Origin of the sequence: Sphingomonas sp. Leaf339, from assembly GCF_001426195.1 — a bacterium.
In the GTDB taxonomy this organism is placed as follows: Bacteria; Pseudomonadota; Alphaproteobacteria; order Sphingomonadales; family Sphingomonadaceae; genus Sphingomonas.
The window spans coordinates 916,062-1,100,536 of the sequence record NZ_LMRS01000001.1 but is presented as its reverse complement, the minus strand read 5'-3'; the positions used below and the strand labels follow the sequence as shown (position 1 = coordinate 1,100,536).

187 protein-coding genes and 5 tRNA genes (1 of these 192 only partly in view) are annotated in these 184,475 nt (G+C 65.0%); 76 read left to right on the top strand and 116 right to left on the bottom strand.

Translation table 11 applies throughout. The annotated features are described in order from the left end of the window. Positions 1-262: 262 nt before the first annotated feature. Both ASG67_RS05230 and ASG67_RS18745 read right to left on the bottom strand, forming a co-directional pair. Positions 263-1,297 carry an IS110 family transposase gene (locus ASG67_RS05230; RefSeq protein ID WP_056526084.1) on the bottom strand — a complete coding sequence of 345 codons (1,035 nt, stop codon included), beginning with the start codon at positions 1,295-1,297 and terminating at the stop codon, positions 263-265. A 247-nt stretch (positions 1,298-1,544) separates the two neighbouring features. After that, complete coding sequence (locus ASG67_RS18745; protein WP_156460634.1) at positions 1,545-1,724, bottom strand: hypothetical protein; 180 nt, start codon at positions 1,722-1,724, stop codon at positions 1,545-1,547. A gap of 434 nt (positions 1,725-2,158) precedes the next feature. Between ASG67_RS18745 and ASG67_RS19775 the strand changes: the two genes are divergently transcribed. Then, positions 2,159-2,326, top strand: coding sequence for a DUF4113 domain-containing protein (locus tag ASG67_RS19775; protein WP_082543291.1), 168 nt, complete (start codon positions 2,159-2,161; stop codon positions 2,324-2,326). A 135-nt stretch (positions 2,327-2,461) separates the two neighbouring features. Here ASG67_RS19775 and ASG67_RS05220 read toward each other — a convergent pair. Next, positions 2,462-2,538 (bottom strand) — tRNA-Arg (locus ASG67_RS05220). A gap of 82 nt (positions 2,539-2,620) precedes the next feature. Here ASG67_RS05220 and ASG67_RS05215 point away from each other — a divergent pair. Further along, a complete protein-coding gene (locus tag ASG67_RS05215) occupies positions 2,621-3,115 on the top strand; it encodes a hypothetical protein (RefSeq protein ID WP_056526076.1) in 495 nt (164 codons plus the stop codon). Here the strand turns inward: ASG67_RS05215 and ASG67_RS05210 are convergent. From ASG67_RS05210 to hemB, 3 genes are read right to left on the bottom strand one after another with little or no spacing between them, the layout of a single operon-like run. Further along, positions 3,112-5,325, bottom strand: a complete 2,214-nt coding sequence (locus ASG67_RS05210) for a spermidine synthase (RefSeq protein ID WP_056526074.1) — start codon at positions 5,323-5,325, stop codon at positions 3,112-3,114. The genes ASG67_RS05215 and ASG67_RS05210 overlap by 4 nt on opposite strands. Beyond that, on the bottom strand, positions 5,318-5,845 hold the full coding sequence (locus ASG67_RS05205; protein ID WP_056526071.1) for a GNAT family N-acetyltransferase: 528 nt from the start codon (positions 5,843-5,845) through the stop codon (positions 5,318-5,320). Before ASG67_RS05205 ends, ASG67_RS05210 begins: the two co-directional genes overlap by 8 nt. Beyond that, positions 5,842-6,831, bottom strand: a complete 990-nt coding sequence (gene hemB, locus ASG67_RS05200) for a porphobilinogen synthase (RefSeq protein ID WP_056526068.1) — start codon at positions 6,829-6,831, stop codon at positions 5,842-5,844. The genes ASG67_RS05205 and hemB overlap by 4 nt, the downstream gene beginning before the upstream one ends. Positions 6,832-6,901: 70 nt before the next feature. Between hemB and ASG67_RS05195 the strand changes: the two genes are divergently transcribed. After that, positions 6,902-7,789, top strand: coding sequence for a diacylglycerol/lipid kinase family protein (locus tag ASG67_RS05195; protein ID WP_056526065.1), 888 nt, complete (start codon positions 6,902-6,904; stop codon positions 7,787-7,789). Positions 7,790-7,848: 59 nt separating this feature from the next. Here the strand turns inward: ASG67_RS05195 and ASG67_RS05190 are convergent, their stop codons facing one another. The 6 genes from ASG67_RS05190 to ASG67_RS05165 all read right to left on the bottom strand — a co-directional run bounded on the left by ASG67_RS05190 (position 7,849) and on the right by ASG67_RS05165 (position 17,154). Then, on the bottom strand, positions 7,849-9,282 hold the full coding sequence (locus ASG67_RS05190; protein ID WP_056526062.1) for an MATE family efflux transporter: 1,434 nt from the start codon (positions 9,280-9,282) through the stop codon (positions 7,849-7,851). Positions 9,283-9,513: 231 nt separating this feature from the next. Continuing rightward, the gene (locus tag ASG67_RS05185) at positions 9,514-12,156 is read right to left on the bottom strand and encodes a valine--tRNA ligase (protein ID WP_056526059.1); all 2,643 of its coding nucleotides are present in this window, start codon (positions 12,154-12,156) and stop codon (positions 9,514-9,516) included. A gap of 47 nt (positions 12,157-12,203) precedes the next feature. Then, the gene (locus ASG67_RS05180) at positions 12,204-14,240 is read right to left on the bottom strand and encodes an alpha/beta hydrolase family protein (RefSeq protein ID WP_056526056.1); all 2,037 of its coding nucleotides are present in this window, start codon (positions 14,238-14,240) and stop codon (positions 12,204-12,206) included. 133 nt (positions 14,241-14,373) lie between these two features. After that, a complete protein-coding gene (locus ASG67_RS05175; protein ID WP_056526052.1) occupies positions 14,374-14,937 on the bottom strand; it encodes a DUF2497 domain-containing protein in 564 nt (187 codons plus the stop codon). 28 nt (positions 14,938-14,965) lie between these two features. Then, entirely contained in the window at positions 14,966-16,423 is a 1,458-nt protein-coding gene (locus ASG67_RS05170) for a TolC family outer membrane protein (RefSeq protein WP_056526593.1), read from the bottom strand. 62 nt (positions 16,424-16,485) lie between these two features. Next, on the bottom strand, positions 16,486-17,154 hold the full coding sequence (locus ASG67_RS05165) for a protein-L-isoaspartate O-methyltransferase family protein (RefSeq protein WP_056526050.1): 669 nt from the start codon (positions 17,152-17,154) through the stop codon (positions 16,486-16,488). A 291-nt stretch (positions 17,155-17,445) separates the two neighbouring features. Here ASG67_RS05165 and ASG67_RS05160 point away from each other — a divergent pair. From ASG67_RS05160 to ASG67_RS05150, 3 genes are all read left to right on the top strand, one after another. Further along, positions 17,446-17,519 (top strand) — tRNA-Cys (locus ASG67_RS05160). 93 nt (positions 17,520-17,612) lie between these two features. After that, positions 17,613-17,804 (top strand): Flp family type IVb pilin, encoded by a 192-nt coding sequence (locus tag ASG67_RS05155; protein ID WP_056526047.1) that lies wholly within the window; start codon positions 17,613-17,615, stop codon positions 17,802-17,804. A gap of 119 nt (positions 17,805-17,923) precedes the next feature. After that, on the top strand, positions 17,924-18,085 hold the full coding sequence (locus tag ASG67_RS05150; RefSeq protein WP_056526045.1) for a Flp family type IVb pilin: 162 nt from the start codon (positions 17,924-17,926) through the stop codon (positions 18,083-18,085). A 70-nt stretch (positions 18,086-18,155) separates the two neighbouring features. On the opposite strand, the gene ASG67_RS05145 is transcribed toward ASG67_RS05150, so the two are convergent. From ASG67_RS05145 to ASG67_RS19660, 4 genes are read right to left on the bottom strand one after another with little or no spacing between them, the layout of a single operon-like run. Further along, on the bottom strand, positions 18,156-19,103 hold the full coding sequence (locus ASG67_RS05145) for an acetyl-CoA carboxylase carboxyltransferase subunit alpha (RefSeq protein WP_056526043.1): 948 nt from the start codon (positions 19,101-19,103) through the stop codon (positions 18,156-18,158). A 9-nt stretch (positions 19,104-19,112) separates the two neighbouring features. Beyond that, positions 19,113-20,048: a tyrosine-type recombinase/integrase gene (locus tag ASG67_RS05140; RefSeq protein WP_056526041.1), complete on the bottom strand. Its 936-nt coding sequence runs from the start codon at positions 20,046-20,048 to the stop codon at positions 19,113-19,115. Next, entirely contained in the window at positions 20,045-21,838 is a 1,794-nt protein-coding gene (locus tag ASG67_RS05135; protein WP_156460633.1) for a hypothetical protein, read from the bottom strand. The genes ASG67_RS05140 and ASG67_RS05135 overlap by 4 nt, the downstream gene beginning before the upstream one ends. Continuing rightward, a complete protein-coding gene (locus tag ASG67_RS19660) occupies positions 21,822-21,956 on the bottom strand; it encodes a hypothetical protein (RefSeq protein WP_268796274.1) in 135 nt (44 codons plus the stop codon). The genes ASG67_RS05135 and ASG67_RS19660 overlap by 17 nt, the downstream gene beginning before the upstream one ends. 79 nt (positions 21,957-22,035) lie before the next feature. On the opposite strand from ASG67_RS19660, the gene ASG67_RS05130 reads away from it, so the two are divergent. From ASG67_RS05130 to ASG67_RS05120, 4 genes are all read left to right on the top strand, one after another. After that, positions 22,036-22,566, top strand: coding sequence for a shikimate kinase (locus tag ASG67_RS05130; RefSeq protein WP_056526038.1), 531 nt, complete (start codon positions 22,036-22,038; stop codon positions 22,564-22,566). Positions 22,567-22,568: 2 nt separating this feature from the next. Beyond that, positions 22,569-23,693, top strand: coding sequence for a 3-dehydroquinate synthase (gene aroB, locus ASG67_RS05125; protein ID WP_056526586.1), 1,125 nt, complete (start codon positions 22,569-22,571; stop codon positions 23,691-23,693). Continuing rightward, a complete protein-coding gene (locus tag ASG67_RS18210) occupies positions 23,693-23,833 on the top strand; it encodes a DUF2256 domain-containing protein (protein ID WP_082543289.1) in 141 nt (46 codons plus the stop codon). Before aroB ends, ASG67_RS18210 begins: the two co-directional genes overlap by 1 nt. Positions 23,834-24,154: 321 nt before the next feature. Further along, the gene (locus ASG67_RS05120) at positions 24,155-24,700 is read left to right on the top strand and encodes a MarR family winged helix-turn-helix transcriptional regulator (protein ID WP_414887414.1); all 546 of its coding nucleotides are present in this window, start codon (positions 24,155-24,157) and stop codon (positions 24,698-24,700) included. Here ASG67_RS05120 and ASG67_RS05115 read toward each other — a convergent pair. Then, positions 24,697-25,719: a lytic transglycosylase domain-containing protein gene (locus ASG67_RS05115; RefSeq protein WP_056526034.1), complete on the bottom strand. Its 1,023-nt coding sequence runs from the start codon at positions 25,717-25,719 to the stop codon at positions 24,697-24,699. The genes ASG67_RS05120 and ASG67_RS05115 overlap by 4 nt on opposite strands. A 92-nt stretch (positions 25,720-25,811) precedes the next feature. On the opposite strand from ASG67_RS05115, the gene ASG67_RS05110 reads away from it, so the two are divergent. Then, positions 25,812-25,901, top strand: a tRNA-Ser gene (locus tag ASG67_RS05110). Between the two features lie 122 nt (positions 25,902-26,023). On the opposite strand, the gene rpmE is transcribed toward ASG67_RS05110, so the two are convergent. The 15 genes from rpmE to ASG67_RS05035 all read right to left on the bottom strand — a co-directional run bounded on the left by rpmE (position 26,024) and on the right by ASG67_RS05035 (position 41,316). Then, positions 26,024-26,254, bottom strand: a complete 231-nt coding sequence (gene rpmE, locus ASG67_RS05105) for a 50S ribosomal protein L31 (protein WP_056526031.1) — start codon at positions 26,252-26,254, stop codon at positions 26,024-26,026. 93 nt (positions 26,255-26,347) lie between these two features. After that, positions 26,348-26,833 (bottom strand): 3-hydroxyacyl-ACP dehydratase FabZ, encoded by a 486-nt coding sequence (fabZ, locus tag ASG67_RS05100; protein ID WP_082543288.1) that lies wholly within the window; start codon positions 26,831-26,833, stop codon positions 26,348-26,350. Positions 26,834-26,842: 9 nt separating this feature from the next. After that, entirely contained in the window at positions 26,843-27,499 is a 657-nt protein-coding gene (locus ASG67_RS05095; RefSeq protein WP_056526028.1) for an OmpH family outer membrane protein, read from the bottom strand. Then, entirely contained in the window at positions 27,499-30,255 is a 2,757-nt protein-coding gene (bamA, locus tag ASG67_RS05090; protein WP_082543326.1) for an outer membrane protein assembly factor BamA, read from the bottom strand. The genes ASG67_RS05095 and bamA overlap by 1 nt, the downstream gene beginning before the upstream one ends. Positions 30,256-30,376: 121 nt before the next feature. Then, positions 30,377-31,510 carry an RIP metalloprotease RseP gene (rseP, locus tag ASG67_RS05085; RefSeq protein ID WP_056526025.1) on the bottom strand — a complete coding sequence of 378 codons (1,134 nt, stop codon included), beginning with the start codon at positions 31,508-31,510 and terminating at the stop codon, positions 30,377-30,379. Next, positions 31,507-32,664: a 1-deoxy-D-xylulose-5-phosphate reductoisomerase gene (locus ASG67_RS05080; protein WP_056526022.1), complete on the bottom strand. Its 1,158-nt coding sequence runs from the start codon at positions 32,662-32,664 to the stop codon at positions 31,507-31,509. Before ASG67_RS05080 ends, rseP begins: the two co-directional genes overlap by 4 nt. 9 nt (positions 32,665-32,673) lie before the next feature. Beyond that, positions 32,674-33,474, bottom strand: a complete 801-nt coding sequence (locus ASG67_RS05075) for a phosphatidate cytidylyltransferase (protein ID WP_056526578.1) — start codon at positions 33,472-33,474, stop codon at positions 32,674-32,676. A gap of 29 nt (positions 33,475-33,503) precedes the next feature. Then, a complete protein-coding gene (gene uppS, locus ASG67_RS05070) occupies positions 33,504-34,220 on the bottom strand; it encodes a polyprenyl diphosphate synthase (RefSeq protein ID WP_082543287.1) in 717 nt (238 codons plus the stop codon). A 116-nt stretch (positions 34,221-34,336) separates the two neighbouring features. Continuing rightward, positions 34,337-34,894: a ribosome recycling factor gene (gene frr / locus ASG67_RS05065; RefSeq protein ID WP_056526021.1), complete on the bottom strand. Its 558-nt coding sequence runs from the start codon at positions 34,892-34,894 to the stop codon at positions 34,337-34,339. After that, positions 34,881-35,621 carry a UMP kinase gene (gene pyrH, locus ASG67_RS05060; protein WP_056526018.1) on the bottom strand — a complete coding sequence of 247 codons (741 nt, stop codon included), beginning with the start codon at positions 35,619-35,621 and terminating at the stop codon, positions 34,881-34,883. Before pyrH ends, frr begins: the two co-directional genes overlap by 14 nt. Positions 35,622-36,231: 610 nt before the next feature. Then, positions 36,232-37,170, bottom strand: coding sequence for a translation elongation factor Ts (gene tsf / locus ASG67_RS05055; RefSeq protein ID WP_056526015.1), 939 nt, complete (start codon positions 37,168-37,170; stop codon positions 36,232-36,234). 86 nt (positions 37,171-37,256) lie between these two features. After that, positions 37,257-38,096 (bottom strand): 30S ribosomal protein S2, encoded by an 840-nt coding sequence (gene rpsB / locus ASG67_RS05050; RefSeq protein ID WP_056526011.1) that lies wholly within the window; start codon positions 38,094-38,096, stop codon positions 37,257-37,259. Positions 38,097-38,601: 505 nt separating this feature from the next. After that, positions 38,602-39,441, bottom strand: coding sequence for a CDP-alcohol phosphatidyltransferase family protein (locus tag ASG67_RS05045; protein ID WP_056526008.1), 840 nt, complete (start codon positions 39,439-39,441; stop codon positions 38,602-38,604). A 23-nt stretch (positions 39,442-39,464) separates the two neighbouring features. Next, positions 39,465-40,187: a phosphatidylserine decarboxylase gene (locus ASG67_RS05040; RefSeq protein ID WP_056526005.1), complete on the bottom strand. Its 723-nt coding sequence runs from the start codon at positions 40,185-40,187 to the stop codon at positions 39,465-39,467. Positions 40,188-40,299: 112 nt separating this feature from the next. Beyond that, positions 40,300-41,316 carry an SGNH/GDSL hydrolase family protein gene (locus ASG67_RS05035; RefSeq protein WP_056526002.1) on the bottom strand — a complete coding sequence of 339 codons (1,017 nt, stop codon included), beginning with the start codon at positions 41,314-41,316 and terminating at the stop codon, positions 40,300-40,302. 168 nt (positions 41,317-41,484) lie between these two features. On the opposite strand from ASG67_RS05035, the gene ASG67_RS05030 reads away from it, so the two are divergent. The 3 genes from ASG67_RS05030 (at position 41,485) to ASG67_RS05020 (ending at position 45,398) form a co-directional block, all read left to right on the top strand. Beyond that, positions 41,485-42,705 carry an NADP-dependent isocitrate dehydrogenase gene (locus ASG67_RS05030; protein ID WP_056525999.1) on the top strand — a complete coding sequence of 407 codons (1,221 nt, stop codon included), beginning with the start codon at positions 41,485-41,487 and terminating at the stop codon, positions 42,703-42,705. A 178-nt stretch (positions 42,706-42,883) separates the two neighbouring features. Beyond that, the gene (locus ASG67_RS05025; protein WP_235535046.1) at positions 42,884-43,549 is read left to right on the top strand and encodes a PEPxxWA-CTERM sorting domain-containing protein; all 666 of its coding nucleotides are present in this window, start codon (positions 42,884-42,886) and stop codon (positions 43,547-43,549) included. 70 nt (positions 43,550-43,619) lie between these two features. Beyond that, a complete protein-coding gene (locus ASG67_RS05020; protein WP_056525993.1) occupies positions 43,620-45,398 on the top strand; it encodes a cation:proton antiporter in 1,779 nt (592 codons plus the stop codon). Between the two features lie 6 nt (positions 45,399-45,404). Here the strand turns inward: ASG67_RS05020 and ASG67_RS05015 are convergent, their stop codons facing one another. Both ASG67_RS05015 and alaS read right to left on the bottom strand, forming a co-directional pair. Continuing rightward, entirely contained in the window at positions 45,405-46,097 is a 693-nt protein-coding gene (locus tag ASG67_RS05015) for a hypothetical protein (protein ID WP_056525990.1), read from the bottom strand. An 86-nt stretch (positions 46,098-46,183) separates the two neighbouring features. Then, positions 46,184-48,832, bottom strand: a complete 2,649-nt coding sequence (gene alaS, locus ASG67_RS05010) for an alanine--tRNA ligase (protein ID WP_056525987.1) — start codon at positions 48,830-48,832, stop codon at positions 46,184-46,186. Positions 48,833-49,001: 169 nt separating this feature from the next. On the opposite strand from alaS, the gene ASG67_RS05005 reads away from it, so the two are divergent. Continuing rightward, positions 49,002-49,559: a PEPxxWA-CTERM sorting domain-containing protein gene (locus tag ASG67_RS05005; protein WP_056525984.1), complete on the top strand. Its 558-nt coding sequence runs from the start codon at positions 49,002-49,004 to the stop codon at positions 49,557-49,559. Positions 49,560-49,621: 62 nt separating this feature from the next. Here ASG67_RS05005 and ASG67_RS05000 read toward each other — a convergent pair whose 3' ends face one another. Then, positions 49,622-50,875, bottom strand: coding sequence for a M24 family metallopeptidase (locus tag ASG67_RS05000; RefSeq protein ID WP_056525981.1), 1,254 nt, complete (start codon positions 50,873-50,875; stop codon positions 49,622-49,624). A 73-nt stretch (positions 50,876-50,948) separates the two neighbouring features. On the opposite strand from ASG67_RS05000, the gene ASG67_RS04995 reads away from it, so the two are divergent. Further along, positions 50,949-52,277 carry a dicarboxylate/amino acid:cation symporter gene (locus ASG67_RS04995; RefSeq protein WP_056525978.1) on the top strand — a complete coding sequence of 443 codons (1,329 nt, stop codon included), beginning with the start codon at positions 50,949-50,951 and terminating at the stop codon, positions 52,275-52,277. A gap of 40 nt (positions 52,278-52,317) precedes the next feature. On the opposite strand, the gene ASG67_RS04990 is transcribed toward ASG67_RS04995, so the two are convergent. The 6 genes from ASG67_RS04990 to ASG67_RS04965 form a co-directional block, all read right to left on the bottom strand. Next, complete coding sequence (locus ASG67_RS04990) at positions 52,318-52,950, bottom strand: glutathione S-transferase family protein (protein WP_056525975.1); 633 nt, start codon at positions 52,948-52,950, stop codon at positions 52,318-52,320. After that, on the bottom strand, positions 52,947-53,777 hold the full coding sequence (locus ASG67_RS04985; protein ID WP_056525972.1) for a class I SAM-dependent methyltransferase: 831 nt from the start codon (positions 53,775-53,777) through the stop codon (positions 52,947-52,949). The genes ASG67_RS04990 and ASG67_RS04985 overlap by 4 nt, the downstream gene beginning before the upstream one ends. A 317-nt stretch (positions 53,778-54,094) precedes the next feature. Beyond that, positions 54,095-55,165, bottom strand: a complete 1,071-nt coding sequence (gene recA, locus ASG67_RS04980; RefSeq protein ID WP_056525969.1) for a recombinase RecA — start codon at positions 55,163-55,165, stop codon at positions 54,095-54,097. 103 nt (positions 55,166-55,268) lie between these two features. Continuing rightward, positions 55,269-56,120: a 4-(cytidine 5'-diphospho)-2-C-methyl-D-erythritol kinase gene (locus tag ASG67_RS04975; protein WP_056525966.1), complete on the bottom strand. Its 852-nt coding sequence runs from the start codon at positions 56,118-56,120 to the stop codon at positions 55,269-55,271. Continuing rightward, complete coding sequence (locus ASG67_RS04970; RefSeq protein WP_235535045.1) at positions 56,117-57,721, bottom strand: tetratricopeptide repeat protein; 1,605 nt, start codon at positions 57,719-57,721, stop codon at positions 56,117-56,119. The genes ASG67_RS04975 and ASG67_RS04970 overlap by 4 nt, the downstream gene beginning before the upstream one ends. After that, the gene (locus tag ASG67_RS04965; protein ID WP_056525962.1) at positions 57,696-59,351 is read right to left on the bottom strand and encodes an electron transfer flavoprotein-ubiquinone oxidoreductase; all 1,656 of its coding nucleotides are present in this window, start codon (positions 59,349-59,351) and stop codon (positions 57,696-57,698) included. The genes ASG67_RS04970 and ASG67_RS04965 overlap by 26 nt, the downstream gene beginning before the upstream one ends. Positions 59,352-59,461: 110 nt before the next feature. Here ASG67_RS04965 and ASG67_RS04960 point away from each other — a divergent pair, with 110 nt between their 5' ends. The 5 genes from ASG67_RS04960 (at position 59,462) to ASG67_RS18740 (ending at position 64,346) form a co-directional block, all read left to right on the top strand. Further along, the gene (locus ASG67_RS04960; protein WP_321163525.1) at positions 59,462-60,214 is read left to right on the top strand and encodes a uracil-DNA glycosylase family protein; all 753 of its coding nucleotides are present in this window, start codon (positions 59,462-59,464) and stop codon (positions 60,212-60,214) included. Continuing rightward, positions 60,211-62,385, top strand: a complete 2,175-nt coding sequence (locus ASG67_RS04955) for a lytic transglycosylase domain-containing protein (protein WP_082543285.1) — start codon at positions 60,211-60,213, stop codon at positions 62,383-62,385. The genes ASG67_RS04960 and ASG67_RS04955 overlap by 4 nt, the downstream gene beginning before the upstream one ends. Continuing rightward, positions 62,385-62,912 carry a molybdenum cofactor biosynthesis protein B gene (gene moaB / locus ASG67_RS04950; protein WP_056525959.1) on the top strand — a complete coding sequence of 176 codons (528 nt, stop codon included), beginning with the start codon at positions 62,385-62,387 and terminating at the stop codon, positions 62,910-62,912. Before ASG67_RS04955 ends, moaB begins: the two co-directional genes overlap by 1 nt. Positions 62,913-63,062: 150 nt before the next feature. After that, complete coding sequence (locus ASG67_RS04945; RefSeq protein ID WP_056525956.1) at positions 63,063-64,139, top strand: PA0069 family radical SAM protein; 1,077 nt, start codon at positions 63,063-63,065, stop codon at positions 64,137-64,139. Between the two features lie 57 nt (positions 64,140-64,196). Beyond that, positions 64,197-64,346, top strand: a complete 150-nt coding sequence (locus ASG67_RS18740) for a hypothetical protein (RefSeq protein WP_156460632.1) — start codon at positions 64,197-64,199, stop codon at positions 64,344-64,346. On the opposite strand, the gene ASG67_RS04940 is transcribed toward ASG67_RS18740, so the two are convergent. From ASG67_RS04940 to dnaE, 3 genes are read right to left on the bottom strand one after another with little or no spacing between them, the layout of a single operon-like run. Continuing rightward, the gene (locus ASG67_RS04940) at positions 64,340-64,741 is read right to left on the bottom strand and encodes a VOC family protein (RefSeq protein WP_235535044.1); all 402 of its coding nucleotides are present in this window, start codon (positions 64,739-64,741) and stop codon (positions 64,340-64,342) included. The two genes, ASG67_RS18740 and ASG67_RS04940, sit on opposite strands and share 7 nt — an antisense overlap. After that, positions 64,738-66,330 carry a long-chain fatty acid--CoA ligase gene (locus tag ASG67_RS04935; protein ID WP_235535043.1) on the bottom strand — a complete coding sequence of 531 codons (1,593 nt, stop codon included), beginning with the start codon at positions 66,328-66,330 and terminating at the stop codon, positions 64,738-64,740. The genes ASG67_RS04940 and ASG67_RS04935 overlap by 4 nt, the downstream gene beginning before the upstream one ends. Before the next feature lie 43 nt (positions 66,331-66,373). Then, on the bottom strand, positions 66,374-69,886 hold the full coding sequence (gene dnaE / locus ASG67_RS04930; protein WP_056525950.1) for a DNA polymerase III subunit alpha: 3,513 nt from the start codon (positions 69,884-69,886) through the stop codon (positions 66,374-66,376). A gap of 91 nt (positions 69,887-69,977) precedes the next feature. On the opposite strand from dnaE, the gene ASG67_RS04925 reads away from it, so the two are divergent. Further along, positions 69,978-70,553, top strand: a complete 576-nt coding sequence (locus ASG67_RS04925) for an HdeD family acid-resistance protein (protein ID WP_056525947.1) — start codon at positions 69,978-69,980, stop codon at positions 70,551-70,553. A 10-nt stretch (positions 70,554-70,563) separates the two neighbouring features. Here ASG67_RS04925 and ASG67_RS04920 read toward each other — a convergent pair whose 3' ends face one another. The 5 genes from ASG67_RS04920 to ASG67_RS04900 form a co-directional block, all read right to left on the bottom strand. Next, positions 70,564-71,040 (bottom strand): glutathione peroxidase, encoded by a 477-nt coding sequence (locus ASG67_RS04920; protein WP_056525945.1) that lies wholly within the window; start codon positions 71,038-71,040, stop codon positions 70,564-70,566. After that, positions 71,037-71,633 (bottom strand): GNAT family N-acetyltransferase, encoded by a 597-nt coding sequence (locus ASG67_RS04915; RefSeq protein ID WP_056525940.1) that lies wholly within the window; start codon positions 71,631-71,633, stop codon positions 71,037-71,039. The genes ASG67_RS04920 and ASG67_RS04915 overlap by 4 nt, the downstream gene beginning before the upstream one ends. After that, the gene (locus ASG67_RS04910; protein WP_056525937.1) at positions 71,630-72,355 is read right to left on the bottom strand and encodes an ABC transporter ATP-binding protein; all 726 of its coding nucleotides are present in this window, start codon (positions 72,353-72,355) and stop codon (positions 71,630-71,632) included. Before ASG67_RS04910 ends, ASG67_RS04915 begins: the two co-directional genes overlap by 4 nt. Further along, positions 72,348-73,598, bottom strand: a complete 1,251-nt coding sequence (locus tag ASG67_RS04905) for a lipoprotein-releasing ABC transporter permease subunit (protein WP_056525934.1) — start codon at positions 73,596-73,598, stop codon at positions 72,348-72,350. Before ASG67_RS04905 ends, ASG67_RS04910 begins: the two co-directional genes overlap by 8 nt. A 443-nt stretch (positions 73,599-74,041) precedes the next feature. Further along, positions 74,042-76,522 (bottom strand): TonB-dependent receptor, encoded by a 2,481-nt coding sequence (locus ASG67_RS04900; RefSeq protein ID WP_056525931.1) that lies wholly within the window; start codon positions 76,520-76,522, stop codon positions 74,042-74,044. 244 nt (positions 76,523-76,766) lie between these two features. Between ASG67_RS04900 and ASG67_RS04895 the strand changes: the two genes are divergently transcribed. Then, complete coding sequence (locus ASG67_RS04895) at positions 76,767-77,243, top strand: Hsp20 family protein (protein WP_056525928.1); 477 nt, start codon at positions 76,767-76,769, stop codon at positions 77,241-77,243. Positions 77,244-77,286: 43 nt separating this feature from the next. Here ASG67_RS04895 and ASG67_RS04890 read toward each other — a convergent pair whose 3' ends face one another. Both ASG67_RS04890 and secG read right to left on the bottom strand, forming a co-directional pair. Further along, a complete protein-coding gene (locus tag ASG67_RS04890) occupies positions 77,287-78,939 on the bottom strand; it encodes a CTP synthase (RefSeq protein WP_056525926.1) in 1,653 nt (550 codons plus the stop codon). Positions 78,940-79,024: 85 nt separating this feature from the next. Further along, positions 79,025-79,444, bottom strand: coding sequence for a preprotein translocase subunit SecG (secG, locus tag ASG67_RS04885; RefSeq protein WP_056525923.1), 420 nt, complete (start codon positions 79,442-79,444; stop codon positions 79,025-79,027). 219 nt (positions 79,445-79,663) lie between these two features. Here secG and ASG67_RS04880 point away from each other — a divergent pair, with 219 nt between their 5' ends. From ASG67_RS04880 to eda, 8 genes are all read left to right on the top strand, one after another. Continuing rightward, positions 79,664-79,984: a MarR family transcriptional regulator gene (locus tag ASG67_RS04880; protein ID WP_056525920.1), complete on the top strand. Its 321-nt coding sequence runs from the start codon at positions 79,664-79,666 to the stop codon at positions 79,982-79,984. Further along, entirely contained in the window at positions 79,920-80,312 is a 393-nt protein-coding gene (locus tag ASG67_RS04875) for an SH3 domain-containing protein (protein WP_235535042.1), read from the top strand. The genes ASG67_RS04880 and ASG67_RS04875 overlap by 65 nt, the downstream gene beginning before the upstream one ends. Beyond that, positions 80,309-81,235 (top strand): N-acetyl-gamma-glutamyl-phosphate reductase, encoded by a 927-nt coding sequence (gene argC, locus ASG67_RS04870; RefSeq protein WP_056525913.1) that lies wholly within the window; start codon positions 80,309-80,311, stop codon positions 81,233-81,235. Before ASG67_RS04875 ends, argC begins: the two co-directional genes overlap by 4 nt. A gap of 15 nt (positions 81,236-81,250) precedes the next feature. Next, entirely contained in the window at positions 81,251-82,714 is a 1,464-nt protein-coding gene (gene zwf / locus ASG67_RS04865) for a glucose-6-phosphate dehydrogenase (RefSeq protein ID WP_056525910.1), read from the top strand. Positions 82,715-82,832: 118 nt separating this feature from the next. Further along, the gene (pgl, locus tag ASG67_RS04860; RefSeq protein ID WP_056525907.1) at positions 82,833-83,537 is read left to right on the top strand and encodes a 6-phosphogluconolactonase; all 705 of its coding nucleotides are present in this window, start codon (positions 82,833-82,835) and stop codon (positions 83,535-83,537) included. After that, positions 83,534-85,351 (top strand): phosphogluconate dehydratase, encoded by a 1,818-nt coding sequence (edd, locus tag ASG67_RS04855; RefSeq protein ID WP_056525904.1) that lies wholly within the window; start codon positions 83,534-83,536, stop codon positions 85,349-85,351. The genes pgl and edd overlap by 4 nt, the downstream gene beginning before the upstream one ends. A gap of 33 nt (positions 85,352-85,384) precedes the next feature. Then, entirely contained in the window at positions 85,385-86,365 is a 981-nt protein-coding gene (gene glk / locus ASG67_RS04850) for a glucokinase (RefSeq protein WP_056525901.1), read from the top strand. Then, complete coding sequence (eda, locus tag ASG67_RS04845; RefSeq protein WP_056525898.1) at positions 86,362-86,967, top strand: bifunctional 4-hydroxy-2-oxoglutarate aldolase/2-dehydro-3-deoxy-phosphogluconate aldolase; 606 nt, start codon at positions 86,362-86,364, stop codon at positions 86,965-86,967. Before glk ends, eda begins: the two co-directional genes overlap by 4 nt. A 42-nt stretch (positions 86,968-87,009) precedes the next feature. Here eda and ASG67_RS04840 read toward each other — a convergent pair whose 3' ends face one another. The 7 genes from ASG67_RS04840 to fabD form a co-directional block, all read right to left on the bottom strand. Then, positions 87,010-87,489, bottom strand: a complete 480-nt coding sequence (locus tag ASG67_RS04840) for an RcnB family protein (RefSeq protein ID WP_056525896.1) — start codon at positions 87,487-87,489, stop codon at positions 87,010-87,012. Positions 87,490-87,611: 122 nt separating this feature from the next. Beyond that, on the bottom strand, positions 87,612-88,577 hold the full coding sequence (gene mltG / locus ASG67_RS04835) for an endolytic transglycosylase MltG (protein WP_056525894.1): 966 nt from the start codon (positions 88,575-88,577) through the stop codon (positions 87,612-87,614). A gap of 7 nt (positions 88,578-88,584) precedes the next feature. Beyond that, complete coding sequence (gene fabF, locus ASG67_RS04830) at positions 88,585-89,844, bottom strand: beta-ketoacyl-ACP synthase II (RefSeq protein WP_056525890.1); 1,260 nt, start codon at positions 89,842-89,844, stop codon at positions 88,585-88,587. A gap of 143 nt (positions 89,845-89,987) precedes the next feature. Further along, the gene (locus ASG67_RS04825) at positions 89,988-90,224 is read right to left on the bottom strand and encodes an acyl carrier protein (protein WP_056525888.1); all 237 of its coding nucleotides are present in this window, start codon (positions 90,222-90,224) and stop codon (positions 89,988-89,990) included. A gap of 88 nt (positions 90,225-90,312) precedes the next feature. Beyond that, positions 90,313-91,053 (bottom strand): 3-oxoacyl-[acyl-carrier-protein] reductase, encoded by a 741-nt coding sequence (fabG, locus tag ASG67_RS04820; RefSeq protein ID WP_056525885.1) that lies wholly within the window; start codon positions 91,051-91,053, stop codon positions 90,313-90,315. A gap of 1 nt (position 91,054) precedes the next feature. Continuing rightward, complete coding sequence (locus tag ASG67_RS04815; protein ID WP_056525882.1) at positions 91,055-91,513, bottom strand: GxxExxY protein; 459 nt, start codon at positions 91,511-91,513, stop codon at positions 91,055-91,057. Continuing rightward, positions 91,513-92,472 carry an ACP S-malonyltransferase gene (gene fabD / locus ASG67_RS04810; protein WP_056525879.1) on the bottom strand — a complete coding sequence of 320 codons (960 nt, stop codon included), beginning with the start codon at positions 92,470-92,472 and terminating at the stop codon, positions 91,513-91,515. Before fabD ends, ASG67_RS04815 begins: the two co-directional genes overlap by 1 nt. A gap of 230 nt (positions 92,473-92,702) precedes the next feature. Here fabD and rpsF point away from each other — a divergent pair, with 230 nt between their 5' ends. The 7 genes from rpsF to ASG67_RS04775 all read left to right on the top strand — a co-directional run bounded on the left by rpsF (position 92,703) and on the right by ASG67_RS04775 (position 96,909). After that, on the top strand, positions 92,703-93,155 hold the full coding sequence (gene rpsF, locus ASG67_RS04805) for a 30S ribosomal protein S6 (RefSeq protein ID WP_056525876.1): 453 nt from the start codon (positions 92,703-92,705) through the stop codon (positions 93,153-93,155). Beyond that, positions 93,155-93,379: a 30S ribosomal protein S18 gene (gene rpsR / locus ASG67_RS04800; RefSeq protein ID WP_007403456.1), complete on the top strand. Its 225-nt coding sequence runs from the start codon at positions 93,155-93,157 to the stop codon at positions 93,377-93,379. Before rpsF ends, rpsR begins: the two co-directional genes overlap by 1 nt. 11 nt (positions 93,380-93,390) lie before the next feature. After that, positions 93,391-93,978 (top strand): 50S ribosomal protein L9, encoded by a 588-nt coding sequence (gene rplI / locus ASG67_RS04795; protein ID WP_056525873.1) that lies wholly within the window; start codon positions 93,391-93,393, stop codon positions 93,976-93,978. Positions 93,979-94,282: 304 nt separating this feature from the next. Beyond that, entirely contained in the window at positions 94,283-94,777 is a 495-nt protein-coding gene (locus ASG67_RS04790; RefSeq protein WP_056526563.1) for a hypothetical protein, read from the top strand. 46 nt (positions 94,778-94,823) lie between these two features. Beyond that, positions 94,824-95,378, top strand: a complete 555-nt coding sequence (locus ASG67_RS04785; protein WP_056526560.1) for a CHAP domain-containing protein — start codon at positions 94,824-94,826, stop codon at positions 95,376-95,378. A gap of 9 nt (positions 95,379-95,387) precedes the next feature. Further along, entirely contained in the window at positions 95,388-96,566 is a 1,179-nt protein-coding gene (locus tag ASG67_RS04780; RefSeq protein ID WP_056525870.1) for a vWA domain-containing protein, read from the top strand. 52 nt (positions 96,567-96,618) lie between these two features. Next, positions 96,619-96,909 carry a hypothetical protein gene (locus ASG67_RS04775; protein ID WP_056525867.1) on the top strand — a complete coding sequence of 97 codons (291 nt, stop codon included), beginning with the start codon at positions 96,619-96,621 and terminating at the stop codon, positions 96,907-96,909. A gap of 27 nt (positions 96,910-96,936) precedes the next feature. Here the strand turns inward: ASG67_RS04775 and ASG67_RS18735 are convergent, their stop codons facing one another. Beyond that, the gene (locus ASG67_RS18735) at positions 96,937-97,080 is read right to left on the bottom strand and encodes a hypothetical protein (RefSeq protein ID WP_156460631.1); all 144 of its coding nucleotides are present in this window, start codon (positions 97,078-97,080) and stop codon (positions 96,937-96,939) included. A gap of 93 nt (positions 97,081-97,173) precedes the next feature. After that, positions 97,174-98,259: an anhydro-N-acetylmuramic acid kinase gene (locus tag ASG67_RS04770; RefSeq protein WP_056525864.1), complete on the bottom strand. Its 1,086-nt coding sequence runs from the start codon at positions 98,257-98,259 to the stop codon at positions 97,174-97,176. Positions 98,260-98,329: 70 nt separating this feature from the next. On the opposite strand from ASG67_RS04770, the gene rimO reads away from it, so the two are divergent. Continuing rightward, positions 98,330-99,667 carry a 30S ribosomal protein S12 methylthiotransferase RimO gene (gene rimO, locus ASG67_RS04765; protein WP_056525861.1) on the top strand — a complete coding sequence of 446 codons (1,338 nt, stop codon included), beginning with the start codon at positions 98,330-98,332 and terminating at the stop codon, positions 99,665-99,667. A 7-nt stretch (positions 99,668-99,674) separates the two neighbouring features. On the opposite strand, the gene ASG67_RS18730 is transcribed toward rimO, so the two are convergent. Further along, positions 99,675-99,821, bottom strand: coding sequence for a lmo0937 family membrane protein (locus tag ASG67_RS18730; RefSeq protein ID WP_156460630.1), 147 nt, complete (start codon positions 99,819-99,821; stop codon positions 99,675-99,677). A 139-nt stretch (positions 99,822-99,960) separates the two neighbouring features. Here ASG67_RS18730 and ASG67_RS04760 point away from each other — a divergent pair, with 139 nt between their 5' ends. Together ASG67_RS04760 and ASG67_RS04755 are read left to right on the top strand one after the other, a co-directional pair. Beyond that, positions 99,961-101,370 carry a serine hydrolase domain-containing protein gene (locus ASG67_RS04760; protein WP_056525858.1) on the top strand — a complete coding sequence of 470 codons (1,410 nt, stop codon included), beginning with the start codon at positions 99,961-99,963 and terminating at the stop codon, positions 101,368-101,370. Beyond that, a complete protein-coding gene (locus tag ASG67_RS04755; RefSeq protein WP_056525855.1) occupies positions 101,367-102,737 on the top strand; it encodes a leucyl aminopeptidase family protein in 1,371 nt (456 codons plus the stop codon). Before ASG67_RS04760 ends, ASG67_RS04755 begins: the two co-directional genes overlap by 4 nt. Here ASG67_RS04755 and ASG67_RS04750 read toward each other — a convergent pair whose 3' ends face one another. Continuing rightward, complete coding sequence (locus tag ASG67_RS04750) at positions 102,738-103,220, bottom strand: hypothetical protein (protein ID WP_056525852.1); 483 nt, start codon at positions 103,218-103,220, stop codon at positions 102,738-102,740. Between the two features lie 69 nt (positions 103,221-103,289). Then, positions 103,290-104,039, bottom strand: a complete 750-nt coding sequence (tpiA, locus tag ASG67_RS04745) for a triose-phosphate isomerase (protein ID WP_056525849.1) — start codon at positions 104,037-104,039, stop codon at positions 103,290-103,292. Positions 104,040-104,142: 103 nt separating this feature from the next. Between tpiA and ASG67_RS04740 the strand changes: the two genes are divergently transcribed. Further along, a complete protein-coding gene (locus ASG67_RS04740; protein ID WP_056525846.1) occupies positions 104,143-106,098 on the top strand; it encodes a peptidylprolyl isomerase in 1,956 nt (651 codons plus the stop codon). A 10-nt stretch (positions 106,099-106,108) separates the two neighbouring features. Beyond that, positions 106,109-107,614: an anthranilate synthase component I gene (gene trpE / locus ASG67_RS04735; RefSeq protein ID WP_056525843.1), complete on the top strand. Its 1,506-nt coding sequence runs from the start codon at positions 106,109-106,111 to the stop codon at positions 107,612-107,614. Positions 107,615-107,627: 13 nt separating this feature from the next. On the opposite strand, the gene ASG67_RS04730 is transcribed toward trpE, so the two are convergent. Further along, positions 107,628-108,032 (bottom strand): hypothetical protein, encoded by a 405-nt coding sequence (locus ASG67_RS04730; protein WP_056525840.1) that lies wholly within the window; start codon positions 108,030-108,032, stop codon positions 107,628-107,630. Positions 108,033-108,146: 114 nt separating this feature from the next. Here ASG67_RS04730 and ASG67_RS04725 point away from each other — a divergent pair, with 114 nt between their 5' ends. The 4 genes from ASG67_RS04725 (at position 108,147) to ASG67_RS04710 (ending at position 111,081) form a co-directional block, all read left to right on the top strand. Further along, positions 108,147-108,731: an anthranilate synthase component II gene (locus ASG67_RS04725; protein ID WP_056525837.1), complete on the top strand. Its 585-nt coding sequence runs from the start codon at positions 108,147-108,149 to the stop codon at positions 108,729-108,731. Then, positions 108,728-109,723, top strand: coding sequence for an anthranilate phosphoribosyltransferase (gene trpD, locus ASG67_RS04720; protein WP_056525834.1), 996 nt, complete (start codon positions 108,728-108,730; stop codon positions 109,721-109,723). Before ASG67_RS04725 ends, trpD begins: the two co-directional genes overlap by 4 nt. Continuing rightward, entirely contained in the window at positions 109,720-110,502 is a 783-nt protein-coding gene (gene trpC, locus ASG67_RS04715) for an indole-3-glycerol phosphate synthase TrpC (protein ID WP_056525832.1), read from the top strand. Before trpD ends, trpC begins: the two co-directional genes overlap by 4 nt. Positions 110,503-110,592: 90 nt before the next feature. Next, the gene (locus ASG67_RS04710) at positions 110,593-111,081 is read left to right on the top strand and encodes a GAF domain-containing protein (protein WP_082543284.1); all 489 of its coding nucleotides are present in this window, start codon (positions 110,593-110,595) and stop codon (positions 111,079-111,081) included. Between the two features lie 7 nt (positions 111,082-111,088). Here ASG67_RS04710 and ppk2 read toward each other — a convergent pair whose 3' ends face one another. Continuing rightward, positions 111,089-111,841: a polyphosphate kinase 2 gene (gene ppk2, locus ASG67_RS04705; protein ID WP_056525826.1), complete on the bottom strand. Its 753-nt coding sequence runs from the start codon at positions 111,839-111,841 to the stop codon at positions 111,089-111,091. 88 nt (positions 111,842-111,929) lie between these two features. Here ppk2 and moaC point away from each other — a divergent pair, with 88 nt between their 5' ends. From moaC to ASG67_RS19160, 7 genes are all read left to right on the top strand, one after another. Then, positions 111,930-112,409: a cyclic pyranopterin monophosphate synthase MoaC gene (gene moaC / locus ASG67_RS04700; protein ID WP_056525823.1), complete on the top strand. Its 480-nt coding sequence runs from the start codon at positions 111,930-111,932 to the stop codon at positions 112,407-112,409. Continuing rightward, complete coding sequence (locus tag ASG67_RS04695; RefSeq protein WP_056525820.1) at positions 112,399-113,607, top strand: molybdopterin molybdotransferase MoeA; 1,209 nt, start codon at positions 112,399-112,401, stop codon at positions 113,605-113,607. Before moaC ends, ASG67_RS04695 begins: the two co-directional genes overlap by 11 nt. A gap of 51 nt (positions 113,608-113,658) precedes the next feature. Continuing rightward, the gene (gene lexA, locus ASG67_RS04690; RefSeq protein ID WP_056525817.1) at positions 113,659-114,324 is read left to right on the top strand and encodes a transcriptional repressor LexA; all 666 of its coding nucleotides are present in this window, start codon (positions 113,659-113,661) and stop codon (positions 114,322-114,324) included. A gap of 119 nt (positions 114,325-114,443) precedes the next feature. Continuing rightward, on the top strand, positions 114,444-115,403 hold the full coding sequence (locus tag ASG67_RS04685; RefSeq protein WP_056525815.1) for an IS1595 family transposase: 960 nt from the start codon (positions 114,444-114,446) through the stop codon (positions 115,401-115,403). A gap of 118 nt (positions 115,404-115,521) precedes the next feature. Then, positions 115,522-116,361 (top strand): hypothetical protein, encoded by an 840-nt coding sequence (locus ASG67_RS04680; RefSeq protein WP_156460629.1) that lies wholly within the window; start codon positions 115,522-115,524, stop codon positions 116,359-116,361. Next, complete coding sequence (locus ASG67_RS04675; RefSeq protein WP_056525809.1) at positions 116,354-116,884, top strand: type II toxin-antitoxin system VapC family toxin; 531 nt, start codon at positions 116,354-116,356, stop codon at positions 116,882-116,884. Before ASG67_RS04680 ends, ASG67_RS04675 begins: the two co-directional genes overlap by 8 nt. Next, on the top strand, positions 116,881-117,021 hold the full coding sequence (locus tag ASG67_RS19160; RefSeq protein WP_200940711.1) for a hypothetical protein: 141 nt from the start codon (positions 116,881-116,883) through the stop codon (positions 117,019-117,021). Before ASG67_RS04675 ends, ASG67_RS19160 begins: the two co-directional genes overlap by 4 nt. Before the next feature lie 566 nt (positions 117,022-117,587). Here the strand turns inward: ASG67_RS19160 and ASG67_RS04670 are convergent. Then, entirely contained in the window at positions 117,588-118,895 is a 1,308-nt protein-coding gene (locus ASG67_RS04670; protein ID WP_414887423.1) for a ComEC/Rec2 family competence protein, read from the bottom strand. Between the two features lie 20 nt (positions 118,896-118,915). On the opposite strand from ASG67_RS04670, the gene ASG67_RS04665 reads away from it, so the two are divergent. Continuing rightward, entirely contained in the window at positions 118,916-119,314 is a 399-nt protein-coding gene (locus ASG67_RS04665) for a VOC family protein (protein ID WP_056525802.1), read from the top strand. A 127-nt stretch (positions 119,315-119,441) separates the two neighbouring features. Here ASG67_RS04665 and ASG67_RS04660 read toward each other — a convergent pair whose 3' ends face one another. Next, positions 119,442-120,428 (bottom strand): ComEC/Rec2 family competence protein, encoded by a 987-nt coding sequence (locus tag ASG67_RS04660; protein WP_235535041.1) that lies wholly within the window; start codon positions 120,426-120,428, stop codon positions 119,442-119,444. A gap of 28 nt (positions 120,429-120,456) precedes the next feature. Between ASG67_RS04660 and gltX the strand changes: the two genes are divergently transcribed. The 3 genes from gltX to ASG67_RS04645 are packed head-to-tail and all read left to right on the top strand — an operon-like array spanning position 120,457 to position 123,412. Then, the gene (gene gltX / locus ASG67_RS04655) at positions 120,457-121,884 is read left to right on the top strand and encodes a glutamate--tRNA ligase (RefSeq protein WP_056526556.1); all 1,428 of its coding nucleotides are present in this window, start codon (positions 120,457-120,459) and stop codon (positions 121,882-121,884) included. Positions 121,885-121,916: 32 nt separating this feature from the next. Beyond that, positions 121,917-123,200, top strand: a complete 1,284-nt coding sequence (locus tag ASG67_RS04650) for a citrate synthase (protein ID WP_056525796.1) — start codon at positions 121,917-121,919, stop codon at positions 123,198-123,200. Positions 123,201-123,205: 5 nt separating this feature from the next. Beyond that, positions 123,206-123,412 carry a hypothetical protein gene (locus tag ASG67_RS04645; RefSeq protein ID WP_056525794.1) on the top strand — a complete coding sequence of 69 codons (207 nt, stop codon included), beginning with the start codon at positions 123,206-123,208 and terminating at the stop codon, positions 123,410-123,412. Here the strand turns inward: ASG67_RS04645 and ASG67_RS04640 are convergent. The 4 genes from ASG67_RS04640 to ASG67_RS04625 are packed head-to-tail and all read right to left on the bottom strand — an operon-like array spanning position 123,380 to position 127,398. Continuing rightward, positions 123,380-124,741, bottom strand: a complete 1,362-nt coding sequence (locus ASG67_RS04640; RefSeq protein ID WP_235535040.1) for a sensor histidine kinase — start codon at positions 124,739-124,741, stop codon at positions 123,380-123,382. The two genes, ASG67_RS04645 and ASG67_RS04640, sit on opposite strands and share 33 nt — an antisense overlap. Next, positions 124,738-125,823, bottom strand: coding sequence for a DUF2336 domain-containing protein (locus ASG67_RS04635; RefSeq protein ID WP_056525791.1), 1,086 nt, complete (start codon positions 125,821-125,823; stop codon positions 124,738-124,740). Before ASG67_RS04635 ends, ASG67_RS04640 begins: the two co-directional genes overlap by 4 nt. Positions 125,824-125,860: 37 nt before the next feature. Next, on the bottom strand, positions 125,861-127,045 hold the full coding sequence (locus ASG67_RS04630; protein ID WP_056525790.1) for a hypothetical protein: 1,185 nt from the start codon (positions 127,043-127,045) through the stop codon (positions 125,861-125,863). A gap of 56 nt (positions 127,046-127,101) precedes the next feature. Next, positions 127,102-127,398: a hypothetical protein gene (locus ASG67_RS04625; protein WP_056525788.1), complete on the bottom strand. Its 297-nt coding sequence runs from the start codon at positions 127,396-127,398 to the stop codon at positions 127,102-127,104. A 104-nt stretch (positions 127,399-127,502) separates the two neighbouring features. Here ASG67_RS04625 and ASG67_RS04620 point away from each other — a divergent pair, with 104 nt between their 5' ends. Together ASG67_RS04620 and ASG67_RS04615 are read left to right on the top strand one after the other, a co-directional pair. Then, complete coding sequence (locus ASG67_RS04620; protein ID WP_056525783.1) at positions 127,503-129,869, top strand: hypothetical protein; 2,367 nt, start codon at positions 127,503-127,505, stop codon at positions 129,867-129,869. A gap of 42 nt (positions 129,870-129,911) precedes the next feature. Further along, positions 129,912-130,433, top strand: a complete 522-nt coding sequence (locus ASG67_RS04615) for a hypothetical protein (RefSeq protein WP_056525781.1) — start codon at positions 129,912-129,914, stop codon at positions 130,431-130,433. Positions 130,434-130,445: 12 nt separating this feature from the next. Here ASG67_RS04615 and ASG67_RS04610 read toward each other — a convergent pair whose 3' ends face one another. The 30 genes from ASG67_RS04610 to gap form a co-directional block, all read right to left on the bottom strand. Further along, the gene (locus tag ASG67_RS04610) at positions 130,446-130,727 is read right to left on the bottom strand and encodes a DUF1467 family protein (protein WP_056525778.1); all 282 of its coding nucleotides are present in this window, start codon (positions 130,725-130,727) and stop codon (positions 130,446-130,448) included. Positions 130,728-130,732: 5 nt separating this feature from the next. After that, positions 130,733-132,370 (bottom strand): ribonuclease J, encoded by a 1,638-nt coding sequence (locus ASG67_RS04605; protein ID WP_056525775.1) that lies wholly within the window; start codon positions 132,368-132,370, stop codon positions 130,733-130,735. Between the two features lie 53 nt (positions 132,371-132,423). Continuing rightward, positions 132,424-133,203 carry a type III pantothenate kinase gene (locus ASG67_RS04600; RefSeq protein WP_056525772.1) on the bottom strand — a complete coding sequence of 260 codons (780 nt, stop codon included), beginning with the start codon at positions 133,201-133,203 and terminating at the stop codon, positions 132,424-132,426. 7 nt (positions 133,204-133,210) lie between these two features. Continuing rightward, on the bottom strand, positions 133,211-133,930 hold the full coding sequence (locus tag ASG67_RS04595; RefSeq protein WP_082543280.1) for a biotin--[acetyl-CoA-carboxylase] ligase: 720 nt from the start codon (positions 133,928-133,930) through the stop codon (positions 133,211-133,213). A 7-nt stretch (positions 133,931-133,937) separates the two neighbouring features. Then, positions 133,938-135,386, bottom strand: a complete 1,449-nt coding sequence (gene nuoN, locus ASG67_RS04590; RefSeq protein ID WP_056525770.1) for an NADH-quinone oxidoreductase subunit NuoN — start codon at positions 135,384-135,386, stop codon at positions 133,938-133,940. After that, entirely contained in the window at positions 135,386-136,933 is a 1,548-nt protein-coding gene (locus ASG67_RS04585) for an NADH-quinone oxidoreductase subunit M (protein WP_056525767.1), read from the bottom strand. Before ASG67_RS04585 ends, nuoN begins: the two co-directional genes overlap by 1 nt. A gap of 7 nt (positions 136,934-136,940) precedes the next feature. Continuing rightward, positions 136,941-139,007, bottom strand: a complete 2,067-nt coding sequence (nuoL, locus tag ASG67_RS04580) for an NADH-quinone oxidoreductase subunit L (RefSeq protein ID WP_056525764.1) — start codon at positions 139,005-139,007, stop codon at positions 136,941-136,943. Between the two features lie 4 nt (positions 139,008-139,011). Next, positions 139,012-139,317 carry an NADH-quinone oxidoreductase subunit NuoK gene (gene nuoK / locus ASG67_RS04575; RefSeq protein WP_056525761.1) on the bottom strand — a complete coding sequence of 102 codons (306 nt, stop codon included), beginning with the start codon at positions 139,315-139,317 and terminating at the stop codon, positions 139,012-139,014. After that, positions 139,314-139,925, bottom strand: a complete 612-nt coding sequence (locus ASG67_RS04570; RefSeq protein WP_056525758.1) for an NADH-quinone oxidoreductase subunit J — start codon at positions 139,923-139,925, stop codon at positions 139,314-139,316. The genes nuoK and ASG67_RS04570 overlap by 4 nt, the downstream gene beginning before the upstream one ends. A 46-nt stretch (positions 139,926-139,971) precedes the next feature. Continuing rightward, positions 139,972-140,457, bottom strand: coding sequence for an NADH-quinone oxidoreductase subunit NuoI (gene nuoI, locus ASG67_RS04565; RefSeq protein WP_056525755.1), 486 nt, complete (start codon positions 140,455-140,457; stop codon positions 139,972-139,974). Further along, on the bottom strand, positions 140,454-141,509 hold the full coding sequence (nuoH, locus tag ASG67_RS04560; protein ID WP_056525753.1) for an NADH-quinone oxidoreductase subunit NuoH: 1,056 nt from the start codon (positions 141,507-141,509) through the stop codon (positions 140,454-140,456). The genes nuoI and nuoH overlap by 4 nt, the downstream gene beginning before the upstream one ends. Then, complete coding sequence (nuoG, locus tag ASG67_RS04555) at positions 141,506-143,500, bottom strand: NADH-quinone oxidoreductase subunit NuoG (RefSeq protein ID WP_056525751.1); 1,995 nt, start codon at positions 143,498-143,500, stop codon at positions 141,506-141,508. The genes nuoH and nuoG overlap by 4 nt, the downstream gene beginning before the upstream one ends. A gap of 3 nt (positions 143,501-143,503) precedes the next feature. Beyond that, positions 143,504-144,190, bottom strand: a complete 687-nt coding sequence (locus ASG67_RS18725; RefSeq protein WP_156460627.1) for a hypothetical protein — start codon at positions 144,188-144,190, stop codon at positions 143,504-143,506. Beyond that, the gene (gene nuoF, locus ASG67_RS04550; RefSeq protein WP_056525748.1) at positions 144,187-145,488 is read right to left on the bottom strand and encodes an NADH-quinone oxidoreductase subunit NuoF; all 1,302 of its coding nucleotides are present in this window, start codon (positions 145,486-145,488) and stop codon (positions 144,187-144,189) included. Before nuoF ends, ASG67_RS18725 begins: the two co-directional genes overlap by 4 nt. After that, on the bottom strand, positions 145,488-146,156 hold the full coding sequence (locus ASG67_RS04545; protein ID WP_056525745.1) for a complex I 24 kDa subunit family protein: 669 nt from the start codon (positions 146,154-146,156) through the stop codon (positions 145,488-145,490). The genes nuoF and ASG67_RS04545 overlap by 1 nt, the downstream gene beginning before the upstream one ends. Next, positions 146,156-147,370, bottom strand: a complete 1,215-nt coding sequence (locus ASG67_RS04540; RefSeq protein ID WP_056526547.1) for an NADH-quinone oxidoreductase subunit D — start codon at positions 147,368-147,370, stop codon at positions 146,156-146,158. The genes ASG67_RS04545 and ASG67_RS04540 overlap by 1 nt, the downstream gene beginning before the upstream one ends. Positions 147,371-147,426: 56 nt before the next feature. Continuing rightward, positions 147,427-148,272 carry an NADH-quinone oxidoreductase subunit C gene (locus tag ASG67_RS04535; RefSeq protein WP_056525742.1) on the bottom strand — a complete coding sequence of 282 codons (846 nt, stop codon included), beginning with the start codon at positions 148,270-148,272 and terminating at the stop codon, positions 147,427-147,429. Next, a complete protein-coding gene (locus tag ASG67_RS04530; RefSeq protein ID WP_056525739.1) occupies positions 148,269-148,823 on the bottom strand; it encodes a NuoB/complex I 20 kDa subunit family protein in 555 nt (184 codons plus the stop codon). The genes ASG67_RS04535 and ASG67_RS04530 overlap by 4 nt, the downstream gene beginning before the upstream one ends. A gap of 5 nt (positions 148,824-148,828) precedes the next feature. Continuing rightward, positions 148,829-149,203, bottom strand: coding sequence for an NADH-quinone oxidoreductase subunit A (ndhC, locus tag ASG67_RS04525; protein ID WP_056525736.1), 375 nt, complete (start codon positions 149,201-149,203; stop codon positions 148,829-148,831). Between the two features lie 149 nt (positions 149,204-149,352). Further along, positions 149,353-150,165, bottom strand: a complete 813-nt coding sequence (locus ASG67_RS04520; RefSeq protein WP_056525733.1) for an inositol monophosphatase family protein — start codon at positions 150,163-150,165, stop codon at positions 149,353-149,355. 160 nt (positions 150,166-150,325) lie between these two features. Next, positions 150,326-150,889 carry an elongation factor P gene (gene efp / locus ASG67_RS04515; protein WP_056525730.1) on the bottom strand — a complete coding sequence of 188 codons (564 nt, stop codon included), beginning with the start codon at positions 150,887-150,889 and terminating at the stop codon, positions 150,326-150,328. Between the two features lie 33 nt (positions 150,890-150,922). Then, entirely contained in the window at positions 150,923-151,513 is a 591-nt protein-coding gene (locus ASG67_RS19345) for a M23 family metallopeptidase (RefSeq protein WP_056525727.1), read from the bottom strand. 3 nt (positions 151,514-151,516) lie between these two features. Continuing rightward, positions 151,517-152,518, bottom strand: coding sequence for a L,D-transpeptidase family protein (locus tag ASG67_RS04505; protein ID WP_056525724.1), 1,002 nt, complete (start codon positions 152,516-152,518; stop codon positions 151,517-151,519). 67 nt (positions 152,519-152,585) lie between these two features. Beyond that, complete coding sequence (gene thiE, locus ASG67_RS04500; protein ID WP_056525721.1) at positions 152,586-153,269, bottom strand: thiamine phosphate synthase; 684 nt, start codon at positions 153,267-153,269, stop codon at positions 152,586-152,588. A gap of 39 nt (positions 153,270-153,308) precedes the next feature. Next, positions 153,309-154,217, bottom strand: a complete 909-nt coding sequence (locus ASG67_RS04495) for a class I fructose-bisphosphate aldolase (RefSeq protein ID WP_056526544.1) — start codon at positions 154,215-154,217, stop codon at positions 153,309-153,311. Between the two features lie 31 nt (positions 154,218-154,248). Further along, positions 154,249-154,590, bottom strand: coding sequence for a type II toxin-antitoxin system PemK/MazF family toxin (locus ASG67_RS04490; RefSeq protein WP_056525718.1), 342 nt, complete (start codon positions 154,588-154,590; stop codon positions 154,249-154,251). Beyond that, on the bottom strand, positions 154,581-154,823 hold the full coding sequence (locus tag ASG67_RS04485; RefSeq protein WP_200940710.1) for a ribbon-helix-helix protein, CopG family: 243 nt from the start codon (positions 154,821-154,823) through the stop codon (positions 154,581-154,583). Before ASG67_RS04485 ends, ASG67_RS04490 begins: the two co-directional genes overlap by 10 nt. 629 nt (positions 154,824-155,452) lie before the next feature. After that, positions 155,453-156,643: a phosphoglycerate kinase gene (locus ASG67_RS04480; protein ID WP_056525715.1), complete on the bottom strand. Its 1,191-nt coding sequence runs from the start codon at positions 156,641-156,643 to the stop codon at positions 155,453-155,455. Beyond that, positions 156,640-157,101, bottom strand: coding sequence for an MOSC domain-containing protein (locus ASG67_RS04475; protein WP_056525712.1), 462 nt, complete (start codon positions 157,099-157,101; stop codon positions 156,640-156,642). Before ASG67_RS04475 ends, ASG67_RS04480 begins: the two co-directional genes overlap by 4 nt. Positions 157,102-157,110: 9 nt before the next feature. Then, entirely contained in the window at positions 157,111-158,121 is a 1,011-nt protein-coding gene (gap, locus tag ASG67_RS04470) for a type I glyceraldehyde-3-phosphate dehydrogenase (protein WP_056525709.1), read from the bottom strand. A 186-nt stretch (positions 158,122-158,307) separates the two neighbouring features. Here gap and ASG67_RS04465 point away from each other — a divergent pair, with 186 nt between their 5' ends. The 4 genes from ASG67_RS04465 (at position 158,308) to ASG67_RS04450 (ending at position 159,715) form a co-directional block, all read left to right on the top strand. After that, positions 158,308-158,502 carry a hypothetical protein gene (locus ASG67_RS04465; protein WP_056525707.1) on the top strand — a complete coding sequence of 65 codons (195 nt, stop codon included), beginning with the start codon at positions 158,308-158,310 and terminating at the stop codon, positions 158,500-158,502. After that, a complete protein-coding gene (locus tag ASG67_RS04460) occupies positions 158,502-158,807 on the top strand; it encodes a cell division protein ZapA (protein WP_056525704.1) in 306 nt (101 codons plus the stop codon). The genes ASG67_RS04465 and ASG67_RS04460 overlap by 1 nt, the downstream gene beginning before the upstream one ends. 177 nt (positions 158,808-158,984) lie before the next feature. Further along, positions 158,985-159,512, top strand: a complete 528-nt coding sequence (locus ASG67_RS04455; RefSeq protein WP_056525701.1) for a 5-formyltetrahydrofolate cyclo-ligase — start codon at positions 158,985-158,987, stop codon at positions 159,510-159,512. Continuing rightward, positions 159,509-159,715: a DUF2842 domain-containing protein gene (locus tag ASG67_RS04450; protein WP_056525698.1), complete on the top strand. Its 207-nt coding sequence runs from the start codon at positions 159,509-159,511 to the stop codon at positions 159,713-159,715. Before ASG67_RS04455 ends, ASG67_RS04450 begins: the two co-directional genes overlap by 4 nt. Positions 159,716-159,749: 34 nt before the next feature. On the opposite strand, the gene ASG67_RS04445 is transcribed toward ASG67_RS04450, so the two are convergent. From ASG67_RS04445 to ASG67_RS04420, 6 genes are all read right to left on the bottom strand, one after another. Beyond that, a tRNA-Asp gene (locus ASG67_RS04445) sits at positions 159,750-159,826 on the bottom strand. 78 nt (positions 159,827-159,904) lie between these two features. Then, positions 159,905-159,981: transfer RNA gene (locus ASG67_RS04440), tRNA-Asp, on the bottom strand. A gap of 56 nt (positions 159,982-160,037) precedes the next feature. Continuing rightward, positions 160,038-161,225 carry an AI-2E family transporter gene (locus ASG67_RS04435; RefSeq protein ID WP_156460659.1) on the bottom strand — a complete coding sequence of 396 codons (1,188 nt, stop codon included), beginning with the start codon at positions 161,223-161,225 and terminating at the stop codon, positions 160,038-160,040. Between the two features lie 103 nt (positions 161,226-161,328). Next, positions 161,329-161,670 (bottom strand): hypothetical protein, encoded by a 342-nt coding sequence (locus tag ASG67_RS04430; protein ID WP_056526538.1) that lies wholly within the window; start codon positions 161,668-161,670, stop codon positions 161,329-161,331. A gap of 111 nt (positions 161,671-161,781) precedes the next feature. Then, the gene (locus ASG67_RS04425; RefSeq protein WP_056525691.1) at positions 161,782-163,920 is read right to left on the bottom strand and encodes a prolyl oligopeptidase family serine peptidase; all 2,139 of its coding nucleotides are present in this window, start codon (positions 163,918-163,920) and stop codon (positions 161,782-161,784) included. Positions 163,921-164,029: 109 nt separating this feature from the next. Next, positions 164,030-165,760, bottom strand: a complete 1,731-nt coding sequence (locus ASG67_RS04420) for a DUF885 domain-containing protein (protein WP_056525688.1) — start codon at positions 165,758-165,760, stop codon at positions 164,030-164,032. Between the two features lie 123 nt (positions 165,761-165,883). On the opposite strand from ASG67_RS04420, the gene ASG67_RS04415 reads away from it, so the two are divergent. Continuing rightward, positions 165,884-166,711, top strand: a complete 828-nt coding sequence (locus tag ASG67_RS04415; RefSeq protein ID WP_056525685.1) for an alpha/beta fold hydrolase — start codon at positions 165,884-165,886, stop codon at positions 166,709-166,711. Between the two features lie 46 nt (positions 166,712-166,757). Here ASG67_RS04415 and ASG67_RS04410 read toward each other — a convergent pair whose 3' ends face one another. Both ASG67_RS04410 and eno read right to left on the bottom strand, forming a co-directional pair. Continuing rightward, the gene (locus ASG67_RS04410; protein ID WP_056525682.1) at positions 166,758-167,081 is read right to left on the bottom strand and encodes an FtsB family cell division protein; all 324 of its coding nucleotides are present in this window, start codon (positions 167,079-167,081) and stop codon (positions 166,758-166,760) included. A gap of 2 nt (positions 167,082-167,083) precedes the next feature. After that, positions 167,084-168,364, bottom strand: coding sequence for a phosphopyruvate hydratase (gene eno / locus ASG67_RS04405; RefSeq protein WP_056525679.1), 1,281 nt, complete (start codon positions 168,362-168,364; stop codon positions 167,084-167,086). A 169-nt stretch (positions 168,365-168,533) separates the two neighbouring features. Between eno and ASG67_RS04400 the strand changes: the two genes are divergently transcribed. From ASG67_RS04400 to ASG67_RS04380, 5 genes are all read left to right on the top strand, one after another. Next, complete coding sequence (locus tag ASG67_RS04400; RefSeq protein WP_056525675.1) at positions 168,534-169,043, top strand: hypothetical protein; 510 nt, start codon at positions 168,534-168,536, stop codon at positions 169,041-169,043. 5 nt (positions 169,044-169,048) lie between these two features. Then, the gene (locus ASG67_RS04395; RefSeq protein ID WP_235535039.1) at positions 169,049-169,393 is read left to right on the top strand and encodes a phage holin family protein; all 345 of its coding nucleotides are present in this window, start codon (positions 169,049-169,051) and stop codon (positions 169,391-169,393) included. Continuing rightward, positions 169,390-169,701 carry a DUF3618 domain-containing protein gene (locus ASG67_RS04390; RefSeq protein ID WP_056525669.1) on the top strand — a complete coding sequence of 104 codons (312 nt, stop codon included), beginning with the start codon at positions 169,390-169,392 and terminating at the stop codon, positions 169,699-169,701. The genes ASG67_RS04395 and ASG67_RS04390 overlap by 4 nt, the downstream gene beginning before the upstream one ends. Before the next feature lie 4 nt (positions 169,702-169,705). Beyond that, the gene (locus tag ASG67_RS04385; RefSeq protein WP_082543322.1) at positions 169,706-170,200 is read left to right on the top strand and encodes a DUF883 family protein; all 495 of its coding nucleotides are present in this window, start codon (positions 169,706-169,708) and stop codon (positions 170,198-170,200) included. Positions 170,201-170,277: 77 nt separating this feature from the next. Then, complete coding sequence (locus tag ASG67_RS04380; protein WP_056525663.1) at positions 170,278-170,502, top strand: DUF4170 domain-containing protein; 225 nt, start codon at positions 170,278-170,280, stop codon at positions 170,500-170,502. Between the two features lie 193 nt (positions 170,503-170,695). Here the strand turns inward: ASG67_RS04380 and ASG67_RS04375 are convergent, their stop codons facing one another. From ASG67_RS04375 to carA, 5 genes are all read right to left on the bottom strand, one after another. Beyond that, positions 170,696-171,325, bottom strand: coding sequence for a rhomboid family intramembrane serine protease (locus tag ASG67_RS04375; RefSeq protein ID WP_056525660.1), 630 nt, complete (start codon positions 171,323-171,325; stop codon positions 170,696-170,698). Between the two features lie 2 nt (positions 171,326-171,327). Continuing rightward, positions 171,328-171,804, bottom strand: coding sequence for a transcription elongation factor GreA (gene greA / locus ASG67_RS04370; RefSeq protein WP_056525657.1), 477 nt, complete (start codon positions 171,802-171,804; stop codon positions 171,328-171,330). 71 nt (positions 171,805-171,875) lie between these two features. Then, positions 171,876-175,205, bottom strand: coding sequence for a carbamoyl-phosphate synthase large subunit (gene carB / locus ASG67_RS04365; protein WP_056525654.1), 3,330 nt, complete (start codon positions 175,203-175,205; stop codon positions 171,876-171,878). Beyond that, positions 175,205-175,438: a hypothetical protein gene (locus ASG67_RS18720; RefSeq protein ID WP_156460626.1), complete on the bottom strand. Its 234-nt coding sequence runs from the start codon at positions 175,436-175,438 to the stop codon at positions 175,205-175,207. Before ASG67_RS18720 ends, carB begins: the two co-directional genes overlap by 1 nt. Beyond that, on the bottom strand, positions 175,438-176,631 hold the full coding sequence (carA, locus tag ASG67_RS04360) for a glutamine-hydrolyzing carbamoyl-phosphate synthase small subunit (RefSeq protein WP_056525651.1): 1,194 nt from the start codon (positions 176,629-176,631) through the stop codon (positions 175,438-175,440). The genes ASG67_RS18720 and carA overlap by 1 nt, the downstream gene beginning before the upstream one ends. 95 nt (positions 176,632-176,726) lie before the next feature. Here carA and ASG67_RS04355 point away from each other — a divergent pair, with 95 nt between their 5' ends. The 4 genes from ASG67_RS04355 (at position 176,727) to ASG67_RS04340 (ending at position 181,960) form a co-directional block, all read left to right on the top strand. Continuing rightward, positions 176,727-177,194: a GatB/YqeY domain-containing protein gene (locus ASG67_RS04355; RefSeq protein ID WP_056525648.1), complete on the top strand. Its 468-nt coding sequence runs from the start codon at positions 176,727-176,729 to the stop codon at positions 177,192-177,194. Positions 177,195-177,282: 88 nt separating this feature from the next. Further along, a complete protein-coding gene (gene dnaG, locus ASG67_RS04350; protein ID WP_056525644.1) occupies positions 177,283-179,166 on the top strand; it encodes a DNA primase in 1,884 nt (627 codons plus the stop codon). After that, on the top strand, positions 179,166-181,199 hold the full coding sequence (gene rpoD / locus ASG67_RS04345; RefSeq protein ID WP_056525641.1) for an RNA polymerase sigma factor RpoD: 2,034 nt from the start codon (positions 179,166-179,168) through the stop codon (positions 181,197-181,199). The genes dnaG and rpoD overlap by 1 nt, the downstream gene beginning before the upstream one ends. 29 nt (positions 181,200-181,228) lie before the next feature. After that, entirely contained in the window at positions 181,229-181,960 is a 732-nt protein-coding gene (locus tag ASG67_RS04340) for a glycosyltransferase family 25 protein (RefSeq protein ID WP_056525638.1), read from the top strand. 132 nt (positions 181,961-182,092) lie between these two features. On the opposite strand, the gene rplS is transcribed toward ASG67_RS04340, so the two are convergent. Beyond that, positions 182,093-182,485, bottom strand: coding sequence for a 50S ribosomal protein L19 (rplS, locus tag ASG67_RS04335; protein WP_056525635.1), 393 nt, complete (start codon positions 182,483-182,485; stop codon positions 182,093-182,095). Beyond that, on the bottom strand, positions 182,482-183,225 hold the full coding sequence (gene trmD / locus ASG67_RS04330; RefSeq protein WP_056525632.1) for a tRNA (guanosine(37)-N1)-methyltransferase TrmD: 744 nt from the start codon (positions 183,223-183,225) through the stop codon (positions 182,482-182,484). Before trmD ends, rplS begins: the two co-directional genes overlap by 4 nt. Here trmD and ASG67_RS04325 point away from each other — a divergent pair. After that, complete coding sequence (locus tag ASG67_RS04325) at positions 183,224-184,171, top strand: NAD(P)/FAD-dependent oxidoreductase (protein ID WP_056525629.1); 948 nt, start codon at positions 183,224-183,226, stop codon at positions 184,169-184,171. The genes trmD and ASG67_RS04325 overlap by 2 nt on opposite strands. Positions 184,172-184,408: 237 nt before the next feature. Next, a protein-coding gene (locus ASG67_RS04315) for a Crp/Fnr family transcriptional regulator (protein WP_235535038.1) crosses the window boundary here: on the top strand, positions 184,409-184,475 show its 5' end (the start). Its footprint extends 842 nt past the window's final position; the window shows 67 of its 909 coding nt (coding positions 1-67); the start codon lies at positions 184,409-184,411; its stop codon lies beyond the right edge, outside the window.

Sequence of the window (184,475 nt, the reverse complement as noted above, 5' to 3'; positions counted from 1 at the left end):
CCGCTTTCCATCTGTGGACGCCCCTTCGGTTGCAAGCGGTTTATTGAGGGTCTGACACTTAGTCGGATGCTGCCATCTGTCCGGCCTGTGATGCGACCAAGTCGCTGGCCCGTATGGGAGTTCGCGGACCGGAACCACATCACCAACAGCGTGCTCATGGCACGGTGGAAAGCCCTGGTTCTTCCGGCCCCGTCTCGCCGACTGTTGTGCCATACCCTCCTTCGACCGACTGCGCCCTCCGACGCCTCTGGCCCGCCTCGGCTTACGCCGCGACTGCGACCGGAGCTCTGTAATCCTCTCGCCTCACCAGCAATGCCCACACGGTGCGCGCCATCTTGTTGGCGAGGGCGACCGTGACCAGCATGCGTGGTTTCCGGGCAAGCATGCCCTCGAGCCATGAGCCGGCGGGTGCACCGCGCTTGCTCGCCTGGAGCACGACCGCGCTGGCCCCGATGATGAGCAGCCGCCTCAGGGTTCGTTCGCCCATGCGCGAGATCGCGCCCAGCTTCTGCTTGCCGCCTGTCGACGCCTGCTTCGGCACCAAGCCAAGCCAGGCAGCGAAATCACGCCCCTTGGCGAAGGTCTCGGCTGCAGGCGCTATTGCGGCAATGGCCGTTGCCGTGATCGGTCCAACGCCCGGGATGGTCATCAACCGGCGTGCAACTTCATCTTCACGGGCGCGACGCGTGATCTCCTTATCCAGCTCTGCGATCTGCTTGTCGAGATTGGCCAGCATGCCGATCATCATGGCAAACATCGGCCGCGCCGCCTCCGGCAACGTTTGGCCGATCTCGCCGTCTTCGAGCAGATCTGCCAACATCGCGAGGTGAGCGGCACCCTTGGGTGCTACCCAGCCATATTCTGCCAGATGGCCACGGATAGCGTTAGCGATCTGGGTTCGCTGCTTCACCGCCAAGTCGCGCGTGCGAAACACCAGCGCTGCCGCCTGCTGCTCCTCGCTCTTCACCGCCACGAACCGCATGCTCGGCCGCTGCGCCGCCTCGCAGATCGCCTCGGCATCCACCGCATCGTTCTTGTGGCGCTTCACGAACGGCTTCACGTACGCTGGCGGGATTAGCCGAACCTCATGGCCCATCGTCCGCAACTCGCGCGCCCAGTGATGCGCACCGCCGCATGCTTCCAGCGCCACCACGCAACGCGGATGCCTGGCGAAGAAGTCGAGCAGCTTACCACGGGTCAGCCGGCGGCTGAACACCGTCCCTCCGCGCTCATCGGCACCGTGCGCGTGGAAAACATGCTTGGCGATATCCAACCCGATCGTGGTAACCTCTGACACGGACGCCTCCCTCAGTGGTGTGCAACACCTCCACTATCGCACATCGATGCAGTCGGGGGGCGTCCACCCCATCACCANCCGATCGTGGTAACCTCTGACACGGACGCCTCCCTCAGTGGTGTGCAACACCTCCACTATCGCACATCGATGCAGTCGGGGGGCGTCCACCCCATCACCACCTTCCGTCATGGGAAAGGGGGTCGGACGTTTCCATCCGACCCCCCTCAATTTCCTAGGATGTCGCCCATTAGGCTCCGCCTATCAGCAATCTCAGGTCGTCGGCACTGAGCCCGACCGACTGGGCGATGCGATCGACCGTCTGGAACGAGATGAACATTCCGTCGCCCATGCGCTCCGCGTATCCATCGTCGAGCAGCACACGAAGGTTACTGTCCTCATCCTCATCCGCTACGTTACGCACACTCATCACTCGCTCCCGGCGAATTAGCCGTCGATTACTCGGCCACCGGTGTTGCTGACATGTTCTCGCGCCTGAAGGACAGCCCCCTCGATCGCGTCGAGGATGACCCCCAGGGGCCAGCCGTAGATCGCCCAGGGCTTTGACCAGGGAGGCACAAGCAGGCCCGTCCAGGTTGTAGGTGCACTCGTAGGCCGCCACGCGGTGCAGCAGGATTGTCGCATCGTCGTAGTGGCCGTCGAGATGACTGACCGCCAGATCGCGGCACCGGTCGACCAGTATCTGTTTCCCCAACATCGCATTCTCCTTCAGCAAGGCCTGGGCCTTCGTACCGCCAGCCAGGGTCCCACGGGTCTTCTTGCCCACCCAGGCCTTGGCAGCTTGGCGAGACGGCTACGCCTACACCAAGGGGGCGTTCTGCTCGACGGTCTCAGGCGGCTGACATGTGCCCCAGGACGCCGTTTGGGGGCAACAACGACAAGCGAGCGCGGCTCATCAGCGCTTTGGACGAGATCAATGGGCGGTTCGTAAAGCGGAAGGCGATACCCGCATCACAGGAGTCCGAGCGGGAGTGGAAGCTGCGGTCCGAGATGCGATCCCCGGCGTGGTGATCAGCATTACCGACATACCGACAGTGCGTGCTTCGCCTTCGTGGCTTTCATTCGGTGATTACCAGGTGATTGCTAGACGCGAAAAAGCCGGATCATTTCTGACCCGGCTTCGCCCACTTTATCGTGGCTTTCCAATGGTGCGCCCGGAACGATTCGAACGTCCGACCCTCAGATTCGTAGTCTGATGCTCTATCCAGCTGAGCTACGGGCGCCCGGTGGAGGTGCGCTCTTAGCAGTGTTCGCCAACCGCGCAAGAGCGTTGCGCCGGAAAAATGAGGATCGTAGGGCCGGATCATGAAAAAAGTCGCATTGATCGCCGTTCTGGCGCTGTCGGGCTGCGCCGGAGACCGTGGCACCTACCCGTCGCTCGCCATCCGGCCGACGGAGAAGGTCGGGTTTGCGGAGCCGACGCCACCGCCCCCTGCGGTGGCCAAGCCTGATCCGGCGCTGGATGCGACGCTCGCCAGTATGACGGCGAAGCTGCGCACGATCGTCACCGGCTTCGACGCTGATGCCGCGCGGGCCGAACGGGCTGCCACCGCCGCGCGGGGACGGCCGGCGGGCAGCGATCCGTGGCTGACCGCACAGACCGCGCTCGCGGCACTCGACGAATGGCGGGCGCAGGCATCGACGCTGGCGAGCGACGCCAGCCAGTTGGCCAGCGATCGGGCGGCTACACTGGCGCCGGACTATCCCGGCGTAGCAGCGATGCAAGAGGCCGCCACAGCGGAGGCGACGCGACAGGATGGCGTGATCGGCCGTATCCAGGCATCGCTGCCGGCCGCCTAGAAATCCTTCAACAAGGGCAGAAAGCTGGAATAATCATCGGTCCATGCCGCCAGGCCGGGGCGAGTGTGCAGCGCTGTCCAGTCCGGGTCGCCGGCAGTGAACGTCGTGAGCAGCGCTGGATCGCGGGACAGGGCGATCCAGACCGAGGCGGATGCATCTGCCTGCAACGCGGACGGCCGATAGTTGAACTGCGCGACGTGCCAGCCACCCTCGCGCGCCACGGCGGCAACGACGGGCTCCAGATCGAGGAAGCGGTTCGAGATGTGGACCAGCAACATACCGTGCGGACCGAGAACGCGGGCATAGGTGGCGAACGCCTCCCGCGTCATCAGATGCATCGGCACCGCGTCGGACGAGAACGCGTCGAGCGCCAGCAGATCGAGGCTGTTCGACGGTTCGTTTTCCAGACTGATCCGCGCATCGCCCAGCCGGATGACCGGGTTCGGCAGACAGCGGGCGAGATAGGTGAACTGGCCGGTATCGCGCGCGATATGGATCACCGCCGGATCGATCTCGTAAAAGCGCCAGTCCTGTCCGGCGCGAGCGTAGCAGGACAGCGTGCCCGTCCCCAGACCAACCACGCCGACGCGGGCGTGCGGGCCATATAGCCGGGGCAGCGCCAGCATCGCCTGTCCGACGCCGGAGCCAGTCGCGTAATAGGTCGTCGGCGTCCGCTCCCGCTCCACGCTGCCGCGCAATTGGATACCGTGGACGGTGGTGCCGTGGTCCAGCTCGCGAAGACCGGTGCCGTCGCGCACGGTGTACACGCCGAAATAGCTGCGGACCCGCGCCCCCGGCTCGATCGACAGCGCCAGCGACCGATAGCCGCCGAACAGGATCAGGGCGCTGGCCAGCACGGCGAGATAGGCGGGCTTCGCGCCGATCGATGCAAGGCCGGTCGCAGCGATGACGATGAACAGCAGTCCCTGCGCACCATTGCCTGACAAGCCATCGGGCGCGGTGACCGCAACCCCGAAGAGCAGCGCCAGCGCGGCGATCACCGCCGCCAGCGCATAGTGGCGGTGCGGCCCCAACCACAGGTTGCGTAGACTGCCGAGCAGATAGGTCTGCGGCACCAGCATGCCCGCCGCCAGGATCAGTAACGGAAATTCATAGGTCCAGTCGAACACCACCGGCGCGATCAACCCGGCGAACACGCCGCCCAGCGCGCCGCCGGTCGACATGGCCAGATAGAAGCCCGTTAATCGGTCGGGCGCCGGTCGCCGCCGGTACATGAGGGTATGCAGCGCAACCGAGGCAACGAATAGCAGCATCAGCGCGATCATCAGGTTGACCAATGGGCGTTGCTGATACCCGCCCATGATGATGCCGCCGAACAGCAGGATGGTGATCGGCGCGACGCGGGTGATGAAGTCGGCCACCTCCCGACGCTCGGCGAAGGCGACGGTGAAACTCAGCAGGTACAGGCCCAGTGGCAACACCCAGAGCAGCGGCATCGCGACGATATCGGTCGTGATATAAGTGGACGTCGCAAGCATCAGCCCGGACGGCACCAGCGCCAGCACGATCCAGTGCGCCACTTGCCGGCGATCCGGCGCCATGCTCGCCTGCGGTGCGGCGGGGGCGACCGGTTCGCGGCGGGGAAGCATGGTGACGCACACCAGCACCAGACCCGCCAGCAATACATAGCCGCCGCTCCACAACAGGCTTTGCGCATGGACAGCCAAGGCCGGCTCGACGATCAGCGGATAGGCGATGAGGCCGGCAAAGCTGCCCAGGTTCGAGGCGGCATAGAGCGCGTACGGGTCCTGACCGCCACTCGCGACGCTGAACCAGCGTTGCACCAGCGGCGCCTGTGCCGACACGGCAAAGAACAACGGCCCGATCGATCCGACCAGCAGCCACGGCACCCACAGGGCCGGCTGCGCACCCATCGGCAACTGCGCATTCATCAGCCCGATCGGCAACCATAATGCCGCCAGCAGCAGAACGCCGAGATGGACCAATCCCTGATGGCGCGGCCGCAGCCGGCCGATCGCATGGGCATAGGCATAGCCACCGAACAGCAATGCCTGATAGACCAGCATCGCCGAATTCCACACCGCCGGCGCGCCACCGAGCCGGGGCAGCGCCATGCGCGCGACCATCGGCTGGACGAGGAACAGGAGGAACGACCCGGTCAGGATCGTCACGACGAACGGCGCCCGCAGGGTCCACCACCTGGCCCGCGCCGAACTGGCTTCAGCCATGCGCGCGTCGTTCCACCGCGTGGGTGATGATGCGGTGGAGCGGATGGCCCTCGGGAAAATCGGGATGATCGAAATCGAGGTCGGGGCGGCGGACCATGCCGAGCCGGATCATCAGGCCCCAAGACGCGGTGTTGGCGCGCACCGTCCAGCCCTCAATCCGGTCGCAGCGGGTGTTCGCCCAGCCCCAGGCCAAGCTCGCCTCGGCCGCCTCGCGCGCATAGCCGCGGCCCCAGGCGGAGCGACGGAGCCGCCAGCCGATCTCCAATTCGTCCTTCGCGCCGCCCAGCCTCAGGCCGCAAAAGCCGAGCAGCCGGCCATCGTCGCGGCGCTCCATCGCCCAGAAACAATGGCCACGTTCGGCTTGAATATCGTTTTGCGTCGCCATCCAGTCGGCGACGGAGGCGCGGCTGCGGACGCCATCGAGGTGACGCATCACTTCTGGATCGGCGCACAGGTCGGCGAGCGCGTCGAGATCGTCCTTCTGCCAGGGACGCAGCGTCAGCCGTTCGGTATCGATCACGCGCCGAGCAACCGGGCGGCGTGAGCGGCGTGATAGGTCAGGACGCCGGAGCAGCCGGCGCGCTTGAACGCCATCAGCGTCTCCAGCACCAGCGCGTCGCGGTCTCCCGCCCCGACCGCCACGGCGGCCTCGATCATCGCGTATTCGCCGGACACCTGATAGGCGAAAACGGGTACCTCGAACCGCTGTTTCACCATCGCGACGATATCGAGATAGGGCAGACCGGGCTTCACCATCACGCTGTCGGCGCCTTCGGCCAGATCGAGCGCGACTTCGCGCAGCGCCTCCTCCGCGTTGGCGGGGTCCATCTGGTACGTCTTCTTGTCACCCTTCAACAGGCCGCGGCTGCCGACGGCGTCACGGAACGGGCCGTAGAAAGCGGAGGCGTATTTGGCGGCATAGCTCATGATCTGGACATTGGCGTGGCCGCCCTCTTCCAGCGCATCGCGGATCATGCCGATGCGGCCGTCCATCATGTCGGACGGCGCGACGATGTCCGCGCCCGCCTCTGCCTGCACCAGCGCCTGCCGGACGAGCAGGTCGGCGGTCGCGTCGTTGACGACATAGCCGGCGGCATCGACCAGTCCGTCATGGCCATGCGTGGTATAGGGATCGAGCGCCACGTCGGTCAGCACGCCGACCTCGGGCACCGCGTCCTTCAGCGCGCGGATGGCGCGGCACATCAGGTTGTCGGCGTTCAGCGCCTCGGCACCGTCCTCGGAACGGAGATGGCCGGGCGTGTTGGGGAACAGCGCGATGCATGGGATGCCTAGGTCGCGCGCTTCGCGACCACGGGCGACGATGCCGTCGAGCGACCAGCGCGAGACGCCGGGCAGGCTGGTGATCGGTTCCTCCACCCCCTGCCCCTCGGTCACGAACAGCGGCCAGATCAGGTCGGCGGGCGTCAGGACGGTTTCGGCGTGGAGCCGGCGGCTCCAGGCGCTGGCGCGGCTGCGCCGGGGGCGGATCGCGGGATAGGAAGACATGACATAAGTCCTTGCGGGATCAGGCCGCCCCCCGCAAGCGTTCGCGTGGATAGTTCCGGGAGTGTATCGAATGCGCGAGATCAAGTCCGCCGCGATGGTGGTGAATGCGAAGTCTCGCAAAGGGCAGAAGCTGTTCAAGCATGCCTGTGCGGCGATGAAGGGCCTGCCGTACGACGTCGATGCGCGGGCGGTCGAGAATCCGAAGGACCTGGAGGATGTGGTGCGCGACGTGCTGGCGGCCAAACCGGACCTCGTGATCCTGGGCGGTGGCGACGGGACGATCAGTGGGCTGGTCGACCTGTTGGTCGGGCATGACGTGATCCTGGGCGTGCTGCCACTGGGGACCGCGAACAGCTTTGCCCGAACGCTGGGCATTCCGTTGACCGTGGATGGCGCGGTGGAGGTGCTGCGCACGGGACAGCCGCGGCGGATCGATCTGGGGATGATCGATGGCGACTATTTCGCGAATTGTGCGGCGATGGGGATCAGTCCGCAAATTGCCGAGACGGTGCCGCACGGGTTGAAGAAAGTGCTGGGCATGGTCGGCTATTTGGGCTGGGCAAGCTATCAGTTCGCCCGGTTCAAGCCGTTCACGCTGATCGTCGATGATGGGACGAAGAAGCGGAAAATGCGGGTCGTGGAAGTGCGTATCTCGAACGGGCCCTATCATGGCGGCACCTGGCTGGTGGACGAGGCATCAGTCGATTCGGGCGAGATCGTGGTTCAGGCGGTACGCGGCCATTACAAGCGGAAGCTGGCGTATAACTGGGCGGCGAGCTTTCTGGGAATGAAGGAGCGGCATCAGGACACGATCAGCTTTTTGGGCACCAGGGTAACGATCGATACCGAGCCGTCGCTGCCGATCTCGATCGATGGCGAGGTGCTGGCCAAGACGCCGGTCACCGCACGGATCTCCGCCGGGGTGATAGAAGTGATGGCACCGGCGGTGGAAAGTTAGGCTAAGGTTAGGCCTAAATCGCATTGACTAGGTGCGGTATTATCAATGATTTGAACGATTTACTCGGCAGTGCTGACATTTTCAGTTAGAAGCTCTCCTCTTGCCCCATCAGCCTGTTGCGGATGAGGAGCCAGCAACGCCGATTTCCGCCACGGGCCGTACAGATAATAGAGCGTCGCGCCCAAAAGCGTCGCGGCGGAACCGGCGGGGAAGCTCCACCACAAGGCGTCCGCGCCGAGCGTCTCGTGGAGCGCCAGCGCGAGGCCGAGGCGGACGGGGAACATGGCGGTGAACAGGATCAGTAGTGGCCCCCATACCGCGCCATTGGCGCGGACGGTGCCGAACAGCACCATCGTCGCACCGAACAGCAGGAAGCTCCACGTCGCGATCATGCTGATCCGCTGGGCGATCGGGATTGCGGGGCTGTCGGCGCTGAGAAACAGGCCGAGCGTCGATCGGTCGAACCATAGCACAGCGACGATCATTACCCCGGTGAGAGCGAGATTATACAGCAGGCCGGCACGGGTGATCTGTGCCACCCGGTCCCACCGGTTCGCGCCGATATTCTGCGCGGCCATGGCGCTGACCGCGGCGCCGACCGCCAATGCGGGCATCTGGACGTAGGCCCATAGTTGCAGCGTCACGCCATATGCCGCGCTGGTCGCCACACCCTCCCGGTTGACGAGGCCGATCATCGCCAGCGACGCGACCGAGATGACGAGCATCTGCGCGCCGATCGGCAACCCCTTGCCGACGATCAGGCGCACGAGCGCCGGATCGGGGCGGACGAAGGCCAGTTCCGCGCCCTTCAACCGGATCGGCAGGTCGCGCCAGTTGATATAGGCGGCAAGCGCGATGACCGAGACGCTGCCCGAGATCAGCGTCGCCAGTGCCGAACCGGCGATGCCCAGCCGCGGGAACGGACCGATACCGATGATAAGCAGCGGATTGAGACCGGCATCGAGGACGACACCGAGCACCATGAACCACAGGGGCGTCATGGCATCGCCCGTGCCACGCAGGCCCATCATGATGAGGACGATCATCATCGACGCGGGCAAACCGAGGAAGATGACGCGGAGATAATCCTCCGCCAGCGGCAGCGCCGGTCCCGGCGTGGCGAGCAAGACGAGGATGTCGTGCGAGAAGACATAGCCGAGCACCGCGACGACGCATGACACCGCCAGCACCAGGCCGATCGCGGAGCCGAAGGCCCGGCGCGCGCCCTCCACATCGCGTCGGCCCCAGCTTTGCCCGACCAAAATCGTCGCCGCCATGCCGAAGCCGAAGACCGCGCCGAACATCAGGAACATAATGATGTTGGCATTCGAGGTCGCGGCCAGCGCATCTTCGCCCAGAAAACGACCGACCCAGATCGCGTTGATCGATCCGTTCAGCGACTGGAGGATGTTCGATCCCAGGGTCGGCAACGCAAAGGCGATCAGCGTCTTGCCGATCGGGCCGGTGGTGAGATCACGTTGAGGCCTGGCCACTGCCGCTCCTGTCCGGGCGACGCAGGTTGCGGTCCCCGGCGCAGGCTATGCCTGATCGGGGGGATGTAGGACAGGCTTTCGGTGTGGTTTCGTTGTTTGGATCACCACTCACCGCTCACCGTTCCCCGGCGGAGGCCGGGGTTCAGTTGGGGGACGTTGCGCTTCTATCGACAGGCTATGCCAACTGGACCCCGGCCTTCGCCGGGGGACGAGTGATATTCGTTTGGGGAGTTATCCCAATCGCCCCAGCGCCGCATGGAGACGCGCGGCTTCGGCCATCTTGTCGGCATGGTCGGCGCGAGCTTTTTCGACGGCTTCGGGCTTGGCGCGTTCGACAAAGCTGGCGTTCGACAGGCGACCACCGAGCGCGTCGCGCTCCTTCTCCGCCGCGGCGATCGCCTTGGTAAGGCGGGCGCGTTCGGCGTCGAGGTCGATCACGCCTTCGAGCGGCAGGACGAACGTCGCCTCGTCGACGACGACCTGCGCCGCGCCGCCGGTCGATCCACCGACAGTCAGATCGACGCGGGCAAGACGGGCAATGACCGCCTGCTGCCGGACCAGCCGATCGGTAGTCAGGTCGCCGGAATCGCGGACATGAAGCGGCAGGCGGGCGCCCGGCGGTACGTTCAGCTCCGTGCGCGCGGCGCGGATTTCGGAGACGAGGCGGATCAGCCAGTCGATCTCCTTACTCGCCGCCGGATCTAGCGCGCGGGCGTCGGGCATCGGCCAATGACCGACGATCAGGTCATGATCGCGCTCACTGAGGCCGTGCCACAGTTCCTCGGTGATGAACGGCATGAAGGGATGCAGCAGGACGAGGATCTGGTCGAGCGTCCAGCCGGCAACGGCCTTCGTCTCGTCATCGATCGTGCCGCGCTGCTCGCCGTTCGACACAGGCTTGATGAGTTCGACATACCAGTCGCAGAACCGGCTCCAGACGAACTGGTAGATCGCGTTGGCGGCGGCGTCGAAGCGGTATTCGGCGAGCGCCAAATCGACCGCCTGCACCGTCGCGACGCATTCGGCGACGATCCACTTGTTCACCGCATGGGTGGCGACGGGCGGTTCCAGCGTGGTCGATCCACCGATGCCATTGAACTGACAGAAACGCGCGGCATTCCATAGCTTTGTCGCGAAGTTGCGATACCCCTCGACCCGCTTCTCATCCATCTTGATGTCGCGGCCCTGGCTCTCCATCGCCGCCATGAAGAAGCGCAGCGCGTCGGCGCCGTATTTGTCGATCAGGCCCAGCGGATCGACGGTGTTGCCTTTCGACTTCGACATCTTCGCACCATCGGCAGCGCGGACAAGACCGTGGAGATACAGCGTCTTGAAAGGCACATCTCCCATGAAATGGATGCCCTGCATCATCATGCGGGCGTTCCAGAAGAACAGGATGTCGAAGCCGGAGATCAGGACGTCGTTGGGGTAACGTCCGCCCAGCGTCGCGTCGCCGTTTTCGGGCCAGCCGAGCGTGGCGAAGGGCCAGAGGGCAGAGGAGAACCATGTGTCGAGCACGTCGGGATCGCGGGTGAGCGGGACGCCCTCGCCTGCCTGCGCCTGCGCCTCCGCTTCGGTTTCGGCGACGAAGATCTGGCCATCGTCGGCGAACCATGCCGGGATTTGATGCCCCCACCACAGTTGCCGCGAGACGCACCATGGCTGGATGTTCTCCATCCAGTTGAAGAAGGTCTTCTCCCACGTCTTGGGCACCAGATGGATCGCGCCGGAGCGGACGGCCTCGATCGCGGGCTGGGCCAGCGTCTTGGCGTCGACATACCATTGGTCGGTCAGCCACGGTTCGATGACCACGCCGGACCGGTCGCCGTAAGGCGTCTGGATGACGCGGTCCTCGACGCGTTCCAGCGCGCCGGCTTCCTCCAGCATATCTACGATGCGTGTGCGTGCCGCAAACCGGTCGAGGCCGATCAATTCTTCGGGAACGCCGCCGCAATCGACGATGCGCGCCTTCGCATCGAGCATGTTCAGCATGTCGCGCGCTTCAATGCCGGCGCGACGTCCCACCTCGAAGTCGTTGAAATCATGGCCGGGGGTGATCTTCACCGCACCGCTGCCCAGTTCCGGATCGGCGTGTTCGTCGGCGATGATGGGGATCAGGCGGCCGGTGATCGGCAGCTTCACCGTCTGCCCGATCAGCGCAGTGTAGCGCTCGTCGGCGGGGTTCACGGCGACCGCCATGTCGGCGAGCATCGTCTCCGGCCGGGTGGTGGCGACCGAGATCGTACCGCTACCGTCAGCCAAGGGGTAGGTGAGGTGCCAGAACTTGCCCTGGATCTCGCGCGTCTCGACCTCAAGATCGCTGATCGCGGTGCCGAGGCCCGCGTCCCAGTTGACCAGCCGCTTGTCGCGATACAGCAGCCCCTGTTTGTGAAGGTCGACAAACACCTTCAGGACGGCGGCGGAAAAGCCCTCGTCCATCGTGAAGCGCTCGTTCGCCCAATGCATCGAACAGCCGAGGCGGCGGAGCTGACCGGTGATCTGGCCGCCCGATTCCGCCTTCCATGCCCAGACCTTGTCGACAAAGGCGTCGCGGCCGAGATCGGTGCGCTTGACGCCGTCCTTCGCCAGATTGCGCTCCACCACCATCTGCGTCGCGATGCCGGCGTGATCGGTGCCGACGACCCACATCGCATCCTTGCCCTTCAGCCGGGCATGACGGGTCAGGATGTCCTGCAACGTGTTGTCGAGCGCGTGGCCGATGTGCAGGCTGCCGGTGACGTTCGGCGGCGGGTTGACGATCGTCCACGGCTCCGCGCCCGGCCGGTCGGGGCGGAACAGGCCGTTCGCCTCCCAATGCGCGTACCAGTGTTGCTCGATGGCGGCGGGATCGAAGGTTTTCGGAAGCTCGGTCATGACGAGCCCTTAGCCACTCCGCTCCCTTGGCGAAAGCTGGCGCGACGTCATTGCGTCTTCGTCCACTTGTCCATCCAGCCGAGCACCTCGCCATACCATTGCCGGCTGTTCTTCGGTTTCAGGACCCAGTGATTCTCATTCGGGAAGACGAGCAGGCGCGACGGGATGCCACGGCGCTGGAGCGCGGTGAAGCTGGCCAGCCCTTGCGTATAGGGAATGCGGAAGTCCTTTTCGCTGGTAATGACCAGCATCGGCGTTTTCCACCGATCAACGAAATTGACCGGGTTCCACTTTTCGAATGCGGCGGGATCCTCGTAATAGGTCTTGCCGCCATGTTCCCATTCGTCGAACCACAGCTCCTCGGTTTCGTACGCCATGGCACGGGCGTCGAAGACGCCGTCGTGCTGGACGATGCATTTGAAGCGATCGGGCCACTGACCCTCGATCCAGTTCATCATGTAGCCGCCATAGGACGCGCCGAGGGCGCAGGCCTTGTCGCCGTCGAGCCACGTATATTTCGTGGTAGCGGCGGCGAGGCCCTTTTGCAGGTCCTCCAGCGGCCAGCCGCCCCAATTATTGCTGATCGCGTCGGTGAAGCCCTGTCCGTAACCGGTGGAGCCGTGGAAATCGACGGCGACGAGGCCGTAACCGGCGCCCGCGAACACCGCCGGGTTCCAGCGATAGGACCAGCTGTTGTTGCTCGACCCCTGCGGCCCGCCATGGACCATGTAGGCGACGGGCACCTTGCCGGTGCTGCCATAGGGCTTCACGGCATAGCCATAAACGGTGTCGTTGTTGGCGCCGGTGAACGAGAAGCGGGAGACGGTGGGCAAGTCGATGCCGGCCAGTTTCGCGGCGTTGACGCTGGTCAGGCGCTGCGGCTGGCCGGTGCCGGTGATGCTGTAGAAATCGTCAGGCGCGACGAGGCTGTTCATCGCGATCACCGCGCCTTTCGGCGTGGCGACGACAGAGGAGACATGGCCTTCCTTCGTCAGGCGCGTAACCTTGTCACTAGTCGCATCGACGCGGAACAGCGGGGTTTCCTGCACGTCGTCGGCCGTGACGAGGAGCGAACGACCATCGAGCGCCCAGGTGATGGAGGCGACCGAACGGTCCCATCCCTCGGTCAGCGCACGGACATTGCCAGAGGCGAGATCGCGGATCATCAGGACCTGTCGGTCGGCTTCGAAGCCGGGACGCTTCATCGCGACATAGGCGAGGCTGCGGCCGTCGGGCGACAGGGTCGGCAGCATATCGGTCGCCTTGTTCGACGCAGTGAGATTGGTCGGCGCGGCCTGACCATCAGTGGAGGTGGACCAGACGTCGAGGTTGGTCGAGGTCGACTCGATCTCGCCGGCCTGACGCAGCGCGAAGAATATCGTCTTGCCGTCGGGACTCCACGTTACTTCTTCGCCGCCACCGAACGGTTTGGAGGGGGCGTCGCCGGTCAGTCCGTTTTCGATCGCGACGCCGTCACCGGTCGCGCCGGCGGGGGTGAGCGGCAGGACGAACAGTTGCGAACGGGTGCCGTCCGCCCATGTGTCCCAATGCCGCACGAACAGCCGGTCATAGGTGCGGCCCGAGCCGGCATCGGCGGCCTTCTTCTCCATGGGCGGCGCGAGGGTCGGCGCGCCGGGCTTGCGGTCGGCCCAGATGGCGAGCTTCGTCGCGTCGGGCGATACCTTGAAACCGCCGAAACCGCCCGCGAAGCGCGTTACCTGGCGCGCGGCACCGCCAGCGATCGGGATCGCCCAGACCGCACCGTCGCCACCGCCCTTGTCAGAGGTGAAGTACACGGTGTCGCCGACGATCTGCGGGTCGTTCTCGTTGACGTCCGGTTCCGCCGCGAGCTTGTCCGGCGCCGCGCCGCGCTTGGTCAAATCGAGCCGCCATAGGTCGTAGCGACCGCGGTCGTTGGCCAGATCGGTTTCGCGCTGGGCCCAAACCAGCCAGCGGCCGTCCTTCGACGCGGTCGGCGCGCCGATGCGGGACAGCATCGTGACGTCCTGGATGGTGAGTTGGCGGGCGACGGCGGGGGTGGCGGCGGAGGCCAGCGCAACGCCGGCGAGGAACAGATGCTTCATGGCCGCGACGCTATATCAGCGCGCGCGGGCGTCAACGCCCGCCGACAGATTTGTATTAGTTTTGCTTACGTATCCGGGCGCCGACAGGGCCTGAAGGCACATCTGTGGGAACCCGGTTACGTCATGTCGCGGATCAGCGTGACTGGCCGGTAATCCGAGCTATTTCGGCCGCGACCATCTTCTCCACTATGCCGGGCAACTGCGAATCGAGCCAGTCGCGCAGCATCGGACGTAGCATCTCACGCACCAGTCCTTCCAACGTGCCGTCATTGCCGGGGCCGGCCGTGTCCGAGCGGACGATCATACGGGTCAGGCTGTCGAGCGAGCTGCGGCTTGCCTCGGCTGCACGGGACGACAGGATCGTGTCGACGGCAGGCGCGGCGGCCGGCTGAGCGGCGACCGGCGGCGCGACGGGTGGCACCGGGGCAGCGGCGCGCGGCGCGACGGCTTCCGGACGCGGCGCCGGCTCGTCGATCACGGGATCGGGTGTGGTTTCGTGAAAGGGCGTCGACGGCATCGGATCGCTGAGTTCCAGCACCTCGGTGTCGTCGTCTTCATCTTCCTCGACAATCGATGGCGGCGGGGGCGTGCGCGGTGCGCGACGGTTCCGCATCGGCCCGTCGCCCTCTTCGGCGATGATCCGTTTGATGGAAGACAGGATTTCCTCCATCGACGGCTCGGCGCTCATATCCCCCATGTCCCGCTAGTCCCTTGCGACCACCCAGTTATTGGCGGTTCGGTGACGCCGTTCCTGTGGTCAATGCAGGGCTTCTGTCAATATTCGTATCGAGCATCGGATCAAGTGGCCGCGTCACTGTGGCATTTTGGGCAGGGGTCGTGGTGGTGGTAGAGGCGACCGGCTGCGGCTCGCTGTCGTTGGCCCAGTCGTTGATGCTATGCCGGACGCGGCGATAGTTGATCGTCGGATCGTACAGCGAACCGCCATCCAGCCCCAAATCGCGCGCCTCTGCATCGCCCATCGCCGCCAGCAGCGCGAAACCCGCGACATAGGCGTCGCGGCGCGCGGTGACGAGCGTCACCTGACTGTTGAGCAGTTCCTGTTCGGCGTTCAGGATATCGATGATCGTGCGGGTGCCGACGCTGTTTTCGGCGCGCACGCCCTCCAGCGACAGCTTGTTGGCGTTCACTGCGGTTTCGGACGATGCGATGACCTGTTGAGACGACTGCCAGAAGGCATAGGCCGATCGCGCCTGCGAAATGATGCCGCGTTCGGTGGCGGTGACGTTCTCGATCGCCTGCGACTGCAACGCCTGCGCCTGACGTACCTGCGCACCGGGCCGACCGCCCTGAAACAGCGGAACGGTCAATTGCAGGCCGGCGGTGGCGCTGGTGCCGGAACCAGGGATGTTGGACTGCGACGGCAGCGAACCCAGATAGTTGAAATAGTTACCGCTGGCGATCGCATTGACGCGGGGCAATCGGCCGGCGCGGGCGACGCCGACATCGAACCGTGTCGCATCGCGTGTCTTTCGCGCGGCCAGCAACTGCGGGTTCTTGCTTAACGCCTCCGTCACCGCCGCAGCGGGAGTAGCGGGAAGATTGGGCAGCGTCGGCGGCAGCTCCAGCCCGACCGGCGCATCGCCCACGAGGTTGATGTAATTTTCGCGACTGGAGATCAGCTGCGCCTGCGCGGATTGTAACTGTGCGCGGGCGAGCGCCAGCCGCGCCTCGGACTGCGCGACATCGGTGCGGGTCAGGTCGCCGACCTGAAACCGGTCGCGACTGGCCTGGAGGTTGACGTCGAGCACGCGGACGTTCTGCGTGTTCAGGCCGACGATCGCCTCGTCGCGGATCACGTTCATGTATGCCGCGACGACGTTGGTGAAGAGATTCGCCTCCGTGCTGCGCAGGTTGGCGACGCCCGCCGCCACGCGCGTTTCCGCGGCAGATACCGCATTGCGCACTGCGCCGCCCTGAAACAGCGGAACGCTGAATTGGGTATTGGCGGTCGCCTGACGGCCGGGATTCAGAAAGTTGTTGTTCGCCTGCACGACATTGTCGATCACCTGCCCGGTCGCATTCAACGAAGGCAGCCCATTCGCACGCGCGATCGGCACGTTCTCATCGACGGCGCGCTGGTTGGCACGCTGGCCCGTCAGCGTCGGATTGCTGGCATAGGCCTTCAACAAGGCCTCGCGCAGGGTCTCCGCCGCCACCGGCATCGTGGTGAACAAGGCAGCGCCAACCAACGCTGCCGCCCGGATCGACATCCCCCCCATGTCGATCAGAACCGGAAAGCGGCTGGTCGGGCGAAACCCGGCAGGACCACGCATTCGCCATCGACGAACGCCTGCACACCCTGCCCCCCGGCAGTACGACGACCGGCGGCCAACCGCGTCACGCCGCGTTCGACCAGACCGGTCGTGATCCGGCCGTCGACGCGCAATTGCTCGGTCAACGCCATCGGAAGTTCGTCCACGGCGCCGTCGATCACCAGCACGTCATACGGCGCGCCAGCAGCGTGCCCCTGGGCAAGCGATCCTTCGATCACCTCGACATCGGGCAGACCGGCCAACGCGGTGCGCGCGATCGCTGCCAGTGCCGGGTCACTTTCCACCGCCGTCACTTTTGCGCCCAGCTTGGCGATCAGCGCCGCGGTGTAGCCAGTTGTCGCGCCGATCAGCAGCACGCGATCCTGCGACACGATCTCGGCCTCGGTCAGCAACCGTGCGGTCGCCAGCGGCGGATTCTGGAAGCGCCCGCCACCCAGTGGCAGCGCGGCGTCGCGATAGACGAGCGCGGCCTCGGTGTCGGGAATGAAATCCTCACGCGGAACGGTCGCCATCGCGGTCACGACGCGGGCGTCGCTGACCGCGTTAGTCCGCAACTGGCTGGCCACCATGGCATGGCGCAGGACCGCGGTGTTCGCGGCATCGGTGCTGGTTGTCGTCATCCCCGACCTTCTGGCACGAGCGTTATAGTCGTGCAATACACTTGTTGAAGGTTGACTACGTACCGCGCCCGCCGGGATGCGCCAAGCGGGAATGATGCTTACCGGACAAGAAGCGGCCCGGCGGACGATACCGCCGGGCCGTGGAGGTGATGCGAGCAAGGTGATGGAACCCGCAGCGGAGGATGTAGCGGCAGGCCGCTGAACGACGCTCGACGACGATGTTCATCGCCCGGTAACGATCTGGTGGTTGACCGCGGCGGCAAAACCCCTCATTTGCGCCTCCCGCATCGAGGCCCGATGGCGGAGTGGTGACGTAGAGGACTGCAAATCCTCGCACCCGGGTTCGATTCCCGGTCGGGCCTCCAGATGCTATTCCGGTCGAAATGTGACACGACCGGTGACTGGATCGATGCTGATCTTTGGGGTTTTTTAAGCACCCCGACCTAAAACTCCGGTCCATGCCCCGCTTTACCGCACTTTGCCGCCTGGCGTTTCGCCTGATCGACAGTCGCCGCGCTGCGACTGCCGTTGAATATGGGCTGATCGTGGCACTGATCGTGCTGGCGATGCTGGGTGCGCTAAATAGCGTCGCCGGCGTGACCACGAACATGTGGGGCAATGTCAGCACCAAGGTAGTTAACGCACGGTAACTACAATAAAAGTGGCGGCGGTTTAAGTATTCGTCAACCGCCTTCCTCTTATCAACAGGGTGCTGACCCGGAATACCGGCTCGGCCGGGTGACTGAAGCTTCGAACGATGGAGACCGGAATGCAGACGATTCGCAACATGTTTAAGAACAAGAAGGGCGCGACCGCCATCGAGTACGGCCTGATTGCCGCACTGATCGCCGTGGCCGCCATTGGCGCCATGTCCAGCCTGGGCACGAAGCTCGGCTCGACCTTCAACATGGTCGCTGGCAACATGAAGTAATCGCCTTACCGGCGTTTACGAACAATGGGGCGGTGGACCGATGGTCCGCCGCCCCATTTCGTTTGCAAGATCAGAGCCGACCCATCTTCAGAAACTTCGCCCTGCGTTCGGCGCGCAGTTCCGGCCCTGACAAAGACGATAGATCACCGAGCGACCGCTCGATTTCATCACCGAGGGAAGCGATGGCGGTGCCGGGCGCACGGTGAGCGCCACCGAGCGGCTCGGTCACGATCGAATCGATGATACCGAGCGATTTCAGATCTTGGGCGGTAACGCGCATCGCCTCGGCCGCGTCGGGCGCACGGTCCGCCGTGCGCCAGAGAATCGAGGCGCAACCTTCGGGGCTGATGACCGAATACACCGCGTGCTCGAACATCAGCACCCGGTTGCCGGCCGCCAGCGCGACCGCGCCGCCGGAGCCACCCTCACCCACGATCGCCGCGATCACCGGCACGCCGGCCGCCAGACACGCCTCGGTCGAGCGGGCGATCGCCTCCGCCTGACCGCGCTCTTCGGCCTGGATGCCGGGAAAAGCGCCGGAGGTATCGACCAGCGTCACCACCGGCAGGCCGAATCGGTCGGCCAGTTCGACCAGACGGATCGCCTTGCGATACCCCTCCGGCTTGCCCATCCCGAAATTGTGGCGAAGACGGCTGGCGGTATCCTCACCCTTTTCATGGCCGATCGCCAGGATCTTGCGACCGCGAAAGGTGGCAAAACCGCCGATGATCGCCTGATCGTCCGCAAAGGCGCGGTCGCCGGCGAGCGGCAGCCATTCGTCGAACAGACCGGCGACATAATCCTTGAAATGTGGGCGTTCCGGATGGCGGGCGACCTGCGTCTTCTGCCACGGGGTCAGCTTGGCGAAGGTGTCGCGCAGCAGCTTGTCGGACTTGGCCTGCAGACGTTGAACGTCGGCGGCGATATCGACGTTGCCGCCGGCGGCGGTCTCACGCAGTTCGTCGATCCGGCTCTGCAGCTCGGCGATGGGCTTCTCGAAGTCGAGGAAACTTGGCATCGGCGGCGGTTAGGACCCGCCGCCGCCGCCGTCAACGTGAGCGCGTTTTGCGGGGGCGGGATCGGTCAGCGGATGGCGGGTCGTGACGAGTTCGACCAGACGGCTGGCGTCGACATGCGTATAGATTTCGGTCGTGGCGATGTCGACATGGCCCAGCATCGTCTGGAGCGCGCGCAGATCGGCGCCGCCCGCCAACAGATGCGTGGCGAAGGCGTGACGCAACACATGCGGACTGACGCGATCGGGGGGGATGCCAGCGTCCGCCGCGATGGCTTTCACCAGTTGATACAGGCGGATACGGGTCAGATGCTTCTTTCCGGAGGGGAAGAGCCAGGCGCTGTCGGTGGGCACATGGGTGCGCCATGTCGCCACGGCGGCGCGGGCGCGATCGGACAACGGCACCAGCCGTTCCTTGCCGCCCTTGCCCCGGACGATCAGATAGGGTCGGTCGGGCGCGATGGCGTTGCGGGGCAGCGACACCAACTCCGTGGCGCGCAGGCCCGATCCATATAGTAGCTCGATCAGCGTGGAGAGGCGGAGGTCACTGCGCAAGGGGCGCTCGACGCTGGTGCGATCGGCGATGACGGCGAACAGGCGGTCGACATCGGCATGGCTGAGCGCCTTGGGCAGCGATCGGGCAGTGCCGGGTCTGGGCAGGGCGGCGCCGGGATCGTCGGCGCGGTGCCCCTCGTCATGGAGGAAGGCGTAGAATCGACGCAGCGCCGCGGCTTTCCGCGCGACGGTGGCACGGGACAGCGACGACCAGCCGGCGGACAGTTCGGCGAGCAGATCGGCATCGGCCACCGACAGCCGGCCGCCGAGCGCCTTCGACGCCAATGAAATGTCGCTGCGATAGGCAGCGAGCGTGTTGGCCGCCGCCCCGGTTTCGGCCGCGAGCATTTCCAGAAACAACTCGATCAGGACGCGGTCGGACGCGCCGGTCATGCCCGCGCGATGGCCTCCGCCGCGATCATCCGTGCTTCGCCATCGAGGCCGACACTGCGCAGCGCCGCGACGATGCGGTAGAGCCCCGCCGGGGGAACGCCGCGCCAGCCCGGCGTCTGCATCCCGATCGCGGCAAGCAACAGCACCGTGCCGGGCTGACCATCAGCCGCGGCACGATCGATCGCGCGGGTCCAGCTGTTGGTGGTGCCGATGCGGACGTCGAGGTCCTTCGCGGTCCGTTCGATCTCGTCGGCGCCCATGCGGCCGAGCCCTGCGAGGCCGGCGAAGAACAGCCGGCGCTTCTCCTCGGCGTGGCCGCTGGCGTCATAACCCTGCACGTCCGACAAACCGAAACGGCGACGTGCATCCGGGTCGGCCAAGGCAAGCATCGCCCAGGCGTCGCCGCCGGCCGGCACCGCCCCCGCCCAACGGGCGGCGGTGCGGTCAAGACCGGCGGACAGCATCGCGGCGACGAGCCGGTCCACATCGGTGTTGCCGGCGGCCACCGGCTGACGCGCCGCCGCGCGGGCGGTCAGCACCAGCCGGGCATAGGGCGCGTCGTTGCCCCATAGCTGGCGAAGCGCGGTCAGGCGGGCGGCGGGATCGGTGGCGGCATAGGCCGTGCGGAGATCGTCGGCCGTGGCGCTGGCGGCGGACGTCGAATCCTCATTCGCGGCAACCGCTCCATAAAGATCGACCAGCGCGGCGGTCGACAGCACGCCCTGCGCGGCGGCGGCCTCAGCCGGGGCGATCCGGTCACCCAGCGCGATCGAGGGCGACAGCGCGCGCCAATACGTCGCCTGCGCACCGACGCCGTCGTATAGCGTATCGGGAATAGTGGCGCCCGTCGCCATGGCCAGTCCCAGCCGCCAGACGGTCAGCCGATCGACGCCGTCCCATTCGATCGTGACCGCCTGACGTCCCTGCCCGCCAGCGCCCATCACCTTTTGCGCGAGGCGCAGATCGATGTCGGCACCCGGTCGGCGACGGCGGACGGCGGCGAACTGGGCGCGGGCGGCGGTGGCGTTCCCGGCCAGTGAGGCGCAGATCGGTTGGGCGAGCGCCCAGCCCGCTTCGTGCGTCGTGGCCAGACCGGCATCGGCGAGCGGGCACAGGCCCGCCGGATCGCCGGTCGCCAGCATTGCGTTCATCGCGACCTGATAGAGTTTGGGCGTGTAATCGGCGTTATCGACACCCTCGACCACCGAGCGGGCCGCCACCGATTCGCCCATGCGCAGCAACAGCCAGGCGCGTTCGGCCGCATAATCCGCTCCGTCGACACCCCTGGGGGTCTGCAAGCGCGCAGCGAGCGTGCGGCGCAGGGCGATCGACAGCCAGCGCGACGGCAACGGCGCGGCGGTGCGGCGCATCAGCATTTCGAGATAGCGGCCATCGGCATCGCCGAAAGCATCAGGCGCCATCTCACCGCTCACGCCGACCAGCGCGGTCGATCGGCGGGCGAAGTCGGGCATTTCATATGCGGCCAACGCCTTCGGATCGACGGGCGTCGGGGAAGCGGTGGGGATCGGCACCGGCGTTGGCGTGTCACCCGGCAGCGGCTGGACGACGGCACCGGCGGGGTCGCGGGGCAGCACCGCTGCGGTGGCGGTCGCGATCGGCCGGGTGGGCGTGCCGCTCGCGCCGGGTGTTGGGCGTGCGGCAGGACGCGGTGCCGGCGCGGGGTCGCCAAAGCCGGGGGGCAGGATCGATTCGGGCCGATCCTGCGCCGCGACGCCGACGGCCATCGCCGTCAGCGCGACGGCGAACAGCGCCCTATTGGAGGTTCGCAAGCGAAACCTGCTTTTCGACCTGCGTGACCGGCCGTTCGGCGGCGCGGCTGGACAACAGGAACAACCCGCCGATCACCACGACCAGGATGACGATAAGGGAGACGACCAGGCGGGACATGGGCAAACCTTGGAAACGAACGCTGACGATACACCCGGCTTTTGCGCGGACGCGTCGCGGCTGTATAGCGCGGGCAGCGATGATGCAAAGCCACTCCCCCTGGACCGGCCGGCCGATCGTGCTCGTCGGATTGATGGGCGTCGGCAAATCCACCGTCGGTCGCCGTCTGGCGATCCGGCTGGCGGTGCCGTTCGTCGATGCCGATCATGAAATCGAATCAGCCGCCGGCATGACCGTGGCGGAGATTTTCGAGCGGTTCGGCGAACCCTATTTCCGTGACGGCGAACGCCGCGTCATCGGTCGGTTGATGGATGGCGCGCCCAAGGTGATCGCCACCGGCGGCGGTGCCTTCATCGACGAGACGACGCGGGCACTGATCCTCGATCAATCGACCGCGATCTGGCTGAACGCGCATCCCGATGTGCTGGCCGAGCGGGTCCGCCGCCGCGATACCCGGCCGCTGCTACGCGGACGTGATCCGCGCCGCGTGCTCGCCGACCTCGCGGTCGCGCGCGATCCGTTCTACGCGCAGGCGCACATTCATGTGTCGAGCCAGCGCGGCCCGCACGAAACGACCGTAGCGGCGATCTTGAAGGCAATCGGACGATGATGATGGCAGCGGCGGGAAACGTGACGGAGCGGAGCATCCGCGTCGAGCTGGGCGACCGCAGCTATCCCGTCGTGATCGCCGCCGGCCTGCTCGGTCGTGCCGCCGTCCACCTGGCGCCGTTGGCGCGCGGGCGGACGATGGCGATCGTGACGGACGAGAATGTCGGTTCGCATCTCGTCACGTTGCAAGCGGCGCTCACCGAGGCGGGCGTCGTGAGCGAGGCGCTGGTGCTGCCGCCCGGCGAGGCGACCAAGAGCTGGAACAGTCTGGCGCGGGTCTGTGACTGGTTGCTAGCACTAGGTGTCGAGCGCGGCGATCATGTCGTGGCGCTGGGCGGCGGAGTCATCGGCGATCTCGTCGGTTTCACCTGCGCCATCCTGAAGCGCGGCTGTGGCTTTGTGCAGATACCGACGACCTTGTTGGCGCAGGTCGATTCGTCGGTGGGCGGCAAGACCGCGATCAATACGCCGGCGGGCAAGAACCTGATCGGTGCATTTTATCAGCCCAGCCTCGTGCTGATCGATCCCGAGGTGCTCGACACGCTGCCCGCGCGCGAATTGCGCGCCGGTTATGCCGAGGTCGTCAAATACGGCCTGATCGACGATCCGGCGTTCTTCGCCTGGTGCGAGACGAACGGTGCCGCGCTGCTGGCGGGCGATGCCGCCGCGCGAGAATATGCGATCGCGCATTCGGTAGCCGCCAAGGCGCGGATCGTGGCGGCGGACGAGCACGAGACGAACGGCCTGCGGGCGCTGCTGAATCTCGGCCACACGTTCGGCCACGCGCTGGAAGCAGAGGCGGGCTTCGACGGCAGCCTGATCCATGGCGAAGGCGTGGCGGCGGGGATCGCCCTCGCCTATCGATACTCCGCCGTGACCGGCCTTTGCGACATGGCGGATGCGGACCGGGTGGCGGCGCATTTCCGGGCGGTCGGCCTGCCGGACGGGCTTGCCGCGTCGGGTATCCGAGCAAGCGGCGCCCGGCTGTGCGATCATATGCGTCACGACAAGAAGATGGCGGCCGGCACCCTGCCGTTCCTGCTGACGCGCGGCATCGGCCGCACCTTCCTCGACCGGACGGTCGATCTGGGTGATGTCGAACGCTTTCTCGACGCGCAGCCCCGCTGATGCCCAACGGCGTCGACAAGCAGCATCTGCCGACCAAGATCTGTCCCGCGTGCAACCGCCCTTTCACATGGCGCAAGAAATGGGCACGTGATTGGGATCAGGTTGTCTATTGTTCGGACGCCTGCCGCCGCAAGCGTTGAGGCAAAGCTGACCGGTGGCTAATAAGTAAACTCTGGGATATCGATAATATACGTGAGTATTAATGCCCCGAATAGGCACGACAATCCGGGAATCGGATATTGATGTGTTCCAAAAACTGATACTATATACGCTCTACTGACCATTTGGTTGGCAAGGGGGTGCAGTCGATGAACTTTGATCCACGTTTATCCGACACATCTGTTCTGGATCATGGCCATGCCGACGTTCGGTATGAACCGATGCAGCAGGACGCTCGACACCGTCGGGCGCCTGTGGACGGCCCTGCCCCCTCAGCCGACAGGGATCGCAAGGAACATCACGTGACTGCCACTATCGTACCGCCGGCTGAACTGTTTCTGCGTGAGGCGGCAATCCGGGGCGGCATGGATTTGATGTTCTTCGCGCACAGCCGCCATCTCCGCCGCGCCGACGACGAACTGGCGCGACTGGGCCTGGGTCGCGCGCATCACCGAGTGTTGTACTTCGTCGCGCGCAAGCCCGACATGACGGTCGGCGAATTGCTGACGATCCTGGCGATTGCCAAGCAGTCACTGGCTCGCGTCGCGCGGGAGTTAACCGATAAGGGCTTGCTGACACAGCGCCCGGGCGTCCGCGATCGGCGGCAACGGCTGCTCGCGCTGACGCCGGCGGGTGAGGCGCTGGAACGAGACCTCTTCACCTTGCTGCGGAGCAATATGGCCGATGCCTATGCCGCATCGGGCGGAACCGCCGTTACCGGCTTCTGGACGGTGATGCAGAACCTGATGGGCGAAGAAGCGCGCCAATTGTTCAGCGCGCTCCATCGCAACGATCCTTTGCCCGCGACAGGTACGCGAGCCAGCGCGCGCGCGGAGGCCGCCGCCTAACGCTCGACGGCGTCCGCCAGCAGACCGACCGACAGCGCATAGAAATTCGAGCAGTTGTAGTCGAGGATGACGCGGTAGTTGCCGGTCAAGAGGTATGCGGTCGCGCCCTCGCCGTCCGGTTCGATCAACGTCGCCTGCACGTCGTCCGCTGGCCACGCACGTCCCTGCGGCACCATGCCCAGCGCGCGCCATTCGGCCATCGACCGCCAGCCACTATGCCGCTGGAACACGCGCGGGCAACGGGGGCTGGCGAGCGTGTTGCTGGCCAGCGTGCGATTATACCCACCCGGCACGCTGACCGCGAAGCCCCATGGCTGGCCAGATCGCCAGCCCGCGTCCGTGAAGTAATTGGCGATCGAGGCAAGCGTATCGGGCTGACTGTTCCAGATATCGGCACGTCCATCGCCATCACCATCTCGCGCCAGGCGTAGATAGATCGAGGGCAGGAACTGCGGATTGCCCGTCGCGCCGGCCCAGCTGCCCTTCAACTGCGAACGTGGCGTGCCACGGTCGATCATCTTCAAGCCCGCGATCAATTCACCCTCGAACAGCGGCCGACGACGGCCATCGAAGGCTAGGCTGGCAAGCGAACGGACGAGATCGAAATTGCCAGTGTAAGCACCATAATTTGTCTCATGCCCCCAGATCGCGACCATGATCGATTCGGGGACGCCCGTCTCACGCTCGATCGCGGACAGGCGCGATCGCTGCGCCTGATAGACCGAACGGCCCCGGTCGATCCGTGCGGCGTCGACGTGGTCGGCGCGATAGGGTGCAAACGGCGAGAAGCTGGTGCTGAGCACATTGCCGGGCTGACCGCGATCCAGCTCGACCACGCGGGGATTGAGCGTCAGGTCGGCGAACTCGCGGTCGATCGTCGCCGCCGCGACGCCCTCGGCGATGGCGCGGGTGCGGACACCGGCCAGATAGGACTGGAAGGGATCGTCCTGCGCCGCGACGGGCGCGGCGACGGCAACGATGGCGAGGGCGGCGATACGCGCCGATTGGATGGCCCACATGCCTCCGCTTGTCGCGGTGCGGGGCCGTTACGGCAACCCCCGATCATCGTCGGGCTTGCACGGGCCGGCGCGGACGCTATCGGGGAGATACCGGAGAGATGGCCGAGTGGTTTAAGGCAGCGGTCTTGAAAACCGCCGTAGGTTAACGCCTACCGTGGGTTCGAATCCCACTCTCTCCGCCATTCCTGTCGGTTGGAATGATCGACCGGATCGATCCGTACCCATCTTCTTCCTACCGTCGCGCACATGAAAAAGGCCGGCCCGCTTTTCAGCGGACCGGCCCTCTTCGTCACGGCAGGGTCGGTTACTTGCGGAGCGAGAGACCGCCGCCGAAGCGCTTGTTGAAGCGGGCGACCTGGCCACCGGTGTCGAGCATCGTGCCGCGACCGCCGGTCCAGGCCGGATGCGCGAGCGGATCGATGTCGAGCGTCATCAGGTCGCCTTCCTTGCCCCAGGTCGACCGGGTTTCGAAGACGGTGCCGTCCGTCATCTGCACGCGGATCATGTGATAGTCGGGATGCGTATCGGTCTTCATGGGGCAGCTCCTGCAAGTGGCTGGTTCCGACCAGCCGAAGGACAAGGCGGGGCGCTTAGCGGCACCGCCGGGATAAGTCAAAGTTCGCTGTCTTCACGCAGATGGCGGATCGGCGATCATCGCGGTAAAGTTAGCTTCCGCAACGACTTGGCCGTCGACCTTCGCAACGCCTGCGAACTTGCAGACGCTGGACCGCTTTTGCACGAACGTCGCCTCCAGACGGAGCAGGACGCCGGGTTCGACCGGCTTCCTGAACTTCGCCCCGTCGATCGCCATGAAATAAACGAGCTTGCCCGAACCGGCGAGGCCGAGGCTTTCGACCGCGAGGATACCCGCCGCCTGCGCCAGCGCCTCGACGATCAACACGCCGGGCATGATCGGGCGACCGGGGAAATGCCCCTGGAAGAACTGTTCGTTCATCGTCACCGCCTTGATGGCGGCGATCCGCTTGTCGATTACCAGCTCCTCGACACGATCGACGAGGAGCAGGGGATAACGATGCGGGAGGGCCGCCATGACCCGTCCGATATCGAACGGGCCAAGGACGGTTTCCGGTGCAACGGCGACGGTATCAGTCACCGGTTGCGCTCAGCGGCCGCTGGACTGGGCCGGCCGGGCGGCCGGCGTCGCGGCGGCGGGAGCGGCACCGGCAGGTGCTGCACCCTGCTGCTGCTGACCGGGCTGCCAGTTGGCGGGCGGCGTGATGCCGACGGTCGGGACCAGACGATCCAGCTCGGTCGTGATCGCGGCGGTCACATCGGCGGTGGGGTTGGCGAACAGCGCGGCGTCCGGGCGGAGCAGCAGGCTGACGTTACGCGCGCGGACGACGGCCTGAACGGCCTCTGGCAGGCGGCCCGAGATCTGCTCGATCGCATAGGCCTGCGCGCGCTGGGCCGGGGCGGTCAGGCGGGTGAGTTCGGCCTGGGCGGCCTGCTCACGAGTCTGAATAGCCTGTGCCTGCGTCTGCAGCGCGGCCTGATTGGCATTCGGCGCCGCGCGGGCGGTGTTGAACGCGGTCACGAGCGGCTGAAGCTCACGCTGCACGGCTTCGCGACGGGTGTTCGCCTGATCGAGCTGCGGCTTGTACTGTGTCTCGATCTGGCCACGGGCAGCGGCCCATGCCTTGGAATTGCCGACCGCACCCTCTGGGTTGGCGACGGCGATGCCGCCGACCTGGGCCGAGGCGGTGGTGGCGATGGCCGGCGCGACGAGTGCGGCGGCGAGAAGAAGCGTCTTGAAGGTCATCAGAACTGGGTTCCTACGTTGAAAGTGATGAGTTTGTCGTCGTCGCCCTTTTGCTTGATCAGCGCGCGGGCGAGATCGATGCGCAGAGGGCCGAACGGTGAATTCCAATTGACGCCGATGCCAACGGTGACACGCGGCCGCGCCGAATTGCCGAGGAAGTTCTCGACGAAGGGCTGGCTGGTCTGGGCGACATTGGCCGAGGTGCCGGCACAGGTGCCGCCGGCCGTGGCGGAATAGCCGATCGCGCAGGTCGTCGTCAGCCCTGCGTTCGTCGTATCGGTCGCATTGACCGTGTAGAGCGCCAACGTCTGATTGTTCACGATCGTCGTCAGCGGCGCGCCAGCGAGGGTCGGCGACCCATCGGGATTTGTCCGCAGAACGCCATTGGCGTCCCGAAGCTGCGTGAAGGTCGTCGTCGCCAGCGGACGCGTCAGACTGAACAAGCTGCCTGCCTGCGCATAGATTGACGGCCGAAGCCCGAGCTCCCGCGCGCCGGAGCCGAGCGGAATTTCGAGTTCGATGCGACCCAGATAATAGGCTTTGCCGCCCAATGGATCGTCGACGATCTGATTGCGATCGGTGACCAGCGACTGGACCCCGGTGACCGGATCGGTGACGAGCGGCGTCCGCTGGATACGCGGGCCGACGCCACGGATATCGAAGCCGCGGAAGTTCGGTTCGCCCAGATAGAAGCGATCGATGATCCGGACCTTGTCGATCCCCGGCCCACGGCTCTTTTCGAGCGACCTGATGTACCCGCCCTCACCCAAAAACGAGAGGACGAAGCCGCTGCCAAGGCCCTTGTACTTCGCCGCTTCGAACCGGGTTCGGATATACTTCACGTCACCGCCGAGACCGGCGAAATCCTGGCTGAACGAAAAGCGGGTACCGGCGGTTGGGCGCAGGCCGCTGTTGAGGCTGTTGTAGATCAGCGAGTAGCCGACCGACGAGGTCCAGCGATTTCCGAGCTGTTCGCAAAGATAGCGCCCGACAGTCGCCGCGCTGCACTCGCCGTTGACGAGCAGGCTGCTGTCCAGCCCGACTTCATCATAGGACAGGCCGTAGCGACCCGACAGCGACCAATATTCGGTCAGCGGCACGCCCGAGCGGATCTGGAATCCGGTGGACACCTGGTTGTACAGCTGATTGCGATCGCCGTTGGTGGTGAAGTTGAACTGGTTGAAATCGCGGCGGAACAGATCGACGCCGACCGCGATGTTCTTGTCGAACAGATACGGTTCGGTGAAGCCCAGTTCGACCGACTTCTGATAGCTGGAATAGTTGACGCCGGCGCGCAGTTCCTGACCCTTGCCGCGGAAATTGCGCTGAGTGATGTTCGCCTGCACGATGAAGCGTTCGAGCGACGAATAGCCGGCCGACAACTGAAGTTCACCGGTCGATTTTTCCTCGACAGGTGCTTCCAGCAGGATGCGGTCCGGGGCGCTGCCGGGGCTGCGCTTGATCTCGAACTTGTCCTGGAAGAAGCCGAGCGAGTTGATGCGATCCTGCGACCGCTTGATCTGGAAATCGTTGAACGCGTCACCTTCGGCCAGCCGCATCTCGCGGCGGACGACCTTGTCCTGCGTCTGCGTATTGCCGTTGATGTCGATGCGCTCGACATAGGTGCGCTGCGCCTGCGCGATGTGGAAATTGATCCCCATCGTGAGCGTATCGCGATCGCGCTGGAATTCCGGATCGACGTTGGTGAAGGCGTAGCCGAACAGGCCGGCGGTCTGCGACAGGCTGTCGACCGAATCCTCGACCAGCTTCGCATTGTACCAATCGCCCTTTTTCGGGGCGAGCGACGCGGCGAGGCGGGTGTTGTCAAAATCGCGGATCTCACTGTCGACGGTGACGTCGCCGAATTTGTAGCGTGGCCCTTCCTCAACGACATAGGTGATGATGAAGTCACGCTTATCGGGGGTGAGTTCCGCCACCGCGCTGGTCACGCGGAAATCGGCGTACCCCTGCGTCAGGTAGAACTGGCGCAGTTTCTGCTGGTCGTAGTTCAGGCGATCCTGATCGTAGCTGGTGTTCGACGACAGGACACGAAACCAACGCGACTGCTTGGTCGCCATTTCGCCGCGCAACGCATCGGCCGAGAATTTCTCGTTGCCGATGATATTGATCTGGCGGACCTTCGACTTCGATCCTTCCGCGATCTCAAAGACGATATCGACGCGGTTCTGGTCGAGGCTGACCATCTTGGGATCGACGACGGCGGCGAACCGGCCCTGGCGGCGATACAGCTCGACGATGCGGCCGACATCGGCACGCACGGCGGTGCGGGTGAAGATCTGGCGGGGGGCGAGCTTCAGTTCCTTCTGGATCTTGTCGCTCTTGATCGCCTTGTTGCCCTCCAGGATCACCCGGTTGATGATCGGGTTCTCGCGGATGCGTAGCACGATGTCGCCGCTTTCCACGCCGGAGATCGAATAGTCGGCGAACAACTCCGACGCCTGAAGATCGACCAGCGCCTGATCGAGCGTCGCGGTGGTGTACGGAATGCCGATACGCAACTTTGTATAGGACAGGACCGTTTCAGGTTCGATGCGCTGCGACCCTTCGACCCGAAGCGAGCGAATCGTGCCGGCGGTGACGGGTGCAGTCGTAGCCTGTCCTGCGGCCGTAGGCGTCGCGGTGCTTGGCGCGGCGACGGTTGCCGGACGCGTTGTGGCGGGCGTGGGGCGCACAGGTGCTGCCTGCGCAGCGGGTGCCGGGGCGGTCTGCGCCATCACCGGGACGCCTGCGAGCATCGTGCTCGCCAGCAACGTCACGCCGATCGCCGCGACCTTTTGACCATCATTCTTCACGTACGACCCACCCACGGAAAACAAGATACACGACCCCTGCGGCGTTCGCCCTGCCCCAGACTGTTCAACCGATCAAGCCGGCGAGATTGCGCCAGAGACCGAACTGACCGAGATCGTTGAGCGTCACGAAGAGCATCAGGGCCAAAAGCGCGGCGAGGCCGCCGCGAAACGCCCATTCCTGCACACGCTGATCGACCGGGCGCCGCCGCACCGCCTCGATCGCGTAGAAGAACAGGTGGCCACCATCGAGCATCGGCACTGGCAGCAGATTGATGAACCCCAGATTGATGGACACCAGTGCGACGAGGCCGATGAACGCCGGCCAGCCCAGCGACATCTGTTCGCCCGACACCTTCGCGATGCGCAGTGGCCCGCCCAGTTCGTCGACCGAGCGGCGGCCGGTGATGATCTGGCCGATCGCATCGAGCGAGCCGCGCACGATCGAGAAGACCTGGATCGTGCCCTCGACAGGCGCGCGCCACAGCGAGACGGGGCGATATTCGATCGGCGGGCTGCCGATGCCGACGCGGCCGATCTTGTATTCGTTGCCGAAGCGATCGCGCTGTTCCAGCGTGCCGATGGTCAGCGTGGTCGACAGGGGTCGGCCGGCGCGTTCGACATCGATGCGGATCGTCTCGCCCGGCCGCATCATCGCATATTGGGCGATGTCGGCGAAGCTTTCCATCGACCGACCACCGAGCGAGATCAGACGATCGCCGGGGCGCAGACCGGCCTTGGCGGCGGGGCTGGTCGCGACGATCGCGCCGACGACGGGCGGTGCGTAACGGGTGCCGTAGAAATGCGCGAAGCCGGCGAGGATGATGATCGCAACGACGAAATTGACGACCGGGCCGGCGGCGACGACGATCGCGCGCTGCCAGACGGGCTTTGCCTGAAACGTCCGCTCGCGTTCGGCGGCGGGCAGCGCCAGCCATTCGGCGGTTGGCTGGCTGGCCGGGTTCATGTCGCCGGCGAAGCGGACATACCCGCCCAGCGGCAACCAGCCGAGTTTCCAGCGGGTGCCGCGCTTGTCGGTATAGCCGGCGATCTCGCGGCCGAAGCCGATCGAGAATGCGTCGGCGCCGATGCCGAACCAGCGGCCGGCGAGGTAATGGCCCATCTCGTGCACGAACACGAGCGGACCGATGACCGCGATGAAGGCCAGGATGGTGAGGAGAAAGCCGGGATTGTCGATCAAGCTACGCGATCCTCTACGCGCTCGCCCGCCAATATCCGCGCCTCGGCATCGACGGCAATGACCGCGTCGAGTGTTTCTGGCGCGGGCGGGTCGTAGCGTTCCAGCGTATGTTCCACGATTGCGGCAATTTCGAGGAAGCCGATGCGCCGCGCCAGAAAAGCAGCGACGGCGATCTCGTTGGCAGCGTTCAGGATTGCCGGGCGCGCGCCGCCGGCCGCGAGCGCTTTGCGGGCGAGGCGCAGGGCGGGGAAGCGGACGGGATCGGGTGCCGCGAAATCGAGGCGGCCGAGCGCGATCAGGTCGAGCGGCGCCATCGGTGTGGCCATGCGGTGCGGCCAAGCCAGGCAATGCGCGATCGGCACGCGCATGTCCGACGGGCCGAGCTGGGCGAGCATCGAGCCATCGACATAATCGACCGCGCTGTGGATGACGGACTGCGGGTGGATGACGATCTCGATCCGGTCGGGGTCGACCGGGAACAGGCGAGCGGCCTCGATCAGTTCGAGGCCCTTGTTCATCATCGTCGCCGAATCGACCGATATCTTGGCGCCCATCGACCAGTTGGGGTGGGCGACCGCTTGTTCACGGGTGACGCCCGCCATGTCGGCCAGCGACCAGTCGCGAAACGGGCCGCCGCTGCATGTCAGGATGATGCGACGGACCGCGCGGGCTTGATCGGGGGCGAAGCACTGGAAGATCGCGTTGTGTTCGCTGTCGGCGGGGAGCAGCGTGGCGCCCGATGCGGCAGCCGCAGCAAGAATGACCTCGCCGGCGGACACCAGCGGTTCCTTGTTGGCGAGGACGACGGTGCTGCCCTGCCCGACCGCGGCCATGACCGGTTCGAGGCCGGCACAGCCCACGATCGCGCCCATCGTCCAATCGGCGCCGGAGCGCGCGGCATCGATGATCGCGGCACGCCCGCCGGCTACCTGAGTATCGGTGCCAGCGAGCGCGGCGCGGAGATCGGGCAAGCAGGCTTCGTCGGCGACGACCGCCAGTTCGGCATGCGTGCGGCGGGCGGCGGCGGCGAGCTTTGCGACGTCGCAATTGGCGGTAAGTGCGCGGACGCGGAACTTGTCCGGCTCACGCTCGATCAGGTCGAGAGTCGAGGTGCCGACCGAGCCGGTGGCGCCAAGGATGGTGACGGTTCTCACAGGCCTGCCTTATCCCAACAGTTGCGGCAGGACCACGAGCAGCGCAGCGACGGGGGCGACCGGGACGATGCCGTCAAGCCGGTCGAGGACGCCGCCATGGCCGGGCAGCACATTGCCGCTGTCCTTCACCCCGGCGCGACGCTTCAGCGCGCTCTCGTAAAGGTCACCGCCCTGCGCCAGCACCGCAAGGAACGGCGTCGCGATGACTAGGCGGAACGGCAGGCCCAAGCCGACATGCAGGACAAAGGCGAAGATCGTGGCGAGCACGACGCCGCCGATCAGGCCGGACCAGGTCTTGGCGGGACTGATCCGCGGCGCCAGCTTTGGTCCGCCCAGCGAACGGCCGGTGAAGAACGCGCCGATATCGGTCGCCCAGACGAGCGCCAGCGCCCAGAGCGTCAGGACGAGGCCATCGGGCTGTTGCCGGATCAGCAGCAGCGCGAACACCGGCAGGCCGACATAGGCGGCGCCCAACGCGAGGCCGGCATTGCGATACACGATGGCGATGAAGAAGAACGCCGCCCCGAGCAGGCCGAGGACGAAGAAATGCGGACCCGCCGCGATCGGCGCCATGATCGCAAGCGGCACGGAGAGCGCGAACTGCGCCATCCGCTTCGTCTTCGCGTCGGCGCCGTGCAGATCGGCCCATTCGGCCATCATGAACAGCGCCGCGACCACCGCGAGCAGCCAGAACAGCAGGTCGCCCGCCACCAGCGCGACCAGCGCGACGGCGATCATGACGACGCTGGCGATCATCCGCAGGCGAAGATTCGACGGCGTCCTGAGCTTGGCGTCCGGCGTGTCGGGCATCGTCTCAGGCAACGGGACGGGCGTTTCGGTCACAGGCCTCCGTAGCGACGCTGGCGCTGGCCGAAGGCGGCGACCGCGTCGGCCAGCGCGTCGGCACCGAAATCTGGCCAGAGCGTGTCGACGAACAGCAGTTCGGCATAGGCCGCCTGCCACAACAGGAAGTTCGACAGGCGCTGTTCGCCCGACGTGCGGATGACGAGGTCGAGCGGGGGCAGACCGACGGTGTCGAGTTCGGCCTCGATCGCCGCCTCGTCGATCTGGTCGGCGGGCAGGCGCGCGGCGAGGCGGCGGGCGGCGGCGGCGAGTTCGGCCTGCGCGCCGTAATTGAGCGCGATGGCCAGCAACGGCCCGCTGTTGCCGGCGGTGCGCGCGACCGCGTCCTCGATCAGCGCGATCAGATCGGGCGAGAAGGCGCGGTAATCGCCGATGATCCGCAACCGGACATTCTCGCGCGCCAGTTCGGCGAGGTCGGAGCGGATGAAGAGGCGCAGCAGCCCCATCAGGTCGCTGACTTCCTCGGCGGGGCGGCGCCAGTTCTCCGAGGAGAAGGCATAGAGCGTCAGTGCCTCGATCCCCATCGCACGGGCGGCGCGGGTCACGCGGCGAACCGCCTCGACCCCCGCCTTGTGACCGGCGAGGCGCGGGAGATGACGCTGGCGCGCCCAGCGGCCGTTGCCATCCATGATGATGGCGACGTGGCGGGGGATGGCAGGCGTGTCGGTGGCGAGGATGGGCGCGGTACTCACTTATTCCCTCGCGCTGGCAGGAAGGCGCAAGACATGAACACCCGCCCTTGAGGACAGGCCCTCTCCAGACCCTTCCTGCGAGTGAGAGGAGGAATAGGAGAACTGCACCCGGCCCGTCACTTGCCCAGGATTTCCTTTTCCTTCGACGACGAGGCGGCGTCGATGTCGGCGATGGTCTTGTCGGTGACCTTTTGCAGCTCGGTTTCGTGGCGCTTGCGCTCGTCCTCGCCGAAGACGTTTTTCTTCTCGTCGGTCTTCAGGCTGTCCATGCCGTCGCGGCGCACGTTGCGGGCGGCGATCCGGGCCTTTTCCGCGTATTGGCTGGCGAGCTTGGCAAGCTCCTTGCGGCGCTCTTCGGTCAGGTCGGGGATCGGCAGACGCAGCGTCTGGCCATCGTTGATCGGGTTCAGGCCGAGCCCGGCCGACCGGATCGCCTTTTCCACCGAACTGACGTTCGTCTTGTCCCACACCTGTACGGTCAGCATCCGTGGCTCGGGCGCCGAGACGGTCGCGACCTGGGTCAGCGGCATATGGCTGCCATAGACTTCGACATTGACGGGATCGAGCAGCGTCGTGGAGGCGCGACCGGTGCGAAGACCGCTGAGATCGTGCTTCAGTGCGTCGATTGCGCCGGTCATGCGGCGCTGGATATCGGCCTTGTCATAGGCGGGCATCGATATTCTCCTGATTCTGGACGATCGTGGAAATGCCTTCACCGGCGAGGACGGCGGCGAAATTGCCGTGTTCGCGGATGTTGAAGACGACGATCGGGATATTGTTGTCACGGCACAGCGCGATGGCGGAGGCGTCCATGACCTTCAGGTCATCGGACAGAACCCGCGAATAGCTGACGGTTTCATAGCGCGTCGCGGTCGGCACCTTTTTCGGGTCGGCATCATAGACGCCGTCGACCGAGGTGCCCTTGAACAGCGCATCGCACTTCATCTCGGCGGCGCGCAGCGCAGCGCCGGAATCGGTGGTGAAGAAAGGCGAGCCGACACCGGCGGCGAAGATCACGACGCGACCCTTTTCCAGATGACGCTCGGCGCGGCGGCGGATGAAGGGTTCGCACACAGAGGACATCGGGATCGCCGACTGGACGCGGGTATCGACGCCGATCTGCTCGAGCGCATTCTGCACGGCCAGCGCGTTCATGACGGTGGCGAGCATACCCATGTAATCGGCGGTCGCGCGCTCGATGCCCTTGGCGGCGGCGGACAGGCCACGGAAAATGTTGCCGCCACCGACGACGATGCACAGTTCATACCCCTGCGCGCGGACACCGGCGATCTCACCGGCGACGCGGGCGGTGACATCCGGATCGATGGCAAGACCATTCTCACCCATCAGGACTTCGCCCGACAGTTTCAGCAAAATACGTTTGAAGCGGGGTTCGGTCATGCGTCTCGATGTGTTGGGGGAAGCGGCGCGGACCTTAGGCGGGGCGGGTGCGCGGGGCAACCGTGTGTGGCGGGGTTGGATTTAATCCGGGGCCGGTTGCGTGGACCGTCGGCTCCCAGGCGTGAATCGGTACGGATCGTTGCTCCGTGGCCGAGAGGAGATATTCACGCGAAGGCGCGAAGGCACGGAGAGTTGCGCGGGACGCCGAGTATCCTCTTTCCACGGTTAGCCGGAGGTTCGTGAAGGAAGACGTTTGTGGCGCGACATCTCCGGGGCTCCGCGTTTTCGCGAGAACCATCTTTCTTCGCGGTTTTGACCCGACTGTCGCGCGCTTCCCCACTGAACATCGATCGTGAGAGCTGTGCCCGACTTCGATCGGCTTCCCGCGCCGTCATTGCGAGCGGAGCGAAGCAACCCAGTGTTCCGCGCGCTGCGCTGGGTTGCTTCGCTCCGCTCGCAATGACGATATCGTTTACGATCGACCTGTGACGATCGATCCGCGGCAAGAGCAGACGCACGAAGGGGCTCACCACCTGCGTTGCCGCCCTTGGTGAGCCCCCTCCATCAGCGTTTGGCTGATCCCCTCCCCGCAAGCGGAGAGGGCAGTGCGTTATGCGGCGGCCTGGGGCACGCCCGACACGGCCGCGACTTCGGCGGCGAAGTCGGAGGCTTCCTTTTCGATGCCCTCGCCCAACTGGAAGCGGACATAGTCCTTCAGCACGATGGTGGTGCCGGCGTCCTTGCCCGCCTTGGCCACGACGTCACTGATCTTGGTCTTGCCGTCCATGACGAACAGCTGGCTGACCAGTGCGTGTTCCTTGCGATACTTGGCGATGCCACCTTCGACCATCTTGGCGATGATGTCGGCAGGCTTGCCCGATTCGGCGGCCTTTTCAGTCGCGATCGCACGCTCGCGCTCGATCTCGGCCTCGTCGAGGTCGGCTTCGTTCAGCGCCTTCGGGAAGGCGGCGGCGATGTGCATCGCGAGCTGCTTGCCGAGGGTCTGCAGCACCTCGTCCGAGGCATCCGATTCTAGCGCGACGAGCACGCCAATCTTGCCGAGGCCGGGGGCTGCGGCATTGTGGATGTAGGGCACGACCGCGCCCTTGCTGACTTCCAGCGTCTTCGAGCGGCGCAGCGACTGATTCTCACCGATCGTCGCGACGTTGTTGGTCAGCACTTCCTCGACGGTCTTGCCCGACGGCATGGCCTCGCCCTTCAGCGCGTCGACATCGCCACCGGTCGCGAGTGCGATCTGCGTGACTTCGCGGACAAACTGCTGGAACTGGTCGTTCTTGGCGACGAAATCGGTTTCGGAGTTAACCTCGACCGCGGCACCCTTGGTGCCGGCAACGGCGACGCCGACCAGACCTTCGGCCGCGGTACGGCTGGACTTCTTGGCGGCGGCGGCGAGACCCTTGGTACGGAGCCAATCCATGGCGGCATCCATGTCGCCGCCGGTCTCGTTCAGCGCCTTCTTGCAATCCATCATGCCTGCGCCGCTCTTCTCGCGCAGATCCTTGACCATCGCTGCCGTGATGTCGGCCATAGTCCTAATCCTTCTGTTCAGAATGTGGTTGCGGGCGAGGCGAGGCGTATCCGCCCTGCCCCGCCCGCATGACGAACCGGTGACGGTTACGCGTCGATTTGGCGCTCTGTCTCGGCGCCCGCACCCTCGACCGTGGCGGTCGCGGCGTCTTCCGGCTCGGCAGCCGGCGTCTCGACGGTCAGCGTCTCTTCGGCGGCCGGCTCAGCCATGGCGCCCATGTCGGCACCGGTGCGACGCTGCTGCTCCTGGCCACCGCGCGTCGCGGCGATCGCGATCGCCTCGCAGTACAGGCGGATGGCGCGGGCGGCGTCATCGTTGGCGGGTACCGGGAAGGCGATGCCGTCCGGCGACACGTTCGAATCGAGGATCGCGACGACGGGAATGCCGAGCGTGTTGGCTTCCTTGATCGCCAGCTCTTCCTTGTTCGCGTCGATCACGAACATGACGTCGGGTACCCCGCCCATGTCGCGGATGCCGCCCAGCGACAGTTCCAGCTTGTCCTTTTCACGGGTCAGCTGCAGCACTTCCTTCTTGGTCAGGCCGTGCGTGTCGCCCGACAGCTGCTCTTCCAGCGTCTTCATGCGCTTGATCGAGTTGCTGATCGTCTTCCAGTTGGTGAGCATGCCGCCCAGCCAGCGGTGGTTGACGAAATGCTGACCCGACTTGCGCGCCGCGTCCGCGATCGGCTCCTGCGCCTGGCGCTTGGTGCCGACGAACAGGACCTTGCCGCCACCGGCGACCGACGACGACACGAATTCGAGCGCGCGCGCGAACAGCGGCACGGTCTGCGACAGGTCGAGGATGTGGACGCCGTTACGATCACCGAAGATGTAGGGCTTCATCTTCGGGTTCCAGCGGTGGGTCTGGTGGCCGAAGTGCGCGCCGGTTTCGATAAGCTGCTGCATCGAGACGACAGGTGCCGCCATAAGAGTATTCCTTCCGGTTATGCCTCTGGGAAGCGGATGACGCGTGGCCTGAAAGGACCTGCGCACCGGTGTATGATGCTTCCCATGCGGAGTTGAGGCGCGGCCCTTAACCGATGCGATCCGATTTGGCAACCGTTCCACGCCGCTTGACAGGTAGAACATGATAGGAACATAAAGGGTTCAACAGCGGTACGAATCAGATCTCGGTTAATCCCGGTTACCAATACGCCAGAATGTCCCGCGTTTACCGAAGGATGCGGCGGAACCGGTTTTCGGAATCAGATGTTGATGCGCGTGGATGGACGACGTGCATGCTCAAGGGAGGCGAACATGGTGGCAGTGATGAGCATGATGGTTTTCGCGGGCGCATTGGCGGTATCGGTCGCCATCATCGCCGCCGCAGTTGGGCCCCAGTGGCAGCGTATCCTGCGTATTGCCGCCGGCCAGACCGACCGCGCATTCGCACCGCTTGAGCAATTGGCAAGGGCGGAACGCCACATCGCGGTCAGGCGATGGGCGTCGGCACCGGTTCCCGCCCCGATGCGGCGGTTCCGCGAAGTCGCTTGACCTTCGCATAGCTGGCGATGCTGAACGGGATCGTCAGAAGGTAAAGTGCCGAGATGACGCTGATGGTCTGCCATGGCATCGTTACCAATGCGGCGCCCAGCATGACAACACCCGCCAGCGCCTCGAAGCGAATGCTGCGACGCAGGCGTAGCGAGCCCCAAGTGAAGGTGGCGACGCTGGACACCATCAGCACCGCGACGAAGATCACCCAAGGCGCGACCAGATAGGGCGAAGCGAGGATTGGCTGGTCCATCCACAACCATGCAATCAGCGGCAACAGGGCCAGACCAGCTCCAGCCGGGGCTGGCACGCCGGTTAGGAAGCCAGCCGATTTATGCGGCTGGTCGGTTTCGTCAATCTTGGCATTGAAGCGCGCCAATCTAAGCGCGCAGAACACCGCCAGCACCAGTGCCGCCATCCAGCCGAACCGTGGCAACGCCGCGAGCGACCAGAGATACAGGATCAACGCCGGCGCGACGCCGAACGAGATCGCGTCGGATAGCGAATCCAGCTCCGCCCCGAACCGACTCTCGCCGCGGAGCATTCGCGCGATGCGGCCGTCGATGCCGTCGAGCACCCCGGCGACCATGATCATCGCCACCGCCCGCTCCCACTCGCCAGCGATGGCGAAGCGGACGCCGGACAAGCCTGAACACAGCGCCAGCGCGGTGACCGCGTTGGGCGCGACCGCGCGTAGCGGAAGGCCGCGCGGCGGCCGCGCAAAGCGGCGCGGCGATACGCCCGATGTCGAAGCGGCAGGTTCAGGGTCGCCCGGCATTCTAGGGGTCATCGGCTCACTCATTATTGGGCGATGCCGCTGACGGGCAGGCCACCGACGCGACCGACGATCGTCTCGCCAGCGACCGACCGTTGGCCGAGCGTCACCTGCGGGATGACATCGTCGGGCAGATAGACATCGACGCGGCTGCCGAAACGGATCAGGCCGATGCGCTGGCCGGTCGCGACCATGTCGCCAGGCTTCACGAAGCCGACGATGCGGCGCGCCACAAGGCCGGCGATCTGGGTGAAGCCGATGCGGCGGCCGTCGCGACCCTCGACGACGATGTGCTGACGCTCGTTCTCGTCCGATGCCTTGTCGAGATCGGCGTTCAGGAACTTGCCGGAGATATAGACGACCTGCCGGATAGTGCCGGCGATCGGCGTACGGTTGATGTGCACGTCGAACACCGACATGAAGATCGACACGCGGGTCAACGGCGCCTCGCCCAGCTCGCCCACCAGCTCGCGCGGGATGGCGACGCGCTGGATCATGGTGATGAGGCCGTCGGCGGGGGCGACGATCAGGCCGTCACCCTGCGGCGTGGTGCGGATCGGATCGCGGAAGAAGGCGGCGACCCAGATCGTCAGCCCTATCATCGGCCAGAACAGAACGTTCGAGATGACCGTCAGCAACAACGTGATGCCAACGGATATGGCGACGTATTTCCGTCCCTCTGGATGGACGGTGGGAAAGCGCCACTTCACCGTCGTCGTGGTGATCGGTGGCTTATCGAGTGAGTTCATGCGGCCCGCATCTATCGGCCCGGACGGCGTGTGACAATCTTGCATCGCCCCGGACGGCCGATCCCCTGCCCCGACCGCCGCCGGGGGAACGACCGGCGGCGGGGTGACGGGATCAGGCGGCGAGGGCAACGACGGTCCGGCGGCGGCGATAACGAAGCGCGCCGGCGGTGAGCGCGAAACCGGTCAGCAGCATCGTCCAGGTCGCGGGTTCAGGCACGGCGGCGATACCGAGCTGGCTGACGATGCCGCTGGCGATCGCGGCGTGCAGCTGCGTCGTCGGGTGGATCGTGTCGAAATAGACATAGCCGTTGCAGGCCGGTGCCGCCGTCGTGCGCAGACAGGCGGTCGTCGTGTTGAGCGGCGCGGTCAGGCCGAACGCGGTCGGGTCGGCGTAAATGGCCTGTTGCGCCGCGAACAGATCGTAGAAGGTAGCATTGACGCCAGGCGTGGCGTCGAACCCGCCGATCACCTGTTTGAAGATGTTGTTGAGCCCGAACGACAGCGACGTGCCGGCCGCCGACAGTCCCGCCGATCCGAAATCGGTCACTGCGGGGATCTGGCCGATATCGGGCAACCCTGTCACCACGAAGTTGCGCGCGCCGGCTGCATAGAGCGATGAGAGGCCAGCGTTGAATGCGGAGACGGCGGGGGTGAGATTGGGTGTATAACCGGCGATCGTCCCTAGCTTGGCCAATTCATCGCGCACGTCGTTGCCGCCGAACGTCAGCAACACCAGCGAATTGCTGTCGAACATCTTGCCAGACAGGCCGAATGTCGTGACCTGATCGGCAAAGCTCGGGCTGGCGTCACCGGCAACCTCCGCCGACTTCGCGCCGCCGACCGAGAAGTTCAGCCCGCCATAGGCATTGGCGACGGTCGGCCCCTTCCCCATCGCGATCGACAGATAATCAGCGAAATTATAGCCGTTGGAAAAGCGCCCCTGATAATAGCCCGCGGCCGCCGGCGCGGGATCGGCGCCGCCACTTGCCGCACGGCCCGCCTGCGCGTTGCCGGCGTCGACCAGACTGTCGCCGAAGACGAACAGGTTGCTGTAGGTCTGCGCCGAGACCGGGGTCGCCAGCGACAGGGCCGCTCCGGCAAAGGTCAGCATGGCATATCGTGCGTTCATCGCGTTCCTGCTCCTGTTTCGCACCGGTTCTATCCGGCTGTTAACCATGGTGTAGCACCGCCGTCGGTCGGCGCGAGTCGAAATCGGCGTGCGGCCATGGTTGCCAGCCGCGGACACGCATCCTAGACGCCCCTGCAACCCCATCCCCCCTTCGAAGGACCGGAAAGCATGGCCAAGATCAAGGTGAAGACGCCCATCGTGGAAATCGATGGCGACGAGATGACCCGGATCATCTGGGAATGGATCCGCGAGCGGCTCATCAAGCCGTATCTCGATATCGAGCTCGATTATTACGACCTAAGCGTCGAGAACCGCGACGCAACCAGCGATCAGGTGACCATCGATAGCGCCCACGCCACGCAGAAATACGGCGTCGCGGTGAAGTGCGCGACGATCACCCCCGACGAGCAGCGCGTCGAGGAATTCGGCCTGAAGAAGATGTGGAAGTCGCCCAACGGCACGATCCGCAACATCCTGGGCGGTGTGATCTTTCGCGAGCCGATCGTCATCAAGAACGTCCCTCGCCTGATCCCCGGCTGGACGCACCCGATCGTCGTCGGCCGCCACGCGTTTGGCGACCAGTACAAGGCGACCGACTTCCTGGTCCCCGGCCCCGGCAAGCTGATGATGAAGTGGGAGGGCACCGACGGCCAGGTACTGGAATATGAGGTGTTCGACTTCCCCGAGGCGGGCGTCGCCATGGGCATGTACAACCTCGACCAGTCGATCCGCGACTTCGCGCGCGCCAGCATGAACTATTCGCTGGGGCGCGGCTGGCCGCTGTATCTCAGCACCAAGAACACGATCCTGAAGGCCTATGACGGCCGCTTCAAGGACCTGTTCGCCGAGATCTTCGACGCGGAGTTCAAGGAAAAGTTCGCCGCCGCCGGTATCGTGTACGAGCATCGCCTGATCGACGACATGGTCGCCAGCGCGCTGAAGTGGAACGGCGAATTCGTGTGGGCGTGCAAGAATTACGACGGCGACGTACAGTCGGATCAGGTCGCGCAGGGCTTCGGCTCGCTGGGCCTGATGACGTCGGTGCTGATGACCCCGGACGGCAAGACGATCGAGGCGGAGGCCGCGCACGGCACCGTCACGCGCCATTATCGCCAGCACCAGCAGGGCAAGGCGACGTCGACCAACCCGATCGCGTCGATCTTCGCGTGGACCGGCGGCCTGAAGTATCGCGGCAAGTTCGACGATACGGCCGACGTCACGAAGTTCGCCGAGACGCTGGAGCGCGTCTGCATCCAGACGGTGGAAAACGGCCACATGACGAAGGATCTCGCGATTCTGATCGGGCCTGAGCAGCCTTGGATGACGACCGAGCAGTTCTTCGAGCAGGTTCGCCTCAACCTCGAAACCGCGATGAACGACGGTCAGTAAGTCTCTATCGTCGAATAATTTTGGGGGCGGCACGCGATGGCATGCCGCCCCCTTTTTGTTGTCTATCGGAGATCGAGCGGGCGTTGAACCGTCGCGCGTTAACTAAAACGTGATTGACCGATCAAGATCGCGCGGGCAACGCGCGCCGACAGCAAAAAATGCTGAACGGGAGATTAACGTGGCAACATATGTGAAGGCTGCTTTGGGCGCCATGGTGATGCTGACTGGGCTTCCCGCATCGGCCGATGCGGCAGGCTTCATTCGCTATGACGTCGCCACGCTCGGGCAGCGGTACACTGTCACGCAGGATTATGGTGCGACGCTGCCGCGGACGTCGCTGGAATATGTCAGCTACATCTTCTCGGTCGTCGTGCCGGTCGACAGCAGCGGGCCGTGGTCGCTGACGGGTTCGAGCTATGCCTCGGCGATCACTAAGCATTTCATCGCTGGCGCGACGACCGTCACGGCGGGGTCCGATGCGATCTCGTTTGTGGAAACCAGCGCCCCCAATCTGCTCTACAGCAGCAGCTATAACTGGGGCGAGATCAGCGGATCGACGTGCGTCAACGCGGGCAACCAGTTCGTGACGTCAGGCTTCCAGGGCAATTGCGGCTCGGTGCGGTACACCAATGCGTGGCGTTCGGGTTCGATCGATTTCACCGGCGGCATCGTCGATGTTCGCGCCTCTGTCGGCACGACGGCGAGCGCCGACGGTTACGGCATCGTGTCGGTCCGACAGGTGCCGCTGGTACCGGAACCGGCAACCTGGGCGCTGATGACGCTGGGCTTCGGCCTGACCGGCTACGCACTGCGCCGTCGCAAGGCTCGCATCGCCTTTGCCTGAAGTTCACCTTTGGGCGGTGTCCGGCGAACATGGCTGACAAGCCGGACGCCGCGCCGCTAAGGTCGCGGGCATGGCGATCGGGCTCGACAATGCAGGTTTCAGCGACGCGCTGGTGATATTGGGTGCGGCGGGGCTGGTAATCCCCGCATTCGCCCGCTTCCGGATCAGCCCGGTCATCGGCTTCATCCTGGTCGGGTTCCTGGTCGGGCCGGCGGGACTGGGGTCGCTGAGCGCGCAGTTTCCGTGGCTGTATTACGTCACGATCTCCGACCCGCATTCGATCGAGCCGTTCGCCGAATTCGGCATCGTCCTGCTCCTGTTCTCTATCGGGTTGGAACTGTCGTTCAAGCGGTTATGGGGCATGCGACGGTTGGTGTTCGGCACCGGCGCGGCGGAATTGCTGGGATCGGCGGCGCTGATCGCAATCGCACTGCATATCATCGGGCAGGAATGGGCCGGCGCGGCGGGATTGGGCCTGGCGCTCGCCCTGTCGTCCACGGCTCTAGTGCTGCCGCTGGTCGGTACGACGAGCGCGGTCGGGCGCGGCGCGTTCGGGATGCTGTTGTTCGAGGATCTGGCGCTGGTGCCGATCATCTTCGCGCTGGGCGCTATGGCGCCGACCGCGAGCGCCGATGGCTGGGCGGGGCTGGCCGGCGTGGCGCTACGCGGCGGCCTGACGGTGGTGGCGCTGTATGTCGGCGGACGGCTGGTGCTGCCGCGCCTGTTCGCGCAGGCGGCGCGGACGAAGAGCCCGGAGCTTTTTCTGGCCGCGTCGCTCCTGGTCGTGATCGTCGCTTCGGTCGCAACCACCGCCGCGGGACTATCGCCGATCGTCGGCGCGCTGCTGGCCGGCTTGCTGATCGCCGAGACCGAATATCATTCCGAGGTCGAGGTGATGACCGCGCCGTTCAAGGGGCTGGCGCTGGGCGTGTTCCTGATCACCGTCGGGATGAGCCTGGACCTGCGGTCGATCGTCGCGAACTGGGGATCGCTGCTGACGGCGGTGGTCGGCGTGGTGGTGGTGAAGACGGTCGTCACCTATCTGCTGCTGCGCGTCACGCAGGCGCGGCCGGCGATCGCGGCGGAGACGGGGTTGCTGATGGGCAGCCCGTCGGAGACGACGCTGATCGTGCTGGCGACGGCGGCGCAGGCGCAGTTGATCCTGCCGACCACCGCGGCGTTCTGGCAGACGGTGACGGCGCTGGGCATGACGATCACGCCGCTGCTGGCGCAGGCGGGGCGGCAGGTGTCGAAGCGGATCGAGGCGCGGACGATCGAACCGATGCCGGTGATCGATCCGGGCGAAACGCCGGGGACGGTACTGATCGGATTCGGCCGGGTGGGCCGGATGGTGGCGGACATGCTGCGCCATCACGATCAGCCCTATCTGGCGATCGAGGCGGATATCGATGTCGTCGCGGAGGCACGGGCCTCCGGTTACCCGGTGCTGTTCGGCGATATTGCGCGGACGGAGTTGGCGGACCGGCTGAACCTGATGTCGGCGCGGGCGCTGATCCTGACGATGGACGATCCGGTGCTGACGGTGCGGCTGGCGCGGCGGATGCGGTCGCTGGCGCCCGACCTGCCGATCATTGCCCGTGCCCGCGATGCCCGCCACGCCGCCGAACTCTATCGCGCCGGGGTGACCGATGCGGTGCCGGAGACGCTGGAAAGCTCGCTGCAATTATCGGAAGCGGTGCTGGTCGATCTGGGCGTGGCGATGGGGCCGGTGATCGCCTCGATCCACGAAAAGCGTGACGAACTGCGTCAGTTGATCCGCCGGGAAGCATCGCTGGACCGCGAGCCGCGGATCAGGCGGGTGAGGCGCAAAGACGAATTGCCGACCTGAGCCGTCTTAGTTCTGCTCGTCGTACCAACCGAACGGCAAAAGCCGATTGGCGAGCGCGCGGGCAGTCTTGCCGTCACCCTGGCGCAGTGGCGTGAGCACGGCGTTGGCCGCCTTTTGTTCGATACGATCGAGAACCGTCGGCGTCGGGGCGGCCACGGCGGTTTCCAACAGGCTGCGCCCTTTCGGATCGGCGGGATCGGCCTGGATACGGAGCAGACCGGCCAGCCCGGCGAACATCGCCCGGTTGCCGCCCAGCGCCACGCCGCGATCCAGCGATTCGAGACCTACGCCCTTCTGCGCGCCCGCCCCCGCGCGGCCCATGATCCGGCCGACCTTGGCGATAACGCCCAGATGCCACGCACCGAGCCCCACCAACGCCTCCGCATTGCGGGGGAAGCGCGCGACGACTGTTTCCATCTGCTTGCGCGCGGCGATAGCCTCACCGCGGTTACCGGTCAGCTTGGCGCGATAGGCCAGCGCGACGGCGGCGAGCACCGCCGCGTCCTGATCGTCGGGCAGGCGCTGTGCCGTGGCCAGCGCGGTGGCGCGGGCGCGATCGACGCGGGCGAGCGCGGCCGGCTGGCTGCGATCCTGAAACGCCGCCTGCGTCAGCAGATCACGCGCCGTCTGGGCAGCTACGGGGGCGGGCAGCGTCGCGATCGCCATTGCGGGAAGCACCGACCACGCCATCACCCGCATCACTCGCCCTCATCCTGTTGATTAGAGGCGATCTTAAGCATGATGGCGATGGCTTGACCATCCCGCCAATGATCCGACGCGCGCGATCAACCCGCCAGCGCCGTGCGGATCGCGGCCAGCGCGTCGGCCGCCTTGTCACCGTCGGGACCGCCGCCCTGCGCCATGTCGGGCCGGCCGCCGCCGCCTTGCCCGCCCAGCGCCGCCACCGCCTTGCGGAGCAGATCGACGGCGTTGTGGCTGGCGACGAGATCGGCGGTGATGCCGACCGCGACCGAGGCACGACCCTCATTGACCGCGACGATCGCGGCGATGCCAGAGCCGAGCCGTTGCTTGGCCTCGTCCACCACGCCGCGCAGGCCCTTGGCATCGAAGCCATCGAGCACCTGCCCGATGAACGCCACGCCGGCGATATCCTCGGGACCGGCGGGCGCGCCGCCTTGGCCTCCACCACCCATCGCCAATGCCTTCTTGGCGTCGGCGAGCTCGCGTTCCAGCCGGCGTCGGTCGTCGAGCAAACCCGCGACGCGGGCGGGCACCTCGTCCGGGGTGGAGCGCAGCGTCGCCGCCGCCTCGCGCAGTTTCTCGTCGCGGGCGTTCAGCCAGATGCGGGCAGCCTCACCGGTCAGCGCCTCGACGCGGCGGATGCCGGAAGAGACCGCGCCTTCGCCGACGACCTTGAACAGGCCGATATCGCCCAGCGCGCGGACATGGGTGCCGCCACACAGTTCGATCGAATAGATTCCCTCTGCGTCCTCACCCATCGAGACGACGCGGACCTCGTCGCCATATTTCTCACCGAACAGCGCCATCGCGCCCTCGGCGATCGCGTCGTCGGGGGTCATCAGGCGGGTGGTGACGGCGCCGTTGCCGCGCACCTGTTCGTTCACCCGCGCCTCCACCTCGGCCAGATCGGCGGCAGTAACCGCAACGGGCTGCGAGAAGTCGAAGCGCAGGCGCTCGGGCGCGACCAGCGAGCCCTTTTGCGCGACATGCGTGCCGAGCCGCTGGCGCAGCGCCTCGTGCAGCAGATGGGTCGCGGAGTGGTTGGCGCGGATCGCGGCGCGGCGCTGAACGTCGATCGCCAGCTTCACCGGATCGCCGACCTTGATCTCACCGGCCTTGACCAGCGCGTGGTGGACGAAGATGCGGCCGAGTTGCTTGGAGGTATCGGTGACGATGGCGCGCAGGCCAGCGTCGCTGGCGATGGTGCCGTGATCGCCGACCTGACCGCCGCTTTCGCCATAAAAGGGCGTCTGGTTGACGACGATCGCGACGGTATCACCGGCGGTGGCGTGATCGACGCGGACCCCGTCGCGGATCAGCGCAACGACCTCCGCCTCGCCCGTGTCGGCGGCATAGCCGGTGAATTCGGTCGAGCCGGACTGTTCGGCGATATCGAACCACAGATCGTCCGACGCCTTGGCGCCGGAACCCTTCCACGCTGCGCGGGCGGCGCGCTTCTGTTCGGCCATCGCGGTGTCGAAACCGGCGCGGTCGACCGCCAGCCCCTGCGCGCGGAGGGCATCCTCGGTCAGGTCATAGGGGAAGCCATAGGTGTCGTAGAGCTTGAACGCGGTTTCGCCGGCCAACGTGCCGCCCTCACCCAGCCCCGCCGTCGCCTCGTCGAGCAGCTTCAGGCCGCGATCGAGCGTCTGCCGGAAACGGGTTTCCTCCTGCCGCAGCGTCGCCTCGATCAGCGGCTGCGCGCGGACGAGTTCGGGATAGGCAGCGCCCATTTCGGCCACCAGCGCCGGCACCAGCCGGTGCATCAACGGCTCCTTCGCACCCAGCAGATGCGCGTGGCGCATCGCGCGGCGCATGATGCGGCGGAGCACGTAACCACGCCCCTCATTGGCGGGCAGCACGCCGTCCGCGACCAGGAAGCCAGCCGAGCGGAGGTGATCGGCGATGACGCGGTGCGAGGCCTTCTGCTCGCCCTCCGCGACGGTGTGGGTCAGCGCGGTGGAGGCGGCGATCAGCGCCTTGAACGTGTCGGTATCGTAATTGTCGGTGACGCCCTGCAGGACGGCGGCGATCCGTTCCAACCCCATGCCGGTGTCGATCGACGGCTTGGGCAGATTGCCGACGATCTCGTTGGCCTCCTGCTCATATTGCATGAACACCAGGTTCCAGATCTCGACGAAGCGATCGCCGTCCTCGTCCGGGCTGCCCGGCGGGCCGCCGAAGATATGCTCGCCGTGATCGTAGAAGATCTCCGAACACGGACCGCACGGACCATTCTCGCCCATTACCCAGAAATTGTCCTTGGTGGGGATGCGGATGATGCGATGTTCGGGCAGGCCGGCGATCTTCCTCCATAGATCGAACGCCTCGTCGTCGGTGTGATAGACGGTGGCGGTCAGCCGGTCGGCGGGGATGCCCCATTCCTTGGTCAGCAAGGTCCAGGCATGGGTGATCGCCTGTTCCTTGAAATAATCGCCGAACGAAAAATTGCCGAGCATTTCGAAGAACGTATGATGCCGCGCGGTATAGCCGACATTGTCGAGGTCGTTGTGCTTGCCGCCGGCGCGGACGCATTTCTGACTGGACATCGCGGTGCTGTACGGCCGCGATTCAAGACCGGTGAACACGTTCTTGAACGGCACCATGCCCGCGTTCACGAACATCAGCGTCGGATCGTTCTGCGGCACGAGCGGCGCGGAGGAGACCGGCTGGTGCCCGTGACGCGCGAAATAGTCGAGGAAGCCGCGGCGGATGTCGTTGGTCGAGATCATGCGCGCGGGCTTAGGCGAGCGCCACGCCGCACTCAAGCAGGACTAAATGGCGTCCCATAGCGAAACAGATGGCGGCGCGATGAACGATTGAGGTTAACGCCACGCGCGCTAGCATAATGGCGCATCTGGAAAGAACCGACCAACCGCACGGATGCCAACAGGGGGATTTATGCGGCTTGCCATTCTAGCCAGTGCCATCACGACACTCGTCATCACCACGCCGGCCGATGCGGCGTTGTTGCAGTTCACCATTTCGGGGACGGACACGCTATCGGGTATCGATCCCGCGCCGATCGAGTTCGCTTCGTTTCAGCTCGACTCCAATCCGTTGGTTGACGCGGTAAACTTGTTTCCAGGACAGGGTTTTGCGATCGCAGACGTGATGGGCATCTTTCAATATGGCTCGACCACGCTCTCCTCACAGTCAATCAGCTTTCTGAACACGGCGGTGAACGGCGGCCTGGTGATTGGCGACGGCACGCCGGGAGGTACACTGCTCGCCTTTGACGGCCCCCAGCTATACTTCGGGACCGAAGCCGAACCGAAGTTTCAAACTGGCAGTTTCAACCTGACCGATTTCTTCAGCGGCTCACCTATCTCGCTGACGATCAGCACGGTGTCAGCCATTCCCGAGCCGGCAAGCTGGGCGATGATGCTCGCCGGTTTTGCGATGATCGGCGGGGCGACCCGGCATCGCCGGCGTAAGGCGACCGTCGCTTACGCATGACCGTCCGGTCGTGGAGGGACGCCCCGCCATGTGGTCGGCGCTCCCGCCATGGTCGGCGCGGATCAGACCGGCGCGTCGATCGACCGCGGCGGCTTGCTAAACCAGCGGGGGCCGGCGGCGGTCATGTGGAAACAATCCTCCAGCCGGACGCCGAACTTGCCGGGCAGGTAAAGCCCCGGCTCGTCTGAAAAGCACATGCCGACGGCGAGCGGCGTGGTTTCGCCATGAACCAGATTGACCGGCTCATGCCCGTCCATGCCGATGCCATGACCTGTGCGGTGCGACAGGCCGGGCAGCTTGTAGCCAGGGCCGTATCCAGCCTTGGTGTAATAAGCGCGCACCGTGTCGTCGATCGATCCGGCGGGCGCACCGATTTTGGCGGCGGCAAAGGCGATCTGCTGCCCCCTGGCGACGGTGTCCCAGACGGCTCGCTGCTCCTTGTCGGCCGATCCATGGACCCAGGTGCGGGACACGTCGGACTGATACCCCTGCACCGTGCAGCCGCAATCCATCAGCACCACCTGCCCGTCCGCCACCCGGATCACTTCGCGGCTGCCATGCGGCAGGGCAGCGGCGGGGCCGATCAGGGCGAGCGCGAACTCGGGATCGCCCCCCAGCTTGCGCGTGGCGGCATTCATCAGCGCACCGACCTCCGCCCCGGTCATACCGCGCTCGACACGTGGATGGGTCCAGCGATAGGCGGCGATCGTCACGTCGGTCGCGGCCTGCATCAACGCGATCTCGGCCGGCGTCTTCAGCATCCGGCAACCGCGCACGACGGGATTGGCGGATACTTGCGCGGCATCCGGCAATGAGGCGCGCAGACCGGCCGCGATAAAATAGCGGAGCGTTTCCTCGATCCCGACCGGCGACCGGGCCAGTCCGCGTTCGCGCAGCCAGTCCGCGGCGATCGTCATCGCGTTCTGATCCTCCTGCCACACCCGCACCTCGGCCGGCACGGCGAGCGTCTGGCGGACCGAGGGTTCCTCGAAGAACGGCGTGACGATCAGCGGCTTACCCTCGAGCGGCAGGACGGCGAGCGTCGGCCGCTCGCTGCGGCTCCAGCGGACGCCGGTAAAATAGATCATCGACGATCCCGGCTCGATCACCACCGCGCCGATGCCGTTCGCCTTCATCAGGCTTTGCGCGCGCGACAGGCGGCCGGCACGCTCGACGGCGTCGATCGCCCTGGCGCCCGTGGTGATGTCGGACAGCGCCGATAGGTCTGGCTCGGCGGCGCGCAGGATGCCGCCCAGCGACAGGAGCGGCACCGCAGCGGCGGCGGTCAACAGGGTGCGGCGGGTCGGCTGGATCATGGCCGGACGATAGGACGCTTGACCCGGCGGCCACAATCCCCTTCGCTGGCCAACAGTTTCCGGGAGTTCATTAATGGCCAAAAGGCTGACCTTCTATATCCTGATCGGCCTGGTGATCGGCGCCGGCGTCGGCCTGTCGATCAACGGCTATATCGATGACGGTACGCCCGCCGCGGCGGCGCGGCTGACCGAGATCGGTGGGTACTTCTCGATTATCACCACGCTGTTCCTGCGGCTGATCAAGATGATCATCGCGCCGCTGGTCTTCTCCACCCTGGTCCTCGGCATCGCGCATATGGGCGACACCGGCGCATTGGGGCGGATCGGCCTCCGCAGCCTGTTGTGGTTCGTCGGCGCCAGCCTCGTCTCGCTGACGCTGGGGTTGATCCTCGTCACGCTGCTGCAACCGGGCGTCGGGCTCGCGCTCGTGGTGCCGGCGGTGACCACTGCGAGCGGTGTCGAACACGGCGCGTTCAATTTCGCCAATTTCGTCAGCCATATCGTGCCGGCATCGATGATCGCGGCGATGGCGGAGAACGAAATCCTCCAGATCGTGATCTTTTCGATCTTCATCGGCGTGGCGATCACCGCCGTCGGCGCACCCGCCCAGCCGCTGGTCCGCGCGACCGAGGCGCTGGTGCAGGTGATGTTGCGGATCACCGGCTATGTCATGAACGTGGCGCCGATCGCGGTGTTCGCGGCGGTGGCGGCGACGCTGGCGGAACGCGGCGCAGGCGTGCTCGGCGACCTCGCCTATTTCATGGGTAGTTTCTATCTGGGGCTGGCGACCTTGTGGCTGGTGCTGTTCATCGCCGCCCGCGTGGTGATCGGGCCTCGCGCGGTCGAGTTGTTCCGTTACATCCGTGATCCGCTGGTGTTGGCGTTTTCGACCGCGTCGTCGGAGGCGGCCTTGCCACGGACGCTGGAGGCGCTCGACCGGTTCGGGGTGCCGCCGCGCATCGCCAGCTTCGTGCTGCCGCTGGGTTATTCGTTTAACCTCGACGGATCGATGATGTACATGACGTTCGCGTCCCTGTTCATCGCGCAGGCCTACGGCATCGACCTCAGTCTCGGACAGCAGATCACGATGCTGCTGGTGTTGATGGTGACGTCGAAGGGGATCGCCGGTGTGCCGCGTGCGTCGCTGGTGGTGATCGCGGGCACGCTGTCGATGTTCAACATACCAGAGGCGGGATTGCTGCTGATCCTGGGCGTCGATCACTTCCTCGACATGGGCCGGTCCGCCACCAACGTCGTCGGCAATGCGATCGCGGCGACGGTGGTGGCGAAGTGGGAGGGGCAGTTGGACCCCATCGAATCGCCGATCATCGTGCCGCAGCCTGCGCCGAGCGGCGAAGGGCCGGCGGTGGCGGACGAGCGGTTCGGCGACATCGGTCGTTGAGACAGCACCACCCCGGTGTCAGGCCGGGGTGGTGTGACGTTCAGGCATAGGCGTAGGGGCCGCCGGCCTTCAGCCCGGCCTGATAGGCGGGCCGGGCGTGGATGCGTTCCAGCCACGCCATCGTCGCGGGACGGCTTTCGTCCAGACCGCCGCGGCTGCGCGCGGCCTCCAGTGGGAAGCTCATCATGATGTCGGCGGCAGTCATCTCGTCGCCGGCGAACCACGGCCGCTGGGCGAGTTCGGATTCGACATAATCAAGGTTGCGATCGATCATCGGCTGGACGCGCTTGGCGACCTGCGCGCCGACGACAGGAATCCGCGACAGCACGAGCTTGAGGAGCAGCGGCGGCATCATCGATCCCTCGGCAAAGTGGAGCCAGAAGCGATACCGGAGTACCGCGTCGCGGTGCGCCGGAGGCCCGAGCCGACCATCGGCCTTTTCGACGAGATATTCGACGATCGCGCCGGTTTCAGCGACGACGCGACCCTGCGCATCGCCATCCGCGATCACCGGCGATTTGCCAAGCGGATGGACCTGCGCCAGTTCCGGCGGGGCGAGCATCGTCTCCTTGTTCCGCTCGTAGCGGCGGACCTCATAAGGGAGGCCAAGTTCCTCGAGCATCCAGAGGATACGCTGGGACCGCGAGTTTTCGAGGTGGTGGACGGTAATCATGATCGTTCCCCTGCCTGCGCACGCCACAGCCACGCCGAGGCGGGGAACTGAACGCGCGAACCGTCGGAATGGATCGACAGAGCATCGAGCAGGCGAACCTGGGCCCGGGATCGATCGGCCGCAGGCATCGCGGCAAGGGCGGAGGCGATCGGGCCGATCCGCGAGAAAAATGTCGCTGCGTCGGCGATGGGGTCCGCGCCCTCGCCCGCGCGATACGCGAAGTCGGCCACCTCTGCGCCGATCGCCGTCCAGCCGGCTTCGGACAGGACGCGCTCGACGAATACCGGGTCGGCGAACCCGAAAGGACCGGGAGTATAGCCTTCTGTCTCAGCCGGTCGCTCGCCCGTGACGGTGGCGACGAGATCGCCCGCCCATGGATTGTACCGGCGATCGCGAAAGCAGGAGAAAACCATCGCGGCACCGGGGGCGGCCTGTTCGCGCAGGCGGGTGAAGGCCGCGACGGGATCGGCGAAGAACATCACGCCATGCCGCGAGAAGAACAGATCGGGCGCGATGTCGAGCGGATCGACGGCGGCATCGGCGACGCGGAAACATGCGGACGGAACACGTTCGCGAGCGATATCGATCAGCGCGGCTGAGAGGTCGATCCCGGTGAGGGCGAGATCCGGGCGGGCAGCAGCCAGTGCCGCGGTGGTCGCGCCCGCACCGCAACCGATATCGAGCGCGATGCCCGGTCCGGTCGGGGCGGCGGCGAAAATGGCGGCATCGAGACGGGGAGCGAGGTCGGCGAAGCTGCGATCGGTGCGGCGCCATTCGGCTGCCCAGACGTCGCCAACGCGGGTTTGCCAGTCGGCGGTGGTAGTCATGCAGGGAGCCAGCGGGGTAGAGATATGGCGGCAATCAAACAGACCGGAACCATTGTCATGTCACCCCTATTGGTCGGATGATCCCATCCTGCCCGGCTGATAACCAGCGCAAAAGCGGGTCCACCTGAAATTCCAGCGCTGGCGTCAAATCCCGTTTTTCCCGCGAACGCGATAATTCAGAGCCGCGCAGAAAATGGTGTTTAGGTCCGTGGCTCTCGGCTCCTGCCTTCGCAGGAGCATAGAAGGCGTTTTACCCAGTGGAACTGCCATCACTCGAAAAGTGCGAGGCCGGCTTACCTCCCGGCCTCGCGCACAACTCAGACGTCGTCTTCCTCACTTGGGCCGGCCATCATTTCCTCCGCGACCTTTTCGGTGCGCTGGCGGATCGCCTTTTCAAGGCGAGCGGCCATTTCCGGGTTCTCGCGAAGATAGATCTTCGCGTTCTCGCGACCCTGACCGATGCGGACGGAGTCGTAGGAGAACCAGCTGCCGGACTTTTCAACCAGACCCGCCTTCACGCCCAGATCGAGAATCTCACCAATCTTCGAGATGCCCTCACCATACATGATGTCGAATTCGACCTGCTTGAACGGAGGAGCGACCTTGTTCTTTACCACCTTGACGCGGGTGGCGTTGCCGGTGATTTCCTCGCCCGCCTTGATCGCGCCGGTGCGACGGATGTCGAGGCGGACCGAGGCGTAGAATTTCAGCGCGTTGCCGCCCGTCGTCGTCTCCGGGTTGCCGTACATCACGCCAATCTTCATCCGCAGCTGGTTGATAAAGATCACCATGCAGCGCGAGCGGCTGATCGAGCCGGTCAGCTTGCGAAGGCTCTGCGACATCAGGCGGGCCTGCAGGCCGACATGGCTGTCGCCCATCTCGCCCTCGATCTCGGCACGCGGCACCAGCGCGGCGACCGAATCGACTACCAGCACGTCGATCGCGTTGGAGCGGACGAGCGTGTCTACGATCTCCAGCGCCTGTTCGCCCGTATCGGGCTGTGACACGATCAGTTCGTCGATGTTGACGCCGAGCTTCTTGGCATAGACGGGATCGAGCGCGTGTTCGGCGTCGACGAAGGCGGCGGTGCCGCCACCCTTTTGCGCTTCGGCGATGACATGCAGGGCGAGCGTCGTCTTGCCCGACGATTCGGGGCCGTACACCTCGATCACGCGGCCACGCGGCAGACCGCCGACGCCGAGCGCGATGTCGAGGCCGAGCGAGCCGGTGGAGATCACTTCGACCTGCATCGTCTCCTTGGCGCCGAGCTTCATCGCCGACCCCTTGCCGAATGCACGGTCGATCTGAGCCAGCGCGGCGTCGAGCGCCTTTTGCCGGTCGGTTGCTGCTACTGCCACGGAGTCGATCACTTTCAGATTGGCGGCCATCGGGGGCTCCCATCGCTAGAGCATGCGCGCGTCCAGGGCAACGCGTCCGACAGCCATGTACGCGATGTGTTCTTATAGAACAAGTAGTGAACGGAATTTCGGTTCAGGCGAGCGTGGTGGCCAGCGTCCACCAACCCTGCGCCTCGGCATCGATCGCCGCCGCATCGCGGGCGTTGGCGGTGTCGAAGAGCGCGAAACAGGTCGCGCCGGAGCCAGACATGCGCGACAGGACAGCGCCGGGCGCCGCGTCGAGTTGCGCGCGCACGGTGGCGATCACGGGCGCGAGGCGGGTGGCGGGCGGTTCGAGATCGTTGCGACCGGCACGCGCGCGGGCGAGCAGATCGCCCGCCGGCAGCGCACCGCGATCGATGCCGTCCCAGCCGGCGAAGACGGCGGCGGTCGAGACGGCAACGCCGGGGTTCACCAGCAACAGCGGCGTGCCGGCGAGGCCGGTCAGGTCGGCCAGATCGTCCCCCCTACCCGTGCCGAGCGCGGTGCGGCCCGTAAGGCAGGCGGGGATGTCGGCACCGAGCGAGGCAGCGATGTCGCTCAGCCGCGGGTCGGTGAGGGGAATGTTCGACAGACGGGCCAGTGCGCGCAGGGTAGCAGCAGCGTCAGCGGAGCCACCACCGATGCCGGAAGCGATGGGGAGATTTTTCGCCAAGGTTATTAGGTAGTTGCCAGTGATACCGAATAATTCGCGAAAGGCGTTCCTTGCTCGGGTTACGAGATTGTCGCTGACGACTTCATCCCCGTCCTGAAGGGGAGCGGGGGTGAGAGCGGCGGCGAAGGGGCCGGTGATGTCGAAGGCATCGGCGTCTGCGATTTCTACCGTAATTTCATCGCCTCCGGTGGCGAAGGCGAACAAGGTTTCGAGCTCGTGATACCCGTCCGGGCGACGGTGGCGGACGTGGAGGGCCAGGTTGATCTTGGCGGGGGCGGGTTCGACGATCAAAGGCCGCTTTCCTGTTTGGCGGCAAGGCGCGCGGTGGCGGGGGGTTCGGCGGTGACGGCGGCGGCCGCCCAGGCATAGCGCGCCTCATACCGTCGACCGAGCGACCAATAGGCGTCGCCCAGATGCTCGGCGATCTCGGCATTGGCGGGCGCGTCGGCGGCGGCGCGTTCGAGGAGCGGCAGGCCACGCGGCGTCTGGCCGATGCGGTGATAGGCCCAGCCGAGCGAATCGGCGATCGACGCATCGTCCACCGCCAGCGCGTGCGCGCGTTCCAACATCCGGGTAGCGTCGGGCAGATCCTCGCCATGCTCGATCATCGCATAGCCGAGATAGTTCAGCGCGGACGGCTCCTGTGGCCCAAGATCGACGGCACGGCGCAGGACGCGGCGGGCTTCCTTCCACTGCCCCGCCTGATCGAGCGCGGCGCCGTAACGGAGCCAGGTGGCCCAGTTCTTCGACGCATCGGCATCCTTCGTCAGCGCGGCGTAGAAAGGCAGCGCGTCGGCGGGACGGTCGGCGGCGACCAGCAGATCAGCGTAACGCGCGCGGTCCACCGCCACCGCATCGCTCGCCTCGGCGCGGACACGGGCGGCGGCCAGCGCATCGGCGGCGCGATCCTCCGCATCGAGCAGATTGATGCGACGGCCGGCGGCGGTGGCACCCAACGGTCCATCGGCCGGCACCAGCGCCAGTTGCGCCAGCGCACGGTCGGGATCGTCGGCGAGGGCGAGTTGCTCGGCGAGGGTCAGGCGGGCGCGGGCATAGCCGGGATCGGCATCAAGCGCCGCCCGCGCAAAGGACAGGCCAAGGCTGCTCGCCCGATCGCCGCCGAGATCGTCGGCCAGCCGCAGCAACAGCCGCGAAACGCCGAACGCCAGCGTCGGTCGGGCGGTGGCACCGGCACGGGCGGCGGCAAGCTGGCCCGGGCGGCCGCCGAGCAACGACGCGGCCGCCTCGTCATGCCCGCCGCCGATCAGCAATTCCGCCGCGGCCAATTGCGCACCCGATGGAACGGTGCCGCCGAGCGCCTGAGCGGCTGCAATTCCTTCCGGCAGACGGCCGGCACCAATCAACAACAGCGCGCGGGTCTCGTTGACCAGACGGCGGGCGACGGCATCGTCCTTGGGCGCCTCGATCGCCAGCCCGTCCTGGCCGCGCGCGGCGGCGATCCAGGCGCGCAGCGGCGGCAACAGGATGCGCAGGCGGCCATTATCGAGCGCCGGCAGGGCGCGTTCGGCGGCGGCGGGATCGTTGGCGCGCGCGGCATCGACCAGCGGCCACAGGGCGGCATCGTCGGGCGCCACACCGGCGGCGGCGAGCGCGGTGGCGGCATGGCGGACGAGCGCGGCATCACCCGCCGCCAGCCCTTCGCGATAGGCGCGGATCGCCACCACCGGGTTAGCGGGCGCATCCGCCAGCGCGCGGGTATAGGCCGCGACCGCCTCCGTCCCCTGCCCCGCATCCTCGGCGACGCGAGCGCGCAGATAGGCGGACAGATCGCCGGTGTCGGCCGCTGCCGGCGCGGCCCCCGCCGCCATCGCCGTCAGGGCCAGCAGCAACACCGGCGCGATCGCGTTACATGTTCGGATAATTCGGGCCACCGCCACCTTCCGGTACGACCCAGTTGATGTTCTGGGTCGGGTCCTTGATGTCGCACGTCTTGCAGTGGACGCAGTTCTGGGCGTTGATGACGAACTTCGGATCACCGGTATCCTGCCCCACGACCTCGTACACGCCGGCGGGGCAGTAACGCTGCGCCGGCTCGTCGTACATCGGCAGATTATAGTCGATCGGGACGTTCGGGTCGCGCAGCGTCAGGTGGACGGGCTGGTCTTCCTCGTGATTGGTGTTCGACAGGAACACCGACGACAGGCGATCGAACGTCAAAACGCCGTCTGCCTTCGGATAGACCGGCGGCTTGACCAAATCCTTGCGCCACAGGCTTTCATGATCGGGATGATGCTTCATCGTGAAGGGCATCTTCACCCCGAAATGCTCCATCCACATCGAGATGCCCGACAAGCCAGAGCCGATCAGGTCGCCGAACTTCTTGACCAGCGGCACCACGTTGCGGACGACCGACAGCTCCTTGTGCAGCCATGACGCCTCGAACGCCTGCGGATAGGCGGCCAGCTCGTCATGCTCGCGCCCGGCCTGCACCGCGTCGAACGCGGCCTCGGCGGCCATCATCCCCGATTTCATCGCGCCGTGCGTGCCCTTCAGGCGTGGCACGTTCAGGAAACCGGCCGAACAGCCGATCAGCGCACCGCCGGGGAACACCAGCTTCGGAATGGATTGCAGACCGCCGTCGTTGATCGCGCGCGCGCCATAGCTGACGCGCTTGCCACCCTTCAGGATCGCGGCGATCTCGGGATGGGTCTTCCACTTCTGCATTTCGTGGAAGGGCGACAGATAGGGGTTGGTGTAGTTCAACCATGTCACGAAGCCGAGCGAAACCTGCCCGTTCGCCTGATGATACAGCCAGCTGCCGCCATTGGCGTCGTCGCCCAGCGGCCACCCCTGCGTATGGATCACGCGGCCGGGCGAATGGAGCGCGGGATCGATGTCCCACAACTCCTTGATGCCCAGGCCATAGACCTGCGGCTGCGCGTCCTTCGCCAGATCGAAGGTGCGGATGACCTCCTTGGACAGGTGGCCGCGCACACCCTCTGCGAAGAACGTATACTTCGCGTGGAGTTCGAGGCCGGGGGTGTAATCGCCCTTGTGCGTGCCGTCGCGCGCCACGCCCATGTCGCCGGTGGCGACGCCCTTTACGCGACCCTGCTCGTCGAAAAGGATCTCGGCGGCGGCGAAACCGGGGAAGATTTCGACGCCCAGTTCCTCCGCCTGCCCCGCCAGCCAGCGGCACAGATTGCCGAGGCTGCCGGTGTAGGTGCCCTTGTTGTGCATGAACGGCGGCGTCAGGAATTCGGGCAGGACGCGCTTCTTGGTCGCGGTCAACACCCAGTGATGGTTTTCGGTGACGGGCACCTCTGCCATCGGGCAACCCTTGTCCCGCCAGTCGGGAATCAGCTCGTCCAGACTGCGCGGATCGATGACCGCGCCCGACAGGATATGCGCGCCGACCTCCGACCCCTTTTCGAGGACGCAGACCGACAGCTCGCCGCCCGTCTCGGCCGCGCGTTGTTTCAGCCGGATCGCCGCAGACAGCCCGGCAGGGCCGGCGCCGACGATCACGACGTCATAGGGCATCGACTCGCGTTCGCTCATCCTCGTCACTCTCTCCGGCAGGCCGCTTCCGCCCACCATCGGGCGCGGCGCGGCAACATCTTGACTGGAAAGGCGATCCGACAAGTTGACCGCCGCGTCAACCATGCAGCATGACGGTGTCGATGGGGGCCTACAGCAACATCGACGCCGTGGGGGCAACCGCCGCCGACTGGCAAAGCGCACTGGAATGGTGGCGCGATGCGGGTGTCGACGTGCTGGTGGACGACGAGGTCCGGGACTGGCTGGCGGTGCCGCCGCCCCCCGCGCCTGTCCCCAATACCGTCGTCGTGGCAGCGCCAGCTGCCGATGTCCTGCCCGATACGATCGCTGCATTCGCCACCTGGCGCCTCGGCCCTGACGCGCCGGAGGCCGGGTGGAGCGGCGTATCGCTGGCCGCCACCGGTCCGGCGGACGCTACGGTCATGGTGCTTGTCGATTGTCCCGATCGCGAGGACGGCGATGCCGGCGCGCTATTGTCTGGCGTCACCGGGCGATTGTTCGACCGGATGCTGGCGGCGATCGGCCTGTCGCGTGAGACGGTGCATGTCGCCGCCGTCTGCGCGCGGCGGCCATCGTCCGGCCGGATGTCGCGCGAGATCGAGGCGCGGCTGGGCGAAGTCGCGCGCCATCACATCGAACTGGTCGCGCCCCAACGCCTGCTGCTGTTGGCCGATGCGACGAGCCGTGCCGTGTTGTCGGTGGACCGACAGGCAGCGCGGGGCAGTTTACAGCCCTTCAACCATAAACGTGGCACAACCGGTGTCATCGCCAGCCTGCATCCGCGCCTGTTGATCGAACGACCGGCGCTGAAGGCGGAAAGCTGGCGCGACCTGCAATTGCTGGTGAAAGATCTGGAAGCATGATGCGGAAACTGGCGATCGCGGCGGTGATGACCGCCTTCCCCCTGCCGGCCTTTGCGGCGGGGATGCCGACAGAGGCTCCTGCCCCGGCCGGCGATGCGCGATCCGCGGCGGTGACGCCCGATCGCGTTCCGACCCAGCTCGATCCCGCCCAGCGTGACGCGTATCGCGCCGTCTTCGCCGCGATCCGCGAAAGCCGGTGGCAGGACGCGCAGCTCGGGCTTGAGGCGATGCGGCCGGGGCCTCTCCACGCGCTGGCCCGCGCCGAACTCTACACCGCCAAGGGATCGCCGAAGGTCGAACTGACGCCGATCGTCGATCTGCTCAATCAGGCACCCGAACTGCCACAGGCAGAGGCGCTGCGGACGTTGGCGATGCGGCGCGGAGCGACTGATCTGCCGCCGCTGCCCATCGCGCAGCGACTGATCTGGCAGGACGGTGCCCCCCGCCGGGTCCGTGCCAAGGCGACCGGCAGCGATCTGGTCGCCGCCGACCTCGCAGCAAGGATGCAGCCGTTCGTGAAGACCGACGACGGCGTGTCGGCCGAGGCGCTGTTGATGAACACCTCGGGCCTCAGCATCGAGGCGACGACCGAATGGCAGGCCAAGGTCGCGTGGATGTACTTTCTGCGCGGCGACGACGCCAAGGTGCGCGAGATCGCCGGCATGGCCGCGAACGGCGCCGGCGACTGGGCGGTGCAGGGCCGGTGGATGGCGTCGCTGGCGGCATGGCGGCAACGCGATTGCGCCGCGGCGGAGGACGGGTTCGAGGGCGTGGCGGCGCGCGCCGGCGACGTCGATCTGCGCGCCGCCGCCTTGTACTGGGCATCGCGCGCCGACATGGTCTGCGCCCGCCCCGATCGCATTCAGGGCCGGCTGAAGGCCGCCGCGCAGTTCGGTGAGAGCTTCTACGGCCAACTGGCCAAGCAAGCGCTGGGTGTGCGGGACGCGACGAAGGCGGGCGGTAAGCTCGCCGCGTCGGACTGGGCGGCGCTCGACAAGCGGCCCAATGTGCGGGTCGCGGCGGCGCTGGTCGAGGTCGGCGAGAACGATCTGGCCGACGCGGTGGTTCGCCAGCAGGCCAGGATCGGCAACCCGGCCGAATTCGGCAGCCTCGTTCGCCTCGCCGAGACGCTCGATCTGCCGGCGACGACGATCTGGCTGGCGCATAACACCCCCGCCGGCGTGACGATGACCGCCGATGCCCGCTACCCGGCACCAAACTGGACGCCGGACAGCGGCTGGCGGGTGGAGAAGGCACTGGTCTTCGCCCACACGCTGGAGGAATCGCGGTTTCGCCCGCGGGTGACGAGCCAGGCGGGCGCCTATGGCCTGATGCAGATCATGCCCGCCGCTGCGACCGACTTCGCCCGTGAACGCGGGACCAGCATCGACAAGGCGGCGCTGTCGAAACCGTCGACCAACATGGATATCGGCCAGCGCCATCTAGAACGTCTGCGCGACATGGGGCTGACCGGCGGCCTGCTGCCCAAGGTGATCGCGGCGTATAATGCCGGGCCGAAGCCGGTCGGCGAGTGGAACGCGATCGTCCATGATGGCGGCGATCCGCTGCTTTATATCGAAAGCATCCCCTATTGGGAGACGCGCGGCTACGTCACGACCGTGCTGCGCAATTACTGGATGTACGAGGCGCAGACCGGCAAGACCGCCTCGTCCAGCCGCAACGCGCTGGCGCAGGGCATGTGGCCGCGCTTTCCGGGCCTGCCCGGGGCGGTCGCGGTGCGGATGGACAACTCGCCCGCCACGATGCTCGCCGCACGGACGGTGACGCCACGTATGCCGACGGTGATGCGCGCTCCGGTGGTCCGGGCATCGGTGATGGCGCCCGTGATGACCGCCGCCGCGACGGTACGCCGGCCGCTGCCGCCCGTGATGGCGCCGTTGCAGGCGACGGTCAGCCCACCGGTAATGATCGCGGAGACGCCCTCGAACCCGCCGATCGCGACCGCCAAGGCCGCCCCGGTCACCGGCATGCCGGCGGTGTCCAGCGTGGCGTCGATCGTCAAGGCGCTGCCCGGCGCGATGGCCGCTGCAGCCGGGGCGATGATCGACGGCGATCTGCTGCGTCAGGCCGGCAAGGCGATGGCGATGCAGCCGCAGGCGATACTTGGCAGAGTGGCGGCATCCATCGGTTCGGACGCGACGATCGACTGATGCCCATCGATGAAAGCCGGTTGTTCCTGCCGGTGCGGATCGCAGTGCTGACCGTGTCGGACACGCGTGGCCTTGCCGACGATCGATCGGGCGACACGCTGGTCGCGCGGCTGGAAGAGGCCGGGCATGTGCTCGCCGACCGCCGGATCGAACGCGACGACGCGGACACGATCGTCGAACGACTGCACGCGTGGATCGCCGATCCGATGGTCGATGTCGTCATCACCACCGGCGGCACCGGCGTGACCGGGCGCGACGTGACGCCCGAGGCGATCGAGCGCGTCGCGGAAAAGATGATCCCCGGCTTCGGCGAGCTGTTCCGCTGGCTGTCCTATGCCAAGATCGGCACCTCCACCGTCCAGTCGCGCGCCTGCGCCGCCGTGGCCGGCGGGACCTATCTGTTCGCGCTGCCGGGATCGACCGGCGCGGTGAAGGACGGGTGGGATGGCATCTTGCGTGACCAGCTCGACAGCCGCCACCGCCCCTGTAACTTCGTCGAACTGATGCCGCGACTGACCGAGCGATAATTCTCCCTCCGGCCGGGAGAAGGAAGGAGGAGCGCAGCGGCCGACGGACGAGGGCCACCGTTCCGCACACCCGCGCGAGTAGGTGTGTGTGACTTTAGCGACTTTCCGTTCGTTCTTTATTTGTTCTCATGAAAATGTTATCTGTCGGTCATGCCGAAACCGACTCCCCGCCCTGTCCGCGGCGCGACGCTGAATGCGGAAAGTCGGCGGTTCAACCTGCCGCAGGTGGCGGCGGACGGTGACTGGCTGGACGATCGGGAGGCGATCGACGGTGCGCCGCCAAGCTTGCGCACGACCGTCACTGTCGAGCGCCCGAAGACGATCATCAGCCGCAACACCTCCCCCGATGTACCGTTCGATCGCTCGATCAACCCGTATCGCGGGTGCGAGCATGGCTGCATCTATTGCTTCGCCCGGCCGAGCCATGCGTTCCACGACCTGTCGCCGGGGCTGGACTTCGAGAGCCGGCTGTTCGTGAAGCCCCATGCCGCCGCCCTGCTGCTCGTCGAACTGGCGAAGCCCGGCTATGTCGTGCGGCCGATGGCGCTGGGGACGAACACCGATCCCTATCAACCGATCGAGCGCGAATGGGGCGTGACGCGGGCGGTGCTGGAGGTGCTGGCGGACACGAACCACCCGCTGACGATTACGACGAAATCGGATCGGGTGGTGCGCGATATCGAGCTGTTGGCGCCGATGGCGGCGAAGGGGCTGGCGACGGTGTGCATGTCGATCACCTCGCTCGATCCACGGATCGCCGCGACGGTGGAGCCGCGCGCGCCAACGCCGACACGGCGGCTGGCGGCGGTCAGGCGGCTGAGCGAGGCGGGTATCCCGACCTATGTCTCGATCGCGCCGGTCATCCCGGCGATCACCGACCACGAGATCGAGCATCTGGTGGAACAGGCCGCCGCCGCCGGCGCGCGGCATGCGTTCTTCATCCCGGTGCGCCTGCCGCACGAGGTGGCGCCCCTGTTCCGCGCGTGGCTCGACGAGCATTTCCCCGATCGCGCGGCCAAGGTGATGGCAACGATCCAGAGCCTGCGGAAAGGGCGCGACAACGATCCCAGCTTCTTCACGCGGATGCAGGGCAGCGGACCGTGGGCGGACCTGTTGCGCACGCGTTTCCATATCGCGTGTCGGCGGCACGGGCTGAACCAGACGAGGCTGACGCTGCGCACCGATCTGTTCCGGCCACCAGCGGGACCGCAGGGCGAGTTGTTCTGACGGACCTCTAAGGGGTTGCGAAACGTTCAAGGTGAGCAACATGGACAGGAGCAGATCGTGACCGACCGCAAGCAAGACAAAGCCGCCGACCGTGAGGACGAGGTCACAAAACCCGATACGGACGGATCGGATGCCGGATCGGCCGGCGAAGGCTCCGGTGGCGGTTACGGCAACCATGCCGAACCGGAAAAGCCGGCGGCTCAGTAATACGCTTGGTCGATCAGCCGCTGCGATAACCACCAGATGTTACCGGCAGGGTCGCGAACGCCGCCCTGCCGGTCGCCATAATCCATATCGGCGACGGCCATGATCCCGGTAGCGCCCGCATCTACGGCCCGGCCCATCGCGCGATCGGCATCGTCAATATACAGGTAGAAAGCGGACCGCGCCGGCGGAAATGCTTCCGATGCCTCGCTCAACATCAGCATCGATCCGTTGAAGCGTAGTTGGGCATTGGCGATCCGCCCGACTGGATCGACGTTGCGACCAACTTCGACCGCATCGAAGGCGCGGATCAGGAAATCGATATAGGCGGGTGCATCGGTGACGAAGATGTAGGGTGTGACGGCGGCGAAACCCGGCGGAATGATCGGGGCGGTCACGCCGCCGCCAGTTGATAATCGCGAAAACGCTCCCGCAGCGCAGTCTTCAACAGCTTGCCGGTCGCGGTATGGGGCAAGTCGTGGACGAAGACGATCTCGTCGGGCAACCACCAGCGCGCGACATGCTTCGCCAGATGCGCGGTGATGGTGTCGGCGCTGACGTCACTGCCCGGCTTGCGGACGATCAGCAGCAGCGGGCGCTCGTCCCAGCGGGGATGCGGGATGCCGATCGCGGCGGCCTCGGCGACGCCGGAGCAACCGATCGCGGCATTTTCCAGCTCCACCGAACTGATCCATTCGCCGCCGGATTTGATGACGTCCTTCACCCGGTCGGTGATCTGCATCGTGCCGTCGGGATGGAGAACGGCGACGTCGCCGGTGTCGAACCAGCCCTCCGCATCGACGGCATCGACGCTGGCGTTGAAATAGCGCTTCACCACCCACGGCCCCCGGCACAACAGCCGACCGGCACTGGTGCCATCACGCGGACAGTCGCGGCCTTCGGGATCGACGATGCGCAACTCGACGCCGAACGGCACCCGGCCCTGCATCGCCACCTGATCGACCTGCTGGTCGAAGCTCAGGCTATCCCAGTCGGGCGAGCGCGCGCCCATCGTGCCGATCGGTGAGGTTTCGGTCATGCCCCAGGCATGGTTGACGCGGATGCCCATGCCCATGATCCGCTCGACCATCGCGCGCGGTGCGGCCGAGCCGCCGATCGTGACCAGTTCCAGATCGGCGGGCACCTGCCCGCCAGCGTCCAGATGCGCGAACATCCCGAACCAGACGGTCGGCACCCCGGCGGAGTGTGTCACCCGTTCGCGCGTCATCAGATCGCACAGGATGGCGGGTTCGTTGACGGCGGAGAACACCGTCTTAGTCCCCACCATCGGCATCGCGAAGGGCAGACCCCAGCCGACCGCGTGGAACATCGGCACGATCGGCATCACGACGGAGCGGGTTTCCAGCGCGAACACCGCCGGCTGGATCTCCGCCATCGCGTGGAGGACGGACGATCGATGGCTGTAGAGGACGCCGCGCGGATTACCGGTCGTGCCGCTGGTATAGCAGAGCATGCACGGGTCGCGCTCGTTGCCCTCCACCCAGTCGAACGCGCCGTCCTGCGCCTCGACGATCGCACGAAAGCCATCCGCGCCGTCGCCGTCCATGACGATGTAATGCTGGATCGATGGCCAGTGCGGGCGCATCCGGTCGACGATCGGCTGAAAGGCGCGGTCATAGAGCAGCACGCGGTCATCTGCGTCGGCGCCGATGAAGGCGAGCTGGTCGTCGAACAGCCGCGGGTTCACCGTGTGGATGATGCCGCCCATCCCGATCGCGCCGTACCAGGCGGCCAGATGGTGCGCATGGTTCATCGCCAGCGTGGCGATACGATCGCCGGGGCGGCACCCCATCGCCACCAGCGCCTGCGACAGGCGGCGGGCATCGGCGGCAAGGCCCGCCCAGTCGGTGCGGGTTTCGCGACCGTCGGCCCAGCGGCTGACGATCTCGCGGCGCGGATGTTCGCGCGCGGCGTGGTCGATGAGCCGCGGCACGCGCAGCTCGAAATCCTGCATGGTTCCCGTCACAATCGCTCTCCCGGACCGGAAGCCCGACGATCGAGACTCCGGTCTAGCCGACCAGCGCCAGCCTCGTTTCAGAGGTCTTCAGCGTGGCGGCAGTGACACCGTGCAACGACTCGACGTGGCTCGCAAGCTCGGCATCGAGCAGGAAGTCGCGACCGAGCAGCACCGTCGCCTCGCCCTCCCCAGCCGTCAGTCGCACGCGTACCTCGCCCCGCGCACCGCGATGGTCGGCGAGCAGATGGGCGAGCGGGCCGAACGCGGTGGCGTCAGCAACCTCGACCTCCAGCACGAAGCGCGCCATCGACGCGAGCGATTCGAACGGCTGGATGCGTTTGACCGACACGCGCGGCGCTTCCTCGCCGGGGCGGCGATCGAGTTCGACGGTGATGATGCCGCAACCGCCGATGCGCGCCGCCTCTTCCAGATCGGCGGCGACGCTATCGTCGAAACAGGTGGCGACGAACTGACCCGATGGATCGGACAATTGCGCCATCATATACCGCTTGCCGCGCGCGGATGTGCGCCAGCGTGCGTCCTCGACGAGCACCGCCATCGTCGCACCGGCGCGGCTGCCATCGTCGGGGATGGTCAGCTCGGACAGGCTGCCGAAGCTGCGGGCACCGTGGATGCGGGCGAGGTGCGCGTGGCGATCGACCGGGTGGGCGGAGAAATAGAAGCCGAACGCCTCCTTTTCCTGCTCCATCCGCTGCGACAGCGTCCAGCGCGCCGATTGCGGCAGCTTGATCGTGTCGCCCGCGTGGCTGGTATCGCCAAACAAGCCGCCCTGCCCGCTGGTCTTCTGTTCATGCGTACGCGCGGCGATGGCGAGCATCGTCTCGGCGACGGCGTGGATACCGGCGCGATTGGCATCGATGCCATCGAACGCCCCCGCCGCCGCCAGCGTTTCCAACTGACGCTTGTTGAGTAGGCGCGGATCGACGCGAGTCGCGATATCGTCGAGCGACGGGAACCGGCCATTGGCCCGCTCGACGATCAGCTTCTCCATCGCGCCTTCGCCGACCGATTTCAGCGCCCCCAGCGCATAACGGACGGCAAGGCCATCGACCTCCTCGACCCGGTGAGCCTCGACATCGAAATCGGCCTGGCTGCCGTTCACGCAGGGCGGCAGCATGGCGACGCCGGCGCGACGGGCATCGTCGACGAAGATCGCCAGCTTGTCGGTCTGCGCCATGTCGTAACACATCGACGCGGCGAAGAATTCATGCGGGTGATGCGCCTTCAGCCACGCGGTCTGATAGGCGAGCAGTGCATAGGCGGCGGCGTGCGACTTGTTGAAGCCATAGCCGGCGAACTTGTCGATCAAGTCGAACAGCGCGTTCGCCTCGGCCTTGGCGATGCCGTTGACGGTCAGGCACCCCTCGACGAAGCCGGCGCGCTGGGCGTCCATCTCCGCCTTCACCTTCTTGCCCATCGCGCGGCGCAGCAGATCGGCGCCGCCCAGCGAGAAACCGGCCAGCACCTGCGCGGCCTGCATCACCTGTTCCTGATAGACGAAGATGCCATAGGTTTCTGACAGGATCGGTTCGAGCAGCTTGTGCGGATAGACGATCGGCTCGGTGCCCTGCTTGCGGCGGCCGAACGACGGGATGTTGTCCATCGGGCCGGGGCGGTAGAGCGAAACGAGCGCGATGATGTCGCCGAAATTGGTCGGGCGCACGGCGGACAGCGTGCGACGCATCCCTTCGGATTCGAGCTGGAACACGCCGACCGTGTTGCCGGCCTGAAGCAGCTCATAGACCTTTGGATCGTCCCATTCGAGCGCGTCGAGCGCGATGGTGACGCCGCGCTTCGCCAGCAACTGCACCGCCTTTTGCAGGACCGACAGCGTCTTGAGACCCAGAAAGTCGAATTTCACCAGGCCGGCGCCCTCGACATATTTCATGTCGAACTGGGTGACGGGCATGTCCGATCGCGGATCGCGGTACAGCGGCACCAGCTGCGCCAGCGGTCGGTCGCCGATCACCACGCCGGCGGCGTGGGTGGACGAGTGGCGCGGCAACCCCTCCAGCTTGGTCGCCAGATCCCACAGGCGGCGGACCTCATTGTCGTTGGAATATTCCTTGGCCAGCTCCGGCACGCCGTTCAGCGCGCGCTTCAGGTCCCACGGGTCGGTCGGATGATTGGGCACCAGCTTGGCGAGGCGATCGACCTGACCATAGCTCATCTGGAGCACGCGGCCGGTGTCCTTCAACACGGCGCGCGCCTTCAGCTTTCCGAAGGTGATGATCTGCGCGACCTGATCGCGACCGTACTTCTCCTGTACGTAACGGATCACCTCGCCGCGGCGGGTTTCGCAGAAATCGATGTCGAAATCGGGCATCGACACGCGTTCCGGATTCAGGAAACGCTCGAACAAAAGACCCAGCGACAGCGGATCGAGATCGGTGATCGTCAGCGCCCAGGCGACGACCGAGCCCGCGCCCGAACCACGGCCGGGACCCACGGGAATATCATGGTCCTTCGCCCATTTTATGAAGTCGGCGACGATCAAGAAGTAACCGGGGAAGCCCATCTGGACGATGACGTCGACCTCGAACGTCAGGCGTTCGCGGTACACGTCGCGCCAGCCGGGTTCCCCCTCCGGCTCGCCCTTGGCAACGCGCAGTTCGCCGATGCGGTCGAGCCGTGCCTCCAGCCCGGCGCTGGCGTCGTCGCGCAGCATCTGCGCCTCGCCGGCAAGATCACCGGCCAACGTCGGGAGGATCGGCTTGCGATACGGCGCCATAACCGCGCAGCGTTGCGCAACGACCAGCGTGTTCTCGATCGCCTCGGGCAAGTCGTCGAACAACGCCTTCATCGTATCGGCGGGCTTCAGCCACGCATCGGGGCAGCTGCGCGGGCGTTCCTCGGTTTCGACATAGGTGGAATTGGCGATGCAGAGCATCGCGTCGTGCGCGTCGCCGAACGCGGATTCGGCGAAGCAGCAGGGGTTGGTCGCGACTAGCGGCAGGTTGCGGGCATAAGCGAGGTCGATCAGGTCGGCCTCAGCCGCCTGTTCGATCGCATCATTGCGTCGTGCCAGTTCGATATAGAGGCGGTCGCCGAACATCGTCTGCAACCGATCGCAATAGGCGTGGGCGCGATCGGGCTGCCCTTCGGCGAACAAACGGGCCAGCGCCCCCTCGCCACCCGCGGTCAGTGCGATCAGGCCGGTGGTGTGGCGGGCGAGTGTCGCCATCGACACATGCGCGGCCAGTTCGATCGGGCGATCGAGATGCGCGGCCGAAACGAGCGCGCAGAGATTGTCGTACCCGGTCATGTCCTGCGCATAGAGCGCGATCCAGTCGAGCGGGGCGGCCACGCCATCGGGTATGTCGGGCCGGCAAACGCCCAGCATCGTGCCGATGATCGGCTGCACCCCGCCCTTCTTGGCGGCGTCCGAATAGGCCATCGCCGCATACAGGCCGTTGCGGTCGGTCAGCGCGGCGGCGGGAAAGCCCTGTTTGCGCGCCTCGGCCGCGATCGCCTTCGGCTCGATCGCGCCATCGAGCATCGTGAAGGACGAAAAGATACGAAGTGGCACGAACCCTGAATGCATTGCCGCAACCTAGTCCTCCCCGCCCGAATTCGCCAGCACCGGAACCCGCGTTGCGACGGGCCGTTTGCCGCCGACACGACAGGAGCCCGAGATGACCGACACCCGACACGACTTCACCAACACTGCCATGCCGCCCGTGGTGGGCGCCGGCTGGGGATGGATGTTGGGATATGGCGTGTTGTCGGCCCTGTTGGGACTGGCCGCGTTCGCCTGGCCATTCGCGGCGACGATGGCGGCGACGCTGGTGATCGGCGCGTTCTTCATCGCCGCCGGCGCAATATCGATCGCGGCGGGCATCTTCGGGCGCGGGCATGACGGCCGTGGCTATGCGATCGGGTTTGGCCTCGTCTCGCTCATCATCGGCTGCATCATGGCGTTCGAGCCGGCGACGGGTGCGCTGTCGCTGACACTGCTGGTCACGGTATGGCTGGCGGTGCGCGGCGCGATGGAGATCGTGTGGGGCAGCCGGATGCGGCGCGGCAAGGGGATGATGATCGCGCTGGGTGTCATCAACCTGATCCTGGCGGCATTCGTGCTTGCCACCCTGCCCTTCTCGGCGTTGACGTTGCCGGGATATATCCTGGGGATCAGCTTCCTGTTCGGAGGTATCGCCTCGATCACATCGGCACTGGCGCACAAGAAGGGGGAGCCGGCGTTCTCCGTCTGACGCCGGCCTGCTACAGCAACTTTTCGATGTCGGCGGTCAGTTCGTCCGGCTTGGTCGTCGGGGCATAGCGGTGGACCGCCTTGCCCTGACGGTCGACCAGGAACTTGGTGAAGTTCCACTTGATCGCCTTCGATCCCAACAGGCCGGGCGCTTCCGCTTTCAGATGGTCGAACAACGGGTCGGCATCGGCACCGTTGACATCGACCTTCGCCATGACGGGAAAGGTCACATCGTAACTGGTGGTGCAGAAGTTCGCGATCTCCGCCGCATCGCCGGGTTCCTGCGCCCCGAACTGGTTGCAGGGGAAGGCCAGCACGGTCAGGCCGCGATTGGCGTAGCGGCGTTGTAACGCCTCCAGTCCCTCATATTGCGGGGTGAACCCGCATTTCGACGCGGTGTTAACGATCAACAGCACCTGCCCGGCATAATCCGCCAGCGCAACCTCGCCGCCCTTCGCATCGCGCACGGTAAAATCGGTGACGGTCATCGGTCGTACCTTCCCAGCAGATAGTCGAGATTCTGTCGCACCGCCGGCCATTCGCGGTCGATGATCGAGTACACGACGGTATCGCGAAGACGGCCATTCGCCATCACCTGATGCCCGCGCAGGATACCGTCCTGTTTCGCGCCGAGCCGTTCGATCGCGGTCTGGCTGCGCTTGTTGAGTGCATCGGTGCGAATCTGGACGCACTGGCACCCCAGCACGTCGAACGCGTGGGTGAGGAGCAGCCGCTTGGCCTCGGTATTCACCCCCGTCCGCTGGACGCGGGTGGCATAGAAGGTGCCGCCGATCTCCAGCCGGCGATGCGTCTCGTTCATCCGCATGAAGCGGGTGGCGCCCGCGACCATACCCTCCGCGTCGAGGACGGTGAACAAAAGCGCACGACCATGATCCTGTTCGGCCAGCGCGGACGCCGTCCAGCGGTCAGGCGTCTTCAGCTGCGATACGTTGGCATAGAACAGGTCCCACAGATCGTCCGTCCGCGCGACATCGGTCAGGGCGGCGATATCGGCGGGATCGAACGGGCGGAGCGTGACGTGGCGACCGGCCAGCGTCGGCGTCTCGCGCCACCGGCTCATGTCAGCACGCCCTCGTGCAGGCGGACGACGCGGTCCATGCGTTTCGCCAGTCGCTCGTTATGCGTGGCGACCAGCGCGGCGGAGCCTTCGCCGCGGACAAGGCGGAGGAATTCTGCCAGCACGCGGTCGGCAGTATGTTCGTCGAGATTGCCGGTCGGCTCGTCCGCCAGCACTAGCGCCGGCCGGTTGGCAAGCGCGCGGGCGACGGCGACGCGTTGCTGCTCGCCGCCCGACAACTGGCTGGGCCGGTGCGTCAGGCGATGGCCGAGGCCGAGCGCGGTGAGCAGGTCGGCGGCCCGCTCGTCCGCCGCGGCGCGGGTGGCGCCGTGGACGAGTTGCGGCAGGACGACATTCTCGGTCGCGTTGAAATCGGGCAGCAGGTGGTGGAACTGATAGACGAAACCGAGCTGATCGCGGCGGACGATGGTGCGACCATGCGCGTCGAGCTTCGCCGCTTCCGATCCGGCGATGCGGATCGATCCCTCGAACCCACCCTCCAGCAGGCCGACCGCCTGGAGCAGCGTCGACTTGCCCGAGCCCGATGGGCCGAGCAGCGCGACGATCTCGCCGGGACGGACAACCAGATCGACACCGCGCAGGACATGGATCGTCTCGCCGCCCTGCACGAAGCTGCGTGCGAGGCCGGTGGTCTGGAGGATGGCGTCGTCGGATGCGGCAGCGCCGCGCCGGCCGTCCTCCGATATTCCTGTGGGGTCATTCATAACGCAGCACCTGTACCGGATCGGTGCTCGCCGCCTTCCACGCCGGGTACAGCGTGGCGAGGAAGCTGAACCCCAGCGCCATGGCGGCGATCACGACGATCTCAACCGGATCGGTCTTCGACGGCAATGTGGTGAGATAGCGGATCGATGGGTCCCACAGGTTCTGACCGGTGACGAGCTGGACGAAATTCACCACTGCCTGCCGATAGAACAGGAACACGAAGCCGAGCGCGAGGCCCGCGACCGTGCCGAGCGCGCCGATCGTCGTCCCGACCACCATGAAAATGCGCATCAGACCACCGCGCGTGGCGCCCATCGTGCGCAGGATGGCGATGTCGCGCGTCTTGGCGCGGACCAGCATGATGAGCGACGACAGGATGTTGAACACTGCGACCAGGATGATGATCGACAGCACGGTGAACATCGCCACCCGCTCGACCGCCAGCGCCTCGAACAACTGCGCGTTCATCGTGCGCCAGTCGCTGATGACCGCCATGTTGCCGATCCGGTCGCCCAGCGGCTTCAGGATCTCGCCCACCCGGTCGGCATCCACCGTCTTCACCTCGACCATGCCGGCGACGTCGCCCATCAGGAGCAGCGTCTGCGCATCCTCGATCGGCATGACGACATAGGCCTTGTCATAATCATAGATGCCGATCTCGAAGATCGCGCCGACCCGGTAGCTGACGATGCGCGGCACGGTGCCGAACGGCGATGCTTGACCCTGCGGGCTGATGAGTGAGATTTCACTGCCCACCTGCGCGCCCAGCGCCTCGGCCAGCCGGCTGCCGATCGCCACGCTGTCGCTGCCCGGCGTGATGCCGGCGAGCGAGCCCATCAGCACCTTGTCGCCCAGCGTCGCGTTCGACCGGATGTCGCCGATGCGCATGCCGCGGACCAGTACGCCCTCGACCCGGCCGTTATAGCTGGCCATCAACGGCTGTTCGATCAGTGGCACGGCCGATGTCACGCCGGGCGTGGTGCGCGCGGCCTGCACGACCTCACGCCAGTCGGGCAGACGACCGCCGACCCCCTGCACCACCGCATGACCGTTCAGCCCGACGATCTTGTCGAACAGTTCGGCGCGGAAGCCGTTCATGACGCTCATCACGATGACGAGCGCGGCGACGCCCAGCATCACCGCGATGAGGCTGATGGATGCGACGAGGAAGATGAATCCCTCCCCCTTGCCCGGCAGCAGATAGCGGCGGGCGATCATCCGTTCGTATCGAGAGAGGATCATGTCGCCGACGGCTCTACGTAACGGCGGGGACGGACGCAACATGATCCCGCTGTTGCAGGGAATCCACAGCCGATCGGCAATCGTGTCGCGGGGGCCGCAAGGACAGTGACAAGTCGCCAGACACGATCTAGCAACAACCTCGCTGAAACACAGGCAAAGGCCTTGGTTCGGGGATGCTCTTCCGCCCGCCCTATAAGAGGCTGGAGCGAGAGCGGGAAATCGGGGGCTGACGAGCGATCGTCACGCAGGCGCCCGGGCTGGAAACGGCCCGGGCGTTTGCCGTTCTGGCGATCGGCCAACAACTTCGTGCCGCCAAAGATCACGCCATGACATCTGCCGCCCGTCCGATGCCGGCGGAAAGTCGGGAGCTTCCAGACTTCGACTCCCCGTCGGCACCCCGACTTTCTGCCAGCGCGATACTTAACGCCCGATGACCATCGTCATCAGAAACTGGCCGATACCGTCAATCCATAGGTTCGCGGATCGCCCGGCTGGCCGACGACCAGTCCTGTACTGCCCGACTGGGTGGCGAGCACATCGTAATAGTTCTGGTCGAAGGCATTGCGCAGCCACAGGAAAGCGTTCCAGCTCTTCTCTGCCTTGAACCCCAACCGGAAATTGCTGAGCGCATAGCCGTTGATGTCGGTGTAGAGCGAACGCGACGGGTTAGACGAGAATTTTGACCGGTAGCTGCCGTCATATCCCAGATAGAATTGGCCATCGACGCCCGCGACCCGTGCCGGCAGGTCGTATTCGGCGCCGTACGAGAATGCCCAGCGCGATACGCCCGGCAACCATTGGCCCGAAATATTGCAATTCGCGGGGCTGAGACCCAGCGTGCCGGCCGCCGCCGGCGTCTGACCCGCGCCGACCGTGGTGCCCCCGGCGAGTTCCGGCGGACACGGCGCATCGACGAAGCGGACATAGCTGGCGTCGGTAAAGGCACCATTCGCATACAGGTTGATCCGGCTGGTCGGGCGGAAAGCCGAGTCGACCTCGATCCCGCGCGTGCGGACCTTGCCGGCATTGGCCAGATAGCCGCGCAACACCCCCACCTGATTGTTCGTGACGGTGGCCTGATAATCCTCGATCTCGGTCCAGAAGCCCGCGATGTTCACCGTCGCGCGGCGATCGGCGAACTGGGTCTTCAGGCCGAGTTCGAAATGATTGACCTTTTCGGGTCGCACCGTCGCGGTCGATAGAATCGGATTGTTCTGCGCATCGAGCGGCAGACCCGACAGGTTGATGCCGCCGGACTTATAGCTGCGCGCGTAGGTGGCGTAATAGTGGACGTCCCGGCTGATATCGTACGCCACGGTCAGGTCGCCCGACACGTTCCAGTTGTCGAAGCTGGGATCATAGGACTGCGGCGCCAGCACCCCGCGCTGGTCGTTGGTCAGCGCGGTGTTCGTACCGTTGGTGACGAGCGAGACATACGACCCGTCCTTCTTGTCGTAATTGACGCGCAGGCCAGGTGAGATCGAAAGCTGGTCGCTGGCATGCCAGGTCAGCTTGCCGAACACCGCCGCCGACGTGTTGGTGAACCCGATCGTATTGCGCGACGTCAGATTGTTCAGAGCGGCCGGAATACAGGCCGTCGTCGTCGCGGTTGCGCAACCGGACGCGCCGGGCAAAACGCTGGCGCCGGGATTGAGCAGGAAACGGCTCGCCGCCGGTCCCTGTACCTGCAACCCTTGGGTATCGATCTTCTGATAGAAATAAAACGCGCCAAGAACATAATCGAGTGCGGTGTTGCCATTGGAGGCGAGGCGCAGTTCCTGCGTCACCTGGCTCTGCTGCGACGGGTTCGCCGACACGGTGGTGATCGGCAATCCGATGAAATCGCGATCGTTCGACGGGTTCCAGTGCCAGAAGCGATAGGCGGATACCGAGGTCAGCGTCGCCGCCCCCAAGTCCCAATTGGCGACCAGCGACAGGCCGCCCAGTTCCTGCTTCGCGCGTAAATCGGTGTCGACATCGGTGACGCGGTCGAACGCGTTGGTCGACGGCACGACATAGCCCTGCGCGGCGGCCAGGGCGGCATATTGGCGGTTCAGCGGCCGTTGCGTCGCGCCGGTGCGTGCGTAATATTGCACGCAGCAATTGGGGTTCTGGCGGTTGTAATCGCCGTAGAGCGTCAAATCGAGATTGGGTGCCGCCTTCCACAGGATCTGCGTGCGCAGGCCGAGATTATCCTGACTGTTCTGATATTCATCCTGACGGACATTGTAGATCGTGCCGCGCCGCGTGGTGACCGAGGTCGACAGGCGGATCGCGACCTTGTCGTCGACCAGGGGGCCGGACACGGATGCCTTGCCCTGGAAGAAATCGAGGTTTCCGGCGGTCAGTTCGACCCGTGCCTCCGGCGTGAAGCTGGGCTTGCGGGTGATGACGTTGATCGCGCCCGCCGTCGTGTTCTTGCCATACAGCGTACCCTGCGGGCCGCGCAGGACCTCGATCCGCTCGGTATCAGTGAAGTCGAACGTCGCCGAGGCGATGCGGCTGTAATAGACCTGATCGACATAGATGCCGACGCCCTGTTCGATCCCGTCGTTGGTCAGGCCGAACGGCGCGCCGAGACCGCGGATATTGGCGGCCGAGTTGCGCGGATTGGTCGAATAGAACTGCAGCGTCGGCTGAAGCTGGGTCAGGCGGCTGACATTATAGGTGCCGGTCTCCGCCAGCGCGGCTCCACCGATGACCGAGATCGCGATCGGCACCTGCTGGATCGATTCGGCCCGCCGTCGGGCGGTGACGACAATATCACCGCCGCTGCCCGACACAGCCGGCCCAGTGCGGCCGGTTGCCTCAGCCTGATCCTCGGGCGCGGGTAACGGATCGGTCGCGGCCGGCGGCGCCGGTTGTGGGTCGGCGGGCGGGGGCGCGACCTGAAGGGCGAGCAGCAAGGTAAGCGTGAGCGTCATGGAAAATCCCCTTGCCACTAAACTCTACCGAATCGGGGGATTTTCAATCATGGTCAGGCTTGGAGGCCCAGAAGCACAGCTTCACACACAGCAAAAAAAGCGGCTGAATTTTTCTGCGGACACCTCTTGAAGCCGGATCGGCCATTCCCAGATTGCCGACCGTACGGGGCCGAAACCGGACCGTGCAACCGGCGCCGCGCACAGGCGGGCGCCTAGCTACAACTCGCTCAATGGAGGATTTGACATGCGTATTGACCTCACCCCCTATCGTCGCTCGACGATCGGTTTCGACCGGCTGTTCGATCTGCTGGAAACCAATGCCCGCAGCTCCGGCCCGGAGAACTATCCGCCGTTCAATCTGGAACGGCTGGGCGACGACCGCTATCGCATCACGCTGGCCGTGGCCGGGTTCGGGCGCGACGAGATCGAGATCACCGCGCAACAGAACCTGCTGCTCGTCGTCGGTCGCAAGGATGAAAAGCAGCCGGGTGCGCAGTTCCTGCACGTCGGCATCGCTAACCGTTCCTTCGAACGCCGGTTCGAAATCGCCGATTTCGTGTTCGTAGAGGACGCGCGACTGGTCGACGGCCTGCTGGTGATCGACCTTGTCCGTGAAGTGCCCGAGGCGATGAAGCCGAAGACCATCACGATCAAGACTGGCGCACCGCTGACCGCGGTCGAAGCGCCGAAGGCTGATACGGAAACCGCTCAGGCGGCATAACACCGATCGCCCCCCTCCCCACCGGGAGGGGGGTTTTACATTGTCAGACCAACCGGCTCTGCTTGACGGCGGCTTCGATGAAGCTGGCGAACAGGGGATGCGGATCGAACGGCTTGGACTTCAATTCCGGGTGGAACTGCACGCCCACGAACCATGGATGGTCGGGGCGCTCGACGATTTCCGGCAGCGTGCCGTCGGGCGACATGCCGCTGAAGACCAGTCCGCCGGATTCCAGCGCGGCCTTGTAATGCGTGTTCACCTCGTACCGGTGGCGATGCCGCTCCGAGATATCGTTGGTGCCATAGATCGAGGCGACAACCGAATTGCCGGTCAGCTTCGCGGCATAGGCTCCGAGGCGCATCGTGCCGCCCATGTCGCCCTGCTCCTCGCGCTTCTCCAGCCCGTCGCGGCCCATCCATTCGGTGATGAGGCCGACGACCGGTTCGTCGGTCGGGCCGAACTCGGTGGATGAGGCACCCTTGATGCCGGCGAGATCGCGCGCGCCCTCGATACAGGCCATCTGCATCCCGAAGCAGATGCCGAAATACGGCACCTGCCGCTCGCGCGCGAAGCGGACGGAGGCGATCTTGCCTTCCGCGCCACGCTCGCCGAACGCGCCGGGGACGAGGATCGCGTGGCACGGTTCCAGATGCGCGGCGATTGCCGCCTGATCGTCGCCCTCGAACAATTCGGCGTCGATCCAGCGGACGTTGACCTTCACCCGGTTGGCGATGCCGCCATGGACCAGCGCCTCGTTCAATGACTTGTACGCGTCCTGCAACCCGACATATTTGCCGACGACGCCGACCGTCACCTCACCTTCCGGGTTGGTCAGGCGATCGACGATATCAGACCAGCGCGACAGATCGGGTGCGGCGCCTGGTTCGATTCCGAACGCGCGCAGCACTTCCTCATCCAGCCCCTCAGCATGATATTGCAGCGGCACGGCGTAGATGCTCTTGGCATCGAGCGCCGGGATGACGGCGGCGGTGGGCACGTTGCAGAACGAAGCGATCTTGGATCGCTCAGACGGCGGCAACGGATGCTCACAGCGGCAGACCAGCACGTCGGGCGCGACGCCAAGGGCCGCGATCTCGCGCACCGAATGCTGCGTGGGCTTCGTCTTCAGCTCACCCGCGGCGGCAATGTAGGGGACCAGCGTGACGTGGATCGAGATCGACTGGCCTCGGCCCAGCTCGTTCTTCAGCTGGCGGATCGCCTCGATAAAGGGCAGCGACTCGATATCGCCGACGGTGCCGCCGATCTCGCAGAGGACGAAATCGAGGTCGTTGCCGTCTTCATCGATCGTGTCGGCGCGGGCGAACGCCTTGATCGCATCGGTGACGTGGGGAATGACCTGTACCGTCGCACCCAGGTAATCGCCGCGCCGTTCACGCGTGATGACCTGATGATAGATGCGGCCCGATGTGACGTTGTCCGACTGGTGCGCCGCGACGCCGGTGAAGCGTTCGTAATGGCCCAGGTCGAGGTCGGTTTCCGCCCCGTCGTCGGTCACATAGACTTCACCATGCTGGTACGGGCTCATCGTGCCGGGATCGACGTTCAGATACGGATCGAACTTGCGGATCCGGACCTTGTAGCAGCGAGCCTGCAACAGCGCTGCGAGGGAGGCCGCCATGAGCCCCTTGCCGAGCGACGAGACCACGCCGCCGGTGATAAAGATGTACCGTGCCATGGGAGGAGTCGCCTAGCTTGGATGGGACACGCACGACAAGCGCCCGCGAAGCTCGCAGGCGCCGCGATTGCGGTGAATGGAGTTTTTAGTTGGCGAGCGGGACCGACGAGTTGTCGGCCGGGCTGCCGGGGCCAACCTGCACCGGCTTGCCGGCGCCGGTGGTCACGGTGCCATCGGCGGGCGTGTTCGGCACGGCGTTATCCTGCGGCGCGGGCACGCCCTGCGGCACGCCCGGCTGCGCCGACACCGGCCGCGCGAGCGACGTGTCGATCGATTCGACCTTACGCGTGGCGGCATACACCGCCATCACGATCGAAAAGATCACGAACACGCTGGCCAGCACCGATGTGGCGCGACTGAGGAAATTGGCGGCACCGCGGGCCGACATCAATCCCGACGGGCTGCCGCCCATGCCAAGGCCGCCGCCTTCCGAGCGCTGCATCAGGATCACCGTCACGAGGGCGGCGGCGATGATGGCGTGAACGATGAGCAGGAAGGCGAACATGGATCGGGGGCGTTCCGGACATTGAAGGGGCGATGACGGCAGCGCACATAGGCCAGCCGCCCGGCGCGATCAACCGATCGCGGCCAAAAGCCGCTGCGCTGCGGGAAACCAGCCGTGCCTCAGGGCGTTATGACATCGAAACGAAGCCCGACCCATCGGGCGACAATTCGGAAACACAGCGCCGTGGCCATATACGATCCCCATGCTCTATCGACCTGGATGACCGCGCTGGTGGACTATGTCCGCTCGGGCGAACCGGATTTGACCAATCGCCAGATGGCGTTGCTGCTGCTCGTCTACCTGAAACCGGGGCCGCATACGGTACGCGGACTGGCCGGCGCCTTGAACGTATCGAAGCCCGTCGTTACGCGCGCCTTGAACAGACTGGGCGCGCTCGGCTATCTGCGCCGGCAACGCGACGATAGCGACAAGCGCAACATCTTCGTCGCGCGCACTTCCGAAGGGGCAGTTTTTCTTGAAGAGTTCGGGCATTTCATCGGCGACGGCGCTCCCCACGCCATCCAGCGCGCCGTCGCGTAAGGCGTTCGCGCTGACGGGTCGGTCGGCGACGCTCGACCCGGCGACGAACGCGGTGCGCGCTGATCTCGCCGATGTTCGCCTCGCCGAACTCGTGTTCGCCCCGCATTACGCCGCGCCCATGCCCCGCGTGCTGACGATCGATTCGGAACTTCGCGAAGACCGGGCGGAGGATTCGTCCGTCATCGTCGTGTTGAGCGAGGGCGACGCGTTCGAGGTACTCGATCTGATCGGTGAGGCCGCCTGGGGCATAGCGCCTGGCAACGGACTGGTCGGATATCTGCCCGCCGCCGCGCTCGGCAAGCCATCGATTGAGGATGTGGCGGCATGACCGCACGGGTATTCATTGACGGCGCCGCCGGCACCACGGGTCTCGAAATCCGCGAACGGCTGACCGGGCGCACCGGCATCGACCTCATCACGATCGACGATGCCCGACGCAAGGATGCCGCGGCGCGGGCCGAGGCGCTGAACGACGCCGACTTCGTCATTCTCTGCCTGCCCGACGATGCCGCGCGCGAGGCGGTAGCGTTGATCCGCAACGTCCGGACGCGGGTGATCGACGCTTCCTCCGCCCACCGCGTCGCCGATGGCTGGACCTATGGCTTTGCCGAGCTGGAGCCGGACGGTGCGGACCGCATCGCAGGGGCGGCGCGGGTGTCCAATCCCGGCTGCTATCCGACGGGGTTTCTGGCGCTCGTCCGGCCGCTGGTGCGGGCGGGGCTGTTGCCGGCGGACTGGCCGATGACGGTCAACGCGGTGTCGGGCTATTCGGGCGGCGGCAAGGCGATGGTCACGGAATATCAGGCTGGCGGCGCCCCCGCCTTCCGTGCCTATGCGCTGGGGCTGGCGCACAAGCATGCGCCCGAGATGACGGCCCATGCCGGCCTGACCCACGCGCCGATCTTCACCCCCGCCGTGGTCGATACCTATCGCGGCATGGTGGTGGAGGTGCCGCTGCACCTGCACGCGCTGCCCGGCGCGCCGACGCTGGCGGCGGTGCGCGACGTTCTCGCCGCAGCCTATGCCGGCCAGCCGCTGGTGAACGTCGCCGATGACGACGCCGCGACGATCGCGATGGAGGAACATGCCGGCACCGATGCGATGACGTTGCGTATCCACGGCAATGCCGCCACCGGTCAGGCACGACTGATCGCGACGCTGGATAATCTCGGCAAGGGAGCCGGCGGCGCGGCGGTTCAGAATCTCAACCTGATGGCGGGCCTCGATCCCGTCGCCGGGCTTTCCCTGTAATTTAAAGGATACGCGATGCCCCGCGACCCCGTAGCCAAGCTGCTGCTGTTCGGCGCGACCGGCGATCTGGCGCAGCGCATGTTGCTGCCTTCGCTCTATGGCCTCCATGCCGATGGCCTGCTGCCGGCCGGGCTGACGATCACCGGCGCGGCCCGCCACGATTACAGCGATGCGGCGTATCGAGATTTCGCCAAGAAGGCGCTCGACGAGTTCCTGCCCGAGGATCGCAAGGACGAAAGCGCCGTCGGCGCCTTTCTCGACCGGCTGTTCTATCAGCCCACCGACCTGTCCGATCCGGGCAGCTTCCAGCCGCTGGCCGACAAGATCGGCGATATCTCGGGCGGCCTCGCCATCTATCTCTCGACCGCGCCGTCGCTGTTCGAATCGGCGATCGAGGGACTGCAATCGGTGGGCCTTGCCGGCAATACCGTGCGGGTCGGGCTGGAAAAGCCGCTCGGCTACGATCTGGAGAGCAGCCGCGAGATCAACGACGCGGTCGCCAAGGCGTTTCCCGAGGAGCGCACGTTCCGCATCGACCATTATCTGGGCAAGGAAACCGTCCAGAACATCCTCGCGCTGCGCTTCGGCAATTCGTTCTTCGAACCAGTGTGGAACGCGCAGGGGATCGACAACGTCCAGATCACGATCGCCGAAAAGGTCGGTCTGGAGGAACGCGCGGGCTATTACGAGACCGCCGGCGCGCTGCGTGACATGGTGCAGAACCATATCCTGCAATTGCTCGCCCTGATCGCCATGGAGCCACCCGCGCATTTCGACGGCGCCGATGTCCGCGACGAGAAGTCGAAGGTCTTCCGCTCGCTACGGATGATGAAGCCAGAGGAAGTGCCCCAGAACACCGTGACCGGTCAGTATGGCGACGGCGCGGTCGGCGAAAAATTCGTGAAGAGCTATTCCGAAGAGCTGGGCAAACCCTCCACCACCGAAACTTTCGTGGCGATCAAGGCGCATATCGACAACTGGCGGTGGCAGGGGGTGCCGTTCTACCTGCGCACCGGCAAACGGATGGCCGCGCGACGGTCGGAAATCGCGATCCAGTTCAAGGCGGTACCGCATTCGATGTTCGCTGGGCGCGGCGGGCTGCTTCAGCCCAACATGCTCATCATCCGTCTGCAGCCGGAGGAGTATATCCAGCTGCTGGTGATGGCGAAGGAACCCGGCCTCGACCGCGATGGCGTCCGCTTGCGTGAGGTGCCGTTGAACCTGTCGATGGACGCCGAGTTCGCCGGCAGCCGCCGGCGCATCGCCTATGAACGCCTGCTGCTCGACCTGATCGAGGGCGACCAGACGCTGTTCGTCCGCCGCGACGAGGTGGAGGCGCAGTGGAAGTGGATCGACGCGATCCGGGCAGGCTGGGTCGCCAACGACCAGAAGCCGAAAAGCTATCCCTCGGGCAGCTGGGGACCGAACGCCGCCATCGCGCTGACCGAGCGCGACGGCGTAACGTGGCAGGATGACTGACGGCGGGGCGACCTGCTATAAGCGCGTCCGCTACGCCGCCACCTAATACGTATGCCGCCCGGATGCCGGGCTTACCGAATGTTGCGGGATGACGTACCGTCCCCGCCGGAGAGAACACATGACCGAGATCGAATGGTGGGATTATGACGATGCGGCCGAACTGGCCAAAGCCGTGGCCGGCGATATCCAGTTCGTGATCGAAAGCGCACTCGACGCGCGCGGATCGGCCGTGATCGCGTTGGCGGGCGGCAAGACGCCCTTCCCCGCCTATGAGCATTTGGCCAAGGCCAAGCTCGACTGGAAGAAGGTCACGATCATCCCCACCGACGAGCGGGTGGTGAAGCTGGGCGATCCGCTGTCGAACGTTACCGCGCTCGCCAAGATCTTCCTGCCCAAGGGTGCACGGGTGATGCCGATCGTTCCGGAAGCAACGCCGGACTACAAAGCCGCCGGTCGTTCCGCCGATGCGCTGATGCAGGACCTGCACTGGCCGCTCGACTTCTGCCTGCTCGGCATGGGTGGCGATGGCCACACCGCATCGATCTTCCCCGGCCCCGATCTGGACGAGGCGCTGAACGGCCCCAAGGAACGCCGCGCGCTGGGCGTCATGCCCGATCCGCTGCCGCCCGAGGCACCCGTCGCCCGCGTCAGCCTGTCACGTGCGTCGATCGCGTCGGCCCGCGCGCTGATGATCGTCGTCACCGGCGCCGACAAGCGCAAGGTGCTGGAACAGGCGATTTCGGAAGGTCCGTCGTCTCCCCATCCCATCGGCCGCGTTCTCGCCGACGTCGAACTGCCCGTCGATATCCACTGGAGCGAATGATGTTGAACGCCGCGGTTGCTGCCGTCACCGACCGGATCATCGAGCGATCGCGGTCCACCCGGCGCGCCTATCTCGACCTGATCGACCGCGAGCGGGAGAACGGCATCCGCCGTCCGAACCTCGGCTGCGCGAACCTTGCCCATGCCTATGCCGGTACGGACGAGGATCGCGAGGCGATGAAGGCCGACCGCGGCATGAACATCGGCATCGTGACGTCGTACAACGACATGCTGTCGGCGCACGCGGTTTATTATCGCTACCCGGAACAGATGAAGGTCTGGGCGCGCGAAGCTGGCGCGACGGCACAGGTCGCAGGCGGCGTACCGGCGATGTGCGATGGCGTGACGCAGGGCTATCCTGGCATGGAGCTGTCGCTGTTCAGCCGAGACACGATCGCGCTGTCGACCGCGGTCGCGTTGAGCCACGGTACGTTCGAGGGTGCGGCGCTGCTCGGCATCTGCGACAAGATCGTGCCGGGCCTGCTGATGGGCGCGCTGCGTTTCGGCCACCTGCCGACGATCCTGATTCCGGGCGGCCCGATGCCCACCGGCCTGCCCAACAAGGAGAAGGCAGCGGTACGCGAGCGCTATGCGGTGGGCGACGCCAGCCGCGAGGAGCTGCTCGACGCAGAAATCCAGGCCTATCACGGCAAGGGCACCTGCACCTTCTTTGGCACCGCCAACACCAACCAGATGATGATGGAGGTAATGGGCCTCCACATGCCCGGCTCCGCCTTCGTCAATCCGGGCACGAAGCTGCGCCAGGAACTGACCCGCGCCGCCGTCCATCGCCTGACCCAGATCGGCGCACGTGGCGACGATTACCGGCCGCTCGGCTGGTGTGTGGATGAGCGGGCGATCGTCAACGCGGCGGTCGGCCTGCTCGCGACCGGCGGCTCGACCAACCATCTGCTCCATGTGCCGGCCATCGCGCGCGCGGCGGGGGTCATCATCGACTGGGAGGATTTCGACCGGCTGTCGGCGGCGGTGCCGCTGATCGCACGCGTCTATCCCAACGGTTCGGCTGATGTGAACGCGTTCGAGGCAGCGGGCGGCATGCCCTATGTCATCCGCGAATTGATCGGCAGCGGCCATCTGCACGGCGATCTGATGACCGTGTCGCCCGGCGGCATGGCGTCGTTCGGCGAGAAGCCGATGATGGATGGCGAGACGCTCGCCTGGGCCGATCCCGGCGTCAGTGGCGACGAGACGATCCTGCGCTCGCCCGCCGCGCCCTTTTCGGCGGATGGCGGCATGCGCATCCTTCAGGGCAATATCGGCCGTGCCTGCATCAAGGTGTCGGCGGTGGACAAGGAACGCTGGGTCATCGAGGCACCGGCGCGCGTCTTCAACGACCAGCTTGATGTCCTGGAGGCATTCAAGGCGGGCGAACTGGAGCAGGACGTCGTCGTCGTCGTCCGTTTCCAGGGTCCGCGTGCCAACGGCATGCCCGAACTCCACAAGCTGACACCCCCGCTGGGCGTGCTCCAGAATCGCGGTTTCAAGATCGCGCTGGTCACCGACGGCCGGATGTCGGGTGCAAGCGGCAAGGTGCCGTGCGCGATCCACTGCTCGCCGGAGGCATTGCTGGACGGCGCGATCGGCAAGATTCGCGATGGCGACATGATCCGGGTCGATGCGGTCGCCGGTACGGTCGATGCGCTGGTCGATGCCGCCGAATGGGCCGCCCGCCCACTGGCCGTCGCGCCGCCTGCCGCCACCGGCATGGGTCGCGAATTGTTCGGCATGTTCCGCAGTCTGGCGGATGAGGCGGAAAAAGGTGCATCGGCGGTACTCGCCGGGGCCGGGCTCTAGGGCGATCACGCCGGAGCGCGATAGGAGAGAATAATGCAGGTCGTCGCCGTCGATATCGGGGGAACCCATGCCCGCTTCGCGATCGCGGAGGTCGAAAACCGCCGCGTCGTGTCGCTGGGGCCGGTCATGACCCAGAAGACCGCCGAACACGCCTCGCTCCAGACTGCGTGGCAGGCATTCGAGGCGGCGCATGACGGTCCGTTGCCCCGCGCGGCGGCGATTTCTGTCGCCTCGCCGATCACCGGCGACGTCATCCGGCTGACCAACAATCCTTGGGTCATCCGTCCCTCGCTCATCCCCGAGCGGCTGAATGCCGAAACCTATACGATCATCAATGATTTCGGCGCGGTCGGTCATGCCGTCGCCCAGTTGCCGGCGGCGGATTTCGAGCATCTCTGCGGACCTGAAGAGACGGGATTGCCGACCGAAGGCGTCACGACCGTCTGCGGCCCCGGCACAGGGCTGGGCGTGGCGCAGGTCTTCAAACACGCCGGCGAATATCACGTCCTGTCCACCGAGGGCGGGCACATGGACTATGCGCCGCTCGACGGGATCGAGGATAATTTCGTCCGCCGCCTGCGCAAGATTTTCACCCGAGTCTCGGCCGAGCGCGTCGTCGCCGGCCCCGGCATCATCGCCATTTATGAAACGCTCGCCGAGATGGAGGGCCGCGCCGTCCCCAGCCGCGACGACAAGACGATCTGGGCGGAGGCGCTGGACGGCACCGATTCGATCGCGCTCGCCGCGCTCGACCGGTTCTGCCTTGCGCTCGGGTCGGTGGCGGGCGACCTCGCGCTGGCGCACGGCGCGAAGGCGGTGGTGATCGCCGGCGGCCTCGGTCTGCGGATCAAGGACAAGCTGCTGCGATCGGGCTTCGATCAGCGCTTCGTCGCCAAGGGCCGCTTTCAGTCGATGATGTCGAAGATCCCCGTCAAACTCATCACCCATCCCCAGCCGGGCCTGTTCGGCGCCGCCGCCGCCTTCGCCCAGGAACATCAAAGGACCGCCTCATGACCGATATCCTGACCATCATGCGCACCAGCACCGTCATCCCCGTGCTGGTGATCGACGATGCCGCCACCGCCCGCCCGCTGGCCGAGGCGCTGGTCGCCGGTGGCCTGCGCGTGCTGGAGGTGACGATGCGCACCCCCGCCGCGCTCGACGCGATGGCGGAGATGAAGAAGGTGCCGGGCGCGATCGTCGGCGCGGGCACGGTCGTATCGACCGAGCAGTTCGAACAGGTGATGGCCGCCGGCGCCGAATTCATCGTCTCCCCGGGCCTGTCGCAGGGTCTGGGCGAGGTGATCGTGCGCTCGGGCGTGCCGTTCCTGCCCGGCGTCGCCACGGCGGGCGACATCATGCGCGGGCTGGACATGGGCCTGACGAACTTCAAGTTCTTCCCGGCCGAAACCAGTGGCGGGATCAAGGCGCTGAAGGCGCTGGCCGCCCCCTTCTATCAGTGCCGGTTCTGTCCCACCGGCGGGATCACCGAAGCGAGCGCGCCCGACTGGCTGGCGGTCGAGCCGGTCGAATGCGTCGGCGGCAGTTGGGTGACGGGCGGCACGATGGCCGAGGTCGAGGCAAAGGCCCGCGCCGCGGCGGCGCTGCGCGGCTGATCGACGAACCGGTCCGGGATCTCTCCCGGACCGGTCGCCGCTTCAATAAAAGAAGCGGTTATAGACCTGCACGACCCGGCCCGACCGGGTGTCCACCAGTACGACGTCGTTGCCATAGCGGACCCAGCGCTGATACCCGTACCGGGGCGCGGCCAGTCGATAGCGCTGATAGTCGTTGACCCAATAATTGCGGCCGTAATAGCCCGGCGCGAACTGATAACCGACGTTCACCGGGCGATATCGATAGCCCGCTGGGCCACGATACGCCGACCGGCGATAGACGTCGGCATGGCTGCGGCGATAATCCCGCCAGTCCTCGCGCGTTTCCCGCCGATCCTCGCGCAATTCCTGCCGCGCCTCACGGACATCGCCACGATCACCCCGCCGTATCGCACGGTTCAGATCGCGACGATCCTCACGCAATTCGCGCTGATCGCGGCGGACCTCGCCATAGCTTTGTGCGCTGGCGGCAACGGGGATCAGCATGGTGGCGCTCATGGCGGCCAGAATGATGTGCTTCATCGATCCAACTCCTGTACATCGTGCCGGCCGATGGGCTGGCATGACCCCGGGTATAAAACCGGATCGCTGAACGGAATCAGACCGTGTCGGTCAGGCAGCAGAAAGGTAGCAGCCCAGGCGGGTTACATCTCGCCGCGCGACCGCCGGATTGCGTACCACTTGGCGACATTGGCGTTATGTTCGGGCAGCGTGTTGGCGAACACATGCCCGCCATTGCCGTCCGCCACAAAATACAGCGCCTGGCTTGCCGCCGGGTTCAGCACCGCATCGATCGACGCGCGCCCCGGATTGGAGATCGGCCCGACCGGCAGACCGGGGCTGGCATAGGTATTGTACCCGTTCTTCGCGTGCAGTTCCGACCGCAGGATACGCCGGCCAAGCGACCGCCCCTTCGTGATCGGATAGATCACGGTCGGGTCGGCCTGCAACGGCATCCCCAACCGCAACCGGTTGCCGTAGACCGCCGCGACGGTGCGCCGTTCGGCAGGCTTGCCGGTTTCCTTCTCAACGATCGACGCCAGCACGATCGCCTGCTCAGGCGTCGAGACGGCGATGTTCGGCTTCCGCTTGGCCCACGCGGCGGCGAGATAATCGCTCATCGCCTTCTGCATCCGCGCCACCAGTTGCGCACGCGTATCGCCGCGCTGATAGGCATAGCTATCGGGCAGGATCGATCCCTCGCGCGGCACCGCCACCGCTCCGGTCAGGCCATCGGCGCGCATCACCGCGTCATGGACCGACACCGACGGATACCCTTCCGGCACCGCGACCAGTCGCTGCCGGACCTTGCCCTCTTCGAGCAGCGCCAACACGTCCTTTTGACTCGCGCCGGCGGGAATCTCGTACTCGCCCGCCTTGATCGACCCGCCGCCGCCGAACACGCGCGCCAGCAGGCGGAACCGCGAGGCCGAGCGGATCGCGCCCGCCCGTTCCAGTTCAGTCGCCGCCCGGCCCAGGCTGGCGCCTTCCGGCACCACTACCGACACTGGCCTGGCGGCAGGGCCAGTCCCCGCCCACATGTTGGTCGCAACCAACGCACCGATCGCCATCAGCGCGATCAGCAGGGCAAGACAGCCTAGTTTGCGCATCGGACGGTCAGATCGACCGCATCACCAGCGACGCATTGGTGCCGCCGAAACCGAACGAATTGTTCAGCACCGCGCGCACCTGACGCTTCTTGGCGACATGGGGGACGAGATCGACGCCGACGCAGCTATCGCTGGGATTGTCGAGGTTCAGCGTCGGCGGCACGATCTGGTCGCGCAGCGCGAGGATGCAGAAGATCGATTCGACCGCCCCCGCGCCGCCCAGCAGATGGCCGATCGCCGACTTCGTCGACGACATCGACACTGTCTGCATCGCATCGCCGAACAGCCGCCGCACCGCGCCCAGTTCCAGCTCGTCACCCATTGGGGTCGAGGTGCCGTGCGCGTTGATGTAATCGATGTCAGAAGGTTCGAGACCGGCCTTCTTCAATGCCATCTGCATCGACCGGAATGCACCATCGCCTTCCGGATGCGGCGCGGTGACGTGATAGGCATCGCCCGACAGGCCGTACCCGATCACCTCGGCATAGATTTTCGCGCCGCGCGCCTTGGCGTGCTCATATTCCTCCAGCACCACGATGCCGGCGCCTTCACCCATCACGAAGCCGTCACGATCCTTGTCATAAGGGCGCGACGCCTTTTCCGGCGTGTCGTTGAAACCGGTCGACAACGCGCGTGCCTGCGCGAAGCCGGCGATGCCCAGCGGGCAGACCGTACCCTCGGCACCACCCGCCAGCATCACATCGGCATCGTCCATCGCGATCATCCGCGCGGCATCGCCGATCGCGTGTGCGCCGGTCGAACAGGCGGTCACGACGGCATGGTTCGGCCCGCGCAGGCCATATTTGATCGAAACCTGACCCGAGATCAGGTTGATGAGGCGGCCATGGACGAAGTGCGGCGACACGCGGCGCGGCCCCTTCGTATGCAGCACGATCGATTCGCTCTCGATCCCCGGCAGTCCGCCAATACCCGATCCGATCGAGCAGCCGGCACGCCAGCTTTCCTCGACCGTCATGTCGGTCAGGCCGGCGTCTTCCAGCGCCTGACCGGCGGCATCGATACCATAGATGATGAACGGATCGACCTGCCGCTGGACCTTATGATCCACGCGTTTACCCGGATCGAAGCCATATTCATGGGCGGCGGGCTTCACCTCGCACGCGATGCGGCACACCTGATCGGACGCGTCGAAACGAGTGATCGGCCCCGCCCCCGACTTTCCCGCCAGAATGTTCGCCCAGGCCGTCTCGACATCAGCGCCGAGCGGCGTCACGAGACCCAAACCGGTCACGACGACACGCCGCATACCCACTCTCCATTCCATCATAACAAAACGGCCCCCCGCCCTCTCAGCGGGACGGGGAGCCGTTCGGAACCCGTACCCCGAAGGGTGGGGCAATCAGTACCTTACGACCAGTACCGTGAGGACGAATGCCTCAGGCCCAATGTTCAGGCCTTGTGCTCGTCGATATAGGTGATCGCGTCCTTGACGGTCGTGATCTTCTCGGCGGCATCGTCAGGGATCTCGACGCCGAATTCCTCTTCGAACGCCATTACGAGTTCGACGATATCGAGGCTGTCGGCACCCAGGTCATCGATGAAGCTCGCTTCCTCGGTCACCTTTTCGGCCTCTACGCCGAGATGCTCGACGACGATCTTCTTCACGCGGTCGGCGGTCTCGCTCATGGTAGTCCCTCTTCGTTCTGCAGAGATTGGTATTTCCTGAACGCACCTATAACGGGGCTGGTGCCGTGGCAAGGCCCCGTCCGGCGCATCAAACCATCGCCATGCCGCCATTTACGTGCAGCGTCTGGCCGGTGACATACCCGGCCTCGCGGCTGGCGAGGTAGACGACGGCGGCGGCGATGTCCTCGCCCGTGCCCAGATCGCCCGCCGGGATGCGGCCCATGAGCGCGGTTTTCTGCGCCTCGGGCAACACATCGGTCATCGCCGAGCGGATGAAGCCGGGGGCGACGCAGTTGACGGTGATGCCACGGCTGGCGAGCTCCTGCCCCATCGCCTTCGACAGGCCGACCAGGCCCGCCTTCGACGCGGCATAGTTCGCCTGGCCCGGATTGCCGGTCTGCCCGACGACCGAGGTGATCGAGATCATCCGCCCGAACCGCGCCTTCATCATCGGCTTGGCCGCCGCCCGCATCAGCCGGAACGCCGCCTCGAGATTGACGCGGATGACGGTGTCCCACTCCTCGTCCTTCATCCGCATCGCCAGATTGTCGCGGGTGACGCCGGCATTGTTGACGAGGATGTCAAGCCGCCCGAGCGCGCCCACCGCCTGCGGCACCAGCGCATCGACTGCGGCGGGATCGGACAGGTTGCAGGGCAAAGCGACATGGTCCGCACCGCCCAGCGAGGCACGAAACTCCTCCAACTTGGCCGCGTTCGACCCCGAAACCGCCAGCCGCGCCCCCTGCGCCGCCAGCCCCCGCGCGATCGCGGAACCGATACCACCGGACGCGCCGGTGACGAGAGCGGTCATGCCTGAAAGATCGAACATGTTAGTCTCCAGAAGGTTGGTTCACGCGAAGGCGCGAAGACGCGAAGTTGGTGTGGCCGTTGACGACGCGGCGAAGACCCTCCTTCAGCGTGGCGCCGCCGAAATTTTTGAGCAGCCCAAGAGGCTGCTCGGTCAGTCGAAGATAGGTCAGCAGTTGCTTGCCGTGAGCGGCGTTCAGGCGTTCGACCGATTTTATCTCGACCAGCAACCGCTGTTCCACGACGATATCGACCCGGAAGGCGGCGTCGAAATCGATCCCCTCGAAACTGAACGATACCGCCACCTGCCGCGCCACATCATATCCTGACCGCGCCAGCTTCGCAGCTAGGACGGTCTCGTAGACACTTTCCAGCAAGCCGGGGCCGAGATCGCGGTGCAACCGGAAAGACACGTCAATGATGTCCGCAGCGATCGCTTCAAGATCTATCCTCTTCGCGTCTTCGCGGCTTCGCGTGAACATTACAGTCGCTTCAGCAGCGCCTCGATGTCGTCCATCGACGTGATGCTGATCGCCTCCACGTCAGGCGCGATGCGCTTGACCATCGGGCTCAGCACCTTGCCACCGAATTCCACGAATTCGGTCACGCCGGCCGCCGCCATTGCCAGCACTGATTCGCGCCAGCGGACCATGCCCGTCACCTGCGCGACGAGCGCGGCGCGGATCGTCCCGGGGTCGGCGATCGCGACGGCATCGACGTTGCAATAGAGCGGCACCAGCGGCGCGCTCAGCGTCACATCGACCAGCGCATCGTCCATCGCCGTCGCCGCATCCGCCATCAGCGGGCAGTGGAACGGGGCCGACACCGGCAGCAGGACCGCCCGCTTGGCGCCCAATTCCTTGGCCAGCGCCACCGCCCGCTCCACGGCGACACGGTGGCCGGAGATGACGACCTGCGACGGATCATTGTCGTTGGCGACGGTGCAGACCAGTTCGCCGCCGCCCTCCGCCGAAATCGCATCGACCGCCGCCCCGGCGATCGTCTGCGCCTTGTCGAGATCGGCGCCCAACAGCGCCGCCATCGCTCCCTCGCCCACCGGCACCGCCGCCTGCATCGCGCGGCCGCGCAATTTCAGCAGGCGCGCGGTGGTGCGCAGGTCGAACGATTGTGCCGCGCACAGCGCAGTATACTCGCCGAGCGAATGGCCGGCGACATAATCGGCCTTGTCGGCCAGCCTGATGCCGCCTTCCCGCTCCAGCACGCGCAGCGTCGCAATGGCGTTCGCCATGATCGCCGGCTGTGCATTCTCGGTCAGCAACAGTTCGTCCGCCGGCCCCTCGGCCATCAGCCGGAACAGGTGCTGGCCGAGCGCCTCGTCGACCTCACCGAACACCTCGCGCGCGGTGGGACTGGCATCCGCCAGCGCCTTGCCCATGCCGACCGCCTGACTGCCCTGGCCGGGAAAGATGAACGCACGCATCGGCCTCTCCTTAGGATCAATTGAGGGCGCGCCTTACGAAGGGCCGCCGCAACAGGCAACCTGATCGGGCGCAGACCACGCCGGTCGCCTTGCCTTTCGGGTGAAACCGCGTATGAGGCGCGGCACGGGGTGGCAGGCATGTGTCTGGCCGCCTTGTTGACGTACGAAGACAGCCGGAGGGGCGACCGCACGGGGCGGCGTCAGCGATCGGCCAACATAGAAGGTAAGACATGGCTCTATACGAGCACGTGTTCCTTGCGCGCCAGGATCTGGCACAAGCGCAGGTGGACGCACTGGCGGAAGCCGCCACCAAGATCGTCACCGACCATCAGGGCAAGGTCGTCAAGACCGAGACCTGGGGCCTGCGCAGCCTGGCGTATCGCATCGCCAAGAACCGCAAGGCGCATTACGTGATGCTCGAGATCGACGCCCCCGCCGGCGTGGTAGCCGAGCTGGAGCGCCAGACCCAGATCAACGAAGACGTCATCCGCTTCATGACCGTCAAGGTCGACGAGCTGGAGGAAGGTCCGTCCGCGATGATGCGCAAGCAGGAGCGCGATCGTGAGCGTCGTGGCGACCGCGAAGGCGGCGACCGTGGCCCCCGCGGCGACCGTGATGGTGGCCCGCGCGGCGATCGTCCCGAGCGCGCACCCCGTCGTGACGCACAAGAGGAGGCCGCATAATGGCTCGTCCGTTTTTCCGCCGCCGCAAGTCCTGCCCGTTTTCGGCCAAGGATGCTCCCCGGATCGACTATAAGGACGTCCGGTTGCTCCAGGGCTTCGTGTCCGAGCGTGGCAAGATCGTGCCGTCGCGCATCACTTCGGTGAGCGCGAAGAAGCAGCGCGAACTGGCCCAGGCCATCAAGCGCGCCCGTCACCTGGGCTTGCTGCCCTACGTCGTTAAGTAAGGAACGGACACATGGACGTCATTCTGCTTGAGCGCGTCGAGAAGCTCGGCGCCATCGGCGACGTGGTGAAGGTAAAGGACGGCTTCGCCCGTAACTTCCTGCTGCCGAACAAGAAGGCGCTGCGCGCCAACGAAGCGAATCGGAAGGTCTTCGAGGCCAACCGTGCGCGCATCGAAAGCGACAATGCCAACCGTCGCGGCGAAGCCGAGACCGAGGCGCAGAGCTTCAAGGACGCATCGGTCACGCTGATCCGTCAGGCATCGAATACCGGCCAGCTTTACGGTTCGGTCGCGGTCCGCGATCTGATCGAAGCGCTGGAGGCCGATGGCCACAAGGTGGCGAAGTCGGCGATCGTGCTGGACAAGCCGATCAAGTCGATCGGCGTGTACACCGTGAAGGTCGCGCTGCACCCAGAGGTGTCGGTGGCCGTCAAGGTCAACGTCGCCCGTTCGCCCGAGGAAGCCGAGATGCAGTCGCAGGGCGTCGATGTCATGGCATCGATGTTCGAGCGCGACGAAGCTGGTTTCACCGAGGATTACGACCCGAACGCCGAGCCAGGCGCGACGGCCGAAGTCCAGGACGAGCCTGCGCAGGGCTGATCGCCCACGCTATCGACCGACAGAAAAAGGCCGTCCGGAGCGATCCGGGCGGCCTTTTCCTTTGGTCGCCGAAATGGGCGGAAAGATCAATCCGCGATCATGGGCATGTCACGCACGCACCGATGACGGCGGCCAGCGGGATGAGGGCGAGGAGAACGGGAAAAATCTGCTTCATGATCCACCGGGCGATGAATGGTTGGTCTTACCCGAGATAATGCGGCGATGACGGAAAGGTTTCCCGGCGATGAACGAGGGCGATCGGATCGGGCATCGATTGTTAAGATGCGCGGGGTTACGCTTCGTCATGCACCACCGGACACAGAAGACATGGAAAGCGACCGAGCCGCTGGCGCTCCATCACAGCTGGCCATTGATCGACATCGGTCAACGGCTCGATCTCGGCTGGGTTCATAGCCCGAAAACGACCCTTCCCGCTTCCCCCAGTCTGCACGAGCAGCAATGGTTCGCCGATCGCGGGATCGGGACATGGGCCTATGATCTTCGCCATGATGTCCTCGAATGGTCGCCGGCGGTCTACGACGTCATGGGTTTCCCGCGCGGTGTCGTCGCCTGTCGGCCGGCCTCGCTGACGTTGTATCGCGAAGGGTCCCGCGCGGCGATGGAGCGGTTGCGCGCGCATGCCATCCGCCATCGGCGCGGCTTCACCCTCGACGTCGAGTTGCAACCGGTGGGTGGCGCGGTGCGGTGGATGCGGCTGTCGGCCATGCCGGTCTGCGAGAGCGACCGGGTCGTGGCACTGCGCGGACTCAAACAGGATATTTCGCACGAATATGCCTGAGATCGAACGGCTATCGATCCGAGCCGCTTGGGATATAGTATCGCCGATGTTCCGCCCGCTCCGATTCGCTGCCGCTTTGGTCGCCCTGGCGACGGCAGGCGGCGTGCAGGCGGCGTCGTTGCTCGATTATGTCGGCCAGTGCGTACCGTTCGCGCGGGCCGCGTCGGGCATCCAGATCTATGGCGACGCCTGGACATGGTGGGAACAGGCGGACGGCCGCTACCCGCGCGGCCATGTTCCGCGCGTCGGTGCGGTCATCGTGTTCGCAAAGACCAGCCGTCTGCCGATGGGCCATGTCGCCGTCGTCAGCCGCGTCGTCGAGAAGCGGGTCGTGATGCTGACCCACGCCAACTGGTCTCGGCAGAATGGCGAGCGCGGCCATGCCGAACAGGACGTGACGCTGTACGACGTGTCACCCGCCAACGACTGGTCCGACGTGAAGGTCTGGTACCGCGACAATGACGGACTGGGCGGCGGCATCTATCCGGTGAAGGGCTTCGTCTATGCTACCGGCCGGTCGGCGGCGGAGCTGACCGGCCGTCACCCGGACGATGTCGCGGCATTGATCGATGCCTATGTCCCCGACGCGGGCGCGCGCTGAACAGCGTCGATGTTCCTGAATTTCCTCGACGCCCTGCGCGCGGCGGGCATTCCCGCCGGGCCGAAGGAGCATCTGGTGCTGCTGGAGGCGCTGCACGGCGACGTCATCGATCGCAGCACCGAGGAATTCTATTACCTAGCCCGCGCGACCTATGTGAAGGACGAGGGGTTGCTCGACCGTTTCGATCAGGTCTTCGCACAGGTTTTTCGCGGGGTCATGAGGCCGGTTGACGACAGCAATGCGGACATCCCCGCCGAGTGGCTGGAGGCCATCGCCGACCGCTATCTGAGCGCGGAGGATCGCGCGAGGCTGCAATCGCTGGGGTCGTGGGATGAGATCATGGACACGCTCCGCCAGCGGCTGGCAGAGCAGCAGGGCCGGCATCAGGGCGGCAGCAAGTGGATCGGCACTGGCGGCACCAGCCCGTTCGGCAATGGCGGCTACAACCCCGAAGGCGTCCGGATCGGCGGCGAATCGAAAGAAGGCCGCGCGATCAAGGTGTGGGACCGGCGCGAGTTCCGCAATCTCGACACGACGCGCGAACTGGGCACGCGCAACATCAAGGTGGCGCTGCGCCGCCTGCGCCGTTTCGCCCGCGAAGGGGCAGCGGACGAACTCGATATCGACGGCACCATAGCCGGCACCGCGCGACAGGGCTGGCTGGACGTGCAGATGCGGCCGGAGCGGCGCAATGCCGTGAAGCTGTTGCTGTTCCTCGACGTCGGCGGATCGATGGATCCGTTCGTCACGCTCTGCGAGGAACTGTTCTCGGCGGCGACGGCGGAGTTCAAGAACCTCGAATTCTTCTATTTTCACAATTGCCCGTACGAGGGCGTGTGGAAGGACAATCGCCGCCGCTTCGCTGAGCGGACGCCGACCTGGGACGTCCTGCACATATACGGCCACGACTATAAACTCGTCTTCGTCGGCGATGCGTCGATGAGTCCGTATGAGATCAGCCACCCGCACGGATCGGTCGAGCATCTGAACGATGAATCGGGCACGACATGGCTGCAACGCCTGACCACCACCTACCCGGCCGCCGCCTGGCTCAATCCGCTGCCGCGCGAGCAATGGGATTACACCGCGTCGGTCGGCATGATCCGGTCGCTGATGGCGGACCGGATGTACCCGCTGACCCTCGCGGGGCTCGACGCCGCGATGCGCGAACTCGGCCGCAAACGGTGATGGCGGCCAACGGGACTTTTGATATCATCGCCTGATCTTTGGGAGAAGATCGATGCGCCTGATCGCCGCCGCCACCCTGATGCTACCACTCGTACCCGCCTTTGCCGCCGAAAAGCCGGTCGTGGCGCCGAAGACGACGCCGGTCCGGTGCGCCGGCCCCGTCGCCGCGAAGATGCACTCGGGATCGCTAGCATCGATGCCCAACGCGACGGAGATCAAGGCACTGAATCGAACGATGGACGGATGCAATGCGCCGATGGTCGGCCGTACCGATCTTGGAAGTAATAAATCAGCGGATGCCGATCGGCCCAATCAGCCGTTCACGATTACGCCAAGTCGCTGATGGGGGTTGCTAAGGCGGGCGGCCGGTTCAGCCTGCCAACGCTTCCAGCTTGCGCGTGTAGCTCTCGACGAGGCGCAGGCGCCGCTCTCGGGCTTCGACCGTCAGCGCACGTTCGGCTGCGGCTCGTTCGATCACCACGCGGCGGGCGTAGTAGCGATAGTCGGATTCCACGATTCAGCCCTCCCGAATGCATCGTTTAATCCATGTTATACCCATCAAATGGTTAGTCCATGGTTAACGCCCCCGATCACGACCGTGCGCCCGTCAGATGCGATGGACGACACCGCCCGTCATGGGAGCGGCGACACCCGTGGTGCCGGGAAAGCTGATCGGCAGGTTTTTCAGCGTTCTGACCGCCATATAGGCGAATCCTTCCGCCTCGACTCCGTCACCATTCCACCCGAGTGAGTCGGCCGGCTCGGCTACCAAACCGCAATGCTCCGCGATCATCCGCAGCATCGTCGGATTGCGCCGCCCGCCGCCGACCACCAGCAGACGCCGGGGTCGCGCGGGCAGATGATGCATCGCCAGCGCCACCGTCTCCGCTGTGAACGCGGTCAGCGTTGCCGCGCCATCGGCTGGCGACAGGCCACGCGCCGGCTGGATGGTGAAATCGCTGCGATCAAGCGATTTGGGAGCGGGCGCATCGAAATAGGGATGGTCCAGCATCGCGGTCAGCACCGCCTCGTCGACCCGCCCACTCGCCGCCAGGGCGCCGTCCGCATCATACCGCGCGCCGCTAAATTCGCCGATCCAGTCGTCGATCAGCCCATTGGCCGGCCCGGTGTCGAACGCCACCAGTTCGACGTTATCGCCCACGAACGTGACGTTACCGACGCCGCCCAGGTTCAGCACCGCGACCGGCTTCTCCAGCGCACCGACCAACGCCGCGTGATAGATCGGCAGCAACGGCGCGCCCTGCCCACCCGCCGCGACATCCGCCGACCGGAAATCGGCGACCGTCGTGATCGCGCACGCCGCCGCCAGCGCCGCGCCGTCGCCGATCTGCCATGTCCAGCCGCGATCGGGGCGATGCGCGACGGTCTGGCCATGGAAACCGATGACGCCGACCTCCTCCGCCGCCACGCCGGCATGGCGAAGCAGCTTGTGCACCACCATCGCATGCGTGCGCGTGATGAGATCGGACGCCTCGACCAGCGGCGGGCTGACGCGGGGCCGGTCATAGGTCAGCGCGATCCGCGTCGCCTCAGCCAGTTGTGCGCGGGCATCGTCGGTATAGGGTTCGCCCCAGAAAGCGACCGATCGCACCGCCCCTTCGCCATCGGTGTCGATGAGCGCGGCATCGATGCCGTCAAGCGATGTTCCAGACATGAGACCGATGGCAAGCATGTGTCCGTTCCGAGCAGAAAAGGACGGTGCTGGCAAATCGGCTCGTCCCGCATTATGTGGCAGGCATCCCATGGCAACGAAACTCCCCTCCCCGCCGCGCGTCGGCATGGTGTCGCTTGGCTGTCCGAAGAACCTCGTCGACAGCGAACGCATCCTGACGCAACTACGCGCCGACGGTTACCAGATGTCGCCCGACTATGCCGGCGCCGACGTCGTGCTGGTCAATACCTGCGGTTTTCTCGACTCGGCGAAGGAAGAAAGCCTCGAAGCCATTGGTGAGGCGATTGCCGAAAACGGCCGCGTCATCGTCACCGGATGCATGGGCAAGGAAGCGGAAACCATCCGCGCCCGCTTCCCGCAGGTGCTGGCCGTCACCGGCGCGCATCAATATGAACAGGTGGTAGAGGCCGTCCACGCCGCCGCACCCGCCAACCTGTCACCGTATATCGATCTGATTCCGGACGCCGGGTTGAAACTGACCCCGCGTCATTACAGCTATCTGAAGATTTCGGAGGGCTGCAACCACCGTTGCTCCTTCTGCATCATCCCCAGCTTACGCGGCGATCTCGTCAGCCGTCGGCCCGATGCTATCTTGCGCGAGGCGGAGAAGCTGGTCGCGGCGGGGACGCAGGAACTGCTGGTCATCAGCCAGGATACGTCGGCTTACGGGCTCGACCTGCGCCACGCATCATGGCCACTGAAGGGCGGTGGCGAAGTGCGCGCGCACATGACCGATCTGGCCCGCGAGCTCGGCAGGATCGCACCATGGGTGCGGTTACACTATGTCTATCCCTATCCGCACGTCGACAACGTCATCCCGCTGATGGCGGAGGGGCTGGTGCTTCCCTATCTCGACATTCCGTTCCAGCATGCCGCGCCATCGGTGCTGAAGCGGATGAAGCGCCCCGGCAACGACGCCAAGGTGTTGAGCCGTATCCATGCGTGGCGCGACATCTGCACGGATATCGCCATCCGTTCTACCTTCGTCGTCGGTTTCCCCGGCGAGACGGAGGCCGACTTCCAGTATCTGCTCGATTGGCTGGACGAGGCCCAGCTCGATCGCGTCGGCGCGTTCCGCTTCGAACCTGTCGAGGGTGCCGCTGCAAACCTGCTGCCCGACCATGTGCCGGAGGAATTGAAGGAAGAGCGTTACCAGCGGATCATGGCAAAGACCGCCGCGATCAGCGCCGCCAAGCTCGCCGCCAAGATCGGCCGCACCTTCGACGTCATCATCGATGCGGTGGACGACGAAGGCGGCGCCACCGGCCGTTCCTATGCCGACGCGCCGGAGATCGACGGCGAGGTGTTCCTGCGCGATGCCGGTCACGTTGCGGTCGGCGCCATCGTGCCGGTCACGATCGAGGACGCGGACGAGCACGACCTGTACGGCGTGCCCGTCTCCGTCTGAACGATCGCTACACGACGCGGCGGCCGGTGAAGAGCTGGATCAGGCCCACGATCAGCGCCACGACCAGCAGGATGTGGATCAGTCCGCCCGCAATGTGGAAGGTGAAGCCAAGCAGCCAGAGGATCAGCAGGATGACAGCAATGGTCCAAAGCATCTGATACGTTCCTTGGGGGCAGATTACGATGCCCGTACGCCGGCCTGCCCATCCTCTTACGGGTGCGTAACGAACACACACGATACGCCGATGGTTCCGCCGGTTGCACCGGCACCGGGCATCTGCTTGGATCATCGCCATGTTCCTGCGTCCCCTGTTCGCCGCGCTCGCGCTCGCGGTCCCCGCTCCCCTGCTCGCCCAGGCCCTGACCGCGGCCGAAACGGCGCGCATCGATACGGTGGTTTCCACCGCGCTCGCGGACACCGGCGTCCCATCGGCCTCGATCGCCGTGGTACGCGGCGGTCGGATCGTGCTGGCCAAGGCCTATGGCAAACAGGCGGAGGGCCGGACCGTCGCCGATCCCCGCCAACCCTATCAGATCGCCTCGATCTCGAAGCAGTTCACGGCGGCGGCGCTGCTGCTGCTGGAGGACGACGGCAAGCTGCGGCTCGACGACCCGATCGGCCGCTATGTCCCCGGTATCACCGATGGCGATCGCATCACGATCCGCCAGTTGCTCAGCCATACCGCCGGCCTGCAGGATTACTGGCCGCAGGATTACAGTTTCAGGGCGATGGCGACCCCGGTGACGCCACAGCAGATCCTCGACCGCTGGGCGCGCAAGCCACTCGACTTCGCACCGGGCACGCAGTGGCAATATTCGAACACCGGCTATGTCGTGGCCGGCCTGATCGTCGAGAAGGTCGCGGGGATGCCACTGCTCGATTTCCTCCAGACCCGCGTGTTCCGCCCGCTCGGCATCCGCGCGGTCGATCAGGACAAGGCGGTCGGCGCAGGGTTCCCACAAGGATACAAGCGATTCGCGCTCGGCCCCGTTCGTGTCGAAACCCCGGCGGCGTCCGGCTGGCTCTACGCCGCCGGCGAACTGTCGATGTCGGCGGAGGATCTGGCCAGATGGGATATCGCCCGGCTGAACCGCACGGTGATGCCCGCCGACGACTGGATAGCGCAGGAAACGCCGGTGACGCTGACCGATGGTCGATCGACGTCCTACGGCTTGGGCGTCATCGCCCGCGAACGCAGCGGCCGGCGCGTGATCGAACATGGCGGCGAGGCGGTGGGCTTCCTGTCGCAGAACATCGTCTACCCAGATGACAAGGCCGCCATCGTCCTCCTGACCAACGCCTGGTTCGCCGATGCGCAGAGCCGGATCGCCAGCGGCATCGCCGACATCGTTCTGCCACCCCTGCCCGCGGCATCTGCCGACGCCACCGAAGACGCCGCCGCCCTCGCCCGGGCGCGTGCGGTATTCGGCCAGTTGCGTAGCGGCCGGCTGGATCGCGCGCTGCTGACCGACAACGCCAATTACTATTTCACGCCCGTCGCGCTCGCCGATTACGCGCGCAGCCTGAGCACGCTCGGCGAACCCGGCGCGTTCGACGCGGAGGGTGGCGCCCGCCTGCGCGGCGGGTTCGTCGGCCGCGCCTACCGCGTGACGATCGGCGGACGGACGCTTTCCATCTCGACCTTCTCAGAGCCGGATGGCCGGCATCGTTTCGAACAATTTCTCGTGAGTCCCGCCCAATGAACCGCTTCGACGCCCTGCTCCTGCCCGACCGGGGCCAGCCAGCCCATCTGATCGAGGTGATCGCCCCGACGTCACACGACGCCTGGCTCGCCACCCAGCCATCGCGCGTCCGCGCGACGCTGGCGGCGCAGCGGTTCAAGGGCAAGGCGGGCAGCCATGCGATCGTACCGGACGAGGGCGATGGCTGGCATGTCATCGCCGCGATCGACGACGACACGCCATGGGCGCTGGCCAAGCTGGCAGAGCAATTGCCCGGCGGGACGTATCGGGTCTGCGGGCATGAGGGCGGGGAGCTGGGCTGGCTGCTCGGCCAGTATAGCTTCGATCGATATCGCAAGCCCGACCGCACCGACCCCCGCATCCTGCTGACCCGCGACGCCGCGTCGCTGGCGGACACGCTGCGCCTGGCCGAGGCGACGGCGTGGGTCCGCGATCTGGTCAACACCGGTGCCGGCGATTGCGGCCCCGCCGAGCTTGAGGCCGCCGCCGAGGCACTGGCCCGCCGCCACGGCGCGACCGTCACCGTGCGGCGCGGCGACGAGCTGGAACAGGGTTATCCGCTGATCCACGCGGTCGGCCGGGCGGCATCGCGCGACCGGGCGCCGCGGCTGATCGAACTGACCTGGGGCACCCCCGGCGCGCCCCGCGTAGCGCTGGTCGGCAAGGGCGTGTGCTTCGATACCGGCGGTCTCGATATCAAGCCATCGGCCGGGATGCGGCTGATGAAGAAGGATATGGGCGGCGCCGCGCACGCGCTGGCGCTGGCCGATCTGGTGATGGCGGCGCGATTGTCGGTCCGGCTTCATCTGCTGATCCCGGCGGTGGAGAACGCCATCGCCGGCGACGCCTTCCGCCCCGGCGACGTGCTCCGCAGCCGCAAGGGGCTGACCGTCGAGAACACCAATACCGATGCGGAGGGGCGCCTGATCCTGGCCGACGCCCTGACCCGCGCGGCCGAGGAGAAGCCCGAACTGATCCTCGATTACGCCACGCTGACCGGCGCGGCGCGGGTGGCGCTCGGCCCCGATCTGCCACCGCTGTTCACCGACGACGACGTCCTCGCCACCGATCTGCTCGCCGCCGGCATCGCCGCCGCCGACCCGCTGTGGCGATTGCCGCTGTGGGACGCGTATGACGAGATGCTGAAATCGGACATCGCCGACATGGTCAACGCTCCCGACGGCGGCTTCGCCGGCGCGATCACCGCCGCGCTGTTCCTGCGCCGGTTCGTGCCGAAGGACATCGCCTGGGCGCACATGGACGTCTTTGCCTGGCGACCGACCGCAAAGCCGGGTCGGCCGAAGGGCGGAGACGCCTATGCCCTGCGCGCGTCGTTCGCCGTCCTCAAAAGCCGCTATCCCGGCTGATCAGGCCGGGGCCAGCGGCGTGCCCGAACGCTGGCAGATATAGGTCGCCAGCTCCTCGCGCAGCGGCAGGCCGGCGATCGGGCGCAACGGCCCCTCGGCCGAATTGCCGACCTCGACGCTGACCCGCGACGGGCCGACGGCGAGCACGTGGAATAGCCGCTTGGCGCAATCCACTTCGGTCCGGGCATAGGCGATCTTGTCGCCGCGCTCCTCGCGCAGCATCGCGATCGTGTTGCCGCCGATCGCCCGCCGCTCGCGCAGCAGGAAATGCTTCGATCGCGTGTCCGACGGGGTCGGGATCAGCGTACCCTTCAGGCGGAACTCGCGCTCACCCGCCTCTGTTGCCACTTCGCTCTCGGTCAGGTTACGCAGCGACACCGACTGGTTCGCGGCGGCCCCTTCATCCGTCGCGCCGCCCGAACAGGCCGCGACCATCACGGCGGCGGCCAAACCGGCCGCCGCCATCATCTTGTTCACCGTCATTCTTCACTCCCGGAAAGAATATCTCGGGCAAACGTAGCCGCTGGCGGTTCGATCCGCCAGCGCCCCCGATCAAAGCCGCGCCGCCGCCTCGATGACGGGCACGAACTTCGCCGCCGTCAGGCTGGCACCGCCGACCAGCGCGCCATCGACATTCTCGGTCGACAGGATCGCCGCCGCATTCTCGCCGACCACCGAACCGCCATACAGGATGCGCACGTCCGCCGCGCAGTCGCCGATCATCATCCGCAGTTTCTCGCGCGCGATCGCATGGATCGCGCCGATCTCGTCCAGCGTCGGCGTGCGGCCCGTGCCGATCGCCCAGCGCGGTTCGTAAGCGAGCGTCAGCCAGTCCGCGGTCGCATTCTCCGGCACCGATTTCTCGATCTGCGCCTGCACGATGCGCTCGGCGCGCCCGGCATTGCGCTCCGCCTCGGTCTCGCCGCAGCACAGGATCACCGACAGGCCATTGCGTCGCGCCGCGGCCGCCTTGGCCCAGGCGTCATGGCTGTTCTCACCCTGATCCGCCCGGCGTTCGGAATGGCCGGCGATGGTGAAGACCGCGCCCGCCTCCCTCACCATCCCCGCCGAGACGCAGCCGGTATGCGCGCCCGAATCCTCGTCATGTACGTCCTCCGCACCGATCGCGAGACCCGGCACGCGCAGCGCCGCCGGGTGGATCAGCGTGAACGGCACGGCGATCGACACGTCGATATTCGGGGCCGCCGCCGCCGCCGCCGCGATCCCGTCCAGCTCCTCCAGCGTCGCGAGCGACCCATTCATCTTCCAGTTGCCCGACACCAGCTTGCGCCGCATTCCCATACTCCCATGATGTGACCCGACCCTAGCGACAAGCCGGTCGCGCTTGAAGCCCGCTCGCCCCCGCCCTAAGGCGGCGTCCAAGAAATCTCGCGAACGGTCCTTCATGCTCAGCTTTTTCCGCCGCATCATTCATTCGAAGGTCGGCTATGTCGTCACCTTCATCGTGCTGGGCGTCATCGCCCTCGCCTTCGCGGCGGGGGATATCTCGAATCTCGCCGGCGGCTCGACCGGCGGGCTGGGCGGCAACGACGTCGCCACCGTCGGCAAGCAGGAAATCACGATGGCCGACCTGCGCCAGCGTGCCAATGACGAAGTCGCCGCCGCCCGCCAGCGCAATCCGCAGGCGGACATCGCCGGCTATCTCGCCGCCGGACAGCTCGATGCCTCGCTCGACCGGATGATATCGAGCTACGCGCTCGCCGATTTCGGCCGCCAGCAGGGAATGATCGTGTCGAAGCGCGCGGTCGATGGCCAGATCGCCAGCATCCCCGGCCTACAGGGCCCCACCGGCAAGTTCGACGAGAACATCTATCGCCGCATCCTCGTTGAGCGGAAGCTGACCGACGCCGGCATCCGCCGCGATATCGCCCGCGACATCGTCGTGCAGCAACTGGTCGCGCCGACCCAGGGCGCGACGCAGGTCCCGGCCCAGATCGTCGCCCCCTACGCCTCGCTGATGCTGGAACGCCGGGCGGGTGAGGTCGCGTTCGTGCCGATGCAGGCGGCGGCATCCGGCGCCGCCCCGACGCCGGCCGAGCTGCAAACCTTCTACGCCGCCAACCTTCAGCGATACCGTGTGCCGGAACGCCGTACGATCCGCTATGCGCTCGTCACCCCCGATCAGGTCGGCGCCCGCGCCGTCGCGACGCCGGCGGAGATCGCACAGGCCTATCAACAGAATCGCGCGAAATATCAGCCGACCGAAAAGCGCACGATCACTCAGGTCATCGTCGCAGACCGCGCCGGAGCCGAAGCGATCGCCGCCAAGGTGAAGGCCGGCACGCCGCTTGCCGCCGCCGCCCGCGCCGCCGGGCTTGAGGCATCGACGCAGACCTCGGTCGAAAAGGCCGCCTATGCCACGCAGACCGGTACCGCCGTCGCCGATGCGGTGTTCGCCGCACCGGCCTCGTCGGTCGTCGGGCCGGTGCGCGGTTCGCTGGGCTTCACCGTGGCGCGGATCGAATCGGTCCAGCAGGTGCCCGGTCGCACGCTGGCGCAGGTGCAGGACGAACTGGCGAAGGAAATCGGCGTCCGCAAATCGGCCGATGCACTGGCCCAGTTGCACGATACGCTCGACACCGCGCTGACCGGTGGCTCGACCTTCGACGAGGCAGTGGCCGATGCGAAGATCAAGCCCGTGACCACGCCGGCGCTGACCGCCAGTGCCACCGATCCGAACGATCCGCTGTCGAAACCCGATCCGGCCCTGATCCCGATCGTACAGGCCGCCTTCACCGCCGAGGATGGCGACGCGCCCCAGCTTGTGCAGACCGGTGCCGATGGCAGTTTCGCCGTCGTCGCGGTCGGCCAGATCACGCCCGCCGCCCCGCGTCCGCTGGCCCAGGTCCGCGACGAGGTTGCCGCCGCGTTCGTTGCCGATCGCACCCGTCAGGCCGCCCGGCGCATCGCCGCCGACATCCTCGCCAAGGCCAATCGCGGCACGCCGCTGGCACAGGCGGTTCGGCAGGCCGGACCGTCGCTACCCGCGCCCCGCCCGATCGCCGGTGCGCGCACCGATCTCGCTAAGCAGCAGGCCGGCGGTGCCGATCCGGCGCTGGCCCTCCTGTTCGGCATGGCGCAGGGTACGACGAAGATGGTCGAGGCCCCGCAAGGCAGCGGTTGGATCGTTGTGCGGCTCACCGGCATCCAGCGCGGCGACGCATCGAAGAACCCAGCCATCCTCGCCGCGACGCGCGGGCAACTGGGTCAGATGGTCGGCAGCGAATATATCCAGCAATTCGCCCGCGCCGCCCGTAATCAGGTCGGCGTGAAGACCAACGCGACGGCGCTGAAGCGCCTGCGCGCCGAACTCGCTGGTCAGGGTGGCTCCGATAACTGATCCGCGCGCGATGACCGACGCCCGTGCCGCCGCCCGCACCAATCTCGCCGCTGGCAAGCCGGCGCTGATCTGGCGGCGGCAGGTCGCCGACACCGAAACACCGGTCGCGGCGGCGCTGCGGCTGATGGAGCCGGGTCGCGGCGATTTCCTGCTCGAATCGGTCGAGGGCGGCGCGATTCGCGGACGCCACAGCCTGCTCGGCCTCGCCCCCGATCTCGTGTTCCGGGCGCACGGCAACGATGCCGCGATCAACCGTCACTGGACGACCGATCGCGACGCGTTTGAACCCTGCGGGCAACCGACGCTCGATGCCCTCCGCGCGCTGGTCGCCGATTGCCGCGCCGATGTACCGCCCGAACTGCCCCGCGCACTCGCCTGTCTGGTCGGCTATTTCGGGTACGAGACGGTGGGATTGGTCGAACGGCTGGAACAGCCCGCCGCCGATCCGCTGGGCCTGCCCGATATGATGTTCGTGCGGCCGACCGTGTTGCTGGTGTTCGATCGCCTCGCCGACGCGCTGTATCTGGTCGCGCCCGCCTGGCCCGATCCGTCGCGCGATCCCGCCGCGATCGTCACGCAGGCGGAGGAGCGGTTGGATGCGGTCGCCTCGCGGCTGGCCGACGCCGCCTGGCCGGCGCCTGCCCGCGCGGTGCTGGACCAGCCCGCCTACACCCCGGCCATGACCTCCGCCCGCTACGGCGAGATGGTCGCCACCGCGAAGGAATATATCGCGGCCGGCGACATCTTTCAGGTCGTACTGGCGCAGCGGTTCACCGCGCCGTTCACGCTGCCGCCGTTTGAGCTGTATCGCTCGCTACGCCGGATCAATCCGTCGCCGTTCCTCTATCATCTCGATCTGCCGGGCTTCGCGCTGATCGGGTCCAGCCCCGAAATCCTCGTCCGCGTCCGCGATGGCGAGATTACCGTTCGCCCGATTGCCGGCACTCGCCCGCGCGGCAAGACCGCCAGCGAGGACGAGGCGAACCGCACCAGCCTGCTCGCCGATCCGAAGGAGCGCGCCGAGCATCTGATGCTGCTTGATCTCGGCCGCAACGATGCCGGCCGCGCCGCCGCACCGGGCAGCGTGCGCGTGACCGACAGCTATACGGTCGAGATGTACAGCCACGTCATGCACATCGTCTCGAACGTCACCGCCCGGCTGTCACCCGACAAGGATGCGCTGGACGCGATGTTCGCCGGCTTCCCCGCCGGCACGGTCAGCGGCGCGCCGAAAGTCCGTGCCTGCCAGATCATCGCCGAACTCGAACCCGAACGTCGCGGTGCCTATGCCGGCGGCGTGGGATACTTCTCGCCAGACGGATCACTCGATTCCTGCATCGTCCTGCGCACGGCGGTCGTGAAGGACGGCATGATCCACGTTCAGGCCGGCGCCGGCATCGTCGCCGATTCGCAAGCCGAGTACGAACAGCGGGAATGCGAAGCCAAAGCCGGCGCCATCCTGGCCGCCGCGCGAGAGGCTGTCGCCCGGGCCGGCGCGGCCGGCTTCGGGCAATAATCGCACGTTCGGATCAGGGGACCGACGAGTCCGCCTGACGCTGCGCGCGCTTCTCTGCCGCCCATTGCTTGGCCGCCAGCACCGAACAACCGGTCTGCCCACCATTGCCGACCGGCGAGCAGGTGTTCGGGATGCCGCCCGCCACACGATTGGTCTGGTCGATATCCGCGACCCGGTTGACCCAGCTCTGGTTCTGCATCGGGATCGGCCCGCTGTCGCGCAGGCTTTTGGGGATGCGATAGGGCTCCTCGGCCGGTGAACACACGACGATCTCGTCACCCGCGCCCTTCGGGCATTGCTGGCCGGCGGTCAGTTGCACGCTGCGGATACGCTGCGGCGGGGTCGAGCTTTCGGCGGTCTGCGCCGCGGCCAGTGCCGGTGAGGCGAGCAGGGTGACGGCAAGGGCGAGACGGATCATGGCAACGGGCTCCTTAAGCTATACCAACGTGCAAAGCCCCATGAGGCTCCGCCGGTCGATCGTCATTTCGCGTGTCCGGGTTGCGGGAATGTTTCAGGCGGCTATGGGCAGGCGATGATCCTGGTCGTCGACAATTACGACAGCTTTACGTGGAACCTCGTCCACTATCTCCAGCAACTGGGGGCGGTGGTGGAGGTGGTGCGCAACGACGCCATTTCCGCCGGACAGGCGCTGTCGTCGGGGGCTGAGGCGTTCCTGATTTCCCCCGGCCCCTGCACCCCGACCGAAGCCGGCGTCAGCCTCGATCTGGTCGAGGCGTGCGCGGCGGCGGGCCGGCCCCTGCTCGGCGTGTGTCTGGGCCATCAGGCGATCGGCCAGCATTTCGGCGGCAAGGTGGAACGCGGCGGCCTGATGCACGGCAAGACCTCGCCCGTCCTGCACGACGGCACCGGCCTGTTCGCCGACCTGCCCTCGCCCTTCACCGCGACCCGCTATCACTCGCTGATCGTCAACGACATTCCGGACACGCTGCTGGTCAATGCCCGCGCGGAGGACGGCACCGTCATGGGTTTCCGCCACGCCACGCTGCCGATCCACGGCGTCCAGTTCCATCCCGAAAGCATCGCCACCGAACACGGCCATGCGATGCTCGCCAATTTCATTCGCGCCGCCGGCATGACGGTGAAGGAACTGGCGTGACCACGATCGCCCTCCTCCCCGACACCGCATCGCCGCTGTCGCGCGAAACCGCCGCCGCCGCCTTTGCCGACATCCTCGACGGCCGTGCCAGCGAAGACGCGATTGCCGCCTTCCTGATCGGCCTGACCGAGCGCGGCGAAACCTCGATCGAGATCGCCGAGGCCGCGCGTGCACTGCGCCACCGCCTGATCCCGATCGATGCCCCCGCCGGCGCGATCGACGTCTGCGGCACCGGCGGCGACGGCCATCATACCCTCAACGTCTCGACCGCGGTCAGCCTCGTCGTCGCGGCGTGCGGCGTCCCCGTCGCCAAGCACGGTAACCGCGCCGCCTCGTCCAAGGCGGGCGCCGCCGACACGCTAGAGGCGCTCGGCCTCGACATGGCCCGCGCCGGCGCGATGGCCGAGGCGAGCCTCGCCGATCTCGGCATCTGTTTCCTGTTCGCGGCCAACCATCATCCCGCGATGGCGCGGATCACGCCGATCCGCCGCCGCATCGGCCGTCGCACGATCTTCAACCTGATGGGCCCGCTCGCCAATCCCGCTCGCGTCAGCCGCCAGTTGATCGGCATCGCCCGCCCCGATTACGCCCCCGTCTATGCCGAGGCGCTGGAACAGCTCGGCACCGAGGCAGCCTTGGTCGTGTCGGGCGAGGAAGGGCTGGACGAGCTGTCCGGCGCCGGCCCCAGCCTCGTCACCACGGTTGGCAGCGCCACGCTGCCGACCCGCGTCGTGCCGGAGGATGCCGGCCTGACCCGCCACCCGATCGATGCGATCCGGGGTGGCGATCCGGCGCACAACGCCGTGGCGCTACGCCGGCTGCTGACCGGAGAGGCGGGGGCCTATCGCGAGGCCGTTCTCCTCAACGCCGCCGCCGCACTGATGCTGGCGTCGCGCGCCGACGCCCTGCCCGATGCCGCCGCGCTGGCGGCCGAGGCCATCGACAGCGGCGCCGCCAATGCACTGCTCGACCGCTGGATCGCCTATTCATGACCATACTCGACACGATCGTCGCGCATAAGCGCACCGAGGTCGCCGCCCGCCAGGCCGCCACCACCGACGCCGCGCTTGCCGCCCGCATCGCCGCTGCCAGCCCCCCGCGCGGCTTCCGGGCCGCGCTCGACGCGAAACCGGGCCACGCCCTGATCGCCGAGATCAAGAAGGCCAGCCCATCCAAGGGCCTGATCCGCGCCGATTTCGATCCCCCCGCCCATGCCCGCGCCTATCAAGCGGGTGGCGCCGCCTGCCTGTCCGTCCTGACCGACGAACGGTTCTTTCAGGGCGCCGACGATTATCTGGTGCAGGCGCGCGCCGCCGTGTCGATCCCGGTGATCCGCAAGGACTTCATGGTCGACCCATGGCAAGCCGCCGAATCGCGTGCGCTGGGCGCCGATGCGATCCTGCTGATCGTCGCCGCGCTCGACGATGCGACGCTCGCCGAGATCGAGGCCGCCGCCATCGACCACGGCATGGACGTTCTGGTCGAGGTGCATGACGAGGCCGAACTCGACCGCGCGCTGAAGCTGCGGTCGCGGCTGATCGGTTGCAATAATCGCGACCTGCGCGACTTCTCGGTCGACGTCGCGCGCTCCTATCGACTGAAGACGCTCGCCCCGGCCGACTGCACGTTCGTTGCCGAAAGCGGCCTGACGACGCGCGCCGACCTAGATGCGATGGCCGCTCACGGCGTGCATTGCTTTCTGATCGGCGAGGCCCTGATGCGCCAAACGGATACCGAAGCCGCCACCCGACAACTGGTCGGCTTAACCTAGGTATAAACTGTCCCGAAACGGGACTGTTATGCCGCGCTGATTGCCCTTTTGTGACCATGACGCTGGCATTGCCGCTGGTTAGACCATGGCATGGGTATTTCCCTTTTTACACCTGCCCCGATCCCGTCCGACGATCATCGCCGTCTCGTGGCCGTGGCGGCGTCCGGCCTCATCGACTCACACCGCGATCCGCGGTTGATGGCGCTGGCGAAGCGCACACGGGTGACGCTTCACGCGCAATGGGCCGGCGTCACGGTGATCTCCGCAGAATCGCAGCATGTGATCGCGGCGTCGGGCGGGATGCTCGGCATATATCGGCGATCGACGTCGATCAGCAGTTACGTCGTCAACGCACCCGATGCCCCGTTCGTGGTGCTCGACGCGTCGAAGGACGAACGGTTGGCGGGTAGCCCCTTTGTTTATGACGGCCTGATCCGGTTCTATGCCGGCGTGGCATTCCGGGATCGGGACGGTCACGCGCTGGGCGCGCTCTGCATCACCGATGCGGAACCACGCGACAGCTTCTCGGACGAAGAGATCGCGTTGCTGACGGCCTTCGCCGGCGAGGTGGTTGCCTGATCCGATCCTATTTCGACAGGCGACCATCGACCGTCGCCTGCTGATCGAACGGGAACAGGATCGCCGGATCGGGATCGCCGACGTGCTTGGCCACCGAAGGCGGCGCGATCTCACGAACGATGTGTCGCATCACCGCCAGCCGGGCGGGCTTCTTGTGATCGGCCCGCACGCAATGCCATGGCGCGATCGGCGAATGCGTCCGCGCCAGCATCAGGTCGCGGGCTTCGGAATAATCCTTCCACCGGTCCTGCGCCACGGCATCCATGTCGGATATTTTCAGCGCCTTCAGCGGATCGTCATGCCGCGCCGCCAGCCGCTTTTTCTGTTCGCCCCGATCGATGTCGAGCCAGATCTTGACGATCCTGATCCCGCTTTCGACCAACATCCGCTCCAGGTCCGGCGCATCGCGCAGGAATTCCGCCTGCTCCGCTTTAGTGGAAAAGCCCATGACCACCTCCACCCCGGCGCGGTTATACCAGGACCGGTTGAAGATCACGAGCTCACCCGCCCCCGGCAGATGCGCGACGTAACGCTGGAAATACCATTGCCCGCGTTCGTAGTCGGACGGCTTGGGCAGCGACACGACGCGCGTCGATCGCGGCGTCAGATGTTCGGTGATGCGCTTGATCGTGCCGTCCTTGCCCGCCGCATCGCGCCCCTCCAGCACGATCAGCGCCCGCTCGCCCGATGCGATCATCGCCTGCTGTGTCTTCAGGAGGGCCAGTTGAAGCGTGGCGAGCTGCTCGTCATAATCTTTCATGCTCGCTGAACGCCGCACCTCAACGCATGGTTCATCCGGGCCACGGCGTGCGTTACAGCAACCCATCGCCTCTCCCGATCAGGATATCATGACCCGCCTCACCCATCTCGACGATACCGGCGCCGCGCACATGGTGGAAGTCGGCGCGAAGCCCGCGACCGCGCGTCAGGCGATCGCCACCGGCCGCATCACCATGGCCGCCGCCGCCCTCGCGCTGGTTCGCGATGCGACCGCGAACAAGGGTGACGTGCTTGCCGTCGCGCGGATCGCCGGCATCATGGCGGCCAAGCGCACCGCCGACCTAATCCCGCTTTGCCATCCGCTGCCGCTATCGCGCGTTGCGATCGACCTGACGCTGCTGGGTGACGGGGTCGCCGTCACCGCCACCTGCGCCACCACCGGCCAGACGGGCGTCGAGATGGAGGCGCTCACCGCCGCCACGGTCGCGCTGCTGACGATCTATGACATGGTGAAGGCGGTCGACAAGGCGATGGTGATCGACGGCGTCCGCCTGCTCGCCAAGAGCGGTGGCAAATCCGGCGATTGGACCGCCCCCGATGACCAATGATCCCGCTGCGTTGGGCGTCCCTCTGCTGCCCGTCGCCGAGGCGCAGGCGCGCCTGTTCGCGATGGCGCCGCCCGTCGCGCCGGAACGCGTGCCGCTGCGCGCCGCCGCCGGTCGCTGGGCCGCCGAGGATATTCTTGCCCGCCGTACCCAGCCGGCGGCCGACCTGTCGGCGATGGACGGCTACGCGATCCGGCACGCCGACCTGCCCGGCCCCTGGTGCGTCATCGGCGAAAGCGCGGCGGGCAGTCCGTTCTCCGGCACCGTCGCCGCTGGTGAAGCCACGCGTATCTTCACCGGCGCGGCCCTGCCCGCTGGTACCGACACCGTCCTGATCCAGGAAGAGGCGGGGCGCGAGGGCGAACGCCTGATCCTGACCGGCGAAGGCCCCGGCCATCTCGGCCGCAACGTCCGTCGCCGGGGTCTCGATTTCAGCGAGAGCCAGCCGCTCGTCCGCGCCGGCGAGCGGCTGACGCCCGCCCGCATCGCCGTGGCGGCGACCGGCGGGCACGGCGACCTGCCCGTCCGCCGCCGGCTGCGCGTCGCCATCGCCGCCACGGGTGACGAACTGGTGCCACCGGGCAGCGACCCGACTGGCCTGTCGCTACCGGAATCAAACGGCGCGATGCTGGCGGCGATGCTGGCGAACCTGCCCGTCGACCTGATCGATCTCGGCATCCTGCCCGACCGGCTCGACATCCTGCGCGATGCCTTTGCGGGGGTGGAGGCGGACCTGCTCGTCACCACCGGCGGTGCCTCGGTCGGCGACCATGATCTGGTCCGTCCGGCGATCGAGGCGGCGGGCGGCGTCATCGATTTCTGGCGCATTGCGCTCCGCCCCGGCAAGCCGATGATGGCCGGCCAGTTGGGGGATGCCATCGTGCTCGGCCTGCCCGGCAATCCCGTGTCCGCCTTCGTCACCGCGACGCTGTTCGTCCTGCCGGTGATTGCGCATCTGGGCGGCGCGGGCGACCCGTTGCCGCTCGTCACCAGTGCGCTACTCGGCGAACCGCTGCCCGCCAATCAGGGCCGCACCGACTATCTGCGCGCCGAGTTGCGTGACGGCCGCGCCTTCGCCTCGACCATTCAGGACAGCTCGATGTTGCTGACGCTGGCGCGTTCGACGTGCCTCATCATCCGACCCGCGCACGCTCCGGCCGCAACAGTCGGCGAATCGGCGGAAATCCTCGTGATCGCTTGACGCAAGCGCTAATGTTCCGTATCGGTTCCTTATCTGTTCCCGGAGGCCGAGATGCTCACGCGCAAGCAGCACGAACTGGTGTGCTTCATCAACGACCGCCTCAATGAGACGGGCGTCTCCCCCTCGTTCGAGGAAATGAAGGACGCGCTCGACCTGAAATCGAAATCCGGCGTCCATCGCCTGATCTCGGCATTGGAGGAACGCGCCTTCATCCGTCGTCTGCCCAACCGTGCCCGCGCGCTGGAAATCCTGCGCATGCCGGAACGGACGGAAAAGAAGCCGGCGGGTCGTGCCGCAAAATCCACCGTTGCCCCCGTGCCGTCGCCCGCCAACGACGTGATCGAAATTCCGCTGCACGGGCGCATCGCCGCCGGTATGCCGATCGAGGCGTTTGAGGGGTCGAGCATGCTCGCCGTTCCCGCCGCGCTGCTCGGGCCGGGCGACCACTATGCGCTGGAAGTTGCCGGAGATTCGATGGTCGAGGCTGGCATCCTCGACGGCGACTATGCGCTCGTCCGCCGTACCGAGGTCGCCCATGATGGCGAGATCGTCGTCGCGCTGATCGAGGATTCGGAAGCGACGCTGAAGTATTTCCGTCGCGAGGGCGCGATGGTCCGCCTCGACCCCGCCAACCGCGCCTATGATCCGCAGCGTTATGCCCCGCAACAGGTGCGTATCCAGGGCAAGCTATCGGGCATCCTCCGCCGCTACGACTGAGGATAGTAGGTTGAGCAAGAACGTGAGTTTTACGGCGTTTTTGGTGTAACTTTAGGCGATTATGTACTTTACAAACCCAACTTGATTTAGTAGGACAGACGGCAAGGAGCAATGCCGTCATGTCCGTTCTGTCCAGCCCTCACTTTCACGACGAAGCCAAGGCTTTCGAGTATCTGGAGAGCATCGTCTGGGCGGCTGGCGTGACGTGCCCGCATTGCGGCGTCGTCTCGGGTCGCGTGTACGATCTGTCGGGCGTTCGCGGTAAGCCTTCGGTCAAGTCCCCCGAGGGTGCGCTCCGCCACGGCCTCAAGAAGTGTGGCGAGTGCCGCAAGCAGTTCACCGTCAAGGTTGGCACTGTGTTCGAGCATGCCCGCATGCCGCTTCACCTGATGCTCCAGGGCGTACACCTGATGGTGTCGAGCAAGAAGGGCATCAGCGCCCACCAGCTTAGCCGCGTCCTAGAGGTGCAGTACAAGAGCGCTTGGTTCCTCGCCCACCGCATCCGTGAAGCCATGCGCTCGGGTGATCTGGCCCCGTTCGGTGGCAACGGTGGCATCGTGGAAGCCGACGAGACGTTCATCGGCCGCATCAAGGGCGCGCCGGTGAAGCGTTCCTACCACCACAAGATGAAGGTGTTCGCGCTGGTCGATCGTGACAGCGGCCAAGCCCGCACGATGGTTATCGATGCCGTCAACGCCAACGAGATCATGCCCATCATCCGCGCCAACGTCGCCAAGGAAGCGCGCATCATGACGGACGAGCATCGCGCCTACGCCAGCATCAAATATCACTTCGCAGGCGGTCACGGCATCACCGTTCACAGCGCTGGCCAGTACGTCGATCTGGCTGACCCGACGATCCACAGCAACACCGTCGAAGGCTATTTCAGCATCTTCAAGCGCGGCATGAAGGGTGTGTACCAGCATTGCGGCGAGCAGCATCTGCACCGCTATTTGGCCGAGTTCGAGTTCCGCTATAACCACCGAATTGCGAACGGTTTCAACGATCGCCAGCGCGGGCAAGAAGCTCTGGCGGGTATCGTTGGCAAGCGCATCACATATAGGTCAGTTGACGTCTGACGCGCCTCCGGCGCCCCGAGGTGGCAAGCGCTACCGCAGCCGTTGGCATACGAAAACCCGTAAGCGAGAGACTGCTTTACGGGCGCCTAAGCCACGCCTAGAATCTCAAGTGGAGGCGATGAAACTGACCGAGAATGGGGAAAGCTCTGGATTTACGATCTACCTTGATGGCCACGAAGGCCATCGAGGAAACGTGCTCGTCCATAGCTATCTCAGCAAAGTTCAACGCTTAGTGCTGGTATTAAACAAGCTTGAACGCGCCTACATAAACTCGGGAACGAGGCAGACAGACTTTGAAATAGTCGGGGCCGACAAACGCAATCCCACGACACTGAGCTTAAAGCCTGTAGCGAAAGCAAAGGCCTATGATCCGGCTCCCGCTTTGAAATGGAGCATTCAGCAGATTGATGCTGTTAGCCACGGGAATGATCCCGACCCGCGCGTTGACAGCGAAATAGCTCTAGATTTGGTGAAGTTGTCTACAAAGGACAGTGAGTACGGTTACAAAGCCTTCTGGATCAATGGTCACGCTGAAGCAGTGAAGTTTGACGACGTTTTTTGTGAGAATGCGCGGCGCATTGCCCGTCAGCGAATAGAAAGCGAAGCCCCTAACCGGTGGCGGATAGGCGTGTCTCAGGGATCGGTTGTCGGCGAACTTAAGAAGGTAGATGGCCTGGAAGGCGACAATCTATTTGTCGTCGTGCCTCCGATTGGACCTGACCGGGTAGTCTGCACCTTTCCAGAAAATATGCGAAACGAGATGGGGCAATATCTCTTCAAGGTCGTACGAGTAGTAGGAAACCTTCACTATAGCGCGGAAAGCCCGTTTCCCTTTAAAGTGGAAGCGCTTGGCATTGAGCCAGTCTTGCCACGCCGAAAGCCTATGAAGTCCATGATTGGCTTGTTCGCTGGGCAGGAGCAGGTCCCCATGCAGTGGGGTGATCTCCTGCATGGCTAAGAAAGTATTATACTGGGACTCGTGTATATTTTACGAGTGGCTTTGCAGCGAGGACGTCGCTTCCGAGAAGCGATTAGCAATCGAAGAAATCCTATCTGATAACGAAAGTGGTGATAGCATAATCGTTACGTCAGTAATTACACATTTGGAAGTATTGCCTCGTAAGCTCGCTGGAAAAGGCGCGTCGGATGAAGCGGATTATTTATCTCTATTCGATGGGTTGCATTTTCACGACATCCAGATTGATGCCAATATTTTAATGCGGGCACGAGAAATCAGAGACTACTATTTTTCTCCGATGGCGGAAAACAACAAGATGATGGACTTGGGTGATTGCATTCACCTTGCGGCAGCTACCATCAACGGCGTGGACGAGTTCCACACCCGTGATGCCAGCCGGCGCGGGTCTAAAGTGCCTTTGTTGAACCTGTACGAAATGACCAGTGTGCCGAAGCTCTGCGGTAAGTATGACCTTACAATCCTTTCGCCAGAGGCGGCTCAGCCGAGATTGGAGGGACTTTGACCGACGAACCTACCCAGCTCGATAAGTTCAAGGAAGCCGCCCGCCAGCTGGAGACGGACGACGACCCGGAGCGGTTCAAGGAGAGGCTTGGGAAGCTGGTGAAGCATAAGTCTACCGACACGTCAGAAGACGAATGACCGCTCTCGCCAATTTGCGGATATTCGCAGCAAATAAATACACGCCCCAACCGCGCTAGGAGCAGAACAATGAAAATGTTCAACTCTTACCGCCCGCTCCCGGTTCGAATTACAGAATACCTCGGGATATGTTCAGTCGTATTCTGGTATATTTCTATCATATGGTGGGACATGCGGATGAGAGGCGGTAGGGACTCAATATCGCACACTGCAACGTTCTGGCTGGGGGTATTCCTTATTGTAATGATACTTTGCGCCACACGCTTTAGAAGCGACGTTGCGTTAGGGGTGATCATGCCGTTTCTTTTAACGCTAATTTTTGTAGCTTTGACATATACATTTGGCCCTGAACCACAGTTCTTCCACTTTACTGAAGAAAAGCGTATGATGGCATTGTATTATATTAAGCTTAGTACTTGGGCGTTGAATTGCTCAGCGCTCTGCGGTGCCGTCGCCGCAGTTTTAATGTGGACGCCAAGCGCACGGGCATGGCGAAAAAGTTAGGTGATGCTCAAACTACCCGCACAAAAATGGTCTGGGTTTGCAAAGTGCATAATCGCCTAACTTTAGCCTAACTTTCCGCGCTCTTTCCTGATCGGCATCACGCGGGGCGGCATGCGCCAGGGATGCCGATCCCCCGGCCGTTTCACCGTCGCCACCTGCCCCCGCGCAAAGCTCACCGCCACGCCACCGGTCGTCGCCAGCGTCGGCCGATCCAGCCGTAACCACCGCGGCCGGCACCCTCTTGGCAATCGCCGCTCGCTGACCACCACGTCCGCCACCCGGCACGCCGCGATCAGCTCGCCGACCGGCACCAGATACGCACTTCGCGTCATCAACACCCGCCACTGCCCCGCAACCGTCGCCACGCACAGATCGGCGCTGCACCGCATCCCCAGCGCCTCGGACATCAGCCCCGGCTCCTCCGTCGATCCGCCCGTCTCCGCCAGCATGCCACGCATATAATCGCCCGTCCGATCGCGGAGCAGCAGCACCCCCGCCGGCGTCCTGATCGCCGCATGTCGGCCGTCGCCCGTCACCAACAGGTCGGGCGCCGGCGTCATGATCGCCCACGCCGCCCCCGCGACCAGCGGCACCAGTCCCCATCGCCGCCAGCCGGTCCGCCACAGCGCCAGCCAAAGCCCACCGCCGACCATCAGCGCGAACGCGCTATCGGGCATCGCCGGCCACGCCGACACCGCCCCCGGACTGGCCGCCACCAGCCGCGCCAGCCACAGCAACAGCCCGATCGCCTGCGCCACCAGCCACCAGAACGGCCCGCCAAGTCCCACCGCATCGAGTACGAGCGCCAGCGCTTCCAGCGGCATCACCACGAACGTCGTCCACGGGATCGCGACGATATTGGCCAGCGCCCCGTACAGCCCCGCTTTGTGAAAATGATAGGCGGCGATCGGCATCAACGCCGCCTCCACCACCACGCCCGTCAGCAGCAACAGCGCCGTACCGCGAAGCAGCCGCCGCCCCACCCCCTCGTCCCGCACAAGACCGAACGTCCGCAGCCGGGGATGATCGTGCAGCGCCACGATCGCGGTGATCGCCGCGAACGACAGCTGGAAACTCGGCCCCGCCAGGGACTCAGGCCAGAACAGCATCACGATCAGCGCCCCCGCCGCGACCAGCCGCAGCGTCATCGCCTCGCGTCCCATCGCTAGCCCGACCAGCACCAGCAACGCCGCGACGCACGACCGGATCGTCGGCACCTCCGCCCCCGTCAGGGCGTTGTAGCCGTAGCCTACTGCCGCGCGATTTTCTCGAACGTCCGCTGACGCCCACTTGCGGACATTCCACGGGCCGGGGTGACTGCGGGTTACGCGCCAGTTAGGTGAGACTGCTAATAGCGATCGAAAGTCGATCAGCCTTCAGGAGAGTGTCTGTGCTTTTTCACACCATGGTCGGATCGAATGACATCGAACGGTCAAAGCGCTTCTACGACACGGTGCTCGCCACCCTGAGTGCAGGCGAAGGAACGCGGAACATCGCCGACAGCGGCCATACCCGTCTGATCTACAACAATGGTAACGGAACCAACTTCATCGTCAGCCAGCCGATCAACGACGAACCGGCAAGCGTCGCTAACGGCAGCACCGTTGCCTTTTCCTGCGACTCGCCCGAACAGGTGAAGCAGCTTCACGATACCGCCGTTGCCGCTGGCGGGACCTCGATAGAAGCTCCGCCGGGACCGCGCGAAACTGCCTCCATGGGCACCATCGAGCTGGCCTATTTTCGTGACCCCGACGGCAACAAATTGTGCGGAATTCATTTTCCTGCCTGATTCGTTCGATACGGGTCCGCTTCTGTCGATAGCGGACCCCGATCATGCGATCCCGCGAAGACCCGCTTTCCTCCAATCCCGGACATTCAGTGGCCGCGCAAATCTGCCAAAAATAAGGGTTTGACTCCTATAACGCACGGGTCAGCAGGGTATACCCCACCGCCGCCAGCGCCCCCGCACCCGCCGCCACCAGCGGCAAACGGACGCGCAGCGCCAGTCCGGGGATCAACGCGAGCAACCGCAGCATGACGATCATCGTCGCCCCGACGACCGCGGTGATGTGCAGCCCACTCACCGACAACAGGTGCGCCAACCCCGCCGCCCGCATCGCCTCCGCATCATTCTCCGAGATCGATCCGGTATCCCCCGTCACCAGCGCCGCCGCGACGCCGCCGGCGCTACCCGCCACCCGGCTCGTCACGTGACCGGTCAGTGCCCGCCGCAGTCCGGCCTCGCCCCGGCCGGCAGCGATCACCTTCACCGGCGCGAACCCGCGACCCGTCGCCCCGATACCGGTGAACCACGCTACCCGCGCATAGTCGTACGCACCCGGCACGGCTGCCTCCGGTGGCGGCATCAATCGGGCCCGCAACCGGATCGTCGCCCCCGCACTCAGCTCTGCCGGTGCATCGGCCTCCGTGAGATTCACCCTGACACGGGGCCGCAGCGAGGCGACATCCGGCGCCAGCGTCAGCCGCACCAGCCCCCGCGCGACCAAAGGCTCGACCCGCTCAACTCGCGCCGTCATCGCGACCACCGCCGGTCGTCCAAGCACCGGCGCCGCGACCCGCTCCGCGCGCCACCAAATCAGGGCCATACCCAATGCCATCGCCAGCGCCCCGACCGCCAGCGACCGCACCAGCCGCCCGCCCCGACCCAAAGCGAACAGCGTCAGCCCGCCTGCCACCAACGCCAGCATCGCCGCAGCCCACAGCGCCGGGCGCGGCAGTGCGAACCACAGCACGACGCCGCCGCCCAGCGCCACCGGCAACCATAGGCCGAGCTGGTCGCGCTCGATCTCCAGCCGTCGTTCGAGCGCAGCCGCGATCGACCCCACCGGCATTTGTCGCCGCGGGAGGTGCATGCTAGGGGCGTCGGCGGCTGAACTGGCCATTCATCATCCAGTCTGGGAGCATGCGCGCTTGGGCGCAATAACCGAACGGGGCGCCGCGACGGCGTCCGCCATTTCTTCGCCGGTCGTCACGCGCTTCGCGCCATCGCCAACCGGCTTCCTGCATCTCGGCGGCGCGCGCACCGCGCTGTTCAACTGGCTGTTCGCCCGCCATCATGGCGGCAAGTTCCTGCTCAGGATCGAGGATACCGATCGCGCCCGCTCCACCCAGCCCGCGATCGACGCGATTCTGGCTGGCATGCGCTGGCTCGGCCTCGACTGGGACGATGAGGCCGTCTTTCAGTTCGCCCGCGCCGATCGCCATGCCGAGGTCGCACATCAGATGGTCGCCAGCGGCCACGCCTATCGCTGCTACATGACGCAGGATGAGATCGCGGCCCAGCGCGAGGCGGCGCAGGCGGCCAAGCAACCGCTGCGCATCGGTTCGCCCTGGCGCGACCGAAGCGATGGCCCGGAGGGCGCCTCGTTTGTCGTCCGCCTGCGCGCGCCACAGGATGGCGCGACGACGATCGACGATCAGGTACAAGGATCGGTCACCGTCCAGAACGCGGAACTGGACGACCTCGTCCTGCTGCGTTCCGACGGCACGCCGACCTATATGCTGGCCGTGGTGGTCGATGATCACGACATGGGCGTGACCCATGTCATCCGCGGCGACGACCATCTGAACAACGCGTTCCGCCAGCTGCCGATCTATCGTGCCAATGGCTGGCCAGAGCCAGTTTATGCCCATATCCCCTTGATCCACGGATCAGACGGCGCCAAGTTGTCGAAGCGTCACGGCGCGGTCGGGATTGAGGCGTATCGCGACGAGCTCGGCATCCTGCCCGAGGCGCTCGACAATTATCTTCTCCGGCTCGGTTGGGGGCACGGCGATGCCGAGATCATCGCCCGTGACGAGGCGGTGCAATGGTTCGATCTCGGGGCGGTCGGCAAAAGCCCGTCGCGGTTCGACCTGAAAAAGCTCGAACACCTGAACGGCCATTACATTCGCGAAGCGGACGATGCGCGGCTGGCTGCCCTCGTCGCCGACAAGCTGGGTGGCCATGTCGATATCGCGCTGCTCATCGCGGCGATGCCGGTGCTGAAGCCGCGGGCTGCGAACCTCAACGAACTGGCCGATGGCACCGCGTTCCTGTTCGTCCAGCGACCGCTGCCGATCGATGAGGCGGCGGCGCCGTTGCTGGCCGGCGAAGCACCCGCGATCCTCGCTTCGCTCCATGCGGCGCTTGACGCGGTCGACGGCTGGGATACGGAAGCGCTCGAAGCCGCGGTACGCGGCGTGGCCGAAGAGCGGGGCGTGAAGCTCGGCCAGGCCGCGCAGCCGCTGCGTGCCGCATTGACCGGGCGCAAGACGTCGCCCGGCATCTTCGACGTACTCGCCCTTCTAGGGCGCAGCGAAAGCCTGGGCCGGATCGCCGACCGCATGGCTGCCTGACACGTGAACGCTCAATACAAAGGATGCGTGGAATGACCGACGCCGCAAAGCTCTCTCTGGCCGGCAAGGAACTCGAATATCCGGTCATGTCGGGCACGATCGGCCCGGATGTGATCGATATCCGCAAGCTCTATGCCCAGACCGATGCCTTCACCTACGACCCCGGTTTCACCTCGACGGCATCGTGCCAGTCGAAGCTGACCTATATCGATGGCGATCAGGGCGTCCTGCTCCATCGCGGCTATCCGATCGGCGAACTTGCCGAGCAGTCCAGTTTCATGGAGGTCGCCTATCTGCTGCTGAACGGCGAATTGCCCGATGCGGATCAGTTGGGGACATTCGACCGGACGATCACACGCCACACGATGGTGCATGAGCAATTGGCGACGTTCTTCCGCGGGTTCCGTCGTGATGCGCATCCAATGGCTATCCTGTGCGGTGTCGTTGGCGCCCTGTCGGCCTTCTATCACGACTCGACGGACATCCATGATCCGGCGCAGCGCGTTATCGCGTCGCATCGCTTGATCGCAAAGATGCCGACGATCGCCGCGATGGCGTACAAGTACAGCGTTGGCCAGCCGTTCCTGTATCCGGACAACTCGCTGTCCTACACCGGCAATTTCCTGCGCATGACGTTCGGCGTCCCGGCCGAGCCGTATGAGGTAAACCCCGTGATCGAGCGGGCGATGGATCGCATCTTCATCCTGCATGCCGATCACGAGCAGAACGCGTCGACCTCGACCGTGCGTCTTGCCGGTTCGTCGGGCGCCAATCCATTCGCCTGCATCGCGGCGGGCATCGCCTGCCTGTGGGGTCCGGCGCATGGCGGCGCCAATGAAGCCGCACTCAACATGCTGCGCGAGATCGGTACGCCCGATCGCATTCCGGAGTATATCGCCCGCGCCAAGGACAAGAACGATCCGTTCCGCCTGATGGGCTTCGGCCACCGCGTGTACAAGAACTACGATCCCCGTGCGACGGTGATGCAGAAGACGGTGCGCGAGGTGTTCGCCGAACTGAAGGTCACCGATCCGCTGTTCGACGTGGCATTGCAACTGGAAGAGATTGCGCTGAACGATCCGTACTTCGTCGAGAAGAAGCTGTTCCCGAACGTCGATTTCTATTCGGGTGTCATCCTGTCGGCGATCGGTTTCCCGACGTCGATGTTCACCGTGCTGTTCGCGCTCGCCCGTACCGTCGGCTGGGTGGCGCAGTGGAATGAGATGATCACCGATCCCGATCAGAAGATCGGCCGCCCGCGTCAGCTGTACAGCGGTCCGGAACAGCGGTCTTACGTTCCCTTGGCGGAGCGCTGAGACCGATGAGTGTGCTGCGGCCGATCATCACCATCCTCGGCGTCGCGTTCGCGGCGACGGGGATCTTATGGATCGGCCAGGGGCTCGGCTATATCCATTGGCCGCGGTCGAGCTTCATGCTCGATCAGCGGCAATGGGCGGATTATGGCGCCGGTGTCGCGATCACCGGGCTCGTGATGCTATTGATCGCGCGACGCCTGCCGCGTCGGTAGCGTCAGAGTGAAGCGAGCGCCCTCACCAACGGCGCTCGCCACGGTGAGGTCGCCACCCATCGCCCGCGCCAAACGACGGGCGATGAACAGACCTAGCCCGTTGCCACCCGCTTCGGTCGGATCGATACGTTCGAACTTGTCGAAAATCCGCTCCTGATCCACGGTCGCGATGCCTTTGCCCCGATCGGTCACCGTGATCCGCGCGATCTGGCTACCCATCGACGTTTCGATCACCACCCGCTCGCCCGCTGGGCTGTAGCGCAGCGCGTTACCGACCAGATTGACCATAATCTGCAACACGCGACGAGCGTCGCCCATCGCCGGCACCACGGCTTCGGCCGGCGGCCGGTCAATCGCGACGCCGGCATGTTCGGCGCGCACCGACAACAGGTTGGCTGTGCGGCCGGCGATATCCGCCAGATCGATTGGGTCGATCGCCGTCGTGAAATCGGAACGCTCGATCGCCTGCAAATCGATCAGGTCGTCGATCAGGCTCATCAGATGCCGACCGGCGCTGCCAATGTCGGCGGCATAATCCGCATAGTCCGCGCTGATCGGTCCATCACGCTGCAATTCGATCGCATCGGCGTCAGCGACGATCCGGGTCAATGACGATCGCAGCGCCGAATCAAGTCCCGCAGTAAACGCGGACCTCAGCACATCCTCGTCATCATCGTCCGCCACCGCCGCACGTGCCGTGCCGGTTAGGCCCGCAAACGAGCCTGTCAAATCTGGCCGGATCACCGCAGAGAGTGTTACCGGACGCAAGGTAGGGCGAAGCGTCGCCGGCTGGTTGTTGAACGGCCGCCTTCGCGCCAGCGCGTCGAGGATCGCCATGGCGCCATCCGCGTCTTCGCTAAAGCCAAACAGCACCGTCAATGGCCGCCCCAGCACGGATGCAGGGTCCAGTCCCATTGCCCGGCTGGCGACGACGGACAGATATGTCAGTCGCAACGAAGCGTCGGTTTCCCAACACAGCCCACCCTCATGGACATGCGGTGCAGGGCCCGCCGCCGGACGCCAGGCCGGTACTTCAATCCAGCCGCTGGCTGCCAGGCGGACCCGGTCGCCCTCGGGCTGCGCGCGGATCCACAGTTCGACATCGGTTTCGTCATCGGCGACGGTCACCCGATGGCAGACGGGAACGCCCAGTCGCTGCGCCAGGCCCGCCGCATTGGCCAATGGTGGTACAGCGCATGGCAAGCCCAGCATACCGCCTGCGCGCAGGTTCAGGGCATCCAAAGCCGGGTCGGCTGACAGCAGAACGCCGTTCGAATCGATCACGGCGTGCGCGATCATCGCGCCGATCATCATGTCGGGTGCGTTCATCGAATGGTCCAACGATCGACCGTTCGTATCGCCGCATGATATTCGGCCGGCAATGCCAATGGCGCCAGCGCCGCCGCCGCTTGTTCAACCGGTATGCGCACGATCATTTCGATCTGTTGCGCAAAAGCCTGCACATCGCGACGGGGATCTGCGTCCGCGAGCGCCAATCCGATTCTGGCGATCGCCGTCCGGTCCAGCCCCAACGCACGTAACGCCAGCCACAGGCGATCGCCAACCGGATCGATCGTCAGCGTTCGGACCTGTTCGATCGGCAGCGACAACGTCTGCGCCAACAAAGCGATGAAGAAACCTAGTCGGCGATCACCGATCGCCTCGACCAGCAGGCTCGAAATCTCGGCGGGTCGCGGATCGATTGCGGCGGCCAGCCGCAGCGCTGTGCTGTCGCCGCGCTCGTGATCGTCATGAGCGGACAAGCACCGGACTACCGCCTCTGACAGGGCGCGATCGACGACCGGATCGGCACCGTCACCGCGCAAGGCGGCCGCCACATGCCACACCAAGCGCCGATGGAGCTCGCCCGACAGATCGTCGACCTGCATCTCGCCCCGATCCCGCGCATCCCGACGTCTGCTGTCCGCCGCAAGCAAGGCAAGCGCAGCACGCGCCACCAGCGCATCCGGCGCTGCCGCCAATCGCACCAACAGGCTCGGCTCGTCGGGGCCGGTGACCGCCACCGGCAGGGTTTCGGCGATCAGATCCTCGCGAACACGCGCGATCACATCGGCGAGCAACGCCCGTTCCCGTAGTAAGCCTGCCCGAATCAACCGCGCGGTCGCCTCTTCCGACGAGCGAAGCGCAGTGCCGCCCGGCGCAGCGCGATCGGCCAGCAATCGCGTCGCGTGACGCCGGATGGCGGCCTCGACGGTAGCGAACATACTTCGCAGGCTTTCACCCAGCGCAAGGCGGGTTCGCTCCTCCAGGCGATAGCCGTCGGAAAGGCCCGCATCGGCGACGGCGGCATCCAGTTCGGCCTGCACGCGCGATTCGGCCGCCGCGACCCGTGCCGCCAGCCCGAAGGGAGTCCAGCCCCCCGCCGCTTCGTCGTCAGATCCGGGCGCCATCACCCTGTGGTTTATCCTTTCGACGGTTAACATCACCCTAGGCATCCAGCCGCAAGGTTTCGACCACGGCCGCCAGCGTGATTGCCGCATAGAGTGTCGCCAGCAGCAGGCCCGCTAATGGCCACCCTAGCAAAGCCGCGATCGTAATCACCAAAAGATATGCTGGCGGCGATCCCCATCCGGGACGGCGTCGCGGCCGAGCGATCGCCCGCTCCGCCAATCCGCCCAAAAACAGGAGCATAACCGCCATGATCGGCGCGACCGGTCCGGCCGCGTTTCCATTACCCATGACGACGCCCAGCACCAACGCGGCCCCCGCTGGGAGTATGGAGATCGCGATCTGCTGCGTTCGTGCGGACCGTGGTTCGTCACGCAGCATCGCCAGCACCCGGCCGACGCCCATTCCCAGGCATCCGGCCAGCGTCGCGACCAGCCCGCCGGTCATCGCACCGAACAATATCGCCCCGATTCCGGCCATGGCGATCGCGCCGGCAACACCGCCAACCGCCACACCGGGTATTGCCCGCTCCATCAACAACGGCGCCGACAGTCGTGCGATCGGCGCGAGTATCCAGCCGTTGAACCAGTTGCGCCGGTCGGCCACCGTCGCCGCCAGCACCGCAAGTCCGCGTTGCGCGAGCGCGGTGCTCGCATGTTCGATGCCATGGCCGTCGCGAAACGAGCCCGCCGCCATCGGCACATGCATCGCTCGCGCCTGTTCGGCGAGACGCAACGTAGTCGATTGCAGATCATAGTCGCGCGGCAGGCAGGCGACCTCGGCAATCCGCTTCGCCTCCAGTCGCGCCACGCCCGCCCACGCCATGCCGCCGCCCAGGCGTTCATAGGCCGCAGGCGCCTCATCATCGGGCATGACCAGCAACGTGTCCTGCGGGGCGGCGGCGAAATGATCTACCACCTCTTGCATCGTAACCAGCCCATCGGCGAGCATCACGACATGCGACAGAGGATGCAGCTTCTCCGTCGCCTCCGCCGCGGTGCGCACCGCATCGACGGTGATTCCGCGTCGCCCGATCCGTCCCAGCGCGCCCAAGAGTTCTGGCGTCAGCCGCCCGACCGACACGATCAGTTGCGCCGCCCCGGCCGCGATCAGCAGCCGAGCCTGATATTCGATCAGGCACACGCCCCCAAACGGCAAGGTCGCCGTCAAATGGCCGGGGCGATCCAGCGCCTCATGATCGGCAAAAAGAAGCCCCGCGAGCATTCGCACAGGCTGTTAGGCAAGGTACGCGATGATGCAAGCCCGTTTGGGCAAGACCGTCACAACCGCACGACGGCCCGTCGCAACTTCGACAACGTCGGCAGGTCGCCCGGCCTTCCATCGATCGCGTCCGCCGCCGCCGCCATCAGCCGCACCGCGCCGAAGCTGGCGGCCAGGCTACGCAGCCGGGCGGCGGCGGATCGCCATGCGTCCACATCCTCCCCCGCCGTCTCCATGGCCGATAGCGCACCTTCCGCACTGGTGACGAACGCCAGCCTCAGTTCCAGGATCAGCGCGGGTTCGTCACCCACCGCAGCTGCCAGGGTCGCATCGATTGCTCCGGGGTCATAGGCCATGTCCGCTGCTGTATGGCGGCGATACTTAAGGGGAGGTTGAGAGGCTTGGGCTTTGCGCGCGGAGGAAAGCTGGTACAACGCGTCCGATGAACGGGGGGCCAGCTATGGGCGCGCGCATCGACGCACATGACGATCTGTGGCCACGGGCCCCGGAAAACTGGGAAGAGAACGATGTTCTCGATCTGGTCGACGCTCATCCGATCGATGACGACCGTTGGCGATGGGCGGGGCCCGCTATCGCGGCAAGTGTCGCGGTCGTCTGGGTCGGCGGGCTGTTATGGCTGGCACGAGACTCGCTCTCGTCGCTGCCGCCGGTCGATCTGGCGCAATTTCTGGCGGCACTTTGCATCGCGCCGACGCTGATCGGCATCGTCTGGTTGCTCGCCCGGCGGACCAGCCGCGCAGAAGCACGACGGTTTGGTGCTTCGGCACAGGCGATGCGATCGGAAGCCGCCGCGTTGGAACGCCGCGTCGCATCGCTGACGCGCGTTCTGGCATCGCAGCGTGAACAACTGACGGTGCAGCTCGACGCTAGTGCCGCTGCGGCCGCTCGCTTCGAAACGATCGGCAGGGCGATGGCGCAGGAAGTGCATCAAGCCGAGGCGCAGGCAACCGCCCTGGCCGATACCGCTGAACGCGCACGCGGCACAGTCGGCGAACTGATTGCCTCGATGCCGCGCGCACGCGCCGAGAGCGAGGAAGTCGGGCGTCGGCTCGATCAGGCTGGCCTGACGGCGGCGGCACAGGCCGCCGCTCTCGAGGCGCAACTGGTGGCTCTCGGCGCGCGAGCACGTGATTCGGACGAGCATGCGGCCGGAGCTGCCGACCGGCTCGCCGCTCATATAGCGCGCATGGATGCGGTCGGCGAACAGGCCGGCGCGCGATTGGAACAGGCGACCGCCACCGCCGCCGCAGCGCTCGACGCGCTGGTCGAGACAGCTACACGGCGCCTCGATCAACAGATCCAGAATCTGGATGCGACCGGGTCGATGGCCGGTGGCCGCCTCGAACTGGTCGCTAGCGACCTTGCTATTTCCGTGGATGCGATAATCGGTCGCACCGAACGGGCGACCGAAGTGGCGCGACTGGAACTCGCGCAGCAGGGTGAGACGATGCTGGCCGGGCTGAATAAGCATCAGACCGCGCTGGATGCGGCGGGGCGCGACAGTGTTGAGGCGCTGACGATCCGCCTCGACGAGGTAGATATCGCGATCGATCGCATCGCCGGCCGGCTGGGCAAGCAACGCATCGCGGGTCAGGAGATGGTCGGCGAATTGGTGGATGGGCTGGGTCATGTCGAACGCCAGCTCGATACGCTGCACATTTCCGGCACAGAGCGGACGCAGATACTCGCGGCATCGATCAGCGCGCTCGGCGGTTCCGCCGACGCAATGAGCGAGGCGCTGCGGAGCGGCGACATGATCGCCGCGCGCACGATCGGCACTACAGAATCGCTGCTCGTTGCGCTTGATGCCGCTGCGCGCGAGATCGACGAGACGTTGCCCGATGCACTCGGCCGACTGGATACACGCGTCGATGACAGCCGGCGTCTGATCGCCCATGCCAAACCGGAATTGCTGGCACTCGTGACGGCGGCGGAAAGCACGCATGACGCGATCGAAGCGGTCGCCGGCGTCATCGCCGATCAACGGCGTACGCTCGACCAACTATCAGGGACGCTGCTCGAAACCTTGGCCGCCGGTCGTGCCAAGGCGGGTGAACTGGGCGAAGCGATCGATGATACGATCGGCCGCACCCATAGACTGGCCGACGAAGCCGCACCACGTTTAGTGGAGGCACTGTTGCGCGTGCGTGAAACCGCGCAGGTCGCCGCCGATCGTGCCCGCGAGACGCTGGCCGGGATCATCCCGGAAGCGGCCGCCACGTTGGAACGCGCGACCGCCGAAGCGATGCGCCGGGCTACGACGGATACGGTCGAGCGGCAGGTCGAGGCAATCGGCGATGCAACCCAGGTAGCGGTCGATGCCGCCACCCGCGCCACCGAACGGCTGGCTGGCCATATCGACACGATCAGCGAACAGAGCGCCCTGCTCGACGCCCGGATCGAGAAAGCCCAGAGCGACCGCGAAGCCGCCGATGGCGATTCGATAGCCCGTCGCGTGGCGTTGTTGATCGACGCGCTCAATTCGGCATCGATCGATATAGTGAAGGCGTTCGCGCCGGATGTGTCCGACAGCGCGTGGGGCGCATATCTGAAGGGTGATCGTGGCGTCTTTACCCGCCGTGCCGTCCGCTTGCTCGAGGCCAGCGACGCTGCCCGCATCTCGTATTTCTACGATAGCGATGCCGATTTCCGCGATCAGGTGAACCGCTATATCCACGATTTCGAGACGATGCTTCGCGCCATTCTCGCCCAGCGCGAGGGTTCACCGCTTGGCGTCACCCTCTTGTCGTCGGACATGGGCAAGCTCTACGTCGCGCTGGCGCAGGCGATCGATCGGCTGCGATAGGAGGGAAATCCTCCGGTAAGGAGTGATCGATAGCATCGTATCATGAACGCTATCAGCCCGATCACTGCAGACACCAACACGATCTGGAATGAGGTGCAACGGGCGGCCAACCAATGGCGGGGTAATACCATTCATCGCTTCGCCCAAACCGAACAGGCGATCAGCGAAACATTGATAGCGCTGAGTAATGTCGAAGAGCGGGGGAAAGCGATCCGCCTACCGCATCTGACCGGACAGCGTTTTCAGATCCTAAGTGAAGCGTTGGCCACCGACGGGCCGTTCGCCGAAGAAGGCACCGCTGTTCGTGAGATGCTATCGGTGGCATTCCGGCTTCATGAAGACCTGCGGCCATTCCTGTGTCACGGGGTCGGCAGGATCGCGTTAGATCGGCATGATCGATGGCTGCTCGTGCTGGACATGATTGTCTTTCAAAACAGCAAGGCCGAAAGTGGCCGTCGGGTTATCGACGAACGCGAAACCCAGCCACTACTTATCGATTTAAACAAGAGCAGACAAAAACTCGCCTCGGCACTGCAGAAGCTACGAAGCAAGCTCCAGCCCTGAGTGCCCGACGTCCTATCGCGTTTCCATATCCATCCTGCCAAACAGATCGACATCACGCGGCGTTACCCAGCCATAGTGATAGTTCAGCTGGAACAGCACGAACAATAGCGTCGCCACGATCGTCACCCGCCACGCGATACGCCCCGCACGAAATTCGTGAGGGGCGCTTTCGGCGGTGCCGGGAACATGCTCGCCCCCGGCCTCGTGCGTCGTCCGGACCCCGAACGGCAACACGAGAAAGACCGAGAACGACCAGAACAGGACGTAGATAGCCAGCGCCGAAGTCCAGCGCATGAGCGTCAGGCCTCGATCAACAGGACATCGACGACCGGCTTCTTGCCAGTCCAGCGCGTCGCCACCTTGCGCACAGCAAGACGGACATCCTCACGCGTGCGATCGATGCCGCGCTTGCCGCCCCGTACCGCCTGCGCCGCGGCATCGACCGCGTCGTCGACGAATGCCTGACGCTCATCTTCGACCGGTACGCCTTGTAGACGAACCTGCGGCCGCCCGATCGCGCGGCCATCACGACCGATCGCGAGTGCGACCGAGATCTGACCGTTCAATGCCAATTTACGACGCTCGTTGATGGTCGAGCCATCGGCCGGGAGGATGACGTCACCGTCGAGCACCAGTCGACCGATCGGCGCGTTGCCCAGCTTCTTGGGTCCACCCGGCAGCAACCGGACGATATCGCCGTTGCTCTGGACGATCGTCTTCGGCACGCCCTTCGACAGCCCGTAACGTGCATGCTCCATCATATGGCGCACCTCGCCGTGGACGGGAACCAGCACTTCGGGTCGCAGCCATTCGTACATCTTGGCGAGTTCCGGACGGCCAGGATGGCCCGACACGTGAACATGCGCCTGACGCTCGGTAACCATCTCGACGCCACGCGCGGCGAGCAGGTTCTGGATACGACCGATCGCTACCTCGTTGCCGGGGATTTGCTTCGACGAAAAGATCACCGCATCGCCCGCGTCGAGCGAGATCGGGTGCGACCCCTCCGCCACGCGCGACAGTGCGGCGCGCGCTTCGCCCTGACCACCGGTTGCTACGATCAGCACCTTGTTGCGCGGCAGCCGCATCGCCGCTTCGGGATCGATCGTCTCAGGAAAATCCTGGAGATAGCCGGTGGCCTTCGCCACCTTCAGAATGCGATCGAGCGAGCGGCCGGCGACACATAATCGCCTCCCGGTTTCACGTGCAACCTGGCCGAGGGTATGCAGCCGCGCCGCATTTGACGCGAACGACGTAACGAGCACTCGGCCCTTGGCCCGACCGACCGTCTCGGCCAATCCAACGCGCACACTAGCTTCGGAACCCGACGCGTCCTTGTTGAAGATGTTGGTCGAATCGCAGACGAGGACGTCAATGCCCTTGTCGCCGATCGCCGTCAGTTCTTCGGGGCTAGCCGGGTTGCCAAGAACCGGCGTCGCGTCGAGCTTCCAGTCGCCCGAATGAAAGACCTTACCCTCGGGGGTATCGATCACCAGCGCCGATGCCTCGGGGATAGAATGCGACATGGGGACGAAGGTGACGCCGAACGGCTTGATGTCGATCCGCTCGCCATATTTCACCAGCTTCAGCTTTACACGGTCGGCGATGCCTTCCTCGTCCAGCTTGCCGCGAATCAGGCCCGCGGTGAACGGCGTCGCATACAGCGGCACGCCAAGATCCTCGGCGAGATATGGCAGCGCGCCGATATGATCCTCGTGACCGTGCGTCAGGACGATGCCGACGAGATCGTCGATGCGGTCTTCAATGAATTGCAGATCGGGCAGGATCACGTCGATGCCGGGATAGGCGGGGTCGGCAAAGGTTATGCCGCAATCCACCATCAACCATTTGCCACGGCAACCGTACAGGTTGACATTCATACCAATCTCGCCCGAGCCGCCAAGGGCGCAGAAAAGAAGTTCGTTCTTAGGAGTCATTCAAAACTTTCAGATAAGGGAAGCACCTGATGGTCGCCCGGCGCGAGCGTGGTTTAGCGTATATGGGCCTTTTCCCACATCATCGCCAGCCCCTGGATCGTGAGATCCGGCTCGATCGCGTCGAACACCTTGGTATGACGCTCGAATAAAGTGGCGAGTCCGCCGGTGGCGATGACCTTCACTGGCCGCCCGACCTCCGACTTCATGCGCGCCACCAGTCCCTCGATCATTGCGATATAACCCCAATAGATGCCGATATGCATCTGATCGACGGTATTACGGCCGATCACGCTGACCGAGGCAGGTGCCTCGATCGCAATGCGGGGTAGCTTGGCGGCGGCGGTGACAAGGGCATCCAAGGATAAGTTGATGCCCGGCGCAATGATCCCGCCTTTGTACGCACCGGTGTAGTCGCTGACGTCGAACGTGGCGGCGGTTCCGAAATCGATCACGATCAGATCGCCCGGATGCAGCGCATGCGCCGCGATCGTATTGACCGCACGATCCGCGCCGAGCGATGCCGGTTCGTCCACATCGATCGCGATGCCCCATTCGACCGGCGTCCGCCCGGCAATCAAGGCCTCGGTCCCGAAGTATTTCTGGCTCAACACCTGCAGATTGTGGAGTGCGCGTGGCACCACCGTGGCAACGATCACCGCATCAACGTCACTGCGGGCAAAGCCTTCCAGCGCCAGCAACTGGCTCAGCCAGACGGCATATTCATCTGCCGTGCGGCGTGGATCGGTCGCAATCCGCCAGCGTGCCTTGATCTCCCGCCCTGCCACTAAGGCGAAGACGATGTTGGTATTACCGGCATCGATCGCGAGCAGCATGGGAACCTCAGATCAGGAAGATGTCGGCTGCGTGGATGACACGCCGCTCGCCACCCGCCAAGCGGAGGATCAACGCACCGCCGGCGTCAAGACCGTCGAACAGTCCGTCGATCGCGGTACTATCGGGTAATCGAGCGGTCAGGGCGGTGCCAGGCGGATGCGCGCGTTCCAGCCAGCGCGTCCGCACGGTCGCCAGCCCCTCACAACGCCAGCGCCCGACCCAGCGGGCCGTCGCCTCGGCAAGCACGTCCAGAAAATCTGCTGGTGTGACCGCCATACCTTGCGCGACCAGACTCGTCGTCGGCCGATCGGGTAAATCAGGGTGGTGCATTAGATTGACGCCGATACCGATCACCACCGCCTCGTCCGCTCGTTCCAGCAGGATGCCGCTGACCTTGGCGCCGTCCAACAACAGGTCGTTCGGCCATTTCAGTCGCCAGCCGCCGTCAATCCCCAAGAAGGTATCCACCGCCTCGTTCAGCGCCACCGCCGCGACGAGCGCCAATGTCGCAGCCGGCGGATCGTTCGGTCGCAGCCGGACCAGATTGCTAGCGTAGAGATTGCCCTCGGGTGAGGCCCATGTTCGTCCGTGCCTGCCGCGCCCGGCAGTTTGCATTTCAGCGCGCAACCACACCCCATCCGCCGCACCGTTCCGCGCCCATGCGGCCATGTCCGCATTGGTCGACCCCGTCGAGGCAACGGTGCGGATAACCGTTTGGCCCGACATTCCTAGATCAGAACAGCGCGCGTGCTGCCGCGATGCTCCATGCGCCCAACAAAGGGATCGTCAGGTAACCGAGCGGAGACACGATGACCGCCGCGACGGCGATTAGGCCGCCCTGCAACGGACCCTCATCGCCCTTGACGAAAGCAGGAGCCGGATCGTCGAAGTACATCGTCTTCACCACCCGCAAATAATAGTAAGCACCGATCGTCGATGCCGCGATGCCGACTGCCGCCAGCGGGAACAGGCCAGCCTTCACCGCCGCATCGAACACCGCGAACTTGGCGTAGAAGCCAAAAAGAGGAGGAATGCCGGCTAGTGAGAACATGAACATCGCCATCGCCGCCGCCAACGCTGGTCGGGTCCGCGACATGCCCGACAGGCTGACGATGCTCTCCACCGGCTGACCATCGGGATCACGCATCTGCAATACGACCAGAAAGCTGCCCAGGGTCATCGCGACATAGATCGCAAGATAGGTAAGTACGCCGGCCACACCCTCCGGTGTACCTGCCGCCAGACCGATTAATGCAAAACCGACATTGTTGATCGAGGAATAGGCAAGCAGACGCTTGATGTTACTCTGGCCGATGGCGGCAACCGCGCCGAGCAGGATGGATGCCAGCGCCGCGAAGATAACGATCTGGCGCCACTGATCGAGCGCCGGACCCATCGCCTCTATAGCCACCCGTACACCAAGACCGATAGCTGCGACCTTGGGCGCAGACGCGAAGAACGCAGTGACCGGGGTCGGTGCGCCCTCGTACACGTCGGGCGTCCACATATGGAATGGAACAGCCGATATCTTGAACGCTATACCGGCAAAGATGAACACCAGCCCAAACAACAACCCCATCGACCGACCGGCACCATAGGCATCGGCGATCGCGTCGAACTGCGTCGTGCCAGAGAAGCCGTAAACCAAACTGATTCCGTACAGAAGAATGCCGCTTGCGAGGGCACCCAGCACAAAATATTTCAGGCCCGCTTCCGCCGACCGCGCATCGCGACGCATGAAGCTCGCCAACACATAGGCCGACAGGCTCTGCAGTTCGAGACCGACATAGAGCGTCAGCAGGTCAGCGGCCGACACCATCATACCCATGCCGGCTGCGGATAACAGCAGCAGCACCGGATATTCAGGTCTCAAATCATCACCAGACGTTCGCTGGAAAAATCCCGGCGCCATCAGGATCGCAACCGCCGTCGCGATGTAGATCAGTATCTTGGTAAAGGTGGAGAACGCGTCTGCCCGGTACAGGCCGTCGAACGCCACCCCACCTGATCCGGCCGGACCGATGAGAGCTACCGCGGCGCCGAACAGCACAGCGACAGCAGCCCATGACACCGCACGGGTCGATCCAGGACCACCCCAGGCCGACACCAGCATCAAGGCGACCGCTCCCAATCCCAATACGAGTTCGGGCAGCGTCATCGCCAGATTGGCGGCGTAATCCATTAGTGCGCCTCCCCGGGCGTCTCGTGATGCTCTGGAACGTGCGCCGCGGCGGCAGCCGGATTGCCCGCAGTTGGTCGTGAATCGCTTAATGGCGTCGCCCGGTCGATCCGCTGCAACAGGACTGCGACGTCTTTCCGCATCGGTGCCATGAAGCTCTCAGGGTAGACACCCATCCACAACACGACCGCAGCGATCGGTGCGAGCAACCACAACTCGCGAGTGGATAGATCGGACATACCCCGAACTTCCTCCGACGTAATCTCGCCGTACGCGATACGCCGGTACAGATAGAGCATGTACGCCGCACCCAGAATGATTCCGGTCGTGCACAACAGCGCGGTCCAGGTCGAAATCTGATACGCCCCCATCAACGCCAAGAATTCGGCTACGAAGCCGCTGGTGCCGGGAAGACCGATCGATGCCATCGTGAAGAACAGGAACATTATCGCATAGCGCGGCATGTTGATGCTGAGGCCGCCATAGCGAGCGATCTCGCGCGTATGCAGCCGATCGTAGATCACGCCGACGCACAAAAACAATGCGCCCGACACCAAGCCATGGCTCAGCATCATGATCATCGCGCCCTCGATACCCTGCCGGTTGAAAGCAAACAGGCCGATCGTCACGATCGCCATATGCGCGACCGACGAATAGGCGATCAGCTTCTTCATGTCGGCCTGAACCAACGCAACGAGCGAGGTGTAAATCACCGCCACCGCCGACAGAGCGAAGATCAACCACGCCAACTGCCCGGATGCTTCCGGAAACATCGGCAAGCTGAAGCGCAGGAATCCGTAACCGCCCAACTTCAACAGCACGCCTGCCAGAATGACCGAACCCGCCGTCGGCGCCTGCACGTGAGCATCGGGCAACCAGGTGTGGACCGGCCACATCGGCATCTTCACCGCGAATGACGCGAAGAAGGCCAGCCACAACCAGGTCTGCACATCAGCCGGGAAATCATAAGCCTGCAACGCCGGGATGCTCGACGTCCCCGCCGTCCCTGCCATGTACAACATCGCGACAAGCATCAGCAGCGAGCCGAGCAGCGTATACAAAAAGAATTTGTACGACGCATAAATCCGGTTCGCGCCACCCCAGATACCGATGATGAGATACATCGGGATCAGGCCAGCTTCGAAGAACAGATAGAACAGGAACAGGTCTTGCGCCGCGAAGGTGCCGATCATGAGCACCTCGGTCAACAGGAATGCCGCCATATATTCCGGCACTCGGTGGGTAACCGAACGCCAGCTGGCGCCAATGCAGATCGGCATCAGGAACACGCTGAGCATGATGAGCAGCAGCGCGAAGCCGTCGATACCCAAATCCCACCCGAAGAAGCCTAGCCGAACACCCTGCTCGACGAACTGCCACTGCGCTCCCCCGATATCGAACTGGGTCCAAAGCATCGTGCCGAGCGCCAGATCGATGAACGTCGCGATCAGCGCCGTCCAACGCGCAGTATCGGCCGATAGGAACAGGCACGCGATCGCGGCGATGGCTGGGACCGCGAGCATGACGGAAAGTATAGGAAAGCCGTCCATCAGCCGATCAACCTGCAATGGCCCAGGTGACCGCGGCAGTTAGCCCGATCAACATGACGAACGCATAGGAATAGAGATACCCCGACTGAAGCTTAGCCGCCCCGCGCGCGCCCCATTGAACCAACCACGCCGAACCATTTGGCCCGAACCGGTCGATCGTCTGCTCATCACCACGATGCCAGAGCAAACGGCCGATCGCGAATGCGGGACGCACAAAGATAAGATGGTACAGCTCGTCAAAATACCATTTGTGCAGCAAGAACCCGTACAACACCCGGAACTGCGCTGCCATGACGACCGGGAATTCCGTGTTGCGAATATAGGCATACCAAGCGGTAAGCAGCCCCAGCAGCATCGCGATCGTCGCCGACAATTTGATTGCCACCGGTACCTCATGCATCGAATGCATCAGATGCTCGCGAAATGCGATCGCTCCACGCCAAAAACGCTCGCCCGATTCGGGTTCGATGAAATAGCCGTGGAAGACGAACCCCGCAGCGATCGCTCCGATCGACAGGATCACCAGTGGGACCAACATCGGCAAAGGACTCTCGTGCGGATGGTATCCGCCGGTGCCGGTCGATGGATGATGCCCAGCAGAAACGTGACCCTCATGGCTCATGTCATGATCATGCGTCTCGCCATGATCGCCATGGCCATGTGCATCATGCAGTAAATGTTGAATGTGCTCGGATTCGGCCCAGCGGGGCTTGCCCCAAAAGGTCAGGAACATGACGCGCCACGAATAAAAACTGGTCAGCCCCGCCACAAGAACTCCAACGAACCAGACTCCCGGCTGCCCGGCTGCCCAACCCGCTTCAATGATCGCGTCCTTCGAATGGAAGCCGGCGAAACCGATCCCGAGCGGGTTGCCGAACACGGCGGGAAGACCGACGCCAGTGATCGCCAACGTACCCATCATCATCGCCCAGAATGTCACCGGGATCTCTTTCCGCAGCCCGCCATAATAGCGCATGTCCTGCTCATGGTGCATCGCATGGATTACCGAGCCTGCACCCAAGAACAACAGCGCCTTGAAAAAAGCGTGCGTGAAGAGGTGGAACATCGCGGCGCCATACGCCCCGACGCCCGCCGCGAAGAACATGTAGCCGAGTTGCGAGCAGGTCGAATACGCGATCACTCGCTTGATGTCCGTCTGCACCAACCCGCAGGTGGCCGCGAACAAGCACGTTGCGGCACCGACGAAGCGCACGACGTCGAGCGCAACAGGTGCGATCTCGAACATCGGCGAAAGGCGGCACACCATAAACACGCCGGCAGTGACCATCGTCGCGGCATGAATCAGCGCCGACACCGGCGTTGGTCCCTCCATCGCATCCGGCAGCCACGTATGTAGCCCGAGCTGTGCCGACTTCCCCATCGCTCCAACGAACAACAGCAGGCACAGAATTGTCATCGTATCGAACCGATGGCCAAGGAAGCCAATGGTTGATCCAGCCATGCCTGGTGCCGCCGCCAGGATATCAGGGATCGAGACTGTGCCAAAAACCAAGAATGTGCCGAAGATGCCCAGCATAAAACCGAGATCACCGACGCGGTTGACCACAAACGCTTTGATCGCCGCAGCATTGGCGGACGGCTTGCGGAACCAAAAACCGATCAACAGGTACGACGCCAGACCGACGCCCTCCCAACCGAAAAACATCTGCACCAGGCTGTCTGCCGTCACGAGCATCAGCATCGCGAACGTGAACAGGGATAAATAGGCAAAGAACCGCGGCTGATCGGGGTCCTCGCTCATATAGCCCCAGCTATAGAGGTGGACGAGAGCAGAGACGCTGGTGATGACGACCAGCATCACCGCGGTCAGCGCATCAACGCGAAGTGCCCAATCGACGCTCATATTGCCAGACACGATCCATGTCAGGACCGGCGTCACGCTGGCGGTCGAGGACCCCGACAGAAAGCCGATGAAGACCGGCCATGACAGCGCGCACGACACGAACAGCGCGCCCGTGGTCAGAAGCTTCGTCGGCAGGAAGCCAAGCGCTTTATTGCCCAGCCCCGCGATCGCCGCAGCAAGCAGCGGCAAGAAGACGATCAGAAGGATCAACCGTTTATCCCTTCATCCGGTTGACGTCGTCGACCGCGATAGTGCCGCGGCCACGGAAATAGATCACAAGAATCGCGAGCCCGATCGCAGCTTCGCCAGCGGCGACGGTCAACACGAACATCGCAAACACCTGCCCGACCAGATCACCGAGATAGGACGAAAAGGCGACGAAATTGATGTTCACCGCCAGCAGGATCAGTTCGATCGCCATCAAGATGACGATCAGGTTCTTGCGGTTCACAAAGATGCCCAACACCCCCATGGTGAACAGGATCGCCGAGACGACCAGATAATGGACCATCCCGATCACAACTGCACCCCCTGCCCGACGGGCGGTTGGACATTGCGGGTCGCATCCTGCGGCCGACGCGCGTTCTGGCGCGCGACGTTCTGGAAGCGCGAACCCGACCGCTCACGATGGGTCAACACGATCGCACCGATCATCGCGACGAGCAGAACGAAGCCTGCTGCTTCGAAGATAAAGACATACCGCGTATACAACAGCGTGCCGATCGCCTGAATGTTGGGCGTCACCGGATCAATTGGCGCCGCGCGGCGCGTCAGGTCGATCTTACCGGCGCTCCATGCACCCACCGCGATCATCACTTCGGCCGCCAGCGCCACCGCGACGGCCAGCCCGATACCCGCATATCGCGCGACACCTGCTCGCATTTCGGCGAAATCGATGTCGAGCATCATCACCACGAACAGGAAAAGCACGGCGACCGCACCGACATAAACGATCACCAGTAGCATCGCGATGAACTCCGCGCCGACAAGCACCATTAGGCCTGCCGCGTTGAAGAACGCCAGAATCAACCACATGACCGAATGCACCGGGTTGCGCGACGCGATCGTCAACGCACCCGACAGAATCACCACGAAGGCGAACAAATAAAAGGCGATTGCCTGGATCACTCGGTTAGGCCCCCTTGCCTACCGCTGGAACGAACGAGGGCGCGCATTAACGGTACGGCGCGTCGGCGGCAAGGTTTGCTGCAAGCGTGCGCTCCCAACGATCGCCATTATCGAGCAGCTTGGATTTGTCGTAGATCAGTTCTTCCCGCGTTTCGGTCGAATATTCGTAATTCGGTCCCTCGACGATGGCGTCCACTGGGCACGCTTCCTGACACAGGCCGCAAAAGATGCACTTGGTCATGTCGATATCGTAACGCGTGGTGCGACGGCTGCCGTCGTCACGCGGCTCAGCCTCGATCGTAATTGCCTGCGCCGGGCAAACCGCCTCGCACAGCTTGCACGCGATGCATCGCTCCTCACCATTTGGGTAGCGGCGCAGGGCATGCTCACCACGGAAACGGGCGCTGACTGGATTGCGCTCGTACGGATAGTTGATCGTCGCCTTCGCCTTGAAGAAGTATCGCAGCGTCAGCGCATGCGCCTTAACGAACTCCCACAGCGTAAACGACTTGATGATCTGCGCGACACTCATGACCCGAATCCTACGCGCATCCACATGAGGACACCCGACACGAGGAAAACCCAGAACAGCGACACGGGCAGGAAGATCTTCCAGCCTAGCCGCATCAGTTGGTCATAGCGGTACCGTGGCACGGTCGCCTTGATCCAGCTGAACACGAAGAAAAAGAACATCATCTTGGCGAACAGCCAGATGATTCCTGGCACGGCATAGAGCGGCGCCCAGTCGAGCGGCGGCAACCAGCCGCCCCAGAACAGCGTCGCGTTCAGCACGCACATCAGGATGACGTTGGCGTATTCCCCCAACCAGTAGAGCGCGAAGCTCATCGACGAATATTCGGTCTGATATCCAGCGACCAGTTCCGATTCCGCTTCGGTCAGATCGAACGGCGCGCGCTGCGTTTCGGCCAATGACGAGATCAGAAACATGATCGCCATCGGAAACAGCAGCGGGTTGAGGAAGAAGCCGTTGATCGGCGTGTTCAGCACGCCCTTCTGCGCCAGCACAATGCCACTGAGGTTGAACGTTCCCGACCACAAGACAACTGAGATCAGGATGAAGCCAATCGCCACTTCATAGCTGACCATTTGCGCGGCCGCACGCAGGGCGGAGTAGAAAGGGTATTTGGAATTTGACGCCCAACCCGCAAGGATGATGCCGTACACCCCAAGCGACGACGCCGCGAGCACATACATTAATCCGACATTGATGTCGGCCAGCACGACGCCCGCCTGAAAAGGCACCACCGCCCACACGATCAAGGCGACCGTGAAGGTGATGATCGGCGCGATCAGGAACAGACCCTTGTTCGCCGCCGACGGAATGATCGTTTCCTGCAGGAAAACCTTCAGGCCGTCCGCGAACGACTGCAACAGACCGAAGGGACCGACGACGTTCGGGCCGCGACGCAGCGCCATCGCGGCCCAGATCTTTCGATCGGCATAGATGATCATCGCTACCGCCAGCATCAGCGGCAGGGCAATCGCCAGAATACCGACGATGGTCGCGACGAACCATGCCCAGCCATAAGGGAGGCCGACCGTTGTATTGAAGAAGCTCGTCACTCCGCGGCCTCCGCGAACGTCTCGCCATGGATCAGTTCAGCCGAGCAGCGTTGCATCGTCGGGCTCGCCCGGCAGATGGCATTGGTCAGATAGAAATCCTTGATCGGATACCCCTCCAGCACGCCAAACGCCTTGCCGTCGATCGCCGGCACTGCCCAATCGAACGTGGCCAGTCCCTGCTCGCGCAACGCTGGCACCTCCGCGTACATCGCCTCTCGAACGCCGGCGAAGCTGTCGAACGGCAAGGTCACGCCCATCGTGTCCGACAGCGCGCGGAAGATGCTCCAGTCGTCGCGCGCATCGCCGGGGGCGAACACCGCCCGCTCACCACGCTGGACGCGCCCTTCGAGGTTGACCCACGTGCCCGACTTCTCTGCATAGCTGACACCCGGCAATACGACGTCGGCATGCGCCGCGCCCTTGTCGCCGTGGTGACCGACATAAACCTTGAACCCGCCGAAATGACTGAAATTCACCTCATCGGCGCCGAGGAAGAACGCCAGCTTAGCCTGGGTCAGGTCGGCGATGCCGCCCTTCTGCGCATAGCCCAGCATCAGGCCGCCCATCCGGGAGGCGGCCATGTGAACGACGTTGAAGCCGTTCCAGCCATCCTTCACCAGTCCGAGTGTGTCGACCAGCTTCAAGGCCGCGCCATGCGCACCCTTCAGCGCGGCGCCGCCGACGATGACCATCGGCTTCTTCGCGTTGGCAAAGGTGTCGACGACAACTTCCGGCAGGTCACCCAGCACCGACAGGTCAGCGCCCAGCCATTCCAGTTTATACGTCAGGTCCGTCTCCGGCCCGACGGCAAAAATCTTGGCGCCCTTCTTGATCGCTTTGCGGATGCGCGTGTTCACCAGCGGCGCTTCCCACCGCAGGTTGGTGCCGATCAGCAGGATCGCGTCCGCTTCTTCGGTGCCGGCGATCGTCGTATTGAAATTCACCGCCGCCATGGACGACGTATCGTAATCCATGCCCGTCTGCCGGCCTTCGAGCAGATCGGAGCCCAGCGCGCGGACGAGTGCCTTGGCCGCATACATCGTCTCGCAATCGACCAGATCGCCCGCGATCGCTGCAACGCTGCCGCCGTGATCGACCGCTGCAATCGCAGCGAATGCCTCGTCCCAGGTCGCCGCGACCAGCTTGCCTTCACGCCGAACGAATGGCCGATCGAGCCGCTGGCGCACCAGACCGTCGACGGCATGGCGCGTCTTGTCCGAAGCCCATTCCTCGTTCACGTCCTCGTTGATCCGCGGAACGCAGCGCAGCACTTGCCGACCACGGCTGTCGAGCCGGATGTTGGTGCCGACCGCATCCATCACGTCGATCGTCAGCGTCCGGCGCAACTCCCACGGCCGCGCCTCATACGCGTAGGGCTTCGACGTCAATGCGCCGACCGGGCACAGATCGACCACGTTGCCGCTCAGTTCGCTCGTCACCGCTTCTTCGAGATAGCTGGTGATCTGCATGTTCTCGCCGCGGTAGATCGCACCGATCTCCTCCACGCCCGCGACTTCCTCCGCAAAGCGGATGCAGCGCGTGCACTGGATGCAGCGGGTCATGATCGTCTTCACGATCGGACCCATATATTTTTCGGTAACCGCACGCTTGTTCTCGTCGTAACGAGACGCACCGCGACCATAGGCGACCGACTGGTCCTGCAGATCACACTCGCCACCCTGATCGCAGATCGGGCAATCGAGCGGATGATTGATGAGCAGGAATTCCATGATGCCCTCACGGGCATGCTTGACCATCGGCGTAGTCGTGAAGACTTCCTGATTGTCCGCAGCCGGCAAGGCGCAGGATGCCTGCGGCTTCGGCGGACCGGGCTTCACCTCAACCAAGCACATGCGGCAATTGCCGGCGATCGACAGTCGCTCGTGATAGCAGAACCGCGGGATTTCCTTCCCCGCCGCTTCACATGCCTGAAGGACCGTGGCGCCGGCCGGCACCTCAACCTCGATCCCGTCTACTTTCAGCTTGGGCATCGCCTAATTCTTTCTTTCGGCAGCGATCGAGGGCTTAGCCCCTCGGTACAATACCTCGGCAAGTGCGCCTTTTATTACCGCGCGGTTTAATCCGATTTTCTGGTCAGCCGTAACACAAGGGCCGAGCGAAGGCGTCAAGTTCGTTAACGCAGCGGACTCTTCCGCGCCAACCACCGGAGCCACCACAAAACGTTTTGCCGCAGCCCGATCTTTTGCAACCACACAATCTGCCAAGTCCATCAGCCACCAATAGACCTGAGACTTTCCTGTGGCCCCCGCAGCCTGCGTCAGATCGTATCCGACCAAAGCTGGCTGGCCAGCCCGACCGGCCTCGCGCCTGCGATATAGCTCGGTAAATATTGCACCGCGCAAAAAGATTTGTTGAAATCGAATTTCACCGCTGTCTAGGCAATCACTATTTGCAAGTTTTATGAGACCAGCGGCTTGGTCCGACTCCGTTGATTCTGCCAGTGCCACCGCAACCTGCCGGCTAGATCGGTCCAGTACACAACTCGCAAACATTTGCATCACCATGCGCCCGCGATCCGCTGCAGTGACATTAGCCGCGTCGGTAATGCGCGCACGATAGGGCACCGTAACATGAGATCCCGTATCGGTTTCCCGCTGCTGTGCTTCCGACGTGCCCAATGCAGACAGAAGCATCAACCCGGAGGCTATTAAACGTTTCACTCCGCCGCCTCCTGCATCGGTGCCACGTCACCCCCGCGCTCAACGATCCGGCGTTCCAATTCTGGCCGGAAATGCTTGATGAGCCCCTGGATCGGCCATGCCGCGGCATCGCCCAGCGCGCAGATCGAATGACCTTCGACCTGCTTGGTCACCTGTTGCAGCATGTCAATCTCGGACAGCTCGGCGTCACCGGTGCGCAGCCGCTCCATCACGCGCCACATCCAGCCGGTCCCCTCACGACAGGGCGTGCATTGGCCGCAACTTTCGTGCTTATAGAAATAGCTGATGCGACTGATCGCGCGGACGATGTCCGTCGACTTGTCCATGACGATGATCGCCGCGGTGCCGAGGCCCGATCCGACAGCCTTAAGGCCATCGAAATCCATCGCGCAATCCATGATCTGCGCGGCCGGCACCAGCGGCACCGACGATCCGCCAGGGATAACCGCAAGCAGATTGTCCCAGCCGCCGCGGATACCGCCACAATGCGTCTCTATCAGTTCGCGGAAAGAGATCGACATGGCCTCCTCGACAACGCAGGGCTTGTTCACATGTCCGCTGATCTGGAACAGCTTGGTGCCGCGATTGTTCTCCGCGCCGAAGCTGGAAAACCACTCGGCCCCGCGCCGCAGGATCGTCGGTGCGACCGCGATCGATTCGACGTTGTTGACCGTCGTCGGGCAGCCATAAAGGCCGGCGCCGGCTGGGAATGGCGGCTTCAGTCGCGGCTGGCCCTTCTTGCCTTCCAGCGACTCCAGCATAGCGGTTTCTTCGCCGCAAATGTATGCGCCTGCGCCACGATGAACGAAGACGTCGAAGTCATAACCCGAACCACAAGCGTTCTTGCCGATCAGCCTGGCGTCGTACGCCTCGGCCACCGCCGCAAACAACGTCTCGGCTTCGCGGATGTATTCGCCGCGGATATAGATATAGGCCGCCCGCGCACGCATCGCAAAACCGGCGACCAGTGCGCCTTCGATCAGCTTGTGCGGATCGTGGCGGATGATCTCCCGATCCTTGCAGCTGCCAGGCTCAGATTCATCGGCGTTTATGACCAGGAAGTTCGGCCGCTCCGCCTTCGGCTCCTTGGGCATGAACGACCACTTTGTGCCGGTCGGAAAGCCCGCACCACCACGACCGCGCAGGCCCGATGCCTTGACGACGTCGATGATCTTGTCGTTGCCGAGTTCGAGCAGCGCCTTCGTATTGTCCCAATCACCACGCGCACGCGCCGCGTCCAACTTCCATGACTGGAAGCCATAGACGTTGGTGAAGATACGATCCTTATCGGCGAGCATTACGCCCACTCCCCCCGGTAATCGTGGTTCGCATCGACCATCTCGTGCAGCGACGTCGGGCCACCCTCGGGGCAACTCGCACGCCGGCCGATCGTCGAGCCCGCTTCCGGATGCTCGCCCTTGGCCAGCGCCTCCAGCACCGCGACGGTGCGGTCGTAATCAAGGTCTTCGTAATTGTCGTCGTTGATCTGAACCATCGGCGCGTTGGCGCAGGTGCCCAGACATTCGACTTCGGTCAGCGTAAATAGCCCGTCGGGCGTTGTGCCGCCCTTTACCAGACCGCGGTTCTTGCACGCCGCCAACACATCGTCGCTGCCCGCCAGCATGCACGGCGTCGTGCCGCAAACTTGCACGTGATACCGGCCGACCGGTGCCAGATTGAACATCGTGTAGAAGGTCGCGACCTCGTACACACGCATGTACGGCACACCGATCGCGCGGGCGACGAATTCGATTACCGGCACCGGCAACCACCCTTGCGTCTGCGTCTCCGCACCAACCTGACGCTGAGCCAGATCGAGGAACGGGATGGACGCCGACTGCTCGCGACCCTTGGGATAGCGCCCGAGAATCTCGTTTGCCTTGCGCTGGTTTTCCTCGTTCCACGCGAATGCGCCCCAGCGCGCGCGGGTCTGGGCCTCGTCGGGGATATGAACGGCGTCAGCCATCAGCGATCACACTCACCAAAAACGATATCCATCGCGCCTAGGATGGCGGTCGTATCCGCCAGCATGTGGCCGCGGCTCATGAAATCCATTGCCTGCAGATGCGAGAAAGCGGTCGGCCGGATCTTGCAGCGATACGGCTTGTTCGTGCCATCCGCGACCAGGAACACGCCGAACTCTCCCTTGGGACTTTCGGTCGCGACATACACCTCGCCGGCGGGGACGTGAAAGCCCTCGGTGTACAGCTTGAAATGGTGGATCAGCGCTTCCATCGACCGCTTCATCTCTGCGCGCTTGGGCGGCACCACCTTGCGATCGTCGCTGGCAATCGGCCCCTCAGGCATGTCGCGCAGGCACTGCTTCATGATCCGCGCCGACTGGCGAACCTCTTCCACGCGCACCATGAACCGGTCATAGCAATCGCCCCGCGTGCCGACAGGAATGTCGAATTCCATCTTGGCGTACACGTCATAGGGCTGCGACTTGCGTAGATCCCAGGGGATGCCCGATCCGCGGATCATCGGCCCCGAAAAGCCCCAGGCGATCGCGTCGTCGCGACTCACCGTCGCGATATCGACGTTGCGCTGCTTAAAGATGCGGTTGTCGGCGACGAGGCTGATCGCGTCCTCGAACAGACGCGGCAACCGCGTGTCGAGCCAGTCGCCGATATCGGTCAACAGCTTCAACGGCACGTCCTGATGGACGCCGCCGGGCCGCAAGTAATTATGATGCATCCGCGCACCAGACATGCGCTCGAAGAAATTCATGCAGTCTTCGCGGATTTCGAACAGCCACAGGTTCGGCGTCATCGCGCCGACGTCCATCACATGGCTGCCGAGATTGAGCATGTGGTTCGAGATCCGCGTCAGCTCGGCGAAGAACACGCGCAGATACTGCGCCCGCTCCGGCACCTCCAGATCGAGCAGCTTTTCGATCGCCAGCACGAAGCTGTGCTCCATGCACAGCGGCGAGCAGTAATCGAGCCGGTCGAAATACGGCAACGCCTGCATATACGTCTTGTATTCGATCAGCTTCTCGGTGCCGCGATGAAGCAGGCCGATATGCGGATCGATCCGCTCAACGATCTCGCCGTCCAGCTCCATGACGAGCCGCAGCACGCCATGTGCAGCCGGATGCTGGGGCCCGAAGTTTATCGTGTAATTCTGGATCGTCACATCACCGGTCGTCGGATCGGACGGCGTGGTCTGGCCCAGCATCTGGCCGACATGCGGATCGATGGTCGTCGTCACCGGCGCCATGGCGGGAGCGTCACTCACTGGTTCTGCCCTCCCTTCGAGGGAACGACATCTGGATTGGCCGGTTCGGGTTTCGCATCGGGGTTTGGCGCGCCTTTGCCCGTGTCGGCAGTGCTTTCCGCCGTCGTCTTGGCATAAGGCTCGCTTGATGCTTTGGCCGTCTGCGACTGGCTTTGCATCGCGTCCGCCTTGACGATCGTGTCGGCCGATAACGGGGTCTGCGCTCCCTTGGCCTGCGGCATCGCCGCCTTCTCGTCGCCGGGCAACGTGTAACCGGCGCCTTCCCACGGGCTTAGGAAGTCGAACGTCCGGAAATCCTGCGCCAGCGACACCGGCTGATAAACCACCCGCTTTTCCTCCTCGGAATAGCGCAGCTCTGTATAGCCTGTCATCGGGAAGTCCTTGCGCAGCGGATGGCCACGAAATCCGTAGTCGGTCAGGATACGACGAAGGTCCTGATTGCCCGAGAACAATACGCCGTACAGATCATAGACCTCACGCTCCAGCCAGCCGGCAACCGGCCAAAGCCCGGTGACGGAGGGGATCGCATGTTCCTCATCGGTCGCGACATGCACCTGCAGGCGATGGTTCCGGGTCAACGACAAAAGATTGTAGACGACGTCGAACCGCTCGGCCCGCTGCGGGTAATCGACGCCGGCGATCTCCATCAGCTGCTGATATTCCAGCCCCGGCGCATCGCGCAGTGCGCGCATCGCCTCGACCAGTCCGTCGGGGTGGACATACAGCTGCACCTCACCGACCCGCACCCAGGCATCGGCCAGTGAAGCGCCGATTACCTCACGCGCCGTATCGATCGTCGACTCGTTCAGATCGGCGGCATAGGCCGGCGCCGGCGCCCTCACCGTTCGATGCTCCCGCTGCGGCGAATCTTCCGCTGCAATTGCATAATGCCGTACAACAGCGCCTCGGCAGTCGGCGGGCAGCCCGGCACATAGATATCGACCGGCACGATCCGATCGCACCCGCGCACCACCGAATAGCTGTAGTGATAATAGCCACCGCCATTGGCGCAGCTACCCATGGAGATCACGTATTTCGGTTCCGACATCTGGTCGTAGACGCGGCGAAGCGCCGGGGCCATCTTGTTGCAGAGCGTGCCCGCGACGATCATCACGTCCGACTGGCGCGGAGAAGCCCGTGGCGCCGCCCCGAAGCGCTCCAGATCGTATCGCGGCATGTTGACGTGGATCATCTCGACCGCACAGCAGGCGAGGCCAAACGTCATCCACCACAGGCTGCCGGTGCGCGCCCATTGGAAGAGCTCCTCGGTCGAAGTGACCAGGAACCCCTTGTCCGTCAGTTCGCCGTTCAGACTGTCGAAGAATCCCTGATCGGGCTGCACCAGACTGCTGGCGCCTGCCGCGACCGGCAGTTCGACCGGACCGGCGTGCATATCGACTACTCCCAATCCAACGCTCCCTTCTTCCACGCATAGACGAGGCCGAGAGCCAGTTCGCCGATAAAGATCATCATTGAAATCCACGCCGTCCAGCCGATGCTGAACACGCTGACCGCCCATGGATAGATGAATGCCGCTTCCAGATCGAAGATGATGAAAAGGATCGCGACCAGATAGAAGCGCACGTCATACTGGCTGCGCGGGTCCTCGAACGCGGGGAACCCGCATTCATATTCGGCGAGCTTCTGCTCATTGGGCTTGTGAGAGCCCGTGAGCCGCCCGACCGCCATGGGCAGGAACACGAACATGCTCGAAAGCAGAATCGCGACGCCCAGGAACAGCAGGATCGGCAGATATTGCGATAGGTCGACCAATGGGTTTCTCGCAAGTGCGAAGGGACGCAGATGGCTTTAGGCCGGTCGGCATGACCGGGCAAGGCATCGAAAGTGTGAGAATAACTCGCAATTAGGGCGATGTTATCCTGGGTTGCGATCAATACAGCAAAGCTGCCGCCTCTATCGCTCTACCGCAGCGAACCAGCGACGAGCTTGTGCAGTTTCGAATGCAGGGCATCGTTCGCGGCAAGGAACTCGTTGCGCTCCAGCGGACGGTCGCCGCCACGATAATCGCTGACGAAACCGCCGGCTTCCTTCACCAGCAACATTCCGGCCGCCACGTCCCATGGCTGCAGGTCCGATTCCCAGAAACCATCGAATCGCCCCGCTGCTACCCAAGCCAGATCGAGCGCCGCCGCGCCCAGCCGGCGGATACCCGCCACCTGCGGCGCCACCGCGCCGAAGATGCGGCTCCACTGCGCGAAATCACCATGGCCCATGAACGGGATGCCGGTGGCGATCAGCGCCTCCGACAGATCACGTCGCGACGACACGCGCAGCCGCTGGTCGGTATTCCAGGCGCCTCGACCCTTTTCGGCCCAAAAGCTCTCGTCGGTCAACGGCTGATAGACGAGCGCGGTCGTGATCTCGCGCTTGCCGTTCGGCATCGGCTCTTCGACCGCGATCGAGATGCAGAAATGCGGGATGCCGTGGAGAAAGTTCGATGTGCCATCCAACGGATCGACGATGAAGCGCGGCTTGTCGGGATCGCCCGCCACCTCGCCGCGCTCTTCCATCAGGAAACCCCAGTCCGGGCGGGCGCGCGACAATTCCTCGTAGATCGTCTGCTCGGCGCGCTGGTCGGCTTGGCTGACGAAATCGGCCGGCCCCTTGCGGCTAACCTGCAACTGCTGGACCTCGTTGAAGTCACGACGCAGGCGCGGCGCCGCTTTGCGGGCGGCGCGCTCGATGATGGTGAAGAGGCCGGAATGGGATGGCATATCTGTTACTTTCTCCCTCTCCCCTTCAGGGGAGAGGATCGGAGAGAGGGGCAATTTCGGCCCGCCACGGGCAAAGCCCGTGCCGTCGGTCGAGCGGCGCTCGCCGGCCGGGCTGGCAGACGGAATGAATAGCTACGCTATCCTTCCCTCCCGCTCAGCCTCAATCCGCACGTCGCACATAAGTCTGCTCATACACATCGACCACGATCCGCGTGCCCGCGCCGATATGCGGCGGCACCATTATACGGACGCCATTATCGAGAATCGCGGGCTTGTAGCTGGACGAGGCGGTCTGCCCCTTCACCACGGCGTCGGCCTCGACAATGGTAGCCTCGATCGTCGAGGGCAGTTCTACCGAAATCGGCCGTTCGTCGTATAATTCCAGTACCACGTCCATGCCGTCCTGCAGAAACGCCGCCGCGTCGCCCAGGATGCCGGCATCTAGCGTGATCTGCTCGTAATTGTCCTTGTCCATGAAGGTCAGCGCTTCGCCATCCTTGAACAGGAACTGGAAATCCTTGGTGTCGAGGCGCACCCGCTCGACCGTCTCGGCAGAACGGAAACGGACATTGTTCTTGCGGCCGTCGATCAGGTTCTTCATCTCGACTTGCATGTACGCGCCACCCTTGCCGGGCTGGGTGTGCTGAATCTTGACCGCGCGCCAGATGCCGCCTTCATACTCGATGATGTTGCCGGGACGGATGTCCACGCCGCTGATCTTCATGACTGTACCTGCTGGAAAGAGCGAGCGGGCGACTTAGCGATGTGCGGCCGTTCCGGCAAGCAGGGGGTATGGATTCACGTCTTCGCCCTGCCACCATCCCTCACCACCATGCATCCGCTGAACCCCGAAATGTAGGTGGTAATTGCCCGCCCCCGCGTCGCCCGTATCGCCGACATAGGCGATCTGCTCGCCCGTCTTCACCACCTGTCCCTCATGCAGACCGGGAACATAGCCGGCCAGATGCGCATAATAATGGATCCAGCGCCCGTCAGCGGATCGGACATAGATGGTCGTGCCGCCCAGACCGCTTTGGAACAGCTTCTCGACTATTCCGTCCGCCGCCGCCACTACCGGCGTGCCGCGCGGCGCCATGATGTCGGTTCCATGATGCCCGCGCGTGCCGCCGCCCCGCGCATCGCCCCAGGTGTCCGTCACCGCATCGCGGGCCACCCCCGCCACCGGCATCGCCAAGATTCCTGGTGATGGGCGAGCGAAGGATGGCAGCGCCCGCCGCACCCGATCGCGAAAACCTCCTTCGGGCGCCGATGAGAACGACAGCATGGACAAGAACAGGCCCATCACGACCAGAATGACGGTCAGGATGCCCCAGCCCAGTTTCGTCATCACCTATTCCTGGAAGACGACCGGCGTGCCGGGCTTCACCATCACCGACAGCCGTGCCGCGTTCCAGTTCGCCAGTCGCACGCAGCCATGGCTTTCGGTCCGGCCGATCAGCGCCGGCTCCGGCGTGCCGTGGATGCCATAATGATCCTTCGACAGGTCGAGCCACACCACGCCGACCGGGCCATTCGGCCCCGGCGGCAGCATTGCCTTGGTATCATCCTTGCTGGCGTCCCAGAACAGGTCCGGGTTGAAGTGGAACTTCGGATTATAGTCGGCGCCCTTGATCGTCCAGTTCCCGATCGGCAACGGATCATGCTCCGATCCGGTCGTCACCTGAAACTGCGCCACCAGCTTGTCGGCCTTGTCATAGACGCGCAGCACCTTGTCGGATTTGTCTACCACAACCTTCGCGGCCTCGGGCTGTACCGCGTCCACGTTTAGGCTGCTCAGCGTCGCCCGCCATTCATCGGTCCGCTCGGGGTCATAGGCCCGGCTGGTCGGTAGGACATTGGGAAACACCACCTCAGTGCCCGGTCGCAGCATCGTCTGGGGGCTATTCAGCTCCATCAGTACGGCGGGCGTGGTGTGGAACATCTCCGCCAGCTTTTCCATCGGGCTGCGATAATACAGGCCTGGCAGCTTGGCCTGCTCGTCCTCACCCTTGGGAATCGGGTTCAGATACGGTCCGGCGAGCACGCGGGCGTTGAGCGTCAGCGTCTTGGTTGCTTCCGTGCCCCAATAGGGACGGAGCGCCTGCATCGTCGCCGGGTCTGGCTTGCCGGTCAGCGGCAGGCCGCGACTTTCCTGGAAACCCTTAATCGCCGCAGTCAGCGACATGCCGGGCCGGCCATCCAGCACGCCCGGCGAGAAGCCGAGCCGGTCGAGCACCACCTGCATCTTCAGCAGATCGCGGTCGAGCGGCGCCGTCCGGCTTGCCGACGTCTGGGCCGATGCGGCGACCGGCACCACGACGCTGGCGGCGAGGATCAGGGAGAGAAGACGCATGGGCACTCCGATCAGAACTGTTACGCTATCGGATCAAACGTACGCGCCTTCGCTTTGGCTCCGCCCCTCAATCGCGTTTCAATATCGCGGCGAACGCCTGCACCGCCGCCGCTTCGTCGCCGCCCCAGACCGAACCGGACGCCGCGATGAAATCGGCCCCGGCCTGCACCAGCGGCAGCGCGTTCTGCGGCGTGATGCCGCCGATCGCGACGCCCGGAATCTCGAACACCGTGGCCCACCAACTGAGGATCACCGGGTCGGGATGATGCTTCACGTCCTTAGTAGTCGTCGGATAGAAGCTGCCGAACGCCACGTAATCGGCTCCCGCCTCGCCTGCCTCCATCGCCAGATGGCGGCTGTCGTGACAGGTCACGCCAATCTGCGCCGTCGGCCCCAACGCGTCGCGTGCCTCGCGCGGGTCACCGTCGCCCTGCCCCAGATGCACGCCGTCCGCGCCCAATCGCTTGGCCAAGCCGATCGAGTCGTTGACGATGAACGCCACGTCGCGATCGTTGCAGATCCGCAGCAGCGGTTCGGCGAGCCGTGCCGCCTCGTGCTGGTCGATATCCTTCACCCGGAACTGGAACGCCGCCACCGGTCCGGCGTCGAGCGCCCGCGCCAGCCGATCGGGAAAGGCGCCGCCGACATCGAGCGGCGATACCAGATAGAGCTGGCATGGCGGTCGCCGGTCGTGGCGGCGGAAGGAGGCCGCGAAGTCGGGATCGAGCGGGCCGAGAGGGTCGTCAGTCATGCGCCCCCTCTAACCACACCCTTGCCGTGACGGAAGCCGTCACTCCTCGCCCTTGTAAATGGCGATCAGCTTGGCGAGCATCGCCAACGCATCCTCGCGGCTGCGCTGGAAGGTGTTGCGGCCGATGATCGATCCGTAGCCACCGCCAGCCAGGATGTCGCGCGCGTCCTGATACACCGCGTCCGCGCCCTTGGCCGCGCCGCCGGAGAACACCACGATCCGCCGGCCGGCGAAGCTGGACTGCACGACGTGCTTCACGCGGTCCGCCTGATTCGACCAGTCGGTCCCCTCGTAGCTCTTCTGCGCTTCCTTCTGTTCGATATGGTTGCTCGGCAGCTTCACCTTGATGATGTGCGCGCCCAGCAGCGCGGCCATATGCGCGGCATAAGCACCGACATCCAGCGCCAGTTCGCCGTCCTTCGACAGGTCGCCGCCGCGCGGATAGCTCCAGATCACCGTCGCCAGCCCCGCCGCCGCCGCTTCCTCGCGCAGGGCGCGGATCTGTTCGATCGACTGAAAGATGCCGTCCGACCCCGGATAGATGGTGAAGCCGATGGCCGCGCAGCCCAGCCGCAGCGCATCCTCGACGCTGCCGGTCTGAGCCTGCGTGATCGAGGTCGCCCAGCTATTCGAGCTGTTCAGCTTCAGGATCGTCGGAATCTGGCCGGCGAACGTCTCCGACCCCGCCTCCAGCGCGCCCAGCGGCGCCGCATAGGCGCTGAGGCCGGCGTCGATGGCCATGTGGTAATGATAGTGCGGGTCATAGGCCGGCGGATTGATCGCGAATGACCGCGCCGGGCCGTGTTCGAACCCCTGATCGACCGGCAGGATCACCAGCTTGCCCGTGCCGCCTAGCTTGCCGTGCATCAGGATGCGGGCAAGGTTCGCCTTCACCGCCGGGCTGGTGCCTTCGTACTTGTCGAGAATGGACTTCACGATCGGGGTCATCATCGTCTCCTGCGAAATTCGAATCGGTGTTTCAGAGGGCCAACCAACGCCGCAGCGCCTGATCGACCTGCTCCATGCGGGTCGCGGAAGCGTGGCCGATCACGCCGGTGATCCGCTCGCGCCGGATCGAGGTGATGCGATCGACCTGCACCTCGCACTCCACCGTCAGGCCGGTGTGCTCCTGCGGCGAGATCGCGACGCGGAACAGCGCCTCACCGCCGACGACGTTGGTCAGCGGGCAGAGCGTCACGGTGCTGTGCGCGGCGTTGAACAGGTCGGCCTGGACGACGACAGCGGCACGGCCCGACGCTTCGCCCTGCCCTTCGTCACCGGGCCCTGCGATCATGACGATCGCGCCATGGGCTATTTCCATGCCGCATCCTTCGCCTCGATGGTTTCCCAGAAGGCATAGTCGTCCGCCACATCGCGTTTCGATGCGCGCAGCGACTGGCGGCGAGCCTCACGACGATAGGCCTCGTCGTACAGGTCGACGTACCGGCGGACGGCTTCGCGGGCGAGGTCGCTTTTGCTGCGACCCTGCGTGCGGGCTACGGCGGCTAGCCGTTCTTCCAGTTCGCTATCGAGCCTGACGCCGAGCAATCGCACCTCCGTTTAACATGTTAAACATACGCGGACGGTTCCGCATGTTCAACCCCGCATCCAGAATATCGATCGCGCGGAAAGTCCCGAAAGTCACACCCCCCGCGCGTGCGCGATCGTGCGCGCGCGGGCGACGGGGCGGGACAGAAGCATTTTGGGCGGTGACTGGGGGAGACAGGTCATCGCTCCAGAATACGGGAGCGTGGGCGTGTAGGACATCCCTGCGCGGTCTATAGGGAAGAAGGGATGTTCGCGCGGAGGCGCGGAGACGCGGAGTGGTTGAGGTCGCTTTGCGGGGGGCGGGATCGCTGTCCGGCGGTCGTGGTGATGATCGGAGGAGCTTTCGATGCAGAGCTTCGGCATCCCCCATCGTCGTTGCGCGCGTAGCGAAGCAATCCAGTGTTGCGCGCGGGGGAATGGATTGCTTCGCTCCGCTCGCAACGATGGGTACTGTCGCTATTTATCAATGATTTGTTCGAAGTCATCCCATTGAGAACGCGCGCAGCGCCACAATCCCTTTTTCTTCTTCTCCGCGTCTCCGCGCCTCCGCTCGAACCCGTTCAACAGTCTGCCAAGCCGACCGCCGTGGCGGATACAGAGCGCCGCCGGCCCGAACGAACCGGCGGCGTGTTCAATCAGCGCATCAGGGCGGCGACGCCGGGCAGGTCCTTGCCCTCCATCCATTCCAGGAACGCACCGCCGGCGGTCGAGACGAAGGTGAACGAACCCGCCACCCCCGCCTGGTTGAGCGCCGCGGCGGTGTCGCCGCCGCCGGCCACCGAGACGAGGCTGCCGTCGCTGGTCAGCGCGGCGGCGGTGCGGGCCAGGGCGACCGTCGCCATGTCGAACGGCGGCGTCTCGAACGCGCCGAGCGGGCCATTCCACACCAGGGTGCGACAGTTCTTCAGCACGTCGCCCAGCGATTCGACCGCAGCCGGCCCGACATCGAGGATCATCTCGTCCGCCGCGACCTCATGCACGTTGACGGTACGGGTCGCGGGGTTCGGTTTGAACTCCTTCGCGACGACGACGTCATAGGGCAGATGCACGGTGCAGTTCGCACGATCCGCCGCGTCCAGAATCTCCTCGGCGGTGCTGGCGAGATCGTGCTCGCACAGGCTCTTGCCCACATCCACACCGCGCGCCGCGAGGAAGGTGTTGGCCATGCCGCCGCCGATGATGAGGTGATCGACCTTGGTCACGAGGTGCTTCAGTACGTCGAGTTTGCTCGACACCTTGGCACCGCCGACCACCGCGGCGACGGGGTGCTCCGGCTTGCCCAGCGCCTTTTCCAGTGCATCGAGTTCCGCCTCCATCGCCCGCCCGGCAAAGGCCGGCAGCTTGTGCGCCAGCCCTTCCGTCGAAGCATGGGCGCGGTGCGCGGCGGAGAAGGCGTCGTTGACGTACAGATCGCCCAGCGCGGCGAAGCGATCGATCACCGCCGGGTCGTTCTTTTCCTCACCACCGAAGAAGCGCGTGTTCTCCAGCACGGCGATATCGCCCGGCTGCAGCGTCGCGACGGCGGCGGCATCGCCCTCCCAATCTATGTAGCGCACGGGGCGGCCCAGCACGCCCTCATACGCTTTGGTGATCCGGGCCAGCGACATGTCGGCGCTCGGCACGCCCTTGGGCCGTCCGAAATGCGCCAGCACCAACACGATCGCACCGCGATCGGCGAGTTCCAGTACGGTCGGCACGGTCGCGCGCAGCCGGGTGTCGTCGGTGACGGCGCCATCGGCCATCGGCACGTTCAAATCCTCGCGCACCAGTACGCGCTTGCCCTGCACGTCGCCCATTTCGTCCAGCGTCTTGAATGGCTTGCTCATGATGTCTCGATCCTGATGATATCGCCGACGACGATCGTCCCGCCGGCCAGAACGCGTGAGCAGGCGCCGCCGCGCCAATCGGGCGACAGGGCCGCGAACAGGCCGGGCGCCAGTGCCTCCATCCGGTGGCACGGCTCGGTGTCGCGCGTTACCTCCAGCACCACGTCCGCGCCGATGCGCAGCCGCGTGCCCGGCACCTGCGGCAGGTCGAACCCGTCGATCAACAGATTGGCGCGGCGTTCCCACCATGGGAGGTCGCGTGCGACCTCGGCCATTGCGGCATCCCAGTCGATCCGCTCGATCAGCGTCACCTGACGCCGGCCATAGCCGCCAGGCTTGCGCACGCCGCGGTGATCACCGGCGATGCCGCCGTCCAGCGACACCTCAGCCCGATCGATCGTCTCCATCGGGCCCTTGGCGCGCCCGTGGCGGGCGATGCCGGCGATCACGCCTGCCATGTCAGCCGCTTACAGGAACGAGGCCATGACCTTCGCGGTATCGACCATGCGGTTCGAGAAGCCCCATTCATTGTCGTACCAGCTGACGACGCGGACCAGCTTGCCGTCGAGCACCGCCGTCTCCAGGCTGTCGATGGTCGACGATTGCGGCGTATGCTGGATATCGATCGAGACCAGCGGTTCATCGGTATAAACCAGCACACCGACCAGCGGTCCGCTTTCGGAGGCAGCCTTCAGGATCGCATTCACCTCGTCACGGGTCGTGTCGCGCTTCGGCGTGAAGGTCAGGTCGATCAGGCTGCCGTCCGGCACGGGGACGCGGATCGCCGAGCCGTCGAGCCGGCCCTTCAGTTCGGGCAGCACCTCGCCCACCGCGCGCGCCGCGCCGGTGGTGGTCGGGATCATCGACATCGCCGCCGCGCGGGCACGACGCAGATCGGGGTGGATCTGATCGAGGATCTTCTGGTCGTTGGTATAGGCGTGGACGGTGGTCATCAGCCCGCGCTCGATCCCGATCGCGTCGTTCAGCACCTTGGCGACGGGCGCCAGGCAGTTGGTGGTGCACGACGCGTTCGACACGATCGTGTGATCGGCGGTCAGCTTGTCGTGGTTGACGCCGAACACGACGGTGAGATCGACATTCTTGCCCGGTGCCGAGATCAGCACCTTCTTGGCGCCCGCATCGATATGCTTCTGGCACGACACGTTGTCGGTGAAGAAGCCGGTGCATTCCAGCACCAGATCGACACCCAGTTCCTTGTGCGGCAGGTTGGCGGGATCACGCTCGGCGGTGACGCGGATGCGCTTGCCGTCGACGACCAGATCGTTGCCCTCGGCCGAAACCTCGCCCGGATATTTGCCGTGGACGCTGTCGCGGCTGAACAGCCACGCGTTCGACTTGGCATCGGCGAGGTCGTTGATCGCGACGAGGTCGAGACCGCTGTCACCGCGTTCCAGGATCGCGCGCGCGACGAGGCGGCCGATACGCCCGAAACCGTTGATCGCTACCTTGACCGTCATGTATGGCACTCCATCAGGGGCGGCCGCGGATGCCGGGGCCGGGACGCAGCGGCCTTTGCGGGGGCGGCGGCGTTCCTGTCAACCGTCAGCATCCAATATCTGGGACGTCGCAGGCCAAAGCCGGGCCGGCGCAGATCGCCGATCACAGCCGTTGCCGTAACGGTCCCATCCGCCTAATCCCGCCCGATGACCGAAACACCCCCACAGGTCGCACCGGCGGTGGAGCGCATCGACCGGGCGATCGCGCGCATCGAGGCGTCGATCGCCGCGCGTTCTGAAAGCGGCGACGCCCTCGCCCGCCGCCACGCCGCGTTGAAGGCCCGCATGGCCGAGGCGGTCGCCGCGCTCGACGATGTGATCGCGCGGGGCAGCACGCGCTGATGCCCAATGTCACGATCCAGATCGGCGGCCGCCCCCATGCCGTCGCCTGTCGCGCGGGCGAGGAAGCACGCGTCCAGATGCTCGGCCGGATGCTCGATGATCGCTGGGGCGCAGCCGACCGTGCGTCGGGCGGGCAACCCGAACGCGCGATGCTGTTCGTCGCGCTGATGCTGGCCGATGCGCTGGACGAGGTGGAGAAGCGCCCGCCCGAGGGTGCGGCCGTCAGCGAGTCGGCGTTGCAGCGGATCGCCGATCGTCTGGAAGGATTGGCGGATGCTCTTGAGCAAGCGCCTCCGACGTCCTAGATGGGTGTCGGCGGGTTCTGCCCGGTACGAGCCTTTATTATCCCTGAGGCTATTCATCATCCAAAGGGGGCTGTCCCTGCCCGGACCCTGGTCCGACGTATATGGTCCCCACCTGACGTACCGTGCGTCAGTGGATAACCCGGCACACGGCCACGGCGGTCCCGCCACCCGCCCTTCATGATGGGCAAACGCGCCCTCCGCGCCCGGCTGCGGGCCATTCGCGACGCCGCACCGCCCGCGTCGATGGTCGTGCCGGACGCATTTGCCGCGCGGCTGTCGCCCGGCCTGATCGTGGCATCCTATATCGCGATGGGTGGCGAGGCCGATCCCGCTCCCCTCGATCGGGTCGCGGCCGATGCCGGCTGCCGCCTCGCCCTGCCGCATGTGGTGGACCGGCCGACGCCGATCCGTTTCCTCGATGCGCGTCGTGCGCTGGTCGATGGTCCGTTCGGGTTGCGCCAGCCAGATGCCGGTGCGGCGGAACTGGCGCCCGATATCATCCTGACGCCGCTGGTCGGATTCGACCGACGGGGCAATCGACTGGGTCAGGGGGCCGGACACTATGACCGTGCGTTTGCCGCGTATCCGGCGGCATGGCGGATTGGCATCGCTCATGCGGCGCAGGAAGTACCGTCGCTCACACCCGATCCGTGGGACGTTCCGCTCCACGCAATCCTCACCGAACAGGAATGGATCGTTCCATGACCCCTAGTTGGCGCAAACCCGCAGGCGTTCTCGCCATCCTCGCGCTCATCACGATCTGGGCGGTGATGGTCGCCAGTATGTCGGATTTGGTGGGTGGCTTGCACTGGGCGGTGCAGGCGATGTTCTATCTGGTGACGGGCATCGTGTGGATCACGCCGATGCGGCCATTGCTGTCGTGGATGGAAACGGGGCGCTGGCGCTAAAATTTTTAGGGTAAGCGCCATCCACTGAAAGGGATGGCGCGAGTGACGGGACTTGAACCCGCGACCTCCGGCGTGACAGGCCGGCGCTCTAACCAACTGAGCTACACCCGCAGAACCTAATGGACCGCGGTATCGCGATCCGTAATGGACGTCGGCTTGCCATGATTTGCTCCATCCCGTGTCAGGGGATGGCGCGAGTGACGGGACTTGAACCCGCGACCTCCGGCGTGACAGGCCGGCGCTCTAACCAACTGAGCTACACCCGCTTGGAAGCGAGGCCGGCCAACTAGGCGAGCCCCCCCTGCCTGTCAACGACCCTTTTTTAAGAAGCCGTCGATGGATCGGCCGACGGCCGCTTCCTCCCACGCTGTTGCTGGACGAGCGTGCCGTGTTCGAACAGGAAACCGGCGATATCGGGCCTGCCCGCCGCTCCCAGCACGGTCTGGATGATGATGAGCAGCGGCACTGCCAGCAGCGCGCCGAGCGTCCCCCACACCCACCCCCAGAAACTGAGCGAGATGAGGATGAGCAGCGGACTGATCGTGAGACGATGGCCGACAATGAACGGCGTGATCGCATTCGCCTCGATCAGGTGCAGCCCGTACATCATCGCCGGCGGCAGCATCGCCATCCAGATGTCGGAAAAGGTCATCAACCCGCCCAGCGCCAGTAGGAACGCGCCGATCACCGGCCCAAAATAGGGGATGTAGTTAAGCAGCGCGACGATCCCGCCCCACATCGCCGGATAGGGCATGCCGATCGCCCACAGCGCCACGCCGGTTACGATGCCCAGCACCACGTTGATCGCGGTAATTGTGCCGAGATAGGCGGACACGTCGTCCACGACGTCCTGGATGACGCGGGCGGTCGCCATCGCGCCGTCGAAACTGGTGCGGCCGGTGATCGTCCGCTGGCGCATGCGTGTCCAGCCGGACAGGAAGAAGAACACGATCAGTATGCCGAACAGAACCTGCACGATCACTGCCGGTGCCGAGGTAGCTGCCAGTTCGAGGATCGATCCCGGCGCTGCCACCGCCGCGGTCCGTGGCTGGCGGATCGGCGTCGTCGCCACCTGCCGCAGCGTCTTGTTCACATAGGTTTCGAGGTTGGAATACAGGTCGAATAGCGGCGCCAGATTATCCTGGATGCGATCGAGCCGTGTCGGCAACAGGCGGAAGAAATCGGCCGCGGGGACGATGATCGCCGCCAGCGCGATATTGGCGGCGAGCAGGAACGTCAGCAGGCATAGTAGGGCCGCCAGCGGTGACGGCACCCGCCGCCGCTCCAGCCATTCCAGCACGGGGATCAGTGCAACCGAGATCACCAGCGAGATCGTCAGCGGCAGGAAGAATTCCGACCCCGCCTTCAAGGCGAAGGGCAAGGCCAGCGCTAGTCCGGCACCCGCCGTCAGCGTCAGCGATGCGAGCAGCCGATCACGACGCATGGCGATCCGCACCGCTTCCTCTGCGGCGACCCCCACGGGCACGCCCAACAGGGAGTCGCCGGGCATATCGGAAGTAAGATGGGTGTCCGGGTCGACCATGTCACCACCCTAGGAGGGCGACCGGCAGGCGGCAACGACCCGTGTAGTTTTTCCGTCACCCAGACGCGAATCAGTTCGGCTCGATCGCCATCAACACGGTGCCGTCGTAACGTGGGTCGCCCGGATTGTGCAGCGCGCTTGCCGAGAAACGGCGCGGCGTGATGCGCAGCGCGCCGAGGCCAGCCAGCTTGAACGAGCCCATTTTCTCTTCCTTGGGCGGCTTGCCGTCGCGCTCCAGCGTCGTGGCATCGACGTAAATCTCGTCGTGCCGGGTGTAGATCGCGTGGGGAGCCAGCGTCACTTCGCCACGGTTGTATGTCGCGGCGACCGCCAGTTGCTTGACGATCGCCTCGAAGATCACGGCCGGCGAGGGCGGCGGCGAGGCAGCGGGACGTTCGATGGCAGAGCTCATATCGTTCATCCCGCTCCCTTTGCTCCTATCGCTGCGTTGCAGCAATAACGATGTCGCGAACGCATCGTTTCATCGCGGCACGCAATCGCAGGCAGGATCGCGGTGGAAATTCTACCGCGCGGCCGTCCCCCCGGCTGGTCCGATCAGCTTCTGCGCGAAATAGGTCATCTGCAAGGCCTGTAACCGTGCACCCTGCGCGATGTCGGCATCACCCGAATGCCCGCCCGCCGTATCCTCATAGAATAGATAGGGAAGACCATATTCCTTCAAGCGTGCCGCGAACTTGCGCGCGTGCTGTGGCCCGACGCGGTCGTCCTTGGTGGTCGTCCAGATATATGGCTCCGGATAAGCACCGCCCTTCTTGATATTCGCATAGGGCGATATCTTTTCCAGAAAGGCGCGCTCCGCCGGATTGTCGACCGAGCCATATTCGTCGACCCACGACGCACCCGCCGCAATCTTTTCGTACCGGATCATGTCGAGCAGCGGCACCTGGATCGCGACCGCGTTCCACAGATCGGGATGCTGGTTGAATTCCACGCCCATCAACAGGCCACCGTTCGATCCGCCATAAATGCCGAGCTTCTTCGCACTCGTCACCCGGCGCGCGAACAGATCCTTCGCCACCGCGGCGAAATCGTCGTAGATCACCTGCCGCTTGGTCTTGCGGCCGGCATCGTGCCACGCCGGCCCGAACTCGCCACCGCCACGGATATTGGCGAGAACATAGGCACCGCCGCGTTCCAGCCACAGCTTGCCGGTCGATCCCAGATAGGTCGGCAGGCGCGACAGTTCGAACCCGCCATAGGCGGTCATCAGCGTCGGCGTCGTGCCGTCGAGCTTGGCCCCCTTTGGTCGCACGACGAAATACGGCACCTTGGTGCCGTCGGTCGAGGTTGCATCGAACTGTTCCACCGTCACGCCAGTCGCATCGAACTGCGCAGGCAGCGTCTTCACCACCTTCGGGGCGGCCGGGGCCGCCGCATCGATGGTGGCGAGCGTGGTCGGCGTCGCGAAGCCGGTCAGCGAGACAAAGGCGCGGTTCTCGCGATCGGTAGTGCTGGCGACGCCGACGCTCATATTCTCCGGCACGGCCACCGGCGTTGGCGCCCAGCCGGTCGCGGTCGGCGCGAACACGGTCATCCGGCCCCGGACATTGTCGATATAGGTCAGTATCACGCGATCCTTCGCCGTCGACACGCCCTGTACCGCCTGACGCGGGGTCGGGGCGAACAGAACGCACGGCGTCATTTGCCCGCTTTCCAGCTCGGCCAGTGGCACCCATGCCACTGAGCCGGCAGCGATGTTGCCCCATGGATCGCTGGTATCGAAGATCACCCGGCCATCGACCATCCCGGCCGGAAAGGTGCGCGCCGGCACGTCGAGCTTACGGGTCGTGCCAGCGGGCGATCCGGTGGGCGTCCATACGAACTTCTCGCCCCCAAAGAACGTCAAGCGCCGCTCGATCACCACCGCGCGGTTGCCCTTCGCGTCGATCAGCGTCGTCGCATAGGTGCCGAGCTGGTCCTGCGGCGATCCGCGGAACACCTCGACCGCCTGATCGACCTGTTGTCCACGCTTCAGCAGCTTGACGACGAAGGGATAGGACGAGGCAGTCAGCGTGCCGGCACCCCAGTCGCGGCTGACGAGCAGCGTGTCCTTGTCGATCCAGGTCGCCCCCTGTTTCGAAGTCGACAGCGCGAAGCCGTTCGCGACGAACTGGCCCGTAGCCAAGTCGAACTCGCGATAGCTGATCGCATCCTCACCACCTTCCGAGAGGGCGACCAGACACAGGCGTTCCTCGGGTTGCAGGCAGGTGGCGCCCTTCCACACCCATTTCTTGCCCTCGGCCTTGCTGAGCGCGTCGAGATCAATCAGCGTCTTCCACGCGGGGGCGGGCTTTGCGTAATCGGCTTCGGTCGTCCAGCGCCACAGCCCTTGCGGATGATCGGCATCGCGCCAAAAATTCAGGATGCGGCCGAACTGCTGGTTCGGCATCGGGATGCGATCCTTGGCCGATGCGATCGCCAATGCCTCTGCATAGAAGGCAGCGTAGCGAGGATCGTTCTGGAGCCGTGGCAGCGTGCGGGCGTTCTCCGCCTCTACCCATGACAGCGCCTTGGCGCCGTCCTTGTCTTCCAGCCAGATATAGGGGTCGTTGGTCATCGCGGCGGTCTGAGCGAGCGCTGGGGCGCCGGCAAGCCCCCCGGCCAGGATCGTCGCGGCCAGCAACATCTTCAATTCACGCATGAACGGCTCCGTTGAGACAATATCACGCCTTGTGCATGGTGCGCACCGGGATCGCAATCCGCGTGGCGAGCCGGGGGGCGGCATTTTCCGCCCCTTCCCGCCACTTCTGTTAAAACACCGCCCGCGCGGTCTTCTCCCCCATCATTGCCTGTCGGACCAGCGGGATAGGTGGGCCACCGAAGCTGAGGAAGCGGTCGTGGAACGCCTTCCAGCCGCCCCGGCCACCATGCGTCGCGGTCCAGTCGGCACGCAGGCGGCGGATCATCAGTTTGCCCATCGTGTAGTTCAGATAGGCGGGATCATACGTCCCGCGCGCCGATTGCTGGCGGGCGTTGCCCTCGTCCTGATAGCATTGATCGACGAACATCTGGCGCGACTGTTCCTGCGTCATCCCGCGCGCGTGCAGGCCGATCGCCGAAAGGAAACGGCAATCGCGCAGCAGCGCGTTCGACAGCTGGCCGATATGCACCTGTGCACTGCCCTGCCCCAGGCCCGCCTCCCACATCATCTCCTCGCTATAATGCGCCCACCCTTCCGCATAGGCATAGCCGACGAAGATCCGGCCGAAGAGCGACGGCGACCGGTTGGCATGCAGGAATTGCAGGAAATGGCCGGGCATCACCTCATGCACCGACGTGAACAGCAGATCGTCCTTTGCCGGCACGAACGCATCGCGTGTCGCCTTGTCCCACGCGGGATCGGGCGGCGAGATGTAATAGATCGACGGGATGTTGCGCTCGAACGGCCCCGGCGGATCGATATATGCCGGGTTCTGGCGCATATAGGGCGGCGCTTCCTCGACGAGCGCCTGTTCGGTTCCCGGGATCGTGACCAGATCATTGTCGACGACGAAGGCGCGCAGCCGCGGTATCTGGCGGCGCGCCTCCGCCACCGCACCATCGGCGGGCTTGTCCGATTTCATCCGCTTCACGCAGACCGGCACCGTCGTGCCGGGCGCATATTGCGCGCATGCCGCAACCAACGCCGCGCGATTGCGCGCCAGATCGGCACGGCCCGCCGCCTCTACCTGCGCCAGCGGCAGCGTGACGCCCTCGGTCGTCGCCAGCATCCGCGCGAAGCGGGGGGCGCCCAGCGCGAAGTCGCTGGTGGCGCTGGGCCGTTGCTGTTCCAACCAGCCGCCGAGCGAGCGCATCGCCGCCGATGCGCTGGCGGCCGCCGCCTTCAGATCGCGCTGAACGCGGTCGTCCTTCACCTCGGCAAAGGCGCGGACGGCGTCGCCGGTGTAATAATCGGCGAAGCCATTGAACCCGGCCGCGCCGAAATCGGCGAAACTGAGCGGTATCGGCGTCGCCAGATTGGCGCGGATATTGGCGGCGGCGGCGGGTACGGCGAGGAAGAACTTCGTCAGCGCCCGCGCCCGCGTCGTCGCATCGGCATAGTTGCGCGCGATATAGACGTTCGGGTCGAGCCCCGCGGTCATGTACCATTGCGGATTGTGATGGGGCTGGTCGGCGTCTTCCAACCAGAACAGCCGGCCCTCGGTAACCTTGATCAGATAGTCGCGCTCGAACCGGTCCTGCGCCGTCATCCCGCGCACCGGCATCGCCCGTGCCGCGACCAGCGACCGGCGATAGAAATCGCCCAGCCGCTTCAGGCCCGCCGGGCTCCAGTCCTGCACCTGCCCGTCGAGATCGTGCCGCCCCTGATAGATCGCGTAGCCGGGATCGAGCCGGAACAGTTCCTCGACATAGGCGTCGCGGAACCCGCCCCAGCGGCTGGCCGGCGCGGTGGTTACGGTCTTCATGGCCGTTTGCGGTGCCGGTACCGCGCCGGTCAGCGCCAGCCACGCGACGGCGGCGGCCATCCCCCATTTTCTCATTCGTCTCTCCGATTCGTCCCGTGCCGTCATGCTGGCAGGCGCGCCGCATCGACGCCAGCGCGAAGGAACGACCACCGGCGGGCGGACGTTCACCGCCTTGACCGACCCGACTGGAGACGATCGATGCCCTATGTAAAAACCCGCGACGGTACAGATATTTACGTCAAGGACTGGGGCAGTGGTCGCCCCGTCATCCTGCTTCACGGCTGGCCGCTGAATGCCGACAGTTGGGACGCGCAGGCGATGGCGCTGGCCGACGCCGGGTTCCGCGCGATCGCGTATGATCGCCGCGGGTTCGGACGGTCGGGGCAGCCATGGTCGGGTTACGATTATGACACGCTCGCCGACGATCTGGCCGATGTGATGAAGGCGACGGGGGCCGATTCGGATGCTGCGATCATCGGCTTCTCGATGGGTGGCGGCGAGGTTGCACGCTATATGAGCCGCCATGACGGCCAGGGCGTGATCGCCGCCGGCCTGATTTCATCGGTCGTGCCGTACATGCTGAAGACCGACGACAATCCGCACGGGACGCCGCAATCGACGTTCGATCAGATCGGCGACGGCATCAAGGAAGATCGCGCAAAGTTCTTCCGCCACACCTTCGTGCCGCAGTTTTACGGCGTAGGCTTCATCTCCAGCCCGGTCAGCGACGATGTCGTCCATTGGTCGACCAGTCTGGCGATGCAGGCCGGCCTGAAGCCGACGCTGGCGTGCGCGAAGGCGTTCGGCCACACCGATTTCCGGCAAGACCTGGCCTCGTTCCGCGTGCCGACGCTGATCGTTCACGGTACCGGCGACCAGACCGTGCCGATCGACGCTTCCGCCCGCGCGGCCAAGGCTGGCATCGCGAACGCGCAGCTGGTGGAATATGACGGCGCGCCACACGGCCTGAACGTGACGCACAGCGACCGCCTGACGCAGGATCTGCTGACCTTCCTGGGCCGATGATCGGATCAAACGCGCCGGTCACCCTATAGGCGACCGGCGCGCATCATCATTTTGGGTCGAGCGGGACGATCACCTCGTCGGGATGGGTGACGTTCAGTTCCTTGCGGACCATCTCGTCAACCATGTCCGGGTTGGCATGATCCGGGTTCAGCAATGCCACCCGGTTCTTCAACGCCTGTCGCCGCTGGTCGAGCGTGGCATAGTCCCGCTCGCGCTTCATCAGCTGCCGCTTGTAATCGCCATAGGCGAGGACGCCGTTCGGCCCCAGCACCGCATAGATGCCGAAAAACGCCATGACCGCGAGGACTGCCGCCGGCACCGCAGCCCGTCGCAGCGTCCGACGAAAAGCCGACGGTTTCCTCGCGCGCATCGTCAGCCCCCGATCAGCACGTCGCGGCCGGCATAGCGCGCCGCGCTGCCCAACTCTTCCTCAATGCGGATGAGCTGGTTGTATTTCGCCAACCGGTCCGACCGGGCAAGGCTGCCCGTCTTGATCTGACCGCAGTTGGTGGCGACCGCCAGATCGGCGATCGTCGAATCCTCTGTCTCACCCGACCGGTGGCTCATGACCGCGGTGTAGCCAGCGCGTTGCGCCATCGACACCGCCTCCAGCGTCTCGGTCAGCGTGCCAATCTGGTTGACCTTTACCAGCAACGAATTGGCGATCCCCTCGGTGATGCCGCGCTTCAGGCGCTTCGGGTTGGTCACGAACAGGTCGTCGCCGACCAACTGGACCTTGTCGCCGATCATGTCGGTCAGCGCCTTCCAGCCCTCCCAGTCGTCCTCGCCCATGCCGTCCTCGATCGAGAAGATCGGATAGCGGCGGGTCAGGTCGGCGAGGTATTCGGCCATCTCATGGCTCGACAGGATGCGGTTCTCGCCACTGATGTTGTAGCGGCCGTCCTTGTAGAATTCCGTTGCCGCACAATCGAGCGCGATGTGGACATCGTCGCCCGGCGTGTATCCGGCCTTTTCGATGCTCTGCATGATGAAATCGAGTGCGTCGGTGGTGCTGGCGATGTTGGGCGCAAAGCCGCCTTCATCGCCGACCGACGTGTTCAGGCCCTTCTCGCTCAGGCCTTTCTTCAGCGTGTGGAAGATTTCCGAACCGCAGCGAACCGCCTCCAGGATGCTCGACGCGCCGACCGGCACGATCATGAATTCCTGGAAATCGATCGGGTTGTCGGCATGTTCGCCGCCGTTGATGATGTTCATCATCGGCACCGGCAACAGGTGAGCCGACACCCCGCCGACATATTTGTACAGCGGCATGCCGCGTGCATCCGCCGCCGCCTTGGCCGCAGCCAGGCTGACGCCAAGAATCGCATTCGCGCCGAGCCGGCCCTTGTTCTCGGTGCCGTCCAGTTCGATCATCGCCGCATCGAGATCGGCCTGATCTTCGGCGTCGAGACCGACGACCTTTTCGGCGATCTCGCCGTTCACCGCTTCAATCGCCTGATCGACGCCCTTGCCGCCCCAGCGGCTCTTGTCGCCGTCGCGCTTCTCGACCGCTTCATGCGCGCCGGTCGATGCGCCCGACGGCACCGCCGCGCGGCCGAAGCTGCCGTCTTCCAGCAGGACATCGACCTCGACGGTCGGATTGCCCCGGCTGTCGAGGATCTGGCGGGCGTGGAGGTCGATGATGGCGGTCAAGGTGGCTTGCTCCTGGGGCACGCTATGGATGCGCTGTCTTGCGGAAGCGCTGGGTTCTGTTGCGTCCTATATCGCGGGGCTCGCATCGGCAATCGTTGCGCGCACGTTGCATGCAGGGAACCGGCGCGGACAAGACTTGTTGAACCGACGAATAACAAGGACGCTCATCATGCCCGACCACGATCTGAACCCGATGACCGACGGCGATACCGTTGCCAGCCACGATCTGCGACCTGCCGCGCCGCTGAAGAATGCCAGCGCCGCAGCCGACGAGCTGATGGGCGACAAGACGCTGTCCGCCCGCACCGCCGATGCCAAGCAGGCGATTCGGGACGGTGCCGGCAAGGTCGGCCAGCAGGCCACGGAAAAGCTCCGCACGCTGGCCGATGATGGGAAGGCGAAGGCCGGCACGGTGCTGGATCAACTGTCGCAACTGCTGATCGACGCCGGTGCGCAGGTGGATGAGGGGATCGGCGCACAATATGGCGAATACGCGCGATCCGCAGCGGGGCAGGTATCGGAGTTCGCCGAGACGGTTCGTAGCAAGAACATCGACGACCTGATCGAGGATGCCCGCGATCTGGTGAAGGCCAGCCCGGCCGTTGCGGTCGGTGCCGCTGCCGCGATCGGCTTCGTCGTCGCTCGACTGATTCAGTCGGGCGTGGATACGCAGGATTGACCTCTTTGCCGCCCCTGATCGAAGAAGACGGGATCACGACGTTGATCGGTCGGCTGGTCGATGACAGTCGACATGTGGTGTCCGCTGAAATCGGCTTGTACAAAGCAAAGGTGTCCGAACGGATTGCAGCCTACAAATCCGCAGTCGCGTTCTTCGCGGTCGCCGGTGTGCTGGCACTGGCAGCGCTGATCGCGCTGCTGGTGGGGCTCATCATGTCGCTCACGCCGCTCGTCGGTCCGTGGCTGGCGACCGGCATCGTCGTAGTAGTCGTGCTTGCGATGGCGGGCAGTCTAGCCTTTATCGGCAAGGGCAAGCTCGCTGCGCCGATCCTGCCGGAGCGATCGGTATGAGCGATCCACGCCTCGATCTCGTCGCCGCAGAATTGCAGGCGGCCGAAGCCCGCGCCCGTTTGTCCGGCACCGTTGCCCAGCTTCAAGGTCGGCTGGACCCGAAGGTCATCGCCGATGATGCTCGGCAGGCCGGTCTAGATGCCGTGAGCGCCGGCGTCGATGGCGCGAAGCGTCATCCCGGCGTCGTCGCCGGCGCGATGGCAGCGATAGGATTGCTGTTCGCCCGTCGACGCATCGCCGGGGCTCTGGATAAGCGTCGTGTCAGCCGTCCGGTTCCCGCTTCCCCGATTACCCGTTCAAAGGATTGAAATGATGAGTGATACCCCTCACCGCCCCCATGACGGCGTCAAGACCGATACCGATACCGATGCCGCATCGAGTTACGAGCAGGTTCGCGAAACGGCCTCGCGCGTTTATCATGACGCGCGGGACCGTGCGGCGGACGTCTATGATTCGTCCAAGCGCGCGACCAAGGATGTTGCGCATCGCGCCGCAGATGAGATCGAAACCAATCCCTTCGTCATGTTGATTGGTGGCATTGCCGTCGGGGCGCTGGTCGGCGCGCTGCTGCCCCGTTCGGCAAAGGAAAAGGAGCTGCTCTCGCCAATCGGGCGTAAGCTCGGTGACAGCGCCCGCCAGGCATTTGCCGCAGCGCGTGAGGCGGGCAAGCAGGAGCTGGATCAGGCGGGCCTGACGACTGGCGCAGCGCGCGAGCGTGGACAGGCGCTATTCGACGGCGTGCTGAAAGCGATGTCGAGCGCCAGCGGTGCGGCCGCTCAGGCTGCCAAGGGCAGCACGCGGGGCTAACTTTCGGTGCCGGGGCGACGTGTGGATGTCACGTCGCCCCATTGCCGCATGCTGCGGCGCACCGTAAAAGGCGGAACATGAGCAAACTTCATCTCGTCTTCGGCGGTCGTGTCAGCGATCCCCGCACTCTTGACTTCGTCGATCCCGGCAAATTGGATGTCGTCGGTATTTTCCCCGACTATGCCAGCGCGGAGAAAGCATGGCGCGCCGCTGCACAGCGTACGGTCGACGATGCCGAGATGCGATTCGTCGTTGTGCATCTGCACCGGTTGCTAGAGCCGGACATGATCAAGCCAGCATGATCGACACGAGGGCGTCCTCCGGAACGCCCTTTTGTTGTCTTGTGCCTAAAGACGGGCTTGCAGATCGGCATCACGGTTGGGTGCCGTTCAGTCGGAGAAACGTCAGTCAACCGACGCCTCCTGCGAAGCTTTGGGCTGCTTCGCGTGATGATTACGACAATCGATCTTTAGCCGAAATGTCTGCCGCAAGCAGTCACGCCCGGCGGTAGCGCCAGCCCAGCAGCGGGCGCGCCAACAATACGCCAGCCACGAACCCGCCGATATGCGCGCCGATCGCCACTGATACGCCGCCCATGCCAGCTAGCCCGATCAGCAACTGAATGCCGATCCACGACGCCGCCAACCACGCAACGTGCATGATATAAGCCGGGATCGGGCCTAGCCGCTTCGCGCGCCGTTGCCCGAACAAGATCGCATAGGCACCGATGATCGCGGAAATTGCGCCGCTCGCCCCGATCATCGGTTGGGCGGAGAGCGGTTCGAACGACCATTGCACGGCCGCCGCCGCATAGGCGCCGATCAAGTACAGGACAACAATGCCGCCGGCGCCCAGCACGCGCTCGGTCTGCTGCCCGCAATAGACGAACATCAGGATGTTGAAGCCTAGATGCATCCAGCCGCCATGGATCAACGTCGCACTGAGCGGCGTGAGCCATAGCGGCGCCATGAACAGATGGCCGGGCGGCGGCGCGCCTTCGAACCGCAACGGAATAAAGCCCCAGCCGACCGCTGCCGTCGGCAACGTTCCGCTAAGGATTAGCAACGCCGACACGAGAACGGTGGTGGCGGCGATCGCCGCGGTTGCCCGCCCTTCGCGCCACATCGTCAGATGAATTCGATCTTGGACACGACGTAGTAACGATCGCCCGCAGGCACCGACACCTCGACATCCTCATCGACCTTGCGGCCGATCAGCGCGCGGCCCAGCGGCGAATTGTAGCTGATACGCCCGGTCTTCGCGTTCGCCTCGGTCTGACCGACGATCTGGTATTTCACCGGCTTGTCGTCATCATCGAGCAACGTTACGGTCGCGCCGAATACCACCTTGTCTCCGGACAGGTCGCGCGGGTCGATGATCTGCGCCCGGCTGAGCTTATCCTCGATATCCGAAATCGTGGCCTCATTCTGGCCCTGCTGCTCCTTGGCGGCGTGATATTCGGCATTTTCCGACAGATCGCCATGCGCACGGGCTTCCTCGATCGCATCGACGATATGCGGCCGCTCGGCTTTCAGACGCTTCAGCTCCGCGGTGAGCGTTTCGTAGCCCTCCTGGAGCATCGGCATCTTTTCGACGGTCGCCATGTGTAGTCCCCAATTCAGTCTATCCCCGAACGACCCGTCAGGGTCGCCCGCACATCACGTTACTTTCGGGATCAGTTGTGCGACTGCGAATAATAGGACTGCAAGGGCCGTACTTCAAGCACGCCCGCACCGGTCGCGATCGCGTGTGCTGCCTGCACGCTCGCGGGAGCGGTCGTGAAATACGGGATGCGACCCGCCAGCGCGGCCTGACGGATCGGTTTCGAATCCTTCAGCGACTGCCAGCCCTCGGTCGTGTTGAAGATCAGCGCGATGCCGCCATCGGCGATGCGATCGACGATATGCGGTCGCCCCTGCGCCACCTTGTTGATCCGCTCGACCGCCAGGCCGGCCCTTTCCAGATAATCAGCGGTACCGCCGGTCGCGACGACGGTGAAGCCCTTGTCGATCAACTCGCGCATCGCTGGCACGATCTGGGGCTTGTCACCATCCTTCACGCTGACGAACACCGCGCCTTCGGTCGGCAGGATCGTGCCGGCGCCTAGCTGCGACTTGGCGAACGCGGTGGTGAAATCCGCCGCGATCCCCATGACTTCGCCGGTGGACCGCATTTCCGGTGAGAGCACTGGATCGACACCGGGAAAGCGGTTGAAGGGGAATACCGCCTCCTTCACCGCGACGTAATCAATATGGCGATCGATCGGAGGCAGGTCGCGCAGCTTCTCACCCGCCATCACCCGCGCGGCGATTTTGGCGATGGGCACGCCGATCGCCTTTGCGACGAACGGCACGGTGCGTGACGCACGTGGATTGACCTCGATCAGATAGACCTTCCCGTCCTTTACCGCGAACTGGATGTTCATCAGGCCGACGACAGACAGCGCGTGCGCCAGTGCTTCGGTCTGGCGTTCGATCTCGGCGATGATTCCGGCGGACAGGCTGTAGGGCGGGATCGAGCAAGCTGAATCGCCGGAATGGACGCCCGCCTCCTCGATATGCTGCAGCACGCCCGCGACCACCACGTCCTCGCCATCGCAGATCGCGTCGACATCGACCTCGATCGCGTCGCGGAGATACTGGTCGATCAGAACCGGTGCATCGCCAGATACTTGGACGGCGGTCTGGATATAATTCTCAAGCTGCGACGGGCCATCGACAATCTCCATCGCGCGACCACCCAGCACAAAGCTCGGCCGCATCAGCACCGGATAGCCAACCCGGTCCGCGACGATCAGCGCCTCGTCCCGGCTGCGCGCGATCCCGTTCGATGGCTGGAGCAGGCCCAGCTTGTTGATGAGGGCGGCGAATTGCTCGCGATCCTCGGCAAGATCGATCGCGGCCGGCGTGGTGCCCAGGATCGGGATACCGGCGGCTTCGAGCGCGCGCGCCAGATTGAGCGGCGTCTGGCCCCCGAACTGCACGATCACGCCGACCAGCTCGCCGCGCGACTTCTCGACATCGAGGATCGCTAGAACGTCCTCAGCGGTCAGCGGTTCGAAATACAGGCGGTCCGACGTGTCGTAATCGGTGCTTACCGTCTCCGGATTGCAGTTGACCATGATCGTTTCGTAGCCGGCATCCGCCAGCGCAAAGCAGGCGTGGCAGCAGCAGTAATCGAACTCGATCCCCTGCCCGATCCGGTTCGGTCCGCCGCCAAGGATGACGACCTTGCGGCGGTCCGACGGCATCGATTCGTCCTCGGGCTCGCCAAAGGTCGGCGCCTCATAGGTCGAATACATATACGGCGTCTTCGCGTCGAACTCGGCCGCACAGGTGTCGATCCGCTTGAAAACGGGGCGCACGCCCAGCTTCAGGCGATGCGCGCGTACCTCGTCCTCCGTCACGCCGCCGGTCATCGCCTTCACGACTTCGTGGATCAGGCCCGATCCGCGCGCGATACCACGCGTCATGCCGCGCAGATTGGCGGATTGCAGCGCTAGCCAGGCGAGTCGCTTGTCGCTGAAGCCCATCGCCTTCAGGCGGCGCATGCCGGGGGCGTCGATCGGCAGGCCGTGTTCCATCACCTCGGCCTCCGCCGCGACGATCTCGGCGATCCGTTCCAGGAACCAGGGATCGTACTTGGCGATCGCGTGGACCTCGGCGACGGTGAAGCCTTCGCGTAACGCCTGCGCCGCGACCAGCAGGCGGTCGGGCGTCGGCGAGGCGAGCGCCGCCTCGATCTGGCCGCGCGGTGCGCCGACCAGTGAGTCGACATTGTTGAACCCGGACAGGCCCGTTTCCAGACCGCGCAGCGCCTTCTGCATCGATTCGTGGATGTTGCGGCCGATCGCCATGACCTCGCCGACCGACTTCATCGCGGTGCCCAGCGTCGGCTCAGCGCCCTTGAACTTCTCGAAGGCGAAGCGAGGAATCTTGGTGACGACGTAATCGATGGTTGGTTCGAACGAGGCCGGCGTAGCGCCGGTGATGTCGTTCTCGATCTCGTCGAGCGTGTAACCCACCGCCAGCTTCGCCGCGACCTTGGCGATCGGGAAGCCAGTGGCCTTCGACGCCAGCGCGGACGAGCGCGACACGCGCGGGTTCATCTCGATGACGATCAGGCGGCCGTCCTTCGGATTCACCGCGAACTGTACGTTGGAACCGCCTGTTTCCACGCCGATTTCACGCAAAACCGCGATCGATGCGTTGCGCATGATCTGGTATTCCTTGTCGGTCAGCGTCAGCGCTGGCGCAACGGTGATCGAGTCGCCGGTATGGACGCCCATCGGATCGACATTCTCGATCGAGCAGATGATGATCGCGTTGTCCTTGCGGTCGCGCACCACCTCCATCTCATATTCCTTCCAGCCGAGGAGCGATTCCTCGATCAGGACTTCGGTCGTCGGCGACAGGTCCAGCCCGCTGCGGACGATCGCGAGGAATTCAGCGCGGTTATAGGCGATGCCGCCGCCCGAGCCGCCCATCGTGAAACTGGGCCGGATGATAGCGGGAAGCCCAACCTTCTCAAGGCCGTCCAGCGCTTCCTTCTCGGTATGCGCGATGGCGGAGCGGGCGCTTTCAAGACCGATGCGATCCATCGCATCGCGGAACTTCAGCCGGTCTTCCGCCATGTCGATCGCATCAGCGTCGGCGCCGATCATCTGCACGCCGAACTTTTCCAGCGTGCCGTCGCGGAACAGCGCCAGCGCGGTGTTGAGCGCGGTCTGGCCGCCCATGGTCGGCAGAACGGCGTCGGGCCGCTCCTTCTCGATGATCCTGGCGACGACGTCCGGCGTGATCGGCTCGACATAGGTGGCGTCTGCCAGCTCGGGATCGGTCATGATCGTGGCGGGATTGGAGTTGACGAGGACGATGCGATAGCCCTCCTCCTTCAACGCCTTGATCGCCTGCGTGCCCGAATAATCGAACTCGCACGCCTGACCGATGACGATCGGCCCCGCGCCGATCACGAGGATGGAGGAGATGTCGGTGCGTTTGGGCATTAGTTGTCCTCGAAAGGCGAGCCGCCGATCACGCCGATGATCGGGGAGTGTTCAATGCAAAAAACGCCGGCACTCACCGAAGCGTCTGGATAAAGACGGTGAGGAGATTCGATCAGGGCTGCACCATCGTGACGAGGTGTAACGACCACCGGCTTATCAACTGCACGTCGAAAATCACGCAAGGCCGCTCCAACGCAATCTAGTTTGATACGGAAGCGAGCGACCTCCAGCATCAGGTCGCGTCCTTCAGCGAGGTTACAAACCGCTCGAACAGATAGAAGCTGTCTTGCGGCCCCGGCGATGCCTCGGGGTGATACTGCACCGAGAACGCCCGGCCACCGTCGATCTCCAGACCCGCGTTGGAGCCATCGAACAGCGACACATGCGTCTCCGTCACGCCGGCGGGCAGGCTGTCGCGTTCGACCGAGAAGCCGTGGTTCATGCTGGTGATCTCGACCGCACCGTCGCTCCGACGCTGGACGGGGTGGTTCGCGCCGCGATGGCCCTGGAACATCTTGGTCGTCGTCGCGCCGACCGCGAGACCGAGTAGCTGGTGACCAAGGCAGATACCGAACAGCGGCAGCTTGGTATCCAGCAACTGGCGGATCACCGGCACGGCATATTCGCCGGTCGCAGCGGGATCGCCGGGACCGTTCGACAGGAAGATGCCATCGGGCTTGAGCGCCATCACCTGATCGAAACTGGCGGTGGCGGGAAGGACGGACACCTTCGCGCCCGCCTGAACGAGGTTGCGGAAGATATTGCGCTTGCTGCCATAATCCAGCGCCACGACGTGCGGGCGATCGCCCTGTTCGTCGTCCGCATAACCGAAACCGAGGCGCCAGAGGCCGCCCTGCCAGCCATAATGCGTTTCGGTCGATACGGTCTTGGCGAGGTCCATGCCCTCCAGACCCGGCCAACTGCGCGCCATATCAAGCAGCAGGGCGAGATCGAACGTCCCCGTCGCCGAATGAGCGATCACGCCGTTCGGCGCACCGCCCGTTCTGATCCGCCGTGTCAAAGCGCGTGTGTCGATACCGGCGAGACCAATGCGCGCATGGCGGCGCATCCAGCCGTCGAGATTCTCCATCGCGCGGAAGCTTGACGGCGCGGTCGGGTATTCGCGTACGATCATACCCAGCGCGTGGGTGGCATCCGCCTCCACATCGTCGGGATTCGCGCCGACATTGCCGATATGCGGGAAGGTGAAGGTAATCATCTGGCCCGCGAAAGACGGGTCGGTCATGATCTCCTGATAGCCGGTCATCGCGGTGTGGAAGCACACCTCACCGACCGCTTCCCCCTCGGCGCCGAAGCCACGGCCCCAGATCACGTCACCATTGGCGAGGACGAGAACGCCGGTCGCGCCCTCTGGCTGCGGGGGCGCGGATGCGACGGGCGCGGCAAATGTCGTGGCGTCGGCCATGATGCGGCGGGCACTCCTTTGGATCAGCGATGTCGCTAAGCCCCGCCCGCTAAAGACGCCCACCCTCGCCGTCAATCTGCTATGGGCCGCGCATCATGATTCGAGACGACATCAAATCCGCCCAGATCGCCGCCATGAAGGCCGGCGACAAGGAAACCCGCGCCGCCGTGAGCCTGATTCAGGCCGCGCTGAAGAATCGCGACATCGAGGCCCGTGCCCCGCAAAGCCGCGAAGGCGTGGCCCCCGCCGACGACGACGCGCTGGTCGTCGAGGTGCTGCAGAAAATGGTGAAGCAGCGCCGCGAATCGTTCGCGATGTACGAACAGGGCAACCGGCCCGAGCTGGCCGCGGCGGAAATGGCCGAGGTCGCGGTGATCGAACGCTTCCTGCCGACGCGCCTGACCGACGAAGAAACCAGCGCGGCGATCGAGGCGATCAAGGCCGATCTGGGGGCCACGGGGATGAAGGACATGGGCCGGGTGATGGCGGAGCTGAAGGCGCGCCATGCGACGGCGCTGGATATGAGCATGGCGAGTGGATTGGTGAAGGCCGCTTTGGCGTAAGGAAAACGCCCCTCTCGCGAGCGGGAGGGGAATTAAGGGAATGGTTGCTCTTCTGCCGTAAACCCGACATAGGCGTTATAAAGCGCGCATGAGCCTCTCACCCGCCTTTCTCGACGAACTGCGCGCGCGCACGTCGTTGTCGGCGTTGATCGGCAAAACCACCAAATTGCAAAAGGCCGGCCGCGAGATGCGCGGTTGCTGCCCCTTCCATAACGAGAAGACGCCCAGCTTCTACGTCAACGACGACAAGGGCTTCTATCACTGCTTTGGCTGTTCCGCGCATGGCGACGCGATCCGGTGGATGACCGACCAGCGCGGCCTGCCGTTCATGGATGCTGTGAAGGAACTGGCCCAGACCGCCGGCATGGAACTGCCCGCGATGGATCGCCAGTCCGCCGCCAAGGCCGAACGCGCCAAGGGCCTGCACGAGGCAATGACCGACGCGGCGGCATGGTTCACCGAACAATTGAACGGGCTGGCCGGCACCGAGGCGCGGGCGCTGCTCGACCGGCGCGGTATCTCGGCGGAGACGGCGCGCACCTTTGGCATGGGCTTCGCACCCGATTCGCGCGGCAAGCTGAAGACCGCGCTGAAGGACTATGGCGACCCGATGCTGGTCGAATCCGGCATGTTGATCCAGGTCGAGGGCAAGCAGCCGTACGACCGGTTCCGCGGCCGCCTGATGATCCCGATCCGCGATGCGCGTGGCCGGACGATCGCGTTCGGTGGCCGCATCCTGGATCAGGGCGAACCGAAATATCTGAATTCCCCCGACACCCCGCTCTTCGACAAGGGCCGCACGCTCTACAACCTCGATCGCGCCGCTTCCGCCGCGCGCAAGGCCGACCGGGTATTGGTGGTCGAGGGGTATATGGACGTCATCGCGCTGGCGCAGGCCGGCATCGGTGAGGCCGTCGCGCCGCTCGGCACCGCGCTGACCGAGGCGCAACTGGAGCGTCTGTGGCGAATGGTCGACGTGCCGATCCTGTGTTTCGACGGGGATGCGGCCGGGCAGAAGGCTGCGCTGCGCGCCGCGCACCGGGCGCTGCCGATGCTGGCGCCGGGTCGCAGCCTGTCATTCGTGACGCTGCCACAGGGGCAGGACCCGGACGATCTGGTGAAGGCCGGCGGCGCGGCGGCGATGGAGAAGTTGCTCGCCGAACCGCAGCCGTTGGTCGATCGCCTTTGGCAAGCAGAACTGGCCGCCGAACCGCTCGATACGCCCGAACAACGCGCGGGGCTGAAGCGGCGGCTGGGCGAACTGGCGGCGGGTATCGCCGATGCTTCGGTGCGGTCGGAATACCAATCCGACTTCCGCCGCCGGTGCGACACGCATTTCACACCCCAGCGCAAACCCTTCGTCCCGTTCCAGCGCGGCAAGCAGCCATGGCGGCCGGGTCCGGCGATCACCAGCGGGCCCGTTACCAGCGAAGCCAAGGCAGTACGAGATACCGGCATCGACCCGGTTCTTGCGAAGGCGGTGCTCGCTGGTTTGATCCGTCACCCTGCGGAGATCGCCCGGCATATGGAGGTTCTTGGCAGCCTCCGTTTGGCCGATGGCGCGCTTGGGCGATTATTTGAGGCGGTGGTCGACTTGGCACTGGAGGACAGGCGCAAAGCAAACGCGCTTGATAGCGCGCACCTCGTCACCATATTGGCAAGGTCAGGTTTCGGGGAGGTCGCCACCGATCTCCTGCGGGCCGATGCCATGCCCTATACGTTCACGCAAAGACTGGGTGATGAAACCCGTGCCCGTGAAGACCTCGACGAGGCGATCGCCATCCTGATCGCCCGGCCCGAGGTGGACGCCCAGCTCGCACAGGCGACCCAGGCGATGCAGACACGCTTCACTGATGAGGCGTTTGAACGGCAAGTGGCACTGGTGAAAGAGAAACAGGCGTTGGAAATGCGACTTGCAAACCTATGTCAGTCGAACGAAGACGCCCGATCGTTGGGATCTGAGGGTAATTGATGGCGAAGGCTAACATGACAGCGGATACGGCAGAGGCTCCGGATACGGGTGACGCACCGCTGATCGATCTCAACGATGCGTCGGTCAAGAAGGTGATCGCCCGCGCCAAGAAGCGCGGTTATATCACCTATGACCAGTTGAACGAGGCGCTGCCGCAGGGTGAAATGACGTCCGACCAGATCGAGGACATGACGTCCGCGCTGTCGGAAATGGGCATCAATATCGTCGAGAATGACGAAGCCGGCGAAGATGGCGAGACCGAAGAGCGCGCCGACGCCGATGACGAGCCGGAGGCCGCCGAGGACGGTGCCGCCGATACCGCGCTGCCGGAAAAGAAGAAGGAAACGATCGATCGCACTGACGATCCGGTCCGCATGTACCTGCGCGAGATGGGAGCCGTGGAGCTGCTGTCGCGCGAGGGCGAGATTGCGATCGCCAAGCGGATCGAGGCTGGCCGGGATACGATGATCCTCGGCCTGTGCGAATCGCCGATCACCTTCAACGCGATCATCGACTGGTCGACCGCGCTGAACGAAGGCACGATGCAGCTACGCGAGATCCTCGATCTCGACGCGATGTTGTCAAAGGGTCCGTCGCCCGAGCAGGTCGAAGGCGCCGAGGACGACGAGAATGGCGAGATCAGCGAGAAGACCGCCGGCGCGTCGTTCAAGGAAGAGGCCGAACCCGAAGAGCCGTCGGCCGACGAGGACGACGAATCGGGTGAAGCCCGCACGCCGCGTGCATCGGATGACGAGGAGGAGGACAACACCCTCTCGCTCGCCCAGATGGAAGAACAGCTGAAGCCGATCGCGCTAGAGCGGTTTGCCAATATCACGGCGCTGTACAAGAAATTCGCCAAGCTGCAGCAGACGCGTCTCGATTCGATGTCCGCCGGTGGCGAGCTGTCGGCGTCGGACGAGCGTAAGTACCAGAAGCTGCGTGAGGACCTGACCGCCGAGGTCGAGAGCGTCCAGTTCCATAACGCGAAGATCGAATATCTCGTCGATCAGCTATATGCCTTCAACCGTCGTCTGACTGCGCTTGGCGGTCAGATGTTGCGTCTGGCCGAGCGCCACAAGGTGCCGCGCAAGGATTTCCTCGACCGCTATATTGGCCATGAGCTAGACGATTCGTGGCTGGCAAGCGTGGGCAAGTTGGACAAGAAATGGACCGCCTTCGTCACCAACGAAGGCGAAGCGGTCGATCGTATCCGCACCGAGATCGGCGAGATTTCGCAGGCGACCGGCATGGCGCTGATCGAGTTCCGTCGCATCGTGAACATGGTGCAGAAGGGCGAGCGCGAAGCCCGTATCGCCAAGAAGGAGATGGTCGAGGCCAACTTGCGCCTGGTGATCTCGATCGCCAAGAAATACACGAACCGCGGGCTGCAGTTCCTCGACCTCATTCAGGAAGGCAATATCGGCCTGATGAAGGCCGTCGATAAGTTTGAATATCGGCGTGGGTACAAGTTCAGCACCTATGCCACGTGGTGGATCAGGCAGGCGATCACTCGCTCGATTGCCGATCAGGCGCGGACGATTCGCATCCCGGTGCACATGATCGAGACGATCAACAAGCTGGTCCGCACTAGCCGCCAGTTCTTGCACGAGCAGGGCCGCGAACCGACCCCAGAGGAGATGGCCGAACGCCTCTCCATGCCGCTGGAGAAGGTTCGCAAGGTGATGAAGATCGCCAAGGAGCCGATCTCGCTCGAAACGCCGATCGGTGACGAAGAAGATTCGCATCTGGGCGACTTCATCGAAGACAAGAACGCGGTCATCCCGGTCGATGCGGCAATCCAGGCTAATTTGAAGGAAACGGTCACCCGCGTCCTCGCCTCGCTGACGCCACGGGAGGAGCGCGTGCTGCGCATGCGTTTCGGCATCGGCATGAACACCGATCACACGCTGGAGGAGGTCGGCCAGCAGTTCAGCGTTACCCGCGAGCGCATTCGTCAGATCGAGGCAAAGGCACTGCGCAAGTTGAAGCACCCGAGCCGTAGCCGGAAGATGCGCAGCTTCCTGGATCAGTAGTCGGAAACGAACCGGGGGGTATCGACGTCATGACGGTAGGACGAGACGCCGGGCAGGCGTTGCTGAGCTTGTCGCCCAATATCCGCATCATCAATCTCGCGAGCCGGACCGACCGGCGTCGCGAGATGGAGCACGAGCTTGCAGAACTGGGACTGGCGATCGGTGGTGATATCCGGTTCGAGGTCGCGGCCCGCCCCGATGAGGCGGGCGATTTCCCGACAATCGGGGCGCGTGGATGCTTTCTCAGCCATCTCGGTATCTTAGAGGCGGCTGTAGCGGACAATTTGCCGTCCGTGACGATCCTGGAGGATGACCTGAGCTTTTCGGCCGAGGAGATTGGCCAAATCAGCTCTGCTGTTGCCGCAGCGAACAAACAGCCATGGTCGATTTTCTATGGCGGTGTTCTGAAATATGGCGACGGTCTGGAGCAAGTGAGGCCAGAGCCGGTGTTCGACGCTGACCCGGATGCCGGCATGATGGGTAGTCATTTCATCGTCGTGCGCGGCGATGCGATTGCGATGCTGACGAAGTACTTTACGGCGATGTTGGGCCGCCCCGCCGGCAGTCCGGAAGGTGGGCCCATGCATGTCGATGGTGCCTATAGCTGGTTCCGCGCCAACCATACCCACATGTTGACCCTGGTGGCCAATCCGGAACTGGGTCATCAGCGGGCATCGCGGACCGACGTTCATGACCTGCGTTGGCATGACCGGGTGCCGGTCGTTCGCGACATCGTCGCGTTCCTCCGCCGTTTTCGCTGATCGACAAAACCGCGAATAGCGGCAAAGGCCGTTCGCTTTATTTTGTTAATCAGCAGTCGGATGGTGCAAATAGAAAAAGGGCGCGGAGGCCGAAGCCTTCGCGCCCTTTCCCTAAGCCATCGACAACCGATGTTACTCGGCTGCGGCCGTGCCCTTGGCCGGACGCGTGTCGCGGCGCTCGGCGATACGAGCCGACTTGCCGGTACGACCACGCAGATAATACAGCTTCGCGCGACGCACGGCGCCCTTGCGGACGACGTCGATCGAATCGATGTTCGGCGAATACAGCGGGAACACGCGCTCAACACCCTCACCGAACGAAATCTTGCGCACGGTGAAGCTGGAACCCATGCCCTTGTTCGAGCGCGCGATGCACACGCCCTCATAGGCCTGGACGCGGGTACGCTCACCCTCGACCACCTTCACGCCGACGCGCAGCGTGTCGCCGGCGCGGAATTCGGGGATTGCGCGCTTTTCGGTCAGCTTGGCGATCTGCTCGGCTTCGAGCGTCTGGATCAGGTTCATGTCTTCAAATCCTCATCGTGCCGCGCGCCAGAGGGAGATCGGACCCGAGCGCCCTCATGGCGCTCCCACAGGTCCGGCCTCCGTAGCCGTGTATCGATCTCTGCCTTTGACTTTCGCCAGGCCGCGATCTTCGCATGATCCCCCGATCGCAGCACTTCGGGGATCGTGCGCCCTTCCCATTCATAGGGGCGGGTGTAGTGCGGATATTCGAGCAGGCCACTTTCGAAGCTCTCGTCATCCCCACTGGAAGGCGCGCCCATTACCCCAGGCAGCAGCCGGACGCAAGCATCGAGCAGGACCAGCGCCCCCATCTCGCCGCCGGACAGGATATAGTCGCCGATCGACACCTGTTCGATCCCGCGCGCCTCTAACAGCCGCTCGTCGAACCCTTCGAACCGCCCGCACAACACGGTAAGGCCAGGGCCGGCCGCCAATGCCCTCACCCGCTCCTGCGACAAGGGCACGCCACGCGGCGTCATCGCCAGCAGCGGCAGGCCGGGCGCGGCGGAGGCGGCATGATCGACCGCGCGCGCCACCACGTCGGCACGCAGCACCATGCCGGCCCCGCCCCCCGCCGGCGTGTCGTCTACGGAACGGTGGCGGTCGGTGGCGAAGTCTCGAATCTGCAACGGATCACACCGCCACCGTCCTTCGTTAAGCGCACGACCCGCGATGGACAGGCCAAGCGGACCGGGAAACATCTCGGGATACAGCGTCAGGACTTGCGCGATGAACGTCATGGCTCCCCATTCCCCCGACGCGGGGCCAGCGCAAGAGGGCGTGGATGACTGCGTCATCATCGGTGCGGGGCCGGCAGGCCTGACGGCGGCGATCTATCTGGCCAGGTTCTGGCTGAAAATCCGGCTGTTCGATTCAGGTAACAGCCGCGCCGCGTGGATACCGCGCACCAATAATCATGCCGGTTATCCCGATGGCATCCCCGGCCAGGATCTGCTGCGCCTGATGCAGGAACAGGCACAGCGATTTGGCGCGGTGCGCGAAGAGGCGACGGTGACGGCGATCGAGCCCGATGGCGATGGCTTTATAGTACGCATCGGCGCTCGCAGCGTCAGGACACGATCGGTGTTGCTGGCGACAGGGGTCGTCAACAATCGGCCCGAGATGGATGCCGGACTGCACAGCCGCGCCTTGGGTGCTGGCCTGTTACGCTATTGCCCGATCTGCGATGGATATGAGGTGACAGACAAACGCGTCGGCATCGTCGGCAAGGGGCAGCATGGCATGAAGGAGGCGCTGTTCCTGCGCGGTTACACACGGGACGTGACGCTGGTCAGCCCGGATGCCGACATGGCGCTGGACGATGCGTGCGCCGCCGCACTGGACGATGCGGGCATCGTGCGGATCGCCGGACCTTGCGGCGGCTTTGCGATCGAGGGCGACCGCTTCGTGTTCGACACGGCGGCGGGCCGAATGTCGTTCGACAGTGTGTATCCGGCGATGGGATCGGTGATCCGGTCCGAGTTGGCCGTAGCGGCCGGCGCGCGCGCAACCGCGGAGGGATGCCTGGAAGTCGACGATCACCAGCGCACCTCGATCCCCGGCCTGTTCGCGGCCGGGGATGTGGTGAAGGGGCTCGACCAGATCAGTCACGCTATGGGTGAGGCAGGCGTCGCGGCCACCACGATCCGCAACATGCTGGGGGATCAGCGGCCGATCAGGCGCTGACGGCCGTTTTTGGATCTGGAAATCGCATCCGAAAACCTTCGCAGCTCGTCATCGTTGACGTCGATCGATGAATTATCCCGATGTGATGGTCGCGGTCGCCGGCCAGTCAACCGGGTGACTGACTTCGATATCACGAATGGCATGAATACCGTGGATGCCATTGCTTTAACTAGGAAAATCTCCCGCCATACTTGCCGCTAGCGATACGATATTAGGCGCCATCCATTTTCGACATCTATGCTGCCCGAACAATTGGTCCATGTTAAGATACTGCATCAGACTTTTGTTTGCCGAGCCGTCGCGC

Excerpts from the sequence above, each read along its gene's own strand:
- trpE (WP_056525843.1), top strand. The coding sequence starts at position 106,109 with ATGACCGACGCCCGTGCCGCCGCCCGCACCAATCTCGCCGCTGGCAAG.
- ASG67_RS04610 (WP_056525778.1), bottom strand. The coding sequence starts at position 130,727 with ATGCGCTGGACTTCGGCGCTGGCTATCTACGTCCTGTTCTGGTCGTTC.
- ASG67_RS04430 (WP_056526538.1), bottom strand. The coding sequence starts at position 161,670 with ATGAGCTCTGCCATCGAACGTCCCGCTGCCTCGCCGCCGCCCTCGCCG.
- pgl (WP_056525907.1), top strand. The coding sequence starts at position 82,833 with ATGACCGAGATCGAATGGTGGGATTATGACGATGCGGCCGAACTGGCC.
- ASG67_RS04925 (WP_056525947.1), top strand. The coding sequence starts at position 69,978 with ATGACCGACACCCGACACGACTTCACCAACACTGCCATGCCGCCCGTG.
- ASG67_RS05165 (WP_056526050.1), bottom strand. The coding sequence starts at position 17,154 with ATGACGACAACCAGCACCGATGCCGCGAACACCGCGGTCCTGCGCCAT.
- trpC (WP_056525832.1), top strand. The coding sequence starts at position 109,720 with ATGACCATACTCGACACGATCGTCGCGCATAAGCGCACCGAGGTCGCC.
- ASG67_RS04420 (WP_056525688.1), bottom strand. The coding sequence starts at position 165,760 with ATGAGAAAATGGGGGATGGCCGCCGCCGTCGCGTGGCTGGCGCTGACC.
- ASG67_RS05115 (WP_056526034.1), bottom strand. The coding sequence starts at position 25,719 with ATGTGGGCCATCCAATCGGCGCGTATCGCCGCCCTCGCCATCGTTGCC.
- mltG (WP_056525894.1), bottom strand. The coding sequence starts at position 88,577 with ATGCGCAAACTAGGCTGTCTTGCCCTGCTGATCGCGCTGATGGCGATC.
- ASG67_RS04790 (WP_056526563.1), top strand. The coding sequence starts at position 94,283 with ATGCACCACCGGACACAGAAGACATGGAAAGCGACCGAGCCGCTGGCG.
- ASG67_RS04740 (WP_056525846.1), top strand. The coding sequence starts at position 104,143 with ATGCTCAGCTTTTTCCGCCGCATCATTCATTCGAAGGTCGGCTATGTC.
- ASG67_RS04465 (WP_056525707.1), top strand. The coding sequence starts at position 158,308 with ATGACCGAAACACCCCCACAGGTCGCACCGGCGGTGGAGCGCATCGAC.
- ASG67_RS05020 (WP_056525993.1), top strand. The coding sequence starts at position 43,620 with ATGGCGATCGGGCTCGACAATGCAGGTTTCAGCGACGCGCTGGTGATA.
- ppk2 (WP_056525826.1), bottom strand. The coding sequence starts at position 111,841 with ATGAAAGATTATGACGAGCAGCTCGCCACGCTTCAACTGGCCCTCCTG.
- ASG67_RS04410 (WP_056525682.1), bottom strand. The coding sequence starts at position 167,081 with ATGCGCGCGAGGAAACCGTCGGCTTTTCGTCGGACGCTGCGACGGGCT.
- moaB (WP_056525959.1), top strand. The coding sequence starts at position 62,385 with ATGCCCATCGATGAAAGCCGGTTGTTCCTGCCGGTGCGGATCGCAGTG.
- ASG67_RS04840 (WP_056525896.1), bottom strand. The coding sequence starts at position 87,489 with ATGAAGCACATCATTCTGGCCGCCATGAGCGCCACCATGCTGATCCCC.
- ASG67_RS04520 (WP_056525733.1), bottom strand. The coding sequence starts at position 150,165 with ATGCCATCCCATTCCGGCCTCTTCACCATCATCGAGCGCGCCGCCCGC.
- ASG67_RS04415 (WP_056525685.1), top strand. The coding sequence starts at position 165,884 with ATGCCCTATGTAAAAACCCGCGACGGTACAGATATTTACGTCAAGGAC.
- ASG67_RS04910 (WP_056525937.1), bottom strand. The coding sequence starts at position 72,355 with ATGAATGACCCCACAGGAATATCGGAGGACGGCCGGCGCGGCGCTGCC.
- ASG67_RS19775 (WP_082543291.1), top strand. The coding sequence starts at position 2,159 with ATGTGCCCCAGGACGCCGTTTGGGGGCAACAACGACAAGCGAGCGCGG.
- gap (WP_056525709.1), bottom strand. The coding sequence starts at position 158,121 with ATGACGGTCAAGGTAGCGATCAACGGTTTCGGGCGTATCGGCCGCCTC.
- carB (WP_056525654.1), bottom strand. The coding sequence starts at position 175,205 with ATGCCCAAACGCACCGACATCTCCTCCATCCTCGTGATCGGCGCGGGG.
- ASG67_RS05030 (WP_056525999.1), top strand. The coding sequence starts at position 41,485 with ATGGCCAAGATCAAGGTGAAGACGCCCATCGTGGAAATCGATGGCGAC.
- ASG67_RS05095 (WP_056526028.1), bottom strand. The coding sequence starts at position 27,499 with ATGACCTTCAAGACGCTTCTTCTCGCCGCCGCACTCGTCGCGCCGGCC.
- ASG67_RS04920 (WP_056525945.1), bottom strand. The coding sequence starts at position 71,040 with ATGACCGTCACCGATTTTACCGTGCGCGATGCGAAGGGCGGCGAGGTT.
- ASG67_RS04375 (WP_056525660.1), bottom strand. The coding sequence starts at position 171,325 with ATGTGGCGCGAAGGGCGGGCAACCGCGGCGATCGCCGCCACCACCGTT.
- ASG67_RS05185 (WP_056526059.1), bottom strand. The coding sequence starts at position 12,156 with ATGACCGAGCTTCCGAAAACCTTCGATCCCGCCGCCATCGAGCAACAC.
- tpiA (WP_056525849.1), bottom strand. The coding sequence starts at position 104,039 with ATGGGAATGCGGCGCAAGCTGGTGTCGGGCAACTGGAAGATGAATGGG.
- pyrH (WP_056526018.1), bottom strand. The coding sequence starts at position 35,621 with ATGACCGAACCCCGCTTCAAACGTATTTTGCTGAAACTGTCGGGCGAA.
- ASG67_RS04785 (WP_056526560.1), top strand. The coding sequence starts at position 94,824 with ATGTTCCGCCCGCTCCGATTCGCTGCCGCTTTGGTCGCCCTGGCGACG.
- nuoF (WP_056525748.1), bottom strand. The coding sequence starts at position 145,488 with ATGCTCGCCGATAAGGATCGTATCTTCACCAACGTCTATGGCTTCCAG.
- ASG67_RS04620 (WP_056525783.1), top strand. The coding sequence starts at position 127,503 with ATGGGCGCGCGCATCGACGCACATGACGATCTGTGGCCACGGGCCCCG.
- ASG67_RS04490 (WP_056525718.1), bottom strand. The coding sequence starts at position 154,590 with ATGGAAATAGCCCATGGCGCGATCGTCATGATCGCAGGGCCCGGTGAC.
- ASG67_RS04815 (WP_056525882.1), bottom strand. The coding sequence starts at position 91,513 with ATGTTCACGCGAAGCCGCGAAGACGCGAAGAGGATAGATCTTGAAGCG.
- fabD (WP_056525879.1), bottom strand. The coding sequence starts at position 92,472 with ATGCGTGCGTTCATCTTTCCCGGCCAGGGCAGTCAGGCGGTCGGCATG.
- ASG67_RS04615 (WP_056525781.1), top strand. The coding sequence starts at position 129,912 with ATGAACGCTATCAGCCCGATCACTGCAGACACCAACACGATCTGGAAT.
- ASG67_RS04585 (WP_056525767.1), bottom strand. The coding sequence starts at position 136,933 with ATGGACGGCTTTCCTATACTTTCCGTCATGCTCGCGGTCCCAGCCATC.
- ASG67_RS05045 (WP_056526008.1), bottom strand. The coding sequence starts at position 39,441 with ATGCCGGGCGACCCTGAACCTGCCGCTTCGACATCGGGCGTATCGCCG.
- ASG67_RS04775 (WP_056525867.1), top strand. The coding sequence starts at position 96,619 with ATGCGCCTGATCGCCGCCGCCACCCTGATGCTACCACTCGTACCCGCC.
- efp (WP_056525730.1), bottom strand. The coding sequence starts at position 150,889 with ATGAAGATCAGCGGCGTGGACATCCGTCCCGGCAACATCATCGAGTAT.
- ASG67_RS05015 (WP_056525990.1), bottom strand. The coding sequence starts at position 46,097 with ATGCGGGTGATGGCGTGGTCGGTGCTTCCCGCAATGGCGATCGCGACG.
- ASG67_RS04965 (WP_056525962.1), bottom strand. The coding sequence starts at position 59,351 with ATGAGCGAACGCGAGTCGATGCCCTATGACGTCGTGATCGTCGGCGCC.
- ASG67_RS04880 (WP_056525920.1), top strand. The coding sequence starts at position 79,664 with ATGACCGCGCTGGTGGACTATGTCCGCTCGGGCGAACCGGATTTGACC.
- ASG67_RS04945 (WP_056525956.1), top strand. The coding sequence starts at position 63,063 with ATGCCGAAACCGACTCCCCGCCCTGTCCGCGGCGCGACGCTGAATGCG.
- nuoN (WP_056525770.1), bottom strand. The coding sequence starts at position 135,386 with ATGGATTACGCCGCCAATCTGGCGATGACGCTGCCCGAACTCGTATTG.
- ASG67_RS04915 (WP_056525940.1), bottom strand. The coding sequence starts at position 71,633 with ATGAGCCGGTGGCGCGAGACGCCGACGCTGGCCGGTCGCCACGTCACG.
- rpoD (WP_056525641.1), top strand. The coding sequence starts at position 179,166 with ATGGCGAAGGCTAACATGACAGCGGATACGGCAGAGGCTCCGGATACG.
- ASG67_RS04780 (WP_056525870.1), top strand. The coding sequence starts at position 95,388 with ATGTTCCTGAATTTCCTCGACGCCCTGCGCGCGGCGGGCATTCCCGCC.
- ASG67_RS04710 (WP_082543284.1), top strand. The coding sequence starts at position 110,593 with ATGGGTATTTCCCTTTTTACACCTGCCCCGATCCCGTCCGACGATCAT.
- ASG67_RS04380 (WP_056525663.1), top strand. The coding sequence starts at position 170,278 with ATGAGCAAACTTCATCTCGTCTTCGGCGGTCGTGTCAGCGATCCCCGC.
- ASG67_RS05075 (WP_056526578.1), bottom strand. The coding sequence starts at position 33,474 with ATGCCCGACACGCCGGACGCCAAGCTCAGGACGCCGTCGAATCTTCGC.
- ASG67_RS04685 (WP_056525815.1), top strand. The coding sequence starts at position 114,444 with ATGTCCGTTCTGTCCAGCCCTCACTTTCACGACGAAGCCAAGGCTTTC.
- rpsF (WP_056525876.1), top strand. The coding sequence starts at position 92,703 with ATGGCTCTATACGAGCACGTGTTCCTTGCGCGCCAGGATCTGGCACAA.
- ASG67_RS04505 (WP_056525724.1), bottom strand. The coding sequence starts at position 152,518 with ATGCGTCTTCTCTCCCTGATCCTCGCCGCCAGCGTCGTGGTGCCGGTC.
- edd (WP_056525904.1), top strand. The coding sequence starts at position 83,534 with ATGATGTTGAACGCCGCGGTTGCTGCCGTCACCGACCGGATCATCGAG.
- ASG67_RS04325 (WP_056525629.1), top strand. The coding sequence starts at position 183,224 with ATGGCTCCCCATTCCCCCGACGCGGGGCCAGCGCAAGAGGGCGTGGAT.
- ASG67_RS05130 (WP_056526038.1), top strand. The coding sequence starts at position 22,036 with ATGATGCAAAGCCACTCCCCCTGGACCGGCCGGCCGATCGTGCTCGTC.
- ASG67_RS04895 (WP_056525928.1), top strand. The coding sequence starts at position 76,767 with ATGCGTATTGACCTCACCCCCTATCGTCGCTCGACGATCGGTTTCGAC.
- ASG67_RS05195 (WP_056526065.1), top strand. The coding sequence starts at position 6,902 with ATGCGCGAGATCAAGTCCGCCGCGATGGTGGTGAATGCGAAGTCTCGC.
- ASG67_RS04630 (WP_056525790.1), bottom strand. The coding sequence starts at position 127,045 with ATGCTCGCGGGGCTTCTTTTTGCCGATCATGAGGCGCTGGATCGCCCC.
- rpsB (WP_056526011.1), bottom strand. The coding sequence starts at position 38,096 with ATGGCGGCACCTGTCGTCTCGATGCAGCAGCTTATCGAAACCGGCGCG.
- ASG67_RS04730 (WP_056525840.1), bottom strand. The coding sequence starts at position 108,032 with ATGATCCGTCTCGCCCTTGCCGTCACCCTGCTCGCCTCACCGGCACTG.
- ASG67_RS04340 (WP_056525638.1), top strand. The coding sequence starts at position 181,229 with ATGACGGTAGGACGAGACGCCGGGCAGGCGTTGCTGAGCTTGTCGCCC.
- ASG67_RS04475 (WP_056525712.1), bottom strand. The coding sequence starts at position 157,101 with ATGGCAGGCGTGATCGCCGGCATCGCCCGCCACGGGCGCGCCAAGGGC.
- ASG67_RS05210 (WP_056526074.1), bottom strand. The coding sequence starts at position 5,325 with ATGGCTGAAGCCAGTTCGGCGCGGGCCAGGTGGTGGACCCTGCGGGCG.
- ASG67_RS04725 (WP_056525837.1), top strand. The coding sequence starts at position 108,147 with ATGATCCTGGTCGTCGACAATTACGACAGCTTTACGTGGAACCTCGTC.
- dnaE (WP_056525950.1), bottom strand. The coding sequence starts at position 69,886 with ATGCATTCAGGGTTCGTGCCACTTCGTATCTTTTCGTCCTTCACGATG.
- ASG67_RS18730 (WP_156460630.1), bottom strand. The coding sequence starts at position 99,821 with ATGCTTTGGACCATTGCTGTCATCCTGCTGATCCTCTGGCTGCTTGGC.
- rplS (WP_056525635.1), bottom strand. The coding sequence starts at position 182,485 with ATGAACCTGATCCAGACGCTCGAAGCCGAGCAGATCGCCAAGCTGACC.
- nuoG (WP_056525751.1), bottom strand. The coding sequence starts at position 143,500 with ATGCCCAAGCTGAAAGTAGACGGGATCGAGGTTGAGGTGCCGGCCGGC.
- eda (WP_056525898.1), top strand. The coding sequence starts at position 86,362 with ATGACCGATATCCTGACCATCATGCGCACCAGCACCGTCATCCCCGTG.
- ASG67_RS04530 (WP_056525739.1), bottom strand. The coding sequence starts at position 148,823 with ATGCACGCCGGTCCGGTCGAACTGCCGGTCGCGGCAGGCGCCAGCAGT.
- ASG67_RS04540 (WP_056526547.1), bottom strand. The coding sequence starts at position 147,370 with ATGCTGGGCCAGACCACGCCGTCCGATCCGACGACCGGTGATGTGACG.
- thiE (WP_056525721.1), bottom strand. The coding sequence starts at position 153,269 with ATGACTGACGACCCTCTCGGCCCGCTCGATCCCGACTTCGCGGCCTCC.
- ASG67_RS04905 (WP_056525934.1), bottom strand. The coding sequence starts at position 73,598 with ATGATCCTCTCTCGATACGAACGGATGATCGCCCGCCGCTATCTGCTG.
- ASG67_RS05170 (WP_056526593.1), bottom strand. The coding sequence starts at position 16,423 with ATGCCGGTGGCGGCGGAGACCCTGCGCGAGGCCTTGTTGAAGGCCTAT.
- ASG67_RS04645 (WP_056525794.1), top strand. The coding sequence starts at position 123,206 with ATGAGTGTGCTGCGGCCGATCATCACCATCCTCGGCGTCGCGTTCGCG.
- ASG67_RS04390 (WP_056525669.1), top strand. The coding sequence starts at position 169,390 with ATGAGCGATCCACGCCTCGATCTCGTCGCCGCAGAATTGCAGGCGGCC.
- ASG67_RS04480 (WP_056525715.1), bottom strand. The coding sequence starts at position 156,643 with ATGAGCAAGCCATTCAAGACGCTGGACGAAATGGGCGACGTGCAGGGC.
- rimO (WP_056525861.1), top strand. The coding sequence starts at position 98,330 with ATGGCAACGAAACTCCCCTCCCCGCCGCGCGTCGGCATGGTGTCGCTT.
- greA (WP_056525657.1), bottom strand. The coding sequence starts at position 171,804 with ATGGCGACCGTCGAAAAGATGCCGATGCTCCAGGAGGGCTACGAAACG.
- ASG67_RS04760 (WP_056525858.1), top strand. The coding sequence starts at position 99,961 with ATGTTCCTGCGTCCCCTGTTCGCCGCGCTCGCGCTCGCGGTCCCCGCT.
- ASG67_RS04605 (WP_056525775.1), bottom strand. The coding sequence starts at position 132,370 with ATGACTCCTAAGAACGAACTTCTTTTCTGCGCCCTTGGCGGCTCGGGC.
- lexA (WP_056525817.1), top strand. The coding sequence starts at position 113,659 with ATGCTCACGCGCAAGCAGCACGAACTGGTGTGCTTCATCAACGACCGC.
- bamA (WP_082543326.1), bottom strand. The coding sequence starts at position 30,255 with ATGCTCGCAGGCGTCCCGGTGATGGCGCAGACCGCCCCGGCACCCGCT.
- ASG67_RS05000 (WP_056525981.1), bottom strand. The coding sequence starts at position 50,875 with ATGATCCAGCCGACCCGCCGCACCCTGTTGACCGCCGCCGCTGCGGTG.
- carA (WP_056525651.1), bottom strand. The coding sequence starts at position 176,631 with ATGGCCGACGCCACGACATTTGCCGCGCCCGTCGCATCCGCGCCCCCG.
- ASG67_RS04425 (WP_056525691.1), bottom strand. The coding sequence starts at position 163,920 with ATGCGTGAATTGAAGATGTTGCTGGCCGCGACGATCCTGGCCGGGGGG.
- ASG67_RS04460 (WP_056525704.1), top strand. The coding sequence starts at position 158,502 with ATGCCCAATGTCACGATCCAGATCGGCGGCCGCCCCCATGCCGTCGCC.
- ASG67_RS04625 (WP_056525788.1), bottom strand. The coding sequence starts at position 127,398 with ATGGCCTATGACCCCGGAGCAATCGATGCGACCCTGGCAGCTGCGGTG.
- glk (WP_056525901.1), top strand. The coding sequence starts at position 85,385 with ATGCAGGTCGTCGCCGTCGATATCGGGGGAACCCATGCCCGCTTCGCG.
- ASG67_RS18720 (WP_156460626.1), bottom strand. The coding sequence starts at position 175,438 with ATGCTGGAGGTCGCTCGCTTCCGTATCAAACTAGATTGCGTTGGAGCG.
- aroB (WP_056526586.1), top strand. The coding sequence starts at position 22,569 with ATGGCAGCGGCGGGAAACGTGACGGAGCGGAGCATCCGCGTCGAGCTG.
- moaC (WP_056525823.1), top strand. The coding sequence starts at position 111,930 with ATGACCCGCCTCACCCATCTCGACGATACCGGCGCCGCGCACATGGTG.
- secG (WP_056525923.1), bottom strand. The coding sequence starts at position 79,444 with ATGTTCGCCTTCCTGCTCATCGTTCACGCCATCATCGCCGCCGCCCTC.
- ASG67_RS04660 (WP_235535041.1), bottom strand. The coding sequence starts at position 120,428 with ATGGCCAGTTCAGCCGCCGACGCCCCTAGCATGCACCTCCCGCGGCGA.
- fabG (WP_056525885.1), bottom strand. The coding sequence starts at position 91,053 with ATGTTCGATCTTTCAGGCATGACCGCTCTCGTCACCGGCGCGTCCGGT.
- zwf (WP_056525910.1), top strand. The coding sequence starts at position 81,251 with ATGCCCCGCGACCCCGTAGCCAAGCTGCTGCTGTTCGGCGCGACCGGC.
- ASG67_RS04675 (WP_056525809.1), top strand. The coding sequence starts at position 116,354 with ATGGCTAAGAAAGTATTATACTGGGACTCGTGTATATTTTACGAGTGG.
- ASG67_RS04695 (WP_056525820.1), top strand. The coding sequence starts at position 112,399 with ATGACCAATGATCCCGCTGCGTTGGGCGTCCCTCTGCTGCCCGTCGCC.
- ASG67_RS05145 (WP_056526043.1), bottom strand. The coding sequence starts at position 19,103 with ATGCCAAGTTTCCTCGACTTCGAGAAGCCCATCGCCGAGCTGCAGAGC.
- ASG67_RS18745 (WP_156460634.1), bottom strand. The coding sequence starts at position 1,724 with ATGAGTGTGCGTAACGTAGCGGATGAGGATGAGGACAGTAACCTTCGT.
- ASG67_RS04985 (WP_056525972.1), bottom strand. The coding sequence starts at position 53,777 with ATGACTACCACCGCCGACTGGCAAACCCGCGTTGGCGACGTCTGGGCA.
- ASG67_RS04995 (WP_056525978.1), top strand. The coding sequence starts at position 50,949 with ATGGCCAAAAGGCTGACCTTCTATATCCTGATCGGCCTGGTGATCGGC.
- ASG67_RS04955 (WP_082543285.1), top strand. The coding sequence starts at position 60,211 with ATGATGCGGAAACTGGCGATCGCGGCGGTGATGACCGCCTTCCCCCTG.
- ASG67_RS04400 (WP_056525675.1), top strand. The coding sequence starts at position 168,534 with ATGCCCGACCACGATCTGAACCCGATGACCGACGGCGATACCGTTGCC.
- rpmE (WP_056526031.1), bottom strand. The coding sequence starts at position 26,254 with ATGAAGACCGATACGCATCCCGACTATCACATGATCCGCGTGCAGATG.
- ASG67_RS04595 (WP_082543280.1), bottom strand. The coding sequence starts at position 133,930 with ATGTCGGGCCAAACGGTTATCCGCACCGTTGCCTCGACGGGGTCGACC.
- ASG67_RS05040 (WP_056526005.1), bottom strand. The coding sequence starts at position 40,187 with ATGAACTCACTCGATAAGCCACCGATCACCACGACGACGGTGAAGTGG.
- ASG67_RS05035 (WP_056526002.1), bottom strand. The coding sequence starts at position 41,316 with ATGAACGCACGATATGCCATGCTGACCTTTGCCGGAGCGGCCCTGTCG.
- ASG67_RS04960 (WP_321163525.1), top strand. The coding sequence starts at position 59,462 with ATGACGGTGTCGATGGGGGCCTACAGCAACATCGACGCCGTGGGGGCA.
- frr (WP_056526021.1), bottom strand. The coding sequence starts at position 34,894 with ATGCCCGCCTATGACAAGGCCGATATCCAGCGCCGCATGACCGGCGCA.
- ASG67_RS05215 (WP_056526076.1), top strand. The coding sequence starts at position 2,621 with ATGAAAAAAGTCGCATTGATCGCCGTTCTGGCGCTGTCGGGCTGCGCC.
- tsf (WP_056526015.1), bottom strand. The coding sequence starts at position 37,170 with ATGGCCGACATCACGGCAGCGATGGTCAAGGATCTGCGCGAGAAGAGC.
- ASG67_RS04545 (WP_056525745.1), bottom strand. The coding sequence starts at position 146,156 with ATGGCTGACGCCGTTCATATCCCCGACGAGGCCCAGACCCGCGCGCGC.
- ASG67_RS04495 (WP_056526544.1), bottom strand. The coding sequence starts at position 154,217 with ATGACCCCGATCGTGAAGTCCATTCTCGACAAGTACGAAGGCACCAGC.
- fabF (WP_056525890.1), bottom strand. The coding sequence starts at position 89,844 with ATGCGGCGTGTCGTCGTGACCGGTTTGGGTCTCGTGACGCCGCTCGGC.
- hemB (WP_056526068.1), bottom strand. The coding sequence starts at position 6,831 with ATGTCTTCCTATCCCGCGATCCGCCCCCGGCGCAGCCGCGCCAGCGCC.
- ASG67_RS04650 (WP_056525796.1), top strand. The coding sequence starts at position 121,917 with ATGACCGACGCCGCAAAGCTCTCTCTGGCCGGCAAGGAACTCGAATAT.
- ASG67_RS05175 (WP_056526052.1), bottom strand. The coding sequence starts at position 14,937 with ATGGGGGATATGAGCGCCGAGCCGTCGATGGAGGAAATCCTGTCTTCC.
- ASG67_RS19345 (WP_056525727.1), bottom strand. The coding sequence starts at position 151,513 with ATGACGAAACTGGGCTGGGGCATCCTGACCGTCATTCTGGTCGTGATG.
- ASG67_RS04600 (WP_056525772.1), bottom strand. The coding sequence starts at position 133,203 with ATGCTGCTCGCGATCGATGCCGGTAATACCAACATCGTCTTCGCCTTA.
- argC (WP_056525913.1), top strand. The coding sequence starts at position 80,309 with ATGACCGCACGGGTATTCATTGACGGCGCCGCCGGCACCACGGGTCTC.
- nuoI (WP_056525755.1), bottom strand. The coding sequence starts at position 140,457 with ATGAGTGTCGCGCAGATCATCAAGTCGTTTACGCTGTGGGAGTTCGTT.
- rplI (WP_056525873.1), top strand. The coding sequence starts at position 93,391 with ATGGACGTCATTCTGCTTGAGCGCGTCGAGAAGCTCGGCGCCATCGGC.
- ASG67_RS18210 (WP_082543289.1), top strand. The coding sequence starts at position 23,693 with ATGCCCAACGGCGTCGACAAGCAGCATCTGCCGACCAAGATCTGTCCC.
- ASG67_RS04825 (WP_056525888.1), bottom strand. The coding sequence starts at position 90,224 with ATGAGCGAGACCGCCGACCGCGTGAAGAAGATCGTCGTCGAGCATCTC.
- ASG67_RS04750 (WP_056525852.1), bottom strand. The coding sequence starts at position 103,220 with ATGACGGTGAACAAGATGATGGCGGCGGCCGGTTTGGCCGCCGCCGTG.
- ASG67_RS04680 (WP_156460629.1), top strand. The coding sequence starts at position 115,522 with ATGAAACTGACCGAGAATGGGGAAAGCTCTGGATTTACGATCTACCTT.
- ASG67_RS04900 (WP_056525931.1), bottom strand. The coding sequence starts at position 76,522 with ATGACGCTCACGCTTACCTTGCTGCTCGCCCTTCAGGTCGCGCCCCCG.
- ASG67_RS19660 (WP_268796274.1), bottom strand. The coding sequence starts at position 21,956 with ATGTCCCGCCTGGTCGTCTCCCTTATCGTCATCCTGGTCGTGGTGATC.
- ASG67_RS04385 (WP_082543322.1), top strand. The coding sequence starts at position 169,706 with ATGAGTGATACCCCTCACCGCCCCCATGACGGCGTCAAGACCGATACC.
- dnaG (WP_056525644.1), top strand. The coding sequence starts at position 177,283 with ATGAGCCTCTCACCCGCCTTTCTCGACGAACTGCGCGCGCGCACGTCG.
- ASG67_RS05140 (WP_056526041.1), bottom strand. The coding sequence starts at position 20,048 with ATGACCGGCGCGTCCGACCGCGTCCTGATCGAGTTGTTTCTGGAAATG.
- ASG67_RS04770 (WP_056525864.1), bottom strand. The coding sequence starts at position 98,259 with ATGCTTGCCATCGGTCTCATGTCTGGAACATCGCTTGACGGCATCGAT.
- recA (WP_056525969.1), bottom strand. The coding sequence starts at position 55,165 with ATGGCCGCCAATCTGAAAGTGATCGACTCCGTGGCAGTAGCAGCAACC.
- rpsR (WP_007403456.1), top strand. The coding sequence starts at position 93,155 with ATGGCTCGTCCGTTTTTCCGCCGCCGCAAGTCCTGCCCGTTTTCGGCC.
- ASG67_RS04890 (WP_056525926.1), bottom strand. The coding sequence starts at position 78,939 with ATGGCACGGTACATCTTTATCACCGGCGGCGTGGTCTCGTCGCTCGGC.
- trmD (WP_056525632.1), bottom strand. The coding sequence starts at position 183,225 with ATGACGTTCATCGCGCAAGTCCTGACGCTGTATCCCGAGATGTTTCCC.
- ASG67_RS05005 (WP_056525984.1), top strand. The coding sequence starts at position 49,002 with ATGCGGCTTGCCATTCTAGCCAGTGCCATCACGACACTCGTCATCACC.
- ASG67_RS04990 (WP_056525975.1), bottom strand. The coding sequence starts at position 52,950 with ATGATTACCGTCCACCACCTCGAAAACTCGCGGTCCCAGCGTATCCTC.
- ASG67_RS04455 (WP_056525701.1), top strand. The coding sequence starts at position 158,985 with ATGATGGGCAAACGCGCCCTCCGCGCCCGGCTGCGGGCCATTCGCGAC.
- ASG67_RS05155 (WP_056526047.1), top strand. The coding sequence starts at position 17,613 with ATGCCCCGCTTTACCGCACTTTGCCGCCTGGCGTTTCGCCTGATCGAC.
- ASG67_RS04755 (WP_056525855.1), top strand. The coding sequence starts at position 101,367 with ATGAACCGCTTCGACGCCCTGCTCCTGCCCGACCGGGGCCAGCCAGCC.
- ASG67_RS04640 (WP_235535040.1), bottom strand. The coding sequence starts at position 124,741 with ATGAACGCACCCGACATGATGATCGGCGCGATGATCGCGCACGCCGTG.
- ASG67_RS05150 (WP_056526045.1), top strand. The coding sequence starts at position 17,924 with ATGCAGACGATTCGCAACATGTTTAAGAACAAGAAGGGCGCGACCGCC.
- ASG67_RS05180 (WP_056526056.1), bottom strand. The coding sequence starts at position 14,240 with ATGAAGCATCTGTTCCTCGCCGGCGTTGCGCTGGCCTCCGCCGCCACC.
- ASG67_RS04450 (WP_056525698.1), top strand. The coding sequence starts at position 159,509 with ATGACCCCTAGTTGGCGCAAACCCGCAGGCGTTCTCGCCATCCTCGCG.
- ASG67_RS04635 (WP_056525791.1), bottom strand. The coding sequence starts at position 125,823 with ATGGCGCCCGGATCTGACGACGAAGCGGCGGGGGGCTGGACTCCCTTC.
- ASG67_RS04355 (WP_056525648.1), top strand. The coding sequence starts at position 176,727 with ATGATTCGAGACGACATCAAATCCGCCCAGATCGCCGCCATGAAGGCC.
- ASG67_RS04435 (WP_156460659.1), bottom strand. The coding sequence starts at position 161,225 with ATGCCCGGCGACTCCCTGTTGGGCGTGCCCGTGGGGGTCGCCGCAGAG.
- alaS (WP_056525987.1), bottom strand. The coding sequence starts at position 48,832 with ATGATCTCGACCAACGACATCCGCCGCGGCTTCCTCGACTATTTCGCG.